Below are 227,697 nucleotides of genomic sequence, written 5' to 3' on the forward strand. Positions count from 1 at the left end.
CAAGCAGTGGGAGCCCTTCGGGGTGACTGCGTACCTTTTGTATAATGGGTCAGCGACTTACATTTTGTAGCGAGGTTAACCGTATAGGGGAGCCGTAGGGAAACCGAGTCTTAACTGGGCGTCTAGTTGCAAGGTGTAGACCCGAAACCGGGTGATCTAGCCATGGGCAGGTTGAAGGTTGAGTAACATCAACTGGAGGACCGAACCCACTAACGTTGCAAAGTTAGGGGATGACCTGTGGCTGGGGGTGAAAGGCCAATCAAACTCGGAGATAGCTGGTTCTCCCCGAAAGCTATTTAGGTAGCGCCTCGGACGAATACTACTGGGGGTAGAGCACTGTTTGGACTAGGGGGTCATCCCGACTTACCAACTCCATGCAAACTCCGAATACCAGTAAGTAATATCCGGGAGACACACGGCGGGTGCTAACGTCCGTCGTGAAGAGGGAAACAACCCAGACCGCCGGCTAAGGTCCCAAAGTTCTGGTTAAGTGGGAAACGATGTGGGAAGGCTCAGACAGCTAGGATGTTGGCTTAGAAGCAGCCATCATTTAAAGAAAGCGTAATAGCTCACTAGTCGAGTCGGCCTGCGCGGAAGATGTAACGGGGCTCAAACCAGGCACCGAAGCCGCGGATTCATACTTATGTATGAGTGGTAGGGGAGCGTTCTGTAAGTCTGCGAAGGTGTATCGAGAGGTATGCTGGAGATATCAGAAGTGCGAATGCTGACGTAAGTAACGATAAAGGGGGTGAAAAGCCTCCTCGCCGGAAGACCAAGGGTTCCTGTCCAACGTTAATCGGGGCAGGGTGAGTCGACCCCTAAGGTGAGGCCGAAAGGCGTAATCGATGGGAAGCAGGTTAATATTCCTGCACGACTTGTAATTGCGATGGGGGGACGGAGAAGGCTAGGTGGGCCAGGCGACGGTTGTCCTGGTGAAAGTGCGTAGGTGGTGTTTCTAGGCAAATCCGGAGACACAACACTGAGACACGAGACGAAGCCACTACGGTGGTGAAGCCATTGATGCCCTGCTTCCAGGAAAAGCCTCTAAGCTTCAGATTACAAGTCATCGTACCCCAAACCGACACAGGTGGTCGGGTAGAGAATACCAAGGCGCTTGAGAGAACTCGGGTGAAGGAACTAGGCAAAATAGAACCGTAACTTCGGGAGAAGGTTCGCTCTTGACAGTGAAGTCCCTTGCGGATGGAGCAGTTGGGAGTCGCAGTGACCAGATGGCTGGGACTGTTTATCAAAAACACAGCACTCTGCAAACACGAAAGTGGACGTATAGGGTGTGACACCTGCCCGGTGCCGGAAGGTTAATTGATGGGGTTAGCGCAAGCGAAGCTCTTGATCGAAGCCCCGGTAAACGGCGGCCGTAACTATAACGGTCCTAAGGTAGCGAAATTCCTTGTCGGGTAAGTTCCGACCTGCACGAATGGTGTAACCATGGCCATGCTGTCTCCACCCGAGACTCAGTGAAATCGAATTCGCCGTGAAGATGCGGTGTACCCGCGGCTAGACGGAAAGACCCCGTGAACCTTTACTACAGCTTGGCACTGAACATTGAACCTACATGTGTAGGATAGGTGGGAGGCTTTGAAGGCGTGACGCCAGTTGCGCTGGAGCCGTCCTTGAAATACCACCCTTGTATGTTTGATGTTCTAACGCAGGGCCCTGAATCGGGCTCGCGGACAGTGCCTGGTGGGTAGTTTGACTGGGGCGGTCTCCTCCCAAAGAGTAACGGAGGAGCACGAAGGTTGGCTAATCCTGGTCGGACATCAGGAGGTTAGTGCAATGGCATAAGCCAGCTTAACTGCGAGACGGACAGGTCGAGCAGGTACGAAAGTAGGTCATAGTGATCCGGTGGTTCTGAATGGAAGGGCCATCGCTCAACGGATAAAAGGTACTCCGGGGATAACAGGCTGATACCGCCCAAGAGTTCATATCGACGGCGGTGTTTGGCACCTCGATGTCGGCTCATCACATCCTGGGGCTGAAGTCGGTCCCAAGGGTATGGCTGTTCGCCATTTAAAGTGGTACGCGAGCTGGGTTCAGAACGTCGTGAGACAGTTCGGTCCCTATCTGCCGTGGGCGTTGGATGATTGAAGGGAGTTGCTCCTAGTACGAGAGGACCGGAGTGAACGAACCTCTGGTGTTCGGGTTGTCACGCCAGTGGCACTGCCCGGTAGCTAAGTTCGGAATCGATAACCGCTGAAAGCATCTAAGCGGGAAGCGAGCCCTGAGATGAGTCATCCCTGACCCCTTGAGGGTCCTAAAGGGCCGTTGGAGACCACAACGTTGATAGGTGGGGTGTGTAAGCGCGGCGACGTGTTGAGCTAACCCATACTAATTACCCGTGAGGCTTAACCATACAACACCCAAGAAGTGTTCTAAGGCTTGTAGCAAATCGAAGAACTACTACCTAATTCAGTGATAGCGACCAGCCAATAGGCAAATCGTTATTCACGTCAGCTTTCTGGATTGAAGAATTTGCCTGGCGGCCATAGCGCCGTGGAACCACCTGATCCCATGCCGAACTCAGAAGTGAAACGCGGTAGCGCCGATGGTAGTGTGGCATTCGCCATGCGAGAGTAGGACACTGCCAGGCACCCAACACGAAAAACCCCGCTCATCGAGCGGGGTTTTTTATTATTTGAAATTTGAGTCTTTGGCACTCATCGCCATGTGATAGCCCCCTTATGAGGCTTTTGTTCGATTCCCTCCCCGTATCTTGTCCCGCATTTTTTGCATCGTTTCGCTCGAAACTCATCCATTTATCCCACTGGTTGGATATAAAAAACACAGAATGTGATGCCTCTACCTTTCTTGTGATGCCCGCTCTGCTTTAATTCGTCTGCCCACGTTCGATGGGCCAAGGAATCACAATAATTTGAGGAATGGACACATGTTCAAAAGAACAGTAACGATGATGCTGGCGGCGGGAACCCTGGTATTAGGCGGTTGCGCATCCCATGGTGGTGCAGAGCAGGCGGCAGACAACAGCGACTTCGGTGGCAAGTCCATCTACCTGCGCGGGGAGATGAACGACTGGATGGCGACCGATGAGAGCAAGGTGGTCAAGGTGGCCGACAAGCTCTATATGGCCAAAGGCACGCTCAAGAAAGAGTGGGCTCCCTACAAGTTCAAGTTTGCCGACTCGGGCTGGAGCTGTGGCACCAACTTTGGTTACAAGAGCCCGAGTGACGGTGTCGCCGTGCTGGGTGGGGAAGCCGTGCCGGTCAACCCCTGCTCCAAGTATGAGGACATGAAGTTCTCGCCGGATGCGGATGGGGTCTACGAGTTCTATCTGAATATGGCTGGCGAGACGCCGAGCGTGTACGTCAAGAAACCCTGAGTGCTTCCTAGTCGCTAAATCTTTCAGGAAATGAATCAGTTAAATGCCTCGGCCCAGAAACCTGCTGGCCGGGGCTTTTTTTTAGGATAGAATCGGCGCCCTCATGGCAGTAGCTGTACTATATATTGTGTTATTTTTTGTAAGTGACACTATTGGTTGTGTTTTGTCGCTGTCATGCCGTTGATGCATTCACATAAGGTTGATTGAAAATGGCTAAATCCAACCCGGTGCTGGAGAGTGAACTCGGCTCCCGCCCCATCCCCCTGCAGGAAACGTCCCTCGAGATCTGGGACAGCAAGTATCGTCTCAAGAGCAAGGATGGGGCCCCCATAGATGGCTCCATCGACGAGACCTACCAGCGGGTTGCCCGCGCCCTGGCCGAGCAGGAGCGCGAGCCTGATGCCTGGTATGAGCCCTTCCTGTGGGCGCTGCGCAACGGCGCCATTCCGGCGGGGCGTATCACCTCCAACGCGGGTGCCTTCGAGCACAAGCCGGCCACTTCAACCATCAACTGTACCGTCTCCGGTACCATCGAAGATTCGATGGACGATATCCTCGGCAAGGTGCATGAGGCCGGCCTGACCCTGAAGGCCGGCTGCGGCATCGGTTATGATTTCTCGACCCTGCGCCCGCGCGGCGCCTTCGTCTCGGGTGCCGGTGCCTATACCTCGGGCCCGCTCTCCTTTATGGATATCTATGACAAGATGTGTTTCACCGTCTCGTCAGCCGGCGGTCGCCGCGGCGCCCAGATGGGCACCATGGATATCCGTCATCCCGATGTGATCGAATTCATCCAGGCCAAGCGGGAAGATGGCCGCTTGCGTCAGTTCAACCTCTCCCTGCTCATCACCGAGGATTTCGTCAAGGCGGTGAAAGAGGATGCTCCCTGGTCGCTGATCTTCCCCTACACGGCCAAAGAGGTGGAGCAGGACGGTATTGCGCTGGACGATCCCGAAGTGGTGTTCTGGGCCGACTGGCCCAACAAGGAAGGGGTCGTGTTCAACGAGTTGGGGCAGGTCGCCTGCAAGGTCTACAAGACCATGCCTGCCCGCAAGCTGTGGAACGTCATCATGACCTCCACCTATGACTATGCAGAGCCCGGCTTCATCTTGATCGACAAGGTCAACCAGATGAACAACAACTGGTTCTGTGAAGAGATCCGCGCTACCAACCCCTGCGGTGAGCAGCCCTTGCCCCCCTACGGTGCCTGCCTGCTGGGGTCGGTAAATCTGACCCGGTTTGTGCGCGACCCCTTCACTGAACAGGCGACCTTCGACTGGCAGGGATTTCGCAAGGTGGTGGCCATCTTCACCCGCATGCTGGACAACGTGGTGGAGATCAACCAGCTGCCGCTGCCCAAGCAGCGCGAAGAGATCACAGCCAAGCGCCGTCACGGCATGGGCTTCCTCGGCCTGGGCTCAACCCTCACCATGCTGCAGATAAAATATGGCTCTGCGGCTTCCGTCGCCTTCACCGAGCAGGTATCCCAGGAGCTGGCCATGACTGGCTGGCAGGAGTCCCTCCGTCTTGCGAAAGAGAAGGGGGTTGCCCCCATCATGGAGCAGGAGTTCGAGGTAACCGGCAAGATGCTGCGCCTGCGCCCCGAAATGGCGGCCGATGGCATCAAGCTGGGTGACAAGGTGAAGGGCAAGGTGCTGCATGCGCGCTACAGCCGCTACATGCAGCAGGTGGCCGAGGTAGATCCCGCCCTGGTGGCCGAGCTGGCCGAGGTGGGGGGGCGTTTCACCCACCACAGCAGCATAGCGCCAACCGGCACCATCTCATTGTCGTTGGCCAACAACGCCAGCAACGGTATCGAGCCGAGCTTTGCCCATCACTACAGCCGCAACGTCATCAAGCCGGGCAAAAAGAGCAAGGAGAGCGTGGATGTCTACTCGTTCGAGCTGCTCGCCTACCGCGAGCTGGTGAACCCCGGCGCAATGCCTTACTCGGAGGATGACGCCAGCCGCCTGCCGGGCTACTTCATCACGGCCGACGACATCAGCCCGGCCCAGCACGTGGATATTCAGGCAGCGGCCCAGCGCTGGATTGATTCCTCCATCTCCAAGACCGCCAACGTGCCGACCGATTTCCCGTTCGAGCAGTTCAAGGACATCTACATGTATGCCTCGGACTCGGGGCTCAAGGGCTGTACCACCTTCCGCTTCAACCCTGAGGCCTTCCAGGGCGTGCTGGTGAAGGAGAAGGATCTGGAGAACACTCAGTACGAGTTCACCCTGGAGGATGGCTCCGTCATCTCCGTCAAGGGGAACGAAGAGATCGAATACGATGGCGAGCTGCACACTGCCGCCAACCTCTATGACGCCTTGAAAGAAGGCTATTACGGTAAATTCTGAGAACAGATTATGGTCAAGAAGATCGACAAGAAAATCGTCGCCTACAAGGTGAAAACCCGGGATGAGCCGCAGGAAGATCTGGCTCCGCAGGATGACGTGGTGCACATGCACGAGACGGTGCTGCGGCCGGAGCGGTTGATGGGCACCACCTACAAGCTGAAGACGCCGGAGCATGTCTCCGAGCACTCGCTGTTCATCACCATCAACGACATCATTCTCAACGAGGGCACGGTTCACGAGACCCGCCGCCCGTTCGAGATTTTCATCAACTCCAAGAGCCTGGAACACTATCAGTGGATAGTGGCGCTGACCCGCATCATCTCTGCCGTATTCCGCAAGGGTGGGGATGTCACCTTCCTGGTGGAGGAGCTGAGATCCGTGTTCGATCCCAAGGGCGGCTATTGGAACAAGGGCAAGTATGTTCCCTCCCTTATCGCCGAAATTGGCAACGTGATCGAGACCCATCTCACCGAGATCGGCATGATCAAGCTGCCGGGGCTGGATGAGCATCAGCAGGCGTTTCTGGCCGAGAAACAGGCCGAGCTGAAGGCGGCTCAGGAAGCCGAAGAGCAGCAGGCCGGCAGTGGTTTCCCGGCCAGTGCGGCGCTTTGCTACAAGTGCAATACCAAGGCGCTGGTGCAAAAGGATGGCTGCATGACATGTCTCAACTGCGGTGACTCCAAGTGTGGCTGACAAGCCACTGAGCACTTGAACAAGACCGGCCACAGAGCCGGTCTTTTTTATTGCTGCTTTTCTGTTCGAACGATCCTGCCGCTCAAGCGATTTGTTGCGCGATAGTAAAATCGGGCGTAGCGTTGGGGGTAATAAAACTGTCACGCTCGTGTGGTTTCAATGACATCTGAGATTCACACACGTGGCACCTTCAGTGCCAAGGAGGATGCTTATGGACAATACGGACCGAAAGCTGTTTATCCTGGATACCAACGTTCTGCTTCACGAACCCCTCGCCATCTACTCCTTCAAAGAGCACGACGTGCTCATCCCCATGACGGTGCTGGAAGAGCTCGACAACATCAAGGATCGCCACAAGGATGTCAGCCGCGACGCGCGGGTGGCCATTCGTGCGCTGGAAGACGTGTTCCGCGATGCAACGCCGGAGCAGATCACCCAGGGCGTACCGCTGGCGGGTGAGGCGAGCGGCAATATCTGTATCTTCAGTGACCACCATCTGCCCCAGGATGCCGAGGTGTTCACCGACAAGGAGGCGGACAACCGCATCATCAACGCGGCCCTCTATCTGCAAAAGCATGAGATGAAACGCCAGGTGGTGCTGGTGACCAAGGACATCAACATGCGCCTCAAGGCCAAGGGGGCCGGATTGGCGCACGTCGAGGACTATCGCAGCGATCAGCTGATCGACGATATCCGTCTGCTTGCCAAAGGCTTTCAGGTGGTGCCCGGCAGTTTCTGGGAGCGAGTCGGCGAGTGCGACAGCGAGACCCATGGCCGCGATACCGTCCATGTGATCGACTCAAACTTGCTGGAAGGGGTACACGTCAATCAGTACCTGCTCGACGAGGAGAACTTCTTCGCCGCCCGGGTATTGAGCAACGATGGCCACAAGATCCGCATCAAGGATCTGGGCCGCGAGCGACTGATGTCACGCAAGGCCTGGGGTGTCCATCCAAAGAACGTCTATCAGGGCATGGCGCTCGATGCCCTGCTCGATCCGCACATCGATCTGGTGATCCTGACCGGCCCGGCCGGTTGCGGCAAGACCCTGCTGGCCATGGCCGCCGCATTGGAGCTGGTGATTGAGAAGGGGATTTACGAGAAAGTCATCGTCACCCGCAATACTCCGGAAATCGCCGAGAGCATCGGCTTCCTGCCCGGCACCGAAGAAGAGAAGATGATGCCCTGGCTGGCGGCGGTGACAGATACCCTGGAGGTGCTGCACAAGCAGGACGAGAACATGAGCGGCTCGCTGAGCTACATCATGGAGAAGGCCAACATCCAGTTCAAATCGGTCAACTTCATGCGCGGGCGCAGCATCCAGAATACCTTCGTGCTGCTGGACGAGTGCCAGAACCTGACCGCGTCCCAGATCAAGACCATCATCACCCGTTGCGGCGAGGGGACCAAGATCGTCTGCTCCGGCAACCTGGCCCAGATCGACTCCAACTACCTGAGCCCGGTGACCTCGGGTCTGACCTACATAGTCGAGCGTTTCAAGGATTTCGACGGCAGTGCCAACATCTTCCTGAACGGGGTGGTGCGCAGCAAGCTCGCCTCCTTCGCCGAGGAAAATCTCTGATTTAACTGACTGTCTTCATATGAAAAAGGGGAAGCCAAGCGGCTTCCCCTTTTTTGATCCCATCGCCGGTTAAGCGTCCCAGGGTCATTGCCCAAGGTAGCGCAGCAGGCCGGGATGATCGCTGTTCTGCAGTATATCGGGTGTGCCCTGCAGAGCGATGCGGCCCTCATCGACGAACAGCACCTGATCGGCGATGAGTTGCGCATCTTCCGGATTGTGAGAGACCATCAGCACAGTGATGCCCTGCTCGCAGGCAAGCCTGGCCACCTCCGCCAGCATCTCCCGGCGCAGGGCGGGATCGAGCGCCGAGAAAGGCTCATCCAGCAGCAGCAAGGGCTTGCCACGCACCAATGCGCGCGCCAGCCCGACCCGCTGTTGCTGGCCGCCGGAGAGCTGCTCCGGCAGCCGAGCCAGCATGTCGCCAAGGCCGACCCGCTCTGCGGCCTGTTTCACCTGTGCCTGCTGAGCCGGGCTCAAACGCAGGCCCGGGTGCAGGCCGATGGCGATATTGTCGAACACCGACAGGTGCAGGAAGAGGTTATGATCCTGAAACAGGGTAGTGACCGGCCGCTCGGCAGGCCCCAGCGGCAGCAGATCTTCGCCGTCGAAGCTGAGGGTGCCTGACTCCACCGGCACGAAACCGGCGATCATGCCGAGCAGGGTCGACTTGCCCGCACCGCTTGGCCCTATCAGCGCGGTGATCTCTCCCTTGGGCAGGGTCGCGCTGAAGCTGACTCGCCAATCGGGGTAGCTGGTAACCAGCCCATCAATGTTCAGCATTTTTTCCTCCAAGCCCGCGTTCTACCAGCCAGAACAGGGAAAAACAGAGCGTGAGCAGCAGCAGGGCGGTGGCGGCCGCCTCGGTCAGCCGGTAACTGCCGAGCTGCTGATAGAGCAGCCAGGGAAGGGTGGTGAGCTCCTGGCTGCCAAACATGGCGATGGCGCCGAGATCCCCGAGCGACAGTATCATCGAGAGCGCCATGGCCAGTGCCAGCGGGCGGCGCAGCAGGGGCCACTCCACCAGCCGCAGGCGATGCAGACCGCGCACCCCCAGGCTGTCGGCCAGTCTATCGTACTGGCGCACGACCAGCTGCATGGGGGCTGAGAGGGTGCGCAGCACATAGGGCAGCGCCATCAGGGCGTTGACCAGTACCACCAGCCAGGGGCCGAGGGCAAAGACATCGGTAAAGGGCATGAACATGATGAAGAGGCCAGTGGAGAGCACCACCGCCGGTATCATCAGGATCATGGATCCACTTGCTTCCCACAGAGCTGCGGCACGCCGCTGACGGGTGCGTACCTTGAGGTGACGGCTGGTGAGCAGCAGGCCGCTGCCGAGCAGGGTGGCCAGGGTACCCGCCGCCAGCGCGATCAGCAGCGACTGGCCGCTGGCCTGCCACAGCTGCGCCGAGGCCAGCGCCGTCAGCAGGCCGGGATTGAAACCGGCCACCAGGATTGCCAGCAGAGGCGGCAGGAAGATAGCGAGCCCGGTGCAGAGCGCCACGGCATCCACCAGCACGGTCCCCGGTTGATGGCGATCCGGTCGAAGACAGGGGCGATGGCTGCTGATCCGGCTGGCCGGTGTGGTCTGCAGCTTGTGTTGCAGCAGGAGCAGAGTGGCCGTCAGGATCAGCTGCACCAGCGCCAAGCCGCCGGCGGTGGCGAGGTCGAAATCAAAGCGCAGCGCCTGATAGACGGCCACCTCCAGCGTGGTGGACCTGGGTCCACCCCCCAGCGCCAGCACAGTGGTGAAGCTGGTGAAACAGAGCATGAAGATGAGGCTGGCAAGCCCCGGCAGTATGCCGCGAATGAGCGGCCACTCCAGCAGCCGGAAGATGTGGGAGGAGCGCATGCCCAGCTGACTGGCGAGACGCCAGCTCGATTCGGGGATGCTCTCTATGCTCTGCAGCATGAGGCGCGCCGCCAGCGGCATGTTGAAGAAGACGTGGGCCAGCAGTATGCCAAACAGGCCGTACAGGTAGTTGCCGGGATCCAGCCCCAGGCCGCGCAGCAGCTGCGATAGCCAGCCTTGTTTGCCGTGAACCGCCACTATGCCGAAGATGGCGATGATGACCGGCAGCACCAGGGAGAGCCCAAACAGCTTGAGCAGCAGGAGTCGACCAATGAAGCGGCGCCGCGCCAGCGCTCTTGCCACCGGAATGGCTACACCTAAGCTCAGCAGGGTGGAGAGCAGCGCCTGCCCCAAGCTGAAGCCCAGCACATGGCGCAGATAGGGATCGGCCAGCAGGGTGCGGGGGGCCTGCGAACCGGCCTGCCACAGCAGGGCGACGAGCGGCCCCAGGGACAACAGCAGGATCAAGAGGGTGGCTGCGCTACCCGGCAGCCACCAGAGGGGACGAACCTTGGTGCTCACTGGGTGACGGCTTGCAGCCACTCGCGGATCCAGTTCTTGCGATTGGCGGCCACCTCATCGCTGGTGAAACTCAGCGGCTTGCTGACTGTGATCATCTGCTCGAAGCCCTTGGGCAGCGGCGCATCTGTCACCGGATACATCCAGTTGCCGGCAGGGATCTCCTGCTGGAAGGCGGGGCTTATCATGAACTGCAGAAACTGGTCGGCCAGCTTGCCCTGTTTGGCGCTTTTCAGCTTGGCGGCCACTTCCACCTGACGGTAGTGACCCTCTTCGAAGGCGGCGGCCTGATACTGGGGCTTGTTCTCGGCGAGCAGGTGATAGGCAGGGGAGCTGGTGTAGGAGAGCACCATGTCCGCTTCCCCATCGAGGAACATGCCATAGGCTTCGGACCAGCCCTTGGTCACAGTGACCGTCTTTTTGGCAAGCTCGGTCCAGGCGGCAGGCGCCTGATCGCCATAGACGGACTTCATCCACAGCATCAGCCCCTGACCAGGGGTAGAGGTGCGGGGATCCTGATAGATCACCTTGAGATCCGGACGTTCTACCAGCTCTTTCAGGCTCTTGGGGGGCGCTTTGAGTTTGTCCTTGTTGTAGATGAAGGCGAAGTAGCCGTAGTCATAGGGAACGAAGGTGTCATCCTGCCAGCCACCCGGCACCTTGATGCCATCGAGCTTGGTAGTGTGCGGGGCGAACAGGCCGCTCTGCTTGGCTTCGCTCAACAGGGCATCGTCCAGCCCCAGCACCAGATCGGCCTTGCTGTGCTTGCCTTCCAGCCGCAGCCGATTGAGGATGGCGACGCCATCTTCCAGCGCCACGAGATTGAGGTTGCAACCGCACTCTTTCTCGAATGCCTGCTTGATCTTGGGACCGGGTCCCCATTTGGCGGTGAAGGAGCTGTAGGTATAAACGGTGAGGGTGTCAGCCGCGAAGGCCTGGGTACTGAGCAGGCTGGTGGCAACCAGCAGCAGGGTTTTCATCAAGCGGCACTCCCTGTTAGTAGTGAAGTGCCAACTGAGGAAATGTCATCAATGGCACTTCTTGCTATGAGTCATGAGGTGCCAGCGGATGAGAGCGCAAAAAGTGAGCGCCATGCCTCAAATTCCTCCGCCAGCATTATCTGGATCAGGTTCACGGGTATAATCTCAGCGGTAAACCGCACCCCGTTTGAGAAACGAACCGCATTGTATTAACGTTCTTGGGGGGAGGCCAGCACAATTGTTCCTGCGGGCCATCGAGATGGCTTCGGCATAACAGAGGATGTTCCCGTGATCACCAGTACCAAGGAAAGACGCGCCTTCCAGCGCATGATAATCAACGCCCCCGTCACCGTCTTTCAGCAACAGCAAGTGCTGGAGGGGGTCTGTCGGGATCTCAGCGCCAATGGCATGGGGATTGCCGTCGCCGAGCATCAGCTCGATGTCAGCCAGCCCATCCGGGTCAGTCTGGCTACCAACAACAACCTGTTGCCGCCGTTCGAGGCCCAGGCCCGCATCATTCGGGTGCTGGAGGAGGAGGACGGCCTGCTGCTCGCCATCGAGTTTCAATCCCAGGCCTGAACCGGCGGAAAAAGCCATTGCCTGTTATCGACCAGCTCTTGCTGGTCGATGCTATTTGGCCACCAGTTAAATCCTTGGGTTGCCCACTTGGCTGCTTGTTATCGATCTTTATCCGAATGATCCGTCCCGTGTTTATTCCCTGGCCTGAACTGGCTGAACGTTCAGTTGCTTGCTATCGATAAGCGTCTTGCTGGTCGATGCTATTTGCCCCATCGCAAACTGGCCCGGGCCGGTCGGTTCCAGCAACAGATAGCTTTCGCCTTCCCACATCAATGTCTCGTCGCCCGGTTTGGCTGGCAGGGCGACACCCAGCAGGGCATGCCCCGGCACGAACACCATGGCCTGTTTCAATTCAGGAAAGAGCTGGGCCAGCATGGCCGCCATCAGGGTAACTTTGCTGTCGCAATCCCCCCGGTTCTGCTCCAGCACCTGACGGGGGCTCAAGAAGCCCTTGCCCGAGCGTCCTGACTGGCTGTCGAGCAGTTGATAGGGGATGGCCTGGATGAAGTCGAGCATATGGGCCACCGTCTTCTGGCGAGCCTCAGTCTCGGTAGCCCCCGCCTGTTTGAGCTGTTCGGCCAGCGGGGCCAGCTCGGCCCGGCTTTCCAGTGCGATGCGTACATGATCCTGCTTGATGGCTGGGCCGCCGTCGGGCGGGGTGAAGGGCTGGAAGTAGTGCTGCATGAGCCATTGTGCCTCCAGCTTGCTGCGCTGGCGGGTGGCCCAGGCCAGAGCCTCCCGGGCTTTGTCCTGATTGCGGCTCTTCAGGTGCAGCTTCATATCGGGGCGGGAGAGGGTGAATTGCACCTCGGGAAATTCGGTGCCGGCTTGTTGCAGCAGGCCCTGCAACACGTCCTCCTGCATACGGGCAGGCCGATAGGCGATGAGCGGCGGCAACTTGCCGGCGTCCAGCCGATAGCTGAGTTGCTTTGCCTTGCCCTCCTTGTCTTGCCAGCCGACGTTGAGTTGACCGCCGTTGCTGTTGAAATAAGTCTGTCCGGCACTTGCCGAAAGCGCGAACAACAAGCTGAAAAGCAGGGGGATAGCCGTCGGTCTCTTCATCATCCTTTCCTGTCGGTGGTGTCGTGATAGCCCGCTATCGGCGCCCATGGCGGCGGGATAATAAAACAGGGAGCCAAGGCTCCCTGTTGATTCTACTCGCTTTATTTCTGATGGCTGTGTCTTGTTACAAGGGGATGCGATCAGTTCAGATCCAGCTTGGCTGCTTTGCTTCGAAGGCGCTGATGGTGGCCTCGTGCTGCAGGGTCAGACCGATGGAATCCAGTCCGTTGAGCAGGCAATAGCGACGAAACTCGTCGATCTCGAAACCAAAGCTGAGCTCGCCGGCTCGCACCTGATTGGCTTCCAGGTCCACTTCAATCTGCAGACCCGGGTTGGCCGCGACCAGCTGGAACAGGACATCCACCTCCTCTTCTTTCAACCGCACCGGTACCAGACCGTTGTTGATGGCGTTGCCATAGAAGATATCGGCAAAGCTTGAGGCTATCAGGGTTTTGAAGCCGTAATCCGCCAGTGCCCAGGGGGCGTGCTCACGGCTCGAACCGCAGCCAAAGTTTTCCCGGGCCAGCAAGATGCTGGCACCGGCATAGCGCGGCTGGTTGAGCACGAACTCGGGATTGGGCTGCTGGCCTGCATCATCGAGAAAGCGCCAGTCGTGGAACAGGTGCTTGCCAAAACCGATGCGGTTGACCTTCTGCAAAAACTGCTTGGGAATGATGGCGTCGGTGTCGACGTTGGCGCTGTCGAGGGGAACGGCGATCCCTTTATGTTGTTTGAATCCTGTCATCGCTATTTCCTCTTACAGTGCGCGAATGTCGGCAAAGCGACCGGTGACGGCGGCGGCGGCGGCCATGGCCGGGCTCACCAGATGGGTGCGGCCGGCACGGCCCTGACGCCCTTCGAAGTTGCGGTTGCTGGTGGAGGCGCAGCGCTCCCCCGGTTGCAGCCGGTCGTTGTTCATGGCCAGACACATGGAGCAGCCGGGCAGACGCCATTCAAAACCTGCCTCGAGGAAGATCTTGTCCAGACCCTCGGCTTCGGCCTGGGCCTTCACCTGTTCGGAGCCCGGTACCACCAGCGCTTGTACGCCAGCGGCGACTTTACGGCCACGGGCGATGGCGGCGGCGGCACGCAGATCCTCGATGCGGCTGTTGGTACAGGAACCGATGAACACCTTGTCGATGGCGACATCGGTGAGCTTCTGGCCCGGTTGCAGGTCCATGTAGGCGAGCGCCTTGCGGGCGGATTGCTGCTCCATCAGATCGCTGAAGGATTCCGGTGCCGGGATCGGTTCATTGACGGCAATCACCTGGCCCGGGTTGGTACCCCAGGTGACCTGCGGGGCGATATCGGCGGCGTCGAGGATTACTTCGGCATCGAAGTGAGCGCCCTGGTCGCTCTTGAGGCTCAGCCAGTAGGCGATGGCCTGATCCAGTGATTCACCCTTGGGGGCGAACTCCTTGCCACGGATGTAGTCGATGGTGGTCTGGTCGGGGGCTATCATGCCCGCCTTGGCACCCAGCTCGATGGCCATGTTGCACACCGTCATCCGCCCTTCCATGGAGAGGCCCGCAATGGCCTCGCCAGCGAATTCCACCACGTAGCCGGTACCACCGGCATGGCCAACCTGGCCGATGATGGCCAGCACCACGTCCTTGGCGCTGATACCCTCCGCCAGCTTGCCGTTGACCGAAATGCGCATTGTCTTGGCGCGGCCCTGTTTCAGGGTCTGGGTGGCCATCACATGTTCCACTTCGGAGGTGCCGATACCGAAGGCCAGGGAACCGAAGGCACCGTGGGTGGCGGTGTGGGAGTCGCCGCAGACGATGGTGGTGCCGGGCAATGTGATGCCGAGCTCGGGGCCCATCACATGGACGATCCCCTGATACTTGTGGTTGAGATCGTAGAGGCGAACCCCGAACTCCTTGCAGTTGTCGGCGAGCGTCTCCATCTGGATGCGGGCCATCTCGCCGGAGGCGGCGATGTCCTTGGTGGTGGTGGAGACGTTGTGATCCATGGTTGCCCAGGTCAGATCCGGGCGCCGCAGCGGGCGGTTCATGGCGCGCAGGCCATCGAATGCCTGCGGGCTGGTCACTTCGTGCACCAGGTGGCGGTCGATGTAGATGAGCGGCGTTTCGCCTTCCACTTCGCGTACCACGTGGGCGTCGAATACTTTCTGATAAAGGGTTTTGGCCATTGCTCTGTATTCCTTGTTATGTGCTGGGTGGCTCAGATCCGTGCGGCGATCTGGGTGCCCATGTCGGCGGTACTCTGCACCGGATGGCGAGCATCTGCCTGATGCAGGTCGGCGGTGAAGTATCCCTCTGCCAATGTCTGGGCTACGGCTTGCTCGATGGCTTGAGCGGCGGCTTCCTGTCCCAGGCTGTAGCGCAGCATCAGGGCGGCGGAAAGGATCTGGGCGATGGGATTGGCGATGCCTTTGCCGGCGATATCGGGAGCCGAGCCACCGGCCGGTTCGAACAGGCCAAAACCAGATTCGTTCAGGCTGGCTGAAGGGAGCAGCCCCATGGAGCCGGTGATCATGGCGCACTCGTCAGAGAGGATGTCGCCAAACAGGTTGGAGCAGAGCAGCACGTCGAACTGGGACGGATCCTTGATGAGCTGCATGGTGGCGTTATCTATGTACATGTGGTTCAGCGCCACGTCCGGATAGGATTTGGCGACTTCAGTCACCACCTCGCGCCACAGGATGGAGGAGGCGAGCACGTTGGCCTTGTCGATGGAGGTGACCTTGGCTTTGCGAACACGGGCCGATTCAAACGCTATCCTGGCGATACGCTCAATTTCGAAGCGATGGTACACTTCGGTGTCGAATGCTTTCTCGTTCGCCCCTTCCCCCTCTCGCCCCTTGGGCTGGCCAAAGTAGATGCCGCCGGTGAGCTCGCGCACGCAGGCTATGTCAAAACCGCGATCCGAGATGTCGGCGCGCAGCGGGGAGAACTGCTCGAGACCGGTATAGATACGGGCCGGACGCAGGTTGCAGAACAGCTTGAAGTGGGCACGCAGGGGCAGCAGGGCGCCGCGCTCGGGTTGATCGTTGGGGGCCAGGTGCTCCCACTTGGGGCCACCTACGGAGCCAAACAGCACGGCATCGGCCGCCTCACAGCCCTTGATGGTACTTTGTGGCAGCGGGGTGCCATGGTTGTCGATGGCGATGCCACCCACGTCATGGCGATCATACTCGAGGGAGAAGCCAAACCTGGCCTGCACTTTTTCCAGCACCTTGACGGCCTCGGCCATCACTTCCGGGCCAATGCCGTCACCCGGCAACACTGCGATCCGATAACTGCTCATACTCACACACTCTCCGTATTGATCTTGTCTGTTTTTGTGACGTTGCGTTCCATCTGTTCGGCCACCTGATCGGCGCGCCAGATGCTGTTGATCACGTGGATCAACGCCTGGGCAGAGGACTCTATGATATCGGTAGCCAGGCCCATGCCGTGGAATTTTCGTCCCTTGTATTCGGCGACTATGTCGACCTGGCCGAGGGCATTCTTGCCCTCACCCTTGGCTTTGAGGGCGTATTTGTCGATGCGGATCTCGTAGCCGGTGATGCGGTTGATGCACTGGTAGACCGCATCCACAGGACCATTGCCGGTAGCCGCTTCGCAGACCAGATCCTGCCCGACCTTCAATTTGACCGAGGCGGTGGCCAGCACCGAGCTGCCGCTTTGTACGCCCAGATATTCCAGCTTGAAGTGCTCCGGCTCTTCGTGGATTTGGCTGAAGAAGGCCAGCGCCTCCAGGTCGTAGTCGAATACTTGCCCCTTCTTGTCGGCCAGGGTCAGGAACTTGCCGTAGAGGTGGTCGAGATCGTAGCTGCTCTCGGCATAGCCCATGGACTCCATTCTGTGCTTGATGACGTGACGGCCGGAGCGTGAGGTCATGTTGAGGTTGTTCTGGGGCAGGCCAATGCTCTCCGGGGTGATGATTTCATAGGTGTTCTTCGCCTTGAGCACGCCGTCCTGATGGATGCCTGAGCTGTGGGAGAAGGCGTTGGCCCCGACGATGGCCTTGTTCGGCTGCACCGGCATGTTGCACAGCTGGCTGACCAGGGCGCTGGTGCGATGAATCTCACTGTGGCGGATGTTGGTATGGACCCCAAGCAGATCGGCGCGGGTTTTCAGGATCATCGCGACCTCTTCCAGGGAGCAGTTGCCGGCCCGCTCGCCGATGCCGTTGATGGTGCACTCGATCTGGCGGGCTCCCATCTGCACGGCACCGAGGGAGTTGGCCACCGACAATCCCAGGTCATCGTGGCAGTGCACAGAGATGATGGCCTTGTCGATGTTGGGCACCCGGTTGAACAGGGTCTGGATGATACCGGAGAACTCGGTCGGTACCGTGTAGCCGACGGTATCCGGGATATTGATGGTGCGGGCGCCGGCCTTGATGGCCGCTTCCACCATGCGACAGAGATTATCAATCGGGGTGCGACCCGCATCCTCGCAGGAGAACTCCACATCGTCGGTGTAGCGCAAGGCGTGCTTGATGGCGCTGACCCCCATCTCCAGCACATCCTCGAAGCTCTTTTTCAGCTTGCTCTCGACGTGAATGGAGGAGGTGGAGATAAAGGTATGGATGCGAAAGGCTTCTGCGACCCGCAAGGCTTCACCGGCGGCGTCGATATCCTTGGGCAGGGCGCGGGCGAGGGCGCAGACCCGGCTGTTCTTGATGTGGCGGGCTATGGTCTGCACCGATTGAAAATCGCCGGGGGAGGAGACAGGGAATCCCACTTCCATGATGTCGACACCGAGCCGCTCCAGCGCCTGGGCGATCTGCAGCTTCTCCTTGACGGTCAAACTGGCCGCCAGGGCCTGCTCACCATCGCGCAAGGTGGTGTCGAAAATGATGACCCGATCTGACATGTGACTTCCCTCTTCCTAAGTTCGGTAACGTGCATCCTGCGGCGGCATAAAAAAACCCGTGCAGGGTGCACGGGTTTTTGTAAATTCCGGCTATGCCTGAGCCCGGCTACAAGGATCCCGCGCGACTGGTCGCGATTAGGGAGAGTAGTAGTAGCGGAGCGGCAATATGCATGATGAATCAATCCTTCCAGTCGATAACGCTGTTACCAATATCGAGATTTTTATGCTGTGTCAACCCGGACTCACCGGTTCAATCCGCTGGTTTATTTAATCGGATTGTAAAGGAGTGCAAATTTACTTGTCCCATATTCGGCCCTTGCCCGATTATCTGGTCATTCCTGCTGTACTCGATCATCTATGCAATCAGATCGACTTATCAGTTTTTGCTGAATTATCTGAGGTATCCAATGGAAAAACGCAGACCTGGTCGTCCGGTCGGACGTTCTGACATTCGTGACAAGTTGCTCTGTGCCGCTCGTGAGCGTTTTCTCAATACGCCCTACAGCAAAGTCACTACCCGCGAGATCGCCGAGCTGGCCGGCTCCAATCTGGCGATGATCCATTATTACTTCGGCAGTAAAGAGGGTCTTTACAAGGCAGTGCTGGGCGATGTGGCCGAGCCGCTGGACCAGGCATGGCAAGACGAGATTGGCAACCGCAGCCTCAATGAGCTGCTCAATACCTACTATCAGGTGATGGCGCCCAACAGCGAACTCACTTCCGCCATCTCCAGCGCATTATCGACCGAGAAGAGTCCCGGGCGGGATTTTGTGCTGAATCGTCTGCTGGAACGTCAACTGCCCCAGTTTGATGCCTTGCTGGAGTCCATGAAGAGCAATGGCGAGCTGGGTGACAACCTGGATCCCGAGATGCTGAAGATCTCCTTTCTCAGCATGATGTGGCAGCCGTTCGTGATGAAGGATCTCTACGAGCAGGTGTTTGGTCTGACCGTGGATGAGCACTTCATGGCCCGTTTGGCGGATCACAACTGCCGGCTGATGGAAAACGGCCTGCGCGGCACCCTGAACTGATCATTTGCCTCGCTTGCGGTAAAAAGGGCCATTCGGCCCTTTTTTCATAAATCTGTTATCCCTTGTTCAATTTAGTGTCACTCCATTGCCCTAGTCTGCACAGAGACTTCAGGGAAGGAGGGGTTATGAACAAGATCCAGCAATGGGACCTGCAGGTGTGCCGCATCTGCCTGCTCCACTCCTACAATCGGCCACAGGCCAGGATCAGTCGGCTCATCTCCCGCACCGGTGACGGGCCCCTCTACGCCGTACTGGCGACACTGCTCTGGTGGCAGGGGGAGGCGGAACGTGAACTGGTCGGGGTGGCTCTGCTCGCCTTTGCCATCGAATTGCCGCTCTATCTGCTGCTCAAGAATGCGCTGAAACGCCAGCGGCCGGTGGGCTTGCCGGTTTTCATCACCCCCTCCGATCGTTACAGTCTGCCCTCCGGTCATACCGCAGCCGCCTTTCTGATGGCGACCGTGCTGGCCGCCAGCTTCCCGCTCTGGGCGCCCTTGTTGTTTGTCTGGGCCGCACTGGTGGGGGCATCGCGTCTGTTGCTCGGGGTACATTACCTGAGCGATCTGGTGGCCGGAGCCCTGCTCGGCGGTGGCTGCGCCCTGCTTGCGCTCAGCTGGCATCAGGGATGAGGATACTGTTTGGCGTACAGGGTACCGGCAACGGTCATATCAGCCGCAGCCGTACCCTGGCTCGCGCACTGCGAGCGCAAGGGCTGGAGGTCGATTACCTGTTCAGCGGTCGCCCCGCCGATGGTTACTTCGAGATGGACGAGTTCGGCGACTACCGTACCTTTGCCGGCATCACCTTTGTCAGCCACGAGGGGGCCATTTCTGGCTGGCGTACCCTCAAGGGGCTCTCACCCCTGCGCTTCTGGCGGGATATGCGGGCTCTGGATTGTCGCGATTACGATCTGGTGATCAGCGATTTCGAACCGCTCAGTGCTCACGCAGCCCATCGCTGGGGCAAGCCCAGCCTCACCATCAGCCATCAGGCCAGTTTTGACTGGCCGATCCCGCGTTGGGGCGAGAGCGGCTTCAATCGCCAGCTGATGCGTCATTTTGCCCCGGTTCGCCAGTCCCTCGGACTGCACTGGTTTCACTTTGGTCAGCCACTGCTGCCCCCCATCATAGATCCCATCGTTGCACTGCCCGACAATCAGCAGATCCTGGTCTATCTGCCGTTTGAACAGACTGAAGCCATCGCCGCTCTCTTGTCGCGCTTCAATCAACAGCGTTTCGTCTGCTTTCACCCGGCCATTCGCAGCGCCAGTCAGTGGCGCAACATACGTTTCGAGCCGCAGGCGCGGGAAGGATTCAAGCAGGTGCTGGCAGGTTGCCGGGGTGTCATTACCAACGGGGGATTTGAGCTGGCGTCGGAGGCGCTTTCCCTTGGCAAGAAGCTGCTGGTCAAGCCGCTGGGGGGGCAGTTCGAGCAACTGACCAACAGCAAGACGCTGGAGCTGATGGGGCTGGCCCACTTGATGGATGGACTGGATGCCAATGCGGTACGGGCCTGGCTGGATGCGTCGGCTCCGGGCCAGATCCTCTACCCTGATGTGGCGGGCGAGCTGGCGAGCTGGCTCGCAGCCGGGGCAGAGGAGAGCGTGGCACAGCTCTCGCGCCGACTGTGGGCTCGCACCCTGTTTCCGGAAGAGGTGTGCGATCGTTTGAGTGAGCTGGAAGGGGGCTGCGCATTAAACAGCACTTGGTTATCGCAAGTGAGCGCCTTTGACTAGACTGAAAGGGATCCCACCAAGGAGAGGACGGACACAATGCGCTTTACCAATGAAAACGGCGATACCATGACACTGGCAGACAATCTGACACTGCACGAGCTGCTGGACATGGGGGTCAGCATCTCGGTCTGTGAAGAGACGGATCCGGATCAACAGATCTGGCTGGCGGAGCCGGAAGACGAACAGTAAGTCTGTGCTCTGCTCGACGGCCCACCCCGACGGGTGGGCTATTTTTTCTTGTTTTTCTCATAGTGACAGCATGATCCGCTAGCCAGTCCCCCATCTTCCCCGCTTTGTTCCCACCCTTTTCACCAAGTCACTGAATGTTAATAGCTGTTTGAAATTTATGACTGTTCTGGTCAGACAAAGCCGTGGACAAGCGTTCGCAAGCGGGTTAAGTTGGATTTTCACCCGCTTTTCGGGTGAATGATGGAAAAAACCTATTTTTCTACTATCGACGGCACCGAACTCGCCAGGCCCGTATTCAGACAACAACAAGACACGGGGCCGGCGCTGCCGGGAAGCAGCGGACTGTCGATAGCTTTCGCTTAACGGAGCAAAGCCTGGAGGGCTTTATCATGGAGATGTTATCAGGCGCCCAGATGGTGGTTAGAGCGCTGGAAGATCAGGGAGTTGAGCACGTTTTCGGCTACCCTGGTGGCTCAGTGCTCGACATCTATGACGCTCTCTTTGAAAACGGCAAGATGGAGCATGTCCTGGTGCGGCACGAGCAAGCCGCGGTGCATATGGCGGACGGTTACGCCCGCTCCACCGGCAAGGTGGGCACAGTGCTGGTGACCTCGGGTCCTGGCGCGACCAACTGCATCACGGGGATCGCGACCGCCTACATGGACTCCATCCCCCTGGTGATCCTGTCCGGTCAGGTACCGACCAGCATGATCGGGGAGGATGCATTCCAGGAGACCGACATGATCGGCATCTCCCGTCCTGTGGTGAAGCACAGCTTCCTGTGCAAGAAAGCCAGCGACATTCCCGATGCCATCAAGAAGGCCTACTACATTGCCGCCAGCGGCCGCCCGGGGCCTGTGGTGGTGGATCTGCCCAAAGACGTGCAGAACCCGAAAGAGAAATTTCCCTATCAGTATCCCGAGTCCGTCTCGCTGCGCTCCTACAATCCGACCAAGGCCGGACACAAGGGCCAGATCAAGAGGGCCGCCAAATTGCTGGTAGATGCGCAACGCCCTGTGATGTACGTGGGTGGCGGTGCCATCAATGCCAATGCGGATCATCTGGTGACCAAGCTGGCCGAGCTGTTGAACCTGCCGGTGACCACCACCCTGATGGGGCTGGGAGCCTTCTCTGGCACCCATCCGCAGTTTGTCGGCATGCTGGGGATGCACGGCACCTTCGAAGCCAACAAGACAATGCACAATGCGGATCTGATTTTTGCCGTGGGTGCCCGCTTCGATGATCGCGTCACCAACAACGTGGCCAAGTTTTGTCCCAATGCCACCATAGTGCACATCGATATCGATCCCACTTCCATCTCCAAGACGGTACAGGCCCATGTGCCCATCGTCGGCTCGGTGGAAACCGTGCTGGAGCAGATGCTGGAAGTGATCCGCGAGTGCGGTTTTGATAATGACAAGCAGGCTCTGGCAGACTGGTGGAGCCAGATCGCCCAGTGGCGTTCCCGCAACTGCCTGGCCTATGAGACCCACCCCACCCTGATCAAGCCGCAGCAGGTGATCGAGACCCTGTACAAGGTGACCAAGGGGGAGGCATTCGTTGCCTCCGACGTGGGCCAGCACCAGATGTTCGCCGCCCTCTATTACCCCTTTGCCAAGCCGCGCCAGTGGATAAACTCCGGAGGCCTCGGCACCATGGGCTTCGGTATTCCGGCCGCCATGGGCGCCCAGTTTGCCAATCCCGGGGCTGTGGTCTGCTGCGTGACCGGTGACGGTTCGGTGCAGATGAACATTCAGGAGCTCTCCACCTGTATGCAGTACGGTGTGCCCATCAAGATCATCTCCATCAACAACCGCGCCCTTGGCATGGTCAAGCAGTGGCAGAAGATGTTCTATGGCGGTCGCCACAGCCACTCCTACATGGAATCCCTGCCCGACTTCGTCAAGCTGGCGGAAGCCTACGGCCACGTCGGTATCGCGGTGAGCGATCCGGCGGAGCTGGAGAGCGCCATGGAGAAAGCCTTTGCCATCAAGGATCGGCTGGTGTTCATGGATATCTCGGTCGATCCGGATGAGCATGTCTACCCGATGCAGATCAAGTTTGGTGCCATGGATGAGATGTGGCTGAGCAAGACGGAGAGAACCTGATGAGACATATAATTTCCGTTCTGCTGGAGAACGAATCCGGCGCCCTGAGCCGCGTGGTGGGCCTCTTCTCCCAGCGCGGCTACAACATCGAGACCCTGACGGTGGCCCCCACCGAGGATCCCACCCTGTCGCGCATGACAATCGTCACCATGGGTGACGAGCGTGTGCTGGAGCAGATCCAGAAGCAACTGCACAAGCTGGTGGACGTGCTCAAGGTGTGTGACCTGAGCGAAGGGGAGCATATCGAGCGGGAGATTGCGCTGGTCAAGGCGCGCGCCGCCGGTGGTGCTCGCGACGAGCTGAAACGGCTGGCGGACATCTTCCGTGGCCAGATCGTCGACGTGACCCCGGAGCAGTACACTGTGCAGCTGGTGGGCACCAGCGAGAAGCTGGATGCCTTCATCAAGACCGCAGCCCAGACCAACGAGATCATCGAAGTGGTGCGCTCCGGCGTCTGTGGCATCTCCCGGGCGGACAAGGCACTGCGCCCCTGATTGTTCGGCAGGTGGATTTGTTATCCCAAAGGGGCTCTTCGGAGCCCTTTTTCACGGGCGCAAGTTGGGCCAGGGGGAAGTGCAGGTCTGTCATTTTATTTCAAATGATCAGTAAACTATCCACAAAAGCTGTGGAAAACTCTGTAGATTAGCGGTGTGTCTAGTGTTAGTGAGCTGATCTTAAAGGGGTATTTGGATCTGATCTCTGTTGGGGTGCAATTGTGCAATCCCCTGTGGCGGGTGTGAGTGTTTGCTTATCCTGCCAGCCTTGCCAGACAAGCCATGGAGAGAGGCATAGTGATCCGGTCAGGATCCTGATTTGATCTTGCGGATCAACATGTCGCCCGCCCACTATAAAAAAACCCGCCTCTCGGCGGGTTTTTCACAGGGTCGGCTGAGGGGCGATTACTCGGCCTGAGCTGCCTGGATACCGGTCAGGGCGATGGTGTAGACGATGTCGTCAACCAGGGCGCCACGGGACAGGTCGTTGACCGGCTTGCGCATGCCTTGCAGCATGGGGCCGATGGAGACCAGATCAGCGGAGCGCTGTACCGCCTTGTAGGTGGTGTTGCCTGTGTTCAGATCCGGGAAGACGAACACGGTAGCTTTACCTGCAACCGGTGAGTTAGGGGCCTTGGACTTGGCCACGTTCTCCATGATGGCCGCATCGTATTGCAGCGGACCGTCGATGATGAGGTCGGGGCGCTTGGCCTTGGCCAACTCGGTCGCTTCACGCACTTTCTCTACATCGGCACCGGCGCCAGAGGTACCGGTAGAGTAGGAGATCATGGCGACGCGCGGCTCGATGCCGAAGGCGGCAGCGGAGTCGGCGGACTGGATGGCGATCTCGGCCAGCTGCTCGGCAGTCGGATCCGGGTTGATGGCGCAGTCACCGTACACCAGCACCTGATCAGGCAGCAGCATGAAGAAGATGGAGGAGATCAGGGAAGAGCCCGGGGCAGTCTTGATGATCTGCATCGGCGGACGGATGGTGTTGGCGGTGGTGTGTACCGCGCCGGATACCAGACCGTCTACTTCGCCACGCTCCAGCATCATGGTGCCCAGCACCACGTTGTCTTCCAGCTGTTCGCGGGCAACCACTTCGGTCATGCCCTTGTTCTTACGCAGTTCGACCAGACGCGGCACATAGCGCTCGCGCACTTCCAGCGGGTCGATGATCTCTACACGGTCGGTCAGCACCACACCCTGCTGCTCTGCAACGCGACGGATCTCTTCCGGGTTACCCAGCAGCACAGGACGGGCGATACCACGCTCGGCACAGATGGAAGCTGCCTTGATGGTACGCGGCTCCTCGCCTTCCGGCAGCACGACACGCTTGTTGGCCTGACGGGCCAGCTCGGTCAGCTGATAACGGAACGCCGGCGGGCTCAGACGACGGGAACGGGTAGACTTGGCTGAGAGAGACTCGATCCAGTGCTTGTCGATGTGGCCAGCCACATAGTCCTGCACCAGCTCGATACGCTCGCGGTCATCTTCCGGAATGTCGACGTTGAAGTTTTGCAGGCTGACGGCGGTCTGCCAGGTGTTGGTGCCAGTGATCATGATCGGCAGGCCGGTGGCCATGGCCTGTTGGCACAGGGCCATCACTTGCGGCTCGGGATGATAGTTGCCGGTCAGCAGCAGTGCGCCCAGCTTGACGCCGTTCATGGCGGAGAGGCAGGCGGAGACGATGACGTCGGAACGGTCGCCGGAGGTGACCAGCAGGCTGCCAGGACGGAAGTGCTCAACCATGTTGTGGATGGAGCGGGCACAGAAGGTCACGGTTTGCAGGCGACGGCTGTCCAGCTCACCCTTGTGCAGGATCTTGGCGGCCAGATGTTTGGCGAGATCCTTGGCGCGCGGGGCGATCAGCTGGGTATTCCAGGGGATGCAACCCAGGATGCGCAGCGGGCTCTTGCCGAACACTTGCAGCACTTCCAGATTGTGGGCCGCTTCAGAAGCGTGGTGGTGCGCCTCGAACATCTCGGTCAGGTCGGGGCGGGTCACGCCGTGCTCGTCAACCGGAGCGCCTACCTTGTTGATGACGCAACCAACGATACGGGGGTTGTTGACGCCACCGAAGTTGGAGCAGGCCAGCTCGATGCGCTCTTTGAGCTTCTGGCTGGAGTCGTTGCCCGGATGGGTCACGAACACCATGTCGGCATCCAGCGCCTTGGCGACGTCATAGTTCAGCTTGTTGGCAAACGGCTGCTTGTCGGTCGGTACCATGCCTTCGATGACCAGCACTTCGGCACCGCTGGCCTTCACGTGCTCTTCAAAGCGAGCCACTATCTCTTCCAGCAGGATGTCGGTGTTGCTGGAGGTGATCATGTTCTCGGCGTAGGAGAGGGCGAATGGCTCGGGCGGGTTGATGTTGGCAGCAGCGCGGATCACGGCGGTGGAGCGCTCGGTACCGGTTTCACCCGGACGCGGCTGAGCGACCGGTTTGAAGAAGCTGACATTGACACCGTGACGTTCCATGGCGCGGACAACGCCAAGACTCACGGAAGTTACGCCGACACCAGTGCCGACCGGGATAAGCATAATAGTGCGTGCCACTTAATACCCCTTGTTCATTTTTTGGGATCAGGAAAAGGCCGCCCTGGGGCGGCCTTGCTCTACAGCGAATTTATGCGCCGACCAGTTCCAGCGCGTCGTGGGCAATGACCCACTCCTCGTTGGTCGGGATAACCAGGGCCTTGGTAGAACCAGCCTTGGTGATCTCGCCACCTTTGCCGAAGCGGGCAGCCAGGTTGGCGTCGTGATCGACGTCGAAGCCCAGCAGACCCAGCTTGTTCAGGGTGATTTCACGGATCGGAGCGGAGTTTTCACCGATACCACCGGTGAAGACCACGGCATCCAGACGACCGTCCATGGCGGCGGCGTAGGCGCCGATGTACTTGGCCAGGCGATAGCAGTAAACATCCATGGCACGCTTGGCTTCTTCTTTGCTGTCGTAGTTGTCTTCAACGAAACGGCAGTCGGAAGTCACTTCGGTCAGACCCTGCAGGCCGGACTCTTTGGTCAGCATGGTGTTGATATCCGCCACGCTCATGCCCAGCTTGTCGTGCAGGAAGAAGATGATGGCCGGATCCAGATCGCCGGAGCGGGTACCCATGACCAGGCCTTCCAGCGGGGTCAGACCCATGGAGGTATCAACGGATTTGCCGTTCTTGATGGCGCAGACGGAACCACCGTTGCCCAGGTGGCAGTTGATGATGTTCAGCTCGTCAACCGGCTTGTTCAGCTGCTTGGCGGCTTCTAGGCTGATGAAGTAGTGGCTGGTGCCGTGGGCGCCGTAGCGACGGATGCCGTTCTCTTTGTAGAGTTTGTACGGCAGGGCGTACAGGAAGGCTTCTTCCGGCATGGTCTGGTGGAAGGCGGTGTCGAACACGGCCACGTTCTTGTCGGCCAGGGCCGGGAAGATACGACGTGCTTCACGGATACCGATCAGGTGAGCCGGGTTGTGCAGCGGTGCATAAGGTACGGCGGCTTCGATGCCGGCGATGACGTCATCACAGATCACAACGGAGGAGGTGAAGCGCTCACCACCGTGAACAACACGGTGACCAATGGCGATCAGATTCTGGGACAGTTCCGGATTGAGCGGCAGGATCTTGTTGACGATGTAGTCCAGCGCTTCCTGGTGAGCGGCGCCAGCGCCCAGATCGGCACTGCCTTTCTCGCCATTCAGTTTCCACTTGATGCGGGCGTCGTCGAGGTTGAAACACTCGGCCAGGCCGGACAACAGGTCATCACCGGTGGTTGCGTCAATGACAGCAAACTTCAGGGACGAGCTGCCACAGTTAAGTACAAGAACCAGCTTACTCATGAATAAATCCTATCGCAGATTGGGTTGTGTAGGAGGATGCGTTGGACGCGTTGCGTCCAAAAACTTTCAACTTATCCTTATGAGGGTTGGCAATCTGTTGCTTGCCCCTTGTATAGTGATACAAGACCCGAAATCCAGACGTCCCTGACAGCTCAACGGCAGGCCGTTGGTGCAAAAATTGGGCGTACAAAGGATAACTCGATTGTTGAAAAATAACAAAGTCATCCTCAACCTTTGTTATTGTGCATCAAATATAGTCGAGGTTTTGCCGTTAATACGTTCAAAAAAAGCTCGGAGGTAGCATGAGCATGAACATTTTTGGAACTAAGTTACAGCAAGGCCGTCATTATATGACCCTTTGGCCCCGCCGTCCCGAGCTTAATTCCATGTTTCCGGAGAATCGGGTGATCAAGGCCACCGAATTCGCCCTCAAGATCATTCCGGCGCTGGCGGTGCTCAGCGTCATGCTGCAGTTCCAGCTCGGTGAGCTGCACTACTGGCCTTCCGTCATGACATCCGTGCTGTTTCTGCTCAGTCTGCCGCTGCAAGGTTACTACTGGCTCGGTCAGCGTGCCGATACCCGTCTGCCTCCCTCCCTTGCCAGCTGGTATCGCGAGATCAACGGCAAGATGAATGAGCAGGGGAGTCATCGCCAACTGGTGGCCCAGCCCCGTTACGAAGAGCTGGCCGATACCCTCAATGCTGCTTTCAAGCAGCTGGACAAATCTTTTCTCTACGAATAGGCGAACAAGGTTTTCCAATCAGACAAAGGCGCCCAGAGGCGCCTTTTCCATCTATGTCGATCAGGCCGCCAATACTTTGCGGATCTCCTGGATGGAGAGCTTGTATTGACGGGGGCACTGGCGCCATACGGTCAGCATGCGCTGGTACTTGTCGCGCATGGCAATGTCGCTCGAAAGCTCGTCACATGGGCACTTGAGCTCGGGGAAGCGCTTGTCCACTTCCAGCAGGAAGCAGACGTAGTCGGCCAGCTCCCGCTCCTGGCTGCGGCTGTAGCCGTTGAATTCCAGCCGGCTGGCGGTGATTTCACTCTGATCGGCCCCATCAAGATTGCCCCAGGAGATGGCCAGCGCATGGTGCAGTTCCAGGGTGTCGATCACCTCCTGACAGGTGGCAAGATCCAGATGACCGAAGCTCTTCTCCAGTTCGAGGATCTGCAGGCAGTAGCCGCGGGCTATGATGGTGCTTGCCCGCTGGTAAGACGCCGCTTTCTCCGGATTGAGTTTGGCCAGGATCTCGTACTGGTTGCTCAGGATCAGGCGTTCGGTGTGGCTCATGTTCATGGGCTTTTCTCACTGGAAAATGAAACTGGGGTCACGTTAACCCATATCTCAGATGAATTTTTTGATCTGGCAGGGGAGGTTGGTGAGAAAGCCGGATCGGGAAATCAAAACGGAGCGGTTTCTGGTTAATTAAAAGCAGCTGTTGCGTGCTTGCATTGCTGCTCGAGCTGGTAACAATAAAGGAGTCATCTGGCTTGTGCCCGGATGACTCGCCACCAAGGCACCCCACACAGGTGCATGCCAGACCATCACAAACATGACTCCATCGCTGTGGCTACAGGTCCTGGCAGACGGGGCAGCGAAAACGGGGCCGCCAAGATGGCGACCCGGCCTTGACTCATCAGGTGATGCCATCATCACACTGTTGATCTCGGCAAGCGAGACAAGCGAAGGGCCTGCAGTTGCAGGCCCTTTTTGCATGGTGTGTTTTATATGTCTTCGGGCTCAACCCTTGATGAGGTCGAGCACCACCTGATGGTGGTCGCTGGTCTTGAACTTGTCGAAGCGGTGGACGACCTTGCCCTCTTCATCGATGAGGAAGCTCAGACGGTGAATGCCGTCATACTCCTTGCCCATGAACTTCTTCGGGCCCCAGACGCCAAAAGCATCGGCGACGGCGTGATCTTCATCGGCCAGCAGGCGGAAGTTGAGGCTGTCGCGCTCCTCGAACTTCTTCAGGCGCTTGGCCGGATCCGGGCTGATGCCGAGCACCACCACGCCCCGGGCGGCCAGCTCGCTATTGACGTCACGCAGACCGCAGGCCTGGGTGGTGCAGCCCGGGGTCATCGCCTTGGGATAGAAATAAATGAGCACTTTCTTGCCGCGCAGGTCGGATAGACGAACCGGATTGCCATCCTGATCTGACAGGGAAAAGTCGGGGGCCAGGGTGCCAGCGGATAAAGGTTGCATGGATTCTCCTTGGGGTTGGTCGTCAGGCGTGTTTGTTGTTGACGATGAATTCGAACGATTCGGCGCCCAGTTCACGACAGAATCCGGCGAAGGCCGTATCCGAACCGGCTGCTTCTCCCTGCTTGGCCAGATTGAGCTGGAAGCTTGCCTTGAGCAGGTTGTAGGGCTGTTGCTCCAGCGTCATGGTCTGCATGGCCTGGATGTCCCAGCCGTGGTCGCTGAAGAACTGGGTGCACTGGCTTACGATGCCAGGCTGATCCCGGATCAGGATCTCGGCGTTGGCGCTGATGTCGTATTGCAGCGAATGGTGGCGCTCGGTGCGCTTCATCATGGTGATGAGCTCCCACTCCTGGCTGCGCAGGGGCAGGCTTATCTCGAGTTGCATCAGGCTGTTCCAGTCACCGGACAGCAGCATGATGAAGGTGAATTCATTACCGAAGATACCAAGACGGCTATCGACAATGTTGCAGCCACACCCACTGACGTGGCGAGTGACTTCATTGACGATGCCAGGCCTGTCCGTGCCTATGGCCGTTACGACCAGGTAGTGAGTCATAAATCTTCTCTCGTCCATTAGCTGGTTGTGAATGTGAGTACAGCGGGAGCGCTCTGGCCACTCTCTGCACTCTGACATGACAACCTTGTTGAGAATGTTGTTGCGGCGAGCCCTGCCTGTGGTGGTCACGACCACGATTTGGCGCATGCTGTTGCGCTCGCGCACAGGGTTTTGTGCCGGATGGTATCATGGCTTGCCCCCTGCCTCCCTTGTTTTTCCAAGGGGGCAGCTTTACCATAACGCCCCTGAAAATCGGGAGAAATATCCATGTTACGCGGTAGTCTTGTTGCGCTCGTTACCCCCATGCTGGCTTCAGGTGAAGTCGACTGGGCCAGTCTGGCCACCTTGGTCGATTATCATGTCAGCGCGGGCACAGCCGCCATCGTTGCGGTTGGTACCACAGGGGAATCGGTGACCCTGAGCGAGCAGGAGCACATCGCCGTCGTGGAAAAAACCGTGGAACTGGCCGCCGGACGCATTCCCGTCATCGCCGGTTGCGGATCCAACAATACCGCCCATGCCATCGCCCTTGCCAAACGATTCGCCGAAACGGGCGTGGTGGCGGGTCTCTCGGTTACCCCTTATTACAACAAACCCACCCAAGAAGGCCTCTATCGTCACTATTGTGCGATCGCCGAGGCTAGTGGTCTGCCCCAAATTCTTTATAATGTGCCCGGTCGCACTTGTTGCGATCTCAAACCGGAGACGGTAGCCCGGTTAGCCAGGGTACCCGGCATCATAGGTCTGAAAGAGGCCACCGGGGATCTGAGCCGTACTCCGCTGCTGCGTGAGCTGTGCGGAGAGGAATTCGCGCTTTATAGTGGCGATGATGCCAGTGGATGTGATTTTATGCTGCAAGGGGGAGACGGAGTCATTTCGGTCACCACCAATATTGCAGCGGCCCAGATGGCCGACATGTGTCGTGCTGCGCTGGCCGGTGATGCCGGGCAGGCGCATGACATCAACAATCGATTGATGCCGTTGCATCAGACTCTGTTCTGCGAACCGAGTCCCATCCCGGTGAAGTGGGCCTGCGCCCGACTGGGATTGATTGCGACGGCGACCTTGCGTCTGCCGCTTACCGACCTCACCCCAGAGGGCGAACAAGCGATGACGCGAGCACTGACGACTGCGGAGTTGATGGCGAGTGTTTAAAGCAAATGGAAAGGGAAATGCAGTGCGCCTGGTGCTGAGTGTAGCGACCGTTGCCGTGTTGGCAGCCTGTAGTTCACCCCAGGATCGCAAGATGGCCAACCGTGGTTTCGAGTACGAGGATGCCCGCCTTGAAGGTCGTGCGTTTCTGGTGCCGTCCGGGTTGAGTACCCCCGCCTTTAACAGCAATTTCGACATCCCGGCATTGCCAGAGAGCAGCCGTGACGGTGCTCTTGGCGCCAAGATCGATGTGCGTCCGCCTGCCCAGCTGCTGACAGTGGTACCGGGCAGCCAGGTCGTGCCCAATGCCAGCGAACCCACAGTGGCCTTCTATGCCCTGAGTACCAATCAGAGTGTGGAGCGCGATACCTGGGCCTTCCTGATGAACTTCCTGGCCCAGTACAAGGTGACCACAGAGAAGCTGGATCAGCAGGCTGGCGTCTTGCAGACCGGCTGGTTTGACAACACCAAGGCCCTCGATGGCTGGAGTGAAGAGGATGATGATTTCAACATCCGCCAGCGTTACCAGTTCACAGTGCGCAACGATGCCCAGCGTCATGCTGTCAACATGTCGGTGCGGGTGCTGGATCACGAAGAGACCATTGATGGCGAGACCACCAATGTGTTGACGCCAGCCGATGCCCAGCGCTACGCGACCCGCGCCCTGAACCAGTTCTCCCTCTATTACGACAAGCAGCTCAAGTCCCGCGAGCAGCACAAGGCCAACGATGGCATGGGCTTGCAGCTGGGTCTGGACAACAATGAGCTGAGTGCCTGGATTGCTGACGGTTCCTTTGATCTGGTCTGGCGTCGCCTCAATCAGGTGCTGCCGGCCTATGGTTTCACCATCAAGGATACCCAGCAGTCACTGGGCTGGATCGACGTCGAATACGACGAACCGGGCAGCGATTTCTGGAAAGCCAAGGGTGGCGAGCCGTTCAAGCTGGAAGAGGAGAAGTATCGCTTCCAGTTGGGCGAGATGGCGGGGGGCAAGACCTCCATCACCCTGTTCGACAAGGACAAGAAGCCAGTGGCGTCCGGCGTCATCTCCCAGATGTATATCAGCCTGTCCGAGGCCTTTGCCAAGGGCTTGGCTGACCAGGCAGCAAAAACAGAATAGAAACAGGGGCCTAGTGCCCCTGTTTTGTTAGGTTAATCCCCCTGTAAATACAGGGTTTGATGCGCTTGATATGTTAACCCCCCAGAAACAGGGGCCTGGTGCCTCTGTTTTATTCCTCCCACAAACAGGAAGTGTTATTAGCCATGAGTCTTGCAGATCAAGTATTGGCGGTGAATGACGATTTGCCGATCCGTACCGATAAACCTGTCCATTCCGGCAAAGTGCGCAGCGTCTACTGGTTGACCCCCGAAGACAGTGCCCGGCTCATAAAAGAGAAAGGCTATGATGTGCCTGCCGATGCGCCGCTCGCCCTCATGGTGATCAGCGACCGCATCTCGGCCTTCGACTGCATCTGGCAAGGTGTCGACGGGCTGAATGGCGTACCGGGCAAAGGAGCTGCACTCAACGCCATCTCCAGTCACTGGTTCAAGCTGTTCAAGGAGAAGGGACTGGCCGACAGCCACATCCTGGATATTCCGCACCCCTTCGTCTGGATCGTGCAAAAAGCCCGCCCCGTGATGATCGAAGCGATCGCCCGCCAATACATCACAGGTTCCATGTGGCGTGCCTACAAGGATGGCGAGCGTGAGTTCTGCGGCATCACCCTGCCAGAAGGGCTCAAAAAGGATCAGAAGTTGCCGGAGATCCTTATCACTCCCTCCACCAAGGGTGTGCTGACCGGGCTGGATGGCGTGCCGGAAGCCGATGACGTCAACGTCTCCCGCGCCGATATCGAACGCCACTACCAAGGCTTCAACTTCAGCAAACCGGCTGACATCGATCGCTACGAAGTACTGCTCAAAGAGGGCTTCAACGTCATCAGCGATGCGTTGGCCTCGCTGGATCAGATCTTCGTCGACACCAAGTTCGAGTTTGGCTATGTCCAGGATGCGGCTGGCAACGAGAAGCTGATCTACATGGATGAAGTGGGTACCCCCGACAGCTCCCGCATCTGGGATGGCGCGGCGCTGCGTGATGGCCAGATCGTCGAGAAGTCCAAAGAGGGTTTCCGTCAGTGGCTGCTCAACCACTTCCCGGATCCGGACATCCTGCTCAACAAGAACCGCATGCCGGAACGCTTCGCCCTGGCCAAAGGCAACAAGCTGCCCACCGAAGTGATGATGGATATCTCCAACACCTACGTCGGGATCGCCGAGAAGATCATCGGTCACCCGCTGGTGCGCTCCGCCAATCCAAAGCAGGAGATCATCGAGGTGCTGCGGGATCAGTACGGTCTGATCGACTAAGGGTTGCCGCCTTTTTTTGTCATCGGAAAACAAACGTTTGCCGGTTGTAAAAGGCACAAGCCGACCAACAGACGGGCCCCAGTGCGGGGCCCGTTTTTATTGCTGGTCTGGCGGCAAGAGGGTGGCGGCTATTAGCCGTTGACCTTGAACACCTGCCCGGTCTGCACGCCCAGCACGGATTTCTGATAGGCCAGTGCCACTTTGGCGGCGGGCACCGGCACGAAGCCCGGGAAGAAGTCTGCGTATTTGTCCATCGACTCGGTCAGCACGGTCGGGCTCACCACATTGATGCGCAAGCCCTTTGGCAGCTCGCAGGCGGCGGCCTTCACAAAGTGCTCGATGGCGCCATTGATGGTGGTCGCACTGACCCCCCAGTTGATGGGTTCCTCGCTCAAAATACCGCTGATCAGGGTGATGGAGCCCTTGTCATTCAGATAGGGAATGGCGGCGCGGGTCAGGTTGATCTGGCCCATCAGCTTGCTCTGGAGCCCTACTTGCCACTGCTCGTCGGTCATCTCGGTCAGACCGTTGAAGGCCACGCTGCCGCTGGCGACGACCAGCGCATCGAACTGGCCCACCTGGGCAAACAGCGCCTTGATGGAGGCGGGATCGCGCATGTCGACAGTGGCATCGCCACGGCTGTGACCGACCCGGATCACCTGATGGTCCTTGGCAAGCAGTTCACTGACCGCAGAGCCGACGGTGCCGGAGGCACCCACAATCACAATCTTCATCTGTTTCACTCCTGGTTGGGATAGGTCGATTCTAGCGCGATGAAACGGGGGAAAAAGCGCGTAAAATAAACTCATTGTTTCCATATTGGAGCTAATGATGGATATCGCCCATTTGGCCAGCTTTTACGAGGTGGTGCAGCGAGGCAGCTTCTCTGCCGCTGCCGATGTGCTGGGGGTGAGCAAGGGGATGTTGAGCCGCCATGTCAGCGCCCTGGAAGCCGCTCTCAATGCCCAGTTGTTGCAGCGCACTACCCGCCGGCTCAGCCTCACCGAGGCGGGCAAGACCCTCTATTTGCAGACGGGGCAGATCTTCGCGCTAGTCCGACAGGCGGAAGAGGATATCCAGGCACTGACCGAGGAGGATGCTGGCCGCTTGCGCTTTACCTGTGCGGTCAGCACAGGGGATCGCATGGTGAGCGAGCTGCTTGGCCATTTTGCAGTGCTCTGCCCGGGTGTCGAGGTCGAACTCAACTTCACCAATGCCATGGTCGATATGAGTCAGGGGGAGAACGACATAGCGCTGCGCGCCATGAGCAGCATCCCCGACAACCTGGTGGCGTTGCCACTCGGTCAGCTCAAGGACGTGGTGGTGGCAAGCCCCGCTCTGCTGGTGCGGGAAGGGATTCCAGCCACCCCCTATGAGCTGAGTAGCCGCCCCTGCCTGTTGCAGGGGAGCAACCCCGCCTGGGAGCAGTGGCACTTTCGCAGAGGAGAGGAAGAGGCCCACATTCTGGTGCAAGGCAAGGTGCGGGCCAATCACTACAGTACCGTACTGCAACTTGCACGTGCTGGCATGGGGTATGCCAAGTGCCCTCTGATGCTGGTGGAGCCCGCGCTGGCCGCGGGAGAGCTGGTGACCGTGCTCGACGGGTGGCAGAGTGGCCTGCATCAGCTCCATGTACTGCACGCCCAGCAGCGGCGGGTGCCACGCAAGATCCGGTTGTTCAAGCAGGTGCTGGCCCAGTGGTTTGCCGAGCGGCCCCGCTACTTGCTCTGACCGGCGTTATTTTTCTGTCATCTTCGGCTGCTACCCTGCGCCCATCGTAGCGATCAGGAAGATGAGCGAGCATGAAGAGTTATCAGAAGTGGAGTGGTTTGACACTGCTTTGGTCGGCGCTGGGCATGAGTACGGCGCAGGCCGCCGTCGAGGTGGTGGTGCCACCGGATTTCCAGATCCTGGCGGTCAGTGCGGGCAAGCTGCAAGATGAGCAGCACGCTACCCTAGCGGATGGGGAGCAGCAGTTGCTGGTGCGATATGAGGGGGTGATCCCGAGTCGCAATAGCAGCGAGAACGATCGTCAGGTGCGATCCGATCCCCAGGTGGTGCGCTATCAGGCCAGCAACCAGCGCTTGACGCTGGTGGCCCAACAGCCAGCCGATGAGCAGGCGATGGTGGCCTATGCCAAGGCGCCAGTTGTGACGCTGCAGGCCAATGGTCAGGCGCTCGATACTCAGCAGGATGCACTGATGACCAGCGGCATGCTGATCGGTATGGACTGGCGAGCCCGGCTCGAGGAGTACAACCGCAGCGGTGGCAAGGCCGCGTTGACGATGGCCGGAGCGGTAACCACAGTGGCAGCGGGCAAGGCTGTGCCTGCTGTGGCAACCAGCGAACTGGAGGGGCGGTTGCAGCAACTCTTCTTGCAGGCGGACCCGGAGCTTCGCAAGCGCTTCGTCGGCTGGGCCGTGCCGCGACTTTAAGTTTGCAGCCCGTTGCAGTAACGTGGGGGCTCTCATCGTGCATAGCGCCCACCTTATCCAACGAGGTCTTCATGTTTGAATTGCACACTCGCCTGCAGGCGGATACCCAGCTGCTCGGGGATCTGCCGCTTTGCCGTGTCCTGCTCGCCAAAGACAGCCAGTATCCCTGGCTCATCCTGGTGCCACGGGTAGACAACTTGCGCGAGATCCACCATCTGGCGCCCGCTCAGCAGCAACAGCTGATGCAGGAGTCCTGCGCCGTCGCCACCCTGATGGAACAGGCCCTCAGCCCGGACAAGATCAACATCGGGGCGCTGGGCAATCTGGTGCCGCAACTGCATCTGCACCATGTCGCCCGCTTCACCACGGACAAAGCCTGGCCCGGCCCCATCTGGGGGGCTCACCCCGCTTTGCCATATGACCCGCAGGCCTTGCGAACCCAAGCCGATAGCTGGCGTGCCCGGCTTGCCCATCTGGCCGGTTTCATCCCGCTTTGCGTTGATAATTGAGTCAAGTGAGAGGCGGCTCGCTATTTCAGAGCTCAAGCCGCGCTATCTGTTAGAGTTATGGTATAGATAAGCCCATTTTCGATGTTCAGGAAGGTCCCATGATAGTGACAAGAGCCGACAACGACGCCGTATTGACCACAGAGGATGTGTTGCTGAGTCTGTGCCATTCGGTCACGGGGGTATTGAGTGCGGCGACCCAGAGTCAGGTGCGTTTCTCCGGCATGGTGCAGCGCATCAGCAAGACCTGCCTCAAGCCGGATATCGGCTGTTTCGTGCTGTTCGACGGTGGTTTCTCCGGCCTGGTCGTGATCAACTTCTCCGCCTCTGCGGCCATGGAGCTGTACGAGAGCTACATGCTCAGCATGGGCCTCTCCAAGGAAGATCTCGCCATCTCCCACACTTCGGACGAGGTGAGCAACGTCATGGGCGAGTTGATGAACCAGATCGTCGGCAGTTTCACCGTCAAGGTGGGCCGTGATCTGCAGACTCACATTACCCAGAACCAGCCGAAAATGCTGGCGCTGAACAAGCAGGTGATGCTGAGCGTCGACACCAACCTCGACAACCCGGAAGCACGCCGGGTTACCTTCTTCACCTCCCGCAACAACATCTTCTATCTGGAGCTGGCGATGGACAGGACAGAGTTCATCCGCATTCACAGTGATGGCATGGACGAAGAGGAGCTGGATCCGGATGCGCTGATCGCCCAGACCAAGCTGGCGGCATCCAAGCCGACGCCGGTTGCCGCCAAGGCGGCCAATGAGCACGACGATCTGCTCGATTCGCTCGGTATCTGACGTCAGCCCCGCGCACAAATGCCAAGGCCACCCCATGGGGTGGCCTTGTTGTTGCTGGGATGGACCGGTTTAGAAGTTGTAGAGCAGGCCGGTGCTGACGCGGGTGGCCTGACTGTCGTAGAAGCTGATGTCGGAGTTGGCGGTGGAGTAGGCTGCGGTAAAAGTGGCGGCGAGATCCTTGACGCCGAACAGACTGTGCCAGAAGAAGGTGCCGTTGATGGCAAACTCGTTTGCATCGGCGCTCTGGCCGAAGATGGGATTCGCCTCGTCATAGTTGCGCTTGCCGGCATAGACGTTGCTGACGATGGACCACTGGGGACCACGCTTGGCGTAGGTCAGCTGCAGACCCGTGTTCTTGAAGCTCTCGGCACTGCCATCAAGCCTGGCCTGCTTGTAGAGGATCGCGGGCTCCAGCAGCTGGTTGCCGCCAAAGTGCCACTGATAGGAGATCTCCATGTCGTGCACCTTGCCGTTGCGATCCAGCATGGAGGCATAGTGGGTGCCGTGGGTCAGGTCATACTGCTGCCCACTGCGCTCTTCATCCAGATCCACTTCCCGGCTGGTGAGGCTGCCGTGGAAGTTGCTGCCCCAGATCTTGTCCCAGGTGAAGCGAACCCCTTTTGATTTCACATCGGTGGAGCTGCGATCCACATTGGTGGCGAAGGGATCGCTCCACAGCTCGACCGGCATGGCGTTGAACACCAGGGAGGTGGCGACGATTCCCTTGTCGCCCATCTCTTGGCGCAGACCCAGCTGCTGGGTGAAGTCGAAGCGGATCGCATCCTGGATCAGGTTGCCGAGAAACACCTGGGTACGGGTGTCGGCAAAGGTGTAACGGATGTCGGCGTTGATGAGAGGAGTCAGACCGCTTTCGCTGTCGGGAGAGCCGAGGTCATTGATGCGGCTGTTGCTGTCATCGCCTGCATAGAAGTTGGACTTGTAGCTGACGGCGTTGACCCCGCCCAGCAGGAAACCGGACCAGCCGGACTGCTTGGGGATCTCCCCCAGATCGGCGTGTGCGGCATTGGCTGCCAGCAGGCCAAGACTCAGCAGGGTGAGAGTGCGCATCGGTAAGACTCCTGAAATAACAAGCTGTTGGATGAAATGGCTCGGGATGATAGGACAGCAAGCTGAACTGCGGCTGACTGAGTCCACCAACGCATGCTATCCCAGTTGGCAGATGGCGTTAATCAATAATTAATAGCGTGACGGCACAAGAGTTCGGCGCGCCGTGCTGGTATTCTGTTCGGCGAATATCGGGGAGAAAACAACAAGATGAAACAAATCAAATCCTGGGCGCAATATTACGTCGATCTGATGACCAAGCTGGGTCTGGTGCGCTTCAGCATGTTCCTGGCGACGGGCATCATAGTGCTGGCCGTCTCCATCCAGATGGGGGTAACCCTGTTTCTGCGCGGCACCGTGGACATAGTCGACCTGGTGCGCTCCGTCTTCTTCGGCCTGCTGGTGACCCCCTGGGCCGTCTATTTTCTCTCCATCGTCGTGGATCAGCTGGAGGATTCCCGCCAGCGACTGACCCGCATGGTGCGCAAGCTGCAAGACATGCGCGAACGGGATCTGGAACTCAACAGCCAGCTGCAGGAGAACATCAGCCGCCTCAACGCCCAGATTGCCGAAACCAACCGGGCCGAGACACTGCGCCAGCAAGCGATCGAGGATCTGGAGAACGAGGTGTTCCAGCGCGAAAAAGCCCAGTTGCACCTGGGCGAGCGTACAGCTTTGCTGCGCTCCTTCATCGACTGTTCCCCCGATCTGGTCTACTACCGCAATGAAGACGAGCAGTTCTCCGGCTGCAATCGCGCCATGGAGGAGCTCACCGGCAAGGTGGAAGCCGAGCTCATCGGGCTGACCCCGTTCGATGTCTACAAGCAGGAGATTGCCAACAAGGTGGTGGAGACCGACAAACAGGTCTTTACCAGCAACGAGCCGCTCACCTATGAGCAGTGGCTGGAATACCCGGATGGTCGCAAGGCCTACTTCGAGCTGCGCAAGGTGCCTTTCTTCGATCGCTTTGGCAAACGGCTCGGCCTGCTCGGCTTTGGCCGCGACATCACAGAGCGCAAGCAATATCAGGACAAGCTGGAGAAGGCGAGCCGCGACAAGACCACTTTCATCTCCACCATCAGCCATGAGCTGCGCACTCCGCTCAACGGCATAGTGGGCCTCAGTCGCATGCTGATGGATACTCCCCTCGACCCCCGGCAGCATCAGCAGCTCAAGACCATCCACCTGAGTGCCGTGACCCTGGGCAATATCTTCAATGACATCATCGATCTGGACAAGCTGGACCGGCGCCGGTTGGAGATAGCGCCGACCCCCATCGACCTGCCTGCCTTCCTGGACGAGCTGGAGACGCTGTCGCGCATCCAGGCGGAGCAGAAGGGGCTTTATCTGCATTTCGATCGGGATGGCGACATGCCGCAGTTCGTGATGGCCGATGGCACCCGCCTGCGCCAGGTGCTGTGGAATCTGGTGGGCAATGCGGTCAAATTTACCGATGAGGGCGGCGTGACTGTGCGTTGCCTCTCCCATGCGGCCGATGTGCCGGGCAAGTTGGCACTGCACTTCGAGGTGGAGGATACCGGTGTCGGCATACCTCGCGCCCAGCAGGAGAAAATTTTTGCCATGTACTATCAGGTGCAAGGCAAGAAGCACGCCACCGGCACCGGCATTGGTCTGGCGGTCTCCCGCCAGCTGGTGCAGGCCATGGGTGGTCAGCTCTATGTGGACAGCGACCCGGGTGAAGGATCCTGCTTCACCGCCGAGCTGGAGGTGGATTGCGTCGAACCTCAGGTGGCCACCTCCGAGCAGGAGATGCCGACCCTCGACATCCTGCTGGTGGAAGACGTGGAGCTGAACGTGACAGTGGCCTGCGCCCTGCTCAACAAGCTGGGGCATGAGGTCAAGGTGGCCCGGGACGGCGCCCAGGCGCTGGCCATGGCCAATCCCGATGACTTTGACCTGATCCTGCTCGACATTCAGCTGCCGGACATGACCGGCTTCGATGTGGCGGCCCAGTTGCTGGCGCGCTACGGCGACAGTTTGCCACCCATGGTGGCGCTCACTGCCAATGCCACCGGCGATCGCCAGTATTATCGGGATCGCGGCCTGCAGGATGTGATTAGCAAGCCGCTGGGCTCCCGGGCGGTGCGCGAAGTGATTGGTCACCTGTTTGCGGATCTGGCCGACGATGAGGCCGACGAGCAAGCTGATGCAGGCAATCAGGATGCGCTGCTGGACCTGGCCTTCCTCACCGATTATGCCGATACAGTGGGCAAGCCGGTGCTGCTCTCCAGCGTCGAACTGTTCGAGAAGATGATGCCGGACTACATGGCGGTGCTCGACTCCAACATGATTGCCAAGGATCAGGCTGGCGTGGTGGAAGAGGCGCACAAGATCAAGGGAGCGGCCGGTTCCATCGGTCTGCGCCGGCTGCAACAGCTGGCCCAGCTGATCCAGAGCCCGGATCACCCCGCCTGGTGGGAGAACGTGGAGGACTGGATAGAGTCGCTGCGCCGCGAGTGCCCGGGTGACATAGCCCGGCTGAAGCGCTGGCTGCTCTCCTGAGCCTGTCTGCCGCCTCATTACGTTGCCGCTTCAGGCAGAGAAGGAGATGAATAATATGTATCAGCGCCTGATCCCGTCACTGCGCAGTCACCCCTGGGGTGAGGAAGACTTGCTTGAGGCGACCGAGCTGGATCGTGCCCGCATCGTACAGGCGGCACCGGTGCGTCGGTTGCAACAGAAGACCCAGGTTTTCCCGCTCGATGTGAAGGCCTCGGTACGCAGCCGTCTGACCCATTCGCTGGAGGTGCAGGAGACAGGCCGCCAGATCAGCCGCCGCATTCTGGCGGCACTGCCCGCGGGCTCGGTGTGCGAGGGGGCCTTCATCAATCTGGTGGAGATGTCATGCCTGCTGCACGATGTCGGCAACCCGCCGTTCGGCCACTTTGGCGAACAGGTGATGAGCCAGTGGCTGGTACAGGAGCTGGATACCCTGTTCGCTGCTGCTCTTGGCCAGACGCCCAGTCCGCAGTGGGCTGAGCTGCGCCAGGATCTGCTGGTGTTTGACGGCAATGCCCAGAGTCTGCGGTTGGTGCACAGTCTGCATGAGCTGAACCTGACCCTGGGGCAGCTGGCCGCCCTGTGCAAGTATCCGCAACAACCCCTACCGGGACTTCATTACGGCCAGCATCACGGCTGGACCAGCAAGCGCGGCATTTTCTTCAGTGAGCAACCTCTCTACCGTTCCCTGAGCCAGAGCCTGGGGCTGGCACCCGGTTGCCGCCACCCGCTGGTCTACATCATGGAGGCGGCTGACGACATCTCTTACTGCATCGCCGATCTCGAAGATGCGGTGGACAGACGCATTCTCAGCCTGAGCGAGCTGCAACAGGCGCTGCGTCTGGCCGATGAAGGCAGCTACATGGCCGGACTGCTGGCGGATGCCACCGCTTCGGACAGAGGCTTCTTCCCCCATTTTCGCCAGCATCTGACTCACGACTTGATCGCGCTGGCCGCCCACACCTATGTGAGCGAGCACGAGATCATACTGAGCGGTGCCTATCCCCAGGCGCTGCTGCACGGTCAGGCTCCGGCGGCCATGGTGCTCGACACCCTCAAGCAGGTGGCTCGCGAGCAGGTTTTCATGCGCCCCGAGGTCGAGGCGCTGGAGCTCGAAGGCTATGCCGCCTTGCGCGGTGTGCTCTCTACCTATGCCTGCCTGCTGGCATTGCCCGCCAGTCAATTCGAGCGCCTGCTGGCCGGGCAGGGGGGCAGCGAGCTCTTCTTCGCCCGTCGCCTGTTTCACCGCTTGTCGGCCCGTCATCTCAAGGCATACCGGCTGGCCGTGGCCAGCAGGGATCCCCGTTTCGACAGCGGTGCAGAGCAGGAGTGGTACTACAGGGTGCGGCTGCTGCTCGACTATGTCAGCGGCATGACGGATACCTATGCGCTGGAAGAGTTCCGCTTGCTGTCCGGGATCTGATACGCCCGCGAGAAGGGCAGAAATGAACGCGCGCAGGCATTGATAGATGACTCACCACCCATATGGGGGTGAGGTTATTGTATAAAATTCGGTCTTTTTTTAGACTGTGGCAACTTGTTCAACTTTCACTTGGTAAGGAGACGAATATGCAACATTCAATGCTAAACGTTGCGTCCGATCGCTGCATTGGCAGCGCGAAGACTCGTGCTCTTTTTTTACCGCGTGGAGGAAACAGGTAACCCCTGTCTTTTTATCACCCGCGGTTGTCCCGCAGGGTGATCTCTTCTCTCCGGGAGAACCGCACGTTCAACTGGAGAATATCATGTCTATCGAACTGGCTCTGCTGCGCACTGTCGAATCCCTGGTTCAGAAACGGATCACCCGGCTGGAGCGCCGCATCAGCTACCTGCACCTCTCACCTGCCTTGCTGAAAGATATCGGCCTGGAAGGGCAAAATGTGCAGATCGCCCACATCCGTGAGCAGGAATATCAAACCGGCTTCCGACTTGGGAATCGAATAACCTGACAAGAAGGGGCTTGGCCCCCTTCTTGCAAGAAAATGGCAGGCTTGGGCCTGCCATTTTTGTATCCGGTTGAGTTTGATTACGAATTTTCATTCGCACATTTTGCCAAAATCCCTATTATCGCTCTCCGATCTGTTCAGGAGTTATCCATGTTGCGTCTTTGCTATCGCGCCTTCCTGCTGTGCTGGCTTGCCTGCTGGGGCCATTTGGCTGTGGCACAAACCAGTCTGGACAAGGACCGGCTGGGGCTGTCTGAGCGCCTGTGGCTCGCCTCGCGCAGCGATCTGGTTGTCGGCATGCCCTCTGTGGCCTGGCCCCCTTACGTCTATGCCAATAGCCGGGGGGGGTTCAGTGGTCCGCTGGATGATTTTGCCTCTCTGGTTGCAGGTCGGCTGGGGCTGACGCTGCGCTACAAGACCTATCCCTACTACGCTGGTGCCCAGCAAGCGCTGCTTGATGGCGAGGTCGACATGCTGATCGGCGTGACCCCCAGTGCCTCGCGGCAACAGAAAATGCGGTTTACCTCGGATCTCATGGGACTGCCCCGCGGTGTGCTGTTGGCGAAGGGGAACGACACCCTCTCCCTGGCGGCGGCTCGTCAATTACGCTGGGTGTGTGAACAGGGATTCAACTCCTGTGAGGACCTTGAGAAGCTGGGCATGGACCAGCTGGCGCAGGCAGACAGCAGCGACGAGGCCGTCTTCATGGTGAAAAAGGGGTTGGCAGACGCCTATCTGGCCGATCTGCCTGCCTTGGTTCGCTTGCAACGCCTGCAGCAGCAGGCCGGCCTGAAAGTGATCACTCCGGACTGGGTGACGGATACCTCGCTGGCCATGGCAGTGGGACCCAATAATCAGGGACTGCTGGAACTGCTGGAGCTGGCGCTCAACGACATCCCCCTTGAGGATCGGCGCCGCATTCTGGAGACGGGGGGCATAGTCGACTATGAACTGGCTCATGGCCCTCGCCAGATTATCTTCAACCAGAGCGAGCTGAATTGGCTGGCCTTGCATCCCACGCTCAAGTTCGGCGTTGCACCTGACTGGCCAGCGGTGAGCGAGATCGACGGTGCGGGTCAGCTCAAGGGTTTCATCGCCGATCTGCTCAAGGTGATGAGCACCCGGTCCGGTCTCAAGTTTACTCTGGTACCGACCAGCAGCTGGACCGAAACCCAGGCGCTGTTCCAGGCGCGCAAACTGGATTTCATTCCGGCCATGACGCCGACGCCCGAGCGCCGCCAATTCTCTCTGTTTACCCCTGAGTACGCCTTCATCCACAGAGTGATCGCGGCCAGACAGGGGGTGGCTGAGCTTGAGGATCTCAATCAGCTCAAGGGGCACAAGGTCGGCATAGTCGGTGGTTCTGTGGAGGAACTGGTGCTCAAGGAGGTGGGAGCCTATCCGGTGACGGTCAGCAGTGATACCAGGCTGTTGCCCCTGCTCGATCAGAATGAGGTCGATTATGTGCTGATGAGCATGACAACGCTGCAACTGGCGTTGCAGAAGGGATTCAACAACCGCTATCAGGTGGTCTTCTCCGGCAACGAGTTGCGAGTGCCCGTTGCCATGGCGGCTCATCAGCAAGATCCCATGTTGCAGCAGATCCTGACCAAGGTGTTGCTCTCCATCCGGCCTGACGAGTTGTCGAGGCTGGAACAGAAGTGGCTCTCCCTCACCATCCAGACCGGCATCAACCCGGCGACCGTGTTGCTCTGGTCCTCTTTCGGTATGGGGGCCTTTCTGCTCTGCGTGCTGTTATTCATGGGCTGGAACCGCACGCTGCGTCGCCAGATAGTCCAGCGCCAGCTGGCCGAGCGCAAATTGAACGAGCAGCTGACCTTTGTGCAGACTCTGCTCAACTCCCTGCCCAACATGGTGGCACTGCGTGACCGGGAGCAGAGCATCACGCTGTGCAACCAGGCTTATCGGGATGCTTTCCTTGGTGCCTGCGTGGGCGATGAGTGTATCGATCTTGACGGCATGCCGCCCCAGGAGCGTGAGCGGGTGCTCAAAGAGGAGCAGGATGTGTGGCACAGCGGCAAGCAGCTGGAAGGGGCTGGTTACAGTCGCCGCCAGGATGGCACCCTGTTTCACGTCATCTATGCCAAGCGCCCCTACCGCTCACCGAGCGGCGATATGCTGGGTGTACTGACGGTGCTCACCGATGTGACCCGTATCAAGGAAGCCGAGGCGCGGGCCCGCAAGGCGGAGACCCGGCTCACCCAGATCACCGACAGCATGCCAGGTATTGTATATCAGTACCTGTGGCAGGGGCCGGGCCAGGGGCGCTTCCTCTATGCCTCGCAAGGGGCGAACGAGATCCTGGGGGCCAGCCAGCAGGAGATGCTGTCGGCGGAGTCCGGGGGCGAGGTGTTCGGCTTTACCGAAGAGGCGCTGCAGGATTTTGTCAGCAAGGTCGCCAACCACGCCGAGACACTGGCACCGCTCGACCTGGAGGTAAAGGTAGAGCGCCCTGAGGGGGATCGCTACCTGCAGGTGCGCGGCAGTTTCGTGCCGCAGGAAGAGGGGAATCTGATCCTCAACGGCGTGATCCAGGACATTACGGCCCTCAAGCGTCAGGAGCATGAGCTGAGGGAAGCGCGCGCCTATGCGGAGCAGGCGATGCAGGTGCGCAGCCGTTTCCTCGCCACCATGAGCCACGAACTCAGAACCCCCATCTCCGGCATGCACGGCATGCTGGAGCTGCTGCAGATGAGCGAATTGAATGAAGATCAGCGTTACATGCTGCGCAACGTCATCACCTCAACCAACAACTTGCTCTATCTGGTCAACGATGTGCTCGACTTTTCCAAGATAGAGGCTGGCCAGCTGCAACTGCATTATCAAGCCTGCCGTCTCGCCTCCGTGATCTGTGACGTGATCCGTGGTCATGCCACCCTGGCCCATGGCAAGGGGCTCAAAGTGACACTGGATTGGGCGCCAGACGTGCCGGACCAGGCGCGTATCGACGCTGTGCGGGTGGGACAGGTGCTCTCCAATCTGCTCAACAATGCGGTCAAGTTCACCGAGCGGGGGGAGATCCGCATCCAGGTCAGTTATCGCGCCGAGCAACTGCTCATCGCTGTCAGTGATACCGGTATCGGCATTGCCGAAGCGAAGCAGGATCGCCTGTTTACCCCATTCGAGCAGGTGGAATCCGACATAAATCGACGCTTTGGCGGCACAGGGCTGGGGCTGGCCATCTGTCATCAGCTGGCCCAGAAAATGGGAGGCAGCCTGGCCCTTGAGAGCAAACCCGGCCAGGGAACCCGCCTGACGTTCAGCTTTCCGTTGACCGAGAGTCGATGGGATGCACCTGCGCTGGCGGGCCAAGAATGGTGGCTGTTTGGCGAGGATGCCGCCTTGCAGTCTGCCATGCAGCGGCTGGGGGCCAGGCTGAATCGTCTGGATCCTCAGCAGTGGCAACAGCCACTGAGTGGCTTGCTGTTCGCGGAGGAGGGCTGGCTGGAACAGGCCTTGGGCAGCGATTGGCTGACACGTTTACAGCAATCCGCGCTCAAGGGCATTGTGCTCTCCCCGCTGGAGGCACTGCGCGGTCGCATGGGATCGGATGCCTGGTGGCGCCTGGGCCAATCCCCGCTCTATCCGGATCTGTTGCTGGAAACCTGCCATCAGCTGCTGGGAGAGAAAGCGATCAATCCGGTCGAGGCCCATACGGCCAAGTTGCAAGGACGCGTGCTGGTGGCCGATGATCATCCCATCAACCGTGCCCTGCTGGCCCGCCAGCTCGCCATTCTGGGGGTGGATGCCGAGGTGGTGGATGATGGCGAGAAGGCGCTGCGCACCTGGCAGGGGCAAGATTTTGCCTTGCTGCTCACCGATTGCCACATGCCGGTGATGGATGGCTATACCCTGACGCGGACCCTGCGAGGGCAGGGGGAACAGGCGCCCATCATTGGCGTCACGGCGGATACGTCAGAAGAAGCCAGTCTGCAGATGCAGGAGGCCGGCATGAACGACATGCTGTTCAAGCCTTACACCCTGGATACCTTGCGCCAGATGCTGGAGGACTGGTTGCCGGTCGCCGCACCGGTCGCCGAGGTGATACCGGCGCCTGCCGAACCCGCTGCGGATCTGGGGGCATGCTGGATCTCGCTGTTTGGCGATGAGGCGGTGGCCCGCAGCATGGCGCGGGAGTATCTGGATTCCAACCGCCAGGATAGTGATGACATGATGCAGGCATTGGCCCGTCAGGATACGTATGCTCTGGTAGAGACTGCGCACCGCATCAAGGGGGCTGCCCGCATGGTAGGACAGCTACCATTGGCAGAGGAAGCTGCCCGACTCGAAGCGGCGGCCCGACTGAAACAGCTGGAAGAACTCACCGAGTTGAGCCAGACAGTACAGGCGCTGATGAACTCTATAACACGCGAAATTGGACTATGGCTCGATGAACAAGACACAGCATGAGTTGGCGATCATGGTGGTGGAAGACCACGCGTTTCAGCGCAAGGCACTGATGCACCAGATCCGTGGGCTCGGTTATACCTCGCTGTTGGAGGCTCAGGATGGCGTGGAGGCACTGGCAATGTGTCAGCGCCATCAGGTCGACATTCTGTTTTGCGATCTGCGCATGCCAGGCATGGATGGCATGGCGTTGCTTCGCCGTCTGTCCCTCGGGGGTTTTCGTGGCGGTATCATCCTCTCCAGTGCACTGGAAGATGACGTGGTCGAGGCCGTGTTGCGGATGAGCGCCGCCTATGGCCTGCAGGTGCTTGGGCGCATCGAAAAGCCCTCCAGCCAGCAGCAGATCAGCCAGTTGATCGGCGCCTGGCGCCCACAGCAGGAGCGGGCCCAGGAGGAAGATGGCCACAGCCTGACGCTGGATGAGCTGAGCCGGGCATTGGAGCAGGATCAACTGCTGCCCTGGTATCAGCCCAAGGTGAGTTTTGGCTCGGGGCACTGGGTCGGCATGGAGGCGCTTGCCCGTTGGCAGCACCCGGACTACGGCCTCATCTCGCCGGTGCGCTTCATTCCCCTGGCGGAGAACAACGGCCTCATCGATCAACTGACCGAGGTGATCATCAGCAAGTCGCTGCGTGACGGTCATCTGTGGGAGCAGACAGGTCTCTCCCTCAATCTGTCGATGAACCTCTCAACCACCTCCCTCATCGAGGGGGATCTCTGCAATACCCTGATCAACCAGTGTCAGCGCTGGAGCATCAACCCCGAGCTCATCACCCTGGAGGTGACCGAAAGCTCGTTCGTCAAGGATCTGGGCAAGTCGCTGGAAGTGCTGACCCGGCTGCGGATGCATGGCTTTGGCCTCTCCATCGATGATTTCGGGACTGGCTACTCCTCCATGCAGCAGCTGGCGCTGCTGCCCTTCACCGAGCTCAAACTGGATCGCTCTTTCGTCGATCGCTGCTATGAGGACCCCTCTCGCTTGGCCATAATAGAGTCAAGTATCGAACTGGCCCGCAAGTTGGGACTCAAGTCGGTCGCCGAAGGGGTAGAGGATGAATTGACCTGGCGGCTGCTGGCCAGATTGGGGTGCGATGTGTGTCAGGGCTTCTTCTCCGCCCGGCCCATGCCGCGGGATGAATTGATGGGGTGGCACGACACCTGGCGCGAACGGTTACCCGGCCTGATCGGGGACTGAACGCCAGGCGGCATGCCCGCAGTTGAACAAGGACGTTCATGAAAATTTCAAGCAAGTTGTTGTTTAGTTTCTGTTTTATCAATCTGTTGGTGATCCTCTCCTCCGGACTTGTCTATCACCAGCTCGGCCGGATCGGCGAGGTCGAGACAGCGCTGCTGGAGCAGGCACTGCCTGCCCTGCAACGGGATGAAGCGAGCCAGAAGGCGCTGGTGGCCACCGTCTCCTCCCTGCGCGGTTATCTCATCCTCGGCAAGGATCCGGCCCAGGCCTCCCGCCTCAAACAGGAGTGGGAAGGGGCCTGGCAAGCCATCGAGCAGCAGCAGTTCACTCCCGCACTTGCCCAGTCGCTCAAGGCCTTCAAAGGACGCCAGGAGCAGGTATGGGCCATCGCCCACACAGAGGAGAACCTGCCCGCCCACACGCTCATGCTGCTGGAGGCGGGTCCGCTGGCAGAAGCGGCCCTCGATCAGTTGCAGTCATTCGCCAATGAAGAGGTGGCCACCCCGCAGGATCAGTTGCCAGGGGATCGCCGTCTGCTGCTCAAGCAGGTGGGGGATGCGTATAACAGCCTCTCCAATGCCCTCTCAGCCCTGCGCGACTTCCTCATCTCGGGTGACCCCGAATATGGCACCAAGTATCAGGATTACTACCAGTTCCATCAGCAGCGGGTCGCCGAGCTGAAACAGCAGCAGGCCAATTTCTCCGAGGCCCAGAAGAGCCTCTGGTCGCTGTTTGAAGAGATGTCAGCGCCCTTTGCCGAACTGGTCGGTCAGGTGATAAGCAAGCGTCAGGCCCCGGACTGGGATCAGGCCAATCATCTGATGGCAACCGACATAGAACCTGCGTTGACCCAGCTGGCCAGTCAGCTGGCCGCCCAGGTGACCCAGACTCGCTCTGAAGTGGACAGCATGGGGGAGAAGATGGCCAGTGCCGGTCAGACCATCAACCGTACCCTGTTGCTGGCTACCCTGACCGTCATAGTGCTGGGCACCCTGGTCGCCCTGCTGTTCAGTCGCCGTCTGACCCGGGACATCGCCAGTCTGGTGGTGCGGGCCGATCAGGTAGCCAATGGCCGTCTGCCGTCCCGCCCTCTGCCGGTGCAGAGTCAGGATGAGCTGGGTGGATTGACGGGATCCATCAACCAGATGTCGCTGCAGCTGCGTCAGCTGGTCGGCGAGATACAGGGCGCCGTGGGGCAGGTGGAGGGGGCGTGTGTCGAGGTGGGTAACACCACCAGGGCCATTGTCGACGATCTGGCGAGTCAGAATCAGCGGGTGGATACGGTGGCGGCGGCGATCGAACAGATGTCGGTCAGCACCCGTGATGTGGCGGGGAACATAGCCGAGGCGGCTCGAGTGGCCCACCAGGCTGAGGGACAGACACAGCAAGGGGGCAGTGCCCTCGGTCGCATGACCACCACAATGCAGGAGATTGCCGCCATGATAGCTCAGGCCAATCAGGCCATGGGGCTGCTCAGTGCCCAGAGCGAACAGGTCGGCCGGGTGACCGAGGTGATCGCTACCATAGCCGAGCAGACCAATCTGCTGGCGCTCAATGCTGCCATCGAGGCGGCGCGGGCCGGGGAGCAGGGGCGTGGCTTTGCCGTGGTGGCCGATGAGGTGCGTCTGCTTGCCAGTCGCACCAGTCAATCAACCGAGGAGATCAGTCAGACCATCGCCAGCATTCAGCAACAGACCCGCCAGACGGTGAGCACGGTCGGCAGCGGTACCCAGTTGGTCGAACAGGGCCGCAACGCCGTTGCCTCTGTGACGCAGACCCTGGATACCATGCTGCAGCTGGTGCAGGATCTGTCCGGTCAGCTGGGGGCCATTGCCACCGCTACCGAGCAGCAGTCGCGGGTTGCTCAGGAGGTGGCGGGCACAGTGGAAGAGATCGCCGGGTTGAGCCGGCAATCGAGCCAGCGCAGCCAGCAGGGGGAAGAGATAGTGGCCAGACTGGCACAGGATACGGGTCGTTTGACGTCCGTCATCAGTCGCTTCGAACTGGGGGCCTGATAACGCCGCCAAGGCGGATGATCTGGATAAATAAATGAGGCGGGCCAGATGGCCCGCCTCAGCATTGGTACAGGCGGCAGGCAGCCTGATTATCGAAGCTGCTGAAGGAATGAGGCGTTGCTTGTCATGAACGCCTGCCTGATGAGGGTCATTACAGGCGGCGAAAAGCCTGATTGTCGAAACTGCTGGAGGTCTCCTGGTTGAGCAGGCTGACCAGCAGGATGGCGCGTTTCTCTCCATCCGGTTCCAGATAAATCGCCTCGAATCCGGCCAATGGGCCCGATTCGATCAATACCTTGTCGCCCTGGGTCGGCAGGTTGGCGTAGCTGGCTCTCGCCTCGTCGCTGTCGTCACGGCTCATCAACTGATAAACCAGCTGGCTGCTGATGGCGGTCCACTCCTTGCCGAAGTGGATGATGCGGCTGATGCCACGGGTCGACTTCAGGGTGACCGGCGTGACCTCCTCCAGATCCACATAGATAAACAGATAGTTGGGAAACATGGGTTCCCGCACAGGGACACGCTTGCCCCGTCGCAGCTTCTCGATCTCGACCATGGGGTAATAGGACTCAATCCCCTGGGCTTCGAGATGGGCGCGTGCGCGGGCCTCTTCCTTTGGCTTGCAGTAGGCCAGATACCATTTTTTCATGTTCTGTTACGTTCGTGTTGCCGTGCTCCCGGTTATGATAACCGCGGCAATAAAAAAGGCCACGCTTGGCGTGGCCTTTTTTGCTGAGTGAGTGATTACCAACCTTTGACGATGCCGCCTTTGAACAATTCGTCAGCAGTTTTGTACACTTCGTCACTCTGGAAGGCCTGGACGAACTCCTTCACCTTGGCGTCATCCTTGTTGTTGCCACGGGAGACGAGCAGGTTGACATAGGGAGAATCCTTGTCTTCCACGAACAGACCGTCACGGCCTGGCAGCAGATCGATCTGGGAGGCATACACGGTATTGATGATGGCCAAGTCCACATCTTCCAGGGAGCGGGGTAGTTGTGCCGCTTCCAGTTCAACAATCTTCAGCTTTTTCGGGTTGCTGGCGATGTCGAGCACAGTCGCTTCCAGACCTGTGCCTTCTTTCAGGGTCAGCAGGCCCTGCTTTTGCAGCAGGATCAGAGAGCGGCCCAGGTTGGTCGGGTCGTTCGGCACGGCGATTTGCGCGCCCTCTTTCAGATCGGCCAGGGCCTTGATCTTCTTGGAGTAGCCGGCGATGGGGTAGACGAAGGTGTTGCCAACCGGTACCAGATCGAAGCCGCGATCCTTGACCTGGCTATCCAGATACGGTTTGTGCTGGAAGGCGTTCAGATCGATGCTGCCATCGTTCAGGGCCACGTTCGGGGTGGCAAAGTCGGAGAAGGTGACCACTTCGACATCCAGACCGAACTTGTCCTTGGCGACCTTGGCCGCGGCTTCCACCAGCTGGGATTCCGCCCCGGCAATGGCGCCTACTTTCAGGGTCTTGCTCTCTTCTTTTTGACCGCAACCGGCCAGTACCAGGCCAGCCAACAAGGCAGCCGCAACGGATTTAATGCCAAATTTCATAAAAACCTCCTGTCAGAAATCGACGATTAACGATGATCACATGTGTTGACCAGGCGCTCACCCGCGCTCTGGATGATTTGAACCAGTAAAACCAGAATCACAACGGTTGCCAGCATGACGGTGGGGTCAAAGCGCTGATAACCGTAGCGAATACCCACATCGCCCAGGCCACCCCCTCCGATGGCACCGGCCATGGCGGAGTAGTTCACCAGCGTGACCAGGGTAATGGTTACGCTGTTGATGATGCCGGGCAGGGCTTCTGGCAGCAGCACCTTGGTGATGATTTGCAAAGGTTTGGCACCCATGGCCTTGGCCGCTTCCAGCAAGCCGTCCGGCACCTCCATCAGAGCACCTTCCACCAGACGGGCGATGAAGGGCACGGCACCTATGGTCAGCGGCACTATGGCGGCTATGGTGCCTATGCTGGTGCCGACGATCAGCCGGGTCAGCGGAATGATGGCCACCAGCAGAATGATGAAGGGCACGGAACGGCCAATGTTGACCAGGATGCCGAGCAGCTTGTTCAGGGCCGGGTTGGCCAGGATCTGGCCCGCCTTGGTGACGTGCAGTGCCACTCCAAGGGGCAGGCCAAGCAGGCAGCCAAACAGGGCGGAGGCAAACACCATCAGCAGGGTATCACCGAGGGCGGTGACCAGCAGATTAATCATGGCTTCGGACATAACCCATTACCTCCAGCTGAATGCGATTGTGATCAGGGACTGCGTCTGGCAGCCCTTGAGGGCAGTGATGAGCAGATCAGTCGTTGCTGCGGACATAACCCATGACCTCCAGCTGAATATGGTTGTCTATCAGGAACTGCTGAGTCGCCTCGCACTGGGCCTCATCCCCGAACAGTTCTGCCAGCAGGAAGCCGAACTTGACGCCCCCGGCGTACTCGATATCGGCGCTCAGTATGCTGATATCGATGTTGAAGCGACGACTCGCCTCTGAAATCAGCGGTGTATCGACAGTGCTGCCGGTAAAGCCGAGTTTCACCAGCGGATAGCTGCCCGCCACCCGCTCGCTACTCATGCGGTCCTGATACTCCTGCGGCACCTCCAGATGGATGGTGGAGTGGATGAAATCACGGGCCAGCTGGGTCTTGGCATTGCTGAAGAACCAGGCGACCTCGCCCTGCTCGATCAGACTGCCGTCGCTGATGATGGCCACGTCATCACAAATCCCCTTCACCACATCCATCTCGTGGGTGATGAGCAGTATGGTGAGCCCCAGCTTGACGTTGATCTCCTTGAGCAGGCTCAGGATCGAACGTGTGGTCTGCGGGTCGAGGGCCGAGGTGGCTTCGTCACACAGCAATACCTTGGGAGCCGGTGCCAGGGCGCGGGCGATGGCGACACGCTGCTTCTGGCCGCCGGACAGCTCGGACGGATAGGCGTGGGCGCGGGCTTCCAGCCCGACCAGCGCCAGCAACTCGCCGACCCGGGTCTGGATTTGGGCCTTGCTCCAGCCTGCCAGTTCCAGCGGGAACGCGATATTGGCGAACACTGTGCGGGAGGAGAGCAGGTTGAAGTGCTGAAAAATCATGCCGATCTGGCGGCGGGCCTGGGTCAGCTCCCGCTCCGGCAGTGCTGTCAGGTCCTGGCCGTCGACGATGACCAGCCCCTCTGTCGGGCGCTCCAGCAGGTTGACACAACGGATGAGGGTACTCTTGCCGGCACCGGAGGCACCGATCACCCCGAAAATTTTGCCTTGTGGCACATGCAGGCTCACGTCACGCAGGGCGTGCACGGCATCACTGCCTTTACCGTAGACTTTGTTGAGACCGATCAACTTAATCATGGATTCTTCCGTGCTAACAGCCTTAAAGCACAGGGCGCTACAGGCGGGTGAATTGGGCAGAGGTTCCACTGGGTTACTCTGTCATCATGGAGGATGATGCTAAGATGTCTGGATGGCTATGTCAACGCATGTTTCTACGTCTAGACGTCTAAAAAAGTGATAAGGATTCTCGCCGGATGACTAACGACGACAGTGGTTTATCAGGCTGCAATATTGTATTTGGCTATTGTTGATTTTCTCCGAATATAGCCTGGATAATCTGCTTTCCATTTCTGTTTTGTTGGTCATGAGAGCAGGAGTGCTGTTCGCACTCTTTGGCTGCCACCAAGATGGCACAAATCGTTCCACTTTGTTCCTTTATCTCTTTTGTTATCCATCCCCTTGATGCAGCACAAAAAGCGACCTCCTTTGGTTTGGGATATGTGTGGTTGTTTTTTATACTCAACAGGTGTGGCGTGGCAGGAGGTGTGAGTGATGCGATTTCAACAGATCAAGGATTTGCTGTCTTACCTCGAACAGGTTCATCACCAGCTCGGACTCTGTTATGGGCGATTGATGGCAGAAGTGGATGGCGAGCGCAGCCGCATGTTGCTGGCGTATCTGCAAGGGCGGGAGGATGAAGCGAGTGCCCATCTGCACGATTATCAGGGACAGCTGAGTCAGGGCGTCAAGGAGACCTGGCTGGAGCGGGGCTTCAGCGAGGATCTGTTGCCCGAGATCCAGCGGTTGGCACTACCTGCCAGTGCCCAGACTCAGGACATAGTGCAACAGGTGTGTCGTCAGGAAGAAAAACTCATCGGCGAGCTGAGCCATCTGGCCCGCGAGTGCCCGACCGACGAGACGGCTGCCTTGCTGACCTCGCTGGCGTCGCTGGAACAAACCCGCTTGACCCGACTGGTACACGGTGTGCATCGGCTCGACGACATCTAGCCGCGGTAAAGGTGCAACGAAAGAGGCCCGGCATTTGCCGGGCCTCTTTTCTATCATCGACCCAAAGAGGGGATGCCGCCTTACTGCTGTTCGGCGCTGCGTTCGGCCGCATGAAGGGCAGCCCCTATGATGCCAGCCTGATTGAGGCTGGCGGCTGCCACCAGCGGCGCGCGGGTTTCGATGCGATCGATGAATTTGTCGAGCTTGGCTGAGCTGCCGCCCCCCAGGATAAAGAGGTCGGGGGAGAACAGAAACTCCAGTCTGGCCAGATACTTGTTGAAGCGTTTTCCCCAGCGGCTCCAGGAGAGATCCTCCCGCTTGCGCACCGCATCCGAGCAGTAGTGCTCGGCTACCATGCCTTCCAGCATCAGGTGACCCAGCTCGGTGTTGGGCAGCAGCTGGCCGTTGACGAACACGGCAGTACCTATGCCGGTACCAACAGTGATGAGGATGATGATCCCCTTGCGATCCTTGCCGGCCCCAAAGCGCATCTCGGCCAGACCCGCCGCATCGGCATCGTTGAGCACATGGCAGGGCAGGCCGGTCACATCCGAAAACAGGTGTGCTGCATCGGTCTCGATCCAGCTCTTGTCGATGTTGGCCGCGCTCTTGGCAATGCCGTTGTGGATGGTGGCGGGAAAGCCGCAACCCACAGGGCCCTTCCATTGGAAGTGTTCTACCAGTGCCTTGAGGGTATGTGCCACGGCCGCCGGGGTCGCCGGTTGCGGTGTTGCCAGACGGTGGCGTTCGCCAATCAGCTCGCCTGTTTCGGTATCGACCAGGCATCCCTTGATCCCTGAGCCACCGATATCCACTCCCAACATCTGCATCAGATTGTTCCTTTTATAGTACTTATGGTGCCGACGGTTAACCGCCGACAGAGCATGAAAAAATGGTGTGCATCCGGCAAGGGGCAGATCGCTTATGCGTGATCCGGCAGACCTTTTTCGATGCAACGGATCAGCAAGCGTGTCTTTTTGTTGTCATCCTGCTGGCGTTTGGCCAGGGTCGTCAGTGCCCACGCTATGTGTTCGGCCACCATGGGCTCGGCGCTGGTGAGCGCCAGTTGCAGGGCGGCGATCACCTCTGGTGTAGCCGGGCCGTTGCCAAGCGCCACCGCCAGGTTGCGGCGCCAGCGTTGATAGCCGATGCGCCGGATCGGGCTCCCCTCAGTGTGCTTGAGAAATTCGCTCTCGGCCCAGCGCCACAGCTCCAGCAGGGGCGGGCGGTGCAGGTTGGGGCGCGCTTTGAAGTCGGGTTCCGGGCTTGCATCTGCATAGCGATTCCAGGGGCAGATGAGCTGGCAGTCGTCACAACCATAGATGCGATTGCCCATGAGCGGCCTGAACTCTTCCGGGATGGGACCGTCGTTCTCTATGGTGAGGTAGGAGATGCAGCGGCGCCCATCCACCACATAGGGCGCGACTATGGCACCGGTCGGGCAAATATTGATGCAGGCCACGCACTTGCCGCACAGCTCTTTTTCCACCGGGGCATCGATGGGCAGGGGTAGGGCGAGCAGCAGCTCCCCCAGAAAAAAGAAAGAACCGGCCGATTCGTTGAGCAGTAGCGAATGCTTGCCGACCCAGCCCAGTCCCGCCTTGGCGGCCAGCGGCCGCTCCAGTATGGGGGCCGAGTCGACGAAGGGGCGCCACTCTCCCATTGTGTCCTGGGTGGTTTGAAACAGCGCCTGACAACGCTGTTCGATCCGCTCCCCCAGTTGCTTGAGGCGGTTGCGCAGCACCTTGTGGTAGTCGCGGCCGAGAGCGTAGCGGCTGATGTACCCGAGGGTCGGATCGCGCAGGGTGGCGGCAAAACCCGCCTCGAAGGGGAGGTAGTTCATGCGCACCGACACTACCCGCAGTGTGCCCGGCAGCAGCTCATGGGGGCGGGCCCGCATCATGCCGTGTCGGGCCATGTAGTCCATGCTGCCGTGATGGCCTGCATCGAGCCAGGCCTGCAGCCTGGGCTCCTCGAGGGTAAGATCCGTGTCCGTGATACCGACCTGGTCAAATCCTAGCTCGCCTGCCCATAGCTTGATATCGTGAGCCAACTGCTGAAAATCAGGCGTAGTCATGCGGCATCGAGCCCCACAGGCTTGATATCCAGAGTCAATCGACGGTGAAAATCAGGTATGGTCATGCTGCATCTGGTCCGAAAGGCTTGATGCCCTGGGTCAACCGGCAGTGAAAATCAGATGTGGTCATGTCGCATCGCGTGCCCGAAGCGTCTCAGCCAGGGCTAATGGATGAAAGTCAGGAGCCGTCATGGTAAAGGTCATCGGGGATGCTATCAGCGGGAAAGAGGTGCGCAGTTTACCACAATCACTGTGGCGGACTGAACAGATCCGCGCGCTGGAGCAGCGCTGGGCCGAGCGAGAAGGGCAGGAACGCTACGCCCTGATGGAGCGTGCCGGTGCGGCGCTGCGTACATACGCCACCCATCATTGGCCACGGAGCTGCCGTTGGTGGATCTTTGTCGGCCCGGGCAACAACGGCGGAGATGGCTATGTGCTGGCGCGTCTCGCCAGACAGATAGGCCTTGAACCCCGGGTGATCGCCGCCAGGGCGCCTGCCGAGCTCAAAGGGGATGCCAGGCGAGCCGCCGATGACTGGCTGGCGCTGGGGGGGACTGTGCTGATGGCAGGCGCCAGCGAGCTGGACTCACTGCCGCCGCCGGACCTGGTGATAGATGCACTGCTTGGCACGGGTGTCCATACCCACCTATCGCCGCTTCTGACAAAGATCGTCGCAACAATCAATAGCTTGGGCGCGCCTGTTTTGGCGGTGGATCTGCCCTCCGGCCTCAATGCCGATACCGGCTGCGCCATGGGGGCGCTGGTGCGTGCCACTCGCACCCTCACCTTCATCGGCATCAAGCAGGGCATGCTTACCAGCGATGGTGTGGATGGGGTAGGCCAACTCGACTGCGATCCCCTCGGAGTCATGCCAGAGGAGACGCTGCAAGCGGCGGCTGAGCGGATTGATTATCCCGGCCTCAAACACCTGCTGACGCCGCGCCAGCGCTCGGCTCACAAGGGCTCCCACGGCAAGGTGCTGCTGGCCGGGGGCAATGTGGGCATGCAGGGAGCCATAGTGCTGGCGGGTCTTGCCTGCCTGCGGGCGGGAGCGGGTCTGGTACGGGTGTGCCAGCATCCGAGTCATGGGCCCGTCAGCCTCTATCAAGCCGAGTTGATGAACTCAGTGGTTGAACCGAATGAGTACTGGGCTTCGGTGCGGCTGGTGGGGCCGGGACTCGGTCAGGACGAATGGGGTCGGCGCCATTTTGAATTATTGGTCAATGACAGCTTGCCGCTGGTATTGGACGCCGATGGATTGAATTGGCTGGCGCTATGTCCCCGTCATCAGGATAATTGGGTGCTCACGCCTCACCCGGGTGAGGCGGCACGCCTGCTGGGCTGCTCCATTGCCGAGATTGCAGCGGATCGTTTTGCCGCTGTGCGGCGCCTGCAGCAACGCTTTGGCGGCGTAGTGCTGCTCAAGGGCGCGGGGTCGCTCATTGATGACGGCAAGCAAATCGCGCTCTGTGATGAGGGCAATCCCGGCATGGCCAGTGGCGGCATGGGCGATCTCTTGTCTGGTATAATCGCCGCCCTGTTGGCTCAGGGCTGGTCTGCCGTCGAGGCAACCAGGCTGGGAGCCGTGATCCACGGGGAAGCGGCCGATCTGGCCGCCGCAGACGGAGAGAGAGGTATGCTGGCATCAGACCTGCTGCCCTTTATCCGTCGACTGGTTAATCCCGACTCCATAACAAGTTAAAGAAGAACATGGCAAAACAGTTGATGATGACACTGCCGGACGAGGCAGCAACAGTGGCACTGGGTGGCCGTCTGGCACATGCCTGCCTGCAGGCGACCACGGTGTTCTTGCATGGCTCCCTCGGAGCCGGAAAAACCACCCTGACCCGTGGCTGGGTGCAAGGGCTGGGGCATCAGGGCAAGGTCAAGAGCCCGACCTATACCCTGGTCGAGCCCTATGAACTGGCCGATTGGCAGGTTTATCACTTCGATCTCTATCGTCTGGCTGATCCGGAAGAGCTGGAATTCATGGGGATCCGGGACTACTTTGCTGCCAATACCCTCTGCCTGGTGGAGTGGCCGGAGAAGGGGGAAGGCTGGCTGCCGGCGCCCGATCTGGACATTACCCTGACTTATGTAAACGAGCAGCGTGAGGCTCTGATAGAAGCCCGCACTGCTATTGGCGAAGCCATTCTGGAACGGTTGTCATCTACGTGCGCTTGATCCTTGTTATTGCCCTCTCTCTGATGGCCTTACCCTCCTGGGCGAATCAGCTCAAGAGTGTGCGGGTATGGCCATCGCCGGATAACACCCGGGTGGTGCTCGACATGAGCAGTGCTCCCAATTACAACTATTTCACCCTGACCGGCCCTGATCGACTGGTGATCGACCTCAAAGGGGCGAACAACGTCGCCAATCTGGCCCGTATCGGGAACAACAGCGAGCTGGTGCGCAAGATCCGCGAGAGCTCGCCGCTGGAGAAGGGTGGACTGCGGCTGGTGCTGGATCTCAGTTCCACCATCAAACCCGTGGTGTTTCCGCTGGCACCGGCAGGCCCCTATGGCCACCGGTTGGTGATCGACCTGCCTTATGAAGAGAAACGCTCTGCCGCCGCCGTACAAGCCACTCCTGTGGGGGGGAAAGGCAAGGGGGTGGTGATCGCCATCGATCCGGGCCACGGCGGGGAAGATCCGGGCTCCATCGGCCCCCGTCGCACCTATGAGAAGCGGGTCACCCTGGCGGTATCCCAGAAGCTGGCGGCACTCATTGACAGGGAACCCGGCATGCGCGCCGTGCTGACTCGTCGCGGGGACTACTTCGTGGATCTGAACAAGCGCTCCGAAATTGCCCGCAAGGCCAAGGCGGATCTGCTGGTCTCCGTCCACGCGGACAGCTTCCACAACTCGACGCCGCGCGGCGCCTCTGTCTGGGTGCTGTCGACCAACCGCGCCAACCGCGAGATGGGCAGCTGGCTGGAGAAACAGGAGAAACAGGGGGAACTGCTGGGCGGGGTAGGCAAGGTATTGGCCGAATCCGACCCGAATCCCTATCTGGCGCAGACCTTCCTCGATCTCTCCATGGACAAGTCCCGTGCCGAGGGCTATGACGTCAGTCGCCAGATCCTGCGCTCCATGGGCAAGGTGGCCAGATTGCACAAAAAGGCGCCGGAGCATGCCAGTCTGGCCGTGCTGAAAGCCCCGGACATTCCCTCCGTGCTGGTAGAGACAGGCTTCATCTCCAACCATGCGGAGGAGAAGCTGCTGGCTACCCCCGCTTATCAGGACAAGCTGGCTCGCGCCATCTTCGAGGGGATCCGCAATTACTACCGTGCTCATCCGACCAAGGGCGCCATGCTGACTGGCAAGGGACAGGCCAGTCGGCCGGCTGCCGTCAGCAGGCCCGTTGCCGTCAACAAGCCTGCCGCCGTGAGCAAACCGGTTCAGGTACAATCCCAGCCCGTGGTGACCAATCGTATGCCTGCCACAGTGCGCGATGGCGGTGCGCCTGTCAGCAGTGTCAGCAGCTCGTCTGGTGCCGGAGTGATCAAACCCTACTCGGTGGCCGCCAAGGAGCCGAGCGTACCGGTCACCAGCGTGCAGGCCAATGAGAAGTCCAGAATGCTGCGCCACGTCGTCAGACGGGGCGAGAGCCTCTCCCGCCTTGCCGAGAAGCACAGGGTGAGTCAGGCCCGGCTGGTGGAGATCAACAAACTCAAATCACGGGATATCCAGATAGGGCAGGTGCTCTATATCCCGCAAGAATAAAAACCAGGAGTCAGCCATGCCGATCCCTGTTTTACCGCTCCTCCTGGCCAACCAGGTTGTCGCCGGCGGTGATGCGGTGGATCGGTCCTGCTCAGTGGTGAAAGTGTCTGGATCCCGCAAGATTAAAAGTCAGGAGTAAACCATGCCGATCCGTATTTTACCGCCGATCCTGGCCAACCAGATTGCCGCCGGAGAGGTGGTGGAGCGGCCCTCCTCTGTCGTGAAGGAGCTGGTGGAAAACAGCCTGGATGCGGGCGCCGACCGGGTCGAAATAGACATCGACAAGGGCGGTGCCAAGCTGATCCGCATTCGGGACAACGGCTGCGGCGTCGCCAAAGACGAGCTGGTGCTGGCACTGTCGCGCCACGCTACCTCCAAGGTGGCGACCCTGGATGATCTGGAAGGGATCTGCAGTCTCGGCTTTCGCGGGGAGGCGCTCGCCTCCATCAGCTCTGTCTCCCGTCTCACATTTACCTCCCGCACCCAGGATCAGTCCGAAGCCTGGCAGGCACAGGCGGAAGGGCGAGAGATGAACGTCACCGTCAAACCGGCGGCCCATCCGGTTGGCACCACAGTGGAAGTGGTGGATCTCTTCTTCAATACCCCGGCGCGGCGCAAGTTCATGCGCAGTGAAAAGACCGAATTTGCCCATATCGATGAGCTGGTGCGCCGCATTGCGCTCTCCCGTTTCGATGTCACCCTGATCCTGCGTCACAACGGCAAGGTGATGCGCCAGTACAAGGCCGCCAATACGGTGCCGGAGCAGGAGCGTCGGCTCGCCGCCGTTTGTGGAACCCCCTTCATGCACCATGCGCTGGCGGTGGAGAGCGAACATAGCGACGTTCGTCTATGGGGGTGGCTGGCACTGCCTGAGGGAGCCAGACCGCAGAACGACCTGCAATACACCTATGTGAACGGTCGCATGATGCGCGACAAGCTCATCAATCATGCCATCCGCCAGGCCTATGACGAGCTGCTGCCCACCGACCGCTTCGCCGCCTATGTGCTCTATATCGAGCTGGATCCCCACCAGGTGGATGTGAACGTTCATCCTGCCAAGCACGAGGTGCGCTTTCATCAGGCGCGGCTGATCCACGATTTTATCTTCCAGGCGCTGTTTACTGCGCTGCGCCGCGAAGGGGTCAGCGCCGCTCATCAGGAAGAGCCGCTGGCCGAAACCCTGGTCGAACTACCGGTAAGCGGGCAGATTGAATACCCAGGGCAGGCGCCTCGTCCCGAGTGGTATGGCGCCGAACACAGCTATCGGGCTCCTGCCTCGACGAATGAAGTGCGAGAAGGGAGCGCGGCGCGTGCTGGCAACTACCAACCGCCCGAGCCCCCCAGCCGGGAGGCGATGCGGAGCATGGGCGCACTGCTAACCACCTTGCCTGGTGCCGGGCCCGCGTCTGCTGCATCCGCTACCGCTGCAATGGTGCCCAGTGCAGCAGCTCAGACCACACCCGGGGTCTGGCAGGCACTCACCCTGGTGGAGCAGGCCTATCTGTTGTTGGTGCGAGATGGCCAGCTGGCGCTGCTCTCCCTGGTGCGGGCCGAGCGCCTGTTACTGCGCAACTGGTTGCTGGAAGCCTGGGGCCAGGGGCTGGCTGCGCAACCCCTGTTGCTGCCAGTTTCGTTCAAGCTGCCGAAAAACCTGATATCGCTGGTTGAAGCGCAGGAACGTTTGCTCAAACGGATGGGGCTGGAGTTGAAAAGCGGGGGCCGTGACACCATGATCCTGACTCGGGTGCCAGCCTTGCTGCGCCAGACCGATCTGGTGCGGCTATTACCCGAATTGTTGCAAATTATCGAGAGCGGATCTGACAGTGATGCGAGCCAGCTGGCTGAAGTATTATGCCAATGGCTGGTTGAGCAGGGGATAAGCCACGAAAAAATATACGATTTTTCAACAGCCAATCGCTTGCTGACGGAACTTGTGGCCGATTTCAGTGACCAATTGGCAGATATTCGCATGGTGCGCCCCGTGTCGCTGACGACAGTGCTGGAGGCGTTTGCACATGGCGGCTGAGTTGCCGAGTGCTTGTTCCAACACACAGCCTGGCAATAAGCCCGTGATGTGCTCGCTGTGGCTGGTAAATCTGATCGAGGAATTTGAACGTGGCTGACTTGCCGAATGCAATTTTTTTGATGGGGCCAACGGCCTCCGGCAAGACGGATCTCGCCATCGCCCTGTGCCAAACCCTGCCTTGCGACATCATCAGCGTGGACTCTGCGCTTATCTATCACGGCATGGATATAGGGACTGCCAAGCCGACGGCGCAAGAGTTGGCTCTGGCTCCCCACAAGTTGATCGATATTATCGATCCTGCTCTGAGCTATTCGGCCGCCGACTTTTGCCGCGATGCCCTGCGGGAGATGAACGATATTGTCGCCCGTGGCCGCATTCCGCTGCTGGTGGGGGGCACAATGCTCTATTTCAAGGCACTGCTGGAGGGGCTTTCTCCGCTGCCATCCGCCGATCCGGCCATTCGCGCCGAGCTGGAAGAGGAGGCTGCACGCCTCGGCTGGCAGGCGCTGCACGATGAGCTGGTGCGGATCGATCCGGTTGCCGGCGCGCGCATTCATCCCAATGACCCGCAGCGTCTTAGCCGGGCCTTGGAGGTGTATCGCATCAGTGGCAAAACCCTGACCGAACTGACTCAGGTGCAGGGGGAAGGGTTGCCGTATCGGGTACACCAGTTTGCCATTGCCCCGAGCGATCGCGCCCTGTTGCACAAGCGTATCGAACAGCGCTTTGACAAGATGTTGCAAAGTGGCTTCGAGCAAGAGGTGCGTGCGCTTTATGAACGAGGCGATCTCACCCCCGACCTGCCAGCTATTCGCTGCGTTGGCTACCGCCAAATGTGGGACTACCTGGCAGGGGAAGTGGAGTATGATGAGATGCGCTATCGCGGTATTGTTGCCACCCGCCAGTTGGCCAAGCGTCAAATGACCTGGTTGCGCGGTTGGCCTGAAGTCACCTGGCTGGAATCTGGTGAGTCTGGCAATCTGGCAAGGGTCGTTGCCCGTGCCGGAGTGGCTTGACACTCCTGTATAATCAGGTTGTTATATTGATATCCGGTGTTTAAAAACAACAAACTATAAGGAAAAGAAGATGGCTAAGGGGCAATCTCTCCAAGACCCGTTTTTGAATGCGCTGCGCCGTGAGCGGATTCCTGTTTCTATTTATTTGGTGAACGGCATCAAACTGCAGGGTCAGATCGAATCGTTTGACCAGTTTGTCATTTTGCTGAAGAACACCGTGAGCCAGATGGTCTACAAGCACGCTATTTCCACCGTGGTGCCGGCCCGTGCCGTCAACCATCACCAGCACGTCCCTGGCGCAGCTGGCGAAGAACAGGGTGAAGCTGAAGCGTGATATCTCGAGGCGAGACGACTCGCCAATTCAGATTCGTCATGATTCCTGTCAAGGAGCAAGCGCTTGTTTGACCGTTATGAAGCCGGCGAACAGGCCGTTCTGGTGCACGTCAACTTCAGTGATGAGGGTGAGCGGGAGGATCTGGAAGAGCTCAAGATGTTGGTGAGCTCGGCCGGCGTCAATGCATTGGGGGTGGTGACCACCAACCGCAGTGCGCCCAGCGCCAAACTCTTTGTCGGCAGCGGCAAGGCTGAAGAGATCGCGTCCCAGGTGCAGATGCTGGGCGCAGATGTGGTGATCTTCAACCATGCCCTGACCCCTGCCCAGGAACGCAATCTGGAACGCCTGTTCCAGTGCCGTGTCGTGGACAGAACCGGCCTGATCCTGGATATCTTTGCCCAGCGCGCCCGAACCCACGAAGGCAAGTTGCAGGTCGAACTTGCCCAGTTACGCCATCTTTCTACTCGCCTTGTACGCGGCTGGACCCACCTTGAACGTCAGAAGGGCGGGATCGGTCTGCGCGGCCCGGGTGAAACCCAGCTGGAAACCGACCGCCGCCTGTTGCGTGAGCGCATCAAGGCGATTTTGCGTCGGCTCGACAAAGTGGCCAAACAGCGGGAACAGGGCCGTCGCGCCCGTAACCGCAATGAGGTACCGACCGTTTCACTGGTGGGTTACACCAACGCCGGAAAATCCACTTTGTTCAACCAACTTACAGCTGCCAGCGTGTATGCTGCCGATCAATTGTTCGCAACACTGGATCCCACCTTGCGTAAATTGGTGATCCGGGATGTGGGTGATGTGATTCTGGCGGATACAGTTGGATTTATTCGGCACTTGCCCCATGATCTGGTCGCAGCTTTCAAAGCGACGCTGCAGGAGACCCGCGAAGCGGACTTGTTGCTGCACGTGGTGGACTGTGCCGACGAACAGATGCAAGAGAATATCGATTCGGTACAGCAGGTGTTGGCCGAAATTGAGGCCGATGACAGGCCCCAGTTGATGATCTGTAACAAGATAGACAAGCTGGCGGATCGTCCGGCAGGTCTGGAGCGGGATGATGAGGGGCGCCCGGTGCGACTCTGGTTGTCTGCCCAGAGTGGTGAAGGCTGTGAATACCTGTTTACGGCCCTGACCGAGTTGCTGGCCGGATCCATGGTGCATCACACCTTGCAGTTACCCCCTTCGGCCGCCAGATTGCGAAGTGCGCTCTATCGTCTCAAAGGCATTGAGCAGGAAGGTTTCAGCGAGGAGGGGGATTTTGTGTTGCAAGTTCGCCTGCAACTGGCCGACTGGAACCGCCTCGTGAAACAGGAAGGCGAGAATTTACAACGCTTTATCAGGCATTGATTCGTCGATGAAGATGAATGTTTGCAGGCTTCATCAATGATTGATGGCCAGATAGAGTTGATATCCATCCGCTTGTATTAATGGAGATGCTGATGGCTTGGAATGAGCCTGGAAACAACGGCAAAGACCGTGACCCTTGGGGGAACAACGGCAAGAATCAGGGACCCCCTGATCTGGACGAGATGTTGCGCAAGGTAAGCCGCCGTTTTGGTGGTTTGCTGGGTGGTGGCAAGTCAGGTGGCGAGATGGGCCGTTTTGGTCTCTCTATCGCCCTGGTGGTTGCTGTGGTGGTATGGGTCGTCAGCGGCTTCTATACCATTCGCGAAGCAGAGCGGGGTGTGGTGCTGCGTTTTGGGGAGTATTCCCATAACGTGGATCCGGGCCTGCGCTGGAAACCGACCTTCATCGACCGGGTGATCCCGGTGGACGTCGAGTCTGTACGCTCGCTGCCCGCCTCCGGCTTCATGCTGACTCAGGACGAAAACGTAGTGCGTGTCGAAATGGACGTGCAGTATCGCGTGGTCGATCCCGAGCAGTATCTGTTCAGCGTCACCAATGCTGACGAGAGCCTGGGTCAGGCCACCGATAGCGCCCTGCGCTATGTCGTGGGTCACACCCGGATGGACGATGTCCTGACCACGGGTCGGGAAAAGGTCCGTCAGGAAACCTGGCAGGTGATCGACGGTATCATTGAACCGTATCAGATGGGTCTTCAGATCGTCGACGTCAACTTCCTGCCGGCTCGTCCGCCTGAAGAGGTTAAAGATGCATTCGATGATGCCATTTCCGCCCAGGAAGATGAGCAGCGTTTCATTCGTGAAGCAGAAGCCTATGCCCGTGAAGTTGAGCCAAAGGCTCGCGGCTCGGTCAAGCGTCTGGAGCAGGAAGCTGAAGGTTACAAGTCCCAGATAGTGCTGAAGGCCAAGGGTGAAGTGGCTCGCTTCAACGAGTTGCTGCCCCAGTATCAGGCCGCACCTGAATTGACCCGTGAGCGTATCTATCTGGAAACGATGGAAGAGCTCTATCAACAGGCCAACAAGGTGCTGGTTGACATGCCCGCTGGTAACAACAGCATGATCTATCTGCCGCTCGACAAGTTGTCTGGTAAAGCAACGGCAGTGCAACCGGCTCGTCCGGCTGGCACGTCAGTGGTGGAATCGACGCCGCCGTCCAACGAAGGGGCCAATTCCACACCGACCCCGCTGCGTAGCGGTGACCGTTTCAGCTCAGGGAGAAACTAATAGATGAAAAAAATAGCTATTGGTGTCATCGCTGTAGCCGCCATGGTCTGCTTCTCTTCCATCTTCATCATCGATGAAGGCCAGAAGGGGATTGTCGTCCAGTTTGGCAAGGTGAAGCGGGTTGAATCCGGCGAGCCGCGGCTTTATGAGCCCGGTTTGCACTTCAAGGTGCCGCTCATCGATCAGGTTCGCAAGATGGATGCCCGCATCCAGACTCTGGAAGGCCAGGCGGATCGTTTCGTGACCTCCGAGAAGAAAGATCTCATCATCGACTCCTACGTGAAGTGGAAGATTGAGGACTTCTCCAAGTACTACCTGGCAACGGGTGGTGGCAACAAGATCCAGGCCGAAGACCTGCTCAAGCGCAAGATCAACAACGGTCTGCGCTCCGAGATCGGTAACCGCACCATCAAGGACATAGTCTCCGGTGAGCGCAGTACCGTGATGGAAGATGCCCTGATGAAGATGGCGCGCTCCTCCGAGCTCGGCATCAAGGTAGTTGATGTGCGGATCAAGCAGATCAACCTGCCGGTGGAAGTCTCCAGCTCCATCTATCAGCGGATGCGTGCCGAGCGGACGGCCGTGGCCCGTGAGCATCGCTCCCAAGGTCGCGAGCAGGCCGAAATCCTGCGTGCCGACATCGACCGCAAGGTGACCGTCATGATCGCCGATGCCGAGAGTAATGCGCGTCAACTGCGTGGTGAAGGGGATGCTGAAGCCGCCAAGATCTATGCCGACAGCTACAAGAAAGACCCCGAGTTTTTCAGCTTCGTGCGTAGCATGGAGGCCTATCGCAAGAGTTTTGCCGGTGGCAACGACCTGATGGTACTCAAACCAGACAGCGAGTTCTTCCGCTACCTCAAGTCTCCTCACGGCACCAAGCAGTAAGAGACAAGCATAAGACCAAAGGGCCTGATGATTCAGGCCCTTTTGCTTTATGGCGCCAGACCCGCCGATACGGGCGGCTTTTTTGTGCAAGGAGAGGGGATGCTGACATCCATTTTGATGGGATTGGGGCTGCTATTGCTGTTTGAAGGGCTGGGCCCCTTGCTGATGCCCAAAGCCTGGCAACAGATGCTGCGGTTGCTGAGCGAACAGCCACCGGAACAACTGCGCCGTATCGGTGGATCTCTGGTGGTGGCGGGCGCCGTCATCCTCTGGATGCTGGGTCACTGAATCATGTGGCTGGCTCTGAGTTCCATTGCGGCGCAGACAATAAAAAAAGAGGCCCCGAGGCCTCTTTTTTTATGCAACAGCAGATGTCGCTGGCTCAGGCGCTGCGTTGTACCGCCATCTGGGCCAGGGTTTCCAGCGCCTGCTTGTGCTGGGAGTCCGGCAGGATGGCGAGAGCCTTGATTGCCTTGTCAGCCTCTTCCCTGGCACGCATGCGAGAGTACTCCAGCGCACCGGTGCGGTCGAGAATCCCGAGAATCTGGTCGAGATGTTCCATGCCGTTGCGGTGCTCGATGGCATCACGCACCAGCTGGCGCTCTTCGGGTGAGCCCACTTCCATGGCCCGCAGCAGCGGCAGGGTCGGTTTGCCTTCGGCCAGATCGTCACCGACGTTCTTGCCCATCTCATCGCTCTGGGAGCAGTAGTCCATGACGTCGTCGATGATCTGGAAGGCTGTGCCCAGATACTTGCCGTAGTCGGTCATGGCCTGCTCGATGGGCTCGGGCTGATGGGTAAGCACGGCCGCTAGGCGGGTGGCGGCCTCGAACAGTTTGGCGGTCTTGCAGTAGATGACCGTCATGTAGCTCTGTTCCGTGGTGTCCGGATCGTTGCAGTTCATCAGCTGCAACACTTCCCCCTCTGCGATGGTATTGGTGGCATCCGACAGGATCTCCATCACTCGCAGGTTGGAAAGCTCGCTCATCATCTGGAAGGAGCGGCTGTAGAGGTAGTCGCCGACCAGCACGCTGGCAGCATTGCCAAACAGCGCATTGGCGGTCTCCCGGCCACGGCGCAGATCGGATTCGTCGACCACGTCGTCGTGCAGCAGGGTAGAGGTATGAATGAATTCGATGATGGCGGCGAGTTTGAGATGATCCTGACCTTCGTATCCCAGTGCGCGGGCGGCCATCACTGTCAGCATGGGGCGCATCCGTTTCCCGCCTGCACTGACAATATAGAAACCCAGCTGGTTGATCAGGCTGACATCGGACTGAAGTCTCGCCAGGATCAGTTCATTCACCGCCGTCATGTCGGCAGCACAGAGCGCACGGATAGTCTGTTGGTCCATAAGTCTCGTAACGTGACGGCAGCAATAACTGCGGTTTTAGTAATGGCGGGGATTCTACACGATTTCACAATGGGTTACAGTTAAGCGTTTATTCACGGCGGCAGATATGCGCACAAAATAAACTTTTTGCTAAATTGGCCTTGCCTGAGCAAATCGATTTGCGTAGAATGCCGGCCCATTGTTATAGGTTTTTGCGCGTGTCTGGCCTTGAGCAAAAGACACGCCTTTACGGAGTTAATCAAATGTACGCGGTATTCCAAAGCGGCGGAAAACAACACCGTGTGGCCGAAGGTCAAATCGTTCGTCTGGAAAAGCTGAACGTTGAGACTGGCGCTACTATCGACTTCAATGAAGTTCTGATGGTTGCTGCAGGCGACACTTTTAAAGTAGGTGCTCCTTTCGTTGAAGGTGGCAAGGTTGTAGCTGAAGTTGTGGCTCACGGCCGTGGCGAGAAAGTGACTATCGTCAAGTTCCGTCGTCGTAAGCACCATCGTAAGCAAGCGGGCCACCGTCAGTGGTTCACTGAAGTCAAAATCACTGGCATCAGCGCTTAATTAGAGGAGTCCGATAAATGGCACACAAAAAAGCTGGCGGTTCATCCCGCAACGGTCGCGATTCTGAAGCTAAACGCCTTGGCGTTAAGCGTTTCGGCGGCGAAACAGTTCTGGCAGGCAGCATCATCGTTCGTCAACGTGGTACCAAGTTCCACGCTGGCACCAACGTTGGTCTGGGCACGGATCACACCCTGTACGCGAAAGCGACTGGCAAGATCCTGTTCGAAGTTAAAGGTCCGCTGAATCGTAAGTACGTTAGCATCGTTGCTGAGTAATTACGGACCGCAAGGATCCGAAGCCCCGCCAACAGGCGGGGCTTTTGTTTTTCTGACGCAGTTTACGAAAAAACGGAACGTAGATGTGCCTGGTGTTGCGCGGGGCATTCATCGCTAAGATGCGTATCGCCCGCAGGGGCCTGTACCACTATAATTGCGTATCGGTTTTTCGAATTAAGGTGACGGTTACCTATGAAGTTTGTTGATGAAGTCCAGATTCGAGTCGATGCCGGTGACGGTGGTAACGGTTGTGTGAGCTTTCGCCGTGAAAAGTACATCCCGAACGGCGGCCCGGATGGTGGTGACGGTGGTGACGGTGGCGATGTCTATCTGATTGCCGACGAAAACCTGAATACCCTGATCGACTACCGTTTCGAGCGTTTTCACGCGGCCGAGCGCGGTGAGAATGGCCAGAGCGCCAACTGTACCGGCCGTCGCGGCAAGGACAGGATACTGCGTGTGCCGGTCGGTACTCGTGCCAGCGATGAAGACACAGGCGAACTGCTGGGTGATCTGACCCACCACGGCCAGAAGCTGCTGGTTGCCAAAGGTGGCTTCCACGGTCTGGGCAACACCCGTTTCAAGAGCTCAGTCAACCGGGCGCCGCGCCAGAAGAGCAGCGGTACGCCGGGTGAAGTGCGTACTCTGAAGCTGGAACTGCTGCTGCTGGCCGATGTCGGCATGCTGGGTCTGCCCAATGCTGGCAAGTCCACCTTTATCCGTGCCGTGTCCGCCGCCCGTCCCAAGGTAGCCGATTACCCCTTCACTACTCTGGTGCCGAACCTGGGTGTGGTGCGTGGCGAGAACTCCCGCTCCTTCGTGATAGCCGACATTCCAGGTCTGATCGAAGGTGCCGCCGAAGGTGCTGGCCTGGGTATCCGCTTCCTCAAGCATCTCGAGCGCTGCCGGGTCTTGATCCACCTGGTCGATATCTGCCCGGTCGATGGCTCGGATCCTGCCGAGAACGCCGTGACTATCGTCAAGGAGCTGGAAAAGTACAGCCCTGAGCTGGCTGGCAAGCCGCGCTGGTTGGTGTTCAACAAGATGGATCTGATCCTGGAAGAAGAGGCGGTCGAAGTGATGGAGCGCGTCAAGACGGCGCTGGCCTACGAAGGCCCCGTCTACCAGATCTCCGCCATCAGCAAGGAAGGCACCAAGAAGGTGTGCTATGACATCCTGGATCTGCTGGATACCATGCCTCGTCAACTGGCGGAAGATGCCAGGGACGCCATCGAGAAGGTGGAGTTCAAGTGGGATGACTACCACAAGAACCAGCTGGCCCAAGCCGAAGCCGAAGCGCTGGCCGCCTCAATGGCCTTCGATGAAGGGCTCGATGAGGAAGACTGGGATGACGACGAAGACGACGGCGTTGAAGTCATCTATGTTCGTGACTGATCACTCTGTCCTGCCTGATCGGTGCGGCTCTTCTGCCCACCGATGAGAAAAACCGGAGCCTGGCAACAGGCTCCGGTTTTTTTATGGGGCGCATCTGGATCGATCGGATCACCACATAGATATATTTCTCATGTCACTTATTGCCTGCCAACCGCAACGGATTATACTGCGCACCTGAATGTAACCTCGTTGAAACAATGTGCTAACTATTTGTAATGAATTGATATGCGTATCTGTTTGAGGTCATTCTTATGGAAGGTTCGCCTGCAAAAATATTTATGCTTGAAATGATCCATTAAGGGCTTGTTTGTGCATTTTTTTGGAGTATTCTTGCGCCCGTTTTGTCGGGCGAGAGCATGAATATGCAAGTTGACCTGGCTAAGGAAAAGTAACATTAAGGCTGTAGACCATGCTGGAAAAGACTCTGCAAGCGCCTGCGCTCAATACTCGTCGCAACGTGCTGATGTTCCTGGTCCCGTCACTCATCGGGATCCTGCTGTTCATGACCCCCGTCATCTATGACGAGAACGTCACCATTCCGGTTGCCGTGCTGGCGAAGCTGGTGCAAACGGTATTTGCCGATTATCTGGTGGCCATGGTCAGTGCCATCATTACCACCACCATGCTGATGACGCTGATCGCCTGGTTGTTCAAGCCAGCGATCCTGGTGCGTCGCCCCTTCCTCAACAGCCTGTTCAACGTCTCCCCTTTCTGGGCCTGTGTGCGGGTACTGGGTGGCGTGTTCGTGCTGCTGACCTTCTTCAATGTGGGGCCAGAGGTGCTGCGTTCGGGTGCTACCGGCGGCCTGGTACTGCACGATCTGCTGCCTGTGCTGTTCTCGGTGTTCATCTTCGCCGGTCTGTTGTTGCCTCTGCTGCTGGATTTCGGTCTGCTGGAGTTTGTCGGCACCATGATGACCCGCATCATGCGCCCTGTGTTTCGTTTGCCGGGGCGCTCCGCCGTGGATTGCTTCGCCTCCTGGCTGGGGGATGGCAGCGTTGGCATCTTGCTGACCAGCAAGCAGTACGAAGGCAAGTTCTATACCCAGCGTGAAGCCGCCGTTATCGGCACCACCTTCTCAGCTGTCTCCATCACCTTCTGCCTGGTGGTGATCTCCCAGGTGAAGCTGGAGCATATGTTCGTTCCCTTCTACCTGACTGTCTGTCTGGCGGGTGTGGTCGCCGCCATAGTGGTGCCGCGCCTGCCGCCGCTCTCCTGGAAGAAGGACATTTATGCCGATGGCACGCCCCTGTGCCGCAAGCAGGAGTCAGTGCCCCATCAGCACAGCGTGATGAGCTATGGCTTAGAGCGGGCGCTGACCAAGGCTGACAGCATGACCGATCTTGGTGCGGTCGCGCGGGAAGGGGTGAAGAATGCGCTGGACATGGTGTTTGGCGTGTTGCCGGTGGTGATGGCGATCGGCACCTGTGCCCTGATGCTGGCCGAGCACACCCCCATCTTCAACTGGCTGGGTGCGCCATTTGTTCCCTTGCTGGAGCTGCTGCAACTGCCGGAGGCCGAGGCCGCCTCCAAGACCATCATGGTCGGCTTTGCCGACATGTTCATCCCGGCCGTGCTGGCCTCGACCATAGAGAGCGACATCACCCGCTTCGTGATTGCCGCCATGTCGGTCACCCAGCTCATCTATATGTCGGAAGTGGGCGCCCTGCTGCTGGGCAGCAAGATCCCGGTCAAGCTGTGGGAGCTGTTTGTCATCTTCCTGCTGCGCACCCTGGTGACCCTGCCGGTCATTGCCGGTGTGGCGCATCTGCTGTTCTAAGGCAAGAGTCTGGGATTTAAAACGGTCAACTTGGGTTGGCCGTTTTTTATGGTGAGTATTAGACCAAAGTGAGTCTTTTTAATGGGTGGTTTTTACATTAACGTAACAAGCTGAAAAAAGCGTGCCAGCCGAGCAGTAGGCAATATCCATCGAATGTGGCCAGGAGTCACCCCATGACCTCACTGCTCAGCTACCGGGCCGGTCCTTGCGACCAGCCCTTGCTTCACCAGACCATTGGCGAGTATCTGCAAGAGATAGCCGAACGTTTCCCCGACCGCCCCGCCGTTGTAGTGCGTCACCAGCAGATCCGCTGGAACTACCGTGAATACCTCATCCAGATAGACAGGCTGGCACTGGGCTTGCTAGCGCTCGGCATCCAGCCGGGGGACAGGGTCGGCATCTGGTCGCCAAACAACATAGAGTGGTGCCTGGTGCAGTTCGCTACGGCCCGCATCGGCGCCATCATGGTCTGCATCAACCCAGCGTATCGCAACTACGAGCTGGAGTTTGCCATCAACAATGTGGGTTGCCGCGCCCTCATCTGTGCCAGTGCCTTCAAGGGTAGCGACTACCTCGCCATGCTCAATGAGCTGGCCCCCGAGCTGGCAAGCTCGCCGCCGGGGCAGCTGGTCAGCGCCCGCTTGCAGAGCCTGGAAATGGTGATCCGGCTCGGGGAGGCGCAAACGCCGGGTATGCTGAACTTCAGCGCCGTGCAGGCCCTGGGGGATGCGCAGGATCCGGCCTGGCTTGCCCGGGTGGCGGCTACCCTCAAACCGGATGATGCCATCAATATCCAGTTCACCTCGGGTACCACGGGCAGCCCCAAGGGCGCGACCCTGAGCCATGGCAACATACTCAACAACGGCCGGCAGGTGGCGCGGGGCATGGCGTTCAGCGAGCAGGACAGGCTCTGCATACCCGTGCCGCTCTATCATTGTTTTGGCATGGTGCTTGGCAATCTGGTGTGCATCAGCGTGGGGGCCTGCGCCCTGTTTCCATCGGAAGCGTTCGATCCTGTGGCGACCCTGCAGACGGTGAGTGAGGAGCGTTGCACCGCCTTGCATGGCGTGCCAACCATGTTTATCGCCGAGCTGGATCTACCCGGCTTTGCTGAGTTTGATCTCTCCTCCCTGCGCACCGGCATCATGGCAGGAGCTATCTGCCCCGAGCCCTTGATGCGCAAGGTGCAGACTCTGATGCACATGACAGAGGTGACCATCGCCTACGGCCAGACCGAGTGCAGCCCCATCAACCACATGACCGCCATCGATGCGCCGCTGGACAAGCGCGTCACCACGGTGGGCCGCGCCCTTGACCACACCGAGATCAAGCTGATTGACCCGAGCGGTGAATTGGTGGCCATTGGCGAGCGGGGTGAGATCTGCTGCCGCAGCAAGGGGGTCATGCAGGGTTACTGGCAGGACCCGGTCAAGACGGCGGAAACCATAGATGATGAAGGCTGGTTGCACTCGGGTGATATCGGCATCATGGATGAAGAGGGCTATGTGCAGATAGTGGGGCGCAGCAAGGAGCTGATCATCCGCGGCGGCGAGAACATCTATCCCCGCGAGATAGAGGATCGGCTCTACGATCATCCTGCGGTGCAGGATGCCGCCGTGTTCGGTGTCGACAGCGAGCGTTACGGGGAGGAGGTGTGTGCCTGGGTCAAGCTGAGGCCGGATCAGATGGTCAGCGAGGAGGAGATCAAGCACTTCCTCTCGGCCCGCATCGCCTACTTCAAGGTGCCAAGATACATACATTTCGTGGAGGAGTACCCCATGACGGTGACCGGCAAGCTGCAGAAGTTCAAGATGCGGGAGGCTATGACCCGCGAGCTGGCCCGCCAGCATGCCGAGGCGACGCGCTGAGGTGGTGTTACCGCGATGAGAAAAGGGCCTGCGTGCCCTTTGTTCGTTGTTGCCAGCAGGCTGCTAGCGCGGCGTGATGCTCACATCCGTGGGGCACTGAATGGTCAACGAATGGACCGTACTGGCGATGCGGTGGGGTGTGCCCGCCTTGTATATTTTCTTCTCTTCGTCATAGCTGCCCGTTGTGTACTGGGTGGAGTAGAGCGTTTGCTGACGACGATCCGTCTCCTTGTAGCCCTGGGGGCAGGTCTGGTTGGCCTGCTGGAAGCAGGCCGTCATGCTGCTGCACTCGATATAGAAACCCCGCTGGCTGGCATCGGCCAGATGGACAGGGGTAACGGTGGGCGGGGGTGGCGACAACAGGGAGCAGCCGGACAGCGCCAGCGCGCCCAGCATGATGAGATGTTTTGACATAAATAACCTGAACCATGTGGTGTGATAAAGAGTGAGGGGGAGTCTTTTGCTCCCCCTTCGCTGTAGGGCACAGTTATAACCAAGCGGGCCTGCCCAAACCAGCATACAAATGTAAGAAAATATGAACCCTGTCTATGCCTGTGTGGCCAGCAGAGCCTCTTCATCCACCTGGTCCAGCTGTTCCGGCGCCAGGAAACGCTCAGCATAGTCGCGCCAGATACCACTGCTGACGAACAGGGCAAACAGCGCCGGGTCTATGTGCTGCTCACGCACCATGTTCTGCATGATGGCCAGGGATTGAGCCACCGTCTTGCCCGACTTGTAGGGGCGATCGCTGGCGGTCAGCGCCTCGAAGATGTCGGCGATGGCCATGATGCGGGCCGGGATGCTCATCTGTTGCCCCAGCAACTGGCGGGGGTAACCCTTGCCGTCCATGCGCTCATGATGTCCACCGGCGATCTCGGGCACATTGCGCAAATGGCGCGGGAAGGGGAGCCGCTCCAGCATGCGGATGGTCTGGATGATGTGCTCGTTGATCTTGTAGCGCTCCTCTTCTGTGAGGGTGCCGCGGCCGATGGCCAGGTTGTAACGTTCTCCACGGTTGTAGAGATAGGTCGGCACCCTGACCTTGAAGCCCCAGGGATTGCGCTCATCCAGGCTGTCGTGGACGGGGCGGGGTATGAGGTGGACTGTCTTGTCAGCCAGCAGTGGCTCGACACAGGGCAAATGGGGGGCCGGTTCGTTCTGGTGCTGCTTGAGTTCCTCCCGGCTGATGCCGAGCCTATCGTCCAGGGTGCGCAACCAGGTGCGGTTGGCGATGGCATCGAGCCGTGTCAGCTTCTCCGGTGCCATCCATTCCCCGCCCAGGTTGCACTCGGCGACGAAGGCGAACTCCTGATCCAGGGTGCTCCAGCGTGGTGCCACCTCCGCTCTTGCCGCTTCCCGTTCTGACGCCGGCAGACGGGCCGCCAGCACCTCGATATAGGCGTCGCGTTTGAGCACTTCGAAGCGGGTGCGGATCTCGTGGATCCGATCGTAGATAGTCTCCAGCTTGGTGGCCTTGTCGACCACAAACTCCGGCGTGGTGACCTTGCCGCAGTCGTGCAGCCAGCTCGCGATGTGAATGGCCTCCCACTCCTCTTCATTGAGCCGAAAGTCGGCGAAGGGGCCCTGCTGCTGGGCACAGGCCGCTTCGGTCAGCATCCGGGTCAATTCGGGTACCCGCTGGCAGTGGCCACCCGTGTAGGGACTCTTGGCATCGATGGCCCCTGCCATCAGTTCGATAAAGGACTCCAGCAGCTGTTTCTGCTCCTCCAGCAGGCGCTGGTTCTCGATGGCGGAAGCAGACGTGCCTGCCAGCGCCTCGATCAGGCTGATGCGCGAGGCCAGTTCGCGCGCAGAGCAGCCGGGCAGGATCAACAGCAGGCAGCCGATCAGCTCCTGTCTATGATTGCACAGTGGCTCGGCGACCAGCTGGCAAGGGCCAGGGAAAGGACCCCAGCTCGCCAGATGTTGCTGCCAGCCCCGTTCGTCGACGGCCAGGGTGAGCCGCTCGCCATGAGCCAGCTTGCCGAGCAGCGCCTCCTGCCAGGGGGCTTGGGCGGCAGGCAGAGGCTGTTGCCGCCAGAGCGCCTGGACGGCAACCATGCTCTGCTCTTGCGCCAGGTAGAGGCAGCCCCCCTCGGCCTGTACGGCGGCAATGGTCTCGTGCAGTATGCGGCTGAGCAGGGAGTCGAAGCGGTGTTCCGCCGCCAGTGCCCGGCCCATGTTCATAAAGTTGCCCAGGGTCAGTCGCATGCCGGACATGGTACGGGCCAGATCGTCGATCTCGCGGATCGCCGATTCCGGCACCCGGCTCTCGCCGAAGTCGAAGTGCTGGATCCGCTCCGCCTCTTGAGTCAGGGCCAGCAGGGGGGTCGCGGTGCGGCGGGAGACCAGCCAGATCACCGGCAACAGCAGCAGCAAACCTGCCAGTGCCCAGCCGAGGTTGATCAGCGCTTCGTTGCGAGCCTGCTGGTAGAGCAGGTCGGCTGAGACCAGCAAGGCGATATAAAAGGGGGATCCCTCGCCGAGGGGAGAGAGATTGACCAGCCAGTCACTCTGATCGGTGGCGGTCAGATTCAGCTCCACCGGGCTGCTCAGCAAGGCGGGTTGACTGGTGACCTGTTGCTGCAGCTGGGTCAGCACGGGATGAGACAGCGCCGACAGCAGGGGCAGCTGGCTCAGTTGCTCGAAGCTGGGAAGCTGTTTGGGATCCGTGGCAAGCAGAGTGGCATATTCGTCGAACAGAACCACCTGACTCTGCTCTGGCAACCGCAGTTCACCGATCAGGGCCGACAGTCCCTCGACGCTGGTATCCAGCCCGATCACCGCCCTTCTGTTGTCGCTTTCCACCGCCAGCGTCATGCCTGGCTCCTTGGTGGTAAAGAAGAGATAGGGGTGGGTGGTGGCGATGCCTGAACGCCAGCGTGCCTGCTTGTACCAGTCACGGCTGCGGGGATCAAACTGGTATTGAGGCATGGCCCGGCGCTCGAGCAGGGTCAGCCGCTGGTCGAAGTAGAGAAACTCGCCCTTGCCCTGGTGCAGGCTCTGCACCAGCAAGGTGCTGGCCGCTGGGACCCTGTCCAGTTGGGCTCGGGCCCGCTCGGTCAACTTGCGCACTAGGAAGAAATCACCATCCGCGTAGCCTGCATAGACGGCGCCATAACTGGGGCTGTTGGCCAGCACCTCTGCCAGTTGTGGCAGGTAGCCGAGCCGGGCATCCAGACTGTTCATGGCCGCCAGCTGACCGCTGCGCAGCAGGCTGAGGGACATGCGGGCCGGCCGCTCGTTCAATTGAAGGGCGAGGGCGAGCTGCTCCCGGTATTGCAGGAAATTTTGCCGCTCATGCTCCAGCCCCTGTTGTGCCGCTTGCTGGAATTGCAATGCGATAAGGGCGCTGCCCAGCAGGGTAAACAGCAGGATGAAGAGGGTGGCGATATGCACATAGAAGGGTTTACGACCTGGCCTGGCACTTGTCATGGACACATCCTTGTCACACGGGCGATTGCAGAGACGATCTACTATCAGTGTGCCAACAGGATGACAGAAAACACAATAACCCGTTCAGATATATCAGGATATGGCATAAACGTGACGGCCCCATCGGGGCCGTCTTGAGGGGATCAAGCCAGTACTGCGGCGGGTACCAGGGTGACGGGGGCGTCTTTCACCTCGTGCCACACCTGATGATTGTCCTGATATTTGTAGTTGGCCGTGCCTGATTTCCAGTCTTCCCCGAGTACCATGCGCAGCTCGAAGTTGGGCTGGATCACCGGCCCGATCCCGCCGCTCTGGGGCCATTTGATAATGGGGTAGCCCTGCGCAGTCACCAGGATATGGCACTGCTTGGGCATGACGCACATATAGGTGTATTGGCCTTTCAGTTCGGAGGCCATGTCCAGCGGTGGATTGGTTGCCTGGGTCAGATGGGCGACGCCATTGACTGTCTCCCCTGGCGTATAGACTGCCAGGTTCAGGTGCAGCAGTTGCGCCCCCGGCATGGCTTTGCCGATCTCGAAAGAGGCGAGGAAGAGGCCGGTCTTGGTGTCTGTGATTGCATTCATGCCTGTATTCTCCTGCAAGAAGAGGGGGTTGGTTGAGCTCACAACCAGACAATGAGCCACAGCATGCTAGCGCTTGCGGTCAGAGCGGGTAACTGTGGATATTGTCACTTGACGCTCTGCCCGGGCTGGCATGGCGCCATCTGCACCCCCGGCAAGGCAGGAGGCTCAGGGAACTCAGGAGGTGCGGTGATTTCGATTATCGGTTGCCAGCAAAGAGCCAGGGTCAATTCGTTGGCCTGGCGCGTGATTCGTTCAGGTATCCCGTGCTACATTGCCTCCCTTGTTACTGGTCTGTAAATCAATGGAGTGACCCATGTCTGCCATCCCCTATTCAGTGCTCGATCTGGTCCCCGTGCCCGAAGGCTCCCACCCGGCCGAGTCATTTCGCCGTTCGCTGGACCTGGCCCAGCATGCCGAGCGCTGGGGGTATCAGCGTTACTGGCTGGCGGAGCATCACAACATGCCGGGCATCGCCAGTGCCGCCACCGCTGTACTGATCGGTCATCTGGCGGGGGGCACCAAGACCCTGCGACTGGGCGCCGGCGGCATCATGCTGCCGAACCATGCACCGCTGGTGATTGCCGAGCAGTTTGGCACCTTGGCTTCGCTTTACCCTGATCGCATCGATCTTGGGCTGGGTCGTGCCCCCGGCACGGATCAGCGCACCATGCAGGCACTGCGACGTCAGCGCAGCGGCGACGTGGATGAGTTTCCGGCAGATGTGCGTGAGTTGATGAGTTATTTCGGTGACGAGACAGGGGCGGTACAGGCCGTGCCGGGCCAGGGGCTGCATCTGCCCATCTGGCTGCTGGGTTCCAGCCTTTACAGTGCCCAGCTTGCCGCTTCTATGGGGCTGCCGTTTGGTTTTGCCTCCCACTTTGCTCCCGGCCTGTTGTTGCAGGCGCTGGAGATCTACCGTGCCCAGTACCGCCCCTCGGTGCGCTGGCCCAAGCCCTATGCCGTGGTCTGCATCAACATGATCGCCGCCGACAGCGAGCGGGAGGCCCGTTTCCAGTTCACTACTGTGCAGCAACAGTTCCTGCGTCTCTACCGGGGTGACGCTGGCAAGCTGCCCGCACCTGTGGCCGGGCTGGGGGAAGAGTGGTCACCCCGTGAGCTGATGGCGATGGAGCAGACCCTGGCCCGCTCACTGGTGGGAGATCGCGATCAGGTGCGTCACGGACTCAAGGCGCTGCTGGCCGAGACGGGTGCCGATGAGCTGATGTTCAACGGCCCCATCGTCGATCAGGGGGCGCGGCTGCGCTCGTTCGAGATCGCGGCCGAGCTGATGCAGAGCCTGTGATCCATGGATGAGGTCTACTGGAACCCCATGGTGCCCGAGCTGTCGGTGACCAACCTGGCAGCTTCCTTGCCTTTCTATACCGGGCTATTGGGGTTTGCTGTTCGCTATCAGCGCGACGATCCCCCCTTCGCCTATCTGGAGCAGCAACAGGTACAGTTGATGCTGGAACAGATCCATCCGGCAGGATGGCTGACCGGTGTGCTGGAGCCTCCGCTGGGACGCGGCATAAATTTGCAGATGGAGCTGACCGACATCCAGCCCCTGCTCGCTCGGCTGGCGCTGGCCGGGGTGGCGCTCTATCGACCACTGCGTGAATCCTGGTATCCGGTGGGAAATATGAGCTCGGGTCAGCGGGAGTTTCTGGTACAGGACCCCGACGGTTATCTGCTGCGGTTCGTCCAGCATCTGGGCGAACGACCGGCTTTCTGATCCAGGATTACATCTAATCCATTGATTTTAAACAATAGTCAGGTTGATGTCGGCCATCTGTCGTGTCACCTTTCTTTGCGCTGGCCCTATGCTGGCCCTGTCTACCACCACTAGGAGCTCATGATGATCGTCAGGAAGTTGAGATTGCAACGGGGTTGGTCACAGGATCAGTTGGCGACCCTGACTGGCTTGAGTGTTCGCACCATACAGCGGATCGAACAGGGTCAGCAGCCTGGACTGGAATCTCTCAAGGCCCTGGCCTCCGTCTTTGAACTTGATGTGGCTCAACTGGATGGGACACAACAACAGGAGCGCGAGATGAGAGGGAATGAAACTATGGGTCAGGACAGGGTGCAGGTGTCGGCAGAGGAGCGGGCCGCCATGGGGTATGTGGAGGGGCTCAAAGGCTTCTACTACCACATTTTCAGCTATGTGCTGGTGATCTGCGGGCTGTTTGTCATCAACTACCTCAGCAACCCGGACTATATCTGGGCCTGGTGGCCGGCGCTGGGGTGGGGTCTGGGGCTGATCTCCCATGCCATCAACCTGTTCCAGCCCTTCAAGCTGTTTGGTCCGGAATGGGAGCGACGCCAGATCGAGAAGCGACTGGGGCGCAAGCTGTAACTCATTGGTGCGAATAGAACAAAGCCCGGCAACTTGCCGGGCTTTGTTCTTGTGTAACGCGACAGAGTGGGGTTCTCGCCACTCTTTCCCCTTACTTGGCGTGAGTGGGGCAGGGCGTCGCTATCAGGGCATCGTCTTCATAACGCCACAGGGTGAGACTGTTGCCCCACACGCAGCCGGTGTCGAGCGCCTTGATGTCGTTCCTGCCTGTGTTGCCCATCAGGGCCGCCCAGTGGCCGAACACCAGTATGGGGTCATCCATATGGTGCTCGCGCTGCTCGAACCAGGGGCGCAGGCCGGGAGTAGACTCTGTGGGGCCTTTCTTGCACTTGAACTCGAGTCGGCCATCGAAATAGCAGAAGCGCATCCGGGTGAAGGTGTTGATGATGTAGCGGTAACGCTCGATACCTACCAGATCTTCACTCCAGCCATCGGGCAGATCGCCATACATGTTGTGCAACAACCAGCTGTACTGATCGCCGCGCAGCAGACTCTCCACTTCGCGGGCACAGTTGCGTGCCGTTCGGGCGTCCCAGGCGGGGGAGATACCGGCATGCACCATCATGATGGGCAGATCCGGGTGCTCCGCCAGCAGGGGGCGATGGCGCAACCACGTCAGCAGCTCGTCCCGATCCGGCGCTTCCATCAGGGCTTGCAGCTTGTCTTTCTTCTTGAGCGGCGCAACGCCATCGGCGACCGCCAGCAGGTGAAGGTCGTGGTTGCCGAGCACTGTGACGGCCCGCTGGCCCAGCGACTTGACGTAGCGCAGTGTCTTCAGGGAGTCCGGGCCGCGGGCGACCAGGTCGCCACAGAGCCAGAGCACGTCCTTGGCTGGATCGAACTTTGCGAGATCCAGCAGACGACGCAAGTCGTCATAACAGCCCTGGATATCGCCAACAAAACAGTTCGCCATGAAACCTCAGTTAATAATGTTTGGGACGGCCAGGGTAAAAGGCGCTATGGGCGCCTCGAACGGCTGCCCTGACTCATCTTGCAGGGTATAGCTCCCTTCCATCACCCCAAAGGGGGTGTCGAGTGGCACGCCGCTCTGATAGCGAAAGGTCTCCCCTTCGGCAATCACGGGCAGCTCCCCGACCACGCCGGGGCCCTCGACTTCCAGCATCTTGCCGTTGGCATCCGTGATGAGCCAGCGCCGGTGCAGCAGCTGCGCCGGCCCCGGCCCCAGATTCTCGATCTCGATCAGATAGTGGAACTGGTAAGGGTCCTGGGTATCCGCCACATAATGGGGGTATGGGCGGATAACGATATGCGGGTATGCCACGGGATCAGGCCTGTTGTTGATCCGCCAGCCAGTTGGCGATCATGACGAACTGCTCCAGGGAGAGATTCTCCGGGCGCAGGTTGCCATCGATACCAAGCTCGGTCAGCTGAGCGTCCGTGATGAAGTTGGCGAAGCTGTTGCGGATGGTCTTGCGGCGCTGACCAAAGCCCTCGGTACAGACGCGGCTCAGGCAGCGGATGTCTTTGGCGACTATGGTCGGGTTCTTGTGCGGCACCAGACGGACCACGGCTGAATCCACTTTCGGTGCCGGTTTGAAGGCGCCAGGGCCCACTTCCAGCACGGGGATCACCTGGCAGTAGTACTGCACCATGACGCTCAGGCGGCCATAGGCCTTGCTTCCCGGGCCGGCAGACATCCGCAATACCACTTCTTTTTGCAGCATGAAGTGCATGTCTTCTACCCGGTCGGCGAAATCGCACAGGTGGAAGATGAGCGGGGTGGAGATGTTGTAGGGCAGGTTGCCGAAGATGCGCAGCGGCCCCTTGCCTTCCCCCATCAGAGTGCCGAAGTCGAAGCGCATGGCATCGGCCTCGATCACGGTCAGCTTGTCCTTGAGGGTCGGGTGCTCGCGCAGGCGCGCGGCCAAGTCCCGGTCGAGCTCGACCACTGTCATCTTGTCCATCTGGGAGGCGACCGGTTCGGTCAGGGCGGCGAGGCCCGGGCCTATCTCCACCAGATTCTGACCCGGCTGCGGATTGATGGCGGCCACTATCTGATCGATCACATAGCGGTCATGCAAGAAGTTCTGACCGAAACGCTTACGGGCCGTATGACCCATGTGCACCTTGTTGCTCTGCACCTTACTGCTCATATCTTTTTTTCTCTACCATCTTGATGGCGTGGTTAATCGCGGTGATCAGACTGCCCGGGTCCGCCAGGCTCTTGCCTGCCAGATCCAGCGCAGTGCCGTGATCCACCGAAGTGCGGATGAAAGGAAGTCCAAGGGTGATATTGACCGAACTGCCGAACCCCTTGTATTTGAGCACGGGCAGCCCCTGGTCGTGGTACATGGCGAGTACCGCATCCGCATCCTTGAGGTATTTATCCTGGAACAGGGTATCGGCCGGCAGCGGGCCGACCAGATCGATCCCCTCCTGGCGCAAGCCAGCCAGGGCGGGTTCGATCACGTCAATCTCTTCACGGCCAAGATGGCCCCCTTCCCCTGCGTGGGGATTGAGGCCGCAGACGTAAATCCGGGGCTTGGCGATGCCAAACTTGGTTTTGAGATCCGCATCTAGAATGCGGATCACCTTGCCGAGGCGATCCTCCGTGATGGCCATGGCCACGTAGGCTAGCGGTATATGGGTGGTCGCCAGCGCCACCCGCAAGCCTTCGGTCGCCAGCAGCATCACCACATCGGCGGTGCCTGACTGCTGGGCGAAGAACTCGGTATGACCACTGAATGACACGCCCGCCTGATTGATGATCCCCTTGTGCACAGGCCCGGTTACCACGGCGGCAAATTCACCGCTGAGGTTGCCGTCACAGGCGCGCTGCAGGGTGGCCAGCACATAGGCGCCATTGCCTTCGTTCAGCTCACCCGGCACCACAGGGGCGCCGAGGCTGACTGGACAGATGCTCAGGGTACCCGCCTGCTGCGGCTCGGCAGGAGCCTCGGCATCATAGGGTTGCAGCTCGATGGGCAGCCCCAGCAGGGCGGCCCGTTCGAGCAGCAAGGCGGGATCGGCGATCACCACCAGCTGGTGGGGCCAATCCTGCTGGGCTATCTGCAGCACCAGATCCGGGCCTATTCCGGCGGGCTCACCCGGGGTAATGGCGAGACGACGACAGCTCATCAGCTGCCGGCGCCTTCGATCTGGATGTAGGCCTCGTCACGCAGCTCATCAAGCCACGCCTGGGACTCTTCGGTGAAGCGGCGGTTGAAGATGAGCTGATAGGCACGCTGCTCCTGGGCCTTGCTGGTGGCATCCTGGCTGCGACGCTCTTCCAGCTGCACTATGTGCCAGCCGTGGGTAGTACGGAAGGGGGCGCTCAGCTCACCCGGCTTGAGGCGGTTGACCATGTCGCGGAACTCCGGCACATAGACGTTGGGATCAGACCAGCCCAGCTCACCGCCCTGCACCGCAGAGCCCGGATCTTCGGAGTATTTTTCCGCCAGACTGGCGAAGGTCGCCTTGCCGCTCTTGATGTCGTGCAGTATGCCATCCAGCATGCCCTTGGCTTTCTCTTCGCTGAGGATGATGGAAGGCTTGATCAGTATGTGGCGTGCTTTCACCTCGGTCTGCAGCACCTGCTGCTGACCCTTGGCATCGAACACCTTGACGATGTGCAGACCGGCGCCAGAGCGCAGCGGGCCCACTATGTCACCCTTGGCCGCGCCTTGTACCGCCTCGGCCATCAGGGTCGGCATCTCTTGCGGGCTCATCCAGCCCCAGTCGCCCCCTTCCAGTGCCTTGGGACCATTACTCTCGGCAATGGCCAGCTTGCGGAAGTCGGCGCCCTGTTTCAGGGCAGCCAGGATGCGCTCTATCTTGCTCTTGGCGGCGTTGAGCTGCTCGGCGCTCGGGTTGTCCGGCAGGGCAATCTGGATATGGCCGACATGGTACTGCTGTTGCTGCTGGCCCTGCTTGGCGAGGATATCCACCACCTGCTTGACCTCCTGATCGGAGATGTTGATGCGACGGCGCACCTGGTTGCGGCGCACCTCGTTCATCAGGATCTCGCGGCGCACCTCTTCCCGATACTGGGCATAGGTCAGGCCTTCGCGGGCCAGTTGGGCACGCAGCTGATCCAGGGTCATCTTGTTGTCGGCGGCTATGCTCTGGATGGCTTGCTCCAGCTGGGTGTCGCTGATCTTGAGGCCCTGGCGATCAGCCAGTTGCAGTTGCAGGCTCTCCTGGATCAGCCGATCCAGTGCCTGCTTGCGCAGGGTTGCATCATCGGGCAGGGACTGGCCGCTCTCCTGGGCAGAGCTTTTGACTTTCTGTACCAGGGCTTCCTGCTGGCTGGCCAGCACCACGTCCTTGTTGACCACGGCAAGCACCTTGTCCATCAGCTCGGGGGCGGCGAAGGCCCCCTGACTCATGGCTCCGAACAGGCCTGCAGTCAGCAGGGAAATCAACGTCTTCTTCATATCCATCTCTCAAGGCGTTTGCCAGACCGGTTATTGGTCTCGCAGGTTAAACGGACGAATGTAAGGCAGTGCTTCGGTATCCAGGGAGGTGCCCTTGGAGCCGGTACCCACGCTACCCAATCCTTTCATTTCAAACTGAATGCCCAAGCTGCGCTCCGAGGTCGGACGCATGGTCACGTTATCCGGTGTATTGACCCACTCCAGGTTGAAGTTGATGCTCCAGCAGCAGGAGTCATATTTCAGACCCACCTTGCGATCCACCTTCACTCCCTGATCAAGGTCGTGATAGTAGCCACCGTAGAGGTGCCACTGATCATTGAGCGGTGTGGTCAACAGCATACCGACCTGATTGAGGTCGGCGACCTGATTGGTGTTCGACAGGTCGTAGTTGGCATTGCGCACGAAGCGGTAGTTCAGCTGGCTGATCAGCTTCTCGCGGCGATACTCGAGGGCGCTGTTGGCAGAGCTGATCTCGCTCTGATCCATATCATATTGCGCCCCGGCATGGGCAAACCACTGCTCGTTGATCTTGGCATCCCCCTCAAACGAGAGCGGGGAGCGGGTGTTGGTCGCCAGTGACTCGCTGGGGTAGAGCTTGACCCTGGGGGCAACAAAGTCGAAAGCTTGGGCAACGGCCAGTCGAATTCGTTCATCACCAGCTTGATCATAAACCCGGGTGGTAACACCGAGTGAGACCCTGTTGGAGTCGCTGATGCGGTCCAGACCGGCATAACGGCGGTCGCTGAACAGGCTGTAGTAGTCCTGACGCATGGTGGTGGAGTCATAGACACCTATGTTGTCCTGATCCTTGTAGGGCACATAGAGGTACTGGAACTCCGGCTCCAGGGTTTGATTGGCGTTGCCACCAAACCAGTCCTGGTTGCGTTCGAAGGTCATACCGCCCTTGAGGCGGAAGGAAGGCAGGGTCCGGGTGATGATGCCCTCATCCAGAGTGACGCCGCTCGCGCCTTCAGGAGTGAACCGCTTGGTGAAGGTGGAACTCATGTTGTCCGGCACTTCCTGATCGTAACGGGTGTACATCAGCTTGTACTGGCTGTCGAGGTAGTAACCCGCCTCGTCGATGAGCGGCATGGTCAGGGTCGGCGCCGTGTAGACACGGGTGCCGGTATAGGCATCCCCCAGGTTTTGCGCTGAGGCCTGGGTGTTGTTGTAACCGAACCGGGTGACTTCGGTATTCCAGGCCAGATCGTACCAGTTGCCCTGATGGTAGTAGTTGTGGTTGATCCGTGGCATCAGCTCGTGAGGCTGCTGGGCACTTGCCAGCAGTATCTGGTAGGTCCGCACCTCTGTGTTGAGGTTCCAGTTTTGCTGGAAGTAGCCAGCCATCAGGGATTGCTGCAACTGGTTCTCGACCTGGGTTCCCACCTTGGGGGAGAAGTCGTTGAAGTAGTTGTAATCCCGATCCCGGACCTTGGTGTAGTCGACCGACACCCGCATGGCATTGTCGGCAAACCGCGAGGTGTGGCGCGCATTGAGCAGATAGCGATGCCCGTCAGACAGCTTTTCGTTCAGGCTGGGGGTTTCATCGTACTGTTTGTCGTCTGCCAGATTTTCGAAATAGAGGCTGCCGACATGGGCCGGATCCGGCATGTAGCGGAACTCGACCTGCTCCATCAGGCCCCGTCTGTCCATGAAACGGGAAGTGATGGTGGCATCGTAGTTGGGCGCTATGTTCCAGTAGAACGGCTGGGTGATGTCCATGCCGTTCTTGGAGCTCTGGGTATAACCCGGGTAGAGCAGACCGGTTTTGCGCTCATCCTTGATGGGGAAGTTGATATACGGGAAATAGAATACCGGATAGTCATAGAGCCAGAGGCTGGCGTTCCAGGCTTCCCCGAACACCTCTGTCTGATCGATGTCGATGCTGCCCGCTTTCAGGGTCCATACTTCCTGGCCAGGTGGGCAGGTGGTGTACTGAGCCCCTTCCAGAGTGATGTTCTGGTTGTTGTTGGTCATGGTGACCCGGTCGGCAGAGCCGCGTACCGGTGAGCCATGAACCTGATATTTGCCCTCTTCCAGCTCGGAGTTCTTGGTATCCAGGTTGGATTTCAGGGTCTTGTCACTGGTGACAGTGATCTGGCCATCGTTGTAATAGATATTGCCGATGGCGATGACATCCCGGCTCTTCTGATCGAGCTCGGCATAATCCGAGTCAAATTTGCGCACACCCTGGCGAACTTTGACATCGCCCTGATAGACGGCGGTACCGCCCTGCTTGGCCTCTAGCCGATCGGCATCGACTTCGACAGGTTGGGCGTTGGCATCCTTTCCGGGGGCCAGTGTCTCTACCTTGGGTACATAGTCATAGCAGAGCCCGTCCAGGATCCCGGTGGCGGGCGGCGGCGTCAGCGGAGCCGCCTGCACTATGGCCGGGGTCAGGGCTGGGATAAGGCTGATGGTCAGGGCGATGGGATATGAGTACCCCAGTGTCCATTTTGTCATGTGAAAGACTCGCGCAATCCGTGGTAGATACGGCTGATTCAAGACATGCATTTTACGACAGGATTCATCGAGTTGACATTGCATGTCATTGCTTTATGTTAGCCGGCAATGATAAAGCATTATTGCGGCCAGGGCTAACAGCCAAGTGCTGCTTTCCAATTCGGTCCCCGACTTATGTACGATCGCGATTCCCTGCTATTGCAATGGGCTCGCCGGATTTCCGGTGATGCCAACCTTGAGTTGACCCTGATTTCCGGTGACGCCAGTTTTCGCCGCTACTACCGTGGCGGTGGCTTGGTGTGGGTGGATGCCAATCCAAAAACCGAAAAAAATCATGAGTTTGTCCGCAATGCCTCTGCTTTGCATGCCATGGGACTGCTGGCGCCCGAGATAAAGGGGGTGGACTATGATGATGGCCTGCTGGCTGTGACAGATCTGGGGGATACCCAGCTTATCAGCTGTCTGGATGCGCAGAATGTGCTGGCCTGGTATGGCAAAGCCATCGCCTTGCTACCCAGACTGGGGGCGGTAGCACTGGCGCTGGAGCCCTTCGACGCTGCCTTCATGGCCCGTGAAAACAGTATTTTCCCCGAGTGGCTGCTGGGCCATCATCTGCAACTGGCCCTGAGCGAGTCGGAACAACAGCTGCTGGATGATATGTTTGCCTGCCTCACTGCCAGCAATCTGGCTCAGCCCCAGGGGGTGATGCACCGTGACTTTCACAGCCGCAACCTGATGGTCTGTGGTGGTGATACACCAAACGGCAGCGAATTGGCCATCATCGATTTTCAAGACATGGTGATAGGCCCCCTCAGCTATGACCTCGTCTCCCTGCTGAAAGACTGTTACGTGCGCTGGCCTGACGATGTGATCGAGCAGGGCATGCGCCATGGCTTCGATACGCTGCAGCAGGCGGGTCTGCTTGGCGGGCTCGACTATGCCAGTTTCCGTCGTCATGCCGACCTGACCGGCATGCAGCGTCACCTGAAGGCGGCGGGTCTCTTCACCCGCCTCTATCACAGGGATGGCAAGTCCGGTTACCTCAAGGACATTCCCCGCACCCTGGGCTATGTGGTGGATGTGTGCCAGCAACATGGCGCCAGCTATCCGGAGCTGGCCCGCTTCGGTGCCTGGTTGCAGCAAGTGGTGCTGCCCGGGCTGGCCCGAGTGGCCGGAGCCCTGGCATGAAGGCGATGATCCTGGCTGCCGGGCGTGGCGAGCGGATGCGCCCGCTCACTGACACCTTGCCCAAGCCGTTGCTGGCGGCAGGGGGCAAGCCGCTCATAGTGCACCATATCGAAAAGCTCAAGGCTGCCGGAGTGACTGAACTGGTGATCAACCACGCCTGGCTCGGCCACAAGCTGGTGGAAGCGCTCGGTGACGGCAGTGCGTTCGGGGTCAGCATTCACTGGTCGGCAGAGGCGAGTGCGCTGGAAACCGCCGGTGGCATAGTGCAGGCGCTGCCCCTGCTTGGTGCCGATCCGTTTCTGGTGATCAACGGCGATACCTGGCTCAGTCTGGACTATCGCACCCTGGTCAACCAGCCACTGGGTACGGATCTGGCCCATCTCTGGCTGGTGCCCAATCCGCCCCAGCATCCTCATGGGGATTTCTCGCTTCACGCCGGTCGGGTGCAGGATGCGCCAGCCTTCACCTTCAGCGGTGTCGGGCTCTATAACCCCGCCGCCTTTGCCGATTTGCCGTCGGGGGCGCGCAAGCTGGCCCCCCTGCTGCGCGACTGGATGGCGCAAGGCCGGGTCGGTGGCGCCATGCTGGCCGGCGAGTGGCGCGATATTGGCACCACAGAGCGGCTGCGCGAGCTGGATGATCAGCTGCAACGACGCACTCATTAACATCACGAGGTCTTGAACCATGCGTATTTGGGGTAAGGTGCTGGGCGCCTTCTTCGGTTTTCTGCTCGGCAACATCTTTGGTGCCCTGCTTGGCCTCTGGATCGGCCATCGTTTCGATCGGGGCATGGGTATTCGGGGCGCGTTTCAGCGTGGCCCCAGCCAACAACAACAGGCGGTATTTTTCCATGCCACTTTCGCCGTCATGGGCCATATCGCCAAGGCGAATGGCCAGGTAACAGAGCAGGAGATCCGGGTTGCCTCCAACCTGATGGATCGGATGCGACTGGTGGGGGATCAGCGAGCGCGCGCCCAGGAGTCGTTCCGTCTGGGCAAGGAGGCCGAGTTCCCGTTGCGGGAAACCCTGGCCGAGTTCCGTCGTGCCAGCCTGGGGCAGCGGGACATACTGCGTTTCTTCCTGGAGGTGCAACTGCAGGCAGCCTTTGCCGATGGCAAAGTCGAGGCCGACGAGCGCGCCATTTTGCATACCATCGCCGATGAGCTGGGCTTCAGCCGCATCGAGCTGGCCCGCATCCTGGCGATGGCCGAAGCGCAGATGAACTTTTTCAACCGGGCGCATGGCGGCCAGTATCAGGGCGGTGAGCACGGCGGGCAGCAGTATCGGCAGGAAGCGCCGTCAGCGGATCGCCTCAAGGATGCCTACCAGTTGCTCGGGGTGAGCGAGAGCGACAGTGATCAGGAGATCAAGCGCGCCTACCGCAAGGAGATGAGCAAGCATCACCCCGACAAGTTGGCCGCCAAGGGGCTGCCACCGGAGATGATGGAGATGGCGAAGGAGAAGACCCAGGAGATCCAGCAGGCCTGGGAGTGGATCCGCGAGGCCCGCGGCATCCGTTGAGTGCCGCTATCTGCAGCCATAAAAAATGCCCGTCGATGACGGGCATTTTTGTTTGCGAAAGTCAGGTTTAGTGGCTGTCGACCCAGACAAACTTGAGCACGAACAGCAGGGCGACCACCAGTACGCAGGGGTTGATCTCGCGCCAGCGGCCTGTGCCTGCCTTCATCACGCAGTAGGAGATAAAGCCGATGGCGATCCCCTCCGTGATGGAGAAACTGAACGGCATCATGACAGCTGTCATGAAGGCGGGTACCGCTTCGGTCAGGTCTTCCCACTTTACCCGGGTCAGCTCGGAGCACATCAGCACGCCGACATAGATGAGGGCGCCGGCGGCGGCATAGGCAGGCACCATGGCCGCGACGGGGGAGAAGAAGATCGCCAGCAGGAACAGCAGGCCGACCACTATGGCGGTCAGGCCGGTGCGGCCGCCGACGGCGACGCCGGAGCTGCTCTCGATAAAGGCGGTGACCGAGGAGGTACCCATGAAGGCGCCGCCGACCGAGCTCACGCTATCCACCAGAAGCGCCTGCTTCATGCGCGGGAAGTGCCCCTTGTCGTCCGCCAGCTTGGCGCGGTTGGTGACACCGATCAGGGTACCGGAAGAGTCGAACAGGTTGACCAGCATGAAGGAGAAAATGATCCCCGCCAGGCTGATGTCGAGCGACCCCATCAAATCCAGCTGGCCAAACACCGGCTCTATGCTCGGTGGCATGGAGACGAAGCCCTTGAAGGTCACATCACCAAACAGCCAGCCCAGGGTGGTGGTCACGACTATGGCGATCAACACGGCGGAGTGAACGCCGCGGGCTGAGAAGATGCAGATCAGGAAGAAACCGAGCAGCCCCAACAGGCAGGGCAGGGAGGTGAGATCGCCCACCGTCACCATGGTGGCCGGGCTCGCTACTACGATTCCTGCGTTGTGCAGGCCGAGCAGGGCGATGAGCAGACCGATACCGGCTGTGATGCCGACCCGCAGGGTGAGCGGGATATTGGCGATCAGCCAGTAACGTACCCGCAGCAGGGTGAGGATCAGCAGACCCATGGCACCCCAGAAAATGGTGCCCATGCCGACTTGCCAGGAGTAGCCCATGCCGGCCACCACCACGAAGGCGAAGAAGGCGTTCAGTCCCATGGCTGGGGCCAGGGCGATGGGCAGATTGGCCAACAGGCCCATCAGTATGCTGCCGATGCCAGCGATAAGGCAGGTAGTGACGAACACGGCCTGGGTGTCCATGCCCGCCGCAGAGAGGATCTGCGGGTTGACGAACACGATATAGACCATGGTCAGGAAGGTGGTGATCCCGGCGATGACCTCGGTGCGGGCGGTAGTGCCATGGCCTTGCAGGGCAAACAGGCGCTCAAGCAATCCTTGCCCGGCGGCCTGATTGGCAGCTTGGTGTTGTTGGTTCATGTTGGATTCCAATAGGTGACGTGAAATAAGCAGCAGGAGAGTCGGCACCCCATCCATGCGTGGGCAAGGGGGCTGTTTTTCTGGTGGCTAAGTGACCAGACTCGCACTGATACCGTGACAGCGCGCACATTTTCACACAGGCGGCGGCGTTTACAAACCCCGGATCTGCGAAGCGGATCAATGAATAGAGCAAAAATTCAAACGTTTTCTTTTTGAGCAATAAAAAAGGTCCTCGATAGAGAACCTCTTATGACTGACAGATGCCGTGTCAGAGGGTCTTGAAGTAACGCTCCACCAGCTGGGCTAGGACGGAGTCGAGTTTGTCCTGTACTTCCCCCAGCTCCCTACCGACACGACGCAGGAACAGACTGGCCTGCTCCTCGGTCAACTTGCGCCCCTCGATGAAGAACTCCTGCTCCGGCAACTGCTTGTCATAGCGCGGGATCAGCACCCAGCTCACCAGCTCAGGATAGATGGCGGCGAAGATCTTGGCGGCGGCGACACAGAAGGTCTCGATGTGTTCTTTGCCATCCGGCCCGAGGCAGCCGGGTTCGACCCGGATCTGGATGGTGAGTTTCTTCTCTGTGGGGGTCTGGGTCGTCATTTCGATACATCCATGCAAAGGCATCCGTCTTGGATTGTATGCCAAAAGGCAATAGAAAGGGGAGCCGAAGCTCCCCTTGTGACGCCGTCACCCTTATTTGGTGATGCGTTTGTATTTTGCGCGATGGGGCTGGATCGCCTCGGCGCCGTAGGTCTTCTTCTTCCACTCTTCGTATTCGGTAAAGTTGCCTTCGAAGAAGGCAATATTACCCTCGTCCTGGTAGTCCAGGATGTGAGTGGCGATGCGGTCGAGGAACCAGCGATCGTGGGAGATGACCATGGCACAACCCGGGAACTCCAGCAGGGCGTTCTCGAGGGCGCGCAGGGTTTCGATGTCCAGATCGTTGGTCGGTTCATCCAGCAGCAGCACGTTGCCACCGGTCTGCAACAGCTTGGCCAGATGCAGACGGCCACGTTCACCACCGGAGAGCTCGCCGACCCGCTTCTGCTGATCGGCGCCCTTGAAGTTGAAACGGCCGATATAGGCGCGGCTCGGGAACTCGTAGTTGCCGATGCGCAGAATATCCTGACCGTCGGCGACCTCTTCGAATACCGTCTTCTTGTCATCCATGCTGTCGCGGAACTGATCCACAGAGGCCAGCACCACGGTTTCACCCAAGGTGATGGTGCCGGAATCCGGCTGCTCCTGACCCGACATCATGCGGAACAGGGTCGACTTACCGGCACCGTTGGGGCCTATGATCCCGACGATGGCCCCCTTCGGAATGGCAAACGACAGATCGTCGATCAGCACCCGATCACCGTAGGATTTGCGCAGGTTCGCCACTTCCAGCACCTTGTCGCCGAGGCGGGGTCCGGGCGGAATGAACAGCTCGTTGGTCTCGTTGCGCTTCTGGTAGTCGTTGGTGTTGAGCTCTTCGAAGCGAGCCATACGGGCCTTGGACTTGGCCTGACGACCTTTCGGGTTCTGACGAACCCACTCCAGCTCTTTCTCGATGGACTTGCGACGAGCCGCTTCGGAGCTGGCTTCCTGCGCCAGACGGGCATCTTTCTGCTCCAGCCAGGAGGAGTAGTTGCCTTCCCACGGGATACCTTCGCCGCGGTCCAGCTCCAGGATCCAGCCTGCCACGTTGTCGAGGAAGTAGCGGTCGTGGGTGATGGCCACGACTGTGCCTTCGTAGTCGTGCAGGAAGCGCTCCAGCCAGGCCACGGATTCCGCATCCAGGTGGTTGGTCGGTTCGTCCAGCAGCAGCATGTCCGGCTTTTCCAGCAGCAGACGGCACAGCGCCACACGGCGGCGCTCACCACCGGAGAGGTGCTGGATCTTGGCGTCCCAGGCCGGCAGACGCAGGGCATCGGCCGCGCGCTCCAGCTGGTTTTCCATGTTGTGGCCACCCTGGGCCTGGATGATGGCTTCCAGCTCGCCCTGTTCGCGGGCCAGTTTGTCAAAATCTGCATCCGGATCGGCGTAGGCCGCATAGACCTCGTCGAGGCGAGCCATGGCGCGCTTGACGTCGCCTACCGCCTCTTCCACCGCTTCACGGACTGTCTGCTCCGGATCCAGCTTGGGCTCCTGGGGCAGGTAGCCGATCTTGATGCCGGGCTGCGGACGGGCTTCCCCTTCGATCTCGGTATCTATGCCGGCCATGATGCGCAGCAGGGTGGACTTACCGGCACCATTCAGGCCCAGTACGCCTATCTTGGCGCCCGGGAAGAAGCTCAAGGAGATGTTCTTGAGGATATGACGCTTGGGCGGCACTACCTTGCCGACCCGGTTCATGGTGTAAATAAATTGAGCCATTGGCTAATTCTCTTCCTATTCAGCAGGTTAATGTCTTGGCACTAACAGACTGATGTCGTGGTGGGGCCAGGTCGACACGCCGTCAACCCGGTTCCAAAAAACGCTCCGATTGTAAACCAATGGGGGAAGGGGGGCAAAGGCAGGGCCCGGCTTGTAGCCCTCTTTGCCGCAGCCGTCACATCCGGCTGTGGGCTGGGGGCTCGCCTGGCATGATGAGGACTCTTTTTTGTGCCAAAGCCGCCATATTTGGCTGTTCGTCGCTGACCAGTCTTGCCGGCCAATATTTTCGCTGGCCGCGAGCGAGACATTGGGTTGTACCTGGCTCTGATTGCCGGTCGCGGGTTGGGAAGGGGACTGGCGTCTATTTCCAGATCGGGCATGAACGGGTGAGGGTTACTTCCCCTTGTGACCGGCGAAGTAGAGCACTCGCCGCACATATTGTTGGGTCTCCTGATAGGGGGGGATGCCGCCGTACTGTTCCACCGCTCTCTCTCCTGCGTTGTAGGCTGCCGACATCAGTATCCAGTTGCCATCAAACCGGCGATCCAGCCACTTGAGATAGGTCACGCCCCCCTTGATGTTCTGTGCCGGATCGAAGGGGCGAGTCACGCCGAAGCGCTGCTGGGTTTCCGGTATGAGTTGCATCAGCCCCTGGGCATTCTTGGGGGAGACGGCGCGGCTGTTGAGGTTGGATTCGGCAATGGCGATGGCCAGCACCAGCCGCTCATCGAGGCTGTGGTGCTTGGCGGCATGGCGCAACATGGTGGCCAGTTTCTGTTTGGTTGGTGACTGGCGGGCCAGGTAGGCATCCAGATTGAAAGGGGTATTTGGGATCTCGGCAAAGTAACTGCCTGCTCCCCCGCCGACGCCGGCGCCACACTGATCCCCCATGATGGCGTTGCCGATGCGTGCATTGTAATAGCGGGCGGCTTGCTGATTGCCAAGGCGCATTGCCATGGCGAGGTAGGCGTTGGCCATCTTGGGGTTGCGCACCGAGCCCGGGCCGGTGGCAAGCAGGCGACCGATGCGAAAATAGCCTTCCGGGTTGCCCGTCGTGGCGGCGGCACAATAAAAGTGGATGGCCTGGGTCAAGTTGCCCTGGCTCTGCGCCACCTGACCCTTTTTCAGGGCAGTGAGCGCCTTGGGGGCTTGTCTGAAATCCCTGCTTTGCGCTGCAGCCTGCACAGTCCCGGCCAGCAACAGCGATAAAAAAAGCAGCAAAAACAGCCTGTTTTCGCTGAGGCTCGCCATGGATTCTCTCCTGTTGGGGTACAGAAGATATAGGGGAACATGGCCTTCTCTGCCATTAATCCAGTGGATCCTGTTGTTATGACGCCACCTGCCCAGAGATCAAAATGGTATGGAACCAATGGCAAATACAGGCCAGTGTGGGATGCCGGTGGGCATTGGAAGGGACAGTCCCATCACAAGGGGTAGCAAAACTGGCTTGCGATGGGGGAAACCTGTGATGACTCATGTTCCACGCCGCACTATTTAGTCAGGATTGCACATTCATGTCGCCGAGGGGCTCACCCCGGCCGGTAATAGTCAAGATACCAGCGCACAAACTCGGCGACGCCCTGCCTGAGCGGGGTGGCGGGGCGGGTGCCTGTGAGGGTGTGAAGGGGCTCGCTGTCGGCCCAGGTGGCGTGCATGTCGCCTGCCTGCATGGGCAGCATCCGCTTGATGGCAGGCTTGTCCAGCGCCTGTTCCAGCGCCTCGATAAAATCGAGCAGCCGCACCGGCTGGCCGTTGCCTATGTTGAGGATGCGATAGGGGGCTGCGCTCTCGGCCTGACTGCCCTGACTGGCGTGCCAGTGCGGATTGGCGCGGGGCGGCAGCTCGGCGATGGCGAGTATGCCGTCCACTATGTCGTCTATGTAGGTAAAGTCGCGGCTGAGATCCCCGTGGTTGTACACATCGATGGGCTCGCCCGCCAGGATGGCGCGGGTGAACTTGGCGATGGCCATGTCGGGGCGACCCCAGGGGCCATAGACGGTGAAAAAGCGCAGGCCTGTGGTAGGCAGACCATAGATCGCCGAGTAGGAGTGGGCCATCAGTTCGCCACTCTTCTTGGTGGCGGCATAGAGAGAGACGGGGTGATCTACCCGCTGTTCGGCACAGAATGGCATCAGATCGCTCAGGCCATAGACAGAGCTGGAGGAGGCATAGATGAGATGCGCTATGCCGTGCTGGCGGCACCCTTCCAGTACAGTCAGCATGCCGGTGAGATTGCTGTCGGCATAGGCGAACGGATTTTCCAGTGAGTGACGAACCCCCGCCTGGGCGCCCAGGTGGATCACCCGCTCGAACTGGCCGCTGGTGAACAGGTTTGCCATGGCATCCCGATCTGCCAGCTCCTGCTGTTCGAAGTGGAAGTGGGGGAAGGGGAGCAGCCGGGCCAGTCGCGCCTGTTTCAGGCTTACCTCGTAGTAGTCGTTCAGATTATCCAGCCCCACTACCTGATGGCCTGCCTCGCATAGCCGTTTGGCCACGTGAAAGCCGATAAAGCCGGCGGCGCCTGTCACCAGATACTTCATGAGTGTTGTCCTGTGCTGATCATTGGGGGTCTCTGGTCCTGAACGGGGACTGGAAGATGGCTGTGGGCTTTGTACCAGAGCGCGCACGCCGGCGCCACGTCGTTCCGGTGACATGGCGGCCGATGGTGGAGCTCGTCAGGCGCGGCATGCTGCATCTTGGTGCACGGCCTGTCAATGGAGAATGACAGGCACCAAAACGGGGCGTTTCCCGGGGCTATTGTGATCATGGTCGCAAAAAATAGACTGGACCCCATAACGAAGCCCTGCGGACAGGGCTCGCGTCCGCCACGGCGGCAAAAACACTCTTTTCACTTCGCTATTGGATACAGGTTATGGACAACACCCCGGGCTCTGCGGACCCGCACGCTTCTGTGCACCCGCTTTATGAAGATGTACTCGCCCTGCTGACGGCAGCCGGTTTCGTTTCTCTCGGTATCTTCCTGTTTCATCAGGTTGGCCTGCTCACCGGCGGTACCGCCGGGCTGGCGCTCTTGCTGCAACAGGTGACGGGCCTGAGCTTCGGCCTGCTGTTCTTCGGTATCAATCTGCCGTTCTACGCCCTGGCCTGGCTGAGGATGGGGCCCCGCTTCACCCTCAACACCTTCGTCTCGGTGGCGGCTGTCTCCTTCATGACGGATCACCTCAACGCCGTGTTGCAGATCGGCAAGATTGAGCCCGTCTATGCGGCCCTGATCGGTGGCACCCTGATTGGCATGGGGCTGCTCATCATGTTCCGCCACAAATCCAGCCTGGGTGGCTTCAACATACTGGCGCTGTTTATTCAGGACCGCTTTGGCATCCGCGCCGGAAAGCTGCAAATGGGTCTGGACTGCACCATAGTCGTTGCCTCCTGCTTCGTGGTGCAGCCCTGGATCCTGGCCCTCTCGGTAGTGGCGGCCATCATCTGTAACCTGGTGTTGACACTCAATCACAAGCCGGGCCGTTACCAGATAGCCTGAGTCGAGACGTTTCTCGCAAATAAAACAGAGCGCCTGATGGCGCTCTTTTGCTATCCAGGATCCCGACCCCTCTCACACCACCATGGGCAGGCCTGTCTCAGGGTGATGGATCACCTGAGCGGGATAATCATAGAGGCGGTCGATCAAGGCCGGGGTCAGTACCTCGGCCGGGGTGCCATCAGCCATCAGCCTGCCCTTATCCAGCATCACCAGCCGATCGGCGTAGCGCGCCGCCAGATTGAGGTCGTGCAGCACCACCAGCACGGCCGTGTTGCGGGCGGCCAGGGCGCGAGTCATGGTGAGCAGCTGGTGCTGATATTTGAGGTCGAGCGCCGAGGTGGGCTCGTCCAGCAACAACAGGCGCGCCTGCTGGGGATCATCCGGCGCCTGCCAGATCTGGGCCAGCACTCTGGCAAACTGTACCCGCTGTCGCTCCCCCCCGGAGAGGCCGGGATAGAGACGTCTGGCCAAGTGATCGACCCCGGCGTGGGTCATGGCGGCCCGCACAATCTCGTCCCGTCGGCTGCCGGGCTCAGTGTGGGGCAGGCGCCCCATGGCGACCACCTCTTCGCACAGAAACGGAAAGTTGAGAGATGAGCTCTGCGGCAGCACGCCGACGCGGTGGGCCAGCTCTCTGCTGGCCCAGGCTTGCCGCTCCCGGTCAAACAGATTGATTTCCCCTTCGTACTCCAGCTCGCCGGTCAGGCATTTGAGCAGTGAGCTCTTGCCTGCGCCGTTTGGCCCCAGCAGGGCGGTGAGCGTGCCGCCTTGCAGTGTGAGGTCGAGTCTGTCCAGGATGGGGCGGCCACCACGGGTGAGGCTGAGCTGGTGGCAGCGCAGCAGAGGGGATGATATTGACAAGGTGAGACCTCCGGTTAAAGCGTCCGGCGGCCCTTGACCAGCAGCCAGATAAAGAAGGGGGCGCCCAGCAGGGCAGTAATGATGCCCACCGGCAACTCGGCTGGCGCCATCAGGGTGCGAGCCAGCATGTCGGCGCCCAGCAGCAGGGCGGCGCCGAGCAAAGCTGAAAGCGGCAACAGTCTGACATGGTTGGGACCGGCCAGCAGTCGCACCAGATGGGGCACCACCAGACCGACGAAGCCGATCATGCCCGCCACGGCGACGGCGATACCGACTCCAGCGGCGGTGAGCAAGATGAGGCGCCGCTTGAGGGATTGCACATTCACTCCCAGATGACGGGCTTCCCCTTCACCCAGCAACAGGGCGTTGAGGGGATTGGCATCGCGCATGAACAGCAGCAGCAGGGCGATCAGGGTAGCCAGTGCCAGTGCCACATCCACCGGTTTGCCTGCCGCCAGTGTGCCCATCTGCCACAGGCTCAGGTTGCGCAGCATCTGGTCGTCGGCCAGATAGGTGAGCAGGCCGATCACGGCGCCGGAAAGTGCCGTGATGGCGACCCCCGCCAGCAACATGACGGTGACGGAGGTGCCACCTTCCCGGGTGCCGAGCAAATATACCAACGTGGTGGTAAGCGCGCCGCCGAGGAAGGCGAGCAGCGGCAGCAGGCCGATGCCGAGCAGACTCTGCCACTGCTGGCCGAGAGGGGCCAGCAGCACTATGGCCAACGCGGCACCGAGGGCGGCCCCGCCGGAGACTCCTATGATGCCGGGATCGGCCAGCGGATTGCGAAACAGCCCCTGCATGACGGCGCCACAGAGGCCGAGAATGCCGCCCACTGCGATGCAGAGCAGGGTACGGGGCAGGCGGATCTCCTGCACGATCAGCAGCTTGTGGGCTTCAATGCCACTTTCTTGACCGGCAAACAGGGCACGCAGACTCTCGCCGAGGGAGAGGGTCATGGGGCCGGTCGCCAGGGATCCGACCAGCAGCAGTGCCAGCGCGGCGCTGGTGAGGCAAAGCAACCAGGGCAGTGGCAGGCGCATCATGAGCCCAGCTTGATCCACTTGGCGATCTGGTTCGCCTGTTGCAGCGAGGTGAGACTGAGACCCCCTTGCAGGGCGTGGCCGTCGATGGCGTGGATGGCTCGATTCTTACCTGCCGGCGTCGCTGCGAGCGCGGGCACCTGTGCCAGCACGGTTTGTGGATCCTGATATTGTTGCCAGTCGCGGCCGCTCACCAGCACCAGGTCCGGCTGCAGCTTGATCAGGGCTTCGGCAGAGACGGGTTTGTAGTCGCTCAGCTGGTCTACCGGATTGATGCCGCCCGCCAGGGTGAGCAGGGCGCTGGCGGTGGTGTTGCCGCCGGCTATGCTGGTGGGTTGCCCCTTGTGCAGCAGCAGGAAGGCAACCTTGAGCGGCTTGTTCTGTTTAGCCTGCGCGGCCAGCTGATCGGTCTGGGTCTGGATCTCGGCCTTGAGTGTCGCCCCGGCGGCCGGGTCATTGAGTAGCTTGGCCAGGGTATCGATACGCTGATTGAGGTTGGCCAGGGTCGGTGCCGTCTCCAGCACACTCACTGCTACACCTGCACGGCGCAGTTGATCCAGCGCCGGTGCCGGGCCCATCTCGTCGCTGCCGATCAGGCGGGTTGGCGCCAGACTGAGGATCCCCTCGGCGGAGAGGGCACGGTGATAACCGACCCTGGGCAGATTTTTCGGTTCAACGCTGCTGATGTCGGTGGCGATAAGGCTCTGTTCACCGCCCAGTGCCAGAATGAGCTCTGTGGTGGCAGGACCTATGCTGACGATACGTTCCTGCGCGCTTGCTGGCAGGGAAAGAGCTGAGCAGCTCAGCAGGGTGAGTGCGAGGGCAAAACGACGGCCCATGCTAACCTCCGAAGGGTGAATGAAGTTGGGTTTGCGCCGAGAATATCAAGTCGGTGAAAAAAATGCACTGAGAATGAAAGCGATTATCAATTGCATTGGTTTGGGCGCTTTATTACAGTATTCGCCATGACAGAAGAGGGATGCAGAACGCATCCCCGGGGAGAACCGATGAGCATTGCACAACGCATTCATGAGCTGCTGGAGCAAGATCCCAGCGCCCATCCTTCCAGCATTGCCACTCAGCTGGCGGTCAGCGAGTGGGAGGTGGTGCGCCACCTGCCCGACGAGCTGGTGACCCTGGTCCCCGCCGAGCAGGCCGAAGCCCTGCTGGCGGATCTGGCCGACTGGGGTCAGGTGACCACCATCGTCGAATCCGATGGTTCCATTTTCGAGGTAAAGGCGCCCTTTCCCAGGGGCAAGAACGCCCGCGGCTACTACAACCTGATGGGGCGTGACGGCGAGATGCACGGCCATCTCAAGCTCGACAACGTGGTCGGCATTGCCCTGGTCAGCAAGCTGTTTATGGGTAAAGAAGGCCACTCTTTCCAGTTCTTCGGCCACAGCGGCCGCTGTATTTTCAAGGTCTATCTGGGACGTGATGAGCAGCGCAAGCTGCTGCCTGCCCAGGTGGAGCGTTTCATGGCCTTGCGCCACCAGTACCAAGAGGAAGTAAAAGCATGAGTGAACGTCAGGAGCGTCTGCAGAATCGTCTGCAACCGGAGATCCGCGAGTTTCGCGACGGTTGCCGCACCCTGCAACTGGCGACGGTGGACAGCGAAGGCAACCCCAACGCCAGCTATGCCCCCTTCGTGCTGCAGGAAGATGGCTACTATGTGCTAATCTCTGAAATCGCCCGTCACGCCCGCAACCTGCAACAGGTACCCAAGGTATCGCTGATGCTGATCGAGGACGAGACAGGTGCCCGTGAGCTGTTCGCCCGCAAGCGTCTCACCTTTGATGCACTGGCCGAAGTAGTGGCTCGTGACGACGTGCGCTGGAGTCAGGCGATTGCCGCGCTGGAAGGGCGTTTTGGCGAGATAGTCAAAGGGCTGTCCAATCTCAAGGATTTCGTGCTGTTTCGCCTTAAACCCGAGCAGGGTTTGTTCGTCAAAGGCTTCGGCCAGGCATTTCGCGTCTCAGGTGACGAGCTGGTGGATTTCGTGCATTTGGTGGAAGGGCACAAACGGGTCGACAACGGTGCCGAGCTGACCAGCCCGGCCGATGCGCCAGTCTGACGACAGGCCTTTGCAATAAAAAACGGGCAGCCCAGGCTGCCCGTTTTTTATTGCGTGTCACACCAGAGAGCTAGTCCTGCCAGGAAGCCTTGTTGGGGAAGGCATCGCGATCGGCCTGGCTGGCCGTCTCGTTGCACTCGCCCCGGATCTTCCAGGAAGTCTGGCTGAGGATGATATAGCCATTGTGGCAATACTTCCGTTCGGCCAGGGTCTGGGTCAACTGTGCATCCTGCAGAGCTTCACGCCGTTCCAGCAGACTCTTGCTGCGACTCAGGCGATTGCCGTCGTTCTCCTCCAGCCGGGTAGGCAGGGTGTCGAACGGTGCGGCTTCAAACGTGAAACGCTTGCTCCCCTCTTCGTTGATCTGGGTTCTAAACAGGGGGGCCGGGCCATCCGGCTGACGCCCCGGCAAGCCGGAGCAGGCAGAAATTGCCGGTAACAACAGCATGAATGCAACGGCAGACAGTAGACGCACACAAGACTCCAATCCGGTGATCACTTCAAGGCTGGCAGATTAACACGCCAGCTCGGGCTGGGTGGCTTCGAGCAACGCATCCGTCGTGAGCAGGGTCACGGTTCTGCCCTTTGGCAGGCTCAGGTGCTCCCACATCCAGTGGTGATGCTCGATGATTTTTTCTGCACTCAGGTGAGGACGATCCGCCGTGGTGTGGGCATCCGTCACCGCGAATACGTCAAATCCCCGAGCGGCGGCGCTGCGCAGCGTGGTGTCGACACAAAAATCGGTGGCACAGCCGCTGATCAGCAGGCGATCCACTGCCTGTTCCGCCAGCAGAAAGCCGAGCTCTGTATCGAGGAAGCTGTCGCAGGCGGTCTTGCTCACCCTGCTGTCGCTACGCGCCGGGATCAAATCGGCGTGGAGCTGCCAGCCTGCACTGCCGGGTTCCAGTTCAGAACCCGGTGCGTCGTGCTGCACATAGATGACACGGCCCTGATTGGCCCGCACGCTGTCTGCCAGACGATTGATATTGGCAATGACCTGCGCGTCCTGATGGCGGGGATGAGCAAACAGCCCTTGTTGCATGTCGATGACCAGTAACACATCCATATGGAATCCTTAGGCGATTTTCAGGGTTGCAGCCATTGGCTGCAGTCACGGCTTCGGGATTGATGCAGTGCGCCCATATCTTGCTTCATTTCATCTGCATTTAGCCAGCGTTCTGGCAGAGGTGTGATCCGGGCCCGTATATCGGCAACTTGCCCGGCTGGGATCTGTGCATTCGTCTGCGATAGAGTCTCTGGCACCACCAGCGCGACTTTGAGCGCAGGGTTGCGACTGGCGATGCGGCTGGCGAGCCCCAGGCCCCCCTCGACGTGGAAGTTGCCGGCGATGTGCATGATGCGCCGGCCGGGATGCTGCTTGAGATAATCGACCATGCTTTCGGCCATGGTGTCATCCCAGCTGGTCTGGGCGGCGAAGCGGCGGGCATTGGCGTCGGCATCACCGTGGTGGAGCGAGGCCATGAATTTCTGGCGATAGCCATCGTCGGTGAGCGTCAGCTCGCGGGCAAGCTGGCTGCGGCGGTTGGCGGGGAGCTTGTCGAGCCACTGTGGCCCCTCCTGACCGACACAGCTTACCAGCGGCTTGGGGGCGTTGGCTGCGATGACCGGCAGATGGTGCTGTTTGGCAAACTCCACCAGCGGGCGATAGTCGCTCTGGTAGTTGGGCCAGGCGTTGCCATCGCGAATGAGGGCCGCCTCACCTATGCGCCCGGCCAGATAGGCATCCACCACGGCTTGATCGGCACGGCTGAACTGCTCCATGGAGAGCACAAGGGCACGACCATCGGCCCGGGATGCTTCTTCCAGCCCCGCCAGCAGACGGGCCTGCAGCAGGTGTACGGCAGGATGGGTATGCAGCTCGCCCACCAGCACTATGTCGGCGTCCGCCACCCGATCCACCGCCTGTGTCAGAGTCAGCTCACCTTGGCCTGCATCGGACTGGCCTGCGCTGAGCTGATAGTGGTAGGGGGTGCCGGCATCGTTACCGGGCGGTGTGGCGCAGGCGGCCAGCAGCAGGGGAAGGGTGAGCAGGGGCAGTAGTCGGGTCATGGTATCTCACAACGAAGAAGAGCCGGAGCCATACGATGACAGCATGGCGAGCTGGAAAACAGAGGGGAATAGTGTAGAACCTAACTATGACAAAAGAAAATGAGAATGATTACCTTTATTGTTGATCTTTGTTGCGAGCTAAGTAATATGCCAGCTGTTTGATAACAGTTCTCAATAAGGATTCACAGTGGCGCACAACAACACCCTCTCGCTGGTTGCCCTTGCCGTGGCGGCCGGCCTCGCTTCCCCGGTTTTTGCGGCGGACAAGAAAGCAGATGAAGTCATGGTCGTCAGCGGCTCACGGATGGAGCAAAAACTGGAAGATGTTTCCGGTCCCATCACTGTGATCACGGCCAGGCAGATTGAAGAGCAGGCGGTGAGCAACGTTGCCGACCTGTTCCGTTACGAGCCGGGCGTGACTGCGATAGGCGGTGCTGGCGATGCCCAGACCTTCGTCATCCGTGGCATGGGTGAAAATCGGGTCAAGATGGTGCGTGACGGTGTGCGCCAGAACGATGCCTACAAGAACGGCGGGGTCGGCCAGAGCTACTTCGACACCGACATGATCAAGCAGATTGAAGTGGTCAAGGGGCCTGCGTCGGCGGCCTACGGCTCCGATGCCCTGGGCGGCGTCATCGCCATCACCACCAAGGATGCCAGCGATTTCCTTCGGGGCCGCGACAGCTACCTGGACGTGACCAGTGGTTACGCCTCCAGCAGCCATCAGAACATGGCCGGTTTTACCGGTGCCCTGCGCAGCGGCGAGTTCGAGAACCTGCTGCGCTACACCTGGCGTGACGGTGGCGTGACCCAGAACTACGATGGCGACAAGAAGGAGTTCGACATCGTCAGCCAGGCCGTGCTGTTCAAGAGCCAGTGGAACCTGAGCGACGATCAGTTCCTGAAACTGACCGTCGACTACTTCAACGAAGGGCAGGATCCGGATGCCGTCGATCTCACCAAGGCAGGCTCCGTCTTCAATCAGCCGATCACCGACAAGGACACGGACAACCTCTCCCTGATGCTGGATCACGGCATCGCCCTGAACGCGCCCTGGGTCGATCGCATCGACAGCAAAGTCTACTATGCCCGCACCAAGCAGACCCTGGATCAGTACGCCTCTTCCAAGTATCCGGTCAGACCGGGCAACCCCTATGTGACCAAGAACTCGCTGGACAGCAATGGCTTCGAGCAAGAGAGCCTGGGGGCCCAGGTGAAATTCAGCAAGGCACTGGCCAGTCAGCGCCTTGCCTGGGGCCTGGAGTATGAGCATACCGACAACGAGCGCACCCGTTTCAAGGCGCCGACCACGCCGGGTGACTTTGTTGGCTACAGCGAGCTGAGCTTCCCGTCCACTACCACGGAACACGGTGCCCTGTGGGCCTTCGACGAGCTGAAGTTTGGCGAGCGCTGGGTACTGACGCCGGGTGTTCGCTACGACTACTACCGTATGACCCCGGATCAGGATCCCGCCTACACGGGCGAAAACCTCAAGAAGTTCTCCGAAGGGGAGTTCTCGCCCAAGCTGGGGCTGGTGTTCAAGGCACACGAGGCGGCCAATCTGTTCGCCCAGTACAGCCATGGCTACAAGACCCCCATGTATGACAACGCCTTCTCGACCCTGAACCACCAGGCGTATGGCTATCGCATCGAGCCGAATGCCAACCTCAAGCCCGAGAGCAGCGATGGCATCGATCTGGGGGTACGCGGCGATGCCGGCGGCTTCAGCTACGAAGTGGCGACTTTCTACAACAAGTTTGACGACTTCATCGAGCTGGCCCAGGTCGGCACCGAGGGTCGCACTGCGCTTTATCAGTACCAGAACCTGGACAAGGCGACCACCAAGGGGGTCGAGGCCAAGGCTGACTACTGGTTGAATGACCTGGTCAACGTCTGGGGCAATCTGGCTTACATCGAAGGCAAGGATGGGGATGGCAACTACATCAACAGCCTGAGCCCGCTCAACGGCAGTGTGGGTGTGCGTCTGGAACAGGCGAACTGGAACATCAACACGGCGCTGCGCTTTGCCGATGACATGGACAAGGTTGGCAAGGATGCCAGAGGCAACGACAACATCAAGAGCGCCGGCTGGGGTGTGGTGGATCTCTACGCCCAGTTCAAGCCCATACAGGATCTGCAGCTCAACGTCGGTGTCTTCAACCTGTTTGACAAGGAGTATGTCAGCTACGAGAACATCACTGGGCAGAGCGCTACAGCCAACACCAGCAACAAGACAGAGCCGGGCCGCAACCTGAGCGCACGGGTCAAGTACGTCTTCTAATGCCGGTGAGCAGCACGCACATCTTATGACTCAGGGGCCGCAAGGCCCCTTTTCTGTGGGCTGAAACCGGCCCATGACCACTAAAAAAAGAAACCCGCCAGAAGCGGGTGGAAAGATTGCAACACTAACCAGGAGGTGGTGTTACTCAATAGACTCCGCTCTTGTGGCAATAGTTCAATTTTATTGATGTTTTTCATTTTTGCTTCCCCTCGGGATCGCAGGATCCTCCCCTGCAAATCGGTTATCATTTGTGCCCCTTCTTCCCGCTGTCGAGGATCTATGCCCGCCTTCTCCTGGTTAGCCCTGTTCTTTGGCGCCTTCTACTTCGTCTATGGTGCCTATCTGCCGTTCTGGTCGCTCTGGCTGGAGGGGATCGGCGTGAGCGCCGAGATGATAGGCCTGTTGCTGGGAGCCGGGATGGCGATCCGCTTCGCCGGCAACCTGTTGGTGATGGGGCAGATCAAGGGGGCGGGGCACCTGCTGCCCGTTACCCGGCTGCTCTGTCTGCTGAGCCTGCTGGCCTTTCTCGGCTTTTATCTGAGTCACAGTCTCTGGTGGCTGGTGGGCTTGACCCTGGTGGCGAATTTCATCTACCCGACCCTGATGCCGGTGGGGGAGGCACTGGCTACCCGCATGGTGGTGCAGGCCCATCTCGACTACGGCAAGGTGCGGCTATGTGGCTCGTTCGCTTTCATCGTTGCATCTACTCTGGTGGGATCGCTGGTGGGGAATTTTGGCAGCGACTGGGTGCTGCATACCATGGTGGCGGGATTGCTGCTCATGCTGTTGCTCAGCTGGTTGCCGCTGCATCCGGCGCCCCGCGACATTCAGGGAGAGCGGGCGAAAGCCTCCCTGCTCGATACCCTCAAGTCCCCCTCGGTACGCCGCTTCTTGTTGATCTCGGCCCTGCTGCAGGGCAGCCATGCCGCCTACTACGGTTTCAGCGCAATGCACTGGAAGGCAGCAGGTTACAGCGGTACCACCATAGGCTATCTGTGGGCGCTGGGGGTGGTGGCGGAGATCGGCATGTTCGCCGCCGACAAGCGCTTTCTCAACCGGTTCGGCGCCCAGAGCCTGTTTCTGGTGGGGGCGATCGGGTGCGTGGTGCGCTGGAGCCTGCTCGGCGCTTCCACCGATATGGTGGTGCTGGTGGCGGGCCAATTGCTTCATGCGGTCACCTTCTGCGTCAGTCATCTCGGCGCCGTGCGCTTCATGACCCGTCAGTTGCCAACGGAGCAGCTGATCCCCACCCAGGCACTCTACGCGGCGCTCGGTCTAGGCATGACGGTGGCCGCCCTGATGACACTCTCTGGCCTGCTGTTCGAGCCTCTCGGTGGCGGCATCTTCTTCATCATGGTGCTGGTGGTGGTGCCCGTTTTCTTCCTGAGGCTGCGCCCTGGCGAGGCGGCCTCCGCCTGATCTTGGCCAAAAATGTTCTGGCCAAAAATGTTCTGGCCGAAAATGAAGGTGCCAGACAAAGTGAAGGGGAGCATGTGCTCCCCTTTTTGCATATCGCTCGCCTCACGCTGGCTCGCTCAGATAGCGGCTGATCAGGGAATGCCAGACCTCGGCACCCAGGGTGCCCGCCAGCAAGGTGCTGGAGGCCGCGTCGAAGCGACCATCCTCTTGCCAGGAGAGGTGTGGCAAAAGTGCCGACAGGGTACGGTGATGGCGTTGCAGGGCCAGATCCAGTGCCTCCCAGAAGGCGCTCCCTTTCACGTAGAAAAGGGGATAGTAGGAAAGATCCCCCGCCTTGACCGCATCACTGGCCTGATAGAGGCCTGCCTTGGCATGGGGCAGACGGTCTTCGCGCTGCACCAGCTCGTCGGCGGCCGTGGTGGTGTCCAGACGGAAGCGGTGCAGCGACTTGATGGCAAGGTACTCCGCCAGGCTTTCGGCGACCCAGGTCGGTCTGGCCCGGGTGTCGAGCATGTGCACCGCCTCGTGGGCACTGGTGCGCAGCAGGCGCAGTGGGGCATCGGCAGTGGGCTGGTTGTCGCTGACCGGATAGTTGGCGACAAAAGCCCCGGCACCTGCGGCGCCTCCCAGCGAGTGGGTACTGATGTCGCGCGCCAGCCACACCAGTTGCCAGGGCTGGCTTGGGGGCGGGGCATCGAGCTGGAAGGCGAGGTAATCGATGATGGCCTCCAGCTTCTTTTGCAGGCTGGCGATATTCAGCGCCCCGGCCACCCCATCGTGATGGATCTGCAGACGTGCTCCCTGCCGAGACTGGGTTGTCGCTGGCAGGGCGAAGGGCAGGATCAGTGGCGGCTCGTCCATGCGGGGCATGGGGTGGCACCGGCCATCCGGCAGGCAGACCCGGCCCGGTTGTGCACCCTGCTGGCGCGGGAAGTTCCCCCATTCGGTGACCAGCCAGCCGCCTTGTGGAAAGTAGAGGCTCTGCTGGGCAGAGGCATCGGCCCCGGTAGCAGGCACTGGCTTGAGCGTCACCTGCCAGCTCAGCTCGCGGCACCGGATTGGCTGGCCCGGCTTGACCCTGGCGCCGCTCTCCAGACAGGTAAGAGCAGGCAACCCTTGCTGTGGTATGCCGCGCAAGGTACGGGCGGGCAGAAGAGTGAAAGGCTGTGTCCCTTCCGGGCTGAAGCGGATCAGCAGGGTATCGGGTTTGGCGCTGGCCATGAGCTGATAGCTTGGGCCGGGCGGGGCCTCGACGGCTGCTCCCCAGAAGGGGAGCAGCAACAGGCTCTGGATGATGGGTGGAAGGGTCATGGCGTCGTTCCTGCGGGTTAGCGTTCTTGCTCATAGCCCAGCAGGTCGCCCGGTTGGCAGCCCAGCTCGCGGCAGATGGCTTCCAGGGTGGAGAAGCGGACCGCTTTGGCATGACCGTTCTTGAGGATGGAGAGGTTGGCCTCTGTGATGTCGACCCGCTGGGCCAGTTCACGGGCTGTCATCTTGCGCTCGGCCAGCAGGGCGTCGAGCCGGATTATGATGGGCATGGGATCCTCACACCGTCAGTTGTTGTTCGTCGGCCAGTTGTTTGGCCTCGCGCATCACCAGGGCCAGTGCCGAGACAATCAAGCCGGCCAGCAGCAGCCTGAAATCTGATGAGCCTATGCTGATGGTGCCATGCAATTCAGGCCCCTGCATGGTGAGGGCTATGTCGACGAGCGGCATTGTGATGATTTCTGCGACGAAGCTGGCACACAGCAGCAAGCCGAGCCAGCGATAGCGGCGGATCTGGCCGAAGGTGAACAGCATGGCGTGCCGATAGCCGCGAAACAGCTGGTGCAGTTGCCACAGGATCAGCATGAACACCAGATCGGGGAGCAGCATGATCAGGGTGGCCAGAAGGCGAGTACCGAAGGTGAGCGGATAGTCGCTAAGCACAGGTGCCGGCGGGGTTAGCAAGGTGCCGAGGGCCTGATCTTCCTGAGTCTTTAGTGGCACGCCGTTGAACACCTTGTCACCGTCGTGGCCGAGCGCCTTTACCAGTTCGTCGTGCAGGCTGTCATTGCCACCAAGCAGATGAGACCAGGTATCCGTCAGCGTCATGAGCGGGGTGGCCAGCAGGGCGAACAGCAGGATCCATTCGATCAGGCTGCTCATGCGTTCGAGCTTGTTGTATTCCATCCTATACCTCGTGATAGATGCCATGGGCCGCACAGTGCGGCATATGCTTACTGTTTATCGATAATCTGGCGCCAATGTTTATCGTTTTTCGATATTCAGTCAAGGAGTTTTTTATTGAAAAACGATAAGGCTTGATGCACAAGAAGGAGATGACATTTTCCGGGCACCTCTCTAGACTGGCAGCTGCCGCGCTTAAATATTCAACATGGACAAGAGGTTACAGATGCACCAGGGATGGCTGCTGATCGGGTTGTCGCTCGCCTATCTGGGGCTGCTGTTTCTGATCGCTTATGTGGCGGACAAGAACAAGCGCCGCCGCCTCAAGGGGCAACCCCTGCTCTACAGCCTGTCGCTGGCGGTCTATTGCACCTCCTGGACCTTCTTCGGCACCGTGGGGCAGGCGAGCGAATCGCCCTGGTCGCCGGTGCCCATCTACCTGGGCCCCATGCTGGTGTTCCTGTTCGGCTGGCGACTGCTGGCCCGCCTCATCCTGGTGGCTAAGCGCGAGCACATCACCTCCATCGCTGACTTCATCGCCGCCCGCTACGGCAAGTCCCAGCGTCTGGCCATGGTCATAGCGCTGATCGCCATCATGGGCATACTCCCGTATCTGGTCTTGCAACTGAAAGCCATAGTGACCGGGCTGGATCTGCTGATGGCCAACTCTGTGTCTGCCGGCCCCACCGGCAATACCGCCGGACTGGCCCTCGGTGTGGCCCTGCTGTTGGCGCTGTTCAGCATACTGTTCGGCACCCGCAATCTGGATGCCACCGAGCACCACAGAGGCATGGTGGTGGCCATTGCCTTCGAATCCGTGGTCAAGCTGCTCGCCTTCGTGACTGTTGGGGGCTTCGCGCTCTGGCTGATCCTGAGCAAGCCGAGCCAGGCCCGCACCCTGGTGGCCAGCGACTTTCTCGATGCCGTGGTGGCGGTGACGCCGGGCGGTCTGCTGGAGCTCGCCATCTACACCCTGGTCGCCATGTGCGCCGTCATCTGCCTGCCGCGCCAGTTCCACGTGACCGTGGTGGAGAACAATCAGGGCCAGGATCTGCACTGGGCGCGCTGGCTGTTCCCGCTCTACCTGTTCGTGATGGGGCTCTTCATCTGGCCGCTGGCGCTGGCGGGCAAGCAGTGGGTGGGTGCCGGCATGGCCTCGGATACCTATGTGATCAGCCTGCCCATGTCGCTCGGTTTCGACGGCATGGCGATGCTGGCGTTTCTCGGCGGCACCTCGGCGGCCACCGGCATGGTGATCGTCTGTACCATTGCCCTGGCCATCATGGTCAGCAACGATCTGGTGCTGCCTGTGCTGCTGCGCCGCTTCTGGCAGCAGGGGCGCGACGAGCGGCTGGTGCGGCTGCTGCTGCAGGTGCGCCGGGGCGCCATCCTGCTGATCCTGCTGGCGGCCTGGGGGCTCTACCTCTGGCTTGGGGATCTCACCAGCCTGTCGCGCATCGGCTATCTGTCGTTCGGTGCCGTGGCCCAGTTTGCCCCCGCCCTGTTGCTCGGCCTCTACTGGCGGCACGGCAACCGCAAGGGGGTCTATCTTGGCCTCGCACTCGGGGTCAGCCTCTGGTTTGTCACCCTGCTGGCTGAGAGTGGCCTGCTGGCCGGCTCGCCGCTGGAATCCCTGCTGGCGCCACCCGACTGGCCCGCATTTCGCGATCTGAGCCTGGGAGCCTGGTGCATCTTCCTGAGCCTCTTGCTCAACCTGCTCGGCTATGTGGCGGGCTCCCTGCTGTCGCGGGCGGCGGTGAGCGAGCGGCTGCAGGCGGCCAACTTTGTCGGCAAGCCGAGCCGCGATACGGCGGCCCTCTATCAGGCGCGGGTCTCGGTCAAGGAGCTGGAGATGCTGGCAGCCCGCTTCGTCGGCTCGAGCCGGGTCAAGCGGGCCTTCGGTCGTTTCGCCGGCGAGCGGGGCGGCACCCTGGCGCCCCAGATGCAAGCCTCTGCGGAGCTTATCGCCCATACGGAGCGGCTGCTGGCCGGGGTGTTTGGCACCTCGTCTGCCCGGCTGGTGCTGGCCTCGGCCTTGCAAGGGCGCAACATGCAGCTCGAAGAGATCGCCACCATAGTGGACGAGGCCTCCGACGTGTTTCGCTTCAACCGCGGCCTGCTGCAGGGGGCCATAGAGCACATGGGGCAGGGGATTTCCGTGGTGGACAGAGAGCTCAAGCTGGTGGCCTGGAACCGGCGCTACATAGAGCTGTTCCACTACCCGCCCGGCCTCATCCAGATGGGGCGATCCATCGAGGAGATCATCCGTTACAACGCCGAGCAGGGGCTGTGCGGCCCGGGAGATATCGAGGCCCATGTGGCGCGGCGGGTCGCCTTCATGCTGCGCGGCAGCCCCCACATCTCGGCGCGGGAGCGACCCGATGGCCGGGTGATCGAGATGCAGGGCAACCCCATGCCGGCCGGCGGTTTCGTCATGACCTTTACCGACATCACCCCGTTTCGCGACGCCGAGCGGGTGCTGCGGGAAGCCAACGAACACCTGGAGGCGCGGGTGGCCGAGCGTACCCACGAGCTGTCTGAGCTGAACCGCCAGCTGCTGCTGGTGAACCAGCAGGTGGAGCGGGCCAACCACTCCAAGAGCCGCTTCCTGGCGGCGGTGAGCCACGATCTGACCCAGCCCCTCAATGCGGCCAAGCTGTTCACCTCTTCCCTGTTGGAGATGCTGCCGCCCCGGGATGAGACGGCCCGCATCGCCCGTCACATCGACGATGCGCTGGGGGCGACCGAGGATCTCATCACGGATCTGCTCGACATCTCGCGGCTCGAGGCGGGCAAGTTCAAGGCTAAAAAGCTCGATTTCGCCCTGCACGACGTGTTCGACAACCTCAAGGCGGAGTTCGGGGTGCTGGCCCAGGCGGGGGGCATACAGTTCTCGGTGGTGGAGAGCAAGCTGGCCGTGTACAGCGACGTGCGCCTGCTGCGGCGGGTGCTGCAAAACTTCCTCACCAATGCGTTTCGCTACAACCCGGGTGGCCGTGTGCTGCTCGGTTGCCGCCGGCTGGGGGACAAGGTGCGCATCGAGGTGTGGGATAACGGCCCCGGCATCCCGGCCGACAAGCAGGAGGCCATCTTCGACGAGTTCTCCCGCCTCGATCACTCCCGCACCGCCAAGGAGCAGGGGTTGGGGCTGGGGCTCGCGATCGCCCGCGGCATTGCCCTGGTGCTGGGGCACAACCTGACCCTGCGCAGCTGGCCGGGGGCGGGATCCGTGTTTGCCATCACCCTCAATCTGGCGACCCGTCCTGTCGCAACGACGCAGGTGGCGGCGCCCGCCCTGCGGGACAGCCAGCTGGAGGGGATCCGGGTACTCTGCATCGACAACGAGAGCGACATTCTCATCGCCATGCACTCCCTGCTGGGGCGTTGGGGCTGCGAGGTGGTGTGTGCCCAAAGCCAGGCTCAGGCGGAGGATCTCATCGCCGGCGGCTTCCTGCCGCAGCTGGTGCTCTCCGATTACCACCTGGATGACGGCAAGACAGGGTTGCAGGCCCTGCACATGCTGCGCCTCGCCCATGGCAACGACATTGGCGGCATCATCATCAGTGCGGATCGCAAGAGCGAGTTGCAGGCGCAGATCCGTGAACACGGCTACGGCTACATCAGCAAACCGGTCAAACCGCTCAAGTTGCGTGCGCTGATGAACAGCATATTACGGCCTGCCAAACTTGATGATGATCACGAAACAAGTAATTCGTCTGATTTTTAATCTCAGCCCCGAGACGTCAAGATCGGCGCTTTCTTACACAACAAAGCGTCTTTTCTTCTCGTTTGGGGCTATTTTCCGATAAAAAGTGGCTTATTAATAACCTGCCAGGGGTTTGCCCTTCCTCGTTTAACTCCTTATATTCAACCGGCGATTATTTTTTGTCGCAAATCAAGTTGTGCAAAAGGCAAACCGGACGAAAGTCCGGGACGCAAAGCTTCCGGTCTAAGGGTCAGCAGTACCTAAGATAGCGGGGCCACCACAGGTTGTTTCGTCCATGGGCCAAGCCATGGCGCGATGTTGTCTGCGTTACCTGTCTGGTTGGCGTTGCCTTTTTCGTTGTTAATTCCAAGAACGAAATAAGGATATTCAACTATGTTAAGTCCAAAACCCTCAGTACTGGCGTTGTTGGTCGGGGGTCTGTGTGCCTCCTCTGCCTTCGCTGCCGCCCCCGGCAAACCCACCATCGGCTGGGGCGAAACCAAGTTCGCCATCGTCGAAGTCGATCAAGCCGCCACCTCCTACAACAAACTGGTCAAGGTACATGCCGATGGTGCGCCGGTCAGCGTGAGCTGGAACCTCTGGTCCGGTGATGTCGGCCAGACCGCCAAGGTACTGCTCGATGGCCAGGAGGTTTGGTCCGGCGCGGCCTCCGCCGCCGGCACCGCCAACTTCAAGGTGACCAAGGGGGGCCGCTACCAGATGCAGGTGGCCCTGTGCAATGCCGATGGTTGCACTCTCTCCGACAAGAAAGAAATTCTGGTGGCCGACACCGATGGCAGCCATCTGGTGCCGCTCAAGGCACCGCTGCAGGAGAACAACAAACCTTACGCCAACAAATCCGGCAAGGTGGTGGGGGCCTACTATGTGGAGTGGGGTGTCTATGGCCGCAAGTTCACCGTGGACAAGGTCCCGGCCCAGAACCTGACTCACATTCTTTACGGCTTTACCCCCATCTGTGGCGGCAATGGCATCAACGACAGTCTCAAGTCCATCTCCGGCAGTTTCGAGGCGCTGCAACGCTCCTGCGCCGGGCGGGAGGACTTCAAGGTCTCCATCCACGATCCCTGGGCTGCCATCCAGATGGGGCAGGGCAATCTCACCGCCTATGACGAGCCGTACAAGGGCAACTTCGGCAACCTGATGGCGCTCAAGAAGGCCTATCCGGACCTGAAGATTCTCCCCTCCATCGGTGGCTGGACCCTCTCCGACCCCTTCTTCTTCTTTGGTGACAAGACCAAGCGCGACACCTTCGTCGCCTCGGTGAAAGAGTACCTGCAGACCTGGAAATTCTTCGACGGGGTGGACATCGACTGGGAGTTCCCGGGTGGCCAGGGAGCCAACCCGGATCTTGGCAATGCCTCCGATGGCGAGACCTATGTGCTCTTGATGAAGGAGCTGCGCGCCATGCTCGACGAGCTGAGCGCAGAGACGGGCCGCACCTACGAGCTCACTTCCGCCATCAGCGCCGGCGATGACAAGATTGCCAAGGTGGATTATCGCGCCGCCCAGCAATACATGAATCACATCTTCCTGATGAGCTACGACTTCAACGGCGCCTGGACCAACACCGAGCTGGGTCACCAGACCGCCTTGTATGACGCTAGCTGGGATCCCGATACCCGCTACACCACGGACAAGGGGGTGAAGGCACTGCTGGGTCAGGGCGTCGAACCGGGCAAAGTAGTGGTCGGCGCGGCCATGTATGGCCGTGGCTGGACCGGCGTCAGTGGTTATCAGGGCAACAATCCCTTCACCGGCACCGCCACCGGCCCCATAGCGGGCACCGAAGCGGAAGGTATCTGGGAGAAGGGGGTCATCGACTACCGTGGCATCGCCAAGGGCAAGATGGCCGGTGACTGGCAGTACAGCTATGACGAAGTTGCCGAGGCACCCTATGTGTTCAAGGCATCCACCGGTGAGCTCATCACCTTCGATGACGACCGTTCGGTCAAAGCCAAGGGACAGTATGTGCTGGCCAACCAGCTCGGCGGCCTCTTTGCCTGGGAAATCGACGCCGACAACGGCGACATTCTCAACGCCATGCACGAGGGGCTGGGCAACGGGGAAGGCACAACGCCGCCCACCAACAAGCCGCCCGTTGCCAACGCTGGCAATGATCTTGCCGTGACGGGCCCGGCAGAGCTGGTGCTGGACGGTTCCTCCTCCCGCGATCCGGAAGGGGCCGTGCTCGGCTACAGCTGGACTCAGGTATCGGGTCCCAAGGCGACCCTGAGCGATGCCAACCTGGCCAAGGCCAAGGTGAGCGTCGATGCGGTCAGCCAGGACGTGAATCTGGTGTTCGAACTGACGGTGACCGACGATCACAACCTCAGTGCCAAGGATCAGGTTGTAGTGACCAACAAGGCGCCGCAACCCAATCTGCCACCTGTGGTGACGGTGCAGGACAAGGTCTCGGTACAGGCAGGCAAGCAGGTGAGCATCACTGCCAATGCCACCGATCCCAACGGTGACACCCTCAGCTATCAGTGGAGCGTCCCGGCAGGCCTGACGGCCAGCGGTCAGAACAGCAGCACTTTGGTGGTTACCGGTCCCAGCGTGACCGAGGCGACCGGTTACGACCTCAGTGTCACAGTGACCGACGGCGTGCTGGATGCCCAGGGCAAGACCCGTCTCACCGTGACGCCGGTCAGCGGGGGAGGCGAGTGCGGGGCGACCGATCCGGATGCGGCCAACTGGCCGGCCTGGAAAGCCGCGACCACCTACAACGGTGGCGAGAAGGTGAGCCACAACCAGCTGGTGTGGCAGGCCAAGTACTGGACCCAGGGCAATGAACCGAGCCGCAGCGCCGATCAGTGGAAGCTGACAAGCCAGGTGCAGCTGGGCTGGGATGCCGGTGTGGCCTACAACGCCGGTGACCTGACCACCCATAACGGGCGCAAGTGGAAGGCCCAGTACTGGACCCGTGGCAATGAGCCCGGCAAGCACGACGTCTGGCAGGATCTGGGCGCCGCCACCTGTAATTAACTTTTTTGTCAACTAGCCTTTTTGTGAACCAACCGGGGGCATGCTTGGCATGCCCCTTCTCTTTCCCACAACAACAGCGAGCGTCATGATGACCATACACACTACCCGTATTGCCAGCCTGATCACCGCAGTGCTGGCAAGCGGTTCTCTGCTGGCCGCTACTCAGGCTGTCCCTGCCCTGATATTCGACGGCACAACCCCACAGAATGACTTGCAAGGATCCTTGGCGGCCAGGGTGCAGTTTGCCCAGAGCCAGATCCTGCCCGCCCATCCTCGTGAGGGGGACAATCAGCCCCGTCTCACCGCCCTGCGCAAGAGCCTGTTGCTGGTCAGGCCGATGCAAGCCGACAGCACAGCTCCCATGGTGGTGATGGCCTATGATGGGACGGGTAAGTTGCTCGGCTCAATGGGACTCAACCCACCCTCTAAACTACCCAAAACCGCTTACTACCTGGAGGGTTCCCCCGAAGAGGGGGTCGATTTCACCCCAGGCCCCGGCACCACAGGCGTCATCAACAGCAGCAGCGAACTGGCAAAGCTGGGTGATCCGGCCGGCTCCTTCCTGCTGAGCAAGTTGCGAGTCCATGCGCTTGTGTCCATCCAGACCGCAGACGGGCGCTGGGTGCGCAACGTTTATTTGCCGACGGATGCGACGCTGGAAGGCAAGATGGTGCGCCTCGCTTCTAATGCCGGCTACGACTCGACTGTCACTTTCAGTGGCCGTCAGGTGACACTCTCCCGCGGTCAGAGCCAGCAATTCAAATTTGTGCGCGGTCAGTGGATCCGTGACGGTGAGCTGGAAAATAACGGCATCACCTACGCCAGCGATGCCTGGAGCGGGGTATTGCCCTCCAAGTGGATAGTACCTGGACTCAGCTTGTGGTTCAGTCATAACCAGCTCCACGGCGAGCTGACGGGCCTCAAGGTGGGGGCACCGGGGGAGCTGCTGATCCACACCATCGACATCGGCATGCTGACCACACCGCGCAACCAGTTTGCCTTTGCCAAGGATCCCGAGGCGCATCGGGAGTACTTCCAGACCATACCTGCCAGCCGTCTCATCGTGAGTCAATATGCCCCCCTGTCGCTGCCCGAGGTGATGCTGCCGGATGGCACCCTGCTCACCGACTTTGATCCGAGCGAAGGGGGTTGGCACGACGGCACCATGCGCCAGCGCATCGGTAAAGAGCTCATCTCCCATGGCATCGACAATGCCAACTACGGCATCAACAGCACGGCGGGGGAGGGGGAGAGCAGCCACCCCTATGTGGTGGCCCAGCTGGCTGCCCACAACAGTCGCGGCAAGTACGCCAACGGGGTGAAGGTACATGGCGGCTCCGGCGGGGGCGGCATAGTCACCCTGGACGCGTCCCTTGGCAACGAGTTCAGCCACGAGGTGGGTCACAACTACGGCCTTGGTCATTATGTGGGGGGCTTTGCCGGCTCTGTGCATCGCAGCGCTGACCAGAACAATGCCACCTGGGGCTGGGATGGCGACAAGAACCGCTTCATTCCCAACTTCTTCGCAACCCGCAGCGGTCAGAGCACCTGTCTGGATGGCCAGTGTCAGGCGCCGTTCCACAGCCGCACCTTTGGTCTCGATGCGATGGCTGGCGGTGCGCCGCTATCCGGTTTCAACCGTTTTACGCTCTACACCCCCAACTCGGCGGCCATCATCCAGCGCTTCCTCGAGAGCAAGGCGGTGTTTGATGCCAGTTCCGCCACGGGTTTCAGCAAGTGGAACGAGAGCCGCGCCAAAATGGAGCCCTACCGTCACAAGGTCGACCTTTCCGAGCAGATCACGGCACCCGTGAGTGATCTGGGGGAAGTGAAACTGGCCGCCCTGCTGGCCGAGTACGACCTGGTCAAGGTGGCCATGTGGGATGGCAACTGGACCCGCAACATCCAGCTGCCGTTGGCCTCGGCGGTCAATCGTGGCCGCATCGTCACTGTCGATCACGACGCTGGCTACAACAGTACCCTCTTCATCAACGGTCAGCAGATCACCGTCTCTCGTGGCTTCAAGAAGAGTTACACCTCGGACGGTGCACGCTGGAACGAGGGGCCGCTGGCGGACCTGGCGGTGGATCGTAAACCCGTGGCCTTCGGGGTGCCGGTGACGACGCTGGTCGGTTACTACGATCCGCAGAGGCAGCTGCCCGGTTACCTCTATCCGGCCTTGCACGGTGCTTATGGCTTTACCTATGGCGATGACAGCGAGCGGCTCGGGACGGGGGATTGCCAATTGCAGGTGGAGACCCGTGATGGGCTGCTGCGTTTCAGATTGGCCAACCACCGCCTGAGCGCCAGCGTGATGAACAAGTTCCATGTCAACGTGCCCACTGCCAGCGAGCCGCGCAGCGCCAGCGTGCTGTGCCGCAATCAGGTGCAGAGTGACGCTCTGCTCACGCCGGCACCGGCCGGTCTCGGCTACACGGTCAACGGCATGCCGTTGACGCGCTGAGACGCTTTTTCCTCGCGCAATGCGAGGTACCACAGGCGGGGGCCAAGCCCCGCCTTTTATCTAGCAAGAGGTAACGATGATGATGAGAAAGTCCTCTGTGGCCAGCCTGCTGGCCGGACTCTGTCTGAGCGGTCAGTTGTGGGCCGCCGCCCTGTATGACATCAATCAGGGTTACAGTGGCGGCAGCCAGGTCAGTTTCAACGGCAAGATCTATGAAGCCAAATGGTACGCCAATCCGGGCCAGAGCCCGGGGGTACAAGTGGCCAATGAATGGGACTCTCCGTGGACCCTGATGGGGGATGGGGAGGCGACTCCGCCTGATGGTGGCACTGGCATCACGCCTCCGGTGGAGGGGGGCAGCGGCACCACCGAAGGCACGCCCGTTTACCTGAGCCAGAGCGAGCTGGACGCCAGGGAGCAGGCCCTCACCGACTTCCCGGCCATGGCGGCAGTCAAGGCCTCCATCGCGACCCGCGATAATGCCGTGGTCGAGGCGGTGGCCCCCGGGCTTGCGCTCAATCCTGCCAACGTCAAGCGGGTCGAGGGATTGCTCAGCGAGTCCCAGTTCAACTTCTTGTTCTCGCTGCGGGCCCCGGAATACACCTATCGCGGTTTTTTGCAGGCGGTGGCCAAGTTCCCGGCTTTTTGCGGTGATTACAGCGACGGTCGCAATGCCGAGGCCATCTGCCGCAAGTCGCTGGCCACCATGTTTGCCCACTTCGCCCAGGAGACCGGCGGGCACGAGAGCTGGCGACCCGAGCCCGAGTGGCGTCAGGGCCTGGTCTGGGTGCGGGAGATGGGCTGGACCGAGCAGATGCGCGGCGGCTACAACGCCGAGTGTCGGCCGGATGTGTGGCAGGGTCAGCAGTGGCCATGCGGCAAGTTCGAGAACGGCGAGTTCAAGAGCTACTTCGGTCGTGGCGCCAAGCAGCTCTCTTACAACTACAACTACGGCCCCTTCTCCGAGGCCATGTTCGGCACAGTGCGCACCCTGCTGGACAACCCGGAAAAAGTGGCGGACACCTGGCTCAACCTCGCCAGCGCCGTCTTCTTCTTCGTCTATCCGCAGCCGCCCAAGCCCTCCATGCTGCACGTGATCGACGGCACCTGGCAGCCCAATGCCCACGACAGGCAGAATGGTCTGGTACCGGGCTTCGGGGTGACCACCCAGATCATCAACGGCGGGGTGGAGTGCGGTGGCACGGCCGAGCACGCCCAGTCCCAGAACCGCATCACCTACTACCAGGCCCAGGCCCAGTATCTGGGAGTGCCTGTGCCGGCAGACGAGGTGCTCGGTTGCAAGAACATGAAGTACTTTGACGAGGCGGGCGCCGGCGCCCTGCCCATCTATTGGGAGAATGACTGGAGCTATGTGCCGGGCAATCCCAATGGCGGCAAGAGCTACGCCTGCAAGCTGGTGGGTTACCAGACCCGCTTCAGCGCGTTCAAGGCGCGGGACTACAGCCAGTGCGTGCAGCACTTCTTCCCCGAGGTGGTGATCGAGGACAACGGCGGCGGCACCAACCTGCCGCCGGTGGCCAACATCAGCGGCCCGAACGAGGCGCTGGGCGGTGCGACCGTGCTGCTCTCCGGCCAGGGTTCGAGCGATCCGGAAGGCAAGCCGCTCGGCTACGCCTGGACCTTGCCCGCCGGGGCCAGCGCCTCGGATCTGTCCCAGTCCACCCTGAGTGCCACCCTGCCGGCTACCCCGCTCAGCGACACCCGCTACGGTTTCGTGCTCAAGGTGACCGACGAGCAGGGGCTCAGTCGCAGTGCGACCCACGAGATCCTGATCAAGGGCAGTGGCGGCACCACGCCACCGGATGGCAACCCCCCTTACAAAGCAGGGACGGCCTACAAGGCGGGGGACAAGGTAAGCAATCTGGGGGGCAACTACCAGTGCAAGCCCCACCCCTATACCGGTTGGTGTGCGGGCGCGGCCTGGGCCTATGAGCCTGGCAAGGGCACGGCCTGGGGAGATGCCTGGATCAAGCTGTGACGTCTGTATTCGTTCAATAAAAAAGGCCCGTCAGGGCCTTTTTTCATGGAAATGAGCGCAATCAGAGCGGCTTTTGCCACAGGCTCAGCAGCAGATCCTGCTCCAGCTCATCCGGTCCCTGCTGGGTAAAGGCGTGACGCTGCTCCGCGCTGGCCCGCCAGCCGAGTCGGCTGGTTTCCAGAATGAAGCTGCGCAGGCTCTGATCCATGGTCATGGTGAACTGGCAACGCTCCTGACCCACGGGGTTGAGGCCGCCGAGGGCTGGCCAGCTGAGGGGGTGCTCCATGCTGACAGGGTTGAGGCTGACTCTCAGCTGCCACTGGTGGCGCGGACCTGGCTGCAGGTAAAGCAGGTAACCACCTGGTGCCAGCCAACTGACCAGCAGCTCTGTCTTGACCTTGAGATCATTGACCAGCAGCACCTGGGCCGTGCCCGGTTGCAGCGGGGCACGAGCCGGATCGGCGATGATGAACTGAGCTTCAGGCTGTACCTTGTTGGCGGCGAAGATGGCGTTCTTGGCCAGATCGAATCCGCCAAATTGCCATTCGGGCAGGCGTTCGGCCAGGGCACGGCAGTAGTAACCTTCGCCGCAGCCGAGGTGGATCAGTTCATGGGCACCGAGGGGGGCGAGCAAGGCCGCCATGGCGTCTACCAGCGGCGCCTGATGGCCCTGTTCTAGGAAGTGGCGCTTGGCGCGCATCAGGGCGCGGCTGTCGCTGTCCTTGGGATTCTTCTTGCCGGGAATGAGATCCAGATACCCTTCCGGGGCCGGATCGAAATGGTGCTTGTTGTCGCAATAGACCCCGCGGGATGCTTCGTGAAGATGCAGGGGGCTGCGGCAAACGGGACATTGAAGATGCATACACACTCGCTTGATTGAGGCTGGGGAAGGGCGTTCGCGATTATAGGGGAGACGATCAGAAAAGGCTGCCGTGGCAGCCTTTTTTATCCAACGGCTCTGTGCTGAGCCGTCAGGGAACCCTGTCAGCGGGTACCAAACACCACTATGGTCTTGCCGTGGGCGGAGATCAGCTCCTGCTCTTCGAGCATCTTGAGGATCCGGCCAACGGTTTCACGGGAGCAGCCGACGATCTGGCCAATCTCCTGACGGGTGATCTTGATCTGCATGCCATCCGGGTGGGTCATGGCGTCCGGCTGTTTGGCCAGATTGAGCAGGGTCTGGGCGATCCGGCCTGTCACGTCCAGGAAGGCCAGGTTGCCGACTTTCTGACTGGTGTGCTGCAGTCGGGTCGCCATCTGGCCGGAGAGACGCATCAGTATGTCCGGGTTGACCTGGATCAGCTGACGGAACTTCTTGTAAGAGATCTCGGCTACTTCACAGGAGCCTTTGGCGCGCACCCAGGCGGAACGCTCTGGATTCTCGCTCTCCTCGAACATGCCCATCTCGCCCAGGAAGTCGCCCTGGTTCAGATAGGAGAGGATCATCTCCTTGCCTTCATCGTCCTTGATCAAGACGGCCACAGTGCCCTTGACGATGTAGTAGAGGGTCTCCGCTTTCTCACCCGCATGGATCAGGGTGCTCTTGGCGGGATACTTATGAATGTGGCAGTGCGACAAGAACCATTCCAGGGTGGGATCGCTTTGCGGTTTGCCAATGACCATGAGAATTCCTCTGTAGTGTCTTTTTATGGACTCGTGCGTCCGGGCAAGCTGCCAACCTTGCCATTCCTTGTATTAGTCGCAGTAGGATAAGAGCCTTTGTCTGTGCTGACAAGGCTTTGAGGGCTTTTGCCAGATCCCCTTGATGCCTGCTGCGCTATCTGCGCCATTTTAGGGAACTTGGGGGCATCAGATGTTGATTTTGATCTAGTTAGCACCGAAGTTCGCGAAAATGGCTCACATATGCCGATTGGGCGCCGTCTGGGGTATGCTATGTCAGTCAGATATGTCGTCATTAAGAGGAAATGTGAGATGAAAGCCAAGGTCAGCTGGGTGGAAGGCATGAAGTTTGTCGGCGAGAGTGAGTCCGGTCATCAGGTGACCCTGGACGGCGCCAACCCCGGTGAAGGTGCCAGCCCGATGGAGATGATCCTGCTGGCGGTGGGCGGCTGCAGCTCGATCGACGTTGTCTCCATTTTGGAGAAGGCACGTCAATCCGTGACCGCCTGCCATGTGGAACTGGAAGGGCAGCGGGTGGAGTCGGTGCCGCGGGTGTTCGAGAAGATCCACCTTAACTTTGTGGTCACCGGCAAGGGGCTGGCCGAGAAGCAGGTGGCCCGTGCGGTGGACCTGTCGATGGAAAAGTATTGTTCCGTCTCCCTGATGTTGGAAAAAGCGGTAGAAATTACCCATAGTTATCAAATTCTTGAAGCCTGATAGCTGTGATTTGTCCCGTCGATAACGCCATGACATAAGGAAAGTGCAATGAAAAACTTGATAGTCTTACTTCCCCTGCTGGGGCTGGCGGCCTGCAGCATGCCCCAGCCGACCCAGTACCAGTACAGCCAGTACCAGTGCGGGGAAGAGCTGTTGGCCATTACCTATGATGCTCAGGCCGACATGGTGCAGTTCCCGTACGCCGGCGTGTATCACAAGCTGGGCCGGGTAGAAGCAGAGTCTGGCGCCAAGTATTCCGATGGTGTCACCACCTTCTGGAATCAGGAGAAACAGGCCATCCTCAGTCAGAAAGATGTGACCCTGCTGACCTGTCAGCGCAAGTAATCGTCATGGTGTGATCACAACGGCCTGCTCTCGCAGGCCGTTTTGTTTCAAGGGGAAAAGACCCGTGCTAGCGGGCGGGCAGGGAGTCCAGCATCTGGCCGGCCAGTTGCTGGCTCAGCTGGCGGCGTGACTCGTCGGGGATGGCGACGTCACTGGCGAGCTGGATGGCACTGCTCCACACTGCCTGCTGGGTACGCCGGTCGAGCAGGACTATGGCCAGGGTGCCCTTGCGTGCCCCCACTTTGGCTTGCAGCCCGGGGGTCATGCCGAGGCGGGCGAAGATCTCGCCATCGCTCAAGTCCTTGCTGCCTGCGACACCGATGGCGACCCAGAGATCCGCTTCATCGAGGGGCACGCTCTGCCAGCCCTTGCTGCCCAGCTCCTGATTGACCGCCTGCTGAACCGGCACCAGCCAGCCCTCGGCACTCTCACCCGCATACTGGAACTGCTCGGCCAGCGCGTAGCGCGGCGTCGCACCAAACGGCCAGCTCGCAGCCGGTCGCACCACCATGGTGCCCGACTCCAGGGTCGGAGCGGCCGGGCCGCTGCTGCAACCGCCCAGCAGGGCGGCCAATACCACAGAGATAAACGCTAACCGCATCATAAGCTCCTTGGCTTAAGTGATCTTGCCAGTTTCGAGCAATTGCTGGATCAGCGGGCGCAGGATCAGCTCCATCGCGAAGCCCATCTTGCCACCCGGAACCACGATAGTGTTCATCCGTGAGATGAAGGAGCCATCGATCATCGACAACAGGTAAGGGAAGTCCACCTGCTTGATGCCACGAAACCGGATCACCAGCATACTCTCGTCCAGACTCGGGATCACCTTGGCACTGAAGGGGTTGGACGTATCCACGGTCGGCACCCGCTGGAAGTTGATATGGGTGCGGGAAAACTGCGGTGTGATGAAGTTGATGTAGTCATCCATGGAGCGGACTATGGAGTCGGTGACTGCCTCGCGCGAATGCCCCCGCTCCGAGGTATCGCGGATGAGCTTCTGGATCCACTCCAGGTTGACGATGGGCACCACGCCGATGAGAAAGTCCACGTGACGCGCCACATTGTGGTCATCTGTGACCACGCCGCCGTGCAGTCCCTCGTAAAACAGCAGATCGGTCTCGCTCGGCAGATTTTGCCAGGGGGTGAAGGTACCCGGCATCTGATTGAAGGGGACAGCCTCGTCGAAGCTGTGCAGATAGCGCCGATACTGGCCGCTGCCGTTCTGGCCGTACTCCTGGAAGAATGACTCCAGCAGCGCGAAGTCGTTGGCCTCGGGGCCGAAATAGCTGATGTGGCGCCCCTGCTCGCGCGCCTTGCGGATCGCCACGTCCATTTCCGGTCGGGTGTAGCGATGAAAACTGTCCCCTTCCACCACGGCCGCTTTGTAACCAAGCTGATGAAACATGGAGCGAAAGGCGTTGGTGGAGGTGGAGGTGCCGGCACCGGACGAACCGGTGACTGCAATGATGGGATGCTTGGCCGACATAGAATTCTCTCTTCCTTGGGAGTTCCGTTATAAAGGCATGTTCAGAGTGCGGTCAAGTACGCCGCTTGTCAGTACCGCCGCCCGACTGGTTCACTGGCGTGACACTTGTTCCCTGGCGCGCAGCGACGAAGGGAGGTGAGCCGGGTGAGCAGAGGGATCCGCATCATAAGAAAAGGGCTGCCGAAGCAGCCCTTGCACAGGGAGGATTGCGAGCCAAACCGTGATGGGTTAATGGGCGTTGCGTTTCCTGCCCACCGGTTTTATCCCCACCAGCACGGCCCCCAGCAGGATGAAGATCACTCCCACCGCCTTGCCCGGCTCCAGCGGTTCGGCAAAGCTCGGTATGGTGACCGCCAGCAGGTAGACCAGCGCATAGCTGGTGCTGAGCAGGGGGTAGGCGATATTGAGCGGGGTGAAGTGCAGCGCCGCCAGCCAGCAGAGCAGCGATAGGGCATAGCAGCCCACTCCGGTTGTGATGACCAGCACCGGCACCGGCTGAGCCAGCATGATATCGAGGCTGGCCTGCCAGGCTGGCAGCTGCATGACTCCCCACTTCATGGCGAGCTGGGCCAGGGTCACCAGCAGTATGCTGCCGAGTACATAGAGATAGCCCTTGATCGCGGGCCTCCCCGTTACCGCAGGTTCTTTGCCAACCCCGGTATTGTCACCTTTCATAGCAAGCCTCCCAGCAAGAGGGCGCCAATGATGATGGCGCCGGCCCCCAGCCAGTTGTGGTAGCTGATCTGCTCGTGAAAAAACAGCCGCGAGCCAATCAGCACCAGCACCAGATTGATGCTGAGCATGGGGTAAGCCATGCTCAGCGGCAGTCGTTGCAGCAGGTAGATCCAGAGCAGCATGCCGCTGCCGAGGGCCGCCACGCTGGCGATGAGCCAGGGTGAAAACAGCTTCTGCCAGTGGCTGCATGGCTGGCGCTGCCAGCTGATGACCGCCTGTTTTTGCAGCATCTGGCCGCCGCAGGTCAGCAGGCACACCAGCACAAGCAGCAGCATGTCCATCAGCGGGCCCCGTGGTAGACAAGCAGGGTCAGCCGGTGGCTCACTATCGTCTCGTCGGCCGGTGGCAGAGATCCCGTGCTGCCGTCTTTATCCGTCTTCAGCAAGAGGGCAACCTGGCCGTTTTTACGCGCCTCGGCCAGCCAGGCCGGGAAGTCGGCCCGGGTCACGTAGCGTTCCTTGGCATCCGGGTAACTCAAGCCGTAATGCACCTCCCCTTTGCTGTCGAATAGTTGGATCTCGCTGCGCCGGGTGCCCCAGGCGAGGGAAGAGGCCAGCCCCACATCGTTGGCCAGCAGGGCGCTGGAGTCCATCAGCACTGTCTGATTGGCCTCGATGAAGCGCTCCGGCAGCTTGGAATCGATCAAGGATTGCGGCAATGCCCAGGGCAGACCCACCGCCAGCACCATGGGGCAGAGCGCGCTCAGGGTCCAGCGGCGGCTGACATCCTTCAACTGGATGAAACCGAGCAGGGCCCAGCCGGCGAAGATGACCATGGCCACCGCCAGGGCACTATTATCTTCGGTGCCATAGACGGTGTGGCTGGGAGAGAAGGCCAGCACGGCGAGGATACCCATGCACAGCAGGCCGAACAGGCCGTTCAACCAGGCGTTGAGCCTGAATGGCTGTGCTTTCCCCTCCTTGAGTTTGTCCATGGCGCTGGCGGCCAGCAGCATGGCCAGGGGAGCGAAGCAGGGCAGGATATAGGTGAGCAGCTTGCCCTTGGCAACGCTGAAGAACAGCAATGGCAGTACCACCCAGGCCAGCAGATAGAGGGTCTCAGGACTTATCTTGCGATCCTGCCAGCCCTTGCGAAGTGCGCCGGGCAGCAGGCCCAGCCAGGGCAGGGTGCCGAGCAGCCCCATGGGCAGGTAGTACCAGAACGGCGCCTTGTGCTGGGCGTTATCCGCCGCGAAGCGCTGTATGTGTTCAACCCAGAAGAAGTAGTGCCAGTAATCGGGCTCCCGCAGGTGTACGGCGATGGCCCAGGGGGCGGCCAGCAGGGCGGCACTCACCATCGCCAATGGGCCGAAGCGCAGCAGTTCGAGCAGGCGGCGCTGATAAATGACGTAGGGCACTATGACGATGACAGGCACCGCCAGGGCGATAAAGCCCTTGGTGAGAAAGCCCATGCCGCAGGCCAGGCCAAACAGCAGGTAGCCGGCGACCCGGGTTCGCAGCGGGCCCTCCTGCCGGATGAGATAGAAGCTGACCATGGCCGCGTTGAGCCAGAGGGTGACCATGGCATCGAGCACGCTGTAGGTGCCTATGCCATAGACGATCAACAGTGACAGATAGATGAGCCCGGCAAGGAAGGCCTTGCGCCGGCACTGCCAAAGCTGCAGCGCGAACCAGACGATCAGCAGGGCGCTCAGGCCTGTGGCGGCGGCCGAGGCGAAGCGCACGGCGAAGTTAGTGTCACCAAACAGCTGCTGGCTGATGCTGTTGAACCAGTAACCGGCGATGGGCTTCTCGAAATAGCGCAAGCCCAGGAAGTGGGGCACGACCCAATCCCCCGTGCTCACCATCTCCCGGCTTATCTCGGCGTAACGGTTCTCGTCGGGGCTCCAAAGCGGCCGCTGGTCGAGGGGCAGCAGGTAAAACAAGAGAAAGAACAGGGGCAGGGCCCACTTGGTCAACTTCATGACATCCTCTGTAGCATTGTGTGGTGAGCGCAATGGCGCATCATGACGTCCGCGATGTGAGTAAGGGTCTAGACATCGGCCTTGCAGCCAAGCCATCCCTCTCGCCCCGGCAGGGTGCCGCGCACCAGCCGTCCGGCATCCAATTGAGCGGGATCAGGGGGTAACAGACTCCCCAGCGGGACAAAGCGGATGCCACGAGCGCTAGCCTCGGCCAGCAGCGCATCGAACTGATCCGCCATGACGATCCCTTCCACCTCGGCGTGGATGGTGTAGACGTGAGGCGCCACCTGCGGCGGGGTGCTGAGCCGGTCCAGCATGAAGGCGTTGAACTGCGCCGTTGTCACCTCTGTGCCGACCACCTCGTCGAAGGTGGGCAGGTTGACCGGGATCTGCGGCGTACCCGGTCGGCCATCCTGCAGCAGGGGTCGAAACAGGCCGCTGCCACGGCAATCGCTGTTGTAGCGAAAGCCGAACGCCTCCTTGGCCTGGGTGGTGAGCGGATCTGCCCGCCAGCCGGCGGCGGCGGAGCAATCCACCTCCCGCCCCAGGATCTGGTTGAGGGCATCCACCCCCAGCCTTGTCTGGTGAATAAGCGTCGCTTCATCCCAGCGGCCGGTATTGGTCTGCCAGCCGTGGTGATCCCAGGCGTGCAGGCCCACCTCATGGCGGGCGCTGTCGGTATCGCGCATCAGTGAGCCCAGCTGCTTGCCGATGGACTTGCCGGGCCAGGCGGTGCCGGCCAGCAGAATATCCAGCCCATAGAGGGATGCCGCGTTGGAGCGCAGCATCTTGAGCAGGAAGCGGGGTTTGAGCAGGCGCCACAGGTGGCGCCCCATATTGTCGGGGCCCACGGAGAAGAAGAAGCTGGCCTTGATCTGATGCCGGTCGAGGGTTTGCAGCAAGCGGGGAACCCCGTCACGGGTCCCCCTGAAGGTATCAACGTCGATCCGCAGACCCACATCAATCATGCTCGACTCCCGTGCTGACCGCTCCTTGCAGGAAGAAGTCCAGGGTCTTGCCGATGGTCTCTTCCATTTCGATGGTCGGTTCCCAGTCGAGCAAGCGGCGGGCATTCTTGATGCTGGGACGGCGGTGGGAGACATCCTGATAGCCGTCACCGTAGAAGGACTTGCTCTCCACTCGCTTGAAACCGGCAAACGGCGGGAAGTGGTGGCGCAGCGGGTGAGCCTCGAACTTGCCGAGCAGCACTTCGGCCATCTGGAGGATGCTGGCTTCGTTGTCCGGGCTGCCGATGTTGATGATCTGGCCATCACAGCGGTTGCCCTTGTTCTCTATGATGCGGAAGAGGGCCTCGATGCCGTCCTCTATATCGGTGAAGCAGCGTTTCTGGGCGCCGCCATCCACCAGCTGGATCGGGGTGCCGTCCACCAGATTCAGGATCAGCTGGGTGATGGCGCGGGAGCTGCCGATGCGGGCTGAGTCCAGGCTGTCCAGCCGCGGTCCCATCCAGTTGAAGGGGCGGAACAGTGTGAAATTGAGCCCCTCTTTCTTGCCATAGGCCCAGACCACCCGATCCAGCAGCTGCTTGGAGACGGAGTAGATCCAGCGCTGCTTGTGGATGGGGCCGACGATGAGGCGGGACTCGTCTTCATCGAAGCTGTGATCGTCGCACATCCCGTACACCTCGGAGGTGGAGGGGAATATGATGCGCTTGTTGTACTTCACGCAGTAGCGGACGATCTTGAGGTTCTCTTCAAAATCGAGCTCGAACACGCGCAGCGGGTTGCGGGTATATTCGATGGGGGTGGCGATGGCCACCAGCGGCAGGATCACGTCGCACTTCTTGATGTGATACTCGATCCACTCTGTGTGGATGCTGATGTCCCCTTCCACGAAATGGAAATGGGGGTGGTCGATGAAGCGTCCGAGCGCGCTGGCGCTGATATCCAGCCCATAGACCTCGTAACGCCCATCCTTGAGCAGACGCTCGGTCAGGTGGTTGCCGATGAAGCCGTTGACCCCGAGGATCAGTACCCTGGTCAATCGCTCCTTGCGCAGGGCACTGCTGGCTTTGGCGCCGAGCCGCATGCCGGCCACCAGGCCCAGTTCACGGGCAAGCTGGGCACCGCGCACATAGAGTCCCCCTTCCGCCTGACCGGCCACGATTTCCAGTACCCCTTCACCGCAGGCAATGCGCAGCGGATCCTGGCTGAGGATAGTGCCGGGCAGCATGTCGCTATCCTGGGCTATGTGGGTTGCCTTCCACACCGTCAGCTTGCGATCACCGGCGAAGCTGAAGGCGCCCGGATAGGGCTGGGTGACGGCGCGCACCAGGTTGTAGAGATCCCTGGCGGATTTATCCCAGTGCAGCTCGCCATCGGCCGGGGTGCGGCGACCATAGTAGCTGGCTCTGGACTCATCCTGCGGGGTGAGGCTGATGTCGCCCGTCCGCAGCTTGGGCAATTCGGCGTCCAGCAAGGCTTTGGCGGCGAGGCGCACCTTGCCATGCAGGGTCAGCGCAGTGTCGGCCTCCTTGATGGCGACGGCCTGCTGGGCGACGATGGCGCCGGCATCGGGCTGCATTGTCATCTGGTGCAGTGTGATACCGGTTTGCTGTTCACCATTGACCAGACACCAGTTGATGGGGGCACGGCCGCGATAGGCAGGCAACAGGGAGCCATGCAGGTTGAAGGCGCCGGCGGAGGGGATATCCAGGATCTCCTGCTTGAGCATGTGGCGGTAATAAAAAGAGAAGAGAGCCTGGGGCGCCAACCCCTTGATGTGCTCGACCCAGAGCGGATGGTTGACATCTTCCGGGGAGTAGACCGGCAGACCGTGTTCGGCACAGAGCTGGGCCACGGAGCCGAAGAAGCGGTTCTCACTCGGGTCGTCGGCATGGGTGAAGACGGCCTGGATCTCGTAACCTGCCTCGAGCAGGGCCTCGATACCGGTGCAGCCGATATCATGATAAGCAAAGACGACAGCTTTCATTGTTCAGTTTCCTGTTGCGAAGGGGTGGCGGTGCGCACTATCTGATGGATGAAGTAACGGGGGCGGGCGCGCACATCTGTGTACATGCGGCCTATATATTCCCCCAGCAGCCCCATGCCCAGCAGTTGCACGCCGACGAAGGTGAAGAGAATGGCAAAGAGGGTGAAGACGCCATCGGCGGCCCAGTCGGCGCCCATGACGAGGCGCATCAGGACCAGCAGTATGGAGAAGGTGAAGCCGAGCCCCGCCACCAGGCTGCCGACGATGCTGAGCAGGCGCAGCGGTGTGGTGGTCATGCAGGTGACCAGGTCATACATCAGATTGATGAGGTGCATAAGGCCGTATTTGGATTCGCCGTGGGCTCGCTCGGCATGGCCGACTTCCAGCTCTATGGTGCGCCGGGCGAAGCTGTTGGCCAGGATGGGGATGAAGGTACTGCGTTCTTGGCAGCAGAGCATGGCGTCTATGATGTGGCGGCGGTAGGCCCGCAGCATGCAGCCGTAGTCGCTCATGTGGACGCCGGTCGCCTTTTGCACCGACTTGTTGATGAGTCGGGAGGCGGTCTTGCGAAACCAGGAGTCCTGGCGGTTGCGGCGCACTGTGCCCACCACGTCATAGCCCTGCATGGCGGCCTCCACCAGACGGGGGATCTCCTCCGGCGGGTTCTGCAGGTCCGCATCCAGGGTGATCACCAGATCTCCCTTGGCGGTTTCGAAGCCGGCCATGATGGCGGCATGCTGGCCATAGTTGCGATTGAGCAACACGCCGACCAGCTTGCCGTCATTGTTGGCGGCGGCTTCGCTGATGATCTCGGTGGAGCCGTCGTGGCTGCCGTCGTCGATCAGGATCACCTCGTAATCCTGAGGCAGGAGCTCACAGGCGGCGGTGACCCGGCTCAGCAGCACGGGCAGACTGGCCTCCTCGTTGTAAACGGGGATGATCACCGAAACCAGCTTGATATCTGTGTTGTTCACGTGTCGTTACTCCAATATGTCGGTGAGTGCCGCGACCACACGGTCAACGTCGGCCAGCGTCATGTCCGGGAAGAGTGGCAGTGTGCACAGGCGCGATGAGTTCCACTCGGTATGAGGCAGGCTGAGGGCGGGGTAGCGCTCGCGGTAATATTTCTGGGTATGGGCGGCGCGAAAGTGCAGGCCGGTGCCGATGCCGCGCTCTTGCAGCGCCTGCATCAGTTGATCCCTGTCGAAACCGCAGCACTCAGGGTCGACCCGCACCATGAAGAGGTGCCAGGCGTGCAGATGGGGGTAGGTTGGGATGGCGAGTGGCGCCAGCGGCAGCCCTGCCAGCTTTTCCTGATAACGGGCGACCAGCCCGGCGCGCCTGGCATTGAGCTCGGGCAGGCGTGCCAGCTGGACCAGAGCGATGGCGGCGTTGATGTCGGTCAGGTTGTACTTGAAGCCCGGTGTTATTACCTCCGACTGCGGTTTACGGCCCAGCGTCATGCGATCGAAGGCATCCACCCCGAGACCATGAAACTTGAGCATGCGTACCTTGTCCGCCAGCGCCTTGTCATCGGTCACCAGCATGCCCCCTTCGGCGCAGGTCAGGTTCTTGATGGCATGGAAGGAGAAGATGGCGGTGCCGGTGGCGCCAATCCAGCGATCCCGATAGCGGGTGCCAATGGCATGGGCGGCGTCTTCGATGACGGGGATGTCGTATTGTCTGGCCAGCTTGAGAATAGGGTCCAGATCGACGGGGGCGCCGGCGTAGTGAACCGGAATGATGGCCTTGGTGTTGACTGTGATGAGCGGCGCGATAAGCTCTGCGCTGGTCATCAGTGTGTCTCTGTCCACGTCGACGAAAACGGGTTCGGCGCCGAGCAGTGTGATGAGGTTGATGGTGGACACCCAGGTCTGTGACGGGGTAATAACCTCATCCCCCGGGCCTATGCCCAGCGCCATCAGGGTGACGTGCAGGCCAGCGGTGGCAGAGTTGAGCGCAACGGCATGCTGGCAGCCGTATGTGTCACAGAATTGCTGTTCCAGTTCGTGACTCTTCGGGCCCGTGGTGATCCATCCCGATTTCAGCACCTCACAGACAGCGCTTATTTCGGCGTCGCCGATGGCTGGCTTCGAAAATGGCAGAAAGTCTTGCATAAGAGATCCAACAATGAATATTAATCAGTGCCCATCAGAACAGGCGGCCTTAAACATTAATTTCAACATAGCGTATATAAAATTGGCCCCGCAATGGCTCAGCAACAGCTGGTAACAATTCACTGTCAAAATTCATATAAAAGCGGGGTGGCAAGGGGGCAGAAACAGCTGGTAACAATTAAACGCTGCGACCATTTATAGGGGTGTGGTAAATATTTAAAATCCGAAAAATGCTCATTTTTCAACACTGCATCATCTCTGACATTCTGGTTGTATCAATATGAACATTACTGTATTTGGAAGTGGTTACGTGGGGCTGGTGTTGGCTACTGTACTGGCCGATATTGGTCATCAGGTTATCTGTGTCGATGTCGATGAACAGAAGGTGGCTGACTTGATGGCTGGTCAGGTTCCCATCTATGAACCCGGATTGGAGGCGCTGCTCCAGCGTAATATCAAGAGTGGTGCCCTGGTATGTACCACGGATGCAATCCTGGCCGTCAAACACGGTGAGGTGCAGTTTTTGGCGGTGGGCACCCCGCCGGGAGAAGATGGCTCTGCCGATCTTTGCCACGTGCTGGAGGTGGCTGACACCATAGCTCGTCATCGTGATGAGCCCGTCATCATAGTCAACAAGTCGACCGTGCCGGTGGGCACAGCCGACAAGGTGACAGCCAGGGTGAAGCTGGTTCAGCAGCAACTGGACAAGTCGTTTGCCTTCGATGTGGTTTCCAACCCCGAATTTCTGAAGGAGGGCTCCGCCATCCAGGACTGTCTGCGGCCGGATCGCATCGTGGTCGGCACTCGCAACGAGGCGTCCCGCCAGCTGATGCGCGAGCTTTACGAGCCGTTCAATCGCAACCATGACCGCATCCTGTTCATGGATGTGCGCAGTGCCGAGCTGACCAAGTACGCCGCCAACTGCATGCTGGCCACCAAGATAAGTTTCATCAACGAGATGGCTGGCCTGGCCGAGCGGGTCGGGGCCGACATCGAGATGGTGCGTCAGGGGATAGGGTCGGATCAGCGCATCGGTTATCAGTTCATCTACCCTGGCTGTGGCTATGGCGGCTCCTGTTTCCCCAAGGATGTCAAAGCCTTGCTGGCAACAGCCCAGGAACTGCAATATGACACGCCGCTGATCCGGGCGGTGGAGCGCATCAACGAGCAGCAAAAATCGCGACTCTTCGAGATACTGTCAGACTTCTTCAGCGCCCAGGGGGAATCCCTGGCAGGCAAGACGATCGCTCTGTGGGGGCTGGCATTCAAACCCAATACCGACGACATGCGCGAGGCCCCGAGTCGAGCCCTGATGGAGGCCCTCTGGCGTGCTGGCGCCACAGTGCAGGCCTATGATCCGGAAGCCATGCAGGAGACCCAGCAGCTCTATGGCTATTGTGACAACCTGAGGCTGATGGGGACCAAGGAGGCCGCCGTGTTTGGGGCCGATGCCCTGGTGATCTGCACCGAGTGGAACCATTTCAAAGCCCCCAATTTTGCCACCATCAAGCAGGCATTGAAGCAACCGCTGATCGTGGATGGCCGCAACCTGTTTGATCCGGGTCGCATGCGGGATCATGGCTTTCATTACTATGGTATTGGGCGGGGTGAGTCGGTAAATAGATAATGGAGGCGGGCGTTGAATGAAAATTTATCGCTCATCTCACCCATGTCTTTTTACCAACCAGTAGGGCCGGTTTTACCGTCAAAAATAAACAGAGACGCACCTTGAGCTGACCTGGCTGAATAACGCTATGAGCGTGAAATCCTATGAGGTTATGGCATGGTCACATCTTGTAAATAGGGTGATGTGAGCGCCTTTTTTATACTCATGTAATTGCTATGGACTATCCCCTGACCGGGAATATGAGGGCAGGTTTATCCCGGGATGACCGGCATCTTATTTATCTGTTTTTCATCAGTGCGAATTTATTTATTAGGAAGGTGTGATTCGCTTAATTACATGGTTATAAAGGTACTCATACTTGCCCCAAATGGCCTGTCGATGATTCGGCGGGCCATTTTTATGTCCGGTATAAAGGCCTGACCCCGGGCGGGAACTGTCAGGTTTGTTGCGCCATCATGCCAGTTGCGCTGGCAAGGCCCAGATTGGGATGGCAATCACCTGGCTATTCCGGTATATCGTCCATCGGTGCGCTGCTGAAGGTCGCTTTTGACACTATGTTGATGCTCTCGTGCAGTTCGCTGTAGACGATCACGGCCAGACCTTGCTTCAGCTGCTGTCTGACCTCGTCGACCTTGTCAGCCAGGCTGACGTCATGCTCACCGTACTCGGTGCCTTCCCGCAGGACGAAGTGTTCGAGCAGGTTGTTGAGGGTATCGGAGTCCAAGTCTTGCCAGGGGATAATCATGGGGTCATCTTCAGTTACGAACGTGTGGATATTGTCTATCGGTTGTCAGCAAGCGCAAGGAGTTTATCGGGCTGCAAGCGGGTGTGACCATGCTGACTGATGAACAACGTCGCCTCTCCACTCGCTTTGATCACCATCTGTGCGAATCGCGCCGCCACGTCCTGAGCAAGGGGTTGTTCTGGTTCTGGGCTGTCAACCAGCTGGCACTCCTGTTCCTGCTTGCCCGTTTCTATGTCTATCAGGATGCCCATCTGGTGGTTGCCCGCATACTGCCCTGGCGTTATGAGATGCAGCTTGCCCTGATGACCCTGGCCTGCCTGCTGTTTCCCTTGTGCTGGCGCTGGTTGTCGAGGCAGCCGCTGGCGCTCTGGCGGCCCTGCTTGTGCGCCGGGGCGCTGTTGTGGGGCCTTGCCTGGGCACTGTTTGGCTATGCCATCGCCCTGGTTGAGCTGAGGGGAGGCTTCAGTCTGGCGTTCGACCTTATCAGCTTGCTGCTGATGGCGGCGCTGATCGCCCTCTATTGCGAGGCGCGGCTGTTTTACTGTTTCAGCGTTCCGCCCTTGCTCTTTCTGTTGCTGGAAGCCCTGTTTGTCAGGGTGCCGTTTCCCATTGTGCACGGACTGGCGGTAGGCTGCCTCGTCATACTGCTGGAGACAGGGCGGCGCATGCTGAACGGCTGGTTCGTGCTGGCGGTCTCTCGGGAACACGAGAATCTGGCGCTGGCCCGTCAGCTCGATGGCATGGCCAAACAGGATCCCTTGACCGGCTTGGCCAATCGGCGCCATTTTACCAGGGTCAGCGAGCAGATCCTGGCCGAGGTGCGCCAGCAGCATGGTGACTTTGCCATCCTGCTGCTGGATGTGGATTTCTTCAAACGCTTCAATGACCACTACGGTCACCTGCAAGGGGATAACTGCCTGATTGCGGTGGCGGATTGCCTGCGTGAGGCGGTGCGACAGCCAGCCGATGTCGTGGCTCGCTATGGTGGGGAGGAGTTCGTGATCCTGCTGCCCGGCGCCGATGCCCTGCTCGCCGCAGACATTGCCTGGCGGATCGCCGCCGCCCTGGCGGCCCGCGCCATTCCCCATGCGCAGTCAGAGGTCTCCCCCAATGTGACTGTGAGTCAGGGCATTGCCTTGTGGCGTGAAGATGAGTCGGTTGCCGACATGCTGGCACGGGCTGACGAGGCGCTCTATCGGGTCAAGGAAACGGGCCGCAACGGCTACCTGATAGCCCCCTGAGTCTGCTCCTGCAACCATTGGCTGATGCGCTCCTCCAGCCAGAAGCGGGGCCGCCAGGGCGTGCCGTGCAGGAAGCCCACATGGCCTCCCCGCCGGCTCAACTCGTAACGCACCATGGGTGAGAGTTGCTCCGGCCGCGGGATCACGGCATCCGTCATGAAGGGATCGTCGGCGGCGTGGATCACCAGGGTAGGAATGGGGATGCGTGCCAGTAGCCCCAGACCCGAGCAGCTCTGGTAATAGTGGTCTGCACTGGCAAAGCCGTGCAGGGGGGCAGTGACCTGCTCGTCGAAGTCGCGCAGGGTAGCAATCGCTTGTACCTGCTGGGGCTGCCAGCGTTTGCCCGCCTCGGCCTGGCGACGGATCTTGCTTTGCAGGTTATGGCGCATGGTGCGCAGCAGATAGTTTTGGTACACCCGCGAGAATCCCTGATTGACCCGATCGGCGCAGCTGTCGAGCTGTAGCGGTGCCGAGATCACCACGGCTGCCTTCAATTCCTTCGGGCAGGCCCGCGCCAGCAGATTGACCAGCATGTTGCCCCCCAGTGAATAGCCGATGGCGATCATCGGCTTGCCGGGAAAACGCCGCCCCAGCTCGGCGATCAGCGCCTGTGCATCCTCGATGGCACCGGAGTGATAGGCCTGCAGCAGGCGGTTGGGCTCGCCGCTGCAGCCGCGAAAATGCATCAGTACCGCCTCGTCCCCCTGGCGCTGCAGATGGGCAAACAACCCCTTGGCATAGTGGGAGTGAATGCTCCCCTCCAGGCCGTGAAACAGCACTATCAGTGGCCGCGCCCCCTGACTGATGTCACCGCTCCAGGCGAGATCGACGAAGTCCCCGTCTGCCAGTTCAAAACGTTCTGGCACGAAGCGGGCGGGGGCTCGTCGCAGCCACTTTGGCAATATGGTTTGCAGATGGGGATTGCGCGCCCACCATGGGGCATGGAAGTGACTCTCTATGAGCATGATGGGGATCCGAAGCAGGTATCAGGGCAATGAAAAGCACGGCGAGAAGGGACGCTTCTCGCCGATTTTGGTCAGGCCAGCAGGCTGTCGTGGTGCTCGGCACCGCGCAACATGGCCTGGACCATTTCGTTTGCCTCAAACTTGGTCAGCGCTTCGTGGGCACCTACCTGATGGGCACGCTCCACGCTGATCTCGCTGGAGAGCGAGGTGTGCAGGATGATGTAGGCACCCGCCAGCGTCGCATCGCTCTGTACCTCGAAGGCCAGTTCATAGCCGTCGAGTCCCGGCATCTCTATGTCGCTCACCAGTATGTCGATGGGAGTCTTCTGGCTGGCGCGAGCCTGCATCAGGGCCAGTGCATCCTTGCCGTTGGTGCAGACTTCGTAGGGAATATTGATGTAGTCGAGGGCGGCCATCAGCTGGCGGCGGGCGACTGAGGAGTCATCCACCAGCAGGATCCGCATCGGCTTGATCCGCTCCCGCTGCACATCGGTCAGCACCGGATAGAGGTGGCTGGGGTCGTCCGGGTAGACCCGTGACAGTATCAGTTCCACATCCAGCAACTGGATCAGCTGGTCGTTGACCCGGGTCACCCCGGTCACGAACACGTTATGGCCGAGCGCCGCGGGAGGGGACTCGATATCGCGCCAGTTGCACTCGGTGATCTTGTCGATGCCGCGCACCAGAAAGCCCACCAGGGTGCGGCGACAGTCGGTGATGATGATGAAGCAGCTCGGCATCTCCTCCTTGCTGATAGGGCGATAACCCACCGCCATGGCCATGTCGATCACCGGGATTGTGGTGCCCCGCATGCTGGCGGCGCCGAGCACGGTCGGGTGCGAGTGCGGCATGGCCGTGAGCTGGGTGTAAGGCACTATCTCCTTCACCTTGAGGGTGCCGATGGCAAAGGATTGTTTGGCCGAGAGATGAAACAGCAACATGCCCTGGGATTGGTTGGCCTTGCTTTTCATGGCAGATGTCCTGTGAGTCAAAACGGTATCAGTCAATTCAGGCCCCTAGCATAAAGGATTATAGGCGAAATGGCCCTCCCGTTATTAGCGACCGCGCGCCGTAAAACTGGACTCATTTCACCCATTTATTCACCTTGCTGACCCTATGGCGTGTCTGTGCGGGTCATGGCAATCAGGGGAGATCAGGCGGGCACTTGTTGGTCCAGGTTGGCGCCCAGCCAGTGTTGACACGCCAGGGCGAGAGCATCTTCGTCCCGGTAGCCGAGCTTGGCTATCACCAGTTCCCGTTTGCTGCCGCTCTTGAGCAGGCGCACAGCTTGCAGCAGCTGCCACTGGGCGCTCAGGGCATCGGCCGCTAGGCTCGGATCTGTCATGCCTCGCTGGGAGAGGCACGCCTGCCAGGCGGCGTCACTGCCCGTTTGCTGGCCTGCCAGTGCCCGCCAGGCGCCTTGCAGCATCTGGTCACCATGTTGCGCGAGAGGACAGGCCTGAAGCTCGTCGAGCATCACCTGCAGGCGATAACCATAGGCGCCTTGCCAGTCGCGTGGGCGTTGCCACTGAGTCAGGCTGTCGAACAGGGCATCAAGTAGCGGTGTCGGGTGCAACCAGCCTGCCTGTGCAGGTTGGGCAACCCGCGGGGAACAAGTCAGCAAATCATAATGGCAGCCTGCCAGCGGGCTGAAGGCGGCGAGGGCATCGGCGCAGAGCCAGAAACTGTTGCCCGCTGTCAGCAGCAATTCATGCTGGCCGAGTCGCAGCAGCGCCCCGCCCCGGGTTATTCGCAGCAACTGGCCCAACGGCGAGCGTTTGCGGCCGCCGACCTGCAGGTGAGGGGAGGAAAAATGCTGACATTCGATGGCGTGATGCATGTAAAAACCCTGATATGATGCTGCCTGGAGGTAACAAAAATGGAAACCAGACGTAAAAAACGCTTCATTGCCGGCGCTGTGTGCCCAGCATGCGGCAAAATGGACACCATGATGCTGTATATGGAGCATGGAGTCGAGAAGGTGTCCTGTGTCGACTGCGGGGATACCCAGGTGCAGACTCAGGCCGAGGTGGACAAGCTAACCCGTGAGACCGAACAGGTCATAGGGGTGTTTCGTCCCGAGTGAGGTCATCAGCAGAACCAGAAAGGGGGCGTAAGTGAGGCTCATCCCGTTTCGCAGTGATGACTTTTTCATCATGACGGAGGGGGCCCGACCATATGCTTGGCCACCTTTTTGAGGTATTCTGAGCCCGTTTTTTTCTATCCGCAGGATCCCTGACATGAAAGTAGCTCCCCTGAGCGTGGTTACGCTGGAATACACAGTCACTGACGAACATGGTGAAGTCATCGACACCACTGTCGGTAAAGAGCCTCTGGTGTATCTGCACGGTACCCGTTATCTGGTCTCCGGCCTCGAAGCCGAGCTGGAAGGCCGTAGCGTGGGCGAGGCGTTCGACCTTACTCTGGCACCGAGCCAGGCCTATGGCGAATACGACGAAACCCTGGTGCAAGAAGTACCTGGCGAGTTGTTTGACGGCATGGAAGTGTCTGAAGGGGATACTTTTGTGGCCGAGACTGACGATGGTCACCGTCCGGTTACCGTCATTGAAGTGTCCGAAGCGTTCGTCAAGGTGGATGGCAACCATCCGCTGGCTGGCGTGACCCTGGGCTTCAAGGTCGAGATCAAGGACGTCCGTGCCGCCACTGCCGAAGAGCTGGCTCACGGCCATGTTCACGGTGCCGGTGGTTGCGGTCACGATCATGGTCACGACCATGACCACGATCACGGCCATGAGCACGGTGGTTGCTGTGGTGGTGGCCATGGTCACGATCACGGTCATGACCACGGCGATGAGCAGGGTCATGGCGGTTGCTGTGGTGGCGGCGGCTGCGGTGGCAAGGGTCACCAGCACTGATCTGTGCCCCGGGCCTGGCCCGATAAAAAAACCCGCGTTTATCGCGGGTTTTTTTATGGTGCAGAGACAACTGCTCAGTAGTGCGGGGGCGGCGTCTCTTCGGCCATGCTGGCAATCTGGCTAGGTTGTACGCTTTGCAGTTTATCTACCAGCAGCTGGATCTGGTGCTTGAGTCGATCCAGCTCACGGCCCTGGGTGGTGACCTCGTCGTTGAGCTGTTCCACCGTGTACTCGGCGAAAGCGAGACGGCTTTCCAGGGTTTCGATGCGATCGTTAAGTTGCTGACTCATGGGCCTTTAGGTCCTTACTTGATAGTCCAGATTTCGGCCAGACCACTGGAGCTGGCGCTGACAAGGTGGCTATTGTCGCGCAAAGCCACGCCGTAGACCACTGCACTCGGCGGTTTCACCTTGGGATGGGGCGAGACGCGCCAGCTTTGCAGCTGGGTGCCATCGCTCACCTGCCACAGGGAGAGCTGGCGGGAGGGGGCACCCGTGATGAGCCATTTGCCGTCGTTGACGAAGCGGGCACTGGTGTAGACCTCGAAGCGGTGCGCGAACTGCAACCGGCTCACCTCCTTGCCTGTCTTGAGATCCCAGATGCTGGCCTGGCGGCTGTCCGCTGTGAAGGCGAAACGGCCCTGGGGATCGAGCCTTGCCATCACCACCCGACCGGCGTGGTTGAAACGCCATACCACCTGACCTGAGCGGGTATCCCACAGATAGGCGCTGTAGTCGTTGCCGCCGGTGAGGGCGTAGCGACCATTGGCGGAGAGATCCACCGTATTGACCTGCTCGGTGTGGCCGAGAAATTGCAGCCGGCGGCCGCTCTGGGTATCGACCATCTCCGCCTTGCCATCTTCACGCCCGATCAGCACCTGGCGGCCATTGGCCGACAGCGCTATGTCCCTCAGTTTGGATTCAGGTAGCGAGTAGTAGCCTTGGGACTGGCCATCTTGCAGGCGCCAGATGGCGAAGGTATCCAGGGTGGCGGTCACCGCATGGCTGTTGTCTGCCGAGAAGCGGGTAACGATGACGAAGTTGTCCTGATTGTCGGACTGGCGCCAGCGCCAGCGCTCCTTGCCCTGTTCCAGATCCCACACGACAGTGCCCTGTCCCAGGCTGGAGACGATGGCCTGCTTGCCATCGCTGGCAAGGTCTGCACTCAGCAGACCCTGATTGGCGAGTGTGACTTGTTGGCCCGGCTGGGGGCTCTGCTCGCAACCGGTCAGTATCAGACAAATACCGATGAGATAAATGGCACTTTTTATCATTTTTCCTGTCTCATGCTTTCGTTACCTGCGATCACGGCGTTAGTATAAGGCGCTTATCACGATAAACCTCTCATTTCACGAAGGAACCGAGAGCGGTATTTAGAGTTTTGGAGAAACTGATGAACAATTTTCTGAAGGTGTCCCTGTTGGCTGCGGCGGTTGCCGTGAGTCTGACTGCTTGCCAAAAAGATGAGAAGCCGGCTGCGAACAACGCAGAGGTCAAGGCAGAAGCCAGCAAGCCGGCAGAGGCCCCCAAGGCTGATGCCAAGAGCTTTGAAGAGCAATCCGGCTATGCAATTGGCCTCTCCATGGGTCGTTATATCGCCAATACCCTGGAACGTCAGCAGGAACTCGGCATCAAACTGGACAACAGCGTCATCCTCAAGGGTGTGACCGATGGTCTGGGTAAAGAAGCCAGCATGACTGACGAGGAGATCCAGAAGGTTCTGCAGCAATACGATGCCAAGATCAACGAGTTGACCAAGGCCAAGGCTGACAAGGATGCCGTGGATAACCAGAAGAAGGGTGAAGAGTACCTGACTGCCAACGCCAAGAAAGAAGGTGTGAAGAGCACCGAATCTGGTCTGCAGTATCTGGTCGAGAAGATGGGTGACGGCGCCAAGCCGAAAGCCACTGACATCGTCAAGGTTCACTACACCGGTACCCTGACCGACGGCACCAAGTTCGACAGCTCCGTCGATCGCGGTGAGCCGGCTACCTTCCCGCTCAACCAGGTTATCCCTGGCTGGACCGAAGGCGTGCAGCTGATGCCGGTCGGTTCCAAGTTCAAGTTCTTCCTGCCGTCCAAGCTGGCTTATGGCGAGCACGGTGCAGGTTCTATCCCGGCCAATGCCGTGCTGGTGTTCGATGTTGAGCTGCTGGCTATCGAGAAGCCGGCTGCTGATGGCGACAACGCCAAGAAGTAAGCGCCCATCGTTGAAAAAACGGCTCCTTAGGGAGCCGTTTTTACTTGTATCTCCCTGCGAATGGCGGGATAAAAGAGAGGCCGCGCCAGCTGTGGTAACATGGCGGGCAAGACCTGAAATAGACAACGAAATCAATCGCAAGGATGGCTCCCGTGGCTGAAAGCAAACCTCGAGTCCTGTTGGTGGAAGATACCCGCAGTCTGGCGGTGGTTTATGAACAGTATCTGGCCCAGGATGGCTATGAGGTGCTGTTGGCCGATTGTGGTCAGCAGGCGTTGGCGCAGCTGCTGACCAGCCCGCCACCTGTGGTACTGCTCGACCTTGAACTGCCCGACATGTCCGGCATGGACATTTTGCAGCAGATCACCGAACAGCAGTTGCCCTGTTCCGTGGTGGTGATCACCGCTCACGGCTCCGTGGATGTGGCGGTGGAGGCGATGCGCCTCGGTGCCTTCGACTTTCTGACCAAACCGTTTGACGGCAAGCGGCTCTGTGCCACTGCCCGCAATGCCTTGAAACATCAGCAACTCAGTTCGCTGGTGGCCCAGTATCGGGAAAATTTCGAACGCAGCTCGTTCGCCGGCTTTATCGGTGCCTCCATGCCGATGCAGGCCGTCTATCGCATCATAGAGAGCGCGGCGCCGAGCAAGGCGACCGTCTTCATCACGGGGGAGAGCGGCACCGGCAAGGAGGTGTGCGCAGAGGCCATTCACCAGTGCAGCCCCCGCAGCGAGCAACCCTTCATAGCGCTCAACTGCGCCGCCATTCCCCATGACCTGATGGAGAGCGAGATCTTCGGTCACGTCAAGGGCTCCTTTACCGGCGCCCAAGGGGATCGCAAGGGGGCGGCCAGTCTGGCTGATGGCGGTACCCTGTTCCTGGACGAGATCTGCGAGATGGATCTCGACCTGCAGAGCAAGCTGCTGCGCTTCATCCAGACCGGCACCCTGCAACGGGTCGGTAGCGGCAAGCTGGAGACGGTGGACGTGCGTTTCGTCTGCGCCACCAACCGGGATCCGCTGGTGGAGGTGAAGGCGGGGCGTTTTCGTGAAGATCTTTACTACCGCCTGCACGTGATCCCGCTGAGCCTGCCACCGCTGCGCGAGCGCGGCGAGGATATACTGCTGCTGGCGCGTAACCTGTTGCAGAGCTACGCAAAGGAAGAGAACAAGCGCTTCAAGGATTTCGATGTGGAGGCGGCGCGGGTGCTGCTCGATTACCCCTGGCCTGGCAACGTGCGCGAGCTGCAAAACGTGGTGCGCAACATAGTGGTGCTCAACGACAGAGAGCTGGTGAGTCCTGACATCTTGCCACCGCCGCTGAATGGCAGTCGGGGTAGCATGCTGGCCGCGACAGCGCCGCTGGCCACGGCTGGCAGTGCCACCTTGCCTTCTTTCAACGCGCCGATACGCCCTCTCTGGCTGGTGGAAAAAGAGACCATAGAGCAGGCTATCGCCAGCTGTGACGGCAACATCCCCAAGGCAGCGGCACTGCTGGAGATCAGTCCCTCCACCATCTATCGCAAAAAGCAGGGTTGGGAAGAGACGAGTCTGGCCTGAGCAGGGGACTGAGGCCGCGCCTGTCTAGAGCTTGGCGAGATGCTTGAGTCTGGCCAGTCGCTCCGCCTCGTTGGCCTTGAACCAGCGATCCTGTGACAGCAGAAACCAGGCGCGGGAGAAGTATTCGGGCGCAGCCGGATCGTCCAGCACCAATGCATTCTCCCCCAGCTCCTCGAACAGATAGCCATCCTCCGGCTCGCCGGCCTCTGCCATATCTACCTGTAGCTGCTTCAGCTCGGCCAGCGCCTGCTCGTGCAACCCCTGTGCCCGGGTCAGTCGCACCAGACTCCAGCGGGCGATGAAGGCCTTGGCCGTATTGTTATGTTGTTCGTGCCAGGCAAGACACTTTTGCTGGAATACTCTGGCTTCATCAAAGCGTCCCAGCTCGAACAGGGTCCAGCCCTGATTGTTGTAGAGGCTGGCGAGCCAACCGCGCACCTTTTCATCCTGGCTGCGTTCCGCCAGCTCCATGGCCAGCTGATGCCAGCGGCTCTGCTCCTCCAGTGGCGCGGCTATGGCTATCATGTGTGCCGCATCGATGGCCAGATAGAGCTCCTTGCTCTTGAGCCCCCACTGCCAGGCTTGTTCGAACAGGGGTCTGGCTGTGGCTTTGTCGCCGGCGGAGTTGAAGGTGCGGCCGCGCTCCAGCAGGGCGCGAAGGCGGGCTCGCGGGGTGGCATCGGTGAGGCGGGGTTCTATCTCGTCGAGCAGCTGGTGGGCTTCGGCAAACTGGCGCTGCAGGGAATAGGTGCGGGCGATCTGGGTCAGCAACTCCAGCTCGAGTTGCAGGTTGGCTGCCGTACGCGCCTCGGGAACAAGTGCATGAAAACGCAGGGCACTGGCGGCGGGATCCTGATAATTCCACTGCGCCATGAAATCGGGTGACTTGTCCATCTGGCCTCCTTGCCGGTGATATTGTCACCAATATGCCTACGGGCCATTGTTTGTACAAGGGACGCCCGTCACAGAGCGCCCCTTGAGTCATGTCAACGCCAGCGGCCAGCCGATCAGTAAACCATGGCGAGGCTCATCAGCATCAAGCCGAGGGCGGCGAAGGCACCCTCCTTGATGGCCAGACGCGGCACTAGCGCCTTGGGCAGGGCCGGAAACAGGGTCAGGGCAAAACCAAGCCCGGGCATCAGCCAGTGAAAGGCCGGGCTGCGAAGGGCGGGATCGGCGGCGCCGTTGATCACTATGAGCAGGATGAAAAGGGTGAAGGCGGGCAGGATAAACCAGCGGGCACTGCCGGCGGCGACGGCTCGCAGCGGAGAGATGCGATAGAGCACCAGGGTCACGATAAACAGCACCAGGGGTGCCAGCAGATAGAAGGGGGCCGGGTTCATGGCAAGTCTCCAGACGACAAGAGGCGGGATTTAATCAGTCGGAAGGGAAGATGACCAGCATGCTGCCCCCAGCCTGTGAAGAGGATCCCAGGTAAAGGTTTGCGCGCTCAGTGCAACCCGAACCAGGCAGCGGCAAAGCCAACCCAGCTCAGCAGCAACAGGATCCAGGGCAGAGGATGCTGGCGGGAGACCTCGACAAGCTCAATGTCGCCCTCCTCCTCATGTCCGGCTTGCGGCTGCTGTTTTGCCTTGGTTTGCAACTTCTTCTGGCGACTGGCCTCGCGAGCCCGCGCCTTCATCTGCTTCTTGTATTCGTCTATGCCTTTCTGGATCCCCTGGGCGATCAGCTGGGTCTGTTCTTTGGTCTGTCCCGGCTTCTGGTTGGCGCGAGCAATTTTCTGCGCCTCTTGCTGGGTCTCGGGGGAAATCTTGTCGTATTTGGCCATCAAACATTCTCCTCGGCATCAATGGGCGGGGAGTATGCCATAAAAACGGCGCCCTCAGGCGCCGTTGCAATAGCGTGTGAGCCTGATCAGGGCTTGAAGTAGGTCACGGTCGCATAGGGCAGTGGATTGAGGGTGCCCTGGGACTCGGCATACTCCATGAACATCTCGTTCTCACCGACGCCAGAGTCGACGTAGTCACCCTTGTTGGGCAGCTCTTCGCGCTTGAGCAGGCCGTTGTAGCCATCCTTGCCGGAGGCGATATAGGTGTTGGCACCGACACGGTACACCTTGTCGTCGTCCAGCGGCTGCCACTGGCCGTTGGCGTCCAGTAGCTCCAGCTTGGTGATGCGGGAACCCTTGGCCAGTTTGCCATCATAGGTGTAGCTCAGGTGGCCGACGTAAGGGAAAGCACCGCTGGAGGCGCCGATCCCGGTCTCGTGGCCGATGGAATAGTCAACGGCGTACTCCAGGGTGGCGCGCACGTCCTTGCCCTTGAGGTTGAAGGCGGCGATCTTGTTGCCAAACGGCAGCAAGGTGCCCATCACGTAACCGACGGAGAGCGGGCCCGCGTTCACATCGGCGCGCACACCACCGGCGTTCTGGATGGTGAAGTCCACCTTGGTATTGAGTTTGTTGAGCTTCCAGTAGAGGGATTCGGCCACCAGGGGATCGATCAGACCCGCGCCATCCGGGGTGGCCGGCACGCGCACATGGGGCAACTTGGTCGGCACGTCGGCGATGATCTTGGCCTCGAGCTCGGCCACGGCCGGTTTGTACTCTGTGTCGATTACATCGCGCATGGCGGTGTTCTCCGGCACGATTTCGATGACGGGTGACTTGGTGATGAAGTCGACCACATTGGTCTGCTCGCTGCCACTCAGGGGCTCTTTCTTCTTGGCCACGTCCTTGGTGAAATCGTCGCCCGTCATCAGGGTATTGCGCCCCTCACACTTGGTGATCTGGCCTTCCTTGCTCAGGGAGACGTTGACCAGGCCATAGCCTTTGGCCCATTCACCGGCCTGCACGATACAGGTCTTGCCACCGTCCGGATTGCCGACCAGCTGGGCATAGGTGTTGTCGTCGTCCGGATTCTGGTTGTGGGCCGTGTAGCCTATGGTGTTGATCTCGTTGATGTCGCCGAGGAAGGTCTGGGAGTGACCGCCGACAATCAGGTCGATACCGTTGACCGCCTTGGCGACGGCCTGGTCATTTTGCAAACCGATATGGGTGACCATGATGATCTTGTTGGCGCCTTTTGACTTGAGGGTGTCGACCATTTTCTGGGCGGTTTCAATCATCGGCAGGAATTGGGTATCGGTATCCGGTGAAGAGATATCATGCATATTTTCCAGCACCAGCCCGAAAATACCCACGCTCTCGCCATTTATTTCTTTAATGACATATTCATGAATATTTTCACTGTCTTTCAGGGTGGCGCTACTGGATTTCACCATGTTGGAAGCCAATACAGGGAAATTCACCCGTGAGACGAAATCTTTAATGGCCTGATTGCCCAAATCAAATTCGTGGTTGCCCAGCACCATGGCATCGATACCCATGTCGGAGAGCAGGCGAGACTCCTCTTCCCCCTTGAACTGGGTGAAGTAGAGAGTGCCCTGGAAGGCATCACCACCGTTGAGCACCATGAAGTTGCGGCCTTCGTTGGCGGCCTGGCTGCGCAGCTCGTCCAGCTTGAACTTCAGACGGGGATAGCCGCCCAGTTTGGCGTAGAACTTGAACAGCTCCTGGCCGGTGGGCTGGATGGCCAGCGCATTTTCGGTCGGGTCGAGGTGGGCGTGGGTATCATTGATATGGGCAATGGTCAGATCCAGCGGAATATGCTCCTTGCTGCTGTTTTCTGAATTGCAGGCGGTCAGCCCGAGCAGAGTAATAGAGACGGTGACGGCCAGTAACGTCTTCTTCATTGGTAATAATCCTCTTGTTGTTATTGTCCTGTATATCGTTCCTGTATGACAGGAGTGTGGCGATTCTAGGCAAAAAGCAGTAATTGGAAATAAAGAGAGCTGATTCCTTTGAGCTACTGCACATTAATAAAGCAAACAAACGTTTGCTAGATTGTTTAACGCCATCACCACAGACTAATGACAAGTTTCACATTGTTGTATCGGCACCCGAGCGTCGCTGAGGGATCATGCCGCTTGATGGGGGTCTGTCTGCTCCGGCACAGGGGCGGGCAGCAGCCGCAGGAACTGGGCCGGGGTGAGCGGACGGCCATAGAGGTAGCCTTGCAGGTAGTTGACGTTGCGCTCTGTCAGGAAGTCAGCCTGCTCCTGGGTTTCGACCCCTTCGGCAACGGTTTCCAGTCCCAGCCGGGTGGCCAGACTGATGGTGCTGTCAAGAATATGACGAGAGAGGGCATTGGTGCCTATCATGGCGACGAAGCTCTGGTCGATCTTGAGGTAGTCCACGTGAAACTGTTGCAGATAGGTGAGGCTGGAGTGGCCTGTGCCAAAGTCGTCCAGACCTATCTTGACTCCCATCTGGCGCAGCTCGCCGAACAGCTGGTCGGTCAGTTGGCAGGGGGTGATCAGCTCCCGCTCGGTCAGCTCCAGCACCAGCGTGACCGGATTGCTGGCGAAGGCGGCCAGGAATCGGCGGCAGTCGTCGATCAGGCTCATCTCCTGGCAGTGCTGGGCACAGATGTTGAAACCGAAGTGAAAGCGGGGCGGCAGTTGCGCCACATGGGGGGCAAACTCCAGACGAACCTGCTGCATCAGGGTCTGGGTCATCAGTATGATGAGGCCGCTCTCCTCCGCCAGCGGGATGAAGAGATCCGGCCGGATCAACCCCTGACGATGGTGCTGCCAGCGCATCAGCACCTCGCAGCCATGGAGCTGACCGCTCTTGCTGTAAACGATGGGCTGCAGGTAGGGAATGAACTCCTGCTTGATGATGGCGCGCTTGAGCTCCTGGGTCGGGGTGGAGATATGGCTCCACCAGCGATAGGTGGCAAGGCCGGCCAGGCCGCCCAGAGTCAGGATCAAGATGATGACGGTGCTCTGCTTTTTCAGCGTGAGCAGCAACACGGCTTCCAGCGGGAATCCCTGATTGAGGCTGTAGCCGAATGCCGTCGAACTGAGCGGGTAGTTGAACCCCCGAAACACAGGGGTGACACCGTTGTGGATCCGGCCTTTGATATCGAGCCACTGCTCACCTATCTGCACCCAGCTGTTGGGCCCGCCAAGTCGCCATTGCAGCGGTTTGCTCAGGTGGTAGGGGTTGATGGCAACCACTACCCCATGATCGCCTTCGCTCAGGCGATAGAACAGCAGCGAGGGCTTGAGTCCGAGCCGGGTGACGGCTTTGAGCTTGAGCTGCTGGTGCTGGCCGTTTTGCAGCTCATCTTTCAGGTTGATCTCGTCGAAGATGGAAGAGCAGTAGAGGCGACCATGGCGTGAGAGGTTGACCGAGCGTACATAGGGGGAGGTGGCAACCAGTACTCTCAGCTCGCGGGCAACCTCGTGACAGGGGCGGCCCACCAGCGGCAGTGCGGCCCGGGCCGCCTGGGTAGAGTGGTAGAGGGCGCTGTCTATCTGCACCATGGCACGCTCGGCGGCATTTTGCGCCTGCTGGCGGGTCATGGACCAGGTCTGCCAATAGAGAGTGGCGAGGGAAACCAGGATCAGGGTTGCGCAGCACAGCAGGCTGGCCAGCAAACGAGGCATGTTGCCGCTACGCAGAAAAGAGAGAGCCATGAACCACGCCTCGGTGAACGGAAATTGAACAAAAAAAGGGCGGTCATACTACACAATCACGAACCATTCTCATAGCGACCATATTGAGGGGCTGTGGCTGGACTTGCAGGGGGAGGGGTGGGAGAGGGCACGCAGGGAGTCAAAAATAACAGAGGCGGCCTTGGGCCGCCTCTGTTGTCTTCGCAGGATAAAGAGCGTTTACAGCTGCTCGATACCGACAATGTGCCAGGGTGCATTGTCCTTGGCCAGGTTACGCTCGAGGTGCCACACCTCTTTGATGTCTTCCTCGACCTGCTCCTGACGGTCCATGTAGCGGCCGCTGAAGCGTACGCTGACCTGGGCCCAGTCGCTGCCGTAGTCGGCACGCACCAGCTGGGTATCCACATACATGACTTCGGTATGCTGCTCGCCGGTCAGCTCTGCGCGTTCGGCTTTGAGCTGTTCGAACAACTCAGGGCTCACATACTCACGCACTTTTTCGAGATCGTTTGCGTTCCAGGCTTCTTGCAGGGTGCGATAGTGATCGCGGGCACCGGACAGGAAACTGTTCATGTCAAAACCTGGCGGCAGACGGAACGGCACGTCGCTGTCGGCAAAGCCGGTTGCTTGCGGCGCACTGCTGCTCTGTTCGAACTGCTGCGGCGCAGCCGATGGCGGCTGATAGCCGGCGTAGGCCGTCTGTGGTTGAGGCGAGGGGGCCTTGCTCTTGCGCATGGCGCGGAACAGGAAGACGGCGCCCAACGCCAGCAGCGCGATCAGCAGCATGTCCATGCCTTGCAGACCTTCGAAGGCACCGCTACCCAGCAGGTAAGCGAACAGACCACCGGCCAGCAGGCCGCCGAGCAGGCCGCCCATCATGCCGCCTTTCTTCGGTGCGGCCTGAGCCCCGACTGCCGGGTTCTTGGTGTCGACGGGTTTGGCCGCCGGTTGGGCCGGAGCTGTTTTGTAGCTCTTGCCAAAGGATTTACCGCCGCCAAATTTCTTGGCCTCGGCAATGGGTGCCCCCAGGCCAATGGCCAGGATCACGGCAAACAGGGTCAGCATCTTTTTCATTTTGACTCTTTTCACTCTCATCAGTGGATGGGGACATGGTCTGCTTTAGCAAGCTCAGCGAGGTGCATGACAGGCTGCCTGTCCCTCGTTGTAGTGCAGCTTGCGTCTATGATTAACATCGTTGGCATGAATTATTCATGAACAGATTACACCCCATTCCGGGGCAATCAGAGGAGAGAATGGCAATGAAAAATCGACGACCAAGCCGCAAGGAGCGCAAGCTGCGCAACAAAACGAGAGCCAAGCAGCAGGATCAGACCCTGGTCTGGCCCTTCATCATGGTATGAGACAGCAGCATATTTCATCAGCAAGCGGCGCCATTGACCATCAGTAGGGCGCTTGTGTCAGACAGAAGTGAATAGCGTGCATTAGCACTCGCGATGGCGGGGTTTCTTTTGTAAAATTCCCGTCCCCTTCCCGCTGCGGTTTTTATGTGTATGGCAGAGCAAGTGACGGCGAAAAAAGACGCCAAGACACAACAGCTGAAAGTTCCTCCCCACTCTTTTGAGGCCGAACAGTCCGTACTGGGCGGCCTGATGCTGGATAACGAGGCCTGGGATCGGGTTGCCGAACGGGTGATCGACAAGGATTTCTACAGCCGCCCTCACCGGCTTATCTTCCAGGCCATGACCCGCCTCTCCAACGCGGGCAATCCCATCGATCTCATCACGCTGCAAGAGGAGCTGGAGCGCTCGGAGCAGCTGGAGGAGTCCGGTGGCTTCGCCTATCTGGTGGAGATCGCCAAGAACACCCCGAGTGCCGCCAACATCAATGCCTACGCCGAGATAGTGCGTGAGCGGGCGGTAGTGCGGGAGATGATCTCGGTCGCCAACGAGATAGTCGAAGCAGGCTACGAGCCGCAAGGGCGCACCTCCGGCGATCTGCTGGATCTGGCCGAGAGCAAGGTGTTCCAGATCGCCGAACAGCGTACCAGCGCCAACGAGGGGCCGCAGCCGCTCAAGCTGATCCTCGAGCAGACGGTCGATAAGATTGAAGAGCTGTTCAAGACCCCTCACAACGGCGTGACCGGGGTGTCGAGCGGTTATGGGGATCTGGACAAGATGACCGCCGGTCTGCAGCGTTCGGACTTGATCATAGTTGCGGCTCGTCCCTCCATGGGCAAGACCACCTTTGCCATGAACTTGTGCGAGCACGCGGCCCTCACCGCCGAGAAACCGGTACTCATCTTCTCGCTGGAGATGCCCTCCGAGCAGATCATCATGCGTATGCTCGCCTCGGTGGGGCGCATCGACCAGACCAAGGTGCGTACCGGTCAGCTTGACGACGAGGATTGGGCACGCCTCTCCTCCACCATGGGATTGCTGCTCGAGAAGGGCAAGATGTATATCGATGACGCCTCCGGCCTCACCCCGACCGACGTGCGCTCCCGCGCCCGCCGCATCGCCCGTGAGCACGGTGGCCTATCCATGATCATGATCGACTACCTGCAGCTGATGCGGGTGCCCGCGCTCTCCGATAACCGTACCCTGGAGATAGGTGAAATCTCCCGCTCCCTCAAGGCGCTGGCAAAAGAGTTGCAGTGCCCGGTGGTGGCGCTCTCCCAGCTAAACCGAAGCCTGGAACAGCGTGCAGACAAGCGCCCGGTCAACTCGGATCTGCGGGAATCCGGCTCCATCGAGCAGGATGCGGATTTGATCATGTTTATCTACCGTGATGAGGTGTATCACGATGACAGCCCCGACAAGGGGATTGCCGAGATCATCATCGGCAAGCAGCGTAACGGCCCCATAGGCCGGGTACGCCTCACCTTCCAGGGCCAGTTCTCCCGGTTCGACAACTATGCCGGCCCGGCGTTTGATGACGACTATTGATGAAAACCCGTGGTGATGGCGGATTAGATACCACCACGAAAGCCCTGAAAGGTAGCCGAGTTCTCATCGGTCAACCGCGTAACGGTGCCAATAGGGCCGCGTGCGCCTCACCTTCCAGGGGCAGTTCTCCCGGTTCGATAATTACGCCGGTCCGGCGTTTGATGACGATTACTAAGTAGGGATCGGTCTGCGCACCCATATCGGTGCCTGGGTCCCCCAGCTCCAAGACACAGTTTTCCCGGTTCGACAATTATGCCGGTCCGGCTTTCGATGATGACAATTAAGGGCTGACACCACACGGTGCCTGGTGCATTCACGCGCCATCATGCCCTCGTAAGGGAAAACAGATGAAAGCGGCTATTGCCCAAATCAATACAGCGGCCCTGCGCCACAACCTCGCCGTGGTCAAACGGCATGCCCCCGATTGCAAGATCATTGCCGTGGTCAAGGCCAATGCCTATGGCCATGGTCTGCTGCCGGTTGCCCGCACCCTGGTGGATGCGGATGCCTACGCAGTGGCCCGAATCGAAGAGGCGCTGATGCTGCGCTCCTGCGCCGTGGTCAAGCCCATAGTGCTGCTGGAAGGCTTCTTCTCGAGCGCCGATCTGCCGGTGCTGGCGGCCAACAATTTGCAAACGGCGGTGCACACCTGGGAGCAGCTCGAAGCGCTGGAGCAGGCCGAACTGCCGGCTCCTGTGGTGGCCTGGCTCAAGCTCGACACCGGCATGCACCGGCTCGGGGTGCGCAGCGATGAGATGCCCGCCTTTATCGCGCGTCTGTCCCGCTGCAAGAACGTGGTGCAGCCGTTCAACATCATGACTCACTTCAGCCGCTCAGATGAGCTCGAGCAATCGACCACCCGCGAGCAGATCGACTTGTTCAGTCGCCTCACGGCGCCGCTCCTGGGTGAGCGGGCCATGGCCAACTCGGCGGGGATCCTGGCCTGGCCGGATTCCCACTGCGACTGGGTGCGCCCTGGCGTCATCCTGTACGGTGTTTCTCCCTTCCCCAATACGGTGGCGGCGGATTACGACCTGCAGCCTGTGATGACCTTGAAGACCCAGCTCATTGCGGTGCGGGATCACAAGGCGGGCGAACCTGTGGGCTATGGCGCCAACTGGGTGTCGGACCGGGATACCCGGCTCGGCGTCATCGCCATCGGCTACGGCGATGGCTATCCGCGCATGGCGCCCAACGGCACCTCTGTGCTGGTCAATGGCCGCATAGTGCCTCTGGTGGGCCGCGTTTCCATGGACATGACCACAGTGGATCTGGGGCCGGGCGCCACCGACAAGGCCGGTGACGAAGCCGTGCTCTGGGGCGAGGGACTGCCGGTGGAGCGGGTCGCCGACGAGATTGGCACCATCCCCTACGAGCTCATCACCAAGCTTACTTCCCGGGTCTTTATGGAATACGTCTAGGCACGGCCAGCACCAAACGTAAAAAAGCCCCGCATGCGGGGCTTTTTTTTCGACAACATGCCGGCAATTACTGCCGATGCATCCGCACAAACTTCTCCAGCAACTGATCTTCGGTTTCCACGTGGGCGGGATCCCGGATGATGCAGTCTATGAGTTGCAGACGCTGATGTTACTGCCGGTGCATCCGCACAAACTTCTCCAGCAACTGATCTTCGGTTTCCACGTGGGCGGGATCCCAGATGATGCAATCGATGGGGCAGACACTGATGCAGGTCGGTTTCTCATAGTGACCGACGCACTCGGTGCAGCGACTGGGGTCTATCTCGTAGATCTCCTCACCCAGGCTGATGGCCTGGTTCGGACACTCGGGATCGCACATGTCGCAGTTGATGCACTTGTCGGTGATGAGCAGGGACATATCAGGCCGCCGAGTGCGGCTGACGGGTGTCCTGGCGATCGCCGAGGTTGCGCAGCAGTATGCCGTAGTTGATGTCGATCTCTTTGGGGACGGGCACATAGACAACGTGGCCGTTGCCCGGCGCCGTGTCGATGAGCTCGCCCTTGCGGTTCTGCATCTGCTCCAGATTGAAGCTGACGTTGCCCTGCGGCGTCATCAGTTCCAGGCTGTTGCCCACCAGGAACTTGTTCTTCACTTCCACTTCCACCATGTCGCCCTGGCGACCGGTGATCTCGCCGACGAACTGCTGGGTGTCGGAGACCGAGTAGCCGTAATCGTAGTTCTGGTACTCGCTGTGGTTGTGACGGCGCAGGAAGCCCTCGGTGTAGCCACGATGGGCCAGGTTTTCGAGGGTGCCCATCAGGGTCGGATCGAACGGGCGACCGGCGACCGCATCGTCGATGGCCTTGCGATAGACCTGGGCGGTGCGGGCGCAGTAGTAGAAGGACTTGGTGCGGCCTTCAATTTTCAGCGAATGCACCCCCATCTTGGTCAGGCGCTCCACGTGCTCGACGGCGCGCAGATCCTTGGAGTTCATGATGTAGGTGCCGTGCTCATCTTCGAACGCCGTCATGTATTCACCGGGACGGTTGGACTCTTCCAGCAGCACCAGCGCATCACTCGGTTTGCCAAGGCCCAGGGTGTTGTCCGGACGCACGGCAATGGGCTCCTGGCGGTGGACTATCTGGCCCACGTCATCTTCCTTGCCCTCGTGCACCTTGTACTCCCAGCGGCAGGAGTTGGTGCAGGTACCCTGGTTGGGGTCACGCTTGTTGATGTAACCGGAGAGCAGGCAGCGGCCCGAATAGGCCATGCACAGAGCGCCGTGGACGAAGACTTCCAGCTCCATCTCCGGCACCTGCATGCGGATCTCTTCGATCTCGTCCAGTGACAGCTCGCGCGAGAGGATGGCACGGGTCAGGCCCATCTGATGCCAAAACTTCACCGTCGCCCAGTTGACCGCGTTGGCCTGCACCGAGAGGTGAATGGGCATGTCCGGGAAGGCTTCACGCATCATCATGATAAGACCCGGATCTGACATGATGAGCGCATCCGGCTTCATCTCCACCACGGGACGCATGTCGCGGATGAAGGTCTTGAGCTTGGAGTTGTGGGGCTGGATGTTGGCCACCACATAGAACTGCTTGCCCAGTGCATGGGCCTCGTTGATGCCGAGCTGCAGATTTTCGTGATCGAATTCGTTGTTGCGCACCCGCAGGCTGTAGCGTGGCTGACCCGCATAGACGGCGTCGGCGCCATAGGCATAGGCGTAACGCATATTCTTGAGGGTCCCGGCGGGGGAGAGCAATTCTGGTCTGAACATGTTGGACTCTTAGTATCTGATTGCAAATCAGGACGACGCCACCTGATGGCGCCGGATTGGTTGAGCCGTGGTGCGAGACGGCGCTCGCGTCACAACTACCCGATGGCGTACATCATTATGCAGGATCACAGGGGATGCACCTGATATACGGGGTGCGAGATTGTACTCGCCCCCACGCCATCATGCAATTTGGCAGGTAGCTGATGCCAGTGCGAGTCGCAATGAATGTGTGAGCCCGATCAGGCCCAGCGGGAGAGGGGGGAGGGCATGGCGTAGGCGTAGCCCTGCTGATAATCGCAGCCGAGTCGGTTGGCGACCTCGATATGGGTCAGGGTTTCCACCCCTTCACACACCACCTTCATGCCGAGTCGTTGCAGGTATTCCACCAGACCGGTCAACATCTTGAGGGCATGGGGCGTGCGCGCCGCCTGCAGCAGCAGGGAGCGATCCAGCTTGATGATCTCGTAGGGCAGCGCCATCACCCGCTGGAAGTTGCATTCCAGAGTGCCGAAATCATCGCAGGCGATATGGGCGCCATGATCCCGCAGCACTTCGATCAAGGCTCTGTGCTGGCTGTGCAGTGGCGCGTGTTCAAGCACCTCGAACCAGATCTCGATCCCTGCCTTGCGCGCCTGGAGCAGCACCAGCAGCAAGAGATTCTGATAGGTCGGGCTGCACAGCATGGGGTTGAGGTTGATGGAGAGGGCATAGGGTCCGCCCTTCGCCAGGGTAGGCAGATCGCGCATGATGGCCCTGAGCATGACGATATCCACATGCAGGGACTCATCCTGGCTGAGGGAGAGAAAGTCGATGCCCTGATAGCTCTGACGTTGTGGATCCCAACGTCTGGCCAGAACTTCATAACCCTTGACCTGACGGTCGCGACCTATGATCGGCTGATAAAAGGGCACGGCTACCTCGGCTACCGCCACGGTTGCCATGTCACTCATCGGATACTCTTCTTTGAACGCAAACATGGCACTCACCTGATAGACGGATATGGCTGCGCATAATACAGGAGGGAAAGATCAAAACACCGTAGGAATAGTCTGATAATTGGCGTGATTTTGCGTAGTCAATATAGGACTATTCTGATTAACTTCCCCCGTCATTCTACCTAGACTGGCTCCAACGATATGCAACTGACTCCGTTTTTAATAAATGGCATTTATTAAACGAACGTCGGCATGTGAAAACCAGTCTGGAATAAAAATGAAAAGAATATATCTCATCCTGCTGCTGATGTTCAGCGGTAACCTGTTTGCATCGGCTGAGATCAGCATAGGGACGCTTTATGACTATATGTCAGGCCAGCAAAGCACCTATTTAAAACGCATTCGAAATCAGGGTGACGCTACCGCCTTTGTCAAGGTGGCGATTCACGAAATAACTTATGACGAAGCTGGTCAACCCCATGAGTCGCCGGAGCTGACAGAGGGGCGCCGGGCGCTGATCGCCAGCCCTTCCCGCATGATTATTCCGGCCAACGGGGTGCAGGCAACACGGCTGTTGTATATGGGGGAACGGGACAATGAGCGTTATTTCAGAGTCCGTTTTATTCCTGTGTTGCCAAAACAGGAGGACGGGTTCGATCTGGATGCCAATACGGTTCAGGAGAATCAACAGCAAGTCTCGGCCGGGGTAAATATATTGACCGGTTTCGGCGCCATTATTTTTGTGATGCCAAAAGAGAGTCGCTTTGATACCAAGTTGATCAAGACAGATACCATGACCACTGTCGTGAATAAAGGCAATGCCACCATAGTGCTGGATTTTTTTGAAGAGTGCGATGGGCGGAAAAAAAACTGTTCCACCCCAAGCAAAATCCATCTGTTGCCGAATATGAAAAAGCAACTGATGAAAAAGAGCGATCACCTTTATCGGTTTGAACTGATTGAGGGTGACAAGAGCAGAAACATGGTGATTGGTCACTGATGTTTCTTATATCCGAGAGAGGAGAGAGTGATGAAAGTATGGATAGCTGCGCCTCTGGCAATGCTGGTGTCGGCCAACTTGATGGCGGCGGAACGGGTTGAACATCAGGTCACCGTGACCGCCCAGATCCCGACCGAGTCTTTCTATATCCAGCCGACCGGCGGGGACAACTGGATGAGTACGCCGCAGAAGCTGGCCTACAACCCTTATACCAAGAAGTTGGACAAGCTGAGCAAGCAGCTGGATGCCAAGAGCACCATAGGCGCCATCACAGGTTATCTGACCAACCCGGCCGTGATGGCCAGCGGCAATGACAACATCCCCCTGACCGTCAAGATTGGTGGCGTCACTCTGGGGACCACCTCGGCGGAAGTAATGAAGGCCGATGATGCCAAGACCGGCAAATTGCTGGGGTTGGAAGTGATCCCGGCGGATGCCCCGGTCGCCGGCTACAAGCCAGGCAACTACCAGGGGGTGGTGAACATGATATTTGAATCGGAAGCCCCCAAAGGCGGTGCATAAGCCGATTGGTGGAGGCTCCCTGTCACGGGGAGCCTTTTCGTCTGCGTTTAGAAGAGTGAGACAGGTCGTGCCGTATTTCTCTTTCCTGCTGATCCTGGTTGTGTTGTGCGTACCTGCCTGGGCCACGGGAGGGCGAACCACACAACCCCTTGATCTGCTGCAGCAAGCGAAAGATTTGCCTGATGGTTTTGCCGATCACTTCTTCGGCGTCCCGCTGGCGGTGCGCATCCTGGTGGATGGGCAACTGTTGGGGGAAGGCGAGATAGTGCTGGGCAAAGACACCAGCGTGCAACTGCTGGCTCTGACCAACAGCCACGAGAGCGAGCTGGAAGAGCGGGACCGCCAGCGCTGGAGCAAGGTGTTGAGCGAGCCTCATCTGCTGGGCCCTTGCCAGAATCGGTGCGCTGACCAGGTGTTGGCGCTGGAGTACAGCCTGGAAAACTCCCAGTTGTCGGTGCTGACGGCGGGGGCCGAAAAGGGAGTGCACGCTAGCCGCTATTACAGTCTGCCCACAACCGGCAGCTATGGCACCCTGCTGCGCCACCAGTTGAACCTGACCCAGGGGGAAGGGGAGCAGCGCAGTGGCCGTTACAATCTGATGGCCCAGGGCAGCATAGGCCAGTGGACCCCGCTGCTGGAGGGGGAAGTGAGCCAGTCCGGCAACGGGCAGGCGGCGCAGCACCATGTGCAGCAACTTTATGCCGAGCGTGAGGGAGAGGGGCGTTTCTACCGGCTGGGCTACTTCTCGCCCTATGCCCAAGGGTTGGTACGCCAACCCACCCTGTTTGGCGGCGGAACCCCGACCGTGCTGGGGGTCATGCTGGGGGACTCTGACACCCTGTTGATTGAGCAGGGCCAGGCCAGTACGACGCCGCTTTATGTCACTCCGAGCCGGCCCGGCATGGTGGAGATCTATCGGGACGGGCAGCTCATCAACTCGCAGCAGGTGATCTCGGGCTTGCAGGCCCTCGACACCAAGGTGCTGCCCGCCGGCATCTACGAGGTGGAGTTGCGGGTGCTGGAAGATGGTCAGGTGACCGAGCGGCGCAGAGAGATGATCTACAAGCCGATGAACTGGCAAAACCCGGATGAAAGCTGGCGCTTCAACCTGTTTGTGGGCCAGCAGACCCGCTTGTTCAGCAACTGGGAAGAGGAGACGGTCCGGCCCCTGAGCAGCGGCGTCATGCTCAACCATCTGCTCACCGCCTCGGTGATCGTCGGGGCTTCCAGCCAGTATATCGACCAGCGCTGGCAGCATGGCCTCTCGGCCGACTGGAGTCTGGATAGCCAGTGGCGACTGTTTGGCAACCTGATGGCGACGCAAGGCCTGGGCAGCGGCTTCGATCTGCAGGCCTTGTATCACTATGGCGAGGGCAGTCTGGTGCTGAGCCATCAGCAGCAGCGCCAGCAGGGGCAAGTCGATGGGGAGAGCCGCGACCTCAAGCAGAGCAACCTGTCGTTGCAGCAGCGGCTCGATGAGCGCCACTCCGCCAACCTCTATCTGGCCCATCAGGTGGGTCGCGGGCTTGGGGCCGATCTGGGCTGGCGTTACAACGGCGATCTGCTTGGTCAGACGGTGAGCTGGAACCTGACGGTGTTTGACCGCCCGGGCAGCATCAGTACCGATAATGCGAGGGACAGGGGGGGCATGCTCTCCCTGAGCATGAACCTGGGGGGAGATCGCAGCCTGCTGGCCATCGGCATCGGCAGCCGGACCTCCCGCTCCGGCGGGCAGGAGCGCAATGCCTCCCTCAGTTACCAGCAGTTGCTGGAGTGGGGCGCCCTGCAGAGCGTGGGGGCCAACCTGACCACCGACAGCTACGGTGTCGGCACGGCGGGCTACGCCAGGTTTCAGGGGGCCTTGGTCAGCGGTGATGCTCACCTGCAGTCGTCTTCCTATAACCGGGCCCTGAGCGGGGGGATCAACCTTGACAGTACCCTGGCGTTTGGCGATGAGGGCCGCCTGATCATGACAGGCCAGTCGCAAGGGCAGGAGGCGGGCATGATAGTGGATGTGGAGTCCGATATACCCGAGCTGACCCTGCGCGCCGATGACGATCAGGGTGGCAATATCAAGTTGCGGCCAGGTCGAAATCTGGTGCCCGTCACCGCCTATCGCAGTGGCGCCGTGCAGCTGGATATGGCCGGGCAGAATGCCCCTTCCATGACCATTCGTCCCAACGTCTTGCCCTATCATCTCAACAAGGGCGGCGTGGCCTATCACCAGGTCCGTGTGATGAAGACGGTGACAGTGATAGGCCGCCTGCTGGATGGGCAGGGGATGCCATTGAAAGGGGCCATGGTGGTCAACCATGCGGGCCGCACCGTCAGCGAGGCCGATGGCTTCTTTGCGGTAGAGATGAGCGAGCGTAATCCCAGCTTGCAGGTGGAGTATCAGGGATCGCAACAGTGTGCTCTGGCGCTGGACACGGCCCGAGCAGAGCGTCAGCAGGAAGTGTTGTTGCTGGGCGATCTGGTCTGCAGTGCCCAGGCCTGGGCCAGTCAATAAGTGCTTAAGTAGGAAGAGATAATGAGAGCTGGTGTGATGCATTATGGTTTGTGGCTGGTCGTGCTGCTTGGGTTGCCCGTGCAGGCCGCATCTATCGATGTGACCGGAGAATATAAGCCAGCGACTTATGAGGTTGAATTCGGGAAGTTTATCAATACAACACCATGTTCTGTTGCTGAAGAGATGACAGGGGATTTTTGGTGCAAGGGAACCGCCTCTTTAGATAAAGAGCAGGCTGTTGTCATTAAAACCACGATACACAGAACAGTTAAGAATAATAATAATCTACGTGATGCTATTACCTATCAGAAGTTTACGGGAAAGAAAACGGTTGAACTTGTAAACGAGCATGGTGATAGAAAAACACTTTCCTTTATATTGACAAATATTGGTGGGAGCCATAATAACAATATTCTTGAGGCTGCCAGTTCAACGGGTAAACAATGGCTTTACTCTGTAAGTGGTGATTGCAAGTTTAGGTTGGGATCGTGGGCATCATCTTATTGGTTGGAGTATTTTTTTGATATAAATAAAGCCAATCAAATGACGGGTGGCCTATGTTACAACAACGATTTCAAGAAAGGGTTTGTTTCGGCGGAAACTTATATGCGAAGATTTTATATTGGTTACAGACTTGTTCCACCTGATCCGTTGAAAATGCAAAATGGTACCTACAAAGGTTCTTTGACATTAACCGTGGGCGCTAATCAGGATCTTGATTTTGGAAATGGCAATTACTCAGACTCTACACTGATAGTCAATTTCTCTCTTAAAGTTCAGCATCAAATGAAAGTCGAATTTCCGGCTGGCAGTGATAAGGTAGTATTGCAACCGCCAGGTGGATGGCATGACTGGATTTATCGTGGTAAATCACATCAGCCCCCCTATTTGATTGCGGAGCTGCCATTTCGACTATGGAATAGTTCAGATTTTCATGTCTGGCTGGACTGCCAATATGCCTATGGTGAAGTCTGTATGCTGAATAATGAAAGGCTCGGGATGCAAGTCAGGCTTGAGGTGATTTATGTAAATAAGTCTAAAGAAGAAATTCCCTTGAAGCATGGCGTCAAGAAGTTATTTTTAGCAAGCATAAGAGGTCCATATAACATTAATGACGCGCGCAGCATCATCTTTAAAGTGCAGAAACCAGCCTTGACCTTGATGATGGAACACCCGGGGAGCACTTATAAAGGCAATGTGACCCTTATTTATGATGCCGCTATTTAAGAGTGACGGTGATTTATTCTGGTCAAGAGTCAGGCCAGCCCTTGCTCCTTGGCATAGTGAAACAGGGCGCTATCGCTTTGCAGGCCGAGCCTCAGCATGGCGCTTTTTTTCTGGGTGCTGATGGTCTTGACGCTGCGGTGCAGGTACTCGGCCACCTGGGTGACTGACATGCCGCTGGCGAGGAGTCGTACCACTTCGCTCTCCTTGGGGGTGAGTTGAATCGAGGTAGTGTGATGATCCAGCCCGGCTTCGGCCAGCAGGGTTTTCACCGAACTGCCGATATAGCTGTGCCCGGATAATATCTGACGAATGGCATCGGACAATTCACTGATCACCGCTTTTTTGAGCAGAACACCGCTCACTCCCAACTGGAGCAGCGACTGCAAGATACCGGCATTGTGGATCTGGGTCAGCACCAGAATAGGCAGGGTGGGATAATCCCGTTTCAATTGCTGGATCATGGTCAAGCCATCGCTGCGCTCATCCCCTGGCATGCTGAAATCGGTGATCAACAGATCGCAGTTATGTTGCTGCAATGTGTTTAATAGTTCGGAGACTTGATGCGCTTCTGCAACAACCTCGCAACCAGGTTGGTTGTGTGCAATAAGGCTGCGGATCCCGGTCAGTATGAGCGGATGGTCGTCGGCAAGAATGATCTTGAAAGACATAGGTGAGCCCCATATAAAACAGTGAATAATATTTAAACTATCAAACATCTCATTTCTATACTACTTTGCGCACCGCATTTTTTCGAGCGTTTATATGATGTCATTTCTTTCAGGATTGGCACGATGAGGTGTCCTCTCGTGGCGATATTTCGATGCATGGTCGTCATATTGGTATTTAATATATGTATATTCTGCCAGCCACTCCTCGCCGCAAATAAATCCTCCATACCGGTAATAAGAGTCGGGTTATTGGTGGGCGGCTGGGGGCCATTTCAGCATTGGGATGGGCATAATGGCAGCGGCTTCAGTGTCGAGCTGATAAGTATCTTGGCCAAGAACCTTGACTACCAGATTGAGTGGAAAGCATATCCCGACTGGAACCGGTTATATGCGGCCAGCTGCAAAGGTGAGGTCGATATTTTGCTGGATGCCTTTCGCTCGGAAGAACGGGAATGTATTTCATACACGCGCCCGTATTATTCGTCACCGACCGTGGTCGTGGTGCGCCATGATTCTCCTTTCTTTCGTGATGTCAGTGGCTTGAATAGATCTCGTCTCGCCATCGAAGCCGGTTTTCTGACTGAGAAACTGGTCCGTCTCCATTATCCTGATGTCTCCCGTATCCTGTTTCAGGACTCCAGTTCTGCCTTGCAGGCTGTGCTCGACAAACAGGCCGATGCCTATATCGGCAACCTGCATGTTGCCAATCAATTTATTGCCCTGCACCCCGAATTGGCCGTGGTGGCCCAGTCCCCTTTGCTGATGGAGAGCCTCTATCTGGGCATCAGCAACCATAAGTCCAGGTTGGGGGTCCGGTTTGATACTGCCATTCAGGCGCTGACGGTGGAGCAGCGCAGCACCCTGGAGCAGCGCTGGCTGGGTGACAACAGCCTGAGTTTTCTGGGCCACAGTGCTTTTTTGCTGCGGCCCGATGAGCGGGAATGGCTCTCCCGGTTACCGCCGCTGACACTGGGTTTGATCCCTGGCTGGGTACCTTTTTCCTACGCCGACAGCAGTGGCAAACTGACCGGCCTTATCGGTGACTATCTTGCGCTGTTCAAGGACAAGCTGGGACTGGCCTATCTCTACCACGCTGACCAGAGTTGGTCCGAACTGCTGCAGGCGCTGCTGCATCAAGAGGTGGATCTGACCATCATTCCTACCCGCATCAGCCAGCAGATGGTGGGTTGGCAGTTGAGTCAGCCCATTACCTCCTTTCCCGTGGTGATCGCCATGGCCCGTGGCAGCAATACGATCGGTGGCTTTGCCGAACTGGCTGGCAAGCATCTTATCGTGACCGACAGCATGCTGACCGCCGGGCTGAAGGCACGTATCCCGGATATCCAGATCACAGTGGTACCTGGTCCGGAAGAGGGGCTGGCCATGGTGGCCGCGGGGGCAGGGGATGCCTATATGGGCAATCTGGCCGTCATATCACGGCTTATCAATGAGCGGTTCGATGACAGCCTGCATATAGTGGCGCCCACCCCCTTCAAGGATGAACTGGCTGTTGCAGTGCGTGACACCTATGCTCCCCTGCTGCCGCTGATCAATCGGGTGCTGGCCAGCATGAGCGACAAGGAGAAGCAGCAGATCCGCAATAGCTGGCTGGCGGTGAACTACAGCGAAGGGATCCCGTGGCAAAAGCTGATACAAACCCTGATCCCCGTTGGCACGGGTGTCACCTTGTTTATTCTCTCGCTCTCCATCGCCTACTGGCGTTTGCGCCAGGAGATCCTGCACCGCCGTCAGGTGGAGGAGGCTCTGGCACGAGCCAAGGAGTGCGCCGAGCATGCGGCCAGCAAGAAGGCTGAATTTCTGGCCACCATGAGCCATGAGATCCGCACCCCCATGAACAGCATCGTCGGCATGGCGGAGCAGCTGAGCTTCACGTCGCTCGACCTGGAGCAGCGGCAGATGGTTGCCATCATCAACCGGGGGGCCGAGGGGCTGTTGCAACTGATCGGCAATGTGCTGGATTACTCCAAGCTGGATGTGGGCAAGATGGCGCTGGCGCCGAGCTCTTTTTTGCTGCGCGAACTCATCGACAGCGTGTTGACCATGATCAGCAGCGAGGTACAGCGTAAGGGGCTGCAGTGTTACCTGCGTGTCGATGATGAGGTGGGCGCCCGCTTCACTGGGGATGTGCTGCGACTCAAGCAGGTGTTGTTCAACCTGGTCAGCAATGCCATCAAGTTCACCGAGCGCGGCTTTATCGAACTCTCCATCAAGCTGGAGGCGCAAACAGATGGGGAGCAGCGGTTGCTGATCGGGGTGCAGGATACCGGCATCGGCATGAGTACCGAGGCGCAGGCCCGTATCTTCAGCGCCTTTGAGCAGGCAGATGGCGCCACCACCCGCAGTTATGGCGGGACTGGGCTTGGTCTTAGCATCAGTCATACCCTGGCCGAATTGATGGGGGGAGAGCTCAGGCTGGAAAGCGCCCCTGGGCTTGGGACTTTCATCGGGCTTTCGGTCACCTTGCCCCTTGAGCTGCGCCGTGAATATGACCCCACCCTCATGGGGTTGCGTGCCTTTATGGCACTGGAGGATGGCAAGCTGCGCCATACCTTGCGCCTGCACCTGCTGTCGTTGGGCGTGCAGACAAGCGCTGAACGGCAGGGGGCCGACTTGCTATTTGTCGATGGGGTGGATCTCTCGGAGCCCTGCATCTCTGTTGCCCCATTGGGCAATGCGCTGGGTTATCAGTTGCGTGAAGGGCGTTACTGGCTCAACAGCAATCCCTTGACCTGGCAGGCTGTGCGGGAGGTGTGCTATCGCCAGCTGGGCCAGGGTGAGCAACTGCTGCCCGATCATATTCCCGTGGAGCCTGCTTTCCGGCCTTTGTCATACCGGCTGCTGGTGGTCGAGGATCATCATCTTAATCAGGTATTGGTGCTGCGCCAGCTCAAGCAGCTGAATCTGGTGTGCGATCTGGCCGAGAATGGCCAGCAGGCGCTCGCCATGCTGGCACAGCACAGTTACGACCTGATCCTGTGTGATTGCCAGATGCCGGTGATGGATGGCTACGACTTTACCCGCCAGGTGCGCACTGTCGAGGGACTGGCGCGGCTCCCCATCATCGCCATGACGGCCAATGTGATGCCGGAGCAGGCGCAGCGCTGCCTGGCGGCAGGCATGAATGATGTGCTGGGCAAACCCGTGCTGTTGGACGGGCTCCGCCAGATATTGATGAAGTGGTGCATATTGCCCGCCCCCAAACGGCTTGATGTGACATCCCTGCAGACGTTTTTCGGAGTTGGAGAGCCTTTTGAGCAGATGATGATGCTGTTTCGTCAGGAGCTGGAACAATCTCTTGCTTTGGTACATGACGACGACAAGGGGCTGGCTAACTGGGTGCACCGTCAGGCCGGCACCATCTCCATGATGATGGTAGATGACTTGGCGCAGCAGGCCTGGCATCTGGAGGAGAAGATCCGCAAGGAGGGGGCCGGGCTGTGTGGGGCCGAATTGGCCGGGTTCAGAGCTGTGTTGCAGCAGATAGTCGATGAGTTGACTCTGCTGCTTGCCAGTCCCCGGGAAGAGGGATCAGGAAGAGACTGAGCTGAGATAGGAGAACCTGGGCTCATGGATGACATCCGGGTGCACGGCTTGCGCCAGCCACGACCAGTCAAGCAGGGGGGTACCCGCCTTGAAGCGCTGGTAGGCCTGACCCTTGGCTATGGTCAGGAACAGCGTGGTCGGCAGGCCGATGCGGTTGGTGTAGCGCACCATGACGTCGCCCTGATAGCTGACCAGCCGCTGTTGCAGCTGTGGCAAGGTCAAGCCGCTTGCTTGTCCTGTTTCATCCCAAATCTCAAACATGGCGCGCTATGTCCCTGAAAGGTATGAAGGCTACTGTTTCTAAAAGTAGCGGATGATGCAATTGTCAGATCTGACAGTGTCAAATGGATGCAATTTTAAAAAGCAAAAACCCGGCACCAGGCCGGGTCTTCTAAATGATGGTGGAGGGAGAAGGATTCGAACCTTCGAAGGCAGAGCCGTCAGATTTACAGTCTGATCCCTTTGGCCGCTCGGGAACCCCTCCACAGGGGTAAAGCATAGGTTATTCAGCCATTGCAATCGGGAAAATGGTGGAGGGAGAAGGATTCGAACCTTCGAAGGCAGAGCCGTCAGATTTACAGTCTGATCCCTTTGGCCGCTCGGGAACCCCTCCACGGGGTATTTCCTGATTGTCACTACATTTGCACTTGAATGGTGGAGGGAGAAGGATTCGAACCTTCGAAGGCAGAGCCGTCAGATTTACAGTCTGATCCCTTTGGCCGCTCGGGAACCCCTCCCCAAGTGCGAGGCGCATACTATCAGATCCGGCGGCTTTGTGAACCCCTTCTGGTGATATCTGGCGACAAAAAAGTGCGAGTCGGTCATTTTTTGATATCTTTCGCTCATTTTTCATCCTTATCAACGACTTCTACGCTGATTGCCGGCATGAAAGCGGCAAGTCGCCCGCGCGTCCCAGCCTTGATGGAGAAGCATGCCATGGAGAGCTTCCCAGCATTTTATACTGAAAATATGGCCTCATCATGTAACTGTGATGGCTGACCGGTTCACAGATGGACATTGCTGCTGCGCCATTTTACTCTCACCATGTTATTCAACTGTTAACATGGACTGTGGACTCTTCTATGCAGCCTCTCGATATTGCCGTGTTGCGCGGCCAGTTTCCCGCCCTCAATCAACTGGTTGATGGCAAGACCCCCATCTTCTTCGACGGCCCGGGCGGCGCCCAGGTGCCTCACTCTGTGCTCACCGCCATGACTGACTATCTCGGCCGCTTCAACGCCAATCTGGGGGGGCCTTTTTTCTCGGCCCGAGCCACGGAGCAGCAGGCACAGCGAGCCAGAGAGGCAGTGGCGACCCTGCTTGGGGCGGACAGAGCCGAGGAGATCGTCTTTGGCGCCAACTTCACCACACTGACGTTTGCGGTCAGCCGTGCTCTGTCACGTGAGTGGCAGGCGGGGGACGAAATCATCGTCAGCGGGCTGGATCACTACTCCAATGTGTCGAGCTGGCAGCAGGCGGCGGCTGATCGCGGCGTTGTGGTGCATCAGGTGCGGGTGGATGTGGCGAACGGCGGGCTCGACTACGGGCATCTGTTCAGCCTGCTGGGCCCCAAGACCCGGCTGGTCGCGGTGACGGCGGCTTCCAATACGACTGGCACTCTGGTCGATATCCCTCGCATCGCCGATGCCGTGCACGGGGTCGGGGCGCTGCTCTATGTGGACGCTGTTCATTTTGCCCCTCACGAGCGCATCGACGTGCAGGCCTGGGATTGTGACTTTCTCGGCTGCTCCGCCTACAAGTTCTTCGGTCCGCACCTTGGTATCCTTTATGGCAAGCACCGCCATCTGGATCATTTCACCCCTTACAAGGTGGAGCCCGCGAAGAATGTGGCGCCCGGCAAGTGGGAAACCGGCACCCAGAGTTGGGAAGCGCTGGCCGGAGTCGAGGCCACCATAGGGTATCTGGCCTCCCTCTCCGGGCTGGATGCGGCCGAACATGATTTGGAGGCCCGTCTCGATCTGGCATTCTCCCGCAGCCATGCCCATGAGCAACAGCTCAGCGCCCATCTGCTGGCCAAGCTGGCCGAGCGCCCCTGGTTTACCCTGCATGGCATCAATGACAGCCAGGGGCGCACCCCCACCTTCGCCCTCACCTCGAACCGCCATACGCCGGTCGAGATGGCGGAATTTCTCGGTCAGCATCAGGTCTGTAGCTGGGCCGGCCACTTCTATGCGCTGGCCCTGGTCGAGCAGTTGGGGGTGAGCGAGGGGGTCTTGCGGATAGGTTGCATGCACTACAACACATCGGCCGAGATCGACCGGCTGTTCGCCCTGCTCGACGACATGCCCGCCTGAAACAGCTGTGCCCGGCAGGCCGGGCACATTTCGCCAGTGGCTGAACGCGCGTTTTATCGACCCACTATGGCGTGGTGAATATCCTGCAGCGGCAGTATGTGGCGGGCAGCTCCGAGCTTGATGGCCTCCTTGGGCATGCCGAACACCACGCAAGACGCCTCATCCTGAGCGAAGGTGTTGGCCCCCGCCTCCAGCATTTCCCGTAACCCGCGAGCGCCGTCATCCCCCATGCCCGTCATTATGATGCCGGTGGCATTGCCGCCGGCAAACTTGGCGACCGAGCGAAACAGCACGTCCACCGAGGGGCGATGGCGGTTGATGAGGGGGCCATCCATGACATCGACGTGATAATAGGCGCCGCTGCGCTTGAGCAGCATGTGCTTGCCGCCGGGGGCTATGAGTGCCAGACCCGGAATGACCCTGTCGTTGCTTTTGGCCTCTCTCACCTCGATCTGGCAAAGGCTGTTGAGCCGCTCGGCAAAGGAGGCAGTGAACTTCTCCGGCATGTGCTGCACTATGACGATGCCGGGACAGACCCGTGGCAGGTTCGTCAGCACGGCTTCCAGTGCCTGGGTACCGCCGGTGGAGGTACCGATCGCCACGATCCGCTCCGTGGTCTGGGCCATGGCATGCTGGCTGGCTGGCGGCATGATGGCATCGGCGCTGAGTTTGGCCGCCACGATCAACGGGGGCGCCTTGCCCAGCCGTTTGACATTGGCTTGGGCGGCTGCGCGCACCGCCATGGCCAAGGCTTGTGCCGACTCCTGCAAGAAGCTTTTGAGGCCGACCGTGGGCTTGGTGATGATGTCCACCGCTCCGGCGGCCATGGCCTGCAGCGTGGTTTCCGCGCCTTTCTCTGTCAGGGACGAGCAGATAACTACCGGGGTAGGGTGTTCGGCCATGATCTTGGTGAGGAAGGTGATGCCATCCATGCGTGGCATCTCCACATCCAGCACTATCACGTCGGGCCACTCCTTTTTCAGTTTTTCCAGTGCAAACAGCGGATCCGAGGCGGTGGCTATCACCTTGATGTCCGGCTCCTGTTCGAGAATGGCCTGTAATACCTGCCTGACCACGGCGGAGTCGTCCACCAGCATGACCTTGATCTGTTTCATTCCCGTTCCCTTAACGATGTGGCAGCCGATGATGACGAACCCAGACATTGCCGCTGGCCAGTTCAAAGATCAGGCTTCTGTGTCCTGCATGTCCGAGATGATGGGCCTTGATGGTCAGGCCCAGGTGCTGCGTCAGTTGCCAGGCTGCCTTGATGTTCTTGATGGCCACATTCATGGTGGTGAGTGTCTGCTGTTCGATAAACATGTTGCCGCCGCCGAACAGTTTGACCTCATAGTCGTGAATGGGGGCGGGGTACTTGCTTATTTCATTGATAAATAACTGGATTGCTTCATCGGCATAGCGGCCATCCAGTGGGTCATCGCTGCGAGCCCGGCTTGGCAGCATGTAGTGGCACATGCCACCCCGTTTCTGCTCCGGATGCCACATGGTAATGGCGACACAGGAACCCAAGTGGGTGCGAATGATGGTGTCATCCTGGCCAAAAAAGAACTCTCCTGGTTGCAACATGATCTCTTTCATTCTGAAACCCTTATGGTTTCAGATAGATGGACGGCGACACCAGTTGCAAACCGTGGGGCAGGCCGTTCAGGCTTTCCGCATGGCTGACGATGAGGTAGCCCCCCTTCTTCAAGCGCGGCACCAGACGCTGCAGCACTTGTCCCTTGGTATCCCGGTTGAAATAGATCATCACATTGCGGATCAGAATAATGTCGAACATGCCGATGTCGGGCAGTTCCTGATTCAGATTGATGTGACGAAACTGTACCTTGTCCCTGAGCTTGCGGTCGATGATGAAGGTCCCCTCCTGAAACCCCACGCCCTTCAGGCAGTACTTCATCAGGAAGGAGAGCGGAATATTGTGGGCTCGCTCCATGGGATATTGCCCCGCTCTCGCCTGTTCCAGCACCCTGGTCGAAATATCCGAGGCGATGACTTCCCAATTGCCCTGGCTCAATGTCTCGGCCAGGGTCATGGCCAGGCTGTAAGGCTCTTCGCCCGATGAGCTGGCCGCGCTCCATACCCTCACCCCTCTCTCTTTTGGCAGTCGTGCCAGTACCTTCTCGCTGAGAAACTCGAAGTGCTTTGGCTCCCGGAAAAAGTAGGTCTCGTTGGTGGTGAGCAGATCCAGCGCGACCTGCAGCTCGGTCCCCCTCTGGTTCATGATCAGGCTGAAATAGTCCCCATAGCTCTCCAGCTCATAGTGGCAGAGCCGTTTTGACAGCCGGCTGGCGACCAGGGCTTTCTTGGCCGGTGACAGATCAATGCCCGCCGTCTGGTGGATCCAGCGTTGAAACTGCGCAAATTCATCATCATGCAACTGGGTCTGATACACGGTCGGACTCCCTGTGGCGATAGGGTTGGGTCGGGGGAGCCATGCTCACCCGGCCCTTCGATTAAAACCGGACAAAATCCCCATCGTTGCGGGGGCGAGGGGAGGTGCCGAATCCATCCTGCCCATTGCCGTCAGTCACGAATCGTCCTCGCGTAGCAGCACGGGGGGGCGCGGCTTTCTGACTCGCGCCGCTTTTGTGTTGCTCCAGGGTGAAGAACTCCATGGCCAGTTGCAGTTGCTCGGCCTGGCTGCTCATCTCCTCTGCGGTGGCGGCCAGCTCCTCGCTGCAGGAGGCATTTTGCTGGGTCACCTGGCTTAACTGATTCATGGCGATGTTGATCTGGCTGACGCCGGTGGATTGTTCAGCGGAGGCTGCGCTGATCTCCTGCACCAGATCCGAGGTCTTGTTGATGGAGGGCACCATCTGGTCGAGCAGGCGACCCGCTTTCTCCGCCATGTCGACGCTGCTGGACGCCAGCTCACCGATCTCCTGGGCGGCTACCTGACTGCGCTCCGCCAGCTTTCGTACCTCTGCGGCAACCACCGCAAAGCCTTTGCCATGATCTCCCGCCCGCGCCGCTTCGATAGCGGCGTTGAGGGCCAGCAGATTGGTCTGGTACGCGATGTCATCTATGATGCCGATCCGCTTGGCGATCTGCTTCATGGCATCGACCGTGAGCTTGACCGCTTCCCCCCCTTCCATCGCCTCTTTGGCGGCCTTGCTGGCCATGCCATCCGTGATCTGGGCGTTGTCTGTGTTCTGGTTGATACTGGCACTCATCTGCTCTATGGAGGCGCTGGTCTGCTCCATGCTGGATGCCTGCTCGCTGCTCGACTGGCTGATGGATTGGGCGGTGGCGCTGACTTGCTCAGAGGCGCTGGAGAGGTTGTCAGAAGCCCCTCTTACCTCTGTGACTATGTTGGTCAGCGAGACTATGGTCTGATTGAGGGAGTCCTTGGTGGTGCCGAACACCCCAGGATAGTCGGCCTCGATCGTCTGGGTCAGATCGCCCCTGGCCAGGCATTGCACTACCCTGATGACGTCGTTGAGGCTGGTGTCTATTACCTCGGCAATATGATTGATGCCTTCCCCCAGTGTCTGGAAGAAGCCGCTCTTGCCGGTCAGATCCATGCGGCGGTGCAGCTCGCCCTTGATCACTGCCTGCACTATCTCCGACATTTCCCGCTCGATAGAGACCTCTTTGGTGCGATCCGACCACTCGACCACGGATCCCAACCGCTCGCCATCGTCGCCGAACACAGGGTTGGCGATGAGGGAGAAGGTGCGCCCGCCGAGCAATATCTGGGTTTGGTAGGTGTTGTTCAGCTTGGCCAGCATGCTGCGTTGATGGCCGGGATTCTTGTGGAAGCTGTCGATGTTGGCACCCATCAGGGTGGCGGAGTTGAAGCTGTAGAGCTCTTTTTTAATGTCGGATTCGGCCTCGCTCAGCATTGCCCTGACAGACTCGTTCATGTAGATGATGTTGAGGTCTGTGTCGGCAATCATCACGTTGGTAGTTGCACCATCGAGCGCCTTCTTGACCCGCAGGCTTTCGGCGGCGGCGAGCTTGGCCGCAGTGTTTGCCGCTTTTACCTCGTTTTCGATGGCGATCTCCTTGGTCCGGTCGGCCCACTCCACCACTGAACCGAGTCGCTCCCCGCTGTCGTTGAAGACAGGGTTGGCAATGAGGGAGAAGATGCGGCCACCGACCGAGATCTGCGCGCGGTAGGTCTTGTCCAGCTTGGCCAGCATGCTGCGCTGGTGGGACGGATCCTTGTGAAAGGTATCTATGTTCTTGCCCATCAGTTGTCTGGTGTCGAAGTTGGGCAGATCCTTGCGGATGTCGGATTCCGCCTGCCCCAGCATGGCGAGCACGGCTTCATTCATGTAGACGATGTCGAGGTTGTTATCGGCGATCATCACATTGGTCGAGGCGCCATCCAGCGCCTTGCGTACTCGCAGGTTCTCGTCATAGAGCGCCTGATTGTCACTGATGGTAGTGAGGCTGCTGCTGAGCCGCTGCCCCAGCAGCGTGATCACGGCATTGAACTCCTGACAGAGCTCCCGCAGTGGGCCGCTGAGTGTGCCCGGTTCAAGCTGGGTTGGCAGATCACCCTGCGCTATACCTTGCTGCAGGGTGCGTGTGGCGCCTATCAGTTGGGTCAGTTCTGTTTGCAACAAGGCATGCGCGCTGCCGTTGCCGAAGAGATTGCCAAAGAATGATTGAGTCATGAGCCTTATCCTTGTGCGACATGCCATTGCTGTGTGGTGTGAGCGTCACCCTTGCTGTTTTTAATGCCCTGCTTAAGGGGTTTGTACTCTGTGCTCCAGCTGCCGTTCCTGCTGCTGGGTCAGTTCGCTGAGTTGTGCCATTTCGTCGATGGAGAGCACCTTCTCGGTGTTGATGAGAATGACGAACTTGCCATTCACCTTGCCCATGCCGCTGATGAAGTCGGCCCGGATGTGAGCCCCGAAGCTGGGGGGCGGCTCTATCTCGTCGCAGGGAATGGTCAGCACCTCGGATACCGAATCCACCACGACGCCTATGTCCTGATTGCCATGCTCCGAGTCATCCGGGTGTATTCCTTCGATGATGACGATGCAGCTGCGGCGAGTGATGCTGGAGGGGGCGTTGCCAAAGCGGGCATTGAGATCCACCACTGATACCACAGCTCCCCTGAGGTTGATAACGCCCCGGATGAAGCTTGGCATCATGGGGATAGGGGTGATGTTGCCGTACTCGATGATCTCTTTGACCCCGAGAATATTGATGGCAAACATCTCGCCATTGATCAGGAATGTCAGGTATTGGGCGTCGCCCTGATTGTCATGGGCCAGTGTGCTGGGGGGCGCGGCCACTTCGGTTGACATGCTCATGGGTCTCTCCGGTTAAAAGCGGACAAAGTCGGCTTCGTCAACCAGGGGTTGCGGCGCCGTGTTGCCGTGCAGCGGGTGTTGGGCAGGCATGACAAACTTGCCTCTGGGGGCCGAGCCTCTGTGCGAGTTGTCACTCGGCTTTGAGGGCTTGGCCAGGTTTGCCAGCGAGAAGAAATCCATGGTTTGCTGCAGCTCATTGGCCTGGGAGCTCATCTCCTCGGCGGTGGCGGCGAGTTCTTCGCTGCTGGCCGCGTTCTGCTGGGTCACCTGGTTAAGTTGACTCATGGCCATGCTGATCTGGTTGGCGGCGCTGGCCTGTTCGCCGGATGCCGCATTGATCTCCTGCACCAGATCGGATGTCTTGCGAATGGAAGGCACTATCTTGTCGAGCAGGCTGCCTGCCTTTTCCGCGGTATCGACGCTGCTGGAAGAGAGCTCGCCTATCTCCTGCGCCGCTATCTGGCTGCGTTCGGCCAGTTTGCGCACCTCGGCTGCCACCACGGCAAATCCCTTGCCGTGTTCACCGGCCCGTGCCGCCTCAATGGCGGCATTGAGTGCCAGCAGATTGGTCTGGTAGGCGATGTCATCGATGATGCTCACCTTGCGGGCGATCTGTTGCATCGCCGCCACGGTTTGCTGCACCGAGCGGCCCCCTTCGGTGGCTTCAAGCACGGCGCCGCTCGCCATGTTGTCGGTGACTTTGGCGTTGTCGGTATTCTGGTTGATGCTGGCACTCATCTGTTCGATGGAGGCGCTGGTCTCCTCGACGCTTGCGGCCTGTTCGCTGGTGGCCTGGCTCAGGGATTGGGCCGTGGTACTGACCTGATTGGAGGCGTTGGTGAGGTTGTCGGCGGCGTTGCGCACCTCTTCGATAATGGCGGTCAAGGCGTCTATGGTGCTGTTGAGGCCATCCTTGGTCTGACCAAAAATGCCCGGGTAGGGTTGTTCAATTTTCTGGGTCAGGTCTCCCTGAGACAGGGCGGTGGCGATGCGCATCACATCCTTGAGGCTGGTGTCAGTAACATTGGACAACTGGTTCAGCAACTCGGACAGGCGCTTGATGTACCCCTGCCGGTTGTCCAGCGCTATCTTGTAGCTGAAATCCCCCTTCTCGACGGCCGCTGTGACCAGGGTTTCAATGTCGTTGATGAGAGAGGTCAGCTTGTTGACCATGTTCTGCATGGCCATCAGCAGTTGGCCTGCTTCATCATGGGCACCAATGGTGATGGTGACATCCAGATTGCCTTCTGCCAGATGGTTGGCTACCTGCAGCGCCTGATTGATGGGGGCAATGATGCTGCGGATGAGGACGATGCCAAACCAGGCCGCTGCCACTATGCCTGCCGTTATCACCCCCATCATGGTGAGCAGCATGGTGTCATACCAGGATTGGGCCTGCTCATATTCGGATTTGGCGACATCCAGTTGCAGGTTGACCAGCTCGGTTATCTTGTTGCCGATGGGGTCGATGGAGCCATAAAGTTTGCCGTCAAAGTCATTGAGCGTACCTGTGATGACACCGCGTTGGGTTGAAAGAAATTGCTCCAGCTGGGAGATATCGCGATCCGCCGCGCTGAACAGGCTGCCCGCCTCTGCTGACAGTTTCTGTTCTGCACCCGTTAATTCGGTGGACTGATAGTGCTGCCACTCCTGCTTGATCTGCTGCTGGGCTTGCTGGATATGTTGCAGCGCCTCTTCGGCACTGGTGAGGCCCGCATTGGCCTTGTTGACGTTGTCTATGATGGCGACGGCGTAATTGTCGGAGATGGTTTTCAACTGCTTGAGCGGCACCACCCGGTCGTTATACACCCGCTGCAGACCCTTGTTGCTGCTCTGCATGTTGTAAAGTCCCAGCCCGCCCACCGCCAGCAGCAGCACGCATAACAGGCAGAGCAAGATGGTGAGGCGCATTTTAATGGTGGAGTTTTTAAACATGACTGGCTCCTGGCGTTAATTGGCTCTTGGTTGGGTTTGCATGCGAGGAATGGCGTACTGGCTCAGCTGGCCCAGCTCTTGATCAATGGCATGTTGAATGAGGGAGGGGATGTCCAGGATCAGGGCGACCTCGCCTCCCCCCAAAATGGTGGATCCACTGATCCCCTGCAGGCGCTGAAACAGCTTGCCGAGCGGCTTGATGACGGTCTGGAACTCCCCCAGCAGCTCGTCGACCACCAGCCCGGATTTCTTGCCGCCGTGACTGACGACGACGATGTTTTCCCTGCGTCCTCTTGCCCCCTCGACGTCGAAGTAGTGCTGAAGCCTGACAAATGGCAGTACCTCGCCACGCAGATTGATGTAGTTGCGTCCCTGGGTGTCATCCAGTGCACTCTGGGTCAGCTCCACGCATTCGATCACCATGTCGAGCGGGATGACGTAATGGGTGGTGCTGACTCGAACCAGAAAACCGTCGATGATGGCCAAAGTCAGTGGCAGCCTGATTTGAACCCGGGTGCCTTGTCCCGGCTTGCTGTCCAGCTCGACGCTGCCGCGCAGGGCCGTGATGTTGCGTTTGACCACGTCCATACCGACGCCCCGGCCCGAGAGGTTGGTAACGGCCTCGGCGGTAGAGAAGCCTGCCTCGAAGATGAGCTGATAGATCTCCTGATCCGTCAATGTTGCGCCGGCGGCCACCAGCCCCCGCTCCTGCGCCTTTTGCAGGATCCTTGCCTTGTTGAGTCCGGCACCGTCGTCCAGGATCTCGATGACGATGCTGCCGGAGTCGTGATAGGCGTTGAGAGTCAAGGTGCCTCTTGCCGGTTTGCCTGCCGCGAGGCGCTGCTCGGCCGACTCTATGCCGTGATCCATGGAGTTGCGAACCAGATGCATCAGGGGATCGCCAATCTTCTCCACCACAGACTTGTCGAGCTCGGTATCTCCGCCCGTGATGACCAGCGCAATGTCCTTGTTCAGCTCGTGGCTGACATCCCGTACGACCCGCTGGAAGCGGTTGAAGGTGTCGCCGATGGGCACCATGCGCAGGTGCAAGGCCCCGTCCCGGATCTCTTCAACCAGCATGGCAATGGTGGAGTTGGCCTCCTGCAGCTGGCTGTCCCGCGAGCGCTGTGCCAGCAGGCTGGCACCCGAGCTGGCGACCACCAGCTCGCCGACCAGATTGATCAGCTCATCCAGTTTGTCGGCGTGCACCCGAACATAGCGTCCCTCCTTGTTTTTGTTCTCCTTGTTCTGGTTCTGTTTCTTGAGCGCCGCATCCACCACGACTCCGTCGACTGCGCCCTGAGCGACCAGTATTTCTCCCAGCTTGCTGTTCTCTGTTCGCTGGTCGTCATGCTGAGTTTGCAGGCCCAGTGCCAGTTCGCTTGACGTCAACGCTCCTGTCTTGACCAGCAGTTGCCCCAGCATGTCGTTGTCTTCCGGCAATTCATTGATGAGGCCTATGTATTCAGCAATCTTGCTATGCGGGGGCAGTATGGTGATGCGGCAGTCGTCACGTACGAATTCAAACACATCGCTCAGGGTGCTCTTGTCGGCCTGGGTATCGACATCGAGTTCATAGCCGAGGTAGCAGGTTTCCGGATCAAAATGTTCCCAGTCGGGCAGGGCATCGTGGAGGGTTTCGATGGCGCAGAGGGTGCCCATGGTGCCGAGATAACGTAAAAACGAGGTGGGATCCATGCCGTTACGCAGAACATCCGGGCCAAAGCGCAGGGAGATGTGCCACAGGGAAGTGGCGCTGGTGTGCCCCTCCTCCTTGCTGACCGGGTCTGGGGTGGTTGACGCAGTGCACTCCGGCAGCTGGCTCTGGCTGGCAGTTTGATGCCGAGCCAGGTTGAGCCTCAGCTGAGCGTCTTGCGCCAGTTCATCGTCCCCTGGCGCCGACCCTAGCTCTGCAACCAGATAGACCAGCCGCTCGATATGATCCCGGCTCTCCAGCAGATCCTTGATGAGCGCAGTCGTGATCCCCAGTTGCTGATTGCGCACCTGATCGAGCAGATCCTCGACTATGTGGGTAAAGCTGACGATGGGCTGCAAGCCGAACAGGCCAGCGGAGCCCTTGATGGTATGTGCCGCCCGAAAGATGGCACCGATCAGCTCGCTGTTCTCCGGGTCGTTTTCCAGGGTCAGCAGGGAAGACTCCATCTCTTCCAGCAGTTCGCGTGCCTCGGCTATATAGGTTTGCAGGGCCTGATCAAGATTGATGCTCACGAATGCCTCCTTGTCACTGGGACTGCCTAGGCGTGATCTGCGTGGGGAATAAGGGTGGGATCGCCAAAGAAAGCAGCCAGCTGGCACAGCTCCAGCGCATCGAGTACCGCATGACTGTGCATGACCAGATGCAGTGGAGAACCCCCTTGCTGCATCGTTTTCTTGGCGGCCAGCAGCAGTTGCAGTCCGGCGCTATCCATCTCGGATACCTGAGAAAGATCCAGCTCCAGCGCCTGCTGGCGGTAGAGCAGGGGCGTAAGTGCCTGCTTGAGCTCGGCGGCGGTATAGATGGTCATCTCCCCCGATACTTTGACCAAGGTTTTGTGCTCACCTGTCTCTATGTGCAGCGGCATGGTCGCCTCCTGGCTCAGGGCATGATGAGCTTGGCGACGGCCGCCAGCATCTGGTCTGGCTGGAACGGCTTGACCACCCAGGCTTTGGCCCCGGCGGCTTGCCCTTCCTGCTTCTTGCTGTCCTGGGATTCCGTAGTCAGCATGATGACGGGGGTGAACTTGTAGTTGGCCAGTTTCTTGGCCTCCTTGACGAAGCTGATGCCGTCCATGTTCGGCATGTTGACGTCGCTGATGATGAGATTGATCTTCTTGCCGTCGAGTTTTCTGAGGGCATCCTTGCCATCGCAGGCTTCCATCACCTCGTATCCGGCTCCCTTGAGTGTCATGCCGACCACTTGGCGAATAGTTGCCGAGTCATCCACGATCAGGACTGTTTTGGGCATAGTTGTCTCCTAGAAAAAAGTGACGTCTGTATTGCTGGATGCGTTGACCACAGTGGCTTGGCGGCGGCCGTGGTGAATGTTGCGTTGTTCATCGGTGGCATAGGAGAGCTCCATCTCAGCCAGCCAGCTGTCTGCATCGATCTGGAGGGGGCCGGATTGATGGGGCCTGTTGCGGGAAGAAACCAGGTGGTCATAGAGACTGTCCATGTTCTGGCGTACGTGGTTGAGTATTTGACTGACCCTATCCTGGAACTGTAACGACACTATGACATCGGAGATCTCCCTGTGGATCCCTGCGCTCTCGCTCTGCAGCAAGACGGCTGATTCCGACAGGCTGGTGGTAGCCATACGAAAGCGCTCCAGTACTTGCTCGATGGCGCGTTCAGAGTCGCTGACCGCGGCTTGGTCTCGTGCGGCGGCACTTTCTGCTATCTGGAAGGCGCGTCCGATACCTGTGTTGATGGTGTCGACCTTGTCCGTCATCTTTTGGGCCGTCTCGCTGGAGAGGCGTGAGAGGGTGCGAACTTCGTCGGCCACCACGGCAAAACCACGACCTGCCTCACCAGCCCGCGCGGCTTCGATGGCGGCATTGAGCGCCAGCAAGTTGGTCTGGGAGGCTATCTTGGCCACGTCGAGCGCCATGGTATTGAGTTCTATGGTGTAGGCGGTAAGGGTCTTGATCTCTGCCAGCATGGCGTCGCGATTGGCCTGCGCCGAATGCATGATGGTGAGCACTTGATTGAGCTGGGCCTGACTCTCGGCCAGTACGGCGGCCATGCCTGCCGACTTTGCCCCCCCCAGATCCCCGGCAGCATCGTGTGAGGCGGCTACTGCCTCTTCCAGCTTGGTGGTGAGCCCCGCAAAGCGCTGGGTCAAATCGATCATGGCCTCTTCGGTTTGCAGCCGAGAGTTTTCAATCTGTTGTGACCAGATGGGGACTGCCTTTTCACAAACCTGCTCGAGCCCGATGATGGAATGGTTGAGCTGGGCTGCTGACCAGGTATGAGCCTGCTCCTCTTCGTGGGGTCCTGACTCCTGCTTGTTGTGATAGTGGTGTGAGTTCCACACGGCGGCGCCCAGCGCCAGCGCGCCGTTGGCAAGCAGATAAAGCAGGGGGCTGCCAGCCAGCACCAGCAAGAGGGTGCTGAGCAGGCCTATGCCCAGGCAAGATGCCCAGCTCACCGGGTCCCAGAATGCAGTGGTCTCTGCCGTCTTGTGATCTGTCATACGCGAACTTATCCCTGCACGTGAGTTGAGATGGGAACCCGCCGCTCTCCCGCTGGTGACAAGAAGGATGAGCTGCGCCTGAACCCATAGTTACAAATGGCTCAGTAAGGTTAGCGCAAAAAAAGTACTTGGTTGCGAATTGGTCTTATTCGGGGGGGAGTACTGAGAAAACTGGAATATGGATGCGGTAGCGTGGTGATGATCTAACGAGCGGGAAGGCGGTGAAGGGAGAAGAGAGGAGCCTGATGATCAGGCTCCCGATGAGGATCAGGCCTGGTTGGCGTGGGCCTTCTGGCAGCCTTCGACGGCGTGGGCAATCAGCTCCAGCGCACTCTTGTCGCACGGAGGCAGTTCGGCATCGCATTTGCCGACAGGAGTGACGCGATCGCCCCATTTGATGATGGCGGCGCCCCAGGTCAGACCGGCACCGAAGGCGGCGGTAAGCAGATAGGAGTTCGGCTTGACGCGGCCTTGCTCCAGCGCTTCGCACAGGGCGATGGGCACGGTAGCGGCGGAGGTATTGCCGTAGTTTTCGATGTTGACCATCACCTTTTCCATGGGGGCGTTCATGCGCTTGGCCAGGGTTTCGATGATGCGGATGTTGGCCTGGTGCGGCACTATGAGATCGACCTGTTCAGGGTCTATGCCAGCTTGAGCCAGCACTGAGCTGGTGGCTTCTCCCATGCCGCGCACGGCGCGTTTGAAGATCTCTGGTCCTTCGAAGTTGAAGGTGAAGAGGCCATCGACATCGGCAAAACGCACTCTATCGGTACCAAAGTTCGGGACGTGCAAGATTTCTCGCGCTTCACTGTCACAGCCGAGCTTGTTGGCGATAAGGCCGCACTCCTGCTCGCTTGCTTCGATCACTACGGCACCTGCGCCATCGCCAAACAGCACGGCAGTGTCCCGGCGTGCCCAGTCCAGCAGATAGGTCAGGCGCTCGGCGCCGATCACCAGCACCCTCTTCATCATGCCAGTCTGTACCAGCGAGGTGGCGACGGAGAGGGAGTAGACGAAACCGGTACAGGCGGCGTTGAGGTCGAACACGGCGGCGTTGACGGCGCCGAGCTTCTTTTGCACCGCAGAGGCCGCGCTCGGCAGCAGATTATCCGGGGTAGCTGTGGCCAGTATGATGCCATCGAGATCGCTGGCGTCGAGACCGGCACAGGCGAGGGCGCGACGACCGGCCAGGGTGGCGAGATCCGAGGTACTGACATGGGAGATCCGGCGGGCCTTGATACCGGTACGCGGATAGATCCACTCATCCGACGTATCCATGATGGTGCTGAGGTCATCGTTGGTCAGCACAGAGGGAGGCAGACATTTGCCCCAACCGGTGATATTGGCGTATTTCATCTTGTTACCGCTTCTCAAAGTGGATCGCCCGCGGGCGGAAAATCGCGCAATTATGCCGCACGAGACAACCACTGTCATCTTGTGGTCATCGTTATCTGAAGGGTTACCTGAATGGTCATCTGGCTGCAAGGTGGCTCGACAGGTGGCGTCTGTGGCCGAAAATAGCGGGAAATTTTGCTTAAAACGAAAGACGCCTCTGCCCTAAGATAGGGCTTTCCACCATGGATGGGGTCACCCCTTGCACAAAGCCAATCTCAACCTGTTGCCTACCCTCAAGGTGTTGCTGGAGACCCGCAACATCAGCCGGGCGGCGGAGCTGCTGCACCTGAGCCAGCCTTCCATCAGCAAGCAGCTCGGCCAGTTGCGCAACGAGTTTGGTGATGAACTGCTGGTGCGTGAAGGGCAACGCTGGTTGCTGACGCCCAGGGCCGAGACGCTGGCGGCTCAGCTGTCTGACTCCCTCTGTGCGCTGGAGCGGCTCTATGAGGCGCCCGGGTTTGACCCTGGCCGCTGCGAGCGTGTATTCAGACTCGCCTCATCCGACTACGTGGCCCAGCATATTCTGCCGGATATCTGTGCGGCGCTGGCCAGGGAGGCGCCCCTGGCTGCGCTGGAATACAGTCTGTGGGACAAGCGCCAGCTGCCACAGTTGTGGCAATCCGAGCTGGATCTGGTCTCCACTATCACGGATCTGGTGCCGGAGCAGATCCGTGGTCTGCATCAGGGAGAAGATCGGCTGGTGGTGTTGATGGGCAGCCACCACCCGTTGGCGGGCAATCCTCTAGGCCTGGATGAGTATCTCGCCTGGCCCCATCTGCAGGTGAGTGGCGGCGGGGACAAGGACAGCCCGGTAGAGCAGGTGCTGGCGCCGCAGGGGCTGCTTAGGCGCTGGTTTGCCCGTGTGCCTTTCTTTCAGGCTGCGGTGGAGGTGTTGCTGCGCACCGATTGCCTGATGACGACGCCTGCCCATATTGCCTGGCAGCTCTCCCGCGAGCACGGGCTCACCTTTCAGGATCTGCCGTTTGCGACTCGATCCCAGCAGTATCATCTGCTGTGGCATCAGCGCCATCATCAGGATCCTGCCCACAAGTGGTTTCGCGAGCTGGCTTACCCCTTCTTGCGGGAGCACCTGCAGCGCACCATTGCCGAGAGCCGCAAGCTGCTGGTTCGCGCCCGCTAGCCCAGTCAGTTGTACCAGGCTATAGCCATTGGCTATGGAATCTATTCACAACTTTCACTTCTGGCATAACAAGCCGCCCCTTACCCTGAGTCTAGATATTTACATTCAGCGTGCAGACAAGGAAAGGGTATGGAATTGACGAGTTGGCTGGCACTGGCCGCGATCTGTGTAATGGGGGCCATCAGCCCGGGGCCGAGTCTGGCGTTGATCATTCGCAACACTGTGCAGGGTGGGCAGGGGCACGGGGTGGCGACCGCCCTCGGTCACGGCTTTGGGGTGGGGATCTATGCGCTTATTACTGCGCTGGGGTTGTCGGTGCTGCTCACCCAGACGCCGCTGCTGTTTGATCTGATCCGCTACGGCGGCGCCGCGTTTCTCGCCTGGCTCGGCATCAAGGCGTTGCTTGCCAAGCCCGTCAGCGCCAAGACCGAGGAGGTGGTTCATCAACTGCGTGGCCGTCAGGGGGCATTCGAAGGCTTTATGGTGGCCTTTCTCAACCCCCAGCTCGCCATATTCTTTATCGCCCTGTTCAGCCAGTTTGTGCGGGCTGACACTGGTTGGAACGAGGGGGGGATCATGATGCTCACCGCAGGCGGCATAGATGCTGTCTGGTACGTGCTGGTGGCGCTGGTACTCTCTCGCGGCCCAGTGCTGGCCTGGCTCAAGGCCAAGTCCTTTGTCATCGACAAGGTGAGTGGTCTGGTGCTGCTGGGGCTGGCGCTCAAAGTGGTGCTCTGAGGTTCGCTTGTCAGCGGCTCGCGCCATGAGGGCAGGGCCGCTGAACGAATTCCCGGCTCCATGGGCGGGCTGCGAGCGCCAGACGTTCAATCCTGTATTTTGCGGTGATCTTAAGCGGGATCAAGGTAAACCCAGGGTGACTGGCCTAGAGTGACGGGCATTTTCTGTCTGACGATAGATTCAGAGACCATGCATCAACAGACTCATCACCACACCCTGAACCGCCTCGAACTGCTGGCTCCGGCCAAGAATCTCGCCTACGGCATCGAAGCGATCAACCATGGCGCCGATGCCGTCTATATAGGCGGCCCTGCCTTTGGTGCCCGCAGCGCGGCGGGCAACTCCCTCGATGATATCGAAGTGCTGGCGCGCCATGCCCACCGTTTCGGCGCCCAGGTCTTTGTCGCCTTCAACACCTTGCTGCACGATCACGAACTGGAGCAGGCCCGGCGCCTGACCCACCAGATCTACCAAGCGGGGGCCGATGCACTTATCGTGCAGGACATGGGGCTGCTGGCGCTCGATCTGCCGCCCATAGCGCTCCATGCCAGTACCCAGACCGACAACCGCACGCCACAGAAGGTGAAGTTTCTGCAGGATGTGGGCTTCTCTCAGGTGGTGTTGGCGCGCGAACTGTCCCTTGCGCAGATCCGCGAGATAAGCGCAGCGACCAATGTACAGCTGGAGTTCTTTATCCACGGCGCGCTCTGTGTCTCTTACAGCGGCCAGTGCAATATCAGCCATGCCCGCACCGGCCGCAGCGCCAATCGTGGCGAGTGTGCCCAGCTCTGCCGGCTGCCCTGTTCGCTGCAAAAGCCCGATGGGGAAGTGCTGGTGGCCGACAGTCACCTGTTGTCGCTCAAGGACATGGATCAGACCGACAATCTGGAGGCGCTGATCGCGGCAGGCATTCGCTCCTTCAAGATTGAGGGGCGCCTCAAGGGGCTCGATTATGTCAAGAACGTCACCGCCTGGTATCGCAAGAAGCTCGACGCCATTCTCGATAGCCGCTCCGATCTGGTGGCCGCCTCGGCGGGTCGTTGCAGCTACAGCTTCGAGCCGGATCCGAAAAAGAGCTTCAACCGTGGCGCTACCGATTATTTCCTCCATGGTCGCCAACAGGGGATCGACTCCACCCAAAGTCCGAAATACGTGGGTGAGCCGCTGGGGCGCGTTACGAAGCTCACCAGAGATGGTATCGAGATAGACGGCAAGCAGGTCAGCCTCAACAACGGTGACGGTCTGGGCTTCTTCAAGCCGAACAAGGAGCTGGTGGGGATGCGCCTCAACAAGGTGGAAGAGAGAGCAGGACGTAAGCAGTTACTCTTCTCCGAGTCCATTCCTGGTCTGAAAGTGGGCACAGAAATCTACCGCAATCACGATCAGGCGTTCAGCAAGATGCTGGAGAAGGCGAGCGCGGATCGCCGTATCCGGGTCGATATGCAGCTCTCTGAGTGCGACGAAGGGATCCGGCTCGATCTCACCGATGAGCAGGGCATCAGCGCCACCGTCCGGCTTCCCTGCGACAAACAGCTTGCCGACAATCCGGAGTGGGCGCTGCAACAAGCGCGCGACCAGCTTGGCAAGCTCGGCAATACCTTGTTTGTGGCGCGCAAGATTGAGTTGGCATTCACTTACCCGCTATTCATCGCCGCGTCGATGCTCAACGGTCTTCGTCGGGACGGCATAGCCGCGCTGGAAGAGGCTCGTCTTGCCAGCTACCAGAGGCCCGAGCGGCGCATCGCCCTGCGGGATGTCAGCTATCCCCAGCACCGCCTCTCCTACCTTGGCAATGTGCTGAATAGTGCCGCCGAGCAGTTCTTCCGCGAGCACGGGGTGGAGCGCATCGCCCCCGCCTATGAGGCGAACAAGGAGGAGGGAGAAGTGGTGCTGATGATCACCAAGCACTGCATCCGCTACAGCCAGAACCTCTGCCCGAAAGAGGTGCCCGGTCTCAAGGCCGAGCTGCTGGAGCTCAAGATGGGTAAAGATACCTTCCGCCTGCGCTTTGACTGTCACCGCTGCGAAATGCAGGTGATGGGGAGCCTCAAGCGTTAATGGCCCATCAAGATACCAGACGGGGCATGCCACAGGAGTGGGTTTGATGGCAGTATAAGACGCGCGAGATAGAGCCCGCTTGCCCTGGATGCCGCGGCCAACGGCTGGCATGGCGATGCCTTTTGTGGGGGCAAGCGAGTCGTCCTTGGGATCCCCGTTTTTTCGACAAATGGAGTTGTGATGGAAATCAAAGACCTGCCGTTTTGCACGACCCTCTGGGCCGATATAGCGCCGACCGAGCACAAGGGGGAAACCGGCGTCGCCCGTTGGCATACCCAAACCTTTGGTACGCTGCGGGTTCGGATGGTGGAATATTCTGCCGGCTATCTGGCGGATCACTGGTGCAGCAAGGGGCATGTCCTGCTGTGTATCGAGGGGGAGCTGCACACAGAGTTGCAGGATGGCCGCGTCTTCACCCTGACGGCGGGCATGAGCTATCAGGTGGCCGACAACGCCGAGCCCCATCGATCCTTCACCGAGCAGGGTGCCAGGCTCTTTATCGTCGACTGAGTCGCTCACCTTCTTCCGCTGCCACTGAGGCCAACCACCATGCTCGAACTCAGGCCCAACTGTGAATGTTGTGACAAGGACCTGCCCGCCGACACCGGGCTTGCCTATATCTGCTCTTTCGAGTGCACCTTCTGCGCCGATTGCAGCGAGCACTATCTGCAACTGACTTGCCCCAACTGCGGCGGCGAACTGGTCAGGCGCCCCCGCCGCCCCACGGCCAAGCTGGCGAACAGTCCGGCTTCCATCAAGCGAATATTCAATCCGGCCCTGAGAAACAAGAGAGATAGCTAGCGGCACTCCTGGCCGCCGTCCCCGGGTCGTCTCGTGGGCGGCGTACAAGGTCTGAACCCTGGTGTCATCATGGCGCTTTACCTTCTCCCGACAGGAGCCCGTATCAAGGGTTTCAACGAGCAAGGAGGGGTAGATGGTGGAACGATTCAAAGGTGACGGGGCACAAGATTATGATCAGCGCATCTCGCGACTGGTACCCGGTTATGCGCTGCTGCATCAGCTCAGTGCTGCCCAGCTGATGACGAGGCTTGGCCCTCGCGCCCGTGCGCTGCTGGTGGGGGTCGGCACGGGCAGTGAACTCTTGCTGTTGGGCCAGTCCTGTCCCGAATGGCAGTTTATTGCCCAGGATATTTCTGCGGACATGCTGGCACAGGCCCGCCAGCGGGCGGAGCTGGCAGACATGGCCGAGCGGGTCACATGGTGGGAAGGGCCGCTACCGGCACAGAGTCTGGGGTGTGACGGTGCGCTCTGTCTGCTGGTACTGCACTTCCTTCCCTTTGAGCAAAAAACGGCGCTACTGCGGGATATCGCCCGTCAGCTCCGGGCGGGATCTCCCTTGCTGATGGCCGACTTGATGGCGGCGCAAGATGACACCGAGCGAGCGGTTATGGGCCTGCAGGCCCATCTGGCAGGTTTACCGCTCTCGGCCAGCGAGCAGATGATACAGCGTCTGGAGCGGGACTTTTTCCCTTTGAATGAGGACCAAACCCGGCAACTGCTGGGGGCCGCCGGGTTTGGCACTGGCTGGCGCTATTTTCAGGCGCTCGGTTTTCATGGCTGGTTGGCTGAACGTGACGGATCATATTCCAGCGCCAGCAACTGCTGCTTGATGGGAAGACCGCCCGCATAACCGGTCAGGCTGCCGTTTTGGCCTATCACGCGATGGCAGGGCACTATGATCGAGAGCGGGTTACGACCGTTCGCCGCGCCCACTGCCCGTACCGCCGCCGGTTTGCCGATGGCGCGGGCGATATCGCCGTAACTGCGGGTCTCGCCATAGGGAATGTCGCACAGTGCCAGCCATACCGCTTGCTGAAAGGCGGTGCCGTGGGCGGCGAGTGGCAGGGTGAAGCGCTGCAGGCGCCCGGCGAAATAGGCGGAAAATTCGGCAAGATAGGGGGCGAGCGCCTCACTGTCTTGTTGCCAGCCGCTCATATCGGGCAGTGCCCGCAGGCCAGCCACAAAGTCCACGTGCACCAGGCCGCGGGCGTTGATGGCGACCAGCAGATCGCCGCAGTCTGTTGGCAACATGTCATAGCGGATCATGGGTTATCTCCTCGTCATGGCTTTGGGGCGCATTGCTCCCCGTTGTGGGTGAAACCAGGCTCGCAGTGGTGGTTAATGGCTTGTTGATCAGCAGTGCCGGTTGCTCGCTCATGGCGTGCCACAGCCAGCTCGCGGCATAGCCGCGCCAGGGTTGCCATGCTTCGCTTTGTGCCAATACCTCCTTCACCGGCAGCTTGTCGCCGCCCCCCAGTGCCTTTTGCAGCACCAGATCGGAGGCGGGGAAGGCGTCCGGATCCTGCCCGCAGCGCAGCCGCCAGTAGGCGACCGTCCAGGGGCCTATGCCCGGCAAGGCCAATAATTGCTCGTCGCTGGCCGTGTTCAGGGAAAGCGCACCGCTCGCGAGCGCAGCGGCGAGCCCTTGCAGCGTGCGGATGCGACTACCGGGCATGCCGATGCCGTCGAGATCCAGTGCACACAGCTGCGCCGGTGTGGGCAGCTGGGCCACGCCGAATTGCGCCTCGGTACGCGCCACCAGCCGACCCATGATGGTGATGGCGCCCTTGACCGATACCTGCTGGCCAACGATGGCGCGCAGCATCACCTCGTACTCATCCCAACCGGCGGGCAGTCGCACTCCGGGCCAGCGTGACTGCAAGGGGGCCAGCAGCGGATCCTGGCCGAGTCGCTCACCGATGCGCTGCATGTCGGCGTCGAGATCCCACATGCGGCGCACGCGATACAAGAGATCAGGCAGCGCCGCGGGCGGCAGATCATGCACTGTGAGCCTGATGCTATGGCCCTTGCCCTGCTCGATGCGGATCCAGCCGGACTGATCGCCGACGCGATGGTGCCGTTCATACGCCTCTCCATCGACCCGCTCCAGCCCGGGGATGGCCCGCAGCCGGTAAAACGCCAGCATGGCCGCCACATCGTAGGGCGGGCGATACGGCAATTGCAGCGTGAGTGCAGCGCCACCTTCCGCCGCCGCTTCACTCCCTTGCTGTTGTCGCAGTGCCCGGGGTGCGAGGCCATACGCCTGGCTCCAGGCATCGTTGAAGCGGCGGATGCTCGCAAAGCCTGCCGCAAATGCGATATCCGTGATGGGCAGTGCGGTTTCGGTCAGCAGCCGTTTCGCGAGCAGCAGGCGGCGCGTCTGCTCCACCTGTTTTGGCGAAGCACCAAGGTGCTGTTCGAACTGGCGGCGCAGCGTGCGCTCCGTGATCCCGGCCTGCTGCGCGAGCATTGCGAGCGTTGTGTCTGCCAGCTCGCCACGTTCGATCCGCGCCAGCAAACGGGCGAGTCCGGACGGCAGATCGCCGCTGGCGGAAGGGGCCAGCTCGGGGCGACAGCGCAGACACGGGCGCAGACCATGCTGCTCGGCGGCGGCTGCGCTTCGGAAGTAGCGCACGTTGTGCTCGTGCGGTGGCCGAGCGGGGCAGACGGGGCGGCAGTAGATGCCGGTGGAGAGCACGCCGGTAAAGAAACGGCCATCGAAGCGCGCATCGCGGGCGAGGCGGGCTGCATGGCACTGTTCGCGGCTGAGGCTCGGGATCCCCTCATCCTGAGGGTTGTCACTGACGGGCTGTGGGGTCATGGGATGCAAGCTCTGCATTGGGTGTATGGCTGAGAGTAAGGGGGAGGGGGCGCAGTGACTAGCCAGAAACGGACAGGAATTGAAATAAAATTGTCGTCGGGAGAGAGCCGATGACGAGGTTGAAAGCGGTCGAACCGGGCGGGCAAGTGTGAGAATCTGGGGTGACAACATCCAAGGAGGATTGCACCATGCCCGGACCCGCTCGCGCCGGCGCCCTGATCTACGCCAAGGATCTCGGCCTGCTGACCCATTTCTACCGCACCTTGCTGCAGATGGACATTCGCAGTCAGGAAGCCGGCTTCGTGGTGATGGAAAATCACGACATCCAGTTGCTGATCCACGCCATCCCCGAGTCGATTGCCTGCGATATCGATATCCAGGTGCCACCGATCCTGCGGGAAGAGGGGGCGATCAAATTGTTCTTTACCGTGCCAAGCCTCGCCTGGGCCGAGGCGAAGGCGGCCGACCTCGGTGGCGGCCTGTTGCCCCAGCAGTGGCCGGGACCTGGTTTGGTGCTGCGCAATGCGTTCGATCCGGAAGGCAATATCCTGCAATTGCGCGAGCTTCTCACCACCCCCGACCCGCTGTGATGGATTGCCCATAAAAACGGGGCAGTCTCGCTGCCCCGTTGCCCTCTTCATTTGCTGTCGCCGCATCCGTTATTTCAGATAGCGCTGCTCCAGATGCTGGCGCAGCCAGCGCGGGTTCAGTGCCTCGCCAGTCGCGCGGCGGATGAGCTCATCCGTGCTGTGCAGGCTGCCCTGTGACCAGATGTTGCGACCAAGCCAGGCGAGCACCTCCGGCAGGCGACCCGCCTCGATCACGCTGCTCATGTTCCCCAGCTCTTTCTCGAGCGCAAAACGCAACTGCGCCGCATACATGGCGCCGAGCGTGTAGCTCGGGAAGTAGCCAAACGAGCCGTCTGTCCAGTGAATGTCCTGCATGCAGCCATTCTGGTAGTTGCCCCTGGTGGAGAGGCCGAGCCACTGCTGCATCTTGGCATCCCACAGCTCGGGCAGATCCGCCACCTCGATGCGTCCTTCAATGAGGTCACGCTCCAGCTCGTAGCGCAGGATCACGTGAGCCGGGTAGGTCACCTCGTCCGCATCGACCCGGATAAAGCCGGGCTCGACCCGGTTGTAGAGCTTCGCCAGGTTCGCCGGCGCAAACGCCGCCTGCTCGCCAAAGTGGGCGCGAATGCGCGGCGCCAGCAGAGCCAGGAAAGCCGCATCATGGCCGAGCTGCATTTCGCAAAACAGGCTCTGGCTTTCGTGAATGCCCATGGATCGCGCTTCGGCCACCGGCTGGCCCAGCAGCTGGCGCGGCAACCCCTGCTCGTAACGGGCGTGACCAGTTTCATGCACTATACCCATCAGGCTGGAGACAAACTCCTGCTCGTTGTAGCGGGTGGTGATGCGCACGTCGGTCGGCACGCCGCCACAGAAGGGGTGGCTGCTCACATCGAGCCGGCCGTGGGCGAAATCAAAGCCGAGCAGCCCCATCACTTCCTGGCCGAGCGCCTGCTGATTTGCGATGGGGAAGGGCCCCTGCGGGATCAAGATGGATTCATGCTTCTGCTGTTCACTCACTTGCTGGATCAGGCCGGGCAGCCAGCCTGTGAGATCGCCGAAGATCTGATCGAGCCGCGCACTCGTCATGCCGGGTTCGTACAGCGCCAGCATGGCGTCGTAGGGGCGCACATCAAGTGCCTCGGCGCGAAGGCGCGCCACTTCCCGTGACAGGGCAACCACTTCCTTCAGATTGGGGGCAAAGCCTGCCCAGTCGTTGTTTTTGCGCTGGCTGCGCCAGGCGTGCTCGCACTTGCTGCCCGCGAGGGACAAGGCCTCGACCAGATCCGTGGGCAGCAGGCTCGCATCCTGCCGGTGGCGTTTTATCTCGGCGAGATTGGCACGCTGAACGTCATCCAGCGGCTCGCTTTCGGCCTTGGCTATCCAGTCGCCAAGCTCGGGGGCTGTGCGTTTGTGGTGGATCAGCACGCCGAGTTCGGCCATGGCCTCGGCGCGTGCCTCGTTGCCGCCCTCCGGCATCATGGCGGCCTGATCCCAGCCGCAGATGGCGCTGAGGTGGGAGAGCCGGTGCAGCTGTTGCTGATGTTGTTCAAGTTTTTGGTATGACATGGGATTGTCCTTGTTATCGTCCCTGATGGTATGCACCCCGTACCTGGCATGATCGGGGCCGATCGATGCTAACACTGCCATCGCGCGTTTTACCACTCTGGCTGAAGGGGCCTGACCAGATGACGGTTGCTGACTAGCCGAGCCGCTTCTGGTGTCGCTCGCGGTTCTCCGCCTTCTGGCGATCGCTTTTTCGCAGCAGCACATAGAGGGCACCGCTGCCACCGTGGCGGCGCTCGGCGCTGTGGATGGCCATGACGGCGGGCAGTTGCGGCAACCAGGCGCTGACATAGCTCTTGAGCAGGGCACGCGGCGTGCTGCGCTCCCCCTTGCCGTGCAGGATCAGCAGGCAGCGTATGTCCCGCACCTCGCAATCCGCAATGAATTGCACCAGCGCCTGACGCGCCTCATTGAGGGTCTTCTGATGCAGATCCAGGCTCGCCTGCAACTCATATTTGCCGAGTCGCAGCTTCTTGTAGACCCCCTCCTGCACCCCATCGCGCTTGAAGCCGATGATGTCATGGGGATCGCGCATCTCCACCGCCTCCATGGTGAGGTGGTCGAGTGCCAGTTGCTCGGCGGTAGCCGCCTGACGGCGGGCCAGTTGCGCTTCCGTCGGGACGGACTTGCCCGCAGGGGCATGGATATTGTCGCTGCGAATGGGGCGCACATCGGCCACTTCATTGCGAAACAGTGAGAGTTCGTCGTTGCAAGACACGGCAGGCTCCCCGCATTGGAATGAGCGGGCATTATAGCGGGCGGGGGCGAGTCAGAAAATGGCGGCCAGCATCGGCCGGCTGACGCTGGCCGACAGGCGGGCACTATTGGCCGATAGACAATGCCAGCCAGGAGACATGGGCAGGCGATCGGGGGATCGCCTGCCGCAGGGCGTTACTGCTCTTCTTTCGGCGGCTTGGCGCTCATCACCTTGTAGATGAAATAGACAGCATAGGAACTGATCAGCAGGAAGGTGCCGATAATCACCAACATGGACATGAGTCCCACGCTGTTGCCGAACATCAGGTTCATCCAGAATTCCATCTCACACACTCCTGTCATCCCATTGATGACAGGCATGATAGATACCTCTTTGGGCCTGACGAGATGATCTCGATCAAGTCCCCTTGCGGTTATTTAATCGGCAGCCTGATCTGTGAGCCTCCTCCCATTCGGCCCAGTGCGTGTGGGGACAGTCCCCCGGTTTGGCAGGGCCTTCACGTCATGCCCTTGTCGTTTATTTCGCGGCTGGATTGGTGAGCGGCGTGACGCGCCACCCTTGCTGCTCCAGCAGGGCGATCAGGCCCTGGTCGCCGTAAAGGTGCAGGGCACCTACCACGATAAAGCTCTCGTTTGGCAGGGTTGGCCACTTTTTCAGCCAGTTGTGGTTGCGTTCCGCCAACAGGGTTTGCTCCAGCCAGGCTTGCAGCTTGGGCGGCGCCATCTCCGCTTTCAGCAGGCTGACGAGGGCGGCCTGATCCCCGTCCTGCCAGGCTTTCATAACATCGCGAAAGCCGGTTTCCAGCTGGGGAAGCTCATCCAGGGTGGTGGATAGCATCAGCGTCTGGTTGTCGCCGACGCTGGCAAGATAGCCGAGCTGTTCGAGCAGGGTCTCGAAGCCCACTATGGGCTTGCCACTCTCGGTGGCACGTTTGGCAAAGTGCTGATCCACCCCGAGTGCACTGCTGAAACCGGTGCGCTCGAGCGCGGCCTGGGTCAGGGTGATGGCGGCAAACCAGGGGCGCAGCGGGGAGAGCATGGTCTCGGTCAGGCCGTTCTGACCGGCGGCTATGATGGTGCGTCGGTAGAGATCGGCTGAGACATGATCCTTGAGCGTCTTGCCATCGGTCAGGCGGGTGATGGTGCCCATATCCTGCCACTGCTCCTCACCTATGTGGGTCAGGTCAGCTTCCATCACCAGGGCATGGCTCTGTTGCCAGGCGCGCTCTATGGGGTCGGGCAGCGGATAGAGGGAGGGTTTGCCCGCATGGATGGAGCCCAGCAGCCAGTGCTGCTGGTCGCCCTTGTTCACCCGATAGAAGGCGGGATCGGCAAAGGCGGTCAAAGGCAGCAACAGGCAGAGCAGGAAGGAAATCAGCGTGCGATGAAATCTCATGAGGCACCTTATGTGAGCGGATTGAGTTCTCTATGATAAGTCCTCATTCGTCACAGCCAAGAGGTTTCCCATGCCCCATCTTCGTTTTAGGGCCGTTTCAGTCGATACCCTCCAGCAGATCAGCACCCCTTTGTTGGCTGAGCTGTGCGCCCTCACTGGCGGCAAGCCTGAATTTGTCACCCTGGAGTGTGTCGACAGCAGCTGGGTGCGCAATGGTGCGATCGAAGCTGGCTTCCCGTTTGTGGAGCTGGTCTGGTTCGAGCGGCCGCAGGCGATGCAAGATGCCGCTGCTGCGCTCATCACCCGCCATCTGAAGGCTGTGCTGGGGGAGCAAACTTATGTCGTGGTGCAGGTGCTGCCCATCGTAAAAAGTCACTATTACAGCAACGGCCAGCACTATTGAGGGGAGTATCGACGTTCATCCTGGCTGCGGGACAGATGGCGAGCGGCAGACGGGGGTCACATCATCAACCGCAGGGCGAGCAGGCGGTGCTACTCACCCTGTGTGAATCAAGGATCAGGCCGACTTGGAGAGGATCCGGTCAAGCCAGCTGCTTGGCAGCAGGCGGCGCAGTATTGCAAACAACCGGGTCGGGAAGGTGACAGGGTAGCGATGCTTGGGGCGCTTGCTCTGCAGTGCATGGAGCAGTGGCGGAATGCAGGCATCGCTTGGCAGCGTGAAGCCGCTGGTGGCCCCCTCTTTTTCCAACCGGGTCAGGGTCTGGCGATAGGCGCCCTGATGACGACTCTGTGCCGGATCGATATGGCGCACGAAGGCGGCGTGGGCATTGGCACGAAAGCGGGTATCGATGGGACCGGGTTCGATCAGGCTGATGTGCACGCCACTTCCCTCAAGTTCGAGGCGCAGGGTGTCGGTATAGCCTTCAAGGGCAAACTTGCTGGCGTTGTAGGCGCCGCGATACTTCATGGCCACCAGCCCCAGTACCGAGCTGTTCTGCACTATGCGCCCCTCCCGGGCTGCCAGCATGGTCGGCAGTATCTGGCGGATCAGGTGATGCCAGCCAAACAGATTGGTGTCGAACTGGGCACGCAGCGCCTCTGTGGGCAAGTCTTCCAGTGCGCCAGGCTGGCCATAGGCACCGTTGTTGAACAGGCCGTAGAGACGGCCTCCGGCCAGGGCCAGTGCCTCGGCGGCACCCTGCTCAATGCTGGCGGTATCGGCCAGATCCAGTTGTACAGCCAGTAAACCCTGCTGTTGCAGCTGTGCTACATCGTCGGCCTTGCGAGCGGAGGCGATCACGGTAAAGCCGTGGTCACCGAGCGCCTTGGCGGCGGCGAGGCCGATACCACTGGAACAGCCGGTGATGAGCACGAAGGGGTTGGGCATAAAAATCATCCATGGTGGCGGCCTGAGTGTGGCCAAGGTGGGCATGGTAGCCTGAGTGCGACCAAAAAGAAAACCGGGCCAAGGGGCCCGGTTTGCTGAGGTTGCACCGCCTGCTTACAGTATGGTGAACGGCATTATGATGTGGAACTTGACGTCATGCTCGGAGGCGAAGATGTTGGGGTATTCGGTCCAACCGCCGCCCTGGCTGATGTCGTTGTTGTAATCTGTGTAGTGCAGTTTGAACAGGGTGCCTTTCAGCTTGCCATCTTGCACCGTGTACATGACGTCGAAGTTAGCTGCCCATTCAGTATCTTCACCGTTGGTGGCCTTGGTGCCGTCGCCTTTCTGGATATCCCAGCCGTAGGCGCCGGAGACACCGACGGACCAGCCAGGTGCACCCACCAGATCATCCAGGGAACGGGTCACACCGAAGAACAGCGCTTTTTCGTTGTTTGCGTTCCAGTCGGAGCGGGAGTCCCACCAGATTTCGTTCGCGCCCTGGGAGTTGCCGTAGCCACGGGTCAGACGGGGCAGGTAGTTGCCTTCGCTACCCTCGGCCTTGGTCCACAGACCTTCCACACGGAAGCCGTACGGACCCATGCCCCAGGCGGCGGTCAGGGCTTGCTGCCATGCCATGCCGTCATAAGTTTCGATGTCGGCACCACCCTTCTGATAGGTGTCGGTTTCGGAACCGTAGAACTGGTAGCTGGTGGAGAGGCCGTTCAGCACGTCAAACTTGTGGGCCAGCTTGAAGTGGTAGCTGTCCATGTAGTTTTCGGAGTTGCCGTAAGAACCGGTCACGGCTGTGCCGTTTTCAAAGGTATAACGTGCTGCTACACCCTGGATGTAGTCGATGACGTTTTCATCGGCGAACGGATCCATCCATGCCTTGGCACGGGAGAACTTCTGGGTCTCCTTGTACCAGGGGGACTTGTATTCGTCGGCGATGGCGTAGGTCAGGTAGAGACCACCGACGTTACCCTCGATCTGGCCGCCACGGTAGGTACCCGGCTGATAGGACCAGTTCACACCGATCACGCCCGGTACGTAGAGCTGGGTCAGACCGCCCTTGGCGGTGACGGCGCCGTCCAGTGCTTTCAGTTTCAGGGAGGCATTGGCCAGGCTGAAGCCCCCTTTGGGGGAGCCATCCTTGTAGTTTTCGCCCCATTTGTTGCCGGCGAAGGAGAATTCGTTCTCCTGGTTGACCGCATGGTTCTCGGTCACGGCCAGGTCATAGGCACCAAAACCACCCACGTCGATACCGACGATATCCCAGGCATAACCCGAGTTGAAGTTGAGAGCGGCTTGAGTGGTGGCGTGGCTCAGGTTGGACTGGTACTTGCCTTCTTTCTTGGCGGCAGTCGGGTCACCATCGATACGCTGACGATCACGCTGGAAGTAGAAGAGGCCACCGTTGAGTTTGCCTTCTTCATAGAATTTGCTGGCGGCGGCAGCATAGGCAGGACCGGCTTCGTCGGCAGCAAATGCCATACCGGGGGCGACCAAGGCGGCAACAACAGCTGCGCTCAATGCGGCACGCTTGAAGATCACTTTTTCCATTTTGTATTGCTCCTGATTTTATGGACTTAGCTTTTTGTCCGGCAGTCAGGCAAGGGCCCGCCGCTCGGTATTGGCATTGCAATCAAGACCCCGTAGGGCAAAAAATTCTTTCTATGTCGGCTGCGGCCGCGACGTCTTGGCACATCTGCGGTGGTGCAGTTCTGTTCATCACATCATTTATTTTTTATGTTCCGATTCTTGGCTATCGGACAATCCCAAGAGTACGTTCGCGGTGCGAAATATCAATGGAAAGTTCCCACCAAGTTTCAAAAATATGACCGAGTGCAAATAATCATGGATCTTGTTGTGGACACTCCCAGCCCACTCATATCACCGCTGATAGCGTTTTCAAGTGAAATGACTTGCCGATGTGGGCGGATCTCTTACAAGGGGTATAACTTTTTTCGTTAACCTGCATGCAACAGATAATTTTGTGGCACAAAAAAAGATATGCCCCCGCGTCGGGACGCGGGGGCAGGGCGTTTGGGAGGGGAGTCCAGCGGCTGATTCAGGCCTGATGGCCGAGAATACGGGGGATCTGGCTGGCTTGATGATGGATGTGTTCAGACACCTGAACCGAGAGCCGGCTGCCCTGGCGGGCGTGCTGGCTGATGCGAGCGATCAGGTCGGCGAAGCTGGCCAGCTTGTGCTCCTGGCTCTTGGCGTTGTCCGCCCCTTGCAGGGCGATGACGGCTGTGCTGCGCGCCATCTCTCTCACTGCCTGGGTGGTCTGGCGCAACTGCTCCGCCTGCTGGCGCTGGGCGGCTGCTTCTGTGGTGATCCGCGCCAGCACAGTGCCGAGTTGATCGCCGGATTGGGTGAGTCGCACCAGGATCTCGGTGATCTGGCCAAGGGATCGCTGGGTATCGGCGGAGAGGTGGCGCACCTCGTCGGCCACCACCGCAAACCCGCGCCCCTGCTCGCCCGCCCTGGCCGCTTCGATGGCCGCATTGAGCGCCAGCAGGTTGGTTTGCTGGGCGATGTGGCCTATCACGTCGACGATGGCGGTGACGTCATCCACCGAACGCTTGAGCTGGGTCAGGGCGACGTCGCTTTCATCGATGGCAAGACCGGTCTGGGCGGTGGCTTGCAACATGCCCCCCACCAGCAGCTCGCTCTGGCTCATGGAGTGTTCGTTGTGCTGGGCATGCTGCGCTATCTCGGCGGCCACCTGATGGACCTCGCCAGCCAGCTGGTTCAACTCGCTCATCATCAGGTCGCTCTCGTCCACCGCCTGCTCGGTGGTGCGGGTGCTGTGGTGGATCTCTTCGACCTGATTGACCATGCCCTGCAGGCTCAATGAGACCGCCGACAGTTGACCCTCTTTCTGCTGCTGATCCAGTTGCAAGCGAACGATGAGCCGGTTGTAGCTATCGACTATGTCGCTGAGTTCGTTGCGCTCGCGCCCCGGGGGCAGGGTTTCGGCCTGGCCTGTCTCGTCAAGTTGCAGAAACGCACCGCGCAGCCGCAGCAGCGGTTCGACCAGCCAGCGACGCTGCACCAGTGCAAACAGCAGGGCGACCAGCACCAGACAGAGCGCCAGACTGCCGAGGATGAGAGCCAGCTCCTGGTTGACGGCCTGCCGCCCTGCGGTGAGCTGCTCCCCCATCTCCCCGCTTGCTTGCAGCATGCGAGTGATGTCCTGTTGCACTGCCTGGTGAGCCGCCTGTTGTTGTTGCAGCGCCTTGCGGCTGTTTTCCAGCTCTTGCGGATAGCGCTTGAGCAGGGAGAGCAGTTCGCTGCGCGGCTGGGCGCCGAGCTCTTTGCGCACCGGCTCGCCCAGGGTGAACTCGTCGGCGAGGGGGGCCTCAAACAGGCCAAGCGGCGGCAGGGCGGCCAGTTGCTCAGCCTGCTTTTGCAAGGCGGCGAGCTCGAATTGCAGCCCCTCCAGCAGTTTGGGGCTGGCCTGCTCCATGTAGTTCTGGCGCAGATGGCCCAGCCCCGGCAGGGCAGCCAGCAGATCGGCCGCCCCTTTGCGGTAAGCCTCGGCACTGGCCTGATCCGTATCCGGATCCATGGCTCCCTGCTGGCCGTAGCGCAGCAGCGCCCTGGCCTGGGTGGTCAGTTCGTTCTCGGCATTTTGCAACAGCCACTGGCTGTTGCCAGAGAGCTTGCCCGCCGCCAGATAATCGCCATCGATGCGCTCTCCCATCTTCTCGAGCAGGGCGCGCAGCGGGGCTGTCAGCTGCTCGTCCTGCTGTGCTAGTTGGCCGAGCGCCAGCTGGCGCACCGTCTGGGCTTCGGCCAGGCGCAGGGGATCGCCGCTGCTCAGGTAGTCGCGCAAGGTGCCTTGCAGGGTATCGGTCAGCCGTTGTTGCAGCCGTTCATGTTGATGCTGGGCTTGCTCGGCCTGATCCAGCTGTTGCCAGCCATGAAACAGGGCGCCGACCTGTACGCCAGCGACCAGCAGCAGTACCAGGGAGGAGAGGGAGGCATAGTGGGCAATTTTCACGTCAGGATTCCTGCTTGAGTCAGGGGACTGGAAGTCGCCGTGAGCTTAAGCAGGAAAGATGGCGTTTTTATGACATCTGGTTCATGGCTGCGAAGTCATGACAATGATGATGCCGCGGGCTCCTCCTGCTTGCGGGCCGCAGGCGACTTGCCCAGCATGCCAAGCAGGGCCCCACCCATGATGAAGGCACCGGCCAGCAGATGGCGGGAAGTCAGCTCCTCTCCGTTGAGCAGCACCAGCAACAATGTGCTCAGCAGCGGTGTCAGGTAGGCAAGCGCCCCGATGCGGCGCGGATCCCCGTCCCGCAATGCCAGATACCAGGTAACGAAGGCTGCACCCATGGGGCCGAGGGCGAGTCCGACGATGAGCCACCAGTCGTCGGCTGGGATCTGCGCAATGGGCAGCGGCCCTTCCAGCCACCAGGCGAGCAGCAACGCCAGTAGTCCGGCGGGCAGACAGGCCGCCGCCGTCACCACGGCCGGTGCAGGTGGCAGACGGCGGGAGAGCACCGAATAGGCCCCCCAGATGATGGCGGCACCCAGTGCCAGCAGGTAGCCCGGCAGATAGGCGACCTGCAGTTGCAACTCGCCGTTGACCATCACCAGTACGGATCCGGCCAGACCGAGCGCGCCGGCCAGCAAGTGACGGCTGTGCAGCGGGTGACCGGGCAGCAGCAAGGGGGTGAACAGTATGATGAAGAGGGGCCAGAGGTAGTTGATGAGGTTCGCCTCCAGCACGGGGGCGTGCCGAAAGCTCATGAACAGCAGCAGGTGATAGAGCAGCAGCGCTGTGATGGTCACCAGCCAGCTGACAGGACGGGCCCGCCACTGGCGCCAGAACGGCAGGGCGCCGACGCCACAGAAAAACAGCACCAGGCCCACCAGCACCAGTGGCGACACGCTGGTGACCCGGGAGGTGAGCGCCGCCAGCGAGGCCCACAGCAGTATTGTCAACAGCGCAAGGCCGGTGGACTTGTCCCACCACGAAGAACCCGACATCCAACACTCCTTTGCAAGATGAATAAGATGAATAAAAAGAGGGCCAGTCTAGCAGACCGACCCTCCCTTGCCTGCTCTAATGGTTGCCGAACTCGTCCTCATTCAGACTGGTATTGGTTTGCGCTGCCATGCCTCAGAGCAGTAGCAGGAGAAACAGGAATAGCCCATTACATTGGCTGAGCATGAAAGGAATCCAACGAAAATTGGGCGCGTATTGTAAGTGCATTAAAAATGCAGCGGCCAACATCAATTTACTCAATATTGATCCGCGACATACCGACGTGAGCCGAGTGCCCCGGGATTGCAACCTGATCATAAGGCCTTTGTGCTCCACAGCGAGATGATGCGCCTAGTGTTTTTTTCTGCCAAAGGTCAGATCAAGGAAATGCGGATAATCCGGTGTTTGTCGAGCCCGGCAGCAAGGGAGTGCTATTGGCGTTGTTATTGCTCACGTTTACGCAATCGGCGCGGCATGATGCCGTTGTAGTGACGAGCCTTGGAGGAGAGTGATAGACCACTCTCCTCCCAGATCGTTATAACTCCAGCTCGATAATGGGCAGTTCCCATCGTTCACTTCGAACTTGCCCCTGATAGGCATCGTCTTCCTGCTCTTTGCTCCGTTCAATCATGGCGATGACGTTGGCGTGCCGGATAGTTGCAAACTGGTTCAGCCAGATCTGATGGGCACTTTGGGAGAGACGAGCTACGGACGTTTGACCATGGAAAATATGAAGTTTCTGAAGCTTGTCGAGATCGATCCGTACAGCGTCCCCGACGTGTAATTGCCGCAGGTTCTGGTGTATCGGGTGGTTTTCGTTGCTACGGCCGGCATAACCGATATCCAGTTGGCGCATACCCATGATGGCAAAACGGCGTTGCCGTACAGGGGCGGTGGCCTGGATCGACTCGTTGTGACAACGCTCGGTAATGAGAGGAAGGTGAGGATGCCGCTGGTCAGCGCGGGACATAACCACTAACCGTTGGATCGCTCGGGTCATCGCGACATAGAAGAGACGTCGCTCTTCCTCAATGTTGTTCGAGGCACTTTCTGCACTGCGTTGCCAACCGCCATCAAGGATCAATACATGGCGATACTCTTCCCCTTTAACGCCATGTACCGTGCTGAGAAGCACGCCTTTGCCAAAGCGGATCTGCCGACGCTGCTCGCTCAGATATTCGTAAAGGAACTGCAGGAAATAGTGTGCTGACAGCGCTTGTTCCCCTTGACTCTCCTGCCATTGGGCAATCAGATCGTACAGCAAGGCCTCCCAGCGGTTTGCCTGAGCAAAGGGAGGGAGTGGAGCGGCCAGTTGCTGCGCTGTCAGGAGTGCGTGGCCTTGTTGATGCAACCAGTTCTGGTAACGCAAGATCTCGCGACAGCGATGTATCGGGAAGCCATGCTCTCGATCCAGGGTAAATCGGCAGGGGATAGCGGCATCCGCGAGTGCTGAACGTACCCATGCCAGCTCTTCTTTATCCAGCCCATTGCGAGCCAGTACTGCGATAGATTCCAGCAGGCATGTCGGATCTTTTTCAAGAATCAGTGCGATGTGTCTGACGATTTCAGCGGCCTGTTGGGCAGCGTCAGTACAGGATTGTACGATGACTTTGCCGCGTGCAGTCTCCAGCCCTTCCCAAGCGCCACCCGGTACCTCCATCTTGCGCCGTTCATCGATCACAATGGGATGCGAACGCTTCATGCGATCCAGATTGTGTTCTATCAGCTGGTTAGCCGTTTCGATGATGTGGTTTGTTGAGCGGTAGTTCCAGGTCAGATAGTGCGTCTGGGCGTTGTAGTCTTGTTCGAAGCGACGGATAAAGCTGACGTTCGCTTCGCGGAAGGCGTAAATGGATTGGTCGTCATCGCCCACCGCCATCAGGTGCAGGCGGGCTTCTTCATCCTCTTCGCTTTTTCCAACCAGTGCAGCGATAAGTTGGTACTGCTGTTCGTCAATGTCCTGATATTCGTCGACAAGCAGGAATTGCAGCCCACCCAACAGCTTTTCCCGCTGTTCTTCCAATTCGAGACCAAGCTGGCTCTGTTCTCCCCGGAGCAGTTTGATAGCGTCATCAATGATGGTGGTAAAGTCGATATCGTCTGATGTCCGGTTTTGCACCGCATTACCTGTCAGGCTCATCGCAAGACCGTGAAAGGTGAATACCGAGACCCTTGCTCCGTCACGCCCCAGTAGCTCGGTCAGGCGTCGGCGCAGGGACATCGCCGCATTATGGTTGTAACAGAGCAACATGATCTTGGATGGGGCGACTTGCTTGACCCGCATCAGGTAGGCGCAGCGGTGGATAATCACTTTGCTCTTGCCTGAGCCCGGGCCTGCCAGTACCAGCAAGTTTTGCTCGGGTGGTGCCTGGACTATCTGCTCCTGTGGCCGGTTGTGAAGATCTTCAACAATGCGCTTCCAGGAGTGTTCGCTGGTCGCCAGCTCCAGGATCTTGTTGCGCCCTTTGAAGTAGTGACCGAGGAACTTGTCAGCTTCCATGGAGAAGTAGTCTGTCACCAGCTTTTTGGCTTGTTTGAAGTGCTCCAGGCTGATGCGGGCGTATTCATTCATCACATGGATCTGAATCACCTTCTGGCGATAGTGATGTTCAAGCGGCTGATAGTCTGCTTTGTTGTATTGCTGCTGCCGCTCCGCTGTCAGAGTGAGGGTCATGGCGCTTCGGAACACGGCGAGACCATTTTGCAGCACGATGGCGTGTTGCTCATGCAGGTAGAGCAGTGCCCGCTCGGCCCCTTTGAGCAACCACTCCTGCTGGCTGTTTGCCTCACGCTTGTTCATGAGCTGGGCCACATCCATGTCTTCTCGCAGGTATTTGACCAGTTGTTCCAGGGCAAACGACAGCATTACCTGGCGCTGGACACTCTCTTCGCTGCTTGCCAACAGGGTGTAGAGAAAATCGAGGGTGGCACCTGTGACGCGATGGCGTTGATCAATCGTCTGCTCAATCTGGGACCAGGTACGGTTGAAGGTGAGTTGGTAGAGATCCCGAGAGAGATATTTGACATCAATGGAGCCTTTCTCGCCCCCCGAGCGACCATCCTGGGACCAACTGGTCAGCAAATTGCGCAGCAAGCCAGGGTTACTCCGTTCATGCCCCAGATCTTTGATGGCCTGATTGACCAGTCGAATGTTAAAGATCAGACCTTGCCCTGTATCAGGTTCGGGTTCTTGTTCACGCAAGGTGTCCAGCATCGCCTTTTCAATACTGTGCACTTGCCCGCAGAGCACCCGGGCGTTGTCTCTTCCTTTGGGGCGAAGCCAGGTAGTCAGTAAGATCCCCTGAGAGAGCAGACCTACATCCGCCATTTGGGTGAGTACCCGCATCACTTCGCTGGCCTGAACACCACTTCCTTGGTCCGCCATGTATTGGCCTGCCTCTTCGGCAATGGTATCGGCACTGAGACCATCATCATCGGCAGCACTCATCAGCGCCTGGATAACAGCTTGCCAGATGGCGTTGGCCTTGGGAGCCAGTTTCAGACTGTCTACCCTTTTCATCGCCTCCTCGGTGGAAGCAAACAGGGGGCGTCCCTGAAATACCTGAGTGATGTTATCGCTGCGCTCCAGATAGCCAGCTCGCTCGAGCCAGGCGATAGCTGTCTTGACCTTGGTATCCGCATTGTTGTCATCGGCAGCGAAGCTGGTTTCCACCTCTGGCTGGTTGATGAGCTCTGCGCTGGTTGCGACCAGTGGCGGGTTGTTCTCCTGCTTTCCTCCTTTGCTGGCCCGGAGTCTTATTCCGCGCAGGATCTGTTTGATATCGCGCAGGCTGACCTCACTCATGGCTTCGAGCTGGAACTGTTTCTCGATGTCTTGTGCATCAAAAAGCAGCACGCAGTGGGCTTGCTCTGTATCGCGGCCCGCTCGCCCCGCCTCTTGCAAATAGTTCTCGAGCGAGCCGGGGATATCGGCATGGATGACCAGACGCACATCATCCTTGTCGATGCCCATCCCAAAGGCATTGGTCGCGCAGATGACCCGGATCTCGCCACTGATAAATTGTTCGAGGGTTGCTTTCTTTTGGGCACTGTCCATTCGGGCGTAAAAGCGCGCGACGGTGAGGGATTGTTGCTGGCCGAGGAAATCAGCCAACTCGTCCACGCTACGCTTGGTTGCGCAGTAGATAACGCAGGAGCCGGGCTTCTCCCCACCAAAGAACTGCTCGAGCAGGTTAAGGATATGGCCCTGTTTATTGAGTCCTGGGCACTCAACGACGGCATATTCGAGGTTGGTACGTTCAACCCCCCCTTCCAGTCTGCGAAGCGGTCGGGGCTGCTTGTCGAGAAACTGTGCGCAGATATCCTCAATCACATCCGGCTTGGCAGTGGCGGTATAGCAGAAGACAGGAGGCATGGGGACCTGCTGCTCGCTGGCAATGGTGGCGATGGCCTTGGCGCAGTAGAGATAGTCAGGGCGAAAATCATGTCCCCATTTCGACAGGCAGTGCGCTTCGTCAAATACCCAGCCACCGATCTGACGTTGTCGTATTGCTTGTTTGACAGTGCGGTTACGAAGCTGCTCGGGGGAGATATAGAGCAGGGCGATATCCCCCATGCGGATCTGCTCAAGAATCGCGCCTCGCTCTGGTAGCGTCAGCAGCCCCGAGATGGCGGCAACCCCTTCGATACCGGCCTTGTATTTAAGGTTGTCCACCTGATCCTTCATCAGTGCCTGCAGGGGGGAGATCACGACCGTGAGCGCGCCACTGCGCTGGTTGCGAACCAGTGCCGGGAGTTGGTAGCAGAGCGACTTGCCGCCGCTGGTGGGGAGGATTCCGAGCAGTGCGACGCCAGCCATGGCTTCCTCGATCAAGGTCTTCTGCAATGGTGTCCCATCAGGCAAATTACGGAAGTTGTCGAGCTCAAAGATACGTTGCAGATGGCGGCGTGCGTCGTGGTTCTCCTGACAATAACTGCAGTCGGCATGACCACAGTGGCGCTCGCGGACAGTGTGAATGATCTCTGCGGTCTGGGGAAAGCGGCGCCAAATCCAGGGCGGCAGCACAGAGTTGCCGCCGGAAACGGGCAACCAGGCGCAGGCATAAGCCAACGGTAACAGCAGCATAGGTTGACGCAGGGCATCGCCAATCACTCGGTTGAGCTGATTGGGGCAACCCTTCTCATGGGCAATGCTCTTGATAAGGGTGGGTAGCTCGGAGACCCTTACTGGAGGACGACCTGTCAGTCTGGCAAACACCAGTGACAGACCCTGAGTGTTAAATTGCGCCATGACTCCCTGGCTGAACAGGTGTTGATAAAGCTGCAATTGGGGTAGGGGTAAGGCTTGCAGGGCTATCAACTGTTCCGAGAAAATCTGCAAGGCGAGCCTTGCATCAGCGACCGGATCATTGAGGGTATCCCGAACCAGTTTGTAATCCTTGACCAAGCGGTGATAGGGGTTTTTGGGAAAGGCAAGGGGAGATAGATAGAGGGTATCTATTACCGGTTTTTCGAGAAGCAACTGGGGGCGTACAGCCTGTTTGGCCAACCAGGGGAGATCAAAATCGAGAATATTGTGGCCAAGGACCACATCAGCCTCTTGTGCCAGCGCATTTAACTCCTTGAGGGAGAGATCCTGCGGGCCCTTGAGATTGAGCTCACGATCAGCCAGGAGTGCACCCAGATGACGGAGCTTTTCATCTCGGGTCAGTTCAAGGTCAAAGGAAAGAATCTTGTCATCCCCAAACAGGGCCACGACATCAGTCGAGTTCATCAATAGCCATCTCCATCTGGCGTTGACCTCTCATGGCGATAATAAGTGCCAAAAGATCAGTGAGTTGGCCGAATATTACCCGAAATGTTGAACGGTGGCATCATTCAGAGCCCTCTGGTCGCAGTTCTTTTTGCTGGCATCCCGTTTTGGTAAATGTCCCTGCATCCTTAATGGTTCATGTTTGGAAAGTGTCGTCCTTGTCATGGTCAACCCACTGATCTTGTGAGACTATTTCCCTTCCTTCTCCGATCGGAACGCATTGTGTCCCTCGATTACTACCAGCGCCACGCCACCGAATTGGCGACCCGTTACCAGCAGGTATCTGCTCGCGCTGTTCACGGCGACTGGCTCACTCTGCTGGAACCTTGGCTCCTGGCTGCGCCGCGCAGGTTGCTGGATGTGGGGGCTGGCAGTGGTCGTGATGCCGCGTTTTTAGCGGGGCTCCATCAGGGCCACTGTGTGGTCGCTGTCGAGCCCTGTCAGGCACTCGCTCTACAGGGGCAATGTCATACCCGTGAGGCTGCGGTGGCGTGGGTCAATGACGCTATGCCTGCTCTCTCTCGCGTGACGGGCACTTTTGATCTGATTTTGCTCAGTGCAGTCTGGATACATCTACCCCCGGAATTTCGTCCCTTGGCTCTGGCACGTCTTCATGAGCTGCTTTCACCAGATGGTTATCTGGTACTGAGTCTTCGCCTGGTTGTATCAGAGCAGGAGATGCGGGAGCGAGCCATGTACCCGGTGGCTGCCGATGAAGTCGAGCAGCTTGCATTGGGGGAGGCGATGACACTGCTCCATGTGTCAGAACCACAGGGGGATGCCTTGGCGCGTACCGGGTTGAGTTGGCAGAGTCTGATCCTTGGGGGCGAGCATGCACGCCTCCCCTGAGCAGCAACTCACCTTTATTGCTTATTTGCAACGTATCTTTACCGAAGGCGATTTTGTTGCCACTTACAAGTGCGCCTTGCTGCACGGGATTGCAGATATCGCGATTGAGCGCAGTACCGAGACCCATGATCTGACTTTGGCACGCACCATTACGCTGGACGAACTGGCGACCAAGTTTGTGGAGCTCTATTGGCAGCACAGTCTGCCCTACTCCGCGACGGGAGAAACGGCTACTTTGCTCAAACAGAGCAGCGGTCGTCAGGCCATCATGCTGACGGAGTTGTTCAGGCTGCGTGAAGAGGGTGTCCGTTCGGTGACAGCACTGCGTTGTCACGACGCTTGGCGGCTTCTTCTTGCTCGAGTTCGGCGCATCCTCATTGAGGGCCCCTTGTGGCGTCTGCAGATCCTGGGTGGGCGAGAGGAGTGCCACCTCTATCCTCATCAAAGGGGCGCGGATCATATCTGCCTTAACCCCGGAATTCTCTACTGTCTTCACCGCTTTTACGATCTGGTGGTCTCCCTCTCCCGACAGCATTGGCTGCAGCTTATCTGCGACATCAAGGGGAATCAGCCACTGATTGGCCCAAGTGTGGGACTGGAGGATTTTCTCTTTGGTTCAAGCCGTCAGGCGCTTGGGCGGGTAGGACATGTATTAAGAGAATTGCAGGGAGGAACCTGTTTTTACTGTAACAAGGCGATACACGGGCCTGGTGAGGTAGACCATTTTATCCCATGGCGTCGTTATCCAATTGATTTGGGCCACAACTTCGTACTGGCACACGCCAACTGTAACCGGAGCAAACGGGACTTTCTCGCCGCTCCCGAGCATAGGGATGCCTGGTACGAGCAGAATATCCTAACTCACGGGGCGTACCTCACTGACCAGCTGGCCCCCCTGGTGAGCATCGATGCCGAGCGTTCTACCTCAATCGCCACTTGGGCCTATCAGCAAGCAGTCCGTGAGCATGCCCGGTTGTGGCGTGGTATTGACCAGTTTGTGGACGTGACAGCCACTAGTGTGAATATTCCCCTGCGCTTTTTATGAGGCTTGAAAGCTCGATAAAAAGGGCCACCTCTTGCGAGGTGGCCCTATCCAAATGTTTGGTGGCCGGGTCTGCTCATTGATGTAGTCAAAGAAATCGACCTCCTGCTCGGCCATTTTGATCTTCACCCGCTCCACCAGATAGGGGATGGGTTTGCTGAAGTCGTCATATCCCATCAGGCTCACCTTGCCGGAGCGAATGTGCAGTTTGATCACATCGATATCGGTCAAGTCACCATAGAGTTGGCAAGCTGCCCCCAGGTAGACACGCAGCAGCGGCGGTAATTGCGCAATAAAGCATTTGTGCAGCAGCAGTGAATGGCTGGGATAGAGCAGGCTGTTGGGTAGCTGTTGATGGGCCAGCTCGCAGGCCTGGTTGATGAGGGAAATGTCGGCAATCTGATAGAGCAGCGCTTTGGTGGCCTGCTGTGCCTGTGGGTTGCCACCGAAAAAGGCTTTGATATCCCGCTGCAACTCGCTGGGGTACTGGGTATAGGCTTGTCGTTTTCCAAACAGGTTGAGTGCCAGGTAGACCAGCAAATCTTGCTGCCGCTCCAGTTCGGCCTGTTTTAGCTGGGCCAGGTCAAAATGCTGCCCAAGCAGGGTCATAGCTTTGCGATGGCTGCCTGCTATCTCCCTTAACTCGTCGCTTTGTTCAAATTCGTCATTGGCCGGAATGCGTCCAAGGGTCAGTGCCCGCTGCCAGAAGGCTTCAAACAGTGGTTGATGGCGAGAGATCAGCAGTGCTGCTGTGGCCTGATGGTTGGGGGTGGGCGAGGTCAGCTGCTGCCAGCTGTGGCTTCGACGTTGGCGCTGCGCCAAAAAGCGCTGCTCTTCGAGCTTGTCTTTGAACACGTAGAAGATGCCGGGGCCGACGGCGATGGCATTTTCATCCAGGGTCCTATCGATATAGTGTTTGAGCTCGCTTTGGTTGTAGTAGCGCTGAAAGGTGTTGCGAGAGGTGATGACGCCATCTTGATAAGGGGTGAACTGGGCAATAAAGCTGTCGTTGGCCAGCATGGCCGAGACGACCAGCAGGGTTTGGGTCAGCTCCCAGGCTCCGAGCAGCGCCTCCATCCGCTCATATTGATCCTCAATCACGTTAATCACAAAACCGAGATTGACCAGATGGGAGGGTACTTTCTCGCCATCCGGGCGAAAGTTCGGGTCCCAGCCCAGCGCGTCAATACCGTGTGCTTCCAGCTCCCGCAGGTCATCCCCCCGACCGCAGCCGTAATCAAACAACGCATGGTCGCCGTGGAGATAACCATGGCGGGCCAGCATCTTCATGGGGGCCGAGAGTTCATGGCGAACCAGCGCCGTTTTATGGCGATCAATCTGTGGGCCACCCTCTTCGGGCGGCAGGGCGGAGGCGCGAAACAGGCGCCCATCAACCAGTTGATAGCCATGTCTTGCGATAAGCCGCTCCCAAGAGGCTTTGAAGCCAATCATGCGAGGATGATCGTAAAGTCCCGCTAGCTCCCCCTCTTCGGTGATCTGGCGGCAGCTCTCTGCCTGTGGGTGATCCGGGGTCAGCATGCACTCTTTGCGATGCAGAATGGGGGGATTGTCTTGGTTGTCGTAGTGGGTGATTTTATGACTCAGTTTGGCCAGATCAACGGTGACGCTCTGCTTGAGGCTGGGATAAGCCTCATCAAAGAAGCTGGGGTAGCTCAGCAGTGACAGCCGGAAATCTTTCTTGGCCAATTTGAGCAGGTCCCACTCATTTTCTGGCAGCTTTAGCGCTTGAGCTACGGCGCAGACAAAGCGATAAAGTAGCGGGCTGGTAGTAGCCAGGGTCTCTTTGTGCAGATAGACCGCATCGGGCAGCACTTTTTTGTATGGCAGGGCGGCAACAAGTTGCGTGAAACGCTCGGGGCTTAGCATCAACACAGACCTTTGAGTTGTTCGAGGGTAAGACGCTTGGGGATGCGTCGACCTTGATGAGTTGCCAGCTGCACGATCATGCGACTCTGTTTCGGTCCATAGCTGATATGAAGTGGTTTATCCGGTCCATAGAGATAGAGGCGATCAAACGGGGTGAGTTGAGCCAGCCACAGGGCAATCTGATAGCTGTTTTTCCTTGGGTATATCAAATCAATAGCATCTCCTTGCCGAGGACAGACAAGTCGCCCCTGCTTGTTGAGTTCACAGGCTGCATGCTGATCAAGGGTTGGGGCTATGCCGGGGGAGGGGTTGGCCAGAATAATTTTACGCAGCACCACCCCGCAAAACCCATAGGTGAGCGATGGGGGGCCAAATGCTTCTACCAGCGGGTCGAGAATATGGGTAGCCAGTTCACGGTAGGCCAGCCAGCTGTCATTGTGCTCGGGTAAGTTGGGGCATTGAATACGCTGCCAAGTTTCACCACAGTGAAACAGCATCTCGAAGGTAAAGTGGCGGCTACATGAGCGGTAGATATCCATTGCTCATTTACTCTTTCCATGGCGAAAAGGTCAATGCAGGGCTTCCATTCGCTTAAGGAAGGTAAGCGCTGCCTAGTACTCAAGGCTGACGCAGAGATACCGCAACAAAAGATGACACATTCGAGAATTTGGGATGTGCAGAAACACCCAAGCCAAAAACGACCAAGGGGTTGGCACCATGACGATGCCAACCCCTTGTTTTATATGGTGCTCCCGACTGGAGTCGAACCAGTGGCCTGTCCCTTAGGAGCCAAGGTAGGTAGTGTTTCAGAAGGTTTTATAAAGTTGATTTATTGATGGTAATTGATTGTTTTTAATATCAATTTTACTTGTTGTGGGTTTCAGCTAGTTTCATGAAGTCTCACCCTATATCATGTTTGTTGTGGTACCCCAAGTGGTACCCCAAACAGGGGGGAGAGAATGCTATGGCAAGAAAACCGGTAACTCAGGATCGAGAGATCCCCTCATTGATTTTGCAAGGGGAGGCTTCGATTACCCGCTATGCGGTGAAATCTCCCCATGGTGGTGGATTAGCTATTGAGGTTAGGGCAGGGAAGAGCAAGCGGTTTGTCTATCGTTATCGGATTGCTGGCACTCAGGCGACAGTTGTTCTGGGTAATTACCCAGCGTTGTCGTTGGCGCGAGCCAGGCTTGAGCATGCAGAGCTGGCTGCCCTGGTAAAGAAAGGGGTTGATCCACGCAAGCATGTTGCTAGTGAAAAGGCTAAAAATGAAACGGCCCTGACGATGGATGAGTTGCTTGGACGATGGCTTGATGCGCAGCGTGTTGCTGAGGTTGTCAAACCCAAAACCCTCCAATGTCATCAGGAGCGTTGGAATCGTCATCTCAAGAAAACTCTGGGCAATATTCGTTTAATCGATCTGACTCGTGCCCACTTGGCGCAAGCGTTAGAGATCACTCGGCGTGCAACAAAAGACGAAACGCGTAAGGGGTTGGGCACGCTGAACCAGATGTTGGATTATGCGGTGGTTCACTGCCTGATCGAGGCCAACCCTGCGAGACTGTTGAGACCCAAGGATTTTGGTGCCAGTGCCGGTTCGCCAAGAGAGAGATGGCTGACAGTCCCCGAATTGCGCAGGCTATGGAAGGCGATTGATGAGGATCTTGGAAGTGGTGGTAGCTTGGCGGCTGGAGGGCGTGGTGTTTCTCGCCATGCTACTATTTCTCTGCCAGCGGCGAATGCGATCAAGCTATTGATACTGACCGGATGTCGTAGAGGCGAGGTCGCTAATATGCGTTTTTCACATATTAGAGATGATGTCTGGACGATCCCTGATACTAAGAATGGGAAGCCACATTCGGTATTCTTATCTCGACAGGCGAAAGCGTTGATTGATGAACAAGCACTACATGTAAACGGGGACTTCATTTTTGAATCAGATAGACCTAAAAGTGACGTAATTGAACCAATTTTAGTTGACTCGATAACCAGAGCTTTAAGGCGATTTATTTCTCGCTCTTTATCTGACATGGAACCATTTACCGTACATGATTTACGGCGTAGTGCTGCAACAAATTGGGCTGAGAGATTAGATGCAGAAGAGAGAGTGATTGAATTATGTCTGAATCATCTCCCACTCAATAAATTGGTTAGAACCTATCATCGTTCGCGACATGATGATAAGAAAAAAATGCTATGGCAACGCTGGGGTGAGTTGGTTGAACTAGAGGTGGCAAATGAGCCGCAAAAAAACAGTAGCCATGGTAATGTTATTGAATTCATCAAAAAAGTAAAATGAAAAAGCGGACTAGTGTCCGCCTTTTTTTATTTGTTCATATTCTTCTCTAATCAATCTTGTGACTACCTCATTTTTTCTTCTATCAGTGTTTTCACAAATAAAATCTAGCTTTTTTATAATGTCCTCAGATAGAACAATACTGACAGCCTTCTTGCCATTGTTTTTATCCCGATATGCCTTTTGCGACCAAGCAGACTTCATGCTTTTTTTTAATAGTGCCCTTTTGTATTTGTATTCATGAAGTAAATCAAAGGTGGCAATTATCCCGTTACGTTTGTCATGTTTGTCACCATTATTTATAAACCAGCTTGGCACTTTTGTTTTGTGTATATAAGACCATGCCCAGTTAGATTTTTCTAGTTCTTGCAGAGTTATCCAAGTTTCAATGTCGTCACTGTTTTTTATAAAGCTCCATTTATTTTCAAGGGATTTTATATTTTCTGCTTTTTCATCCAATAAAACATTCCACGTGTCAAAATATGAAATGACATTATCCTTTATTTCATCGTTGTTTTTAGGTATGGAAGAGTTAAACCTGAAGGCATTTCCAAAAGTGTAAAAAATATTGTTTCCATCAAATTCATCTAAGTCGTTTTCCACAATGATTGAATTTTCTGGTAGGTAAAGTTCATGTACATTTCTGGATAGTGGTTTATTATCCCCGAGGGATAGATTATTATGGATTATTTTATCATATGTTCTGGTTTTAGCACTATTCACATATGCCCATAAGAAATTGCATAGTCTATTATTATTGGTGTTAATCCATTCGAAGTGTGAACGATCTAAGCACTCTGCATTTGCCATTACCTTGAAATACTCTGGAGACTCACGTGGAATAATAATGTTCTTTGATCCTAACTCGTTATGAATTCTGTCTAGGTTCACTCTGCTATGTAAGTTTTGACGATTTTCAGATATCGCCGACAATAATTCATCCACATGTAATTCCAGTGGTTTGAATTTATTTTTGTCAACATGGTGGATGTTGCAAACTAGATTTAATTCCCGTTTGCTCAGGTTGAGTAGCGGTCGATTGATACTCTTTGACATAGTGGAAACCTCGTTAGTTACTTAGTAATCTGTTGATTGTTTTATGTGCATTTATGATGTGTTTTTAACTGATTTTAGATTGGTTATCAATTGATTTTAGTGTGTTTTTTAACATGTAAGTATCATGATTTCTTCGTGTGCTGCGTACTAGCATGCAGATCCTTAAGGTAGAGCCAGCATGTCGTTGAAATGACCAGCCAGTGCTGCCTATCGATCCAGTGAGTGATGAGCCTATGAAAGAGTGTCAGCAGTGGAGTGGCTTTTTAGGATTACGGCTTTAACGGGACCAGCAGCTGGATGAGGTGAGGAGGGGGGGTCAACATTGAAGATCCATGTCCACTTCAACATTCAGTGTGCAGCTATCTATAAAAGTAAACAGTATTAAGTTCATGAGCATGCTTTGAACACGTATATAGATATAAGTTCACCAATCGCATGTTCATGACTTCTCCATGTGTCAACATCAGTTTCATAGAGATACGTATGCTACAGGTTACGATATTTAGCGTGCTCACAACAAAAATGTAATACTAATTTTTTTCGTTTTTATGATGTAGGTTTTTTACGTGATGGACTACTTCTATGGACGACAAAAGGAGCTCATCATGAAGTTACTTAAATTGAAGGATGTCATCGCAATGACATCACTCTCTAAGGCATCAGTTTATCGTCAGATGAATGACGGGAAATTTCCAGCATCAGTCAAGATCGGCCCAAGATCTGTTGCTTGGGTTAGCTCTGAAATAGAGTTGTGGATTGAAGAGAAAAGAAATCTTCGCTAGGGATAATTTCTGACGAGTTATCGATGTTAATTGGCTAGTTGCTGAGTCTACAAGACTTGTCCTATCAGGGACTAGAGTTATTAGGTTGGTTTTACATTCAATACTTTGGTGCCGGCAATAGTAATATATAAATAAGAGGTTCAAATCAACAAATAGTAAAACTGCATACTCAAGTATGCAGAACGACAGTACAAACATGTGGATGTCATAACCATCAGCATACCGAAATAAATAACCCATCATATCGCTAAGTTGATAGCACTGTTTCAAACCTTCAATGAAAGTGTGCTAGTGCACACTTGCAAACTGCTACCTTAATTCTAACGCAGGCATACATTCGTAGAATGTGGTCCTTCTTCTATCTATGGAGTTTAATATGTTTGACACTCTTAATGAATATCGAGTGGCGGCTGAACGCCACTACCAGAAAAATGGTTATACTTTCGATAAGGATAACCTCAGTAAAATTGTTGCTGTGATGAATGATGCTTTTACTCAATACTCTAGGGTCTTTGCTTTTAGAGTTGACCTTCGCTTTCCTGATAATTTGTTTACCAGGATGCTATCAGAAGGTAGTTCACGTTATCATGGTGATGTGCTGAAAGCATTTTTTGCGGAACTTAAAAAACTGTTTGTTCTGGATCAGCTGTCCCAAGCTACAAATGGAAAAAGAGTTCGCAAAACAGCAATCAGATATATTTGGGCGAGGGAGCAAACAGCTGAGGCTATCGTTCCTCACTATCACTTGATGTTTTTCTTAAATGGGGATGCCTATTACTCTCTGGGGAACTTTAAGTCTGAGAATATGAATCTGGCAAACAAGCTTAGAGTAGCTTGGCATCGAGCCGTCTTTGAAGCGGATGTATCAATTGATTTTTGCAGGAGACGAGGATTGGTTCAACTTTCAGAAAAGGGACAGCACGAAGTTTTCTCAAATGATCCTGTGGCTATAACAAAAGTGCTGCTCCATGCAGCCTACCTTGCCAAAAGGGAATCCAAGCGCCGTGGGCAGGGATATCAGTGTTTTGGGGGGAGTAACCTTTGAAGGCTTATTGGGGTTGATAAAAGACTTTTACTGCGGCTTTAGATGGCATCTGATCCGGGAGTTTCTGCTCCCGGATCTGTTAAGCTAGCCCCTAATTGGTCGTATTACTCGGAGTATCCATGGCAGCCTATTCCCCACCATGTACCCTGACCCACGCAATGTTGAGCCGGGTGGCGGAAATTACCAAGTTGGTGGGACAGTGACGGTCGACTCAGCGCTCTCAAGTACCCATGTTGCGTCGGGAGAACCGGATCAGCACGATACATGCATCTCTGGCTATCGAGCAAAACACCCTGAGTGTTGAGCAGGTAACTGCAGTGATTGACGGCAAGCCCGTGTTGGGGTTACCTCGTGAGATCCAGAAAGTGCCCAATGCCTTTGTCGCCGATGAAGCGATCTCGAACTGGGCTGAATACAGCGTATGTGAGACCCGACAGGGTTTTGTTGATTTCTAAGCAATAGTCTTGTCAAAATATGTCAATCAGTTAGCTACAGGATGGAACAGCTCGATTAGTTAAGCGGATGCCAGATGTCTGCAAATATTTTCTCGATGCAAGGATGCCATTATGAGTATTACTAGCCTATCCAATGCAGGTGGGCCCGCGGCAAGGCAAGGCTTCAAGTATCAAGACCATGTAGCCGTCACCTTCATTTTCAAAATGCTCCGCGATAGCACCTACTCCCAAGTGGAATGTGAGACAGCGGACGACATCGTGACCGTATTCCAGTGCGACGGACAGCTCGTAAGCGAGTACATCCAGGTCAAGACGACCGAAGCTAACCATAAATGGAACTGGAAAGAGGTGATCGCCCTGGACGGCACCAAGGCCGACTCTTCCCTGCTGCATAAATCTCTGAAATGCGACGTGCGCCCAGGACTTGCCCGCTTCCGAATAGTGACCAAGCGCGACGTTGCAACCATTCTTGAGGGCTTCAAGGTTGAGCTGGAGAAGCGGGTGTTGCCTGACTCCACTACAGACCGAGGCACGGCACTGGTCAAAAAATTCAAGAAGTTTGCCTCACCGCAGAAACGGAATTTCGCCTACTGGGCTGACAACTGTGTCTGGCAGGTCTACGGCGATGTCGAGGCGTTGGAAGCGGTCAATATCAAGGTTCTGTCCCAGCTTGCAGAAGGGCTCGGAAATCGACCCAACTACACCCAACTTCAGGCGATTTACGACGAATTCCTGGAGATGGCCGACAAGGCTGCCACAGCCAATGTGAAGACAGCGGCTGCATCAAAAATCATTCTTCGTGAGCCAGCACTAGCACGCTTGAAAAAGCTATTGGACGAGGCTGATGACAAATCAATAGCCACCTCCAAACCCTACAAAAAGCGCCCGGATCCGTTCTTGGTCGAGTTTCACGCGAGCACCGAAGAGGGTCTGCTGCATTCATTTTCTGGCTTTGACGTGAAGTATTCGCTAAAAAAATGGCGGCACGAGACCTTCGCAAAGCACCTCATCGAATGGCTGCCCGAGTTTTCCCTCAAGGCCAGCGAGATCGTCAATATCCTTGCGCACAACGCCGAAGCGATTCTCGCCCGGTCAATTAGTACTTTCAGCGACAGTGACCTACCGCGCGACAGGCTCATCGCGGAACTGATTCTCCACGCTATCTTGCGCAGCCGCCAAAACAGCGAACCCGTGGCGTGCAAAGTCTTCTACAAATCCGCCGGCAAGCTTTCGGAGTTTGGTAACGCCCATATCGTTCAGATACCTGGCCAGGACGATCAGTTATGGCTAGGTCTTGCTCGCCTGATTGAAGCAAACGCCATGGATGCAACGCTGGAGCAGATCTGCGAAGTCCTTGACGAGACGATCTCAGAAACAGTGCTGTCGGCAGAACGCGAAATTATCATCTCTCTGCGCGAACCATTGCACCATCAGCCAAAAGCAGATGCCTTCAACCAGGCCTTGCACCGCAATTCACCCGTCGATGACATGCTGAATGTCCTCTGCTTCCCGATCCTGTTGACCTACGACAGCAAAGCGCTTTCGTCAGGATGGCTCGCTGACTACATCAACAGCCTCAAGACTGAGATCGAGACCCACTTCAGCACCTTCACTACACAACTGCCGGAGAACATCAAGCAGGTGAAGGTGATGGTCTTTCTGGTGCCAATGGAAAGCATTGAACTGCTGACCAAGGCTTTCAACGCTCGCTGCGAAAAGCTGGAAGAGCTACAGGTATGAGCTGATTCCTGCTCTTCGGTTTACGCAGCAGAACGTACAAGAAGGGGAAGGTATCCCGAGTGGTGGACCATCCTGCCTCGGAGGTCTCAAGGAATGATGCGGTCATGAACTACGAAACGATCAAGAACAAGCTAGCGAAACTCGGTGATGAAGGTGCATCAACGATCGATGTACTGCTGGCTATCAACACTATAGTCAACAGAAGCAACTCTGAATGGGAAGGTCGCGACCTAGTGATACGAGCACTCGACAAATTCAACCTTTTCGACGCAGTCGAACAGTCGCTGCTGCTCAACATGGTACGTGCCGTCGGACTATTCCCCTACATTACGCCTCACCTCAGCAACATGGCGCTTTCTGACCGTCTGGCTTATGAGGTGCACAGGGTTGAAGGTGTTGAACAGGGCATGGTGTTTCACCATCTGCAGGCCCACGTTTTCAGCTTGATCATGCAAGGTCGCAACGTGGTACTCAGTGCATCCACAAGCGTTGGAAAAAGCCTCGTAATTGACGCGGTACTGGCACAGCGACGATTCAAGAAAGTAGTCGTGATCGTTCCGACCATTGCACTGATCGACGAAACTCGTCGCCGCTTGGTCAAGCGTTTCAAGGGTTTCAATCTGATCACGCACCCCAGTCAGGAAGCAGTGCCCGACACAACCAACGTCTATCTCCTCACCCAGGAGCGCGTCATCCAGCGTCCTGACCTTGCGGATGTGGAGTTCTTCGTCCTGGATGAGTTCTACAAAATCGACTTGGCGAACGGTACAGACGAAAACACCCGTGCTGTTGATCTGAGCCTCGCCTTCCATAAGCTCGCCAAGACCGGTGCTCAGTTCTACATGCTCGGGCCGCACATCCAGAAGATCTCTGGTTTGGATGGTTACGAGTATCACTTCATCCCGTCCGACTACAGCACTGTCGCGGTCGACATCCAGAATTTCAATCTGGGGATGCGCTCCGAAGAACGAGAGGAAAAGTTGCTGGAGCTGGTTAAAACCCTGGACTCACCCACTCTGATCTACTGTCAGGCTCCACCCAGTGCGAACAGGGTTGCCGAGTATTTGATTAAGAAAGCTGAGCTGACCCCAGTGCCGGAGACGCAGGAAATCGCCGCATGGATTTCCAAGCACTACCATCCTGAATGGAACGTTGCCAAGGCCATATCTCTGGGCATCGGGATTCACCATGGTGGGGTGCCGCGCGCACTCCAGCAGTACATCGTCAAACTTTTCAACGAAGGCACCATCAAGCGGATCATCTGTACGTCTACGATGATCGAGGGCGTTAACACCTCGGCAGAGAACGTGATCATTTACGACCGTCGCCTGAACACCTCGACGTTCGACTACTTCACGTACAAGAACATTTCTGGTCGTGCAGGCCGTATGAACAAGTACTTCATTGGCAAGGTATTTATGCTCGAGGCTCCCCCTCCTGAGGAAGGGCTGATAGTCGAGTACCCCATCGGTCATCAGGATGAAAGCTCCCCTATGGGGCTGCTAATGCAGTTGGAACCCGAGTACCTGACCGATATCTCGCGTGGCAGGCTGCAGGATGCTTATGCCAACCCGGTGTTGTCACCGACGACCCTGATCGAGAACCGGCACATTCCGATTGAGCGGCAAGTCGAGGTGGCGGAAACGATAATTCGAGATCTACCGAACAGCCGAAAACTGCTGGGTTGGAAAGGTATCCCTGAGCCGAACCAAGTCAATTATCTATGTGAGCTGGTCTACAGCCTGGAGGGCGGTAACCTGATGGATTACGGGATATCGTCCAGCTCGCAATTGGCTTGGCACATCAATGAGCTCCGAACTCAGAAAAACCTGCCAGCGTACTTACGAGACGCGGTAGATAATCGACGACAGGACTACACACCCAGCGAAGCGATCAACCTACGCCTGAAATTCATCAGGAATATGGTTTGCTTCCGATTGCCTCGGGACATCATGGCCGTCAACAAAATCCAGGCCGACGTGTTGGCGCAAAGAGGGATAGAGCCGGGTGACTTCAGCTTCTTTGCTGAGCAGCTTGAAAATATGTTCCTCGACCCGCTACTCACAGCGTTGGACGAATACGGAATTCCCACTCAGATCTCGACCCAGGTCAAGAACCTCATTTTGCCATCGGAACATCTGAACGACCTACTGGCGAAACTTCGGGCCTTGGCACCCAGAATAGAGCACCTTCAACTGACTGACTTTGAAAAAAGCTTAATGCGTTGGGCTGTATCCGAAATGTAGCGTGCTTTGCTGTGAGGTACCCTGATTTTCACAGTCAGTCCCGGTTGTTACGATGAGACAATCGGGGGTATTGAATGAAATCGAGAGAACATTATTCACTAGAGTTTCGTGCAGATGCAGTTCGACTGGTGTTGGAGCAAGGGCTCAGCCAAGCGGAAGCAGCCAGAAGACTCAGCATTGCCAAAGGCACATTGGCTAACTGGGTTGTGGCGGCCAAAGGAAGACAGGAAAAACGGTTCCAGGAGGACGTTCTGTCACTGAGTTGGAAGGAGAAGACGAGGGCTGGCTCTATCTAGCTGGCCTCAAGGATATGTTTACTTGTGAAATAGTGGGCTATGAGATGGGAGAGAGAATGACCACCGGGTTGGTCAGCCAGGCTCTGTTTCGCGCCGTGCAGCAGAAGAGGTCGCCCGCCGGACTCATCAGCCGTCAGTATTGCGCTAAGGCTTACCGGGCTCTTCAGCATGCAGACCTCCATGTAACGTAAGGGGAACTGCTTTGACAATGCCCCGATAGATAGCTTCTGGGGGTCTCTTAAAAATGAATTGGCTCACCACTATCGATTCAAGACGAGAGCAGAGGCCAAGGCAGCGATCCAGGAATACATCGAGTTTTTTTATAACCGCCAACATCGGCACTCACGACTTGGGAAGATACCACTCTGCAAGATTGTAAAAAAAATGGGATTGGTGCATTTCCCAAAAAATGCTGAGTATCTGATTGAGCGGAACGATACCGAATCACTCAAGAAGATGCTTGAGCGGGCAGCCTATCTTGCTAAAAATGAGGCAAAACGACGCAGAGAGGGATACCGATGTTTCGGGGCAAGTAATCATTGAGCATTGGTGAACATTTTCTGTATAAAAGGGCCTTCTGTTTCAGAAGGCCCTTTGTCATTTATGCAAACAGCAGTTGGGTCAGATAACCCATCATGACGGCCATCCCCAGTATGACGGTCAGGAACGCCACAATCATAGGTGTTCTGAACATCGACTTGAGCAGGATCACCTCGGTCAGGCTGGCCCCCGCACTACCGATAATCAGTGCCATCACCGCCCCCATGCCCATTCCTTTGCCCAGCAATACCGATGCCAGAGGGATAACGGCTTCTGCCCGGATATAGAGTGGAATACCCACAACTGCGCTGAATGGGATCGCCAGCGGGTTGTCTGCCCCGGCGTGGGCCGCTATCCACTCGGCGGGGATGAAACCATAGATAAATGACCCTATCAGCACCCCCAGCAACAAGTAAGGCAGCACTTCTTTGAATTGTTGCCAAGCATCGATACGCGCTTTGGCGAAGGCAGTGGGAATGACTGGGGCCTGGGTCAGTGCCGCAGTGCCATCTGCGCAGCAAGAGACAGTTGGCGCGGCCTCATCGGGTTGCGCAGTACAGCAAGATGCCTGGGCCTTTAGCGGTTTGACGGACTTGATAGCATTGCTTGAGCAGCAGGCTGTTGCACTCACACTTGCAGGTTCTTGTGTAGTGGTGCCACAACCGGTGCCACAGCTGCTTTGCTTAGCCTCTTTGGGGTCAATGACATGACGCTCAAACCCCAGCATGTCCAGCAACATACTCGCCAGTACAGAAACTCCCGCTGCAATCACGGCATACAACATCGTCACCTTCCAGCCGAAGGTGGCCCACATCAGGCCGACGATGATCGGGTTGAGCAGCGGCGAGACAAACAGGAAAGTCAGGGTTGGCCCAAAACCAGCTTTGGCAGACAAGAGTCCGCGCAGCATGGGGATGGTTGAGCAACTGCAAAATGGGGTCAATGCTCCCAGTACGGCAGAAATCAAATAGCCTCTGCCTTTTCGTGCTCCCAGCATGGCTTGGATTTTGGCATCGGGGATCTTCTGGCGGATCAAGCTGACCCCAGCACTGATCACCAGAAACAGCACAGAAAGCTCGAAAGCCAGGAACAAAAACATCTGAGATGCATCTGTCAGCATGGTTAACCAGTCATTCATCTTCATGTCCTCTTTGGTTTACTATATTTCTAAAATAATGGAATTATTGAGGTGGTCAAGATATTTCTGGTATTATCGAAATATGCGTCATCGAGAGGAGTGAACTATGCAATTGGAAGAGGTTGCTAAGGCATTGAAAGAGCTGGGTCACCCGACTCGTTTGTTCATTTTCAAGCATTTGGTCAAAGCGGGAGAGCAAGGCCTGCCTGTTGGAGACTTGCAAAAACAGCTCGCCATTCCCGCATCGACCCTAAGCCACCACATTGCCGCGCTGGTCTCGGTTGGCCTAGTCAAGCAGAACCGGGAGAGCCGTACCCTGCTGTGCGTCTCTCAATACGAAGTGCTGGAAGAGATCATTGCGTTTTTCCGTGAAGAGTGTTGTGTAAACAGTAACTGTACCTAAATAAATCAACAGCAAGGTTTGGGTGGGTTGATCATTTCAACGATTCTTGTATAGTTGTATTCATGAAATGAATGAAGAGGTTCAAATGAATAAAGATACAGCCACTAAAGTCTTCGAGTCTCTCGCATCCGGTATCCGCCTCGATGTATGGCGTCTGCTGGTCAAGGCAGGACTGGAGGGTATGGTCGCTGGCCAGCTTGCCAGTGAACTGGATGTCGCCCCGAACACTCTTTCATTCCATCTGAAAGCCATGCTGTATGCAGGCCTTGTCTCGGTGGAGCAAGAGGGCCGTTTCTTGCGTTACCGCGCCAATATTCCCCTGATGCTCGACTTGATCGGTTACCTCACCGAAGAGTGCTGCTATGGCAATCCAGAGCAGTGCTCGGATATGCGCAGTGCGGCCAATTGTACCCCTGAGGTGCTCCCCCCCGTTCATACCTGCACCAACAAGGAAAGTTGCTCATCATGAATATCTTGTTCCTATGCACAGGCAACTCTTGCCGTTCCATTCTGGCAGAGGCGACCTTTAACCAACTGGCGCCAGCCGGTTGGCATGCCACGAGTGCCGGTAGTCAGCCAACCGGTGAGGTGCATCCCCGTTCACTGGCGTTATTGACCCGCGAAGGTATCGACATCAGCGGATTGCACAGCAAATCCTGGCATGAGCTGCCGGTGACGCCAGATGTTGTGATCAGCGTGTGTGGTAACGCGGCCAATGAAACCTGTCCTGTCTATTTGGGGCCTGTATTGCGAGCCCACTGGGGCGTAGATGATCCCGCCCATGTGACCGGCAGCGAGGAGCAGATAGCGCTCGCCTTTCACTGTGCATACTCGACGCTGAGAAAGCGTATCGAAGCCCTCTTGTCGCAGGATGTATCCCGTTTTTCCACTGATCGCGAGGGGCTAAAAGCAGCCCTGAATGCGATTGCCACCGAGATTAAGTGAGGAAGAAATCATGAGACTGATACAGGTATTCGACCCGGCCCTGTGCTGCTCCAGCGGTGTATGTGGCGCAGATGTTGACCAAAATCTGGTGATCTTTGCTGGTGATGCCGAGTGGCTCAAACAACAAGGTGGCTCTCTATACCGATTCAACCTGGCACAACAGCCCCTGGTCTTCGCTGAAACCCCGGCAGTGGCTTCCTTCCTGGCACTGTCTGGGGAAGAAGGATTACCGGTGACGCTGGTTGATGGCCAGGTGGTACTCACCGGTCGTTATCCCAGCCGCGCTGAACTGATCCGTTATGCAGGGCTGGCGTTGCCGAAAGCACCAGAAAGCGATGGTGCCGACGTTGAACAGCCAGAAGCTGAGTCCAACAAAGCCGGGGCCATCAAAGGGATCGTCAAGAGTGGATGCTGCTCCGGTAGCAGTGGTTGCTGCTAAGCACCATCGTGTGGTTGGAAAGATCTCTGTTTGCTTTATGGCCTCGTTCTTCCTGATAGGAGTCTCTCATGTCCCCGTTTCTGAACTACTCGTTTCTCAATGATTCGCCCCCATTTCTCTTCTTCACCGGTAAAGGTGGGGTGGGTAAAACATCGCTGGCCTGTGCCAGTGCGGTTGCCTTGTGTGACAGTGGCAAACGGGTACTGCTGGTCAGCACAGATCCGGCTTCAAACGTAGGCCAGGTGTTCGACACCCAGATAGGGAACCAGATCACCAGGATCCCGCAAGTCGATGGGTTATCAGCACTGGAGATTGATCCGCAAGCCGCCGCGCAAGCCTATCGCGAACGTATCGTTGGCCCAGTGCGCGGCAAGCTGCCCGAAAGCGTGGTACGCAGTATTGAAGAGCAGCTCTCCGGTGCCTGCACCACAGAGATCGCCGCCTTTGACGAGTTCACTGCGCTCTTGACCGACAGCAGCCTGGTGGGGGAATACGACCACATCGTGTTCGATACGGCACCGACCGGTCACACCATCCGTCTGTTGCAATTGCCGGGGGCATGGAGCGAGTTTCTGGAGCAGGGCAAAGGCGATGCTTCCTGTCTGGGGCCATTGGCTGGACTGGAAAAGCAGCGCAGTCAATATGCTGAGGCCGTTGCAGCACTCTCTGATGCCGGGAAAACGCGGCTGATCCTGGTCGCCCGTGCGCAAGCCTCGACCCTGCGGGAAGTGGCGCGTACCCATGACGAACTGGCGACCATCGGTCTTGCCAATCAGCAACTGGTTATCAATGGCATCTTCCCGCAAAGCGAGCTGGTTGATGACCCCTTGGCAACAGCCGTATGGCAACGTGAGCAGCAGGCGATGGCTGATATGCCAGCGCTGCTGGCAAGTTTGCCACAAGACAAAGTGCCGCTGTTGGCGACCAATCTGGTGGGCGTGAACAGCCTGCGCCAGCTACTCAGTGCAGAGCCGGTTAATGGGAGCAGTGAAGCTCCATGCACTGCCACTGAGCAACACCCCGGATTGAAGCAGCTGGTCGATGAATTGGCCAGCGATGGCCACGGGCTCATCATGCTGATGGGCAAGGGCGGTGTGGGTAAAACTACCTTGGCTGCGGCAGTGGCGGTAGAGCTCGCCAGCCGGGGCCTGCCGGTTCACCTGACCACCTCAGATCCCGCAGCCCATCTGGGAGAGACCCTGGCTGGGGCACTGCCCAGCCTGGAGGTCAGTCGCATCGATCCCCACGCCGAGACCGAGCGTTACCGTGCCCAGGTGCTGGCCACCAAGGGGGCAAGTCTGGATGCCCAGGGCCGCGCCCTGCTGGAGGAAGATTTACGCTCCCCCTGTACCGAAGAGATAGCCGTGTTTCAGGCCTTCTCGCGCATCATCCGCGAGGCGGGCAAGCGCTTCGTGGTGATGGATACCGCCCCCACCGGTCATACCCTGCTGCTGCTCGATGCGACTGGTGCCTATCACCGAGAGATCGCCCGTCAGATGGGTGGCAAAGGGATGCACTTCACCACCCCCATGATGCAGTTGCAAGACCCGAAACAGACCAAGGTGATGATCGTCACCCTGCCCGAGCCCACCCCGGTACAGGAGGCGGCCAACTTGCAAGCCGACCTGCGCCGCGCCGGTATCGAGCCATGGGCCTGGGTAGTCAATCACATGTTGGCCCCGGCCAGCGTCACCTCACCGCTGCTGGCCCAGCGAGCGTATCGCCAGCAGCCCCATATCGAAGCGGTCAAGCAGGAGCATGCCAAGCGTTATGCCGTGGTGCCCTTGCAAGCTGTCGAACCGGTGGGAGTGAAAGCGCTGCAAGATTTATGTCACCCCATCCACAAGGAGATGTGAGATGCAACGTCCGTTCAATGTGCTCTTCCTTTGCACCGGCAATTCGGCCCGCAGCATCATGGCTGAGGCGCTGCTCAACCGGCTCGGTCAGGACAACTTCAAGGCGTTTAGTGCTGGCGTCTCCCCGAAAGGGGAGATACACCCGCTGACCCTTGAATTGCTGGCGCAACACAATCTGGACACCAGCACCCTGCGCAGTAAGGGCTGGGAAGAATTTGCCCGCCCAGATGCCCCCAAGATGGATTTTATCCTGACGGTATGTGACCAGGCGGCAGGAGAGCAGTGCCCGGCATGGCCGGGGCAGCCCATCACCGGCCATTGGGGCTTTAGTGACCCGGCTGCCGTGACAGAGAGTGATGCGGCGCAATGGGCGGCGTTCAACAAGGTTTATCACGAAATCGGCAACCGGCTGCGGATCTTTCTGAGCCTGCCACTGAACAAACTGGATCGCATCTCGCTGCAACAAGCGATGCGTACCATCAACCTATCTTCACCCACCTAACGTTCTCAATGAGACATGGAGCCGCTGTTTATCATGCACCCGTTTGACATCCTGAATCTGGATAATGGCGCCCGCCTTATCTTCACCCCCTGTCCCGGCACCAAGGAGGCTTCTTTGCAAGCGGCCCTCAAGACCCTGCAAGCCGCTGGGGCTGATGCGGTAGTCACCATGATGCCCGATGCCGAGCTTAGCGAGTTCAAGGCCGATGCCTTGCCCGTCGAGTGCAATGCACTGGGGCTGGCCTGGTTCCAGCTGCCGGTAGAGGACGATTGTGCCCCCGAAGCACCGTTTGCCGCTGCCTTTGCCAACCACAAGGCGGATCTGCTGGCGCGTCTGGCGGCGGGTCAGACCCTGGCCATTCATTGCCGTGGCGGCTCGGGTCGTACCGGACTGATGGCAGCCATCTTGCTGCTGGAGGCGGGCTACGCCCCCACACAGGTCAAGTCGCTTGTGCAAGGGCTGCGCCCCAAGGCGCTGACCCTAGCGCCCCACGTTGACTACCTCAATACCCACTACTCATTCGCCGGTTAAGGAAAACAGCATGACTATCAAAGTTGGTATCAACGGTTTTGGCCGCATGGGCCGTCTCTCATTTCGCGCCGCCTTCGACTGGGCGGATGTGGAGTTTGTGCGCATTAATGACCCGGCTGGCGATGCCGCCTCGCTGGCACACCTCATCACCTTCGATTCCGTCCATGGCCGCTGGCATCATGAAGCCAGCAGCGATGGGGACGAGATGGTGATCGGTAACCATCATATCCTCTGCACTCGCAACAAAGAGATCGGTCAGACTGACTGGTCTGACTGTGATGTGGTGATCGAGGCTTCCGGCAAGATGAAAACCAAGGCCCTGCTCAATGCTTATCTGGAGCAAGGGGTGAAGCGTGTTGTGGTGACAGCTCCGGTCAAGGAAGAAGGTGTCCTGAACGTCGTCATGGGGGTCAACCACCACCTCTACGACAAGGCGCAGCATCCCATAGTGACGGCTGCCTCCTGTACCACCAACTGCCTGGCGCCAGTGGTGAAGGTGATCCACGAACAACTGGGCATCAAGCACGGCTCCATGACCACCATTCATGACATCACCAACACCCAGACTATCATGGATGCACCCCATGCCGACCTGCGCCGTGCCCGCGCCTGCGGCCTGAGCCTGATCCCCACCACCACGGGTTCTGCCACCGCCATCACCCACATCTTCCCCGAGCTCAAGGGTAAGCTGAACGGTCATGCGGTGCGGGTGCCGCTGGCCAACGCCTCCCTCACCGACTGCGTGTTCGAGGTGAACCGTCCCACAACAGAAGCCGAGGTCAATGGCTTGCTCAAGGCCGCCGCCATGAGTGAGCTCAAGGGGATCATGGGCTATGAAGAGCGCCCGCTGGTGTCAGTGGATTACAAGACGGATCCGCGCTCCTGCACCATAGATGCACTCTCCACCATGGTGGTCAACGACACCCAGGTGAAGATTTACGCTTGGTATGACAACGAGTGGGGCTATGCCAACCGCACCGCCGAGCTGATGCGCATGGTCGGTCAAATGGACAAGGTGCAAGGATAACCTGACCATGGAACTGACCCGACTCTCCCCCGAGATCCGCCAGTATCTGCTGGTGACCGGCAACTACTGGGCCTTCACCCTGACCGATGGCGCTCTGCGCATGTTGGTGGTGCTCTACTTCCATGGGCTCGGTTACAGCCCGCTGGCCATCGCCTCCCTGTTTCTCTTTTACGAGATCTTCGGGGTGGTGACCAATCTGGTGGGGGGCTGGCTCGGCGCTCGCCTCGGGCTCAACCGCACCATGAACATAGGGCTGGCCCTCCAGGTGCTGGCACTGGGCATGTTGCTGGTGCCACCGCTCTGGCTGACGGTGCCCTGGGTGATGGGGGCGCAGGCGCTTTCGGGGATAGCCAAAGACCTCAACAAGATGAGCGCCAAAAGCTCCATCAAGTTGTTGGTGCCGGGAGAGGCGCAGGGTCAGCTCTACAAGTGGGTGGCACTCCTCACCGGCTCGAAGAATGCCCTGAAAGGGATGGGCTTTTTCCTCGGTGGCGCCCTGTTGACCCTGCTCGGGTTTCAGGGGGCCGTGCTGGTTATGGCCCTGGCGTTGGCGCTGGTGTGGTGCGTCAGCATGCTGACCCTGAAACGGGATCTCGGCAAAGCCAAGAACAAGCCCAAGTTCAGCGAAATCTTCTCCAAGAGCCGCGCCATCAATTACCTGTCGGCGGCCCGTCTGTTCCTGTTTGGTGCCCGTGATGTCTGGTTTGTGGTGGCGTTGCCGGTCTACCTCGCCTCCAGCTTTGGCTGGGATCACTGGTATGTGGGGGGATTCCTGGCGCTCTGGATCATTGCTTATGGCGTGGTTCAGACCCAGGCGCCCCGCTTTACCGGCAAGCGAGAGGGACGTGTACCCGATGGCAAGGCTGCGATGCGTTGGGCGCTAGTGTTGGCACTGACCCCGGCCCTGATTGCCCTGGCGCTCCACTATGAGGTGCATCCGGCCATCAGCCTGGTGGGCGGCTTGATGGTGTTTGGCGCTCTGTTTGCCATCAACTCCTCCCTGCACAGCTACCTCATCGTCAGCTATGCCGGTGCAGATGGGGTATCGCTGGATGTGGGTTTCTACTACATGGCCAATGCCCTGGGGCGCCTGCTAGGCACCCTGCTCTCCGGGCTGGTGTTCCAGCTCTATGGTCTCAAGGCCTGCCTCTGGATCTCCACCCTCTTTATCCTGCTGGCGGCGTTTATCTCCATTGGTTTGCCACGCCATCAGCCTTCCACTTCATCCAACCCTCATGGAGTCTCGTGATGAGTACAACAGCCTGCTGCGATCTGCCCGTCAGCAAAAAAATGAGTTTTCTCGACCGCAATCTCACCCTCTGGATCTTCGTCGCCATGGCCATCGGGGTGGGAATTGGTTACCTGTTCCCCCAGGTGGCTCAGTGGAACGAGGCGATGTCGGTCGGCACCACCAATATCCCGCTTGCCATAGGCCTCATCCTGATGATGTATCCGCCGCTCGCCAAGGTGAACTACGGCACCATGGGCGCCATGACACGCGACCGTCAGGCGATTACCCTCTCATTGGTAATGAACTGGTTGGTTGGCCCC

199 protein-coding genes, 3 tRNA genes, 2 rRNA genes, 3 pseudogenes and 2 riboswitches (2 of these 209 only partly in view) are annotated in these 227,697 nt (G+C 58.8%); of the genes and pseudogenes, 104 read left to right on the forward strand and 103 right to left on the reverse strand.

Annotated features, from left to right (window positions below; genetic code table 11):
- The 6 genes from AC1P02_RS09360 to AC1P02_RS09385 all read left to right on the forward strand — a co-directional run.
- Positions 1-2,371 (forward strand): 23S ribosomal RNA (locus tag AC1P02_RS09360) (it extends 519 nt beyond the left edge of the window).
- Positions 2,372-2,493: 122 nt separating this feature from the next.
- A 5S ribosomal RNA gene (gene rrf, locus AC1P02_RS09365) occupies positions 2,494-2,608 on the forward strand.
- 297 nt (positions 2,609-2,905) lie between these two features.
- Positions 2,906-3,355 (forward strand): early set domain-containing protein, encoded by a 450-nt coding sequence (locus tag AC1P02_RS09370; RefSeq protein ID WP_265430455.1) that lies wholly within the window; start codon positions 2,906-2,908, stop codon positions 3,353-3,355.
- A 209-nt stretch (positions 3,356-3,564) separates the two neighbouring features.
- Positions 3,565-5,712: an adenosylcobalamin-dependent ribonucleoside-diphosphate reductase gene (locus tag AC1P02_RS09375; RefSeq protein ID WP_485185140.1), complete on the forward strand. Its 2,148-nt coding sequence runs from the start codon at positions 3,565-3,567 to the stop codon at positions 5,710-5,712.
- Between the two features lie 9 nt (positions 5,713-5,721).
- Positions 5,722-6,405 carry a TSCPD domain-containing protein gene (locus AC1P02_RS09380; RefSeq protein ID WP_059113114.1) on the forward strand — a complete coding sequence of 228 codons (684 nt, stop codon included), beginning with the start codon at positions 5,722-5,724 and terminating at the stop codon, positions 6,403-6,405.
- A gap of 211 nt (positions 6,406-6,616) precedes the next feature.
- Entirely contained in the window at positions 6,617-7,987 is a 1,371-nt protein-coding gene (locus AC1P02_RS09385) for a PhoH family protein (RefSeq protein ID WP_043556002.1), read from the forward strand.
- Between the two features lie 84 nt (positions 7,988-8,071).
- Here the strand turns inward: AC1P02_RS09385 and thiQ are convergent, their stop codons facing one another.
- Genes thiQ through thiB form a run of 3 tightly spaced genes read right to left on the reverse strand, consistent with a single transcriptional unit; the run spans position 8,072 to position 11,338 of the window.
- The gene (thiQ, locus tag AC1P02_RS09390) at positions 8,072-8,767 is read right to left on the reverse strand and encodes a thiamine ABC transporter ATP-binding protein (RefSeq protein WP_034523917.1); all 696 of its coding nucleotides are present in this window, start codon (positions 8,765-8,767) and stop codon (positions 8,072-8,074) included.
- On the reverse strand, positions 8,754-10,361 hold the full coding sequence (thiP, locus tag AC1P02_RS09395) for a thiamine/thiamine pyrophosphate ABC transporter permease (RefSeq protein WP_485185439.1): 1,608 nt from the start codon (positions 10,359-10,361) through the stop codon (positions 8,754-8,756). The genes thiQ and thiP overlap by 14 nt, the downstream gene beginning before the upstream one ends.
- Positions 10,358-11,338 (reverse strand): thiamine ABC transporter substrate binding subunit, encoded by a 981-nt coding sequence (gene thiB, locus AC1P02_RS09400; protein ID WP_485185143.1) that lies wholly within the window; start codon positions 11,336-11,338, stop codon positions 10,358-10,360. The genes thiP and thiB overlap by 4 nt, the downstream gene beginning before the upstream one ends.
- Positions 11,339-11,443: 105 nt before the next feature.
- A riboswitch (TPP riboswitch) is annotated at positions 11,444-11,534 on the reverse strand.
- Between the two features lie 92 nt (positions 11,535-11,626).
- On the opposite strand from thiB, the gene AC1P02_RS09405 reads away from it, so the two are divergent.
- A complete protein-coding gene (locus AC1P02_RS09405) occupies positions 11,627-11,917 on the forward strand; it encodes a PilZ domain-containing protein (protein WP_021139767.1) in 291 nt (96 codons plus the stop codon).
- A 132-nt stretch (positions 11,918-12,049) separates the two neighbouring features.
- On the opposite strand, the gene AC1P02_RS09410 is transcribed toward AC1P02_RS09405, so the two are convergent.
- The 5 genes from AC1P02_RS09410 to leuA all read right to left on the reverse strand — a co-directional run bounded on the left by AC1P02_RS09410 (position 12,050) and on the right by leuA (position 17,829).
- Positions 12,050-12,979, reverse strand: a complete 930-nt coding sequence (locus tag AC1P02_RS09410) for a transglutaminase-like domain-containing protein (RefSeq protein ID WP_485185440.1) — start codon at positions 12,977-12,979, stop codon at positions 12,050-12,052.
- A 145-nt stretch (positions 12,980-13,124) separates the two neighbouring features.
- Positions 13,125-13,724, reverse strand: coding sequence for a 3-isopropylmalate dehydratase small subunit (leuD, locus tag AC1P02_RS09415; RefSeq protein ID WP_485185145.1), 600 nt, complete (start codon positions 13,722-13,724; stop codon positions 13,125-13,127).
- 12 nt (positions 13,725-13,736) lie between these two features.
- The gene (gene leuC, locus AC1P02_RS09420) at positions 13,737-15,134 is read right to left on the reverse strand and encodes a 3-isopropylmalate dehydratase large subunit (RefSeq protein ID WP_485185147.1); all 1,398 of its coding nucleotides are present in this window, start codon (positions 15,132-15,134) and stop codon (positions 13,737-13,739) included.
- 32 nt (positions 15,135-15,166) lie between these two features.
- Positions 15,167-16,252 carry a 3-isopropylmalate dehydrogenase gene (gene leuB / locus AC1P02_RS09425; protein WP_059113121.1) on the reverse strand — a complete coding sequence of 362 codons (1,086 nt, stop codon included), beginning with the start codon at positions 16,250-16,252 and terminating at the stop codon, positions 15,167-15,169.
- A gap of 2 nt (positions 16,253-16,254) precedes the next feature.
- Positions 16,255-17,829 (reverse strand): 2-isopropylmalate synthase, encoded by a 1,575-nt coding sequence (gene leuA, locus AC1P02_RS09430; protein ID WP_113721316.1) that lies wholly within the window; start codon positions 17,827-17,829, stop codon positions 16,255-16,257.
- A gap of 407 nt (positions 17,830-18,236) precedes the next feature.
- On the opposite strand from leuA, the gene AC1P02_RS09435 reads away from it, so the two are divergent.
- The 6 genes from AC1P02_RS09435 to ilvN all read left to right on the forward strand — a co-directional run bounded on the left by AC1P02_RS09435 (position 18,237) and on the right by ilvN (position 23,386).
- A complete protein-coding gene (locus AC1P02_RS09435) occupies positions 18,237-18,860 on the forward strand; it encodes a TetR/AcrR family transcriptional regulator (RefSeq protein WP_021139763.1) in 624 nt (207 codons plus the stop codon).
- 125 nt (positions 18,861-18,985) lie between these two features.
- Positions 18,986-19,489 carry a phosphatase PAP2 family protein gene (locus AC1P02_RS09440; RefSeq protein ID WP_021139762.1) on the forward strand — a complete coding sequence of 168 codons (504 nt, stop codon included), beginning with the start codon at positions 18,986-18,988 and terminating at the stop codon, positions 19,487-19,489.
- Positions 19,486-20,595, forward strand: a complete 1,110-nt coding sequence (locus AC1P02_RS09445; RefSeq protein WP_034283657.1) for an MJ1255/VC2487 family glycosyltransferase — start codon at positions 19,486-19,488, stop codon at positions 20,593-20,595. Before AC1P02_RS09440 ends, AC1P02_RS09445 begins: the two co-directional genes overlap by 4 nt.
- Before the next feature lie 36 nt (positions 20,596-20,631).
- Complete coding sequence (locus AC1P02_RS09450; RefSeq protein WP_010673158.1) at positions 20,632-20,784, forward strand: hypothetical protein; 153 nt, start codon at positions 20,632-20,634, stop codon at positions 20,782-20,784.
- A gap of 389 nt (positions 20,785-21,173) precedes the next feature.
- Entirely contained in the window at positions 21,174-22,892 is a 1,719-nt protein-coding gene (locus tag AC1P02_RS09455) for an acetolactate synthase 3 large subunit (protein ID WP_058393639.1), read from the forward strand.
- A complete protein-coding gene (gene ilvN / locus AC1P02_RS09460) occupies positions 22,892-23,386 on the forward strand; it encodes an acetolactate synthase small subunit (protein WP_005311605.1) in 495 nt (164 codons plus the stop codon). The genes AC1P02_RS09455 and ilvN overlap by 1 nt, the downstream gene beginning before the upstream one ends.
- A 405-nt stretch (positions 23,387-23,791) precedes the next feature.
- On the opposite strand, the gene pta is transcribed toward ilvN, so the two are convergent.
- Both pta and AC1P02_RS09470 read right to left on the reverse strand, forming a co-directional pair.
- Positions 23,792-25,945 (reverse strand): phosphate acetyltransferase, encoded by a 2,154-nt coding sequence (gene pta / locus AC1P02_RS09465; protein WP_042467240.1) that lies wholly within the window; start codon positions 25,943-25,945, stop codon positions 23,792-23,794.
- A gap of 70 nt (positions 25,946-26,015) precedes the next feature.
- Entirely contained in the window at positions 26,016-27,218 is a 1,203-nt protein-coding gene (locus tag AC1P02_RS09470) for an acetate kinase (protein ID WP_485185154.1), read from the reverse strand.
- A 302-nt stretch (positions 27,219-27,520) separates the two neighbouring features.
- Between AC1P02_RS09470 and yfbV the strand changes: the two genes are divergently transcribed.
- Positions 27,521-27,961 carry a terminus macrodomain insulation protein YfbV gene (gene yfbV, locus AC1P02_RS09475; protein ID WP_011899053.1) on the forward strand — a complete coding sequence of 147 codons (441 nt, stop codon included), beginning with the start codon at positions 27,521-27,523 and terminating at the stop codon, positions 27,959-27,961.
- A 60-nt stretch (positions 27,962-28,021) separates the two neighbouring features.
- Here yfbV and AC1P02_RS09480 read toward each other — a convergent pair whose 3' ends face one another.
- From AC1P02_RS09480 to AC1P02_RS09490, 3 genes are all read right to left on the reverse strand, one after another.
- Positions 28,022-28,522 (reverse strand): YfbU family protein, encoded by a 501-nt coding sequence (locus AC1P02_RS09480; protein ID WP_017412149.1) that lies wholly within the window; start codon positions 28,520-28,522, stop codon positions 28,022-28,024.
- A gap of 444 nt (positions 28,523-28,966) precedes the next feature.
- Positions 28,967-29,431, reverse strand: a complete 465-nt coding sequence (gene bcp / locus AC1P02_RS09485; RefSeq protein WP_021139757.1) for a thioredoxin-dependent thiol peroxidase — start codon at positions 29,429-29,431, stop codon at positions 28,967-28,969.
- Positions 29,432-29,453: 22 nt separating this feature from the next.
- Positions 29,454-29,987, reverse strand: a complete 534-nt coding sequence (locus AC1P02_RS09490; protein WP_005311611.1) for a glycine cleavage system transcriptional repressor — start codon at positions 29,985-29,987, stop codon at positions 29,454-29,456.
- 267 nt (positions 29,988-30,254) lie between these two features.
- On the opposite strand from AC1P02_RS09490, the gene dapA reads away from it, so the two are divergent.
- From dapA to AC1P02_RS09505, 3 genes are all read left to right on the forward strand, one after another.
- Positions 30,255-31,142 (forward strand): 4-hydroxy-tetrahydrodipicolinate synthase, encoded by an 888-nt coding sequence (gene dapA / locus AC1P02_RS09495; RefSeq protein ID WP_021139756.1) that lies wholly within the window; start codon positions 30,255-30,257, stop codon positions 31,140-31,142.
- Positions 31,135-32,259 (forward strand): outer membrane protein assembly factor BamC, encoded by a 1,125-nt coding sequence (gene bamC / locus AC1P02_RS09500; protein WP_088814160.1) that lies wholly within the window; start codon positions 31,135-31,137, stop codon positions 32,257-32,259. The genes dapA and bamC overlap by 8 nt, the downstream gene beginning before the upstream one ends.
- 143 nt (positions 32,260-32,402) lie before the next feature.
- On the forward strand, positions 32,403-33,506 hold the full coding sequence (locus tag AC1P02_RS09505; protein WP_005311616.1) for a phosphoribosylaminoimidazolesuccinocarboxamide synthase: 1,104 nt from the start codon (positions 32,403-32,405) through the stop codon (positions 33,504-33,506).
- 131 nt (positions 33,507-33,637) lie between these two features.
- On the opposite strand, the gene AC1P02_RS09510 is transcribed toward AC1P02_RS09505, so the two are convergent.
- Positions 33,638-34,240: a short chain dehydrogenase gene (locus AC1P02_RS09510; protein WP_096120109.1), complete on the reverse strand. Its 603-nt coding sequence runs from the start codon at positions 34,238-34,240 to the stop codon at positions 33,638-33,640.
- Between the two features lie 97 nt (positions 34,241-34,337).
- Between AC1P02_RS09510 and AC1P02_RS09515 the strand changes: the two genes are divergently transcribed.
- The 4 genes from AC1P02_RS09515 (at position 34,338) to AC1P02_RS09530 (ending at position 37,247) form a co-directional block, all read left to right on the forward strand.
- Entirely contained in the window at positions 34,338-35,237 is a 900-nt protein-coding gene (locus tag AC1P02_RS09515) for a LysR family transcriptional regulator (protein ID WP_085941500.1), read from the forward strand.
- A gap of 71 nt (positions 35,238-35,308) precedes the next feature.
- Positions 35,309-35,941, forward strand: a complete 633-nt coding sequence (locus AC1P02_RS09520) for a DUF2057 domain-containing protein (RefSeq protein ID WP_096120107.1) — start codon at positions 35,309-35,311, stop codon at positions 35,939-35,941.
- 71 nt (positions 35,942-36,012) lie between these two features.
- On the forward strand, positions 36,013-36,450 hold the full coding sequence (locus tag AC1P02_RS09525; protein ID WP_005311624.1) for an HIT domain-containing protein: 438 nt from the start codon (positions 36,013-36,015) through the stop codon (positions 36,448-36,450).
- Positions 36,451-36,548: 98 nt separating this feature from the next.
- Positions 36,549-37,247 carry a DUF3334 family protein gene (locus AC1P02_RS09530; RefSeq protein WP_021139750.1) on the forward strand — a complete coding sequence of 233 codons (699 nt, stop codon included), beginning with the start codon at positions 36,549-36,551 and terminating at the stop codon, positions 37,245-37,247.
- Positions 37,248-37,316: 69 nt separating this feature from the next.
- Here the strand turns inward: AC1P02_RS09530 and AC1P02_RS09535 are convergent, their stop codons facing one another.
- Positions 37,317-38,315 carry a DUF2860 family protein gene (locus AC1P02_RS09535; RefSeq protein ID WP_034283655.1) on the reverse strand — a complete coding sequence of 333 codons (999 nt, stop codon included), beginning with the start codon at positions 38,313-38,315 and terminating at the stop codon, positions 37,317-37,319.
- Positions 38,316-38,522: 207 nt separating this feature from the next.
- Here AC1P02_RS09535 and arcB point away from each other — a divergent pair, with 207 nt between their 5' ends.
- The 6 genes from arcB to AC1P02_RS09565 all read left to right on the forward strand — a co-directional run bounded on the left by arcB (position 38,523) and on the right by AC1P02_RS09565 (position 50,416).
- A complete protein-coding gene (gene arcB, locus AC1P02_RS09540) occupies positions 38,523-40,835 on the forward strand; it encodes an aerobic respiration two-component sensor histidine kinase ArcB (RefSeq protein WP_096120106.1) in 2,313 nt (770 codons plus the stop codon).
- 55 nt (positions 40,836-40,890) lie between these two features.
- Positions 40,891-42,255 (forward strand): dGTPase, encoded by a 1,365-nt coding sequence (gene dgt / locus AC1P02_RS09545; RefSeq protein ID WP_096120105.1) that lies wholly within the window; start codon positions 40,891-40,893, stop codon positions 42,253-42,255.
- A 322-nt stretch (positions 42,256-42,577) separates the two neighbouring features.
- On the forward strand, positions 42,578-42,781 hold the full coding sequence (locus AC1P02_RS09550; protein WP_005311635.1) for a hypothetical protein: 204 nt from the start codon (positions 42,578-42,580) through the stop codon (positions 42,779-42,781).
- 147 nt (positions 42,782-42,928) lie between these two features.
- Positions 42,929-47,209 carry an ATP-binding protein gene (locus AC1P02_RS09555; RefSeq protein ID WP_485185163.1) on the forward strand — a complete coding sequence of 1,427 codons (4,281 nt, stop codon included), beginning with the start codon at positions 42,929-42,931 and terminating at the stop codon, positions 47,207-47,209.
- The gene (locus tag AC1P02_RS09560; protein ID WP_058393629.1) at positions 47,190-48,401 is read left to right on the forward strand and encodes an EAL domain-containing response regulator; all 1,212 of its coding nucleotides are present in this window, start codon (positions 47,190-47,192) and stop codon (positions 48,399-48,401) included. Before AC1P02_RS09555 ends, AC1P02_RS09560 begins: the two co-directional genes overlap by 20 nt.
- Positions 48,402-48,439: 38 nt before the next feature.
- Positions 48,440-50,416, forward strand: a complete 1,977-nt coding sequence (locus tag AC1P02_RS09565; RefSeq protein ID WP_265430440.1) for a methyl-accepting chemotaxis protein — start codon at positions 48,440-48,442, stop codon at positions 50,414-50,416.
- Between the two features lie 151 nt (positions 50,417-50,567).
- Here AC1P02_RS09565 and rfaH read toward each other — a convergent pair whose 3' ends face one another.
- The 4 genes from rfaH to metN form a co-directional block, all read right to left on the reverse strand.
- Positions 50,568-51,065, reverse strand: coding sequence for a transcription/translation regulatory transformer protein RfaH (gene rfaH, locus AC1P02_RS09570; RefSeq protein ID WP_005311640.1), 498 nt, complete (start codon positions 51,063-51,065; stop codon positions 50,568-50,570).
- A gap of 95 nt (positions 51,066-51,160) precedes the next feature.
- Positions 51,161-51,961 (reverse strand): methionine ABC transporter substrate-binding lipoprotein MetQ, encoded by an 801-nt coding sequence (metQ, locus tag AC1P02_RS09575; RefSeq protein WP_005311642.1) that lies wholly within the window; start codon positions 51,959-51,961, stop codon positions 51,161-51,163.
- Positions 51,962-51,987: 26 nt separating this feature from the next.
- Positions 51,988-52,641 (reverse strand): methionine ABC transporter permease, encoded by a 654-nt coding sequence (locus AC1P02_RS09580; RefSeq protein ID WP_017411745.1) that lies wholly within the window; start codon positions 52,639-52,641, stop codon positions 51,988-51,990.
- A gap of 76 nt (positions 52,642-52,717) precedes the next feature.
- A complete protein-coding gene (metN, locus tag AC1P02_RS09585; RefSeq protein ID WP_265452242.1) occupies positions 52,718-53,761 on the reverse strand; it encodes a methionine ABC transporter ATP-binding protein MetN in 1,044 nt (347 codons plus the stop codon).
- Positions 53,762-54,235: 474 nt separating this feature from the next.
- On the opposite strand from metN, the gene AC1P02_RS09590 reads away from it, so the two are divergent.
- Positions 54,236-54,691, forward strand: a complete 456-nt coding sequence (locus AC1P02_RS09590) for a hypothetical protein (protein WP_005311648.1) — start codon at positions 54,236-54,238, stop codon at positions 54,689-54,691.
- An 80-nt stretch (positions 54,692-54,771) separates the two neighbouring features.
- On the opposite strand, the gene ppgK is transcribed toward AC1P02_RS09590, so the two are convergent.
- On the reverse strand, positions 54,772-55,521 hold the full coding sequence (gene ppgK, locus AC1P02_RS09595) for a polyphosphate--glucose phosphotransferase (protein ID WP_005311650.1): 750 nt from the start codon (positions 55,519-55,521) through the stop codon (positions 54,772-54,774).
- A 92-nt stretch (positions 55,522-55,613) separates the two neighbouring features.
- Complete coding sequence (gene queG, locus AC1P02_RS09600) at positions 55,614-56,768, reverse strand: tRNA epoxyqueuosine(34) reductase QueG (protein ID WP_005311652.1); 1,155 nt, start codon at positions 56,766-56,768, stop codon at positions 55,614-55,616.
- 190 nt (positions 56,769-56,958) lie between these two features.
- Here queG and AC1P02_RS09605 point away from each other — a divergent pair, with 190 nt between their 5' ends.
- From AC1P02_RS09605 to AC1P02_RS09650, 10 genes are all read left to right on the forward strand, one after another.
- On the forward strand, positions 56,959-58,470 hold the full coding sequence (locus AC1P02_RS09605) for an NAD(P)H-hydrate dehydratase (protein ID WP_485185169.1): 1,512 nt from the start codon (positions 56,959-56,961) through the stop codon (positions 58,468-58,470).
- A gap of 8 nt (positions 58,471-58,478) precedes the next feature.
- A complete protein-coding gene (gene tsaE, locus AC1P02_RS09610) occupies positions 58,479-58,952 on the forward strand; it encodes a tRNA (adenosine(37)-N6)-threonylcarbamoyltransferase complex ATPase subunit type 1 TsaE (RefSeq protein ID WP_005311656.1) in 474 nt (157 codons plus the stop codon).
- Entirely contained in the window at positions 58,943-60,493 is a 1,551-nt protein-coding gene (locus AC1P02_RS09615) for an N-acetylmuramoyl-L-alanine amidase (protein WP_017411748.1), read from the forward strand. The genes tsaE and AC1P02_RS09615 overlap by 10 nt, the downstream gene beginning before the upstream one ends.
- A gap of 142 nt (positions 60,494-60,635) precedes the next feature.
- Positions 60,636-62,519 (forward strand): DNA mismatch repair endonuclease MutL, encoded by a 1,884-nt coding sequence (gene mutL / locus AC1P02_RS09620; RefSeq protein WP_413162486.1) that lies wholly within the window; start codon positions 60,636-60,638, stop codon positions 62,517-62,519.
- A gap of 98 nt (positions 62,520-62,617) precedes the next feature.
- Complete coding sequence (miaA, locus tag AC1P02_RS09625; RefSeq protein WP_413166130.1) at positions 62,618-63,535, forward strand: tRNA (adenosine(37)-N6)-dimethylallyltransferase MiaA; 918 nt, start codon at positions 62,618-62,620, stop codon at positions 63,533-63,535.
- 70 nt (positions 63,536-63,605) lie between these two features.
- Positions 63,606-63,869 (forward strand): RNA chaperone Hfq, encoded by a 264-nt coding sequence (gene hfq / locus AC1P02_RS09630; protein WP_005311664.1) that lies wholly within the window; start codon positions 63,606-63,608, stop codon positions 63,867-63,869.
- A gap of 63 nt (positions 63,870-63,932) precedes the next feature.
- Complete coding sequence (gene hflX, locus AC1P02_RS09635; RefSeq protein ID WP_021138373.1) at positions 63,933-65,219, forward strand: ribosome rescue GTPase HflX; 1,287 nt, start codon at positions 63,933-63,935, stop codon at positions 65,217-65,219.
- A 92-nt stretch (positions 65,220-65,311) separates the two neighbouring features.
- Entirely contained in the window at positions 65,312-66,460 is a 1,149-nt protein-coding gene (gene hflK / locus AC1P02_RS09640) for an FtsH protease activity modulator HflK (protein ID WP_005311668.1), read from the forward strand.
- Between the two features lie 3 nt (positions 66,461-66,463).
- A complete protein-coding gene (gene hflC, locus AC1P02_RS09645) occupies positions 66,464-67,348 on the forward strand; it encodes a protease modulator HflC (protein WP_005311670.1) in 885 nt (294 codons plus the stop codon).
- A 99-nt stretch (positions 67,349-67,447) separates the two neighbouring features.
- A complete protein-coding gene (locus tag AC1P02_RS09650; RefSeq protein ID WP_005311672.1) occupies positions 67,448-67,636 on the forward strand; it encodes a DUF2065 domain-containing protein in 189 nt (62 codons plus the stop codon).
- Positions 67,637-67,730: 94 nt separating this feature from the next.
- Here AC1P02_RS09650 and ispB read toward each other — a convergent pair whose 3' ends face one another.
- Positions 67,731-68,702 (reverse strand): octaprenyl diphosphate synthase, encoded by a 972-nt coding sequence (ispB, locus tag AC1P02_RS09655; protein WP_408123519.1) that lies wholly within the window; start codon positions 68,700-68,702, stop codon positions 67,731-67,733.
- Positions 68,703-68,944: 242 nt separating this feature from the next.
- Here ispB and rplU point away from each other — a divergent pair, with 242 nt between their 5' ends.
- From rplU to AC1P02_RS09680, 5 genes are all read left to right on the forward strand, one after another.
- Positions 68,945-69,256: a 50S ribosomal protein L21 gene (rplU, locus tag AC1P02_RS09660; RefSeq protein WP_005304210.1), complete on the forward strand. Its 312-nt coding sequence runs from the start codon at positions 68,945-68,947 to the stop codon at positions 69,254-69,256.
- Positions 69,257-69,273: 17 nt separating this feature from the next.
- Positions 69,274-69,531 carry a 50S ribosomal protein L27 gene (gene rpmA, locus AC1P02_RS09665; RefSeq protein WP_005311678.1) on the forward strand — a complete coding sequence of 86 codons (258 nt, stop codon included), beginning with the start codon at positions 69,274-69,276 and terminating at the stop codon, positions 69,529-69,531.
- Positions 69,532-69,723: 192 nt separating this feature from the next.
- Complete coding sequence (gene cgtA / locus AC1P02_RS09670; RefSeq protein WP_058393618.1) at positions 69,724-70,926, forward strand: Obg family GTPase CgtA; 1,203 nt, start codon at positions 69,724-69,726, stop codon at positions 70,924-70,926.
- A gap of 409 nt (positions 70,927-71,335) precedes the next feature.
- Entirely contained in the window at positions 71,336-72,706 is a 1,371-nt protein-coding gene (locus AC1P02_RS09675; RefSeq protein WP_005311682.1) for a YjiH family protein, read from the forward strand.
- Positions 72,707-72,879: 173 nt separating this feature from the next.
- A complete protein-coding gene (locus tag AC1P02_RS09680) occupies positions 72,880-74,574 on the forward strand; it encodes an AMP-binding protein (RefSeq protein WP_485185179.1) in 1,695 nt (564 codons plus the stop codon).
- Between the two features lie 63 nt (positions 74,575-74,637).
- Here the strand turns inward: AC1P02_RS09680 and AC1P02_RS09685 are convergent, their stop codons facing one another.
- The 3 genes from AC1P02_RS09685 to AC1P02_RS09695 form a co-directional block, all read right to left on the reverse strand.
- Positions 74,638-74,988, reverse strand: coding sequence for a hypothetical protein (locus AC1P02_RS09685; protein ID WP_429235864.1), 351 nt, complete (start codon positions 74,986-74,988; stop codon positions 74,638-74,640).
- Positions 74,989-75,120: 132 nt separating this feature from the next.
- Positions 75,121-78,009: an HD domain-containing phosphohydrolase gene (locus AC1P02_RS09690; RefSeq protein ID WP_485185181.1), complete on the reverse strand. Its 2,889-nt coding sequence runs from the start codon at positions 78,007-78,009 to the stop codon at positions 75,121-75,123.
- Positions 78,010-78,152: 143 nt separating this feature from the next.
- Positions 78,153-78,593 carry a DUF1842 domain-containing protein gene (locus tag AC1P02_RS09695; protein ID WP_005311690.1) on the reverse strand — a complete coding sequence of 147 codons (441 nt, stop codon included), beginning with the start codon at positions 78,591-78,593 and terminating at the stop codon, positions 78,153-78,155.
- Between the two features lie 313 nt (positions 78,594-78,906).
- Between AC1P02_RS09695 and AC1P02_RS09700 the strand changes: the two genes are divergently transcribed.
- The 3 genes from AC1P02_RS09700 (at position 78,907) to AC1P02_RS09710 (ending at position 80,949) form a co-directional block, all read left to right on the forward strand.
- Positions 78,907-79,896, forward strand: coding sequence for a luciferase-like monooxygenase (locus tag AC1P02_RS09700; RefSeq protein WP_059168476.1), 990 nt, complete (start codon positions 78,907-78,909; stop codon positions 79,894-79,896).
- 3 nt (positions 79,897-79,899) lie between these two features.
- Positions 79,900-80,325, forward strand: coding sequence for a bleomycin resistance protein (locus AC1P02_RS09705; protein ID WP_265452235.1), 426 nt, complete (start codon positions 79,900-79,902; stop codon positions 80,323-80,325).
- 123 nt (positions 80,326-80,448) lie between these two features.
- Complete coding sequence (locus AC1P02_RS09710; RefSeq protein ID WP_021138360.1) at positions 80,449-80,949, forward strand: 2TM domain-containing protein; 501 nt, start codon at positions 80,449-80,451, stop codon at positions 80,947-80,949.
- A gap of 91 nt (positions 80,950-81,040) precedes the next feature.
- Here AC1P02_RS09710 and AC1P02_RS09715 read toward each other — a convergent pair whose 3' ends face one another.
- From AC1P02_RS09715 to lptD, 6 genes are read right to left on the reverse strand one after another with little or no spacing between them, the layout of a single operon-like run.
- The gene (locus AC1P02_RS09715; protein ID WP_265452234.1) at positions 81,041-81,862 is read right to left on the reverse strand and encodes a symmetrical bis(5'-nucleosyl)-tetraphosphatase; all 822 of its coding nucleotides are present in this window, start codon (positions 81,860-81,862) and stop codon (positions 81,041-81,043) included.
- 6 nt (positions 81,863-81,868) lie between these two features.
- Positions 81,869-82,231 carry a Co2+/Mg2+ efflux protein ApaG gene (gene apaG / locus AC1P02_RS09720; protein ID WP_404297235.1) on the reverse strand — a complete coding sequence of 121 codons (363 nt, stop codon included), beginning with the start codon at positions 82,229-82,231 and terminating at the stop codon, positions 81,869-81,871.
- Between the two features lie 4 nt (positions 82,232-82,235).
- Positions 82,236-83,063, reverse strand: a complete 828-nt coding sequence (rsmA, locus tag AC1P02_RS09725; RefSeq protein WP_011899041.1) for a 16S rRNA (adenine(1518)-N(6)/adenine(1519)-N(6))-dimethyltransferase RsmA — start codon at positions 83,061-83,063, stop codon at positions 82,236-82,238.
- A complete protein-coding gene (gene pdxA, locus AC1P02_RS09730) occupies positions 83,053-84,048 on the reverse strand; it encodes a 4-hydroxythreonine-4-phosphate dehydrogenase PdxA (RefSeq protein WP_485185186.1) in 996 nt (331 codons plus the stop codon). The genes rsmA and pdxA overlap by 11 nt, the downstream gene beginning before the upstream one ends.
- Complete coding sequence (surA, locus tag AC1P02_RS09735; RefSeq protein WP_058393609.1) at positions 84,048-85,346, reverse strand: peptidylprolyl isomerase SurA; 1,299 nt, start codon at positions 85,344-85,346, stop codon at positions 84,048-84,050. Before surA ends, pdxA begins: the two co-directional genes overlap by 1 nt.
- Positions 85,347-85,376: 30 nt before the next feature.
- Positions 85,377-87,809 carry an LPS assembly protein LptD gene (gene lptD, locus AC1P02_RS09740; protein ID WP_485185189.1) on the reverse strand — a complete coding sequence of 811 codons (2,433 nt, stop codon included), beginning with the start codon at positions 87,807-87,809 and terminating at the stop codon, positions 85,377-85,379.
- A 174-nt stretch (positions 87,810-87,983) separates the two neighbouring features.
- Between lptD and AC1P02_RS09745 the strand changes: the two genes are divergently transcribed.
- The 3 genes from AC1P02_RS09745 to djlA are packed head-to-tail and all read left to right on the forward strand — an operon-like array spanning position 87,984 to position 90,518.
- A complete protein-coding gene (locus AC1P02_RS09745) occupies positions 87,984-88,997 on the forward strand; it encodes an aminoglycoside phosphotransferase family protein (protein ID WP_155602781.1) in 1,014 nt (337 codons plus the stop codon).
- Positions 88,994-89,662, forward strand: a complete 669-nt coding sequence (gene murU, locus AC1P02_RS09750; RefSeq protein WP_373884974.1) for an N-acetylmuramate alpha-1-phosphate uridylyltransferase MurU — start codon at positions 88,994-88,996, stop codon at positions 89,660-89,662. Before AC1P02_RS09745 ends, murU begins: the two co-directional genes overlap by 4 nt.
- Positions 89,663-89,681: 19 nt before the next feature.
- A complete protein-coding gene (gene djlA / locus AC1P02_RS09755; protein WP_485185192.1) occupies positions 89,682-90,518 on the forward strand; it encodes a co-chaperone DjlA in 837 nt (278 codons plus the stop codon).
- A gap of 67 nt (positions 90,519-90,585) precedes the next feature.
- Here djlA and AC1P02_RS09760 read toward each other — a convergent pair whose 3' ends face one another.
- The 5 genes from AC1P02_RS09760 to AC1P02_RS09780 all read right to left on the reverse strand — a co-directional run bounded on the left by AC1P02_RS09760 (position 90,586) and on the right by AC1P02_RS09780 (position 96,834).
- Positions 90,586-91,929, reverse strand: coding sequence for an NCS2 family permease (locus AC1P02_RS09760; RefSeq protein ID WP_042467256.1), 1,344 nt, complete (start codon positions 91,927-91,929; stop codon positions 90,586-90,588).
- Between the two features lie 268 nt (positions 91,930-92,197).
- Positions 92,198-92,533 (reverse strand): hypothetical protein, encoded by a 336-nt coding sequence (locus tag AC1P02_RS09765; RefSeq protein WP_087756393.1) that lies wholly within the window; start codon positions 92,531-92,533, stop codon positions 92,198-92,200.
- 93 nt (positions 92,534-92,626) lie between these two features.
- Positions 92,627-94,294 carry an energy-dependent translational throttle protein EttA gene (gene ettA, locus AC1P02_RS09770; RefSeq protein WP_017412471.1) on the reverse strand — a complete coding sequence of 556 codons (1,668 nt, stop codon included), beginning with the start codon at positions 94,292-94,294 and terminating at the stop codon, positions 92,627-92,629.
- A gap of 393 nt (positions 94,295-94,687) precedes the next feature.
- A complete protein-coding gene (locus AC1P02_RS09775) occupies positions 94,688-95,545 on the reverse strand; it encodes a lytic transglycosylase domain-containing protein (RefSeq protein WP_125605929.1) in 858 nt (285 codons plus the stop codon).
- A gap of 278 nt (positions 95,546-95,823) precedes the next feature.
- Entirely contained in the window at positions 95,824-96,834 is a 1,011-nt protein-coding gene (locus AC1P02_RS09780) for an NAD-dependent epimerase (RefSeq protein ID WP_485185195.1), read from the reverse strand.
- A gap of 332 nt (positions 96,835-97,166) precedes the next feature.
- Here AC1P02_RS09780 and AC1P02_RS09785 point away from each other — a divergent pair, with 332 nt between their 5' ends.
- Positions 97,167-97,793 carry a YitT family protein gene (locus tag AC1P02_RS09785; protein WP_021138347.1) on the forward strand — a complete coding sequence of 209 codons (627 nt, stop codon included), beginning with the start codon at positions 97,167-97,169 and terminating at the stop codon, positions 97,791-97,793.
- Positions 97,794-97,865: 72 nt separating this feature from the next.
- Here AC1P02_RS09785 and AC1P02_RS09790 read toward each other — a convergent pair whose 3' ends face one another.
- The 3 genes from AC1P02_RS09790 to AC1P02_RS09800 are packed head-to-tail and all read right to left on the reverse strand — an operon-like array spanning position 97,866 to position 100,536.
- Entirely contained in the window at positions 97,866-98,654 is a 789-nt protein-coding gene (locus AC1P02_RS09790; RefSeq protein WP_282789066.1) for a heme ABC transporter ATP-binding protein, read from the reverse strand.
- 14 nt (positions 98,655-98,668) lie between these two features.
- The gene (locus AC1P02_RS09795) at positions 98,669-99,700 is read right to left on the reverse strand and encodes a FecCD family ABC transporter permease (protein WP_485185198.1); all 1,032 of its coding nucleotides are present in this window, start codon (positions 99,698-99,700) and stop codon (positions 98,669-98,671) included.
- Entirely contained in the window at positions 99,697-100,536 is an 840-nt protein-coding gene (locus tag AC1P02_RS09800; protein WP_265430417.1) for a heme/hemin ABC transporter substrate-binding protein, read from the reverse strand. Before AC1P02_RS09800 ends, AC1P02_RS09795 begins: the two co-directional genes overlap by 4 nt.
- 168 nt (positions 100,537-100,704) lie before the next feature.
- Between AC1P02_RS09800 and hutX the strand changes: the two genes are divergently transcribed.
- Positions 100,705-101,217, forward strand: a complete 513-nt coding sequence (gene hutX, locus AC1P02_RS09805) for a heme utilization cystosolic carrier protein HutX (protein WP_021138344.1) — start codon at positions 100,705-100,707, stop codon at positions 101,215-101,217.
- Positions 101,214-101,771 (forward strand): heme utilization protein HutZ, encoded by a 558-nt coding sequence (gene hutZ / locus AC1P02_RS09810; protein ID WP_005311733.1) that lies wholly within the window; start codon positions 101,214-101,216, stop codon positions 101,769-101,771. The genes hutX and hutZ overlap by 4 nt, the downstream gene beginning before the upstream one ends.
- A gap of 70 nt (positions 101,772-101,841) precedes the next feature.
- On the opposite strand, the gene AC1P02_RS09815 is transcribed toward hutZ, so the two are convergent.
- From AC1P02_RS09815 to AC1P02_RS09825, 3 genes are read right to left on the reverse strand one after another with little or no spacing between them, the layout of a single operon-like run.
- Complete coding sequence (locus tag AC1P02_RS09815; RefSeq protein WP_005311736.1) at positions 101,842-102,246, reverse strand: hypothetical protein; 405 nt, start codon at positions 102,244-102,246, stop codon at positions 101,842-101,844.
- A gap of 39 nt (positions 102,247-102,285) precedes the next feature.
- Positions 102,286-102,837: a cysteine hydrolase family protein gene (locus AC1P02_RS09820; RefSeq protein WP_096120078.1), complete on the reverse strand. Its 552-nt coding sequence runs from the start codon at positions 102,835-102,837 to the stop codon at positions 102,286-102,288.
- Positions 102,838-102,857: 20 nt separating this feature from the next.
- Complete coding sequence (locus AC1P02_RS09825) at positions 102,858-103,841, reverse strand: ChaN family lipoprotein (protein WP_485185202.1); 984 nt, start codon at positions 103,839-103,841, stop codon at positions 102,858-102,860.
- Between the two features lie 187 nt (positions 103,842-104,028).
- Between AC1P02_RS09825 and AC1P02_RS09830 the strand changes: the two genes are divergently transcribed.
- Both AC1P02_RS09830 and AC1P02_RS09835 read left to right on the forward strand, forming a co-directional pair.
- A complete protein-coding gene (locus tag AC1P02_RS09830) occupies positions 104,029-106,122 on the forward strand; it encodes a TonB-dependent hemoglobin/transferrin/lactoferrin family receptor (protein WP_265462361.1) in 2,094 nt (697 codons plus the stop codon).
- Between the two features lie 279 nt (positions 106,123-106,401).
- Entirely contained in the window at positions 106,402-107,541 is a 1,140-nt protein-coding gene (locus AC1P02_RS09835; RefSeq protein WP_485185205.1) for a 3-phenylpropionate MFS transporter, read from the forward strand.
- A gap of 102 nt (positions 107,542-107,643) precedes the next feature.
- Here the strand turns inward: AC1P02_RS09835 and AC1P02_RS09840 are convergent, their stop codons facing one another.
- From AC1P02_RS09840 to AC1P02_RS09850, 3 genes are read right to left on the reverse strand one after another with little or no spacing between them, the layout of a single operon-like run.
- Entirely contained in the window at positions 107,644-108,852 is a 1,209-nt protein-coding gene (locus AC1P02_RS09840) for a hypothetical protein (RefSeq protein ID WP_427268796.1), read from the reverse strand.
- Positions 108,853-108,869: 17 nt separating this feature from the next.
- Positions 108,870-109,079 (reverse strand): helix-turn-helix domain-containing protein, encoded by a 210-nt coding sequence (locus AC1P02_RS09845; RefSeq protein ID WP_005311752.1) that lies wholly within the window; start codon positions 109,077-109,079, stop codon positions 108,870-108,872.
- A gap of 7 nt (positions 109,080-109,086) precedes the next feature.
- A complete protein-coding gene (locus tag AC1P02_RS09850) occupies positions 109,087-109,713 on the reverse strand; it encodes a DUF2975 domain-containing protein (protein ID WP_485185207.1) in 627 nt (208 codons plus the stop codon).
- 223 nt (positions 109,714-109,936) lie between these two features.
- Between AC1P02_RS09850 and AC1P02_RS09855 the strand changes: the two genes are divergently transcribed.
- The 4 genes from AC1P02_RS09855 (at position 109,937) to AC1P02_RS09870 (ending at position 120,885) form a co-directional block, all read left to right on the forward strand.
- A complete protein-coding gene (locus tag AC1P02_RS09855; protein WP_485185209.1) occupies positions 109,937-113,437 on the forward strand; it encodes a hybrid sensor histidine kinase/response regulator in 3,501 nt (1,166 codons plus the stop codon).
- A 173-nt stretch (positions 113,438-113,610) separates the two neighbouring features.
- Positions 113,611-113,698, forward strand: a riboswitch (cyclic di-GMP riboswitch).
- 111 nt (positions 113,699-113,809) lie between these two features.
- Positions 113,810-116,422, forward strand: coding sequence for a glycosyl hydrolase family 18 protein (locus tag AC1P02_RS09860; RefSeq protein WP_485185211.1), 2,613 nt, complete (start codon positions 113,810-113,812; stop codon positions 116,420-116,422).
- An 88-nt stretch (positions 116,423-116,510) separates the two neighbouring features.
- The gene (locus AC1P02_RS09865) at positions 116,511-118,886 is read left to right on the forward strand and encodes a M66 family metalloprotease (RefSeq protein ID WP_485185441.1); all 2,376 of its coding nucleotides are present in this window, start codon (positions 116,511-116,513) and stop codon (positions 118,884-118,886) included.
- A 76-nt stretch (positions 118,887-118,962) separates the two neighbouring features.
- Complete coding sequence (locus AC1P02_RS09870; protein WP_485185213.1) at positions 118,963-120,885, forward strand: glycoside hydrolase family 19 protein; 1,923 nt, start codon at positions 118,963-118,965, stop codon at positions 120,883-120,885.
- A 61-nt stretch (positions 120,886-120,946) separates the two neighbouring features.
- Here AC1P02_RS09870 and AC1P02_RS09875 read toward each other — a convergent pair whose 3' ends face one another.
- Together AC1P02_RS09875 and crp are read right to left on the reverse strand one after the other, a co-directional pair.
- Positions 120,947-121,747 (reverse strand): putative RNA methyltransferase, encoded by an 801-nt coding sequence (locus AC1P02_RS09875; protein ID WP_021138331.1) that lies wholly within the window; start codon positions 121,745-121,747, stop codon positions 120,947-120,949.
- Positions 121,748-121,869: 122 nt separating this feature from the next.
- Positions 121,870-122,508: a cAMP-activated global transcriptional regulator CRP gene (gene crp / locus AC1P02_RS09880; RefSeq protein WP_005311762.1), complete on the reverse strand. Its 639-nt coding sequence runs from the start codon at positions 122,506-122,508 to the stop codon at positions 121,870-121,872.
- Positions 122,509-122,817: 309 nt separating this feature from the next.
- On the opposite strand from crp, the gene AC1P02_RS09885 reads away from it, so the two are divergent.
- The gene (locus AC1P02_RS09885; RefSeq protein ID WP_005311765.1) at positions 122,818-123,222 is read left to right on the forward strand and encodes an OsmC family protein; all 405 of its coding nucleotides are present in this window, start codon (positions 122,818-122,820) and stop codon (positions 123,220-123,222) included.
- 48 nt (positions 123,223-123,270) lie between these two features.
- Positions 123,271-123,567, forward strand: coding sequence for an MliC family protein (locus tag AC1P02_RS09890; protein WP_021138330.1), 297 nt, complete (start codon positions 123,271-123,273; stop codon positions 123,565-123,567).
- Between the two features lie 67 nt (positions 123,568-123,634).
- Here AC1P02_RS09890 and AC1P02_RS09895 read toward each other — a convergent pair whose 3' ends face one another.
- From AC1P02_RS09895 to arnB, 9 genes are all read right to left on the reverse strand, one after another.
- Positions 123,635-124,168 carry a DUF4136 domain-containing protein gene (locus AC1P02_RS09895; protein ID WP_021138329.1) on the reverse strand — a complete coding sequence of 178 codons (534 nt, stop codon included), beginning with the start codon at positions 124,166-124,168 and terminating at the stop codon, positions 123,635-123,637.
- 15 nt (positions 124,169-124,183) lie between these two features.
- A complete protein-coding gene (locus AC1P02_RS09900; protein WP_005311770.1) occupies positions 124,184-125,053 on the reverse strand; it encodes a phosphoribulokinase in 870 nt (289 codons plus the stop codon).
- Between the two features lie 228 nt (positions 125,054-125,281).
- Positions 125,282-125,728, reverse strand: coding sequence for a 4-amino-4-deoxy-L-arabinose-phosphoundecaprenol flippase subunit ArnF (gene arnF / locus AC1P02_RS09905; protein ID WP_485185217.1), 447 nt, complete (start codon positions 125,726-125,728; stop codon positions 125,282-125,284).
- Complete coding sequence (locus AC1P02_RS09910) at positions 125,725-126,069, reverse strand: EamA family transporter (RefSeq protein WP_277735787.1); 345 nt, start codon at positions 126,067-126,069, stop codon at positions 125,725-125,727. The genes arnF and AC1P02_RS09910 overlap by 4 nt, the downstream gene beginning before the upstream one ends.
- The gene (gene arnT, locus AC1P02_RS09915; protein WP_485185219.1) at positions 126,069-127,712 is read right to left on the reverse strand and encodes a lipid IV(A) 4-amino-4-deoxy-L-arabinosyltransferase; all 1,644 of its coding nucleotides are present in this window, start codon (positions 127,710-127,712) and stop codon (positions 126,069-126,071) included. The genes AC1P02_RS09910 and arnT overlap by 1 nt, the downstream gene beginning before the upstream one ends.
- Positions 127,713-127,780: 68 nt before the next feature.
- A complete protein-coding gene (gene arnD, locus AC1P02_RS09920; protein ID WP_485185221.1) occupies positions 127,781-128,680 on the reverse strand; it encodes a 4-deoxy-4-formamido-L-arabinose-phosphoundecaprenol deformylase in 900 nt (299 codons plus the stop codon).
- On the reverse strand, positions 128,673-130,664 hold the full coding sequence (gene arnA / locus AC1P02_RS09925; protein ID WP_485185223.1) for a bifunctional UDP-4-amino-4-deoxy-L-arabinose formyltransferase/UDP-glucuronic acid oxidase ArnA: 1,992 nt from the start codon (positions 130,662-130,664) through the stop codon (positions 128,673-128,675). The genes arnD and arnA overlap by 8 nt, the downstream gene beginning before the upstream one ends.
- A complete protein-coding gene (arnC, locus tag AC1P02_RS09930) occupies positions 130,661-131,638 on the reverse strand; it encodes an undecaprenyl-phosphate 4-deoxy-4-formamido-L-arabinose transferase (protein WP_271772289.1) in 978 nt (325 codons plus the stop codon). The genes arnA and arnC overlap by 4 nt, the downstream gene beginning before the upstream one ends.
- Before the next feature lie 6 nt (positions 131,639-131,644).
- Positions 131,645-132,781 (reverse strand): UDP-4-amino-4-deoxy-L-arabinose aminotransferase, encoded by a 1,137-nt coding sequence (gene arnB, locus AC1P02_RS09935; RefSeq protein WP_309265593.1) that lies wholly within the window; start codon positions 132,779-132,781, stop codon positions 131,645-131,647.
- A gap of 280 nt (positions 132,782-133,061) precedes the next feature.
- On the opposite strand from arnB, the gene AC1P02_RS09940 reads away from it, so the two are divergent.
- The gene (locus tag AC1P02_RS09940; protein WP_125595989.1) at positions 133,062-134,408 is read left to right on the forward strand and encodes a UDP-glucose dehydrogenase family protein; all 1,347 of its coding nucleotides are present in this window, start codon (positions 133,062-133,064) and stop codon (positions 134,406-134,408) included.
- A 502-nt stretch (positions 134,409-134,910) separates the two neighbouring features.
- Here the strand turns inward: AC1P02_RS09940 and AC1P02_RS09945 are convergent.
- On the reverse strand, positions 134,911-135,153 hold the full coding sequence (locus AC1P02_RS09945; RefSeq protein ID WP_021138320.1) for a YheU family protein: 243 nt from the start codon (positions 135,151-135,153) through the stop codon (positions 134,911-134,913).
- An 89-nt stretch (positions 135,154-135,242) separates the two neighbouring features.
- Between AC1P02_RS09945 and AC1P02_RS09950 the strand changes: the two genes are divergently transcribed.
- On the forward strand, positions 135,243-136,394 hold the full coding sequence (locus AC1P02_RS09950; RefSeq protein WP_485185227.1) for a sensor domain-containing diguanylate cyclase: 1,152 nt from the start codon (positions 135,243-135,245) through the stop codon (positions 136,392-136,394).
- Here the strand turns inward: AC1P02_RS09950 and AC1P02_RS09955 are convergent.
- The 3 genes from AC1P02_RS09955 to AC1P02_RS09965 all read right to left on the reverse strand — a co-directional run bounded on the left by AC1P02_RS09955 (position 136,376) and on the right by AC1P02_RS09965 (position 139,199).
- The gene (locus tag AC1P02_RS09955) at positions 136,376-137,359 is read right to left on the reverse strand and encodes a hydrolase (protein WP_485185228.1); all 984 of its coding nucleotides are present in this window, start codon (positions 137,357-137,359) and stop codon (positions 136,376-136,378) included. The two genes, AC1P02_RS09950 and AC1P02_RS09955, sit on opposite strands and share 19 nt — an antisense overlap.
- Positions 137,360-137,430: 71 nt before the next feature.
- Positions 137,431-138,330, reverse strand: a complete 900-nt coding sequence (locus tag AC1P02_RS09960) for a chemotaxis protein (protein WP_005311791.1) — start codon at positions 138,328-138,330, stop codon at positions 137,431-137,433.
- A gap of 182 nt (positions 138,331-138,512) precedes the next feature.
- A complete protein-coding gene (locus AC1P02_RS09965; protein ID WP_485185230.1) occupies positions 138,513-139,199 on the reverse strand; it encodes a hypothetical protein in 687 nt (228 codons plus the stop codon).
- A 39-nt stretch (positions 139,200-139,238) separates the two neighbouring features.
- Here AC1P02_RS09965 and AC1P02_RS09970 point away from each other — a divergent pair, with 39 nt between their 5' ends.
- Both AC1P02_RS09970 and AC1P02_RS09975 read left to right on the forward strand, forming a co-directional pair.
- Positions 139,239-139,445: a YheV family putative zinc ribbon protein gene (locus AC1P02_RS09970; RefSeq protein ID WP_485185232.1), complete on the forward strand. Its 207-nt coding sequence runs from the start codon at positions 139,239-139,241 to the stop codon at positions 139,443-139,445.
- 154 nt (positions 139,446-139,599) lie between these two features.
- On the forward strand, positions 139,600-140,235 hold the full coding sequence (locus tag AC1P02_RS09975) for an FKBP-type peptidyl-prolyl cis-trans isomerase (RefSeq protein ID WP_021138314.1): 636 nt from the start codon (positions 139,600-139,602) through the stop codon (positions 140,233-140,235).
- A gap of 74 nt (positions 140,236-140,309) precedes the next feature.
- Here the strand turns inward: AC1P02_RS09975 and AC1P02_RS09980 are convergent, their stop codons facing one another.
- Both AC1P02_RS09980 and AC1P02_RS09985 read right to left on the reverse strand, forming a co-directional pair.
- Positions 140,310-140,525, reverse strand: a complete 216-nt coding sequence (locus AC1P02_RS09980; protein WP_005311800.1) for a SlyX family protein — start codon at positions 140,523-140,525, stop codon at positions 140,310-140,312.
- 14 nt (positions 140,526-140,539) lie between these two features.
- Entirely contained in the window at positions 140,540-141,508 is a 969-nt protein-coding gene (locus tag AC1P02_RS09985; protein ID WP_485185234.1) for a WD40 repeat domain-containing protein, read from the reverse strand.
- Between the two features lie 119 nt (positions 141,509-141,627).
- On the opposite strand from AC1P02_RS09985, the gene fkpA reads away from it, so the two are divergent.
- Positions 141,628-142,434 carry an FKBP-type peptidyl-prolyl cis-trans isomerase gene (gene fkpA, locus AC1P02_RS09990; RefSeq protein WP_011899028.1) on the forward strand — a complete coding sequence of 269 codons (807 nt, stop codon included), beginning with the start codon at positions 141,628-141,630 and terminating at the stop codon, positions 142,432-142,434.
- A gap of 152 nt (positions 142,435-142,586) precedes the next feature.
- A complete protein-coding gene (locus AC1P02_RS09995) occupies positions 142,587-143,993 on the forward strand; it encodes a sigma-54-dependent transcriptional regulator (protein WP_058393571.1) in 1,407 nt (468 codons plus the stop codon).
- 24 nt (positions 143,994-144,017) lie between these two features.
- Here AC1P02_RS09995 and AC1P02_RS10000 read toward each other — a convergent pair whose 3' ends face one another.
- The 6 genes from AC1P02_RS10000 to AC1P02_RS10025 form a co-directional block, all read right to left on the reverse strand.
- On the reverse strand, positions 144,018-144,887 hold the full coding sequence (locus AC1P02_RS10000) for a tetratricopeptide repeat protein (RefSeq protein WP_485185238.1): 870 nt from the start codon (positions 144,885-144,887) through the stop codon (positions 144,018-144,020).
- A 113-nt stretch (positions 144,888-145,000) separates the two neighbouring features.
- Positions 145,001-145,336, reverse strand: coding sequence for a hypothetical protein (locus tag AC1P02_RS10005; RefSeq protein ID WP_017412614.1), 336 nt, complete (start codon positions 145,334-145,336; stop codon positions 145,001-145,003).
- Between the two features lie 107 nt (positions 145,337-145,443).
- A complete protein-coding gene (locus tag AC1P02_RS10010) occupies positions 145,444-145,782 on the reverse strand; it encodes a DUF2956 domain-containing protein (protein ID WP_005311811.1) in 339 nt (112 codons plus the stop codon).
- 86 nt (positions 145,783-145,868) lie between these two features.
- The gene (locus AC1P02_RS10015; protein WP_021140908.1) at positions 145,869-147,707 is read right to left on the reverse strand and encodes a bifunctional metallophosphatase/5'-nucleotidase; all 1,839 of its coding nucleotides are present in this window, start codon (positions 147,705-147,707) and stop codon (positions 145,869-145,871) included.
- A 225-nt stretch (positions 147,708-147,932) separates the two neighbouring features.
- Positions 147,933-149,498, reverse strand: coding sequence for an EAL domain-containing protein (locus AC1P02_RS10020; RefSeq protein WP_485185241.1), 1,566 nt, complete (start codon positions 149,496-149,498; stop codon positions 147,933-147,935).
- Between the two features lie 198 nt (positions 149,499-149,696).
- Positions 149,697-150,551, reverse strand: a complete 855-nt coding sequence (locus tag AC1P02_RS10025) for a Tim44 domain-containing protein (protein WP_021140910.1) — start codon at positions 150,549-150,551, stop codon at positions 149,697-149,699.
- Between the two features lie 437 nt (positions 150,552-150,988).
- Between AC1P02_RS10025 and dnaB the strand changes: the two genes are divergently transcribed.
- The 3 genes and pseudogenes from dnaB (at position 150,989) to alr (ending at position 153,804) form a co-directional block, all read left to right on the forward strand.
- Complete coding sequence (dnaB, locus tag AC1P02_RS10030; protein ID WP_021140911.1) at positions 150,989-152,383, forward strand: replicative DNA helicase; 1,395 nt, start codon at positions 150,989-150,991, stop codon at positions 152,381-152,383.
- 28 nt (positions 152,384-152,411) lie between these two features.
- Positions 152,412-152,558, forward strand: a pseudogene (locus tag AC1P02_RS10035) (replicative DNA helicase); the annotation flags it as partial.
- 172 nt (positions 152,559-152,730) lie between these two features.
- Entirely contained in the window at positions 152,731-153,804 is a 1,074-nt protein-coding gene (gene alr, locus AC1P02_RS10040; protein WP_219598452.1) for an alanine racemase, read from the forward strand.
- Positions 153,805-153,871: 67 nt separating this feature from the next.
- On the opposite strand, the pseudogene AC1P02_RS10045 reads toward alr, so the two are convergent.
- From AC1P02_RS10045 to AC1P02_RS10060, 4 genes and pseudogenes are all read right to left on the reverse strand, one after another.
- A pseudogene (locus AC1P02_RS10045) lies at positions 153,872-153,955 on the reverse strand (YfhL family 4Fe-4S dicluster ferredoxin); the annotation flags it as partial.
- 18 nt (positions 153,956-153,973) lie between these two features.
- Positions 153,974-154,222, reverse strand: coding sequence for a YfhL family 4Fe-4S dicluster ferredoxin (locus tag AC1P02_RS10050; protein ID WP_096120054.1), 249 nt, complete (start codon positions 154,220-154,222; stop codon positions 153,974-153,976).
- A gap of 1 nt (position 154,223) precedes the next feature.
- Positions 154,224-155,585: a prephenate-dependent tRNA uridine(34) hydroxylase TrhP gene (gene trhP / locus AC1P02_RS10055; protein ID WP_005311829.1), complete on the reverse strand. Its 1,362-nt coding sequence runs from the start codon at positions 155,583-155,585 to the stop codon at positions 154,224-154,226.
- Positions 155,586-155,824: 239 nt separating this feature from the next.
- Positions 155,825-156,562 (reverse strand): EAL domain-containing protein, encoded by a 738-nt coding sequence (locus AC1P02_RS10060; protein ID WP_099991711.1) that lies wholly within the window; start codon positions 156,560-156,562, stop codon positions 155,825-155,827.
- A 235-nt stretch (positions 156,563-156,797) separates the two neighbouring features.
- On the opposite strand from AC1P02_RS10060, the gene AC1P02_RS10065 reads away from it, so the two are divergent.
- The 4 genes from AC1P02_RS10065 (at position 156,798) to AC1P02_RS10080 (ending at position 161,778) form a co-directional block, all read left to right on the forward strand.
- The gene (locus AC1P02_RS10065; protein ID WP_429179919.1) at positions 156,798-157,520 is read left to right on the forward strand and encodes a hypothetical protein; all 723 of its coding nucleotides are present in this window, start codon (positions 156,798-156,800) and stop codon (positions 157,518-157,520) included.
- 30 nt (positions 157,521-157,550) lie between these two features.
- A complete protein-coding gene (locus AC1P02_RS10070) occupies positions 157,551-158,042 on the forward strand; it encodes a CS1 type fimbrial major subunit (RefSeq protein WP_265456310.1) in 492 nt (163 codons plus the stop codon).
- Between the two features lie 67 nt (positions 158,043-158,109).
- Positions 158,110-160,551, forward strand: coding sequence for a CS1-pili formation C-terminal domain-containing protein (locus tag AC1P02_RS10075; RefSeq protein WP_485185246.1), 2,442 nt, complete (start codon positions 158,110-158,112; stop codon positions 160,549-160,551).
- 21 nt (positions 160,552-160,572) lie between these two features.
- A complete protein-coding gene (locus tag AC1P02_RS10080) occupies positions 160,573-161,778 on the forward strand; it encodes a hypothetical protein (RefSeq protein ID WP_485185248.1) in 1,206 nt (401 codons plus the stop codon).
- 29 nt (positions 161,779-161,807) lie between these two features.
- On the opposite strand, the gene AC1P02_RS10085 is transcribed toward AC1P02_RS10080, so the two are convergent.
- Positions 161,808-162,446 carry a response regulator gene (locus AC1P02_RS10085; RefSeq protein ID WP_096120048.1) on the reverse strand — a complete coding sequence of 213 codons (639 nt, stop codon included), beginning with the start codon at positions 162,444-162,446 and terminating at the stop codon, positions 161,808-161,810.
- A gap of 123 nt (positions 162,447-162,569) precedes the next feature.
- Between AC1P02_RS10085 and AC1P02_RS10090 the strand changes: the two genes are divergently transcribed.
- Positions 162,570-166,010, forward strand: coding sequence for an ATP-binding protein (locus tag AC1P02_RS10090; RefSeq protein WP_485185250.1), 3,441 nt, complete (start codon positions 162,570-162,572; stop codon positions 166,008-166,010).
- On the opposite strand, the gene AC1P02_RS10095 is transcribed toward AC1P02_RS10090, so the two are convergent.
- The 4 genes from AC1P02_RS10095 to AC1P02_RS10110 all read right to left on the reverse strand — a co-directional run bounded on the left by AC1P02_RS10095 (position 165,996) and on the right by AC1P02_RS10110 (position 166,747).
- A complete protein-coding gene (locus AC1P02_RS10095; RefSeq protein WP_485185252.1) occupies positions 165,996-166,271 on the reverse strand; it encodes a hypothetical protein in 276 nt (91 codons plus the stop codon). The genes AC1P02_RS10090 and AC1P02_RS10095 overlap by 15 nt on opposite strands.
- Positions 166,272-166,409: 138 nt before the next feature.
- Positions 166,410-166,494, reverse strand: a tRNA-Tyr gene (locus tag AC1P02_RS10100).
- A 44-nt stretch (positions 166,495-166,538) separates the two neighbouring features.
- Positions 166,539-166,623, reverse strand: a tRNA-Tyr gene (locus AC1P02_RS10105).
- Between the two features lie 39 nt (positions 166,624-166,662).
- Positions 166,663-166,747: transfer RNA gene (locus tag AC1P02_RS10110), tRNA-Tyr, on the reverse strand.
- 345 nt (positions 166,748-167,092) lie between these two features.
- Here AC1P02_RS10110 and AC1P02_RS10115 point away from each other — a divergent pair.
- Positions 167,093-168,325: a cysteine desulfurase-like protein gene (locus tag AC1P02_RS10115; protein WP_485185254.1), complete on the forward strand. Its 1,233-nt coding sequence runs from the start codon at positions 167,093-167,095 to the stop codon at positions 168,323-168,325.
- Positions 168,326-168,378: 53 nt separating this feature from the next.
- Here the strand turns inward: AC1P02_RS10115 and AC1P02_RS10120 are convergent, their stop codons facing one another.
- The 11 genes from AC1P02_RS10120 to AC1P02_RS10170 form a co-directional block, all read right to left on the reverse strand.
- A complete protein-coding gene (locus AC1P02_RS10120; RefSeq protein WP_058393557.1) occupies positions 168,379-169,440 on the reverse strand; it encodes a protein-glutamate methylesterase/protein-glutamine glutaminase in 1,062 nt (353 codons plus the stop codon).
- A gap of 10 nt (positions 169,441-169,450) precedes the next feature.
- On the reverse strand, positions 169,451-169,921 hold the full coding sequence (gene cheD / locus AC1P02_RS10125) for a chemoreceptor glutamine deamidase CheD (protein WP_005311846.1): 471 nt from the start codon (positions 169,919-169,921) through the stop codon (positions 169,451-169,453).
- A gap of 10 nt (positions 169,922-169,931) precedes the next feature.
- A complete protein-coding gene (locus tag AC1P02_RS10130; protein ID WP_265432118.1) occupies positions 169,932-170,735 on the reverse strand; it encodes a CheR family methyltransferase in 804 nt (267 codons plus the stop codon).
- 61 nt (positions 170,736-170,796) lie between these two features.
- A complete protein-coding gene (locus AC1P02_RS10135) occupies positions 170,797-172,968 on the reverse strand; it encodes a methyl-accepting chemotaxis protein (RefSeq protein ID WP_339021435.1) in 2,172 nt (723 codons plus the stop codon).
- A gap of 72 nt (positions 172,969-173,040) precedes the next feature.
- Complete coding sequence (locus AC1P02_RS10140; RefSeq protein ID WP_058393555.1) at positions 173,041-173,613, reverse strand: chemotaxis protein CheW; 573 nt, start codon at positions 173,611-173,613, stop codon at positions 173,041-173,043.
- 12 nt (positions 173,614-173,625) lie between these two features.
- Positions 173,626-175,548: a methyl-accepting chemotaxis protein gene (locus tag AC1P02_RS10145; protein ID WP_042468398.1), complete on the reverse strand. Its 1,923-nt coding sequence runs from the start codon at positions 175,546-175,548 to the stop codon at positions 173,626-173,628.
- 15 nt (positions 175,549-175,563) lie between these two features.
- On the reverse strand, positions 175,564-177,777 hold the full coding sequence (locus tag AC1P02_RS10150) for a chemotaxis protein CheA (RefSeq protein WP_485185260.1): 2,214 nt from the start codon (positions 177,775-177,777) through the stop codon (positions 175,564-175,566).
- 26 nt (positions 177,778-177,803) lie between these two features.
- Positions 177,804-178,130 (reverse strand): STAS domain-containing protein, encoded by a 327-nt coding sequence (locus tag AC1P02_RS10155; RefSeq protein ID WP_058393552.1) that lies wholly within the window; start codon positions 178,128-178,130, stop codon positions 177,804-177,806.
- Positions 178,131-178,144: 14 nt separating this feature from the next.
- Positions 178,145-178,513, reverse strand: coding sequence for a response regulator (locus tag AC1P02_RS10160; protein ID WP_017412489.1), 369 nt, complete (start codon positions 178,511-178,513; stop codon positions 178,145-178,147).
- A gap of 9 nt (positions 178,514-178,522) precedes the next feature.
- Positions 178,523-179,740: a methyl-accepting chemotaxis protein gene (locus AC1P02_RS10165; protein WP_485185263.1), complete on the reverse strand. Its 1,218-nt coding sequence runs from the start codon at positions 179,738-179,740 to the stop codon at positions 178,523-178,525.
- A gap of 267 nt (positions 179,741-180,007) precedes the next feature.
- Positions 180,008-181,096 (reverse strand): ketoacyl-ACP synthase III, encoded by a 1,089-nt coding sequence (locus AC1P02_RS10170; RefSeq protein ID WP_125728890.1) that lies wholly within the window; start codon positions 181,094-181,096, stop codon positions 180,008-180,010.
- Positions 181,097-181,334: 238 nt separating this feature from the next.
- Here AC1P02_RS10170 and AC1P02_RS10175 point away from each other — a divergent pair, with 238 nt between their 5' ends.
- From AC1P02_RS10175 to AC1P02_RS10200, 6 genes are all read left to right on the forward strand, one after another.
- The gene (locus AC1P02_RS10175; protein ID WP_005311863.1) at positions 181,335-182,276 is read left to right on the forward strand and encodes a LysR family transcriptional regulator; all 942 of its coding nucleotides are present in this window, start codon (positions 181,335-181,337) and stop codon (positions 182,274-182,276) included.
- A gap of 129 nt (positions 182,277-182,405) precedes the next feature.
- Positions 182,406-183,014 carry a LysE family translocator gene (locus AC1P02_RS10180; RefSeq protein ID WP_219591902.1) on the forward strand — a complete coding sequence of 203 codons (609 nt, stop codon included), beginning with the start codon at positions 182,406-182,408 and terminating at the stop codon, positions 183,012-183,014.
- A gap of 189 nt (positions 183,015-183,203) precedes the next feature.
- Positions 183,204-185,072, forward strand: a complete 1,869-nt coding sequence (locus tag AC1P02_RS10185) for a peptidase U32 family protein (protein ID WP_485185265.1) — start codon at positions 183,204-183,206, stop codon at positions 185,070-185,072.
- A gap of 180 nt (positions 185,073-185,252) precedes the next feature.
- On the forward strand, positions 185,253-185,582 hold the full coding sequence (locus AC1P02_RS10190) for a DHCW motif cupin fold protein (protein WP_429181731.1): 330 nt from the start codon (positions 185,253-185,255) through the stop codon (positions 185,580-185,582).
- Positions 185,583-185,621: 39 nt separating this feature from the next.
- Positions 185,622-185,873, forward strand: coding sequence for a DUF1272 domain-containing protein (locus tag AC1P02_RS10195; RefSeq protein ID WP_058393546.1), 252 nt, complete (start codon positions 185,622-185,624; stop codon positions 185,871-185,873).
- A 133-nt stretch (positions 185,874-186,006) separates the two neighbouring features.
- Entirely contained in the window at positions 186,007-186,723 is a 717-nt protein-coding gene (locus AC1P02_RS10200; protein WP_485185268.1) for a class I SAM-dependent methyltransferase, read from the forward strand.
- On the opposite strand, the gene AC1P02_RS10205 is transcribed toward AC1P02_RS10200, so the two are convergent.
- Both AC1P02_RS10205 and AC1P02_RS10210 read right to left on the reverse strand, forming a co-directional pair.
- A complete protein-coding gene (locus AC1P02_RS10205; RefSeq protein ID WP_485185269.1) occupies positions 186,645-187,139 on the reverse strand; it encodes a methylated-DNA--[protein]-cysteine S-methyltransferase in 495 nt (164 codons plus the stop codon). The two genes, AC1P02_RS10200 and AC1P02_RS10205, sit on opposite strands and share 79 nt — an antisense overlap.
- The gene (locus AC1P02_RS10210) at positions 187,126-188,712 is read right to left on the reverse strand and encodes an AlkA N-terminal domain-containing protein (RefSeq protein ID WP_485185271.1); all 1,587 of its coding nucleotides are present in this window, start codon (positions 188,710-188,712) and stop codon (positions 187,126-187,128) included. Before AC1P02_RS10210 ends, AC1P02_RS10205 begins: the two co-directional genes overlap by 14 nt.
- A 170-nt stretch (positions 188,713-188,882) precedes the next feature.
- Here AC1P02_RS10210 and AC1P02_RS10215 point away from each other — a divergent pair, with 170 nt between their 5' ends.
- Positions 188,883-189,284 carry a VOC family protein gene (locus AC1P02_RS10215; RefSeq protein ID WP_059169596.1) on the forward strand — a complete coding sequence of 134 codons (402 nt, stop codon included), beginning with the start codon at positions 188,883-188,885 and terminating at the stop codon, positions 189,282-189,284.
- Positions 189,285-189,353: 69 nt separating this feature from the next.
- On the opposite strand, the gene AC1P02_RS10220 is transcribed toward AC1P02_RS10215, so the two are convergent.
- The 4 genes from AC1P02_RS10220 to AC1P02_RS10235 form a co-directional block, all read right to left on the reverse strand.
- Positions 189,354-190,832, reverse strand: a complete 1,479-nt coding sequence (locus AC1P02_RS10220; RefSeq protein WP_485185273.1) for a carboxypeptidase M32 — start codon at positions 190,830-190,832, stop codon at positions 189,354-189,356.
- 133 nt (positions 190,833-190,965) lie between these two features.
- Positions 190,966-191,547, reverse strand: a complete 582-nt coding sequence (smrA, locus tag AC1P02_RS10225) for a DNA endonuclease SmrA (protein ID WP_485185275.1) — start codon at positions 191,545-191,547, stop codon at positions 190,966-190,968.
- Between the two features lie 173 nt (positions 191,548-191,720).
- Positions 191,721-191,906 carry a DUF3149 domain-containing protein gene (locus AC1P02_RS10230; protein WP_085941496.1) on the reverse strand — a complete coding sequence of 62 codons (186 nt, stop codon included), beginning with the start codon at positions 191,904-191,906 and terminating at the stop codon, positions 191,721-191,723.
- Positions 191,907-192,063: 157 nt separating this feature from the next.
- Positions 192,064-192,942, reverse strand: coding sequence for a TraB/GumN family protein (locus AC1P02_RS10235; protein ID WP_021140524.1), 879 nt, complete (start codon positions 192,940-192,942; stop codon positions 192,064-192,066).
- Between the two features lie 70 nt (positions 192,943-193,012).
- Here AC1P02_RS10235 and AC1P02_RS10240 point away from each other — a divergent pair, with 70 nt between their 5' ends.
- Positions 193,013-193,345, forward strand: coding sequence for a DUF1904 family protein (locus AC1P02_RS10240; RefSeq protein WP_005311886.1), 333 nt, complete (start codon positions 193,013-193,015; stop codon positions 193,343-193,345).
- Between the two features lie 114 nt (positions 193,346-193,459).
- Here the strand turns inward: AC1P02_RS10240 and AC1P02_RS10245 are convergent, their stop codons facing one another.
- From AC1P02_RS10245 to AC1P02_RS10265, 5 genes are all read right to left on the reverse strand, one after another.
- Positions 193,460-194,290, reverse strand: coding sequence for an SDR family oxidoreductase (locus AC1P02_RS10245; protein WP_021140525.1), 831 nt, complete (start codon positions 194,288-194,290; stop codon positions 193,460-193,462).
- A 114-nt stretch (positions 194,291-194,404) separates the two neighbouring features.
- Entirely contained in the window at positions 194,405-195,850 is a 1,446-nt protein-coding gene (locus AC1P02_RS10250) for an OprD family outer membrane porin (RefSeq protein WP_021140526.1), read from the reverse strand.
- A 508-nt stretch (positions 195,851-196,358) separates the two neighbouring features.
- Positions 196,359-198,302, reverse strand: coding sequence for a methyl-accepting chemotaxis protein (locus AC1P02_RS10255; protein WP_485185279.1), 1,944 nt, complete (start codon positions 198,300-198,302; stop codon positions 196,359-196,361).
- 95 nt (positions 198,303-198,397) lie between these two features.
- On the reverse strand, positions 198,398-199,300 hold the full coding sequence (locus AC1P02_RS10260; RefSeq protein ID WP_087756325.1) for a DMT family transporter: 903 nt from the start codon (positions 199,298-199,300) through the stop codon (positions 198,398-198,400).
- 533 nt (positions 199,301-199,833) lie between these two features.
- Positions 199,834-205,032 (reverse strand): RecQ family ATP-dependent DNA helicase, encoded by a 5,199-nt coding sequence (locus tag AC1P02_RS10265; RefSeq protein ID WP_485185282.1) that lies wholly within the window; start codon positions 205,030-205,032, stop codon positions 199,834-199,836.
- A 261-nt stretch (positions 205,033-205,293) separates the two neighbouring features.
- Between AC1P02_RS10265 and AC1P02_RS10270 the strand changes: the two genes are divergently transcribed.
- On the forward strand, positions 205,294-205,920 hold the full coding sequence (locus AC1P02_RS10270; RefSeq protein ID WP_234576519.1) for a class I SAM-dependent methyltransferase: 627 nt from the start codon (positions 205,294-205,296) through the stop codon (positions 205,918-205,920).
- The gene (locus AC1P02_RS10275; RefSeq protein ID WP_485185284.1) at positions 205,904-206,965 is read left to right on the forward strand and encodes an HNH endonuclease; all 1,062 of its coding nucleotides are present in this window, start codon (positions 205,904-205,906) and stop codon (positions 206,963-206,965) included. Before AC1P02_RS10270 ends, AC1P02_RS10275 begins: the two co-directional genes overlap by 17 nt.
- On the opposite strand, the gene AC1P02_RS10280 is transcribed toward AC1P02_RS10275, so the two are convergent.
- Both AC1P02_RS10280 and AC1P02_RS10285 read right to left on the reverse strand, forming a co-directional pair.
- Complete coding sequence (locus AC1P02_RS10280; RefSeq protein ID WP_485185286.1) at positions 206,960-208,849, reverse strand: DNA phosphorothioation-associated putative methyltransferase; 1,890 nt, start codon at positions 208,847-208,849, stop codon at positions 206,960-206,962. The two genes, AC1P02_RS10275 and AC1P02_RS10280, sit on opposite strands and share 6 nt — an antisense overlap.
- The gene (locus AC1P02_RS10285) at positions 208,849-209,388 is read right to left on the reverse strand and encodes a hypothetical protein (RefSeq protein WP_485185288.1); all 540 of its coding nucleotides are present in this window, start codon (positions 209,386-209,388) and stop codon (positions 208,849-208,851) included. Before AC1P02_RS10285 ends, AC1P02_RS10280 begins: the two co-directional genes overlap by 1 nt.
- Positions 209,389-209,813: 425 nt before the next feature.
- Here AC1P02_RS10285 and AC1P02_RS10290 point away from each other — a divergent pair, with 425 nt between their 5' ends.
- Positions 209,814-211,148, forward strand: a complete 1,335-nt coding sequence (locus AC1P02_RS10290; protein ID WP_485185290.1) for a tyrosine-type recombinase/integrase — start codon at positions 209,814-209,816, stop codon at positions 211,146-211,148.
- A 9-nt stretch (positions 211,149-211,157) separates the two neighbouring features.
- On the opposite strand, the gene AC1P02_RS10295 is transcribed toward AC1P02_RS10290, so the two are convergent.
- Positions 211,158-212,201: a hypothetical protein gene (locus tag AC1P02_RS10295; protein WP_485185292.1), complete on the reverse strand. Its 1,044-nt coding sequence runs from the start codon at positions 212,199-212,201 to the stop codon at positions 211,158-211,160.
- A gap of 605 nt (positions 212,202-212,806) precedes the next feature.
- Between AC1P02_RS10295 and AC1P02_RS10300 the strand changes: the two genes are divergently transcribed.
- The 8 genes and pseudogenes from AC1P02_RS10300 to AC1P02_RS10335 all read left to right on the forward strand — a co-directional run bounded on the left by AC1P02_RS10300 (position 212,807) and on the right by AC1P02_RS10335 (position 219,308).
- On the forward strand, positions 212,807-212,983 hold the full coding sequence (locus tag AC1P02_RS10300; RefSeq protein ID WP_016349760.1) for a helix-turn-helix transcriptional regulator: 177 nt from the start codon (positions 212,807-212,809) through the stop codon (positions 212,981-212,983).
- Between the two features lie 376 nt (positions 212,984-213,359).
- On the forward strand, positions 213,360-214,028 hold the full coding sequence (locus tag AC1P02_RS10305; protein WP_485185295.1) for a YagK/YfjJ domain-containing protein: 669 nt from the start codon (positions 213,360-213,362) through the stop codon (positions 214,026-214,028).
- A 230-nt stretch (positions 214,029-214,258) separates the two neighbouring features.
- A complete protein-coding gene (locus AC1P02_RS10310; RefSeq protein WP_485185297.1) occupies positions 214,259-214,483 on the forward strand; it encodes a hypothetical protein in 225 nt (74 codons plus the stop codon).
- Positions 214,484-214,594: 111 nt separating this feature from the next.
- A complete protein-coding gene (locus AC1P02_RS10315) occupies positions 214,595-216,223 on the forward strand; it encodes a HamA C-terminal domain-containing protein (protein ID WP_485185299.1) in 1,629 nt (542 codons plus the stop codon).
- Positions 216,224-216,327: 104 nt separating this feature from the next.
- A complete protein-coding gene (locus AC1P02_RS10320) occupies positions 216,328-218,469 on the forward strand; it encodes a DEAD/DEAH box helicase (protein ID WP_485185301.1) in 2,142 nt (713 codons plus the stop codon).
- A gap of 74 nt (positions 218,470-218,543) precedes the next feature.
- Complete coding sequence (locus tag AC1P02_RS10325) at positions 218,544-218,765, forward strand: transposase (protein ID WP_485185303.1); 222 nt, start codon at positions 218,544-218,546, stop codon at positions 218,763-218,765.
- Positions 218,744-219,125: pseudogene (locus AC1P02_RS10330) on the forward strand (IS3 family transposase); the annotation flags it as partial. The gene AC1P02_RS10325 and the pseudogene AC1P02_RS10330, both read left to right, overlap by 22 nt.
- Before the next feature lie 24 nt (positions 219,126-219,149).
- The gene (locus AC1P02_RS10335; RefSeq protein ID WP_485185442.1) at positions 219,150-219,308 is read left to right on the forward strand and encodes a YagK/YfjJ domain-containing protein; all 159 of its coding nucleotides are present in this window, start codon (positions 219,150-219,152) and stop codon (positions 219,306-219,308) included.
- Positions 219,309-219,366: 58 nt separating this feature from the next.
- On the opposite strand, the gene AC1P02_RS10340 is transcribed toward AC1P02_RS10335, so the two are convergent.
- Complete coding sequence (locus AC1P02_RS10340; RefSeq protein ID WP_200005073.1) at positions 219,367-220,443, reverse strand: permease; 1,077 nt, start codon at positions 220,441-220,443, stop codon at positions 219,367-219,369.
- A gap of 106 nt (positions 220,444-220,549) precedes the next feature.
- On the opposite strand from AC1P02_RS10340, the gene AC1P02_RS10345 reads away from it, so the two are divergent.
- The 10 genes from AC1P02_RS10345 to arsB all read left to right on the forward strand — a co-directional run.
- A complete protein-coding gene (locus AC1P02_RS10345; RefSeq protein WP_052816427.1) occupies positions 220,550-220,846 on the forward strand; it encodes an ArsR/SmtB family transcription factor in 297 nt (98 codons plus the stop codon).
- 85 nt (positions 220,847-220,931) lie between these two features.
- Complete coding sequence (locus AC1P02_RS10350) at positions 220,932-221,315, forward strand: ArsR/SmtB family transcription factor (protein ID WP_052816428.1); 384 nt, start codon at positions 220,932-220,934, stop codon at positions 221,313-221,315.
- Positions 221,312-221,791: an arsenate reductase ArsC gene (locus tag AC1P02_RS10355; protein ID WP_485185307.1), complete on the forward strand. Its 480-nt coding sequence runs from the start codon at positions 221,312-221,314 to the stop codon at positions 221,789-221,791. Before AC1P02_RS10350 ends, AC1P02_RS10355 begins: the two co-directional genes overlap by 4 nt.
- Positions 221,792-221,801: 10 nt before the next feature.
- A complete protein-coding gene (gene arsD, locus AC1P02_RS10360) occupies positions 221,802-222,230 on the forward strand; it encodes an arsenite efflux transporter metallochaperone ArsD (RefSeq protein WP_485185309.1) in 429 nt (142 codons plus the stop codon).
- Between the two features lie 68 nt (positions 222,231-222,298).
- Positions 222,299-224,086, forward strand: coding sequence for an arsenical pump-driving ATPase (gene arsA / locus AC1P02_RS10365; RefSeq protein ID WP_485185310.1), 1,788 nt, complete (start codon positions 222,299-222,301; stop codon positions 224,084-224,086).
- A gap of 1 nt (position 224,087) precedes the next feature.
- Entirely contained in the window at positions 224,088-224,588 is a 501-nt protein-coding gene (locus AC1P02_RS10370) for an arsenate reductase ArsC (RefSeq protein ID WP_052816432.1), read from the forward strand.
- Positions 224,589-224,621: 33 nt separating this feature from the next.
- Positions 224,622-225,119, forward strand: coding sequence for a phosphatase domain-containing protein (locus tag AC1P02_RS10375; protein WP_485185312.1), 498 nt, complete (start codon positions 224,622-224,624; stop codon positions 225,117-225,119).
- A 10-nt stretch (positions 225,120-225,129) separates the two neighbouring features.
- Positions 225,130-226,146, forward strand: a complete 1,017-nt coding sequence (locus tag AC1P02_RS10380; protein ID WP_485185314.1) for an ArsJ-associated glyceraldehyde-3-phosphate dehydrogenase — start codon at positions 225,130-225,132, stop codon at positions 226,144-226,146.
- A gap of 7 nt (positions 226,147-226,153) precedes the next feature.
- Positions 226,154-227,395: an organoarsenical effux MFS transporter ArsJ gene (gene arsJ / locus AC1P02_RS10385; RefSeq protein ID WP_485185316.1), complete on the forward strand. Its 1,242-nt coding sequence runs from the start codon at positions 226,154-226,156 to the stop codon at positions 227,393-227,395.
- Positions 227,395-227,697, forward strand: partial view of an ACR3 family arsenite efflux transporter gene (arsB, locus tag AC1P02_RS10390; RefSeq protein ID WP_241324509.1) — the 5' end (the start) only. Its footprint extends 774 nt past the window's final position; the window shows 303 of its 1,077 coding nt (coding positions 1-303); its start codon is at positions 227,395-227,397; the stop codon falls past the right edge of the window. The genes arsJ and arsB overlap by 1 nt, the downstream gene beginning before the upstream one ends.

The organism is Aeromonas sp. TS_SC_11, assembly GCF_057318915.1.

Bases quoted from the DNA above. Each gene is read 5' to 3' on its own strand.
- AC1P02_RS09370 (WP_265430455.1), top strand. From the start codon at position 2,906: ATGTTCAAAAGAACAGTAACGATGATGCTGGCGGCGGGAACCCTGGTA.
- AC1P02_RS09375 (WP_485185140.1), top strand. From the start codon at position 3,565: ATGGCTAAATCCAACCCGGTGCTGGAGAGTGAACTCGGCTCCCGCCCC.
- AC1P02_RS09380 (WP_059113114.1), top strand. From the start codon at position 5,722: ATGGTCAAGAAGATCGACAAGAAAATCGTCGCCTACAAGGTGAAAACC.
- AC1P02_RS09385 (WP_043556002.1), top strand. From the start codon at position 6,617: ATGGACAATACGGACCGAAAGCTGTTTATCCTGGATACCAACGTTCTG.
- thiQ (WP_034523917.1), bottom strand. From the start codon at position 8,767: ATGCTGAACATTGATGGGCTGGTTACCAGCTACCCCGATTGGCGAGTC.
- thiB (WP_485185143.1), bottom strand. From the start codon at position 11,338: ATGAAAACCCTGCTGCTGGTTGCCACCAGCCTGCTCAGTACCCAGGCC.
- AC1P02_RS09410 (WP_485185440.1), bottom strand. From the start codon at position 12,979: ATGAAGAGACCGACGGCTATCCCCCTGCTTTTCAGCTTGTTGTTCGCG.
- leuD (WP_485185145.1), bottom strand. From the start codon at position 13,724: ATGACAGGATTCAAACAACATAAAGGGATCGCCGTTCCCCTCGACAGC.
- leuC (WP_485185147.1), bottom strand. From the start codon at position 15,134: ATGGCCAAAACCCTTTATCAGAAAGTATTCGACGCCCACGTGGTACGC.
- leuB (WP_059113121.1), bottom strand. From the start codon at position 16,252: ATGAGCAGTTATCGGATCGCAGTGTTGCCGGGTGACGGCATTGGCCCG.
- leuA (WP_113721316.1), bottom strand. From the start codon at position 17,829: ATGTCAGATCGGGTCATCATTTTCGACACCACCTTGCGCGATGGTGAG.
- AC1P02_RS09435 (WP_021139763.1), top strand. From the start codon at position 18,237: ATGGAAAAACGCAGACCTGGTCGTCCGGTCGGACGTTCTGACATTCGT.
- AC1P02_RS09440 (WP_021139762.1), top strand. From the start codon at position 18,986: ATGAACAAGATCCAGCAATGGGACCTGCAGGTGTGCCGCATCTGCCTG.
- AC1P02_RS09445 (WP_034283657.1), top strand. From the start codon at position 19,486: ATGAGGATACTGTTTGGCGTACAGGGTACCGGCAACGGTCATATCAGC.
- AC1P02_RS09450 (WP_010673158.1), top strand. From the start codon at position 20,632: ATGCGCTTTACCAATGAAAACGGCGATACCATGACACTGGCAGACAAT.
- AC1P02_RS09455 (WP_058393639.1), top strand. From the start codon at position 21,174: ATGGAGATGTTATCAGGCGCCCAGATGGTGGTTAGAGCGCTGGAAGAT.
- ilvN (WP_005311605.1), top strand. From the start codon at position 22,892: ATGAGACATATAATTTCCGTTCTGCTGGAGAACGAATCCGGCGCCCTG.
- AC1P02_RS09470 (WP_485185154.1), bottom strand. From the start codon at position 27,218: ATGAGTAAGCTGGTTCTTGTACTTAACTGTGGCAGCTCGTCCCTGAAG.
- yfbV (WP_011899053.1), top strand. From the start codon at position 27,521: ATGAGCATGAACATTTTTGGAACTAAGTTACAGCAAGGCCGTCATTAT.
- AC1P02_RS09480 (WP_017412149.1), bottom strand. From the start codon at position 28,522: ATGAACATGAGCCACACCGAACGCCTGATCCTGAGCAACCAGTACGAG.
- bcp (WP_021139757.1), bottom strand. From the start codon at position 29,431: ATGCAACCTTTATCCGCTGGCACCCTGGCCCCCGACTTTTCCCTGTCA.
- AC1P02_RS09490 (WP_005311611.1), bottom strand. From the start codon at position 29,987: ATGACTCACTACCTGGTCGTAACGGCCATAGGCACGGACAGGCCTGGC.
- dapA (WP_021139756.1), top strand. From the start codon at position 30,255: ATGTTACGCGGTAGTCTTGTTGCGCTCGTTACCCCCATGCTGGCTTCA.
- AC1P02_RS09505 (WP_005311616.1), top strand. From the start codon at position 32,403: ATGAGTCTTGCAGATCAAGTATTGGCGGTGAATGACGATTTGCCGATC.
- AC1P02_RS09510 (WP_096120109.1), bottom strand. From the start codon at position 34,240: ATGAAGATTGTGATTGTGGGTGCCTCCGGCACCGTCGGCTCTGCGGTC.
- AC1P02_RS09515 (WP_085941500.1), top strand. From the start codon at position 34,338: ATGGATATCGCCCATTTGGCCAGCTTTTACGAGGTGGTGCAGCGAGGC.
- AC1P02_RS09520 (WP_096120107.1), top strand. From the start codon at position 35,309: ATGAAGAGTTATCAGAAGTGGAGTGGTTTGACACTGCTTTGGTCGGCG.
- AC1P02_RS09525 (WP_005311624.1), top strand. From the start codon at position 36,013: ATGTTTGAATTGCACACTCGCCTGCAGGCGGATACCCAGCTGCTCGGG.
- AC1P02_RS09530 (WP_021139750.1), top strand. From the start codon at position 36,549: ATGATAGTGACAAGAGCCGACAACGACGCCGTATTGACCACAGAGGAT.
- AC1P02_RS09535 (WP_034283655.1), bottom strand. From the start codon at position 38,315: ATGCGCACTCTCACCCTGCTGAGTCTTGGCCTGCTGGCAGCCAATGCC.
- arcB (WP_096120106.1), top strand. From the start codon at position 38,523: ATGAAACAAATCAAATCCTGGGCGCAATATTACGTCGATCTGATGACC.
- dgt (WP_096120105.1), top strand. From the start codon at position 40,891: ATGTATCAGCGCCTGATCCCGTCACTGCGCAGTCACCCCTGGGGTGAG.
- AC1P02_RS09550 (WP_005311635.1), top strand. From the start codon at position 42,578: ATGTCTATCGAACTGGCTCTGCTGCGCACTGTCGAATCCCTGGTTCAG.
- AC1P02_RS09555 (WP_485185163.1), top strand. From the start codon at position 42,929: ATGTTGCGTCTTTGCTATCGCGCCTTCCTGCTGTGCTGGCTTGCCTGC.
- AC1P02_RS09560 (WP_058393629.1), top strand. From the start codon at position 47,190: ATGAACAAGACACAGCATGAGTTGGCGATCATGGTGGTGGAAGACCAC.
- AC1P02_RS09565 (WP_265430440.1), top strand. From the start codon at position 48,440: ATGAAAATTTCAAGCAAGTTGTTGTTTAGTTTCTGTTTTATCAATCTG.
- rfaH (WP_005311640.1), bottom strand. From the start codon at position 51,065: ATGAAAAAATGGTATCTGGCCTACTGCAAGCCAAAGGAAGAGGCCCGC.
- metQ (WP_005311642.1), bottom strand. From the start codon at position 51,961: ATGAAATTTGGCATTAAATCCGTTGCGGCTGCCTTGTTGGCTGGCCTG.
- AC1P02_RS09580 (WP_017411745.1), bottom strand. From the start codon at position 52,641: ATGTCCGAAGCCATGATTAATCTGCTGGTCACCGCCCTCGGTGATACC.
- metN (WP_265452242.1), bottom strand. From the start codon at position 53,761: ATGATTAAGTTGATCGGTCTCAACAAAGTCTACGGTAAAGGCAGTGAT.
- AC1P02_RS09590 (WP_005311648.1), top strand. From the start codon at position 54,236: ATGCGATTTCAACAGATCAAGGATTTGCTGTCTTACCTCGAACAGGTT.
- ppgK (WP_005311650.1), bottom strand. From the start codon at position 55,521: ATGCAGATGTTGGGAGTGGATATCGGTGGCTCAGGGATCAAGGGATGC.
- queG (WP_005311652.1), bottom strand. From the start codon at position 56,768: ATGACTACGCCTGATTTTCAGCAGTTGGCTCACGATATCAAGCTATGG.
- AC1P02_RS09605 (WP_485185169.1), top strand. From the start codon at position 56,959: ATGGTAAAGGTCATCGGGGATGCTATCAGCGGGAAAGAGGTGCGCAGT.
- tsaE (WP_005311656.1), top strand. From the start codon at position 58,479: ATGGCAAAACAGTTGATGATGACACTGCCGGACGAGGCAGCAACAGTG.
- mutL (WP_413162486.1), top strand. From the start codon at position 60,636: ATGCCGATCCGTATTTTACCGCCGATCCTGGCCAACCAGATTGCCGCC.
- hfq (WP_005311664.1), top strand. From the start codon at position 63,606: ATGGCTAAGGGGCAATCTCTCCAAGACCCGTTTTTGAATGCGCTGCGC.
- hflK (WP_005311668.1), top strand. From the start codon at position 65,312: ATGGCTTGGAATGAGCCTGGAAACAACGGCAAAGACCGTGACCCTTGG.
- hflC (WP_005311670.1), top strand. From the start codon at position 66,464: ATGAAAAAAATAGCTATTGGTGTCATCGCTGTAGCCGCCATGGTCTGC.
- AC1P02_RS09650 (WP_005311672.1), top strand. From the start codon at position 67,448: ATGCTGACATCCATTTTGATGGGATTGGGGCTGCTATTGCTGTTTGAA.
- ispB (WP_408123519.1), bottom strand. From the start codon at position 68,702: ATGGACCAACAGACTATCCGTGCGCTCTGTGCTGCCGACATGACGGCG.
- rplU (WP_005304210.1), top strand. From the start codon at position 68,945: ATGTACGCGGTATTCCAAAGCGGCGGAAAACAACACCGTGTGGCCGAA.
- rpmA (WP_005311678.1), top strand. From the start codon at position 69,274: ATGGCACACAAAAAAGCTGGCGGTTCATCCCGCAACGGTCGCGATTCT.
- cgtA (WP_058393618.1), top strand. From the start codon at position 69,724: ATGAAGTTTGTTGATGAAGTCCAGATTCGAGTCGATGCCGGTGACGGT.
- AC1P02_RS09675 (WP_005311682.1), top strand. From the start codon at position 71,336: ATGCTGGAAAAGACTCTGCAAGCGCCTGCGCTCAATACTCGTCGCAAC.
- AC1P02_RS09680 (WP_485185179.1), top strand. From the start codon at position 72,880: ATGACCTCACTGCTCAGCTACCGGGCCGGTCCTTGCGACCAGCCCTTG.
- AC1P02_RS09685 (WP_429235864.1), bottom strand. From the start codon at position 74,988: ATGTCAAAACATCTCATCATGCTGGGCGCGCTGGCGCTGTCCGGCTGC.
- AC1P02_RS09690 (WP_485185181.1), bottom strand. From the start codon at position 78,009: ATGACAAGTGCCAGGCCAGGTCGTAAACCCTTCTATGTGCATATCGCC.
- AC1P02_RS09695 (WP_005311690.1), bottom strand. From the start codon at position 78,593: ATGAATGCAATCACAGACACCAAGACCGGCCTCTTCCTCGCCTCTTTC.
- AC1P02_RS09700 (WP_059168476.1), top strand. From the start codon at position 78,907: ATGTCTGCCATCCCCTATTCAGTGCTCGATCTGGTCCCCGTGCCCGAA.
- AC1P02_RS09705 (WP_265452235.1), top strand. From the start codon at position 79,900: ATGGATGAGGTCTACTGGAACCCCATGGTGCCCGAGCTGTCGGTGACC.
- AC1P02_RS09710 (WP_021138360.1), top strand. From the start codon at position 80,449: ATGATCGTCAGGAAGTTGAGATTGCAACGGGGTTGGTCACAGGATCAG.
- AC1P02_RS09715 (WP_265452234.1), bottom strand. From the start codon at position 81,862: ATGGCGAACTGTTTTGTTGGCGATATCCAGGGCTGTTATGACGACTTG.
- rsmA (WP_011899041.1), bottom strand. From the start codon at position 83,063: ATGAGCAGTAAGGTGCAGAGCAACAAGGTGCACATGGGTCATACGGCC.
- pdxA (WP_485185186.1), bottom strand. From the start codon at position 84,048: ATGAGCTGTCGTCGTCTCGCCATTACCCCGGGTGAGCCCGCCGGAATA.
- surA (WP_058393609.1), bottom strand. From the start codon at position 85,346: ATGAAGAAGACGTTGATTTCCCTGCTGACTGCAGGCCTGTTCGGAGCC.
- lptD (WP_485185189.1), bottom strand. From the start codon at position 87,809: ATGACAAAATGGACACTGGGGTACTCATATCCCATCGCCCTGACCATC.
- AC1P02_RS09745 (WP_155602781.1), top strand. From the start codon at position 87,984: ATGTACGATCGCGATTCCCTGCTATTGCAATGGGCTCGCCGGATTTCC.
- murU (WP_373884974.1), top strand. From the start codon at position 88,994: ATGAAGGCGATGATCCTGGCTGCCGGGCGTGGCGAGCGGATGCGCCCG.
- djlA (WP_485185192.1), top strand. From the start codon at position 89,682: ATGCGTATTTGGGGTAAGGTGCTGGGCGCCTTCTTCGGTTTTCTGCTC.
- AC1P02_RS09760 (WP_042467256.1), bottom strand. From the start codon at position 91,929: ATGAACCAACAACACCAAGCTGCCAATCAGGCCGCCGGGCAAGGATTG.
- AC1P02_RS09765 (WP_087756393.1), bottom strand. From the start codon at position 92,533: ATGACGACCCAGACCCCCACAGAGAAGAAACTCACCATCCAGATCCGG.
- ettA (WP_017412471.1), bottom strand. From the start codon at position 94,294: ATGGCTCAATTTATTTACACCATGAACCGGGTCGGCAAGGTAGTGCCG.
- AC1P02_RS09775 (WP_125605929.1), bottom strand. From the start codon at position 95,545: ATGGCGAGCCTCAGCGAAAACAGGCTGTTTTTGCTGCTTTTTTTATCG.
- AC1P02_RS09780 (WP_485185195.1), bottom strand. From the start codon at position 96,834: ATGAAGTATCTGGTGACAGGCGCCGCCGGCTTTATCGGCTTTCACGTG.
- AC1P02_RS09785 (WP_021138347.1), top strand. From the start codon at position 97,167: ATGGACAACACCCCGGGCTCTGCGGACCCGCACGCTTCTGTGCACCCG.
- AC1P02_RS09795 (WP_485185198.1), bottom strand. From the start codon at position 99,700: ATGATGCGCCTGCCACTGCCCTGGTTGCTTTGCCTCACCAGCGCCGCG.
- AC1P02_RS09800 (WP_265430417.1), bottom strand. From the start codon at position 100,536: ATGGGCCGTCGTTTTGCCCTCGCACTCACCCTGCTGAGCTGCTCAGCT.
- hutX (WP_021138344.1), top strand. From the start codon at position 100,705: ATGAGCATTGCACAACGCATTCATGAGCTGCTGGAGCAAGATCCCAGC.
- hutZ (WP_005311733.1), top strand. From the start codon at position 101,214: ATGAGTGAACGTCAGGAGCGTCTGCAGAATCGTCTGCAACCGGAGATC.
- AC1P02_RS09820 (WP_096120078.1), bottom strand. From the start codon at position 102,837: ATGGATGTGTTACTGGTCATCGACATGCAACAAGGGCTGTTTGCTCAT.
- AC1P02_RS09825 (WP_485185202.1), bottom strand. From the start codon at position 103,841: ATGACCCGACTACTGCCCCTGCTCACCCTTCCCCTGCTGCTGGCCGCC.
- AC1P02_RS09835 (WP_485185205.1), top strand. From the start codon at position 106,402: ATGCCCGCCTTCTCCTGGTTAGCCCTGTTCTTTGGCGCCTTCTACTTC.
- AC1P02_RS09840 (WP_427268796.1), bottom strand. From the start codon at position 108,852: ATGACCCTTCCACCCATCATCCAGAGCCTGTTGCTGCTCCCCTTCTGG.
- AC1P02_RS09845 (WP_005311752.1), bottom strand. From the start codon at position 109,079: ATGCCCATCATAATCCGGCTCGACGCCCTGCTGGCCGAGCGCAAGATG.
- AC1P02_RS09850 (WP_485185207.1), bottom strand. From the start codon at position 109,713: ATGGAATACAACAAGCTCGAACGCATGAGCAGCCTGATCGAATGGATC.
- AC1P02_RS09855 (WP_485185209.1), top strand. From the start codon at position 109,937: ATGCACCAGGGATGGCTGCTGATCGGGTTGTCGCTCGCCTATCTGGGG.
- AC1P02_RS09860 (WP_485185211.1), top strand. From the start codon at position 113,810: ATGTTAAGTCCAAAACCCTCAGTACTGGCGTTGTTGGTCGGGGGTCTG.
- AC1P02_RS09865 (WP_485185441.1), top strand. From the start codon at position 116,511: ATGACCATACACACTACCCGTATTGCCAGCCTGATCACCGCAGTGCTG.
- AC1P02_RS09870 (WP_485185213.1), top strand. From the start codon at position 118,963: ATGATGATGAGAAAGTCCTCTGTGGCCAGCCTGCTGGCCGGACTCTGT.
- AC1P02_RS09875 (WP_021138331.1), bottom strand. From the start codon at position 121,747: ATGCATCTTCAATGTCCCGTTTGCCGCAGCCCCCTGCATCTTCACGAA.
- crp (WP_005311762.1), bottom strand. From the start codon at position 122,508: ATGGTCATTGGCAAACCGCAAAGCGATCCCACCCTGGAATGGTTCTTG.
- AC1P02_RS09885 (WP_005311765.1), top strand. From the start codon at position 122,818: ATGAAAGCCAAGGTCAGCTGGGTGGAAGGCATGAAGTTTGTCGGCGAG.
- AC1P02_RS09890 (WP_021138330.1), top strand. From the start codon at position 123,271: ATGAAAAACTTGATAGTCTTACTTCCCCTGCTGGGGCTGGCGGCCTGC.
- AC1P02_RS09895 (WP_021138329.1), bottom strand. From the start codon at position 124,168: ATGCGGTTAGCGTTTATCTCTGTGGTATTGGCCGCCCTGCTGGGCGGT.
- AC1P02_RS09900 (WP_005311770.1), bottom strand. From the start codon at position 125,053: ATGTCGGCCAAGCATCCCATCATTGCAGTCACCGGTTCGTCCGGTGCC.
- arnF (WP_485185217.1), bottom strand. From the start codon at position 125,728: ATGAAAGGTGACAATACCGGGGTTGGCAAAGAACCTGCGGTAACGGGG.
- AC1P02_RS09910 (WP_277735787.1), bottom strand. From the start codon at position 126,069: ATGGACATGCTGCTGCTTGTGCTGGTGTGCCTGCTGACCTGCGGCGGC.
- arnT (WP_485185219.1), bottom strand. From the start codon at position 127,712: ATGAAGTTGACCAAGTGGGCCCTGCCCCTGTTCTTTCTCTTGTTTTAC.
- arnD (WP_485185221.1), bottom strand. From the start codon at position 128,680: ATGATTGATGTGGGTCTGCGGATCGACGTTGATACCTTCAGGGGGACC.
- arnA (WP_485185223.1), bottom strand. From the start codon at position 130,664: ATGAAAGCTGTCGTCTTTGCTTATCATGATATCGGCTGCACCGGTATC.
- arnB (WP_309265593.1), bottom strand. From the start codon at position 132,781: ATGCAAGACTTTCTGCCATTTTCGAAGCCAGCCATCGGCGACGCCGAA.
- AC1P02_RS09940 (WP_125595989.1), top strand. From the start codon at position 133,062: ATGAACATTACTGTATTTGGAAGTGGTTACGTGGGGCTGGTGTTGGCT.
- AC1P02_RS09945 (WP_021138320.1), bottom strand. From the start codon at position 135,153: ATGATTATCCCCTGGCAAGACTTGGACTCCGATACCCTCAACAACCTG.
- AC1P02_RS09950 (WP_485185227.1), top strand. From the start codon at position 135,243: ATGCTGACTGATGAACAACGTCGCCTCTCCACTCGCTTTGATCACCAT.
- AC1P02_RS09955 (WP_485185228.1), bottom strand. From the start codon at position 137,359: ATGCTCATAGAGAGTCACTTCCATGCCCCATGGTGGGCGCGCAATCCC.
- AC1P02_RS09960 (WP_005311791.1), bottom strand. From the start codon at position 138,330: ATGAAAAGCAAGGCCAACCAATCCCAGGGCATGTTGCTGTTTCATCTC.
- AC1P02_RS09965 (WP_485185230.1), bottom strand. From the start codon at position 139,199: ATGCATCACGCCATCGAATGTCAGCATTTTTCCTCCCCTCACCTGCAG.
- AC1P02_RS09970 (WP_485185232.1), top strand. From the start codon at position 139,239: ATGGAAACCAGACGTAAAAAACGCTTCATTGCCGGCGCTGTGTGCCCA.
- AC1P02_RS09975 (WP_021138314.1), top strand. From the start codon at position 139,600: ATGAAAGTAGCTCCCCTGAGCGTGGTTACGCTGGAATACACAGTCACT.
- AC1P02_RS09980 (WP_005311800.1), bottom strand. From the start codon at position 140,525: ATGAGTCAGCAACTTAACGATCGCATCGAAACCCTGGAAAGCCGTCTC.
- AC1P02_RS09985 (WP_485185234.1), bottom strand. From the start codon at position 141,508: ATGATAAAAAGTGCCATTTATCTCATCGGTATTTGTCTGATACTGACC.
- fkpA (WP_011899028.1), top strand. From the start codon at position 141,628: ATGAACAATTTTCTGAAGGTGTCCCTGTTGGCTGCGGCGGTTGCCGTG.
- AC1P02_RS10000 (WP_485185238.1), bottom strand. From the start codon at position 144,887: ATGGACAAGTCACCCGATTTCATGGCGCAGTGGAATTATCAGGATCCC.
- AC1P02_RS10005 (WP_017412614.1), bottom strand. From the start codon at position 145,336: ATGAACCCGGCCCCCTTCTATCTGCTGGCACCCCTGGTGCTGTTTATC.
- AC1P02_RS10010 (WP_005311811.1), bottom strand. From the start codon at position 145,782: ATGGCCAAATACGACAAGATTTCCCCCGAGACCCAGCAAGAGGCGCAG.
- AC1P02_RS10015 (WP_021140908.1), bottom strand. From the start codon at position 147,707: ATGAAGAAGACGTTACTGGCCGTCACCGTCTCTATTACTCTGCTCGGG.
- AC1P02_RS10020 (WP_485185241.1), bottom strand. From the start codon at position 149,498: ATGGCTCTCTCTTTTCTGCGTAGCGGCAACATGCCTCGTTTGCTGGCC.
- AC1P02_RS10025 (WP_021140910.1), bottom strand. From the start codon at position 150,551: ATGAAAAAGATGCTGACCCTGTTTGCCGTGATCCTGGCCATTGGCCTG.
- dnaB (WP_021140911.1), top strand. From the start codon at position 150,989: ATGGCAGAGCAAGTGACGGCGAAAAAAGACGCCAAGACACAACAGCTG.
- alr (WP_219598452.1), top strand. From the start codon at position 152,731: ATGAAAGCGGCTATTGCCCAAATCAATACAGCGGCCCTGCGCCACAAC.
- AC1P02_RS10050 (WP_096120054.1), bottom strand. From the start codon at position 154,222: ATGTCCCTGCTCATCACCGACAAGTGCATCAACTGCGACATGTGCGAT.
- trhP (WP_005311829.1), bottom strand. From the start codon at position 155,585: ATGTTCAGACCAGAATTGCTCTCCCCCGCCGGGACCCTCAAGAATATG.
- AC1P02_RS10060 (WP_099991711.1), bottom strand. From the start codon at position 156,562: ATGTTTGCGTTCAAAGAAGAGTATCCGATGAGTGACATGGCAACCGTG.
- AC1P02_RS10065 (WP_429179919.1), top strand. From the start codon at position 156,798: ATGAAAAGAATATATCTCATCCTGCTGCTGATGTTCAGCGGTAACCTG.
- AC1P02_RS10070 (WP_265456310.1), top strand. From the start codon at position 157,551: ATGAAAGTATGGATAGCTGCGCCTCTGGCAATGCTGGTGTCGGCCAAC.
- AC1P02_RS10080 (WP_485185248.1), top strand. From the start codon at position 160,573: ATGAGAGCTGGTGTGATGCATTATGGTTTGTGGCTGGTCGTGCTGCTT.
- AC1P02_RS10085 (WP_096120048.1), bottom strand. From the start codon at position 162,446: ATGTCTTTCAAGATCATTCTTGCCGACGACCATCCGCTCATACTGACC.
- AC1P02_RS10090 (WP_485185250.1), top strand. From the start codon at position 162,570: ATGAGGTGTCCTCTCGTGGCGATATTTCGATGCATGGTCGTCATATTG.
- AC1P02_RS10095 (WP_485185252.1), bottom strand. From the start codon at position 166,271: ATGTTTGAGATTTGGGATGAAACAGGACAAGCAAGCGGCTTGACCTTG.
- AC1P02_RS10115 (WP_485185254.1), top strand. From the start codon at position 167,093: ATGCAGCCTCTCGATATTGCCGTGTTGCGCGGCCAGTTTCCCGCCCTC.
- AC1P02_RS10120 (WP_058393557.1), bottom strand. From the start codon at position 169,440: ATGAAACAGATCAAGGTCATGCTGGTGGACGACTCCGCCGTGGTCAGG.
- cheD (WP_005311846.1), bottom strand. From the start codon at position 169,921: ATGAAAGAGATCATGTTGCAACCAGGAGAGTTCTTTTTTGGCCAGGAT.
- AC1P02_RS10135 (WP_339021435.1), bottom strand. From the start codon at position 172,968: ATGACTCAATCATTCTTTGGCAATCTCTTCGGCAACGGCAGCGCGCAT.
- AC1P02_RS10140 (WP_058393555.1), bottom strand. From the start codon at position 173,613: ATGAGCATGTCAACCGAAGTGGCCGCGCCCCCCAGCACACTGGCCCAT.
- AC1P02_RS10145 (WP_042468398.1), bottom strand. From the start codon at position 175,548: ATGTTTAAAAACTCCACCATTAAAATGCGCCTCACCATCTTGCTCTGC.
- AC1P02_RS10155 (WP_058393552.1), bottom strand. From the start codon at position 178,130: ATGCCGCTGCACATAGAGACAGGTGAGCACAAAACCTTGGTCAAAGTA.
- AC1P02_RS10160 (WP_017412489.1), bottom strand. From the start codon at position 178,513: ATGCCCAAAACAGTCCTGATCGTGGATGACTCGGCAACTATTCGCCAA.
- AC1P02_RS10165 (WP_485185263.1), bottom strand. From the start codon at position 179,740: ATGACAGATCACAAGACGGCAGAGACCACTGCATTCTGGGACCCGGTG.
- AC1P02_RS10170 (WP_125728890.1), bottom strand. From the start codon at position 181,096: ATGAAATACGCCAATATCACCGGTTGGGGCAAATGTCTGCCTCCCTCT.
- AC1P02_RS10180 (WP_219591902.1), top strand. From the start codon at position 182,406: ATGGAATTGACGAGTTGGCTGGCACTGGCCGCGATCTGTGTAATGGGG.
- AC1P02_RS10185 (WP_485185265.1), top strand. From the start codon at position 183,204: ATGCATCAACAGACTCATCACCACACCCTGAACCGCCTCGAACTGCTG.
- AC1P02_RS10190 (WP_429181731.1), top strand. From the start codon at position 185,253: ATGGAAATCAAAGACCTGCCGTTTTGCACGACCCTCTGGGCCGATATA.
- AC1P02_RS10195 (WP_058393546.1), top strand. From the start codon at position 185,622: ATGCTCGAACTCAGGCCCAACTGTGAATGTTGTGACAAGGACCTGCCC.
- AC1P02_RS10200 (WP_485185268.1), top strand. From the start codon at position 186,007: ATGGTGGAACGATTCAAAGGTGACGGGGCACAAGATTATGATCAGCGC.
- AC1P02_RS10205 (WP_485185269.1), bottom strand. From the start codon at position 187,139: ATGATCCGCTATGACATGTTGCCAACAGACTGCGGCGATCTGCTGGTC.
- AC1P02_RS10210 (WP_485185271.1), bottom strand. From the start codon at position 188,712: ATGCAGAGCTTGCATCCCATGACCCCACAGCCCGTCAGTGACAACCCT.
- AC1P02_RS10215 (WP_059169596.1), top strand. From the start codon at position 188,883: ATGCCCGGACCCGCTCGCGCCGGCGCCCTGATCTACGCCAAGGATCTC.
- AC1P02_RS10220 (WP_485185273.1), bottom strand. From the start codon at position 190,832: ATGTCATACCAAAAACTTGAACAACATCAGCAACAGCTGCACCGGCTC.
- AC1P02_RS10230 (WP_085941496.1), bottom strand. From the start codon at position 191,906: ATGCCTGTCATCAATGGGATGACAGGAGTGTGTGAGATGGAATTCTGG.
- AC1P02_RS10235 (WP_021140524.1), bottom strand. From the start codon at position 192,942: ATGAGATTTCATCGCACGCTGATTTCCTTCCTGCTCTGCCTGTTGCTG.
- AC1P02_RS10240 (WP_005311886.1), top strand. From the start codon at position 193,013: ATGCCCCATCTTCGTTTTAGGGCCGTTTCAGTCGATACCCTCCAGCAG.
- AC1P02_RS10245 (WP_021140525.1), bottom strand. From the start codon at position 194,290: ATGCCCAACCCCTTCGTGCTCATCACCGGCTGTTCCAGTGGTATCGGC.
- AC1P02_RS10250 (WP_021140526.1), bottom strand. From the start codon at position 195,850: ATGGAAAAAGTGATCTTCAAGCGTGCCGCATTGAGCGCAGCTGTTGTT.
- AC1P02_RS10260 (WP_087756325.1), bottom strand. From the start codon at position 199,300: ATGTCGGGTTCTTCGTGGTGGGACAAGTCCACCGGCCTTGCGCTGTTG.
- AC1P02_RS10265 (WP_485185282.1), bottom strand. From the start codon at position 205,032: ATGAACTCGACTGATGTCGTGGCCCTGTTTGGGGATGACAAGATTCTT.
- AC1P02_RS10275 (WP_485185284.1), top strand. From the start codon at position 205,904: ATGCACGCCTCCCCTGAGCAGCAACTCACCTTTATTGCTTATTTGCAA.
- AC1P02_RS10280 (WP_485185286.1), bottom strand. From the start codon at position 208,849: ATGCTAAGCCCCGAGCGTTTCACGCAACTTGTTGCCGCCCTGCCATAC.
- AC1P02_RS10285 (WP_485185288.1), bottom strand. From the start codon at position 209,388: ATGGATATCTACCGCTCATGTAGCCGCCACTTTACCTTCGAGATGCTG.
- AC1P02_RS10290 (WP_485185290.1), top strand. From the start codon at position 209,814: ATGGCAAGAAAACCGGTAACTCAGGATCGAGAGATCCCCTCATTGATT.
- AC1P02_RS10295 (WP_485185292.1), bottom strand. From the start codon at position 212,201: ATGTCAAAGAGTATCAATCGACCGCTACTCAACCTGAGCAAACGGGAA.
- AC1P02_RS10300 (WP_016349760.1), top strand. From the start codon at position 212,807: ATGAAGTTACTTAAATTGAAGGATGTCATCGCAATGACATCACTCTCT.
- AC1P02_RS10305 (WP_485185295.1), top strand. From the start codon at position 213,360: ATGTTTGACACTCTTAATGAATATCGAGTGGCGGCTGAACGCCACTAC.
- AC1P02_RS10310 (WP_485185297.1), top strand. From the start codon at position 214,259: ATGTTGCGTCGGGAGAACCGGATCAGCACGATACATGCATCTCTGGCT.
- AC1P02_RS10315 (WP_485185299.1), top strand. From the start codon at position 214,595: ATGAGTATTACTAGCCTATCCAATGCAGGTGGGCCCGCGGCAAGGCAA.
- AC1P02_RS10320 (WP_485185301.1), top strand. From the start codon at position 216,328: ATGAACTACGAAACGATCAAGAACAAGCTAGCGAAACTCGGTGATGAA.
- AC1P02_RS10325 (WP_485185303.1), top strand. From the start codon at position 218,544: ATGAAATCGAGAGAACATTATTCACTAGAGTTTCGTGCAGATGCAGTT.
- AC1P02_RS10335 (WP_485185442.1), top strand. From the start codon at position 219,150: ATGGGATTGGTGCATTTCCCAAAAAATGCTGAGTATCTGATTGAGCGG.
- AC1P02_RS10340 (WP_200005073.1), bottom strand. From the start codon at position 220,443: ATGAATGACTGGTTAACCATGCTGACAGATGCATCTCAGATGTTTTTG.
- AC1P02_RS10345 (WP_052816427.1), top strand. From the start codon at position 220,550: ATGCAATTGGAAGAGGTTGCTAAGGCATTGAAAGAGCTGGGTCACCCG.
- AC1P02_RS10350 (WP_052816428.1), top strand. From the start codon at position 220,932: ATGAATAAAGATACAGCCACTAAAGTCTTCGAGTCTCTCGCATCCGGT.
- AC1P02_RS10355 (WP_485185307.1), top strand. From the start codon at position 221,312: ATGAATATCTTGTTCCTATGCACAGGCAACTCTTGCCGTTCCATTCTG.
- arsD (WP_485185309.1), top strand. From the start codon at position 221,802: ATGAGACTGATACAGGTATTCGACCCGGCCCTGTGCTGCTCCAGCGGT.
- arsA (WP_485185310.1), top strand. From the start codon at position 222,299: ATGTCCCCGTTTCTGAACTACTCGTTTCTCAATGATTCGCCCCCATTT.
- AC1P02_RS10370 (WP_052816432.1), top strand. From the start codon at position 224,088: ATGCAACGTCCGTTCAATGTGCTCTTCCTTTGCACCGGCAATTCGGCC.
- AC1P02_RS10375 (WP_485185312.1), top strand. From the start codon at position 224,622: ATGCACCCGTTTGACATCCTGAATCTGGATAATGGCGCCCGCCTTATC.
- AC1P02_RS10380 (WP_485185314.1), top strand. From the start codon at position 225,130: ATGACTATCAAAGTTGGTATCAACGGTTTTGGCCGCATGGGCCGTCTC.
- arsJ (WP_485185316.1), top strand. From the start codon at position 226,154: ATGGAACTGACCCGACTCTCCCCCGAGATCCGCCAGTATCTGCTGGTG.